Consider the following 230686-nt stretch of genomic DNA (forward strand, 5'->3'; position numbering starts at 1 on the left):
ACCCACGGCACCCCCATCAACACCACCACCCTCCACCCACCCGGACCCCACACCACCCTCCCCACCTACCCCTTCCAACACCACCACTACTGGCTGGACGCCACGGCCGGACCCGGCATCGAAGACGCGGCCTTGGCAGGCTTAGACGAGGCTCCACATCCGCTGCTCGCCGCCATCGTGGAACTGCCCGACGGGCAGGGCGTGGTCGCGACCGGGCGCATCGGCACTGACACGCACGGGTGGCTGGCCCAGTATCTGCTGGACGACAGGCCCGTCCTCCCGCCCGTCGCGATCCTCGATCTGGTCCTCTCCACCGGGGAGTCGGTGGGCCTGCGCCACCTCGAAGAACTGGATCTCGACGCCCCGGTCGTCCTGTCAGATGAGGGCGTGGATCTGCGGGTGCAGATCTCCGGCGCGGACGACAACGGCGACCACAAGGTCAGCTTGTACACCCGGATGGACGGTGTGTGGACGCGACGCGCGATCGGCGTGCTGAACGCGTCCCCCGAACCGACCGTGGCCGAACGGGCCACCACGACGGCGCCGGAACGCGTGGGCGACGAGGGCACAGCAGGCATCTCAGAACTCACGGAGCGACTCAGCGCGGCGGGATACGACCACGACGGCGTCTTCCGATGCGTCCGCTCGTTCTCGATGCTCGGCGACGGCGTGGTACAGGCCCGAACCGCTCTGCCCGACGATGTCAGCCCCGACGGGTTCGGGTTCCATCCGGCGCTGCTGACCGCCGCCCTCGACGGCACGCTGGTGGGATCCTCGAAGGAGGCACTGCTCCCAGTCCGCTGCACGGACGTCCGACTGCACACCACCGGCGCCACCAGCGCCTCCGTCCGGCTCGTCACCCGTGGCGACGGCAGCGTTTCCGTCACCGCTCTGGACGGTTCGGGGCTGCCCTTCCTGACGGTTGGTTCGCTCACCGCCCGACCGCTCACCGAAGCGGATCTGACACTCCCGTCGGGCGCGCCGCTGCACTCGCCGCTCGCACTGGAGTGGACGGATCTCGCCGTCCCGACCGACCTACCCGACCTACCCGACGTGCAGACCCTGACGATCGCAGCCACTGCCGAGACCGGGCCGGAGGCAGCGCACGTCACCGCATCGCGGACGCTGCGGGCGGTCCAGGAGTGGCTCGCGCAGGAGCACGCCTCCGGCGCCCGGCTGGTCGTGGTCAGCCAGGGGGCAGTTGCCACGGCGCCCGGTGACCTGGTCACGGACCTGCCCGCCGCAACCGTCTGGGGTCTCGTCCGCGCCGCCCAGAACGAACACCCCGACCGTCTGCTCTTGTTGGACCACGACAACAGCCAGGCATCCCTCAATGCCCTGGATGATGCCGTCCGTACGGCGGCAGCGACAGGCGAGGGCCAACTCGCCCTCCGCAACGGCCGCCGCCTCGTCCCTCGCCTCGCGCCCACTGCCGAAGGCAGGCCGGGGACGGCCCTCGATCTCAACGGAACAGTCCTGATCACGGGCGGCACCGGCACCCTCGCCGTCCACGTCGCCCGGCACCTGGTCACCCAGCACGGCGCCCGCAACCTCCTGCTGGTCAGCCGTCGTGGCCCCGCTGCCCCCAACGCCGCCCGAATCCGCGAGGAACTCACCGGACTGGGGGCCCACGTCACCATCACGGCCTGCGACGCCGGTGACCGTGAGGAGTTGGGTGCCGTGCTGGCAGACATCCCGGACGAGCACCCGCTCACCGCCGTCATCCACACTGCCGGTGTCCTCGATGACGCGATCGTCACCAACCTCACTCCCGAGCAGCTGCGCTCTACGTTCCGACCCAAGATCGACGCTGCGTGGCATCTGCATGAGCTAACGCAGGACGCCGACCTCGCCGCATTCATCCTGTTCTCCTCCGCCGCCGGCACCCTCGGCACCCCCGGCCAGGCCAACTACGCCGCCGCCAACACCTACCTCGACGCCCTCGCCCACCACCGCCGAACACACGGCCTACCCGGCACCAGCCTCGCCTGGGGACTCTGGACCGACACCAGCGACATGACCAACACACTCAGCGAAACCGACCTCGACCGACTCGACACCACCGGGCTCCGGCCGCTTTCCGTCGATGACGCGCTCGGCCTCTTTGCCACCGCGCTCCACGACACCGACCATGCGCATCTCGTCCTAGCCAGGATCGACCGGGGCGCGGTACGGCGGCACGCTCAGGACGGGACCCTCCCCGCGCTCTTCGAGCGGCTCGCCCCGGGCGGGGTAGGGCGGGCCGACGCGAGCGGCGTGGCCTTGACCGAGCGGTTGCGCGGCATGGACGGCGAGCGTCGCGTCCAGGCACTGCTCGATCTGGTCCGTGGGCACATCGCGGCCACGCTGGGACACGAGTCCGCCGCCGATGTAGCGCCGGGGCAGGCACTCAAAGAGCTGGGATTCGACTCACTCAGCGCGGTCATGCTGCGCAACCGGCTATCTGCCGCGACCGGGTTCCGGCTCGCGACCACGCTGGTCTTCGACCATCCCTCGGCCACCGCAATCGCACACCATCTGAGCGAGCACTTCAGCGATGAAAGCGGGGCGGGGTCAGGGGTCCTGCAAACCGAGCTGGAACGCCTGGAAACGGCCGTGGCCGGGACCGATCTGGACGACGCGGGGCGCAATCGGTTCGAAGCCCGGCTGCGGGCGCTGCTGCTGCGGGTCACCGGGTCCGAGACGGCACGGGACGCCCACGGCGAGAGCGATCTGGGGTCGGTGAGCGACGACGACCTATTCGACGTGCTCGACGAAGAGCTCGGGCTCTCCGGGCTCGACGAACGATGACACAGCGGGCCTAGGGGACTGGTTCATGGAGAAGCAGGAACGGCAAGACCAGCAGGAGAAGCTGACCGAGTACCTCCGTTGGACGACCGTCGAGCTACAGAAGACCCGGCAGCGGCTCGCCGACATCGAGGCCGCCCAGCGGGAGCCGATCGCCATCGTCGCGATGAGCTGCCGGTACCCGGGAAACATCAGGTCCCCACAGGATCTGTGGCGGCTCGTCAGCGCGGGCGAGGACGCGGTCTCGTCGTTCCCGGGCGACCGGGGCTGGGACTTGGAAGCCCTGTACGACCCGGATCCGGAGCGGGAAGGCACCTGCTACACGCGGGAGGGCGGTTTCCTCTACGACGCCGCCGCGTTCGATCCCGGGTTCTTCGGGATCAGCCCGCGCGAGGCGCTGGCGATGGACCCGCAGCACCGGTTGCTGCTGGAGACCAGCTGGGAGGCGTTCGAGAACGCCGGCATCGATCCCGACACGCTGCGGGGCAGCCGTACGGGTGTGTTCACCGGGGTCATGTACGACGACTACGGCGCCCGGCTCATGGAGCACACCCCGAAGGGGTTCGAGGGGTACCTCGGCACCGGCAGCGCGACCAGTGTGGCGTCTGGGCGGATCGCCTACACCTTCGGCCTGGAGGGGCCGGCCGTCACCGTCGACACCGCCTGCTCCTCCTCCTTGGTCGCCATGCATCTCGCCGCTCGCGGACTGCGAGCCGGGGACTGCGAACTGGCGTTGGCGGGCGGAGTGACCGTGATGGCGACGCCCGGCGTGTTCGTGGACTTCAGCAGGCAGCGCGGGCTCGCGCCGGACGGCCGCTGCAAGTCGTTCTCCGCCGGCGCCGACGGCACCGGTTGGAGCGAGGGGGTTGGATTGCTGCTGCTCGAAAGGCTCTGCGACGCGCGCCGCAACCGGCACCCGGTGCTGGCATTGCTGCGCGGGTCCGCGGTCAACCAGGACGGCGCCAGCAACGGGCTGACCGCTCCGAACGGCCCGTCCCAACAGAGAGTGATCCACCATGCCCTCACCGAGGGCATGCTCGCGCCGACGGACGTGGACGTGGTGGAGGGGCATGGCACGGGCACGGTTCTGGGCGATCCCATCGAGGCGCAGGCGCTCATCGCCGCCTACGGCCAAGGCCGCCCCGCCGACCGTCCACTGTGGCTCGGCTCCGTCAAGTCCAACATCGGACACACCCAGGGGGCCGCTGGGGTCGCTGGAGTGATCAAGATGGTGGAGGCCATCCGCCACGGGACCCTGCCGTCGACGCTGCACGCGACCGAGCCGTCCCCGCACGTGGACTGGACCGCGGGAAACGTCATGCTGCTCACCGAGAACCGCGACTGGCCCGCACTCGGCCGGCCTCGCCGGGCGGGCGTCTCCTCGTTCGGTGTCAGCGGGACCAACGCCCACGTCGTCGTGGAAGAGGCACCCGAGGAAACACCCCAGGAAACACCGTCCAGTCCGCCCGCCCGGCCCTTCCCCCTGCTGGTCTCAGCGCGCACTGACGGCGCGTTGCGCAGCGCGGCACGCAACCTTGCTGCTCTGTTCGAAGACGGTGCGGCCTCGCGTCCACTGGACATCGCGTACTCCAGCGCCACCACACGGGCCAGCCTGGAGCACCGCGCGGTCGTCGTCGGCTCGGACGCGGCCGAGCTGACCCGAGGTCTGGAGGCATTGGCCGGACGCGACCCGCTGCCCGGCAATGTGGTGGTGGACCGCGCCGCGCCCGAGCCGGGTGGGCTGGCGTACTTGTTCACCGGACAGGGCAGCCAGCGGCCTGGCATGGGGCGCGCCCTCGCCGCCGCCCACCCCGTGTTCGCCGATGCCCTGACCGAGGTCTGCACGGAGTTCGACCGCCATCTTGATCGGCCGCTCCAGCCACTGTTGTTCGCGACGAAGGGCGACCCGGAGGCCGACCTCCTCCACCAGACCCGGTATGCCCAGCCCGCGGTGTTCGCCGTGGAAACGGCACTGTTCCGGCTGCTCCATCACTGGGGACTGCGGCCCGGAGTCCTGCTGGGGCATTCGGTGGGGGAGCTGGCCGCCGCGCACGCCGCAGGAATGCTCGACCTCGCGGACAGCGCCTCGCTCGTCGCCGCGCGTGCGCGGGCCATGCAGCGGGCCCGGTCAGACGGAGCCATGATCGCCCTGGAGGCGACGGAGGAGGAGGTACGCGAGACGCTGGCCGGCCATGAGCGCGAGGTCTCGATCGCGGCGGTGAACGGGCCTCGTGCCACCGTGATCTCCGGCGACGCCGACGCCGCGCTGGCCGTAGCCGAACACTGGTGGGCCGCGGGCCGTCGAATCCGGCGGCTCACCGTCAGCCACGCCTTCCACTCACCGCACATGGATGAAGTGTTGGACGAGTTTCGCGCGAGGGCCGCCCGGGTTCGCTTCGCCGAACCCGCCGTCCCCATGGTCTCCAACGTCACCGGCGCGCTCGCGGACCCGGCAGAACTGCGCTCCCCCGACTACTGGGTGGAGCACGTCCGGCGGCCTGTGCGCTTCGCTGACGGTGTCCGCGCTCTCCGTTCCGCCGGTGTGACCTGCTATCTGGAGGTCGGGCCGGACGCCACGCTCACGGCCATGGCACGGGAGTGCCTGCGCGACGACGACGGCGTACGGCCCGCAACGCTGGCGCCCATGATGAATGCCAGGCGCCCGGAGGCCCGGACCGCCCTCGTGGCGGTGGCGAAGGTCCACGCGGCGGGCCACCGCGTCGACTGGTCTGCCCAGTTCGAGGGCTCCGCCGCGGTCAGCGTCGCGCTGCCGAACTATCCGTTCGAACACCGCAGCTACTGGCTCAACCCGGACACCGGCGCCGGTCACGATGCGGCACGCGTTCCGTCCCTGGAGCGCCAGTTCTGGACTGCCGTGGACGACCAGGACGTCGATTCGCTCAGCGAGAGGCTCCGCCTGTCGCCGGAGCAGCGAGCCGCCCTGTCGTCGCTGTTGCCCGCGCTGGCCACCCAGCGGCGCCGGGCCCGGTGGCACCACACCACAGTGTGGCGCCCTGTCAGCGAGGTGCCTGCGAGCGCCGGTGTGCGCAGCCATGTCCTGCTGGTCACCGGTGACGGCGGCGAAGGCGAGCTGGAGGCGCAGGTGCTCGAAACGTTGGGCGACACGGCCCTCCGCATCGCCCTGCCGCGGTCCACCACCCACGAGGACGACCTCACTGCGATCGTGCGCAACCGCCTGCCCGGTGGAGCGGACGTCGCAGCCGTCGTGTCGATGGTGCCTGCCACAGCGCTGCCGAGGGCGCTGGAGCGAGCCGGGGTGAACGCCCCGCTCTGGGTACTGACCAGCGGCGCTGTGACGGTCGGGCGGCTCGACCCTCCCGCCGACCCGGAGGAGGCGGCGACCTGGAGGATCGGGCGGGCGATGGCCGGGCAACACCCCCGTCGGCGCATCAAATTGCTCGATCTGCCTCGTGAGTTGGACGGCCGGACACGACGACACCTTGTCGGACTGCTCTCCGCGACTCCTGCCGATGATCTGCTCGCGCTGCGCGGGGCGGGGTTGTTCACCGCGCGGCTGGTGCGCCTCGCCCTGCCGGACGAGGACCGTCGGGCCCCCTGGCAACCGGCGGGAACTGTACTGCTCACCGGCGGTACGACAGTGCTGGGTGGCCACATCGCCCGCTGGTTGGTCGAACACGGCGCCGAACGGGTCGTCCTGCCTGTCTCCTCCGAGGAGGACTCGGCGGATTTCGCCCTGCTGCGCAAGGAGCTGGCAGAACGTGGCGCCGACGTGACGACGCCCGACTTCGAGCCCTTCGACCGTGACGGACTCGCACGGCTGGTCCGTGAGGCAGCCCCCACCGCGGTGATACACGTATCCGACACTGCCGGGGGTGAAACCGTACAGGCCGGCGTGGTCGAGGAGGTCGCCGCACAGCTGGAGCTGTCCGCCTTCGTGGTGTGCGCGTCCGGCGCGGACGCTCTCGCGGAGCCGGTGTCCAGGGAGGCGGCGTCGGCCCGTGCCCATCTGGAGACGCTCGTACGGAAGCGTCGGGAACACGGGCTTCCCGCTCTGTGGTTGGAGTTCGGAGTACCGGCTTCGGGCACGGCGGTGGAGGCATTGACTCTGGCGTCCCGGACCGATCTGTGGACGGTGACCGTGGTCGACCTTGACCCGACCGTCCCACGGCTCAGCTCGGCCCGACTCCTGCGGGAACTGCCCGAGTTCGCCGACGCTGCCGACGACTTGCCCGCCGATCCGGACGGGAGGCTGCTCGACCAGCTCTCTGCCGCGGACCCGGAGGAACGGACCGCGATTCTGCTGCGGACCGTGCGTGCCCAAGCCGCCGACGTCCTGGGCGTCGAACCGGCCGACGACCTCGACCCGGACACCGACCTCTTCGCTCTGGGCCTGTCGTCGTTCGCCGCGCTCGAACTGAGCACCCGGATGCGCGCTGTGGGGTTGGACGTGTCGCCACGCCAAGTCTTCGACAACCCGACCCCCGCCCGACTCGCCGCTTCCATGCGCCCGGAGCACTGACCCGCACGCCCGAACCCACCGATCCCGGTCCGCACGGACCGCCGACTCCCCAAGGGAAACTCACATGCCTCACGACGTCGTCATCGTCGGCGCCGGACCTGTCGGACTCATGCTCGCCTGCGAGCTCCGCCTCGCGGGTACCGCAGTCCTCGTACTCGAAGACCGTGCCGAACCGAACGCCCACGCGCCGGGAGTGGCTCTCAACGGCGGAGTCGTCGAACTGCTGGAAATGCGCGGCCTGATGGACGCCTGCCGCTCCGACGGCTTCGAGTTCCCGATGGCCCACTTCGCGCACTTGTGGCTGAACCCGGCTCAACTCGCCGCCCGTTACCCGTACAACTTCGCGATGCCGCACTCTCGCCTGATCCACCACCTCACCGAACGCGCGCGTTCGCTCGGCGCGGACCTGCGCTACGAACACCGGGTTCGTGGTGTGGACGGGTCCGTCGACCTGGACCGGGTAGCCGTCCGGGTCGTCGGACCGGACGGCGAGGTGACCATACACGCCAGGTACCTGGTTGGCTGCGACGGTGTCAACAGCGTGGTCCGCCAGGCGGTCGGCGTCGGCTTCGTCGGGGATGAGCAGCCTTTCCACGGGACGGTCTCCGACTTCGCAGTCGGGCCGGACAGCGTCCTCAACCAGCACTTGGGCGCGAAGGAGTATCCCGCCGGGCTCCTCGCGGTCAGCCCGATCGGCCCCGGCATGGTCCGGGTCATGACCGGCGAGTTCGACGTCGAGCCCCCGAGCCGGGACGGCGCTCCCCCACTGGCCGAGATCCAGGCGGCCGTGCGGCGGCTGGCGGGTGTGGAGTTCACGGGCGATGAACCCACCTGGTCGGCGCGGTGGTTCAACGTCACCCGGGTCGCCGAACGGTACCGTGTGGGACGGGTGTTCCTCGCCGGGGACGGAGCACATACTCACTTCCCTCTGGGCGGGCAGGCGCTCAGCACCGGGATGGACGACGCGGTGAACCTCGGCTGGAAACTCGCTGCGGACCTCGCCGGGCACGCGCCCGACGGTCTGCTCGACACCTACGAGACCGAGCGGCGTCCAATCGCCCAAAGGGCGTGCCTGACGGTCCGTGCGCAGGTCGCCCTGCTCCACCCGTTGACGGAGCTCCGCGAGGTGGTGGCAGAACTCATCCGGTTCCCCGACGTCAACGAGTACTTCGTCAAGATGGTCGGGGGCACGGACACTCTCATCCCCCTGGGCGACGACTCCGAAGGGGAGGATGTACATCCGCTACGGGGCCGCCGGTTGCCGGGGGTGGCCTCCGCGGTCCGTTCCGTTCCGGAACTGGCCGAGGCGTGGTCGAAGGGCCGTGGAGTACTGCTCGACCTCCATGACGAACCCGAGGACGGCCGTCTCGACCTCACCGGGTGGACCGACCGAGTCTCCCTGGTCCGCGCGAAGGGGTTGTCCGATATCGACGCCGAAGCGGTCCTGCTCAGGCCGGACGGCCGTGTCGTATGGGCCGCGCACCGCCTCGACGACGGCAAGGGGCTCGCCGAAGTCCTTTTGAGGCACTTCGGCCCCCCGACCGGCGTAGGGGCGGCCTCGTGAACACAGCACCGACCCTGCCTTTGACGATGCCTTCGCGGCAGTCCTCAAGGCCGTTCGAGTCACGCTGCGCAGTATGGCCGCGGCAGCCGAAGAGGGGACGGACATGAGCGTTTACCTGCAGTCGGCCGGGACGGTACTGCCCGGCCCGCCCATTGGCATCGCGGCCCTGGCCGAGAAGTTCGGTCTGCCTTCCGTGTGGGAGCAATGGGTGGAGTCGTTCATCGACACCCCGACCCGGTACTACTCCGTCGACCTGGACTCCGGAGGGCTTCGACACTCACTCGCCGATCTGGCCACGACCGCGGCGGATCGGGCGCTCATGGCAGCCGGGGCCGCGCCCTCGGACGTGGACCTCCTTGTCATGGGCACCTCGTCGCCCGACATGCTGATGCCCGCCACCGTCAATGTCGTCGCCGACCGACTGGGCATCGACGACGTAGCCACGTATCAGCTTCAGTCGGGATGCGCGGGCGCCGTCCAGGCGCTCGACGTGGCACGACGGCTACTCGGCTCCGGTGAACACCGGACCGCGCTGGTGATCGGTGCCGACTCCTGCGCCAAGCACCTCGACCTCTCGGTGGACGTCGGCTCGATGCCGCCCGACGAACAGGTCAACGGGGTGCTGTTCGGGGACGGTGCCGGTGCCGCCGTGCTCGGCACCGAGCCAGGGCCACTCGGGATCGAGTTGCTTCGGACCCGGGTGCGGTGCGTCGGGCGCGGACGCGAACCCGGCCAGACACTGAACTGGTTCGGCGGGGCCGATCGCCATGTGGACAGACCCGCCGCGGTGGAGGACTACAAGGCCGTACAGGACGCGGTTCCGCCGCTGGCAGTCGAAGTGTTGGACGAGATGCTCAACGCACTGGACTGGGAACGGAGCGAGGTGGACTACGTACTGCCGCCGCAGCTGTCAGGACGCATGACCGACGCGATCCACATCCGGCTCGACGTGCCGGACGCCCAGGAGGTCAGCTGTGTCAGGGAGACCGGCAACACCGGCAACGCCCTCCCGTTCTTTCAGTTGGAACGGCTGCTGCCGCGCATGATCGTCGGTGACCGTGCGGTGGGCGTCGCGATCGAGTCCAGCAAGTGGATCAAGGCGGGCTACGCCCTGGAGAAGGTGGGCCTGTGACGCTGCCCGAGATGTACGGGTCGAGGCAGCTCGCCGGCCTCCGTCAGCCGCTTCCGCGCCTGCCGTCCGGCCTCACCCCGCGTCATCGCACCACCCCTGCCCATCCGGTTCACCCAGCCTTCGGAGGACGACCGTTGACGACCATCGACGATTTCCTGGTTCTGATCCGAGACGAGATCGGGCTGGCCGTCGGACCCGAGCACGTCGACATGCCGCTCGGCCTGGTGCCGGGCTGGGATTCGATGCATCTCCTGGCCCTGCTCACGGCCTTGGAACGGCAGATCGGACGCCCGATCTCGTTGCCGGACGTGCTTCAGGCCGAGAGCCTGAACAGGATCCACGAAGTGGTGGTGCGGACGTGACGATCAGGCCACTCGCCAAGGAGCGGCGCCCCACCCTGTACTTCCTCCGGGAGATCAGGTCATTCGCGCCGGTCCACCTCGATACCGAGGTGGACATGACTAGAGTCGGGAACCATCGGACGGCCGCCCGCGAGGGGGGCCGCCACTACTCCTGGCTGAGCTACGTGCTGTACGCCGCGAGCCGAGCCCTCGCGGCTCACCCGGAGGCAAACGCCGCGATCCACGGCAGATTCCGCCCGCGGATCGCCCGGTTCCCCTCGGTGTACGGCAAGTTCACGATGGACCACACCGTGAACGGTCAGCGTGTGGTGCTGTCGGCCGTCCTCCCCCACCTACAGGTCGCCGGTCTGGACTCGATCCAACGGCAGGTCGATCACTACACACGCGGCGACGCGGAGGAGCTCCCGGAGTTCGCCGGGGCGCGCCTGATCCGTCGGTTGCCGCTGCTGGTCGGCGGCGCGGCGTACCGATCGCGGATCCGGCCTCTGCGCACCCGTGCCGCCGCCATCGGATCGTTCGCGGTCACCTCGCTGTCGCACAGCGCGGTGGACGGGTTCCACTCCACCGGCGGAACCACCGTCACACTGGGGCTCGGTCGGATCGTCGACCGGCCCGTGGCGCGCTACGGCGAGCCGGCGGTCGCGCCCCTCATGCGGCTGAACCTCACCTTCGACCATCGGGTGATCGACGGCGCCGAAGCCGCAGACCTGCTCACCGACATCAAGCAGGCGCTGGAGGGCTTCGAGGAGGACATCCCGACCGAAGACACCGACACCAACGACGTGGGCGAACTCAAGCAGTTCGTGTCGGCCCACACCAGGGGACAGAGGATCCCGCTCCACGAGGACGTACTGGCCCGCATCCACACCGATGCCGACGGCGATGGCTCGTGGACGGCGGAATGGTCTCGTTCCGCGGAGGAGTTGGAACGACAGGGAAGGCTGTTGGACGCCTGCCGTCACCATGCCATGGCCCGGTTCCCGTTCGTGGACGGCCCCTCCCGGAGGAAGGCGCTGCGGGAGACCGTTCGGACATTCGACGAATGGCGGCGCACGGACCGAGACATCGAACGGCTGGAGGTCGATCTCCCAGCCGGCCGCGTCGTCGCCTGGGCGACGGGCCTGTCCGATGGCGTGCGACGGCCGGTGATGGTCGTCAGCGGTGGCATCGTGACCGTCAAGGAAGCGTGGGCGCCGACCCTGTCAGCCATCCGTCGCCTCGGCCTGGCGGGGATCATCACCGAGATGCCCGGGGTGGGCGAGAACACTCTGCCGTACGACGGGGACAGTTGGCAGATGTTCTCAGGTCTCCTTGACCATGTGAGCGACCGGGCCGACACGTCGAACTCCCATGTGCTGGCGCTGAGCTTCGGCGGTCACCTGGCGCTGCGCTGCGCGCTGGAGGACAGCAGGGTCAGGTCGGTGCTCACCGCAGGAGCGCCCGTACACGACTTCTTCTCGGACCGGAAGTGGCAGGCCGGTCTCCCGAGGCTCACCGTGGACACCCTGGCTCATCTGACGGGTGAGAAGCCCGAGGCCGTGCTCGACCGGATGCGGGAGTGGGCGCTGCGGCCGGAGGATCTCCGCGCCCTGGACATCCCGGTCCGCTATGTCACCTGCACGCGCGACGAGATCATTCCGGGCTCGGACGCGGCCTTGCTCCGCGAACACGTCCGCGACGTCGAGCTCCTCACGCACGACGATGTGCACGGGGCTCCCTCTCACTCCGCCGAAACCCAGCTGTGGCTGATCCGGTCGCTGCTCCGGGCCGTCGGGGGGAAGGCGCCTATGTCCCTCGCCCTCGGTCTGCTCCACCGTCTGGCGCGGCTGCGCGCCTCGGTGTCAGGCTGATGCCGCGTGGACCGGCGGTCTCCTCTTCGGGGCCGCCGGTCATGGGTTCAACTGGGCGGTCGGGGAAGTGTGACGGAGACCTTCGCGAGCACGTTGCGAACGGTGTCCGATAGCGGCTCGTCCTGACCCGAGTCGATCCAGAACTCGATCGCCACCCGCACCGCGCCGATCACGGTCGCGGCCATCAGCCGTGGGTGAATGTCCGCGTCGGCGTCCACACCCAGCCGTTCAGCGATGCCCGCCGCCAGGGCCGCCTCCCGCATGGCGTGCACCTTGAGGTACTCGCCGCCCAGCGGAGAAGCCGCCACAGCAAGCCGCACCTTGCTGACCAGGTCCCGGTCGTCTGCACCCCTGACTGTCAGGGCGCTCAATGTGGCGTTGACGACGGCGTCCCACAGCGGCTCGTCATCCGGGCGCTCGCGGAGGTGTTCCTGGATCGCCGTTGACCGGTCGAGGTCGACCGCGTAGAGCGCTTCGTTCTTGCTGCGGAAGTAGTTGCTGAAAGTACGCGTGGACATCCCGGCCCTGGTCGCGATGTCCTCGACCCGGACGTTCTCCCACCCGAACTCGACCGCCAGGCTGAGCGCGGCCTCACTCACCGCCCGACGCACGGCGGCGATCTTCCCCTCGCGAACCGTCAGTGACACGGCCCCAGCATCCCACAGCATGGGGCGGCGAAGTATTCAGACCTCATTTAGACGGTTGCGGTGGACTGGACCGAACCCGCGTCAGCCATCCACGGAGGTATGTTGTGCGCGTCCTGTTCACCCCGTTGCCCTCCAGGACTCATCTGTACCATCAGGCTCCGCTGATCTGGGCCTTCCGTACGGCGGGGCACGATGTACGTGTGGCTTCGCAGCCAGCGCTCACATCGACGACCGTCGGTATGGGACTGCCCGCCGTGGAGGTCGGGGAGGGCTACGACTTCATGGGCGACATGGTGAAGCTGCGCAGCGGCAACAGCCTCAGCCCGGAGTTCCTGGAGGCGATGTCCGAGCAGGAGAAGAGGCGGCTGAGGGACGAACGGTTCACACCGGTGGTCGAGCTGGCGACGACGATGGCACCGGGACTGATGGCGTTCGCCGAGCGTTGGCGTCCCCACCTGATCGTCACCGATCCGATCGTGATGGCCGCTCCTCTGGTGGCGGCGGCGCTGGGCATCCCGCTCGTGCGCAAGATCTGGGGTCCCGACATCATCTACGGCCACCCGTTGCAGGGGCAGCCTTTCGAAGGCACCGAACGCGATGCGTGGCCCACCGGGCTCAGCGAGCTGTTCGACCGGTACGGGGTCGAGGTCCGCAACGACTACCCGCTCCGCACGGTCGACCCCTGGCCGCCAAGCCTTGAGCAGTTTGGCCATCCCGACGGTCGCGTGCACGAACGCTATGTTCCCTACAACGGCGCGGGCGTCGTCCCGGACTGGGTCCTCGAACCTCCCGCACGTCCTCGTGTGTGCGTCACCTGGGGTACGACGAACAGCGTGCTCGGTGGCGACCCAGGACTGCTTCCGCGCGTCGTCCGCGCGCTCGCACCGCTCGGCATTGAACTGGTCGTCGCGGTCGCCGCCGCCGACCGGGCGAAACTGGGCGAGTTGCCCGACGACGTGCGGGTCGCCGAGTACCTGCCGCTCAACCTGCTGCTACCGAGCTGTGCGGCGATGGTCAACCAGGGCGGGGCCGGGTCGGTGCTGACAGGGGCCCACCTCGGGGTGCCCCAAGTGCTCATCCCGGAGACGGCCGAGACACCGATGATTTCGCTCGCCTTCGCGGGCGGCGGCTCGGCGACCGTTCTTGAGGCCGCTTTCGCGGACGCTGACACCATCGCCTCCGCGGTGACCACAGCTTGCACGGACGAGGCGATGGGGACAGCGGCCCGGAGGCTGCGTGACGAGATCGCCGAGATGCCCGCACCTTCCGAGGTCGTCCACACCCTCGTGAATCTCGTCACGCGCTGACGAGCCACCGGCCGCTCCCCACCGAGCTGAAGGAAGCCCGTGCGTATCCTCTTCACCCCTGTCGCTGCCACCACCACCCCACTCTTCCATATGGTGCCGTTGGCCTGGGCCTGTCGAGCAGCCGGACACGACGTGCGGGTTGCCGCACAACCCGAACTGAGCAGCGCGATCGTCGCCGTCGGACTGCCCGCCTTCGAGGTCGGCCACGGCTACGAGATCATGGACGGAGTACTGCGCTCGCGCGGCGGTCGGCGTGTGATCGAGGCGCCCGCCCGTCAGTGGACCGACAGTGGTCTGGTGGACACGGGCGAGGGCGCGGAGCCTCCTGCAGATGAGCACGCCGCACTGCGGGACGCCGCCATGGCGCCCCTGGTCGAGTCCGCCTGCCGGATGGCGCCTGACCTTCTGCGAGTCACCGAGCACTGGCGTCCGGACCTGTTGGTCACCGACTCGATGGTGTTCGCGGCCCCGCTGGTCTCGGCGCTCCGGGGGGTACCGCTGGTCCGGCAGACCTGGGGTCCTGACGTCATGCGCATGGTCAGTCAGCCCTTGCAGGGCCGAGCCGTCGATGGCGGCGAGGTCCGTGCCGCGTGGCCCACGGGTCTGCCCGATCTGTATGACCACTATGGGGTGGAAGTGCGCAACGACTACCCACTGCGCACCGTCGACCCCTGGCCCACCAGCCTGCAGTTCCCCGATCTGGGCGGGCGACTGCCCATGAGGTTCGTCCCCTACAACGGTGCGGCCGTGGTCCCCGACTGGGTGTTGGAGCCCACCTCGCGTCCTCGTGTGTGCGTCACCTGGGGTACCTCCACCGCGGCGCTCGCCGGCGACGAGGGATTCGTGCTGCCCCGGGTCATCGAGGGCCTCGCCGACCTGGACGTCGAGGTCGTGCTTGCGATCAGCGCCGCCGATCGGATGAAACTCGGCACGGTGCCCGCCAACACCCGCGTGGCCGAGAACGTGCCGCTGCACCTGTTCATGTCGACCTGTGACGCCATCGTCCATCAGGGCGGCACCAGCTCGCTGCTGACCGCGGCCTGCCACGGTCTGCCGCAGGTGATGATGCCGCAGACGGCCGACAACCCTTTCAACGCGGCCAACTTCGCCGCCAGCGGCGCCGGCCTCACGCTGGACGTGGTCGGAACGGCCGCCCCGGAGGTGGGGGCGGCCGTCACCCGGGTGCTCACCGAGCCGGTCTGGAAGGCGGCGGCAGAGAAGGTGCAGGCGGAGATGGATGATGCACCCCCGCCATCGGCAGTCGTCGGCGCTCTTGAGGAGCTGGCCTGAGCACCGTGGTTGAGGCTTCGAAAGTCAGCCGATGCTCTGCTCGAAGTTGAAGAATCCGTGCGGGTCGTAGGCTCGCTTCGCCCGGACGAGTCGCGGATAGTTCTCGGCGTAGTACGCCCGCCGCCAGTCCGTCAGGTCGGGGTCGATGTAGTTCTGATAGGTCTCGTGGGTCGAGTAGCGGTCGGTGACCGTGAAAGCACGGTTGATCCACGCACGGGCCGCCGCGCGTTCCTGCTCGTCGTCCATCACCGGCGGAAGCACCGTTGCCCAGTCCACCGAGAACCGGGCGTCCCTGTGCACGTACGCGGTCGCGGTTCGTGCAACGTCGGAGGCGGCTCCACCGAGTGCGAACAGGTGCACGAACCGCACATGACCGGCCCGGCGGTCGGCGTCGAAGGCTGCGAGTATCTCGTCCACTCCGGAGAGGGGAATGTCTTCCTTGAACAGGCGCGAGCGATCGACCTGGAAACCGGCCCTGGGGAGGGTGGCGTCGGGGTTGTGCCCCACCCGGTGGCACTGGGCGACGGTTTTGTCCGAGCACTTGAACCAGGACATCATGCCGTCACGGAACCCGAGTTCCTGCGCGTCACGGGCGGCCGGAGCGCGTCCGATCGTCGCGATCAGGGAGTCCAGGTGCGGGGCGAGGTCGTCCGGCGAACCGAGGAAGGTACCGTCGGTGATGAGGAGCGGCGTGCCGGTGGGCGCGGCATTGAAGAGCCCGAGCAGACAACGACCGCTCATCGCCCGGGGTGCGCTGGGCAGCCAACGCTGCCAGCCCGCCACCACGTCCTTGACATGGTCCCAGGCCCAGGCCAACGTGTAGTTGATCATTCGGGGGATCACGCTGTTGCGTCGTTCGTAGCGGGTCACGATGCCGAAATTGCCGCCCCCACCGCCGCGCAGCGCCCAGAACAGGTCCTGGTCGTGCCGCTCCGAACACGTGACCACGGTGCCGTCGGCGAGCACAACCTGTACGGATTCCAACGAATCACAACCGAGGCCGAGCGCCCGGGTCTGCCAGCCGATGCCGCCTCCTAGCAGGTATCCGCCCATCGCCACGGTCGGGCAGATCCCGGACGCGAACCCCACCCCGTGAGAACCGGCGGCGTCGACGAGATCGGTGAGCTGGGCGCCGGGACCCACCATCGTGGTCTGCCCGCCCACTCGAATGCCGTTGAGCTGGGAGACGTCGATAACCAGGCCCTTGGTCGTGGAGTACCCGGCATAGCTGTGTCCGCCGCTGCGCGCAACCGCTGGAACACCGTTGTGCTGGGCGAAGGAGAGACAGGTACGGACGTCTCCGACGGACCTGCAGTAGGCCACTCCGGCCGGGCGGACTGCGTCGAAGGTCGTCCGGTGCAACTGCTTGGCCAGGTCGTAGCCGCTGTCGGACGGCAGAACCAGCCGTCCCGCCAAACGCCTTTGGAGTCGTTGCCATTCGGAGTCCACGGCCAGGGCGCTGCCCTCGGCTCCCACGACACCGAGACCGGCCGTGGCCAGCGCGGCCACGCCCCCCTTCAACACCGCTCTTCTGGTAGACACGTAATTCCCCCAAACTGCGCCTCTTTTTGGTGAGACCCAGCATGAGGAGGGGAGCTAAATCTGTGCTTGGCCACTCAACCTCTCGTCGACCAGGTGCACTATCGCGTCGCGGTGGTCCGCCAGGAAGAAGTGCCCGCCCTGGTAGACACGCAGCTCGAATCCGGCCGCCGCGTGCCGCCGCCAGGCGCGCGCCTCGTCCAGCGTCACCTTGGGATCACTCGCTCCGGCGAGAGCCGTGATCGGGCAGTGCAGTCGTACGTTCTCCATCAGCCGATAGGTCTCAGCGGCCTTGTAGTCGGCTCGGATCGCCGGCAGCGCCGAACGCATGAGCTCGTCGTCGTCGAGGACACGGGCATCGGTGCCATCGAGTTCCGTCACCTCTGCAAGGAGACGGTCGTCATCGAAGTGGTGCACCAGTTGGCCTCCGTGGCGCGCGGGCGCCCGTCGGCCCGAGGCGAAAAGCCAGACGACCTGCGCATCGGCAACGGCCTCAATCCGGCGCACCAGCTCAAACCCAAGCGTGGCCCCCATGCTGTGCCCGAACAGGGCAACCGGCCGGTCGAGGTAGGGGCGCAGAGCCTCGAAGGCCGCGTCGGCCAGTGCGCCCATCTCGTCGATGCACGGCTCCCTGCGCCGATCCTGGCGGCCTGGATACTGCACTCCGAGCACGTCCACTCGGGCGCCGAACGCATGGGCGAACGGAAGGAAGTACGCCGCTGAACCGCCCGCATGTGGCAGACACACCAGCCGTATCGGCGCTTCCTCGGCATTCGGTACGAACCTCCTGAACCAAAGAGCGCTCTTGTCGGCGGACACCGCCATGCGTTCGCCTCTTCCTTCACGTCGATTCAGAACAGATCAGAAATGGCGCAATCCAGTATCGGGCCGGAGCCCGAGGCTTTACCAAAGAGAGCCAATACAGGCCAGCAGGCTACGCGTCTGAACATTGAGATAGTTGGAATGCCGTCGCATCGCAAGAATCTGCCGGATAGTCATCCAGCGGAATTCAGGATGATGTTCCAGGGCTCCGGGATCGTCACATTCAATCACCATGTAGCGGCATTCCGCGTGGTAGAACCGGCCGCCTTCCTCCGACAACACCACGTCGTAGCGGACTCCCTCGGTCGCCTCAAGCACGTAGTCCAGGAATCGAGGACGTTCTGCGGGCGGCGCGTCGGCGTAGTTGATCGGGCTGCACTGGACCGTGGGGCCGAGCTCCACGACATCGCGGAATCCCGGCTCGACGGATGCCTGCACAAGGACGTGCAGCACCCCTTCGACACGCGTGGTCAAGAAGGCGACGACTCCTGGGTTGGGGGCCAGGAGAGGTTGGGACCAGGCGGTGACCTCACGCTGACCGCTCTCCACCGACACCCCGATGACCTTGAAGTGCTTGCCCTCCCGGTGCGCGATGTCGTCATCCGAGACATTCCAATCCCGCAGCAGGGACAACGGGACCCGATCGACGCGCAGTTCCGTCTCGGTGCGCACGTCGTTGAGCCAGCTGCGGATCTCGACGGAGGTATGGCGGGCGTCCGCCTCACCCGCCTGGAACGAACGGCGCAACTCGGCCGCGTACGCCGGGGTGGGAGAGTCGTCCACCATGTCGTCCGGCCAGCCGGACGACGCCATGGGCAGGCAGGCCAGCACCGTCCGGGAGTCCATGTTGATCAGGTTCGGCTCGGCCATCAGCCTACGGATCTGCCCGAAGGTCAGCCAGCAGAAGTTGTCATGGACGGGCACCACCGCGGTGGTCTCGACGACCATGTTGCGGTTGCGCTTGCCGCGGAACCATGTGCCCTGCTCGGACTGCAGCACATCGGCGACCACCCTGCCGCGGCCGGTGGGCAGGAAGTGCTCCAGGTAAGGCGTGGACGCACCCCCGTGCACCTTGGTGTAGTTGCTCCTGGTGGCCTGCACGGTTGGGGAGAGTTGGAGTTGCCGGCGGTTGCCGGGTTCGACCTTGGCCTGCATCAGAAAGTGCAGGACACCGTCGAACTCCTTGGCCAGCAGGCCGAGTATGCCGACCTCGGGTTGGTTGATGAGAGGCTGTTGCCAGGACAGTGGACTCGCCCCGGTGCGGGTGATGTCCATGCCCTCGACCCGGAAGAACTTGCCGCTGTCATGCATCAGGGTGCCGCGCCCCTCGGTGAAGTGCCAGCCCTTCAACTGGGTCAGTGGCACCCGCTCGACTCGCATCCGGGCCGTGCCCTCGCACCGGGTGAGCCACTCGGCGAACTGTTCGTTCGTGGTGACCACTCCGCCGGTGGCCAGGCCCGAACGCAGCAGACGGACTCCGTCGGAAAGGGTCTCGGGCCGCGATCCCGACTGACTGATCATGCCACTCATTCACTCGCCCTTCTCTGAAACCGGCGCTTCTCCCGTGCGACCGTGCCTCGTACCGAGAGCGCATCTCAGCACCGCACATTCTGCTGCCCCGCAGTAAAACGCAACTAAATTTCGCAGGTCTTCGAATTCCGCAGGTCCTCTTTTTAGAACGACCCAAGTCCGCTGTAAGCCGCGAGTGCGATCATTCTCCGTCGTGTCCCGTGCCATCGGCACGACTGATCGGAATTCGCATTGCGCCATCACACGGTAGGGAATTACAGGGGGGAGTCCCGATGAGTTCCGACTCGGCCGAGCGCCGTCCGGCAGCGAACGAAGAGCGACTGCGCGATTACCTCAAGCGGACGACGGCCAGTCTCCGCCAGACACGCCGACGCCTCCGAGAGGCCGAGGACCGGGAGCGCGAACCGATCGCGGTGGTCTCCATGGGCTGCCGGTTCCCCGGTGACGTCGCCTCCCCGGAGCAGCTGTGGGACATGCTGGTGGCCGAGAAGGACGCCGTCATGACCGTCCCGGCCGACCGGGGCTGGGACATCGACGACATCTACGACCCCGACCCCGACGCCCCGGGCAGGACCTACACCCGTGAGGGGTCGTTCGTTCCCGACGCCGCCCGGTTCGACGCGGACTTCTTCGGGATCAGCCCACGCGAGGCGTTGGCGATGGACCCACAGCAGCGGCAGATCCTGGAGGTGGCGTGGGAGACGTTCGAGCGGGCGGGCATTCCACCGTCAACCCTGCGCGGCACCCGCACCGGCGTGTTCATCGGCAGCGTCGGCCAGACCTACAACATGCGCCTGCTGCCCGCCAAGGAACAGGTCGAGGGTTACATCCTGACAGGCACGCAGGCCAGCATCATGTCCGGCCGCATCGCCTACTCCTATGGGCTGGAGGGCCCGGCTCTCACCGTGGACACCGCGTGCTCGTCGTCGATGGTGGCCCTCCATCTGGCCATCAAGGCGCTGCGGAACGGCGAGTGCGAACGGGCGCTGACCGGCGGGGTCACCATCATGGCCACGTCCGCCTGGTTCACCGAGTTCAGCAGGCAGCGAGGGCTTGCCCCCGACGGGCGGAGCAAGCCCTTCGCCGCTGCCGCCGACGGCATCGGTTGGGGCGAGGGCGTCGGACTTCTGCTGCTCCGGCGGCTGTCGGACGCACAGCGCGACGGCGATCGAGTACTCGCCGTCCTACGAGGGTCGGCGGTCAACTCCGACGGCAGCAGCAACGGCCTGACCGCACCGAACGGCCCCTCTCAGCAACGTGTCATCGATCAGGCGCTCGCCGACGCCCGTCTGACGTACGGCGATGTCGACGCGGTCGAGGCGCACGGCACCGGAACCACCCTGGGCGACCCGATCGAAGCGCATGCGCTGCTCGCCACCTACGGGCAAGACCGCCCCTCCGACCGGCCGCTGTGGCTCGGGTCCGTGAAGTCCAACATCAACCATCCACAGGGCGCGGCGGGAGTGGCCGGGGTCATCAAGATGGTGCTGGCCCTGCGCAACGGGCTGCTTCCTCGGACTCTCCACGTGGACGCCCCGACACCGCATGTGAACTGGACGCTGGGGAACGTCGAGTTGCTCACGTCCGCGCGTCCGTGGCCCGAGAGCGGCCGTCCGCACCGCGCGGCCGTGTCCTCGTTCGGGGTGGGCGGCACCAACGCGCACGTCATCCTGGAGGCAGCCCCGCCTGCCACGCAGACCCCGCCCGTGGATTCAGCGGCGGCGGAGCCGCCGGTCCTCTCGGCAGGCGAGCTGCCGTGGCTGATCTCCGCCAGAACGGAGGCGGCGCTGCGCGGCCAGGCACAGCGGCTGTTGGACTTCGCCGTGGACCACCCGTCCGTGGCGCCGTACGACATCGGCCATGCGCTGGCTCATGAACGTGAACACCACGAGCACCGCGCAGCCATCGCCGCCAGCACGGGGACGGAGTTACTCGAAGGGCTGCGGTCCGTGGCGGACGGTGAGACGGCACGGAACGTCGTCCAGGGCAGGGGCAGCGGCGCCCGGACCGTGTTCGTGTTCCCCGGGCAGGGGTCCCAGTGGGAGGGCATGGCCGTCGGACTGCTGGAGAGCTCCCAGGTCTTCCGTGAGCAGCTGCAGGCTTGCGCCGAGGCGCTCGCGCCCCACACCGATTGGTCACTGCTCGACGTGCTGCACGGCGCACCGGGAGCCCCCTCGTTGGAGCGGGTTGATGTCGTACAGCCCGCATTGTTCGCGGTCATGGTCTCCCTCGCCCGGGTGTGGCAGGCGTCAGGCGTGTGGCCGGACGCGGTGGTGGGCCACTCCCAAGGAGAGATCGCCGCCGCGCACATCGCCGGAGCACTGACGCTCCACGACGCCGCGAGGGTCGTGGCCCTGCGCAGCAGGGCCCTGCTCCACCTGGCCGGAACCGGTGGCATGGCCTCCGTGCCGCTGTCCGCAGCCGAGGTCGCCGCGCTCCTCGACGAACCGCACAGGGGGAACCTGAGCATCGCCGCGGTGAACTCGCCGGGCTCCACCGTGGTCGCGGGAAGGGCCGCAGAACTCCGGGAACTCGTCGACTCCTGCCAGGAGAGCGGCGTGCCGGCCCGGCTGATCCCGGTGGACTATGCCTCGCACACACCCCATGTCGAGGCCGTACGGGAACAGCTCGCATCCGATCTGGCGGGAATCGTGCCGCGACCGCCCGGCATCCCGTTCTACTCAGCCGTCACGGCCGAGCCGATCGACGCCGAAGCGCTCGACGGCGCGTACTGGTACACGAACCTGCGCAGCCGGGTCAGGTTCGAGGAGGCAACCCGTGCGCTGCTCTCCGACGGACACACCCTCTTCATCGAGGTCAGCCCACATCCGGTACTCACCGTCCCGGTTCAGGGGACCATCGAGGACTCCGGGGTGGCGGCGCATGCGCACGGCACGCTGCGCCGTGACGACGGAGACTTCACGAGGCTGCTCACGTCCCTCGCCAGCGCCCATGTCCACGGTGCGACGCCGGACTGGGCCCGGATCGTACCCGCGCAGGCGACGACACGTCTTGACCTACCGACCTACGCGTTCGCCGGGGCGCGGTACTGGCCCGACTCCATCGAGGCGACCGGGGAAGTCCGTTCGGCCGGCCTGGGCTCGGCGGGCCACCCCCTGCTGGTCGCCGAGACGCTGTTGGCCGACGGTACAGGTCATCTGTTCTCCGGGCGGCTCTCGCTCAAGACTCACGGCTGGCTCGCCGGCCACGTCGTGCACGACACGGTGGTCGTCCCGGCCACCGCCTATGCAGAACTCGCCCTGCATGCCGCACACCGCGTGGGCTGCGCCCAGGTGGCGGAGTTGACGCTCCAGGCACCGCTGGCACTGCCGGACCGGGAAGCGGTGCGCATCCAGGTGATGGTCGGTGCGGCGGGACCGGACGGTGAGCGGCACATCGGCATCCACTCCCGGGCGGATGGCGACGAGGAGGATGCCGGCGACATCCCGTGGACAACCCACGCGATCGGCGTCGTGAGCCCGCAGGCGCCGCCACCGGACGCTCCCTGCGAAACCTGGCCGCCCCCCGGGGCTGCACCGTTGAAGGCGTCCGATGCGTATCCACGTCTGGGAGACCTCGGGCTGCACTACAGTTCAGCCTTCCTCGGGCTGCGCGCCGCCTGGCGCCAGGGCGACGATCTGTTCGCCGAGGTCGAGCTGCCCGAGGAGGTCGACACCGAGGGCTTCGCGCTGCACCCGGCGCTGCTGGACGCCGCGCTGCATGTCACCGCATTGGCAGGCGACGACCACGACGGCCGGACCAGGCTGCCGTTCGTCTGGCGCGGCGTGTCCGCACATGCCGTCGGCGCCACGGCTGTTCGGGTCCGGCTCCGCCTGGCCGGACCCGACACCGTCAGTCTGTCGCTGACGGACGCCGCCGGAGACCCCGTGGCCACGGTCGAAGCCCTCACCGTCCGCCCTCTCACTGCCCAGCGGACCTCCGAAGCCGCGCGGCGGCGTGACTCGCTCTACCGCCTCTCCTGGCAGCCGGCGCCCCCAAGCGAGGCGACCGACGGGCGGGGGGGCTGGGCCCTACTCGGGGATCTTCCCCGCGCCCTGCGCGACTGCATCGGGGGCGATCTCCGTACCGTGGCCGACCTCGACTCGCTGTGCGCTCAGGCGGACGCCGGGTCGGCTCTCCCGGCGGTCGTGCTGGCGTTCGTCCCACCTGACGTGGTCTCCTCCTCGGAGACAACCCCGGCCGATGGTGGGCGTGCGACGGCGCACTGGGCGCACCGGCTCGTCCAACGGTGGCTCGCCGACGAACGGTTCGAGGGCAGCCGCCTCGCCATCGTGACGGAACGGGCGGTAGCCGTCCGCGCCGGTGAACACGTCCCCGGCTTGGCGGCCTCACCGGCGTGGGGGTTCCTGCGCGTGGCGCAGTCGGAGCACCCGGACCGCTTCCACCTCATCGACCTCGACAGGCGCGATGCCTCCTTTCGGCGGCTGCGGGAAGCACTCGCGTCAAGGGAGCCGCAGCTCGCGCTGCGGGACGGCGAGGCGTACACGGCCCGGCTCGTCCACGCCGACACCGACGGCCTGCTGACACCGCCTGAGGACACCTCGGCATGGCGCCTGGCGACCACCGAACCGGGCACGGTCGAGAACCTCGTTTTGGAACCGTGCTGCGCCGACCGGCCGTTGAGGAGTGGCGAGGTGCGGGTGGCGATCCGGGCTGCCGGAGTCAACTTCCGCGACGTACTCCTCACCCTCGGCCTGTATCCGGGTGAGGCTCTCATCGGTAGCGAGGCCGCCGGGGTCGTCATCGAAACTGGCCAGGGCGTCACCGATATGTCACCCGGCGACCCCGTCATGGGTCTGTTCCCCGAAGGCGCCGTCGGGCCGCTGGCGGTCGCCGACCGTCGGGCTCTGACCCGGGTGCCGCGCGGATGGACGTTCGTCCAGGCCGCTTCGGCTCCCGTGGCGTTCCTGACGGCCTACTACGCCCTGCACGACTTGGCTGGTCTGCGCCCCGGGCAGCGGTTGCTGGTGCACGCCGCGACCGGCGGTGTCGGCATGGCCGCCGTACAGCTGGCGCGGCACTGGGGTGCGGAGGTCTTCGTCACCGCGAGCACTCCCAAGTGGGACACGCTGCGTGAGATGGGCTTCGACGACGCCCACCTCGCGGACTCGCGGACACTCGCATTCGAGGCGACGTTCCGCGCGCGCACGGACGGCAACGGCATGGACGTCGTCCTCGACTCCCTCACCGACAAGTTCGTGGACGCGTCGCTGCGACTCCTGCCTCGGGGTGGGCACTTCCTGGAGATGGGCAAGACCGATGTGCGCGACCCCGCGGAGGTTGCGGAGCAACACCCCGGAGTCGTCTATCGGGCCTTCGAGACGGTCGAGGCTGGGCCCGACCACATCGCGCGTATGTTGGCGGCCCTGGTCGCGATGTGCGACGAAGGCATGCTGCACCCCCTTCCGGTGACGGCATTCGACGTACGCCAGGCACCACAGGCGTTCCGGTTGATGAGCCAGGCGCGCCACACCGGCAAACTGGTTCTCACCATGCCGCGTCAAATCGCCGCCGGCGGAACCGTCCTGGTGACCGGCGGAACCGGTACCCTCGGCGCCGCCGTGGCACGCCATCTGGTCACCGAGCACGGTGTCCGGCGACTGCTCCTGGTCAGTCGACGCGGTCCCGGAGCCGACGGCGCCGACAACCTGCGGGCGGAATTGGCCGAGTTGGGCGCCGAGGCCACCATACGAGCCTGCGACGTATCCGACCGGGACGAGTTGCGCGATCTGCTCGACGCGATACCGCCGGAACACCCCCTCACCGCGGTGGTGCACTCAGCGGGGATCACCGACGACGCGGCCGTAACCATGTTGGAGGCCAGTCAGCTCGATCCTGTCCTGCGGCCGAAGACGGATGCCGCCTGGCACATTCATGAACTGACGAAGGACCTCGACCTCGGCGCGTTCGTGCTGTTCTCCTCTCTCGCGGGCACCCTCGGCAACCCCGGGCAGGCCAACTACGCAGCCGGTAACACTTTCCTGGACGCTCTGGCCGCGCACCGGCACGCCGCCGGGCTCCCGGCCGTCTCGCTCGCCTGGGGACTCTGGCAACAGGCCAGCGGGATCACCGCGGAGTTGTTCGAGGGAAAGCGCCACGCCGTCGCCCACGACGTGCTGACCACCATGTCCGATGCGGAGGCTCTCGCACTCTTCGATGTGGGCCTCGACGGCGGACGGCCCGACCTGGTACCCGCCGGTCTCGACCTCGCGGCTATCCGGGCGGTGGCCGAGTTGCGCCCTGCTCCGGCGGTCCTGCGCGGATTCCTACGTGCGTCCCGCCGGCAGGCAGGGGGACGGCCGAGCCAGCGCGGTTTGCTGCAGCGGGAGTTGGTGGGGCGCTCGACGACAGAGCAACAGAGCCTCCTGCTCGACGTAGTCCGCGCCAACATCGGTGTGGTGCTGAGCCATCCCGCACCGGAGACGATCGACCCCCGGCGGCCGTTCCAAGAGATCGGCTTCGACTCGCTCACCGCCGTCGAACTCCGCAACCGGCTCAACTCCGAAACCGGGATGCGACTGCCTGCGACCTTGATCTTCGATCACCCGAACGCGGGCGCGCTCGCTACGTATCTCCGGGAACAGCTGAGCGGGCAGATCCAGCAGGTCGCGGTCCGCGCGAACGCAGGCAGCGACGACGACCCGATCGTGATCGTATCGATGGCCTGCCGATTCCCCGGCGGCGTTCGCACCCCCGAGGATCTCTGGGACGTCGCCGACCTCGGACGTGAGACCATGTCCGAGTTCCCGGACGACCGCGGCTGGGACCTGGACGACCTCTTCGATCCGAACGCCGACCGCCCGGGGACCTCCTATGTGGACCGGGGTGGTTTCCTCGACGGTGCAGGGCACTTCGACGCCGAATTCTTCGGCATGAGCCCCCGTGAATCCCTGGGCACCGACCCGCAACAGCGCGTCCTGCTCGAAACCGCCTGGGAGACCCTCGAACGCGCCGGCCTACCGCCAGAGTCGCTTCGCACGAGCCGTACCGGCGTCTTCGTCGGGATGACCGCCTACGGCTATCCCGGCGGGCCGTCGCGGACCTCGGAAGCCGTGGAGGGATACCTGCTGACGGGGGCGGCGAGCAGTGTCGCGTCGGGTCGCATCGCCTATGCCCTCGGCCTTGAGGGACCGGCCATCACCGTCGACACCGCGTGCTCGTCCTCGCTGGTGTCGCTGCACCTCGCGGCACAGGCGCTCCGCAACGGCGACTGCGACCTCGCCCTGGCCGGCGGTGTGACGGTGATGCCCACACCGAGCGTCTTCGTCGGGTTCAGTCGTCAGCGCGGGCTGGCCCCTGACGGACGGTGCAAGCCGTTCGCGGGCGCGGCCGACGGAACTGCCTTCTCCGAAGGCGTCGGTCTGCTGCTGGTGGAGCGGCTGTCGGACGCACGGCGCAACGGCCACCCGATCCTCGCCACCATCCGCGGCAGCGCCATCAACTCCGACGGCACCAGCAACGGACTCACCGCACCCAATGGCCCCTCCCAACAACGAGTCATCCAACAAGCCCTCACCAACGCGGGCCTGTCCCCCACCGACATCGACGCCGTCGAAGCACACGGCACCGGCACCACACTCGGCGACCCCATCGAAGCCCAAGCCCTCATCGCCACCTACGGACAGAACCGCCCGGTAGACCGGCCGCTGTGGATCGGCTCCGTCAAATCCAACATCGGACATACCCAGCAGGCGGCGGGGGTCGCCGGAGTCATCAAGACGGTGCAGGCCCTGCGACACGGACGACTCCCCCGAATCCTGCACGTCGACGAAGCAACACCGCACGTCGACTGGGAGGACAGCGGAGTCGCGATACTCACCGAAACAGTCCCATGGCCCGAGACCGACCACCGGCGACGCGCCGCCGTGTCAGCGTTCGGCATCAGCGGCACCAACGCTCACGTCGTCCTTGAGGAGGCGCCCTCGATCGATCCGGCACCAGCGCCTCCTCCTATCACCGGCGCACCGGCGGTCCTCGCGGCGGACCGGCCCTTGGGCGGCAGCGGTGCCGTGGTGTCCTGGCTCGTCTCGGGCCGGTCCGAGGCCGCCCTACGTGCTCAGGCGGCACGCCTCGCAGAGCATGTCCGGTCGGACCACGACCCGCGTGACACGGCCTGGGCGCTCGCCACGACCCGGACGACGTTCGACCACCGTGGCGTGGTCATCGGCCGGGACAACGAAACGCTCCGTTCGGCGCTGACCGCCATTGCCCGGGGTGAGCCGCACCCCGCTGCAATCCAAGGGGTGGCGCCATCTGCCGGGGGCAAGACCGTCCTGGTGTTCCCCGGCCAGGGGTCGCAGTGGACAGGCATGGCACTCGAACTGTTGGACCAGGCACCGGTCTTCGCGGAACACATGCGGGCCTGCGCCGCGGCCATCGAGAAGCACACCAGCTGGTCCCTGCTCGATGTGCTGCACGGCGCCCCGGGAGCCCCTTCCCTGGAACGGGTGGACGTCGTACAGCCAGCGCTGTTCGCCGTCATGTCGTCGCTGGCCGAGCTCTGGAAGTCGGTGGGCGTGATTCCGGACGCCGTGGCCGGTCACTCGCAGGGGGAGATCGCCGCTGCGTACGTGGCCGGGGCGCTGTCACTCGACGACGCCGCGCTGGTGGTGGCACTCCGGAGCAAGATCATCACCAGGTTGGCCGGGACGGGTGCGATGGCCTCGGTACCGCTGCCCGCGGAACACGTCCACGCCCGGCTCGCCGTGGCGGCGGCCATCGGGGTACATCTCGCGGCGATCAATGGCCCGGACAGCTCCGTCGTGGCCGGGGACACGGACGCGGTGGAGAAGTTCGTCGCGGACTGGGCAGCCGAGGGAGTCCGTGCCCGGATGATCCCGGTCGACTACGCCTCGCACACCCCGCATATCGAAGTGTTGTACGAGGAACTCATCGCGGCTCTTTCTCCGCTCCGCCCCCGCGCGAGCGCCTTGCCGTTCTACTCATCGGTCACCGGTGAGGTCATGGACACCACCGAACTGAACGCCGAGTACTGGTACCGCAACCTGCGCGACACCGTCCAGTTCGGCAAGACCACCGAGGCCCTGATCGACGCCGGTCACCGCCTGTTCCTCGAAGCCGCGCCGCACCCCGTACTGACCTTGGGCGTGCGACAGACCCTGGAACGGGCCGGGGTCCAAGCAGCGGCATCGGGCACCCTTCGACGCGACGCAGGCGACACTCGCGCGTTGCTGGCCGCCTTCGCCGAGGCGCACGTCCAAGGGGCCTCCGTGGACTGGACACGGGTGCTCACTCCCGGCACCCGCCGCGTCGAACTGCCGACCTACGCCTTCCAGCATGGTCAGTACTGGCTCAGGACTACGGCGACGACGGTCGATGTGCGATCGGCCGGGCTGGGCGACACCAGGCATCCCCTGGTGCCAGCCGGTCTGTCGGTAGCCGGGGACGACCGACACATCTTCAGCGGCCGTGTCTCCCTCAGGACCCACACCTGGCTCGCGGACCACCAGGTCAACGACGTTGTGCTGGTCCCGGGGACCGCGTTCGTCGAGCTCGCGCTCCACGCTGCCCAGCAGGTCGGCTGCGTATCGGTGGACGAACTCACCCTGCTCACTCCCCTGGTGCTGCCGGAAAACGGCGGCGTCCAGATTCAGGTCGTCGTGGGAGAGCCCGAGGCGACGGGAGCGCGTCCCCTCATGGTGCACTCCCGTCCGGACTCCCACGAAAGCGACTGGACGCTGCACGCCACCGGCACCCTGGCGCTCGGACCCACCTGGGTACCGGCTGACTTGGACGCCTGGCCCCCTCCTGGGGCGGAGCCGGCAGATGTGGAGCTCGTCTATGACCGGTTCACGGCCAACGGCCAGGTGTACGGGCCGGTGTTTCAGGGTCTGCAAGCCGCGTGGGTCCATGGCGGCGACATCTACGCTGAGGTGACGATCCCGGAGGACATCGACATCGAGGGGTACGGCGTCCACCCTGCGCTCATGGACTCAGCTCTGCACGCCCTGATGGCGGGACGGCCGGACGCGTCCGAAGCGACGACGGTGCTGCTGCCATTCTCGTGGACGCGGATCTCGCTCCAGGCGACCGCCGGACGAACGCTGCGCGCACGTCTTCGCACCGGCGACGAGACCCTCGCGGTGGATCTGGCCGATGGTGCGGGCCAGCCGGTGGCCCACATCGACTCGCTCCTGCTTCGGCCGGTCGATCCGGTGCGTATCGGCACCCATCGGAACCGCGCATCCATGCTGGCCACACGGTGGACCGAGGCCGAACCGGCCTCGGCCGCCGTACCGATGCCCGTCTTCGTCGGCAACACCGAGTTCGGCGGTGCTCGTTCCGAGCGGTACCCCGACCTGAAGGCACTGCGCGCAGCTGTCGCAGAGGGAGCTCCGGTGCCACGAGTCGTCGTGTCGGCCTGCACGGGCGGTGCGGCGAGCAGCCCCTCCGCAGGCGTGCACGAAGAGACTCTTCGGGTCCTGGAGCTGGTGCAGGAGTGGCTCACCGACGAGACGTTCGCATCATCGGTCCTCACGCTGGTGTCCCACGGTGCGGTCGCCGTCGCAGACCAGGAGGACGTGTCGGACCTCGCCGGCGCGGCCGTCTGCGGCCTGGTCCGTAGCGCGCAGTCGGAGAACCCGCTCCGGTTGCGGCTCGTGGATACCGTGGGCCCCGCCACCGAGGACCTGCTCTCGGCGGCTATAGCGCTCGGTGAACCGCAGGTCGCCATCCGGGACGGGAAGGTCTACGTGCCGCGACTGACTCGGCGGCCGGCGCCGGAGTCCCCGGCACTGGATGCTGACGGTATGTCACCGTTCCGGTCGGACGGCACGGTACTGATCACGGGCGGCACCGGCACCCTGGGCGGTCTGGTCGCCCGGCACCTGGTCGACTCCCACCGGGTCGCACGCCTGCTGCTGGTCAGCCGGACCGGGATGGGCGCAGACGGTGCGCCCGAACTGGTGGACGAGTTGGCGGAGCTCGGTGCGACTGTCTCCGTCGAGACGTGCGACGCGGGTGACCGCGACGCGCTCGCCCGGGTACTCGCCACGATTCCCGACCAGTATCCACTCACGGCGGTCGTCCACGCGGCTGGGACGCTGGACGATGCCACGGTGCTCAATCTGACGCCCGAACAGCTGGAGACCGTCCTGCGTCCCAAGGTGGATGCGGCCTGGAACCTCCATGAACTCACGAAGCACGCTGATCTCACAGCGTTCGTGTCGTTCTCATCCGCTGCGGGCGTCCTGGGCGCACCCGGCCAGGCCAACTACGCCGCCGCCAACGGCTTTCTCGACGCGCTGGCCATGCATCGCCGCGCCCAGGGCCTGCCCGCCGTGTCCATGGCCTGGGGCCAGTGGGAGCAGAGCAGTGCACTGACCCGTGGGTCCGGAGAGACCGGGCGGAGCCTCGGCGCCCGCCGGGCGCTCATACCGCTGTCCACCGACGACGCGCTGGCCCGCTTCGACACCGCCCTCGGCAGCGATCTCGCGGCCCCGGTCCTCGCCGAACTCGACATGCGTCATCTGCGCGCGCTGGCCGTGGCCGAAGCGCTGCCACCTGTCCTCAGCAGTCTGGTGCGCGTTCCGCCCCGCCGGGCGGGTGACGGGGCCGAGTCGATCGACCAGCGGCTGCTGGGCCGCAGCCGCGAGGAACAGCTGGGAGTGGTGGTCGAGTTGGTGCGCAGCCATACAGCCGCCGTTCTGGGACACGATTCACCGACGGAGATACGCGCCGACCGCGCCTTCCAGGACCTAGGCTTCGACTCCCTCACTGCCGTGGAGCTGCGCAACCGGCTCGGCAGGGCCACAGGGCTGCGCCTGCCCGCGACGCTGGTCTTCGACCACCCCACGGTGCAAGCACTCGCCGCGTACGCACTGGAGCGGCTCGCTCCGCCGGAGCCGTCTCCCACCGACGTCGTCCTGGAGTGCCTCGACCGGCTGGAGACGGCCTTCACCACACTTCCGTCGGACGCCGTTCGCCAACGGATCGAGCGACGGTTGCTGGAGCTGGCGGCGGGGACCGCCGGAACGTCGAAGACCGACCTGGACGGTACAAAAGTGGAGAGCGCATCGGCCGACGAGCTGATGGAGTTGATCGACCGGCAGTTCCGAAAGGCATAGCGGAGCGCGGATCGAACCGGAGGAGCCCATGGCCGATCTGCTCGGCCATGGGCTCTGTCTCGGGCAACCGAACGCCATGGGCTGCGAACGTCGCGATGACGTTCGCAGCCCATGGCGGTGTACGCGTCGAGTTCTACCGGTTGGCGTCCGACAACCCCTGAAGAATCGGGGCGATCTGCGTCGGGTCGGGTCGGGCGGCGTTGCGCTCGGCCAGTGAGCGGGCGGCCGATACGACCGAGTCTCCGCTGATCAGTTCGGTGACCGCCTCGACGACGGAGTATGCCGTGAGGTCATCGGGCTGGAGGGTCAGACCGGCCCCGCTTGCGGTCAGCAACTGGGCGCCGAGCGGCTGCGCACTCATCTGGGGCACGATGAGTTGCGGCACTCCGTGCGCCACGGCGGCCAGGACGGTGCCGGGGCCACCCTGGCTGATAAGCGCGTCGCAGGTCGGCATCAGCATCGACAACGGCATCCAGTCGACCACGCGCACGTGCTCGCGAGTTTCACCGAGCAGTTCGCGACCCGCCTTGCCGAGGGCTGCCACGATCTCGACATCCAGGTCGGCCAGTGCCTCGATGGCCAGCAGCGGGGGATTCAGTACCTCGGCCCCCATGAACTCACTGGTGGTACCCCAGGTAATGCACACGCGTGGGCGGCGTTTGGGTTCGTCGAGCCAGGTCGGTGTCACCGCGGCACCGTTGTACGGCACGTACCGCGCCACCTGCCGCTTCGCCATCCGAATGGCGAGGAGTTCGTCCGGGCAGGGATCCACCACAAGATCTGCGTACTCGGGACCCAGCTCCACGTTCCACTTGTCCAGGAACGCGACCAGGTCCTTCGGCCAGTTCTCGCGCACCGCACGCTCGGAGGTCAAGTTGCCCCACAACTGGTCGGGCATCGGCCCCCAGGTGTGCAGGACCAGCGGAATCCCGGCGGCCTTGGCAATCACCGGCGCGGCGAACGCGGCAGGATCCGCCACCACCAGGTCCGGCGACCACTTCTGAGTGAACGGCACCAGGTCGGCGACGACCGCCTCGGCGATCCGGATGTGTGGCACGACGATCTGCTCGATGCTCGGTGCAGCGGCCGGGCCACCCCGGCCCGTACCGATGGACCTCCTCAGCTCGCTCATGAAGTCGGGACCGCGTCCGACTTCGACGGCGGGCAGCCCGGCGGCGGTCACGTCGCCGATGAGCGAGGGCTGCACCGCCACTCGCACGTCGTGTCCCGCAGCACGGAGCGCCCACGCCAGCGGGACCAACGGATACAGATGTGATCGGAAAGTGGCCGCGGTGAACAGAATCCGCATGACAAAGACCCCTCAAAGTCGGCTTCATGCCATTAACTCGAACGCTGTCCGATCAGGTGGAACATGCGCGCGGTGAGTGGATAGGGCATTCGACCGGCCAGGGCGATCTCCAGTTCTTCCAGTCGGGCGAAGAACGCCGGGTCGTACTTGATGCTGTTGTTCGCGATGAGGTTGCAGACACTCATCACACCGTAGTGGCCGACCAGGTCCAGGCCGACGTCACCGAGGTGGTCGCCGATCTCGTCCACGGTCAGGACCGGAACGTCCTTGCCGTACACCACGTTGGACTTGATCCTGGCGTCCACGGCTCCTCGGGCCGCGGGGAGGTCGAGTTCGCGGACAGCCGCCTCAAGCGGGACGGCGTAGGCGTTGGGGGCGACGACGGAGAGCAGACCACCCGGCTTCAGACACTTCACGATCCCCCGGACAACGACGGCCCGGTCCGGCACGTACTGCAGAAGGTTGTGGCACAGCAATAGGTCGAACTCCTGCCCGGGGAAGATGTCCGCCACGTCGTGCGCATCGCCCTCGCGGACCTCGACCCGGTCGGCCACCTCGTGCGCGGCGGCGAGTTCCTGCGCCCCATCGAGGGACACCGGCGCCACGTCCAAGACGGTGACGTGGTGGCCGAGCTCCGCGAGCCGGACGGCTTCCCGCCCGTTGCCGCCGGCCACGTCCAGGACGGTGAGCGGACGATCACTCAGATGGCGATCCAAATTGGCTGCCACAACTGAGTAGCGCAGCTGCCCCCACGGCGTTTCCTGCCACTTCTGGAAATTGGCAAGACGCTCGTCGAAAACTGCGTTGTCAATCGCGCTGCCGCTGTCACTCATACTGCCTCCGAGTACGGTTGATGAAGTCGCCGACTATTCGATCGGCCAATCAGGCGTAATCTACAGCGGATATCTGAAACCCCTCTAAAACACAGAGCTCCAGGAATGATTTAGGGCACATTTAGCCAGGCGCACGATAATTGAATTGCTCGTGCATGCCACCCTATTCCCACTTTTCACGCGCACAGCTTCAACCCGTTGCTGACCATCGGACTGCTTGATCGGGAGACGCGTAATGATTAATGTGACCCAGCCCAGCGTCGGCGCGGAAGAACTCGCAGCCATCAGCGCCGTTTTCGACAGCAAGTGGCTCGGGTCCGGCCGGAAGACGGAGGAATTCGAGGAGCAGTTCGCCCAGCACCTGGCGGTCCCGGCCGAAAGCCTTCTCTTCCTCAATTCAGCCACTTCCGGGCTTTTCCTCACCATGGAGTTGATTGGCGTCGGGCCGGGTGACGAGGTCGTACTACCGTCGAACGGATTCATCGCCAACGCCAACTGTGTCATCGATGCCGGCGCTCGCCCGGTCTTCTGCGACATCGACGACTCGGTCCTCAATCCTCGGATCGAGGACATCATCGCCGTGCTCACTCCACGCACTAAAGCCGTGATGGTCCTCCACTACGGCGGCTACCCAGGCGACGTCGAGAAGATTGCGGCGCTGTGCGCGGAACGCGGGATCGCACTCATCGAGGATGCGGCCGTCTCGGTCGCTTCGAGCGCGCACGGCCAGATGTGCGGCACGTTCGGCGACTTCGGCATCTGGAGCTTCGACTCGCGCAAGGTCATCACCACAGGCGACGGCGGCATGCTCTACGTACGCGATCCGGAAGTGGCCCGCCGGGCTCGCCGACTGGCCTACCACGGACTCGAGGACCGCAGTTCGTTCACCACAGCAGCCAAGTCTCCGCATCTGTGGTGGAGTTTCGACATCGAGGACATCGGGCGCCGCCTCGTCGGCAACGACATGACCGCCGCCATGGGCAAGGTACAGCTGCGCAAGCTCCCCGAGTTCGTGGGTCGGCGACGTGCGATAGCCCAGCGCTACGACCGGGCGCTGTCCGGTGTTCCGGGCATCCGCGTGCCTCCTCCCCTACCGGACGGCCATGTCTCGACCCACTACTTCTACTGGGTCAGGTTCGACACCACGGACATCCGGGACGGGGTGAGCGAGGACCTGCTGGCCAAGGACATCTACACCTCCTGGCGCTACTACCCCCTCCACCGGGTTCCGCGTTACGGCGCCACGGATGCCGCGTTGCCGGTGACGGACACCGTGTCGGACACAGCCCTGTTGCTGCCCGCCCACCAGGACCTGCTCGACGAGGAAGTCGACCTGGTCACACGGGAGGTGATCAAGTCAGTCGAGGCACGCGGTCCTGCTCGTGCCCACCTCGGAGGGCTGGGGTGACCGCGGGGCCGCCCCGGCCCTCCGAGGCGTAGGACCGACCGCCACCACGCGATCGGATGCCCGGTTCCTGACGCGCTACTTCGTCTTGCGCCACTGAACGCAGGTCCAGTCGACCGCCTCGACGGGCTCAACGATGCCGTGCTCTCGACGGTAGTCGTCCACCGCCTTGCTGCACATCGTGTAGAAGTAGTCGTCGATGATGCAGTAGCCGCCGACCGAGAGCTTCGGGTAAAGCGCGTCAAGAGCCTCGTAGGTCGACTGGTAGAGATCGCCGTCGAGACGCAGGATCGCCAGCTTCTCGATCGGCGCATTCGGCAGCGTGTTCTCGAAGAATCCAGTCAAGAATTCCACTCGCTCATCGAGGAGTCCATACTGTTCGAACCGTTTCTTCACCTCGTCGAAGGTGACCTTGAGAGAGACGCCCATCGCACCGATGATGTCCTGGCTACGCCCCTTCCACGGGTCCGAAGGGTACTTATCGGTTGGCGGCGGGAATCCGTCGAAGGAGTCGGCGACCCAAACCTTCCGGGTCTTGTCCCCGTATGCGGTAAGGGCGGCACGCATGAGGATGCAAGACCCTCCCCGCCAAACCCCGGTCTCGATGAGGTCGCCAGGAATTCCCTCTCTGATGACCGTGGCCGTGCACTGTTGGATGTTGTCCAAGCGCTCCTGGCTGACCATGGTGTCCGCCTGCACATGAGGCATGATTCCCTTGCCTGCCAGATAGGCAAGACGCTGATCGCCATCACCCCCCGAATCAGTGGTGTAGGGGAATGCGGCGCCATCATGGAATCGAAGGAGACACTTCTTGAGCAGATCGAGATACGCATCGGGGAGATCCGAGTCGATCAGACCTGCCGCTTTCTCGATCACCTTGACCTCTTTGTTCACCATCTTCCCACCCCTTCCGGTGCCCGGTTCGATAGATATCCCACCAGCTAAATCTGAACTCCCCCTAAAAGTGAGTGGGCAGGCGAGGGGTGTACGGCGACTCAAGCGAGGTGATCTCCTCATCGGTGAGCTGGATCTCAAGCGCGGCGACAGCGTCGACAAGGTGGTTCGGCTTGGTGGCTCCGACAAGGGGAGCGGTGACGACGGGATTCTTCAGTACCCACGCGGTGGCGATCTGCGCCATGGGGACACCACGCTCCCCGGCGATCCGCTCCACCGCACCCACAATGCCTGCGTCACTGTCGAGGAACAGTGGGCGACCGTACGGGTCGGTGGGCTGGATGGTTCCCGCGCGTGTCGTGCCCCTCTCACCCCATGGACGAGCGAGCAGCCCGGCACAGAGGGGGCTCCAAGGCAGGCTGCCCACACCCAGGTCGGCGAGCAGCCCGAACATCTCCCGCTCCTCCTCGCGTTGCAGCAGGCTGTACTGGTCCTGCATGGAGACGAACTTCGTCCATCCGTTCAGCTCGGCGGCGTGCTGCATCTTGGCGAACTGCCAGGCCCACATGGAGGAAGCGCCGATGTAGCGGACCTTGCCCGCCTTGATCACGTCGTGCAGCGCCTCCATCGTCTCTTCCACCGGAGTATCGGGATCGAACCGGTGGATCTGATAGAGGTCGACGTGGTCCGTGCCGAGCCGGTCCAGCGAGGCGTCGAGTTGATCGAGGATCGCCTTGCGGGACAGTCCCGGACGGCTGGGCCCCTGTCGCATGGGGAAGAAGATCTTCGTCGCCAGAACCACGTCCTCGCGGCGGGTGTACTTCCTCAGCGCACGCCCCACGATCTCCTCTGACGCACCCATTCCGTAGATGTTGGCGGTGTCCCAGAATGTGATGCCGAGCTCGACAGCCTGCCGGAAGACGGGCTCAGCAGCCTGGTCGTCGAGCGTCCACGGCTGGATCGGGGAGGGAACACCGAAGCTCATACAGCCGAGCGCCAGCCGGCTGACCTTCAGTCCGGACGTTCCCAAACGGGTGTACTCCATTGTTCCTGCCTCTTTCTCTCTATTTCTTCGCGGTGCATAGGGTGTTGTCCGCCGAACGGCGCACGGACACCGTCAACTGCTTCGGACCGTAGAACTCCGTGTCGTGGAAGACCGGCTCCCCGGCCAGCGCCACCTCGGCGAACTCGTCGAACAGCAGATTGAGCGCGATTTCGGTTTCTGCCCTGGCTAGCGGGCCACCGAGGCAGAAGTGGATGCCACGGCCGAAGCCCAGGTGCCGGATCGGGTGACGATCAATGTCGAATCGATCCGGCTCGGGAAACTGCCGATCGTCGTGATTGGCCGACAACGTCGAGGCCATCACCACCCTGCGTGCAGGGATGACACCGCCGGCGATCTCCACTTCCCGTGTGGTGACCCGAACGACCCGGTGGAACGGCGGCCGGAACCGCAGGGTCTCCTCGACCGCCGCGGGAACCGCCAACCGGTCACCGCGCAGCCGCGACTCGACACCCGGGTTGTCCCGCAGCGACAGCAGGATGTTCCCCAGTAGCAGCGTGATCGTGAGGTGTCCGGCAGTCAGCAACAGCCCGGAAAGTGTGGCGACCTGCCCGTCCGTCAGACGCTGCCCGTCCAGTTCGGCTGCGGCGAGTGCCCCGATCAGGCCGCTCGAAGCGTCCCCCCTGCGACGCCGGGCCTCGGCGCTCAGATACTCGTGCAGCTCCTTGTTCGCCTCCGCGAGGGCCCTGGCCTGGTCGGCGGCGGAAGTCGCCGTCTCCTGCGTTCCCAACAAGGCATCGGCGCACGACCGAAAGAAGGCCCTGTCGCCCGGCGAGATGCCGAGTAACTCGGCGATGACCGTCACCGGCAGCGGATAGGCCACGTGCTCGACGAAGTCGAAGGTGTGGTCAGGTACGGAGTCCAGCAACTCTCGGGTGATCTTGGCGATCCTCGGCCGGAGCGCGGCGACCGTGCGCGGCGTGAACGCCTGGCTCACCAGCGTCCGCAACTGCCGGTGCCCCGGGGGGTCCTGCAACGAGAGGTTCGCGCTGACCTGCTCGGCGTCGAAGCCAGGCATGAAGTGGCCAAGGTTCGACGAGAACCGCGCATGATCGGACATCACCGCCTGCACGTCGTCGTAGCGGAAGACGTGATACATGCCTCGCGCATCCGCCCAGAGCGGCTGGTCGTCACGCATCCGCCTCAGCCAGGACAGCGCCTCGGCACCACCGTCCACGAACGGCGGCATGTGAAGGGACTCTTCGGTGGCCATCGCATCTCCTCAGATCGAATGTGGGCAATCCACAGCAAAGCCCTTCTCTCTAAAAGTCATCTGAGATGAAGCCATGACACGACGTCACTCGTGCAGTATCTGCACGGAATTGCGTGCCACGCAACCTTGTGGGAGCGTGATGCGGTGATGCGGAGCCCTGAAGCGGGGGCCGCACCCGCTGAGCGAAGGAAAGTTGATGGCACAGACGAGGGCTGACGAGTCTCTGGCCGGCAACGATGACCGACGTCTCCCGTTGGAGTTACTCAAGGTCGCGGGGGTCGTCCTGCTCGGCATGTTGCTGATGCAACTCGACGGAACCATGGTCAGCATCGCGCTGGACAAGCTGGTCCGGGAAATGTCCGTCCCGGTCTCCACGGTGCAGTGGGTGGTGACCGCCTACCTGCTCGCCCTGATGGTCGGAATGCCGATCGCGGGTTGGGCCGCGGACCGGTTCGGCACCCGAACCATGTGGAACTTCTCCCTCGTCACCTTTCTCGTCGGGTCACTGCTCTGTGGCCTGTCGAACTCGGTGTGGATGCTCATCGCGGCGCGGGTGGTCCAAGGACTGGGCGGCGGGATGATGGCCCCGGTCGGGCAAGCCATGCTCGTCCGGGTCGGCGGCATCGAGCGCCGAGCCCGGCTGGTATCGCTGATGGCCGTTCCCGCCGTCGTCGGACCGACTCTCGGCCCCGTCATGGGTGGGATCATCGTGGATCACCTCAGCTGGCGATGGATGTTCTTTGTCAACCTCCCGATCGGGCTGATCACGTTCCTGCTGGCGGGACGCGCCATGCCGAACCTCAAGGCCAGCGGCAGCGCCGGGCTGGATGCGCTCGGCGTGGTACTCCTGGTACCCGGACTCGTGGCCATCGTGTACGGCCTCTCCCAGGCCACCACCGTCGGGTTCGGCGGAGCGCAGGTCATCGTGGCCCTCTCCGTGGGAGTGGCCATGGTCGCTGCATTCGCCATGCACGCGGCACGACCGAACATCGACGCACTGGTCTCGATGCACTTGTTCAAGTACCGAGGCTTCGCGACATCCAGCGTCCTGCTGTTGCTGCTCGGTCTCACCATGGGGGCAGGGTTCGTGGACCCCTTGTTCCTGCAGCAGGTCCGCTCCGAGTCAGCGCTGGGCGCCGGCCTCCTGCTGGTGCCAGCCGGTGTCGGCTCCGCGCTCGCCTCCCTGTCGATGGGTCGGGTGTTCAACCGGATCGGGCCCATGCGCGTGGGGACGGTCGGGCTCGCCTGCGCCATCATCGGACGGCTGATCTTCACCCAGTTCGACGCGAACACCAGCAATCTTGTCATCGTCGTGGCCATGTTCGTCACGGGCGTCGGGTTCGGCATGATGGTGCTGGCCATGACAACCGCGCTCTACATCGGCCTGCCACCCGAGCAGCTTTCGAGGGCGACGAGCGGATCACGAGTCTTCCAGCAGGTCGGCCTCTCAGCGGGCACGGCGGTGATCGGCGTCGTCCTCCAGTTCCAACTGACCAGACAGCAGAACGCGACTCCGGACGGCAGCCCCGGACTCGATGCACTCGCCCACGCCTACAACAACACCTTCTGGTGGAGCGTGGCGTTCCTTGCCCTCGCCATTGTCCCGACCGTCCTCCTGCCCAGGCGGATGCTGGACGGCACAGTGCCGGAGAAGGAAAAGGAAGCCGAGAGCGCCCCGACACGACCGGAGGGAGCGTGACATCCGAACGGCACACCAAATCGACGCCATCCGCGGCCGGCAGTCCCACCACGGCGAGGACTGAGCACGGCGGATCTCGCGTACTTGGCGCCAGAGGAAGGCGCTACAGGTTATGGGGTCGGAGCGGCTGGGCGGGGAAGGACGTACGTCAGGGCAAGGCGCAGCACTTCAGCAAATGGCGTGGGGTCGGCAGTGCTGAGCCAGTGCCGACCGGCCACACGCACGGCCCCAGCAACGGCTGCGGCTAGGACAGTTGATGACAACTCCCACGGTTCGGCACCCGTGCGCTCCGAGATCGCAGCGGCCAGGGGCTCCTCGGCCATGCTGAACGCCTTCAATGCCTCGCCCTGCAACGCCGGAGTGGACATGATCATGGCCAGCCCGGCCCGGTCGGGTTCAGGGTCGGTGAAGACGTCCACCACCGCCGCGGCGATCGCCTGGTCGAGCGGCTCACCCACCGGCCTAGATCGCAGTGCCCCGCCGATGCGACGAGCTTGATCGCTCTGGAAGACGCAGATCGCTTCCTCTCGGCTGGAGAAGTAGTTGTTGTATGTCCTGGGTGCGACCCCGGCGGCTTCGGCGATGTCGCGCACCCGTACCAGGGCCAGCCCGCCGGGTCCCTTCTCCAATGCCAGTCGCAGAGCCGCGGCGCCGATCGTCTCGCGTGCGGCCTGTTTGTTGCGGGCACGCATATCACGGGGTTCGCGCTCGATCATCACTGGTTCAGGGACTGGCTGGAGTGTGTCCACCGGTCCCACCCCCCTTTCTGCCTTTGCAGCCTACGCGTCGTCAAGAAGAGCACTCGCCCGTCCATACAGCACCGGAGCCCCGAAACCTAACGCGGCCATGGTGCGTTGCTCCATCAGATCACTGCCACGGAGCGCCTCCAAACCGACGTGCCGCCCCCCGTCGACACCCCGTGCCGGTACACCGCGGAGTGCACCGGGATGAAGCTGCGGTGGAATCTCGCAGTAGACGAGCCTGAGCGGATCCGACTACTCCACCTCCCGGCCGGCTGCGCCGGCACCACCGTCGTCTACAACCCTCCCCGTATCCCCCAGCGGCCCGCCCACGAGTGCGGCATACGTCCGGTGCGGCAGCGGACCGGAGTGGGGCTCGTCGTGATCGTGGCCGTACACCCGGCCACGAAGCAACTGCTCATCATCGGCGTTCATGCGGTTCAGCTTCCCAGGCACCACCGACAACGCGGACTTGCCCATGAGACACCGCGGACCTGTCCTCGGTGTTCACGCTAACTGCGGTGGATAGCGCGGGGAAGCCTGGACCGGCTGTCTCGCTGGTCCTCCGACTGCGTGTGCGCGGACTCCCTCTACCCGGCGTCGCGCCGCCGGCGTGCGCGTTCGAACTCAGTGACGTCCGACATCCAAGTCCCGTGCCGTTCGAGTGCGGCACAGCCGCCGCGGACGAAGACTCTCACCAGATTCCGGTACGCGCCGATCCCGTCGACCAGGCTGTACTCGACCCGGTACTCCGGATCCGCCCCGCCTACGCCCTCGTGCACCGTGGTGATCCGGGCGATGGAGTCCGCGTAGAAGTGGAGCTGGATCCCTTCGCCCTTCTCCTCGTCCTCGATCGTGAACACCTCGTTGTCACCGGCGGAGCGATCGGCGACGAACTCCCAGAACTCCGCGGTGGCGGTGCGGGGATTGTCCGGGAGCCACTTCTTCTCGACGCCCTTGTCGTCGGTGAACGACAGGATTGTCTTCCTTGCACGTGCGCCGAAGTCGGCGCGGGTGCCGGGAGCCTCCTCGTCATCCTCCATGGGCTTGTTCCTGGAGCGGTCCGCGGCCTCCGAGCACATCAGGACGCTCACGGTACGCACCGCGTCGTCGACGAGTTCAGGGTGTGAACGGCGTACGGCTGCGTCGACCGTCGTCGCCATCCGCTCCCAGTCACCCTTGTCCGTGGCGCGCTTCCCCCGCCGTGGATCTCGGCCGATCCGCATCGCTGCGCATGCCTGCTCCGCGGTGGCGATCACACGCAGGACCTCGGGCAGCAACGCCGGGGCGACGGCATCGGGTATCCGCCTCGGCACCGTCGCACCGTGCAGATACTGGCCCGTGTACTGCAGAAGTGCGGTGTCGAGCGGGCCGAGTACCGTTCCGCGGTCGGCGCGCCGACGCTTCGCGTGGTACTCCTGAGCTCGCCTCCCGTTGGATGTCTCCGTCGCCGCGCGCATCGCCGCGCAGACCTGACCGCGCTCAAGCAGATCGATGTCAGCCCCATGGGCGATGAGCCGGCCCCGGTCACACCGGATGCGTTGGAAGAGCGCGTCGACGTCTGCCGGCGCGGAGAGGAGGATCGGGTCCAGAAGCGCGACGGCAGCGTCCTCGTCGAGCCGGCCCCGGGTTCCGGCGGCATCGCACAGCGGAAGGACCGCACTCCACAGCAGCAGGTGTCTGGCCAGGTCCTCCTGGATCACCGCAAGATGGTTTTCCCCGATCGGGAACGTGAACGTGCGAGGTTCATGGTTGGCGTCGGCCCCCGCGCCCATCATCAGCTTCAGCACACCGTCCTCGCGGATCACGTTCGGGATCCAGCCGCTGCTGCGTGTGAAAACGATGTCTCTCATGCTCTCAGTCTTCCTCATCAGCCGAGACCAGCGAGTCCTGCCTGCACTGATACACATGGGTAAGAACCAACGAACGGCAACGCTTCGTGTGGATGCCGCCCAGCATGGGTCCTCCGCAAGATGTGTGTCGCAGTCGGCAAGGAGGCACGCGGATCGGAACAGTTGGCCGGCGCGAAGCCTCTCTCACTGCGTCTGGGCTCGTCCGCACGGGACTGCCTCCCTCTCTACCCCGTTCCATCGCCGCAAGAGACCAGGGCTTTCGTCCCCGTCCTTCTGCGTCGACGCGGTGACCGGGCAAGCATGCTTCGGCTGGCACGCGGAATCTCTCCACCAACGCAACAGGGACGCTGCGGGCAGGTAGTGAGTACCGTCCTCGCCCCTGGTCATACGGCGTCGGACAGGGTCAGCCGCTCGGTCGGTGCCCACCACCCGCCGAGCGAGCCGCCTGCGAGCCGTACCATGGGCCGGCTGTCGATCACCGCACGGCGATCGTAGAACAGGGCCGTATCCCTCGGGTACGTCACCGTACGACTGGTCGGCTTCGCCTCGGGACCGCTGCGGCAGACGAGGTTGACGCCCGCAGAGATGGTCGCCTGGCGGGCGGGGCGATAGTCCGAGGCGCACCACTCGCCGTGCAGACGCACCGAAGGATACTGTTCCCGTATGTGCCAACCCGCGGCCGGGCCTTCCTCGATCTGCAGGTGGATGCCACGGCCGGGTATGCGTGTCCGGCGTGTGGCGGTGCACTGTTCGGAGCGGCTCAGGGTGAGCGAGCGGCGGGCCGTGATCGCGCCGTTCTCGGCGAAGCGATACAGACTTTGCGTGCCGTCCTGCATCGTCACCCGACCGCCGGCCTTGCCCAGGGACGGCGGTGGAAAGTCGTCGATCAGCAGGTCGGACTGGGCTGCGAAGCGTTGGCTGCCGGAGAGCCACGACAACTGGAGCAGAAGGTCGCTGTGCACGCGGTGATAGGACTTGGTCGGGATCGTGTGCGTACGGCAGTAGTGGGACAGTCCACCCGGGTTTCGCATCATCGGGAAGTACACGGCGAGGGTTGACAGTGATCCGTCGAAGAGTTGCTCCGCCAGTGGGTTCCTGCTCAGCGTGTGGTAGTCCCACAACCCCAGTGCCGCGAACATGAAGCCGTTGTAGGTGTAGTCCGAAACACCGGGGGCGTCGATCGGGTACTCGTGGATCCACAACTGGCGTTTCTCGTCTCGGGCGACGACCCAGGGAGACGTATCGTCTGCCACCAGCAGAGAAGCGAACGCACCGTCGGCAGCTGCGCGGTAGCGTGCTCTTTCACTTCCGGGGATGCCCTTGTACGCGGCCAACTGGGCGAAAAGGCTGAGCGCTTCGCCCTGGGCCATTCCGGAGTACCAGGGGGCTTTGTAATCCACTCCCGTGTGTACCTGGTGCCGGAAGTCGAAGGGGTACGGAAAGAACCATGCGCCGCGTACCAGGTGCCGCTCTTCGATCAACCGTTGCGCCTGCAGTTTCGCACGTTGTAGATAGAACGGGTCCCCGGTCCGTCGATGACTAGCGAGATTCTCCAACCCGAATTGGATCTGACCGACGGGGTGGTCGTACATTCGGCCGTCTGCCTTGAACATACGGACACCCGTGGCGTCGTGCGGATTCGTGTCAACCTTGGCCGCGGTCCTCGTACGCCAGGGCTGCAAGGCATCCGGCACGTCGAGGACGCACTGATATCCCTCGGTCTGAAATGTGAACGGCAATCCCTGTGGGAGGGCAGGGGCGCGGCGTCGGGAATCCGCACTGGTAGTTTGACCCGCAGCGAACGCCCCTCCGGTCAACCCGACCACGGCTGTGGCTGCTACTGCCGAGCGGAACAGACCACGACGCCCGGAATGAAAACTGGAATCAGCCGCTGACATAGAGAAATTCCTTGCAATGTGAACCTGAACGGTCATTTCAGGAGTGTGTGGAGGCATGACACAGCAGGGCCTCAGGAGCCCGTGGAGTAGACGTGCGCTGTCGTGCCCTGTCGCTTCTGGTGGGCCTTTTCGGCCCTCATTTGATTCGACGCCTCGGACTCTGCGAAATGTTGCACCGGGTTTCGACGGAGCCACGAGCAACCGTGGAGTCACCGGCTGCTGTGGTGGCTGTCGGTGAGTCACGCACACGCCCGCGAGTTCAGCGGAGGGCCCGCCGTCCGCCCACCAGAGCGCCTTGCTCCAGGCGACCTAGGACCCCCGGGGCCCCGTCCCGGATCGCCTGTGTGCGGGACGGGGCCGGGCTCGCCAGGCGAGGGAGACTCTCCCGGTGAGGTTGGGCTCGCGGCGTACGGGGCACAGCGAGGACGGCTCAGGTTGACCGCAATATAGTTAGGTGCCATATTATCCCTATGGCAGCGGACGGGATCGACCATGAGTCACCCACACTGGATCAGGCGCGGCGTCAGTTGGAGCACTACGGCCTCGGGGACGACCCGCAGGCGGTGCTCGTCGCGGTGCGGCTGATCTCGGCGGGGGCGCGGCTCGGTCGGGCGACCGAGGTGCACTTCGCGAGGTACGGGTTGTCGACAGGCCGATACCGGCTGCTCGCGGATCTGGAGGATCATGACGGGGAGAAGTCCCCTTCACGACTGGCCGCCGATCTCGGCGTCTCGCGGGCCACGGTTACCGGCCTGGTTGACGGGCTGGAGCGGGAGGGTCTCGTTGCCCGGCGCCCGTCCGCGGAGGACGGGCGGGGCGCCGTCGTGATCCTGACCGCTCGGGGTGCACAGCGGTTGCGGGACATGGCGCCCGAGCATTTCGCCCGCCTTCAGGAGATGGTGGGCGAGCTCACCGTCGATGAGCGCGCACTGTTCTTGGATCTGCTCTCGCGGATTGTTCGCGGAATCGGCGCACTGACCGCGGAGTAGGCCGCGACTCCCCTACAGATCGCCCCATGGGACGGGTCTGCATCGCACGGCGAGCCGCAGCGCCGCCGGCGCGGGCGACCACTTTCCCATGACCTAATAGTTAGCCACCTAATCATAATCGAAAGGCTGGTCTCTCATGTTCGGAACCACCCCACCGGTCCCAGGTGCAGCGGAGCAGAGGTCGCCATGTCCCAAGGAGTAGACGGCGCCATCGGCAGTCGCACCGCTCAACCTTTCACTCTGTGGCGTGAGGTGCTGGTCGCCTATTTCGCCCCTGCCTTGATGGCGGGCGCCGGCGGAGTCGCCGGTGGGCAGGCCGGGTTGACAGTAGCGGCGGTCACATCCATCGCGGGTACGTCGGCCCTGGTGACACTGCTGATCGGCACCTGGCTGCAACGTCGCAAAGGGCCACGGCCATGGACCGCCAACCTTCCGCGCATCGTCCTGGTCGCGCTCCTCGCCGTTGGCGCGGCCACAGCCGCGGGTCTCGTCGGATGGTTCGCCTCCCAATGGCTGCCGGCACACACCGGTGTGCCCGACACTCCATGGCTCACCCGGCTGCGGCTCGATCTACCGATATCCGCAGCCCTCGCCGCGAGTGTTGTGAGCTGGCGTTGGCACGGAGCTCGGCGAACGCAACCACGGCAGCCGTAGCCCGTACCGCCCGCTCTCCCCGTATCCCATCAGGTACCGCCCACACCGCCCGTACCGGGAGCAGACCCGGCGGCCGGCGGCACATCGGCAGACACCTCCGCGGATCCCCCGCGGCAAGAACGAGAGGCACACAATGATCGTCATCATGGGAGCGTCTGGAACCACCGGAGGCGCGTTGCTGCGCAGCCTCGCCGCATCCGGCGTGCCGAGCAGGGCGCTGACCCGTGACCCGGATCGGTTGCGGGCGCACCTCGGCGAGGCGGTCAGCCATCTCGTCGAGGTCGTGCCCGCCGACGCCACGGACACCGACTCGCTGCGCGCCGCGTTCAAGGGCGCCCGGCAACTGTTCCTCGCCATGGCCAACGGCCCGGCGCAGGTCGATCTCGAAACGCGTGTCGTCGACACGGCCGCGGACAGCGGCATCGAGCACATCGTCAAGATTTCCGATCCGGTCGCCGCAGCGGACTCCCCGGTCACCCTCTCCCGGGGCCATCACGCCGTCGAGGAACACCTGCGTGCGTCCGGCCTGACACACACCGTTCTCCGCCCCTACGCGTTCATGCAAAACCTGCTGCTTCTTGCTCCGGCCGTGGCCGCGCGGAGCGTGGTCCTGGGCGCGATGCAGGACGCCCCCTGCAACTGGATCGACAGTCGCGACATCGGTGACGTCGCCGCCGCGACGCTGACGCGCGCCGACCTCAGGGGCGGCACCTATGTGCTCACCGGCAGTGAGGCGGTCGGCTACGGCGAACTCACCGAAATCCTGACCCGCCTGCTCGGCCGCCCGGTCCGCTACGTGGACCTGCCCCCGCACGAACTGCGGGAGAACCTCGTCCACCACGCACACATGCCACCGTGGCTCGCCGAGCACGTGGTGGAGATCCAGCAGCTGGCGGTGTCCCATCCGGAGTCACCCACCGACACGGTCACCCATGTCCTGGGCCGTCCGCCCCGCACTCTGGACGCCTTTCTGCGCGAGCACCTGGCCCGCTTCCGCTGATCCCGTGTCACGTAACAACGCCAAACAGGTCGGGCGCCCATGCGTGAACAGCACTTTCCTCCCACTCTGAGGCCCGTCAACCCGACCGAGTGCACAACCTGAATCTGATGCGCGTCCGTATCCAAGGGCGGGGGCCCTCGCCGGGCCCTCGCTCAACAGGCATGACCTGCGGGATCTGTTTCGTCGTCAGCTTGAGGCCCGATCTGCTGCTTCTCGGGTGATGTCGGCATAGAGGCGGAAGAGGGCTGGGCGGGCCTCGCCATGGTCGCGTTCGTACAGGGCCGCCCAGCACCGGGCGACCAGTTCGCGGGCCTGAGTGCCGGGCCAGGGCCGGGGCAGGAGCTGAGGCGGCAGCAGCGGGTCGGGCTCCATCGCACGGGTGAGTTCGGCGGCCAACTCGACAGCGATGGTGAGCAGTGCGGACGGGGAGAGTTCGGCAGGGCTGGTGAGCCGGGCGAGGCGGGGCCGGGTGACGCGGCTGAGCAGGTGGTACCGGTCGGCGATCTCCTGGAGGGGCCACAGACTGCGGGCGAGTTCGGCAGGCCGTTGGACGTCGCCTCTGCGCAGGTCCGTCGTTGTGAGGAGGGTGAGTGCGCCATGGGCACCGAGACGATGGGCCGCTTCTTCGACGTACGGTTCCCAGGCGTTGGCACAGACGTACAACCCACCCTGGAGCGGGGCACCACCGAGATGGACGAGCGTCTCGCGCAGGGCGTCCCGGGCCGTGCGCGCCGATTCGGGCACGGCGAAGGCGGCCAGGTGCCAGACACCGTCCCAGGGGGCGAGCCCGGCGTCCTGTTGGAATGCGTGCCGCAGGAAGTCCGCGTTGGGGGCGAGGGCATGCATGGTGTCCGGGGTCGCGTGCAGCTCCGCCTTGCGGCCTCGGCCTTCATGGGTGAATCGCCCTTCGGCCACGAGGCGTTTGACGCACAGCCTTACCTGCTGGTCGCTCATGCCCAGGGTGTTGGCGACGGTGTACAGCTCGTCCGCGCCGACCGTCCCGTCCTCCCGGATCAGCGCGTGGACGAGCATGCGGGTGGGGACCTCGACGTGGTCGCTGTCGGTGTTCACAGTTCTCTCGCTCCTCGCGTCCCAACCGGACGGTGCATGGTGGTGACCGCGCCGAATCCGAGCAGCCCCCGCAGGTAGGGCGTGTGCTCGGTCCGTACGGCCGTGAAGCCGCGCCGCTCGTAAAGAGCCCGGGCGCGCGGGTTGACGTCGATCACGTCCAGCCTGATCTCCCGGCAGTCCTGCTCGGCCGCGATGGCGGCCACTTCCTCGATGAGCAGGCTCCCGATGCCGCGGCCTCGCATGTCCGGGTCCACGGCGATGCCGTCCATGACGAGCTGACCGGGAGCCGGGTGACGTTCGAACAGGGCGAGGAGCAGGAGTCGGTGCAGTCCTCGCAGGTGTCCGTACACGCGCAGCACGGCGCGGGCCGATCCTCCGGTGAGGGCCCGCCCGCCGTGTTGGTAGCCGGCGAGACCCACGAGCCGCCCGTCGAGGAGTGCGCAGACCGCTCGATCGGTGTTCAGGTGGGCGGCGATAAAGGGCACCGCCTTGTCTGACGGGTTCAGTGCGGGACCGAGCTTGCGACCGAATGCCGCCCAGTACAGCTCGGCCACCCGCCGCTCGGCTCCAGCCGGAACGCCCCGCCGCACTGTCACCGGTGTCCCCTGGTCTGTCGTGTCCAGTCCCATGCCGTGCCTTCTCTCTCCCAGAACCTGGGACTGAACCCGAGACTCCAATCTATCGAATTCTACACGACCGTTTCCATAGTGATAGTTTTGATGTGTCTACTCAATCCCAACAGAGGCGGCGTCCCATGTGTCCGAAGAGCCAGTCCCGACGGCGCGGGCTCCGCGTCGCCGTGTGGTCGCTCGTCACGGCCCTCGTCGTGGCCGCCTGCCTCGTCGGTGTGGTGCTGTGGCAGAACTCCTACGACATGGAGGAGCAGCGGGTCACGATCCGCCACGGCGGCCACACCCTCCACGGCGTACTGGCCATCCCCAAGGACGGCCGCAAGCACCACGGCCTGGTCGTGTACGTCCACGGCGACGGCCCTACCGACGCCACTCACGGAGACGGCTACCAACCCATGTGGGAGGCGAACGCCAAGGCCGGGTACGCCTCACTCTCCTGGCACAAGCCCGGCGTCGCGGGCGCACCCGGCAACTGGCTCGACCAGTCCATGGATGACCGGGCCGACGAGGCAGCCGCCGCCATCGCCTGGGCCCGCGCCCGCCCGGACATCGACGGCGATCGGATCGGACTCTGGGGCGCGAGCCAGGCGGGATGGGTCCTGCCGAAGATCGCCGCCAAGACACCCGTGGCCTTCGCCATCGCCGTCTCACCCGCGATCAACTGGCTCCAGCAAGGCCGCTACAACCTGCTCGCCGAACTGCGCGCCGACGGCGCATCAGCGGCCCGCACCAAGGCCGAGGTCGCCAGGAGCGACACGATCCGCCGGCTGCTGGGACGCCAGGCGACCTTCGATGAGTACCTCAGGGCGATGGGCGGCGACGCGGACGGCATGACCGCCGACCGTTGGGGCTTCATCTCCAAGAACCACACCGCGGACGTCACACGAGACCTTCGCGCCCTGCACGGCATACCGGTACTACTGGCCCTCGCAGGCCATGACATCAATGTGGACGTCGCCGACACGGAACGCACGTACCACAAAGTGCTGGACACAGGTGGCGCATTGACGGTCAGGCACTACCCGGACGCGGCCCACTCACTGCTCAAACAGTCCATTGAGCAGTCGGACCTCAAGATCACGTTCACCGCGCTCTTCTCCCCCCGCTCACTCTTCGCGGACGGATTCCTCGACGGCCAGCGACAGTTCCTCAAGGAAGTCGACCGAGCCCGCACCACTCCATGACACTCGCGCAAGCCCAGACGGAACGGAGGGATCGGGGTGGAATGACGGACGCTCGGGCAGACGAAACTCCGGCTCCGCAGTTCGGAAGCGGCCGACCGGTGGGACAGGCTGGTGATCGCCGCCAGAAAGCGCACGAGTAGCGGCGATCGGCGTGCCACGCTGCATGGCGCCCCAAACACCACCATAGTGACCCCGGTGAGCACTGAACGGATCGAAGAGTCAGGGCGGCCCGAGGGTCCGGAGGAACCTCACAACCCCACCGGCCAGGACACTTCCCCCGACGTCGTGGTCGTGGGCGTCGGGATCGCGGTCCTCCTTGCCGTCGTCGCCTGGGCCGCGATCGGCAAGGAGTCCTTCGACAGCGTGTCCGGCTCCGCCTTGGACTGGGTGCTGAACAACTTCGCCTGGCTGTTCGTGATCGCGGCGGATGCCTTCCTCGTCCTGTGCGTCCTGCTCGCCTTCTCCCGCTACGGCAGGATCAGGCTCGGAGCCGACGACAGCGAACCGGAGTTCACCAACCTCGCGTGGATCGCCATGATGTTCAGCGCGGGCATGGGTATCGGACTGATGTTCTACGGTGTCGGTGAACCCCTCACGCACTATCTGGCACCGCCGCCAGGCAGCGGGGTGGCGCCACGCACCGGTGCAGCGGCGGGAACAGCGCTGGAGTACTCGTTCTTCCACTGGACCCTCACCCCGTGGGCGATCTACGGGATCGCCGGCCTCGCGCTCGCCTACGCAGGCTTCCGCAAAGGCCGCAGCAACCGTCTCAGTGCGGTGTTCGTGCCCCTGATCGGGGAACGCAAGGCGAATGGATGGCCCGGCCGGCTGATTGACCTGCTGGCGGTGTTCGCAACCGTGTTCGGGACCGCAACAAGCCTAGGAGTGGGAACCCTCCAGGTCGCGAAGGGCCTCAACCTCACTGTCGGTGTGGAGGGTTCGACGACGGCACAACTGCTCATCGTGGTCTTTCTGTCCGCGGCCTTCGTGATCTCCGCCTTCACCGGACTGCACAGAGGCGTGAAATGGCTGAGCACCATGAACATCGTCCTGGCGGGGTGCCTGATGCTCTTCGTGTTCGTGCTGGGGCCAACCGTCTACATCCTGGACGCGATCCCGGCGAGCGTCGGCGGCTACTTCAGCAATCTGGTCACGATGGCAACCCGGACCGGCGCCTTCACGGACAGCGCGTGGCTGGGCTCCTGGACGATCTTCTACTGGGCTTGGTGGCTGTCCTGGGCGCCCTTCGTGGGAACGTTCATCGCGCGGATCTCCCGAGGCCGGAGCATCCGGGAGTTCCTGATCGGGGTGCTGCTCGTCCCGAGCGGAGCCACCGTCGTCTGGTTCTGTGTGCTGGGTGGCACCGGCATTCGGCTGGACTCGACCGGCAAGGTCGACATGGCGGCGAAGCTCAAAGAGGGCGAGGAGGCATCGCTGTTCGCGATGCTGGACGCGCTGCCGCTGGGATCGGTCACCTCCTGGTTGGCGATGCTGATGGTGATGACGTACTTCGTCACCAGCGCGGACTCCGCGTCGCTGGTGATGGGGTCACTCACCAGCAGGGGCGCCCTGAACCCGCGGACCTGGCTGGTGGTCGTCTGGGGTGTGCTGATGGCAGCAGTGGCAGCGGTGCTGCTGGTGGCCGGGGGGCTGAGCTCGCTCCAGACAGCGACAATCCTGGTGGCGCTGCCATTCGTCGTGGTCATGCTGCTGCTGTGCTGGGCACTGCTGCGTGAGTTGCGTGCGGACCCCGGCGCCGGACCCGCACGCGGTCAGGCACTCCACGGCGTACGCGACGCAGTACGGGCGATGGTCGGCGAGGTGATCTCCGAGACGGGCCCGGATCGGCACCATCGACTGCGCCGGATCGTCCGGTCCCGCAGCCAGGAGAATCCCGAGAACGACGAGTGACACACCCACAGGGTCCCGGACTCGTACACGGAGTCCGCGCTGCTGACCTGGGTCGGTTTGCTTGTCGTCGTTGGGGACTGGCTGTTGCTGGTTGAGGTGTGAATCGTCCAGTTCCACCCGGGGCAGGGCGCGGTTACCACCGCCCCGACTTCCTGCACGGGTGTGAGCGCGGCACATCCGCTGTCGGCAACGACACCCTCCCCGTCCTGGTTCTGTACACGGCGCCGGATCGTGGGAGCCGGCCAGGCAGAGTTCATCGCCAACCCGTTCATCACCGTGTCGAGGTAGATGGGAGTCAGGGCGTCAGTGTCCACACGGCCTCTATCCCGTGGCTGCGTTGTTCCTCCAAGCATTGGGTCAGATGAGACTTGACGCGTCCGTGGTCGCCCGACAGATCAGCTCCGGCTCAGACCAAACAGGGAAAGAGCCCGGTCGACCCCCTCGTCGTCGGTCCCTTCGAGATCGACGGCGCCGTCCACCCGCAGATCGAGATGCGCGAACCGTGGAGCCAGCGCCCCGGCCGCGGACACCGGATCTCCCTCGCAGTCCATCCGGCCGACCGTCAACTCCCTGAGGGACAGACGTCTGAGCCCAGGAAGGACAGGGGACTGCGCCAGTGCGGAAAGGACCTCGTAGGAGGTGGCGTCGAACTCCGCCCGGGAGAGGTCGAGATCGGTGAGCCGAGGGTAGTCGGAGGTGTTCAGCTCACCCAACTGCTCCAGTGGGGGCAGGCACCCGAAGACGTCATCGCCGACCTCGACTTCCAGGGAGACCAGGCCGGGCAGCGTTCCGAGGCCGAGAATCGAGCCGTCCGCGAGAGCGGGGCCTCTGACCCTCAGCCGGGTCAGGCTGTCGTGGTCCACGCTGTGGAACAGGAACGCGCCTTCGAGTTCCAGTGCGCACAGGGCGGGAAGCGAGCCCCATATGTCGGTCTGCACCAGACCTTTGTTGAGGTGGGCCAGCGGATCGATAGGGTTCCCCGTCGATCCCGCACTGTGCTCATACAGGAGATCGAAGTCGTAGCCGAAGTACAGACGCTCCAGCCGAGTGCGTTGCCGGGCGGCCAGGGCGATCGCGGCGTGCTCGGCGGAACGATGGTAGTCGGTGAGGTGCAGATCGAGTGTGCGCAGTCGGTGGGCGGCGGAGTGGGAGAGCAGCGCGTCGATCAGTGCGCCTTCCCACTGCTCGGCGTCAGCCGGGTCGGCGGGTGCGGCGTGCGGGTGATCCTTCAGAAGGCGTTGCACCAGTTCCCGGCGTTGCGGCCGGGTGTCGGCGGCCAGGCGGAAGGACGCCTCATCGATGCAGCCACGACGCCAGGTGAACCGCCAGGAGCCGTCTTCTCGGAGCCCATCCAGCCCCAGTTGGCGTTCAACTTCTCGGTAGGCGGCTGCCGTCAGAGCCTGGTCACCGCCCCCGGTCTCACTGTGGTGTTCGAGCCGGATCGCTCTGCCCCGCAGGTCACCCACCCCGGTCAGGCGATCCGCGCAGGTCAGCCACCCGTCCCAGTCATCCATATCCGGAAGATCCGCGGTATCGAAGAGGTGCATGTCCTTCTCCAACTTCTGTTGACGAACCCGGATGCAACCGGGTGGCGATACATCGTCAACAGCACCCTAGACGCGGCCTCGGACACCGGAGGGATCGGTCCGCGCGCTTGCGCTTCACTTGGTGATGTACCGGAGAAACGCCCATTGCAGGCTGCTGTCCCCTCCGCCCGTCGTGGCGACATGGCGCACAACAAGCAGAGCCCAGCTGCCCGGTTACCCGCGCTCGTCAAGGACCGGATGCGGTGCGGGCGAACAGGATCTCCGTGACCACGCCGCTGGTCACCAGGCCGACGCCGGGGCTGGGGGCGAAGTCGTCAACGCGACCGTGAGTTGTTCGGAAGGTCCGTCGTGGACCAGCACCGCACGCCAGGGGCCGGGGGCTGGAAAGCGCGTTCCAGCCCCCGGCCCTGTGAGGTCAGGCGCCTCCGGTCAGTTCGGCGCGGACCTCGCGGGCCGCGGAGACCAGGTTCTCCAGCGATGCCCTGGTCTCGGGCCAGCCCCGGGTCTTCAGTCCGCAGTCGGGGTTGACCCATAGGCGCTCGGCCGGGATGGCCTCAAGCCCCTTGCGCAGCAAGGTCGCCGCCTCTGCGGCGCTGGGCACGCGCGGGGAGTGGATGTCGTACACCCCAGGTCCGGCTTCGCGGGGGTAGCCGTGGGTGGCGAGTTCGCGGGCGACCTGCATGTGGGAGCGGGCGGCTTCCAGGCTGATGACGTCGGCGTCAAGGTCGTCGATGGCCTGGACGATATCGCCGAACTCGGCATAGCACATATGGGTGTGGATCTGGGTGTCAGGCCGTACGCCGCTGGTGGTGAGGCGGAAGGACTCGGTGGCCCACTCCAGGTACTCGGCATGGTCGGCGGTGCGCAGCGGGAGTGTTTCGCGCAGTGCGGGTTCGTCGACCTGGATCACGGAGGTGCCTGCGGCTTCCAGGTCGTTGACCTCGTCACGGAGGGCGAGGGCGACTTGGCGGGCGGTGTCGCCGAGGGGTTGGTCGTCGCGGACGAAGGACCAGGCGAGCATGGTGACCGGGCCGGTGAGCATTCCCTTGACGGGTCGTTCGGTCAGGGACTGGGCGTAGGAGGTCCAGCGGACCGTCATCGGTTCGGGACGGGAGATGTCTCCAGCCAGGACGGGCGGCCGGACGTAGCGGGTGCCGTAGGACTGGACCCAGCCCTGTTGGGTGGCGAGGTAGCCGGTGAGCTGCTCGGCGAAGTACTGGACCATGTCGTTGCGTTCGGCCTCGCCGTGGACGAGGACGTCGATGCCGGCCTTCTCCTGGAAGGCGAGGACGTCGCGGATCTCGTCCTTGATGCGCTCTTCGTAGCCGGCGATGTCGATGCGCCCGGCGCGCAGATCAGCACGGGCGGTGCGCAGTTCATTGGTCTGGGGGAACGATCCGATGGTGGTGGTCGGCAGCAGGGGCAGCTGAAGGTGTGCGCGCTGCGCGACGGTTCGTTCGGCGTAGGGCTGGGAGCGGCGGCCGTCAGTGTCGGTGATGGCGGCGGTACGGGCGCGGACTGCGGGGCTGTGGGTGAGGGCGGAGTTGGTGCGGGAGGCGAGATCGGCCCGGTTGGCGGCGAGTTCGGTGGCGATGGCGTCGGTACCCTGGGCGAGTCCCTTGGCGAGGGTGACGATCTCGGTGCTCTTCTGTCGGGCGAAGGCGAGCCAGCGAACGATCTGCGGGTCGATGTCACCTTCCGCGTCGGCGTCCAGTGGGACGTGGAGCAGGGAGCAGGAGGCTGCCACGTCGACCTGGTCCGCGAGGCCGAGGAGGGTGCCGAGGGTGGCGAGGGACTTCTCGTAGTCGTTGATCCAGATGTTACGGCCGTTGACCACTCCGGCGATCAGGCGCTTGCCGCGGAGTCCGCCGGCGGCGGCGAGGTCGTCGAGGTTGCCCGCGGCCCGCTCGGTGAAGTCGAGTGCGAGGCCGTCGACGGGCGCCTTGGCGAGGACTGAGAGTGCCTGCCCGAGGCGGTCGAAGTAGGAGGCGACCAGGAGCTTGGGCCGGTCGGTGAGCGCGCCGAGATCACGGTAGGCGCGGGCGGCAGCGTTCAGGTCGGCCGGGGTGCGGTCCTGGACGAGGGCGGGTTCGTCGAGTTGCACCCATTCCGCGCCGGCCGCACGCAGGTCGGCGAGGACCTCCGCGTAGACGGGCAGCAGCCGGTCCAGCAGGGTCAGCGGTTCGAAGTCGGTTGCGACCCCGGGCGCGGGCTTGGCCAGGAGGAGGTAGGTGATGGGTCCGACGAGGACAGGTCGGGCGTTGAGGCCGAGTGCCTGGGCTTCCTTCAACTCGGCCACCTGCTTGGTGGAGTCGGCCGTGAAGACGGTGTCGGGTCCGAGTTCGGGGACCAGGTAGTGGTAGTTGGTGTCGAACCACTTGGTCATTTCCAGTGGTGCAAGGTCCTGGGTGCCGCGTGCCATGGCGAAGTAGCCGTCGAGTGCGTCCGCCGTGACGGCCTCACGGTGGCGGGCGGGGATCGCACCGACCATGACGCTGGTGTCCAGCACATGGTCGTAGTAGGAGAAGTCACCGGTCGGTACTTCGTGGATGCCGGCGTCGGACAACTGCTGCCAGTTCTCCCGACGAAGACCAGCCGCTGTTTCCCGGAGGGCGTCTGCGGTGACACGGCCCTTCCAGTAGCCCTCGATGGCCTTTTTCAGTTCCCGATGGGCCCCCTGGCGGGGGTAGCCGTACACGGTGGCTCGTGCTGCCGCGGCTGCGGACTGCGCTGTCACAGAACTCTCCTTCGCGAGATGTCTCCTGCAGTCCCGGGACGGGACGAGAACGCGAAGGGGTGACAGATCCGGCGGACCAAAGGTGCGCACTGGGCGCGGTCGTCCACCTGATATGTACTCCCCCAGACTACGTCTGAGGGTGCCCCCAACCCGCCCACGAGGTCACCGGGATACCGCGTACGAATGGGTCGTGCGCGGACAGCGGGCAGGTCTTCGGACTCGCGGGCACGCCTGCCGGTCTCCCGGCGGGCACCTACTGGCCGTCGCTTCCCAGAACCGTTGCCCGGATCCAGTGCGTATGACGGCGGTCGTTCCCACTCACCGCTGCGGGGCAGTCCCGGATTCCCACCGGGTTCCCTCTTACGACGCGCCTACCTGGAGGGCAGAGCGAACCAGCTGCACCCGCCACCCTAGAGGGATCGGTCAGCGTCGGACAGTAGTGCCCATATTCCGGACGGTGATATGAGACACGGATGGAGCAGGGTGGAAACGGCCCGACGTGTCCGGAGCCGTACGCCAGCTCGCTCCCCCTGTTCCCCGCGTGGCCACCACCACCCGCACAACAAGTCAAAACGACAACCATTCGATCGGACGGATCAGCCGAAGTGTTCCCGCCGGATGAGCTCTTCCCCCGGGGCCCGGGTCCACCGCTTGGCACAGGGATCGAGGCACAACGGCCCGCAGGGTCCCAGTGCCTTCGCATCGCCGTGTGCGACCTCGGTGCGCTGCTGGGGTCAGGCGCCACCGTCCGCCAGGCCATCAACGGATTCCACCGTGCAGAGGGTGAAGCAAAGTTGACGAAGTGGCACTGGTCCCGGGTGGGCGGAATCGCTGTCTGCGCTGGAATCGCAAGAAGGCTGGTGACGAGATCGATCGCCTGTTTCGACAGCGCGGGGCGGAACTGTTGGACGACATCCTGAGGACGCTGGGCAAACTGACTCCTTGTCGCAGATTCACCAACTCTCGCCGATTTCCCCTTGCGTGGCGACCGGAACCACTGGCGCAAGTTCCAGGGCCGAGAGGCGAATCACCCTCGCCTATGGGAAACTGGGCGTAGGAGGTTGCGGTGATTCCATCGCGAGTGAACTGAACTCCGCCACCACGAACTTCCCTGCTCAGCCAATGATGGTTGGTCGCTGCTCAGTCAGTGGTGGTGGGAACGATCGCGTCTCCATCGTCTGCACGATCTTCCCCTGCGCCCCGTCTTCCTTCGAGACGGGAGGACTCATATGTCTCTGTTCACCGGCGCCTACGCGAATCCGCTTGCATCGACCGCCCAACCAGCGATGCAGTCGGTCCTGAATGCCACTCGACAGACGCTGTCACTCGCGGGGGCTCCCAACGTCAACAATATGGCCCTGATCGTCGTTGCGCTCACGGGGTTCAAAGGCACACTCAATCACCCCTGGGCGGCCCTCCGAGAGCAGGAAGAGCACTACTCGGGCAGCCTGCTGAAGATCGCCGCGATGTATGCGGCATTCGACCTGCGAGCGAGTGCCGACCAAGTGGCATCCTCCGGCAGCGGCCTGAGCACCTGGCCCCAGATCGACGCAGCTCTCAAAGCACAGTTCAATCCGGAGATCACTGCCCACACGCCTTCGCTGATCAACGGCTCCACCCTGCTGAAGCCTGAGGACAAGAGCAGGAAGCCCGACTACTCGGCTGTTCTCACCCTCGGCACGGGTCCGGACTTCACCGTGGACTTCACCCAGACACAGAAGGACGCGTTCGAAAACATGATGGCGATCCAGGACAACCCTGGCGCCACGACGACGATCCATGGTCTGGGATACCCGTACCTCAACGGCAAGATCGCCGATGACGGGTTCTTCGACGGAACGTCCAAGGGGATGTGGCTGGCCGGCGACTACGCCCAGATTTGGCGGGCCGCGCGCATTCCCTGCATCAACGACCTGGACACCGCTCAGGGCACCACGCTATGGCATCTGGCGAAGTTGATGACCCTGCTGGCAGACGACAAGCTCGTTGGATCTCTGAGCAGTGGGGAAATGAAGGGCCTGATGGCGCGGGCCGGAAACTTCTTCCACCAGACCACCCCACCGATCTGGCCCACGGACGGACGCTTCATCGCCAGCCACGGAAAGGTAGGCATAGGACCACTGAAATCCAACAAAAAGGTCTTCTCGGAGGCTCTCATTGTCCGTGACACTCTGCGCGAGCTGGAGTTTGTTGTCATTTGGCAGAATGTGATTCAAGACGGGCAAACGCAGAGGAAGTTGTTTGAACCGGTCGCGACGATGGCAGAAGCCGTGATGAATTCCTTCGTGCCCTGACAGTGACTTCCGAAGGATGCGGTTCCGGAACTGCTGGTGGTTGATCCGCCCAGTATCCTGCGCCAGGCTCACAGGCAGGCAGAGGGCTATTCGGTGTGAGTCGGTCCCATGACTGAGAACATGACTGAGGAGAAGGCCCAGCTCGGTGTCCCAGCACCACGCTGTGACGAACGTCGAATCGCCCGGACAGACGATTCCACGTCACCGAGAGATGGGATACAGGGAGGAATCGTGACGCCAACGACCCACGTGTTCTTGGGAAAGAACTGCGACGGAGGTGTCAGTCCGGCGATGCAACTCAGGCTGGGGGCCGCCGAAGCAGGTCTGACTGCCATCTACAGCGTTTCTGGGTTTCCCGGCACGATCACCGAGTGGGCGGGGCTCCGCCAGAACCACGGCGCGGCACATCCAGGTGGCCAGCACACGACCGGGGACGCAGTTGATGTCAACTACGAGTCCAACCCGTACATCGTTGTCCGCACACCCACCTTGGCCGGCGAGGTCGTCTACGGCGGCGAGGCGCCATCCACATCAGCCCCGCCCGCCTCCGCCTTGCGGATGATGCGACTACGCGCAACGGTGGTGTTCGACCGGGCCGTGGCGTTCCTCACGAGTTCGTCTTCGGTGGCGAGCATAGGCGCCAGGGCTCCTGGAGAGCCGACCACAAGTGTCTTCCAGCGTTTCGGTGTCGCGTCGAACGCGTTGAGCCGCTACCTGCAACTCGTGTTCAAGCCCACCGTACCGTCGACGTTCGTTCCACCGCCGCGCCTCATCCGCACTCCGGTCGCCCATGCGTCTACTGCCTCCAAGGCGACCCTCCTCGCAGGGATTTCCGCAGCGGAACGATGGCCGGACACCGTGGCTGCCTCGAACATCTCCGCCGCCCTGTCCGACCCGGCCTTCGCAGCGAACCATCCCGGCTGGAGCACCGACGTCGAGTTCTGGTTCACTCAGATCCTCCGCGACTACGAGGTGGCCCGTATCCCCCTGCAGTTCGGTCCTGTGGCACTGGCACCGACCAGCACACGGAATCCAGCGAACGGCTTTCTCGACCTCCGGCACGAATTGGTGCTCGCCCTGGCGAGCGACCCACCCTTGCCGACTATGCGCTGGGGCGTCTGCGACTTCGGCTCCGCCGAAAGCGGCGACGTCATGCACTTCGACCTGGCAGCCCGCCTACCCTCAGGTTCGGCCGGCCCCATACCGCCGGATGCTCGTATCGACGTCTACACCACCACGGGCATCCAACAAGCCCTCGGATCACTGGGCTTCGACGCCGGCACCATCAACGGCGTTCCAGGCCCCCAGACCGCAACCGCCATCAATGCCTTCCGCGCCAGCCGCACCCCGCCGATGCCAGTCGGCGGCATCGACCAGAATCTGCGCGACGCAATCGTTGTGGCTCTGACGCAGGCGGCCATTCCGTCATAGTTCGGTGCCGGCCGGGCCCGGCGACGGCACGTTCTCGGGATAGTTCAAGGCAACGGATCACCATTCAGTCGGCGGCTTCGCCCAGCTCTCGATCGACCCGGCCGGCCCCGCGGTTCCCTTCTCCCGCTGGTTCCTGGGCCAGGACGTACTCCTGCGCGGCGACAGCACGGCCCTTCTGGTCCGCGGCCGGACGGCAGAGGCATTCGCCCGTGTTCGAGACCTCAGCCCGGGCGACTGGCTCCACGACGAGCGTTGACCGTGGCTGGTTGGCGAGGGGCTCCACCCGGGCGCCCTGGCCGGGCCGCCCCCAACCACCGCCGCACCGGAAGGCGGAAGCGAGTTGCCTTCGTTGCCGACAGCGGGCAGGCAGGGCGTGGCAGGAGTGCCGACATCAACACGCGATGTCAAGCCGTCCCCCGTTTACCCTGTTCAGAGACACGGAATTGAAGCACGGGCCATATGAGACGTGGCAAGTCACTCGACACGAACGGAAACGGGGGCGAAGGAATTGCACGGTACACCCCATGCGGGAACCTCCGATGTGTACCAGCGGAACATGGCCCCTCGCACCCTGGGACCCCGCGCGGCCCTGCTGCTCTCACTGGTACTCGCGCTGCTGCTGGGCGCGCTGGCCATACTGGTGATGTTCCCCGCGGCCCAACACCTCCGCTCATTCCAGGACGGCGAACGAGCGTCCGCGACGCTGCACAGGGACGGCTCGTGCATGGCCGGTAACTGCCAGGTCACATTCGAGGTCGACGGACGGCCGGTAGTGGCAGACCTGCCGGTGGGCAGCGGCGGCGGCAAGAGCTCTGTCGGCGACCGGATGATCGTCCGGTACCAGGCCGACGATCTGAAGTCGGCCGCCCGTGAAGACGATGTCGAGGGCGGCGGAGCAGCCGTGTTGGCCTTGATGTCCGGTGGGGCCGCCGTGTTCTTCCTGGTGCTGTCGGTCGTAGGGGTGGTCTACGTCCGTCGGGAACGGCGCCAAGTTCCTTGACACCACCATACGCAGGCGATGGCTGGTGTCGCGTCTCCCTGACTGTTGTCATCGGGTGGAGGGCGGTGGAGCACCGAGTTGTTCCAGAGCACCTTGGTGGTCCCAGTTGAACCATGCCTCGTCGATCTTCGCGCCCTGGAACCTCAAGGTGACCTGGCCGGATACCTCGAAAGTTCTGCCGGACGGAGGGATTCCCTGGTACTCCCCGACATGGCGACCGCGCACGGCGAACCGCGCGCACACCAGATTCACTTCGGCCACCATGCTCTCCGCGGTGTGCCTCAGTTCGAAGGCCGCGAGCAGTTCCCGGTAGATCTGCGCGGCCTCCTCTCGATCCACTGTCTCCTGGGGCATGGCCGGGTCGTGCTCCAGATAGGCCGCGGTACACAGCTGGGTGTAGGCGGTCTCACGGTTCCGGTCGTCTGTCTCTTCCAGGAAGCGGCTGGCCACGGCCTTGTTGTGCTGTTCCATGTCCGGGTTCATACCCGGGCATGGAACAGCCACGCCGACGCGCAAGAGTGACGTCTCACAGGCATCTGATGAGCGGGCGTGAGGGCGAAGGGACGAGTTCAACAGTCAGTTGCGGAACCAGTAGTACCCGGCCGCACGGGGTGGCGCGGGACGGCTGCGCGGCTCCGGGAGGACTGGGGGGTTCGTCACCGTAGAGCGTTGTTGGTGCGGGCGGTCCAGATCGCGAGCGCGGCGAGCAGGGCGCAGGTGCCGCCGAGCCACAGCACGCTCCGGACGGTGAGTGTGTCGACGAGGACCCCGCCGGCCAGCGCGCCGAGGCCGATGGACAGGTTGAACATGGCCACCCGGAGCGCGGAGGCAGCTTCCACGGCCTGGGGGGCGGACTTGATCATCCAGGTCTGGAGGCCCACGGACGCGCCACCGTAGGCCAGACCCCAGACGACCAGCAAGACGGCGCCGCCGACCGCGGTCTGGCCCAACAGCAGGAAGAGCGGCATCGCCATGGCGAGGGCCGCAGACGTGATCAGCACGCTCCGGTACACCTGGCGGGAGAGCGCCGCTCCGGCGGCGAAGTTGCCGATCATGCCGGCCACACCGAACCCGAAGAGCAACGGACCGACATAGCGCTCGTCGATCCCCGACAGCTTCTGCAGCACCGGGCTCACGAAGGTGTAGGCGGCGAAGTGCCCGAACACGATGAGCACCGTCGCGATGATGCCGATGCGCACGCCCGAGTTGCGGAACTGGTCCATCAGCAACTTCGGCCGGATCACCTGGGAAGCGGCCAGGCCAGGCAGCACGGCCAGCAGGGCGATCAGGGTGACGAGCGCCAGGGCGCTCAGGACGGAGAAGGCGATGCGCCAGCCGGTGAAGTCACCGACCAGGGTGCCGAGCGGGACACCGAACACGTTCGCGGCTCCGACGCCGCCGAAGATGACCGCGGTGGCCCGCGGCACGTCCGCAGGCACGACGAGCCGTACGGCCAGACCGCTGGCGACCGCCCAGAAGCCGCCGATCGCGATACCGACCAGCACTCGGGAGCCCACCAACACGGCGAAGTTCGGCGCCAGGGCGGTGGCCAGGTTGGACACGGTCATCAAGGCCATCAGTCCGAGCAGCAGGAGGCGCCGGTCCATCGGCCCGACGAGCATCGGGACCAGCGGCGCAGCTAACGCGGCGACGATGCTGGGCACCGTCACCATCAGTCCCGCCGTCCCTTCGGAGACCGATAGCGCGGACCCCACGGAGGTCAGGAGACCGATGGGAAGTTGCTCTGCGGTCACCAGCAGAAAGGTGCCCAGAGCCACTGCGGAGACCGCCGTCCAGCGACTCTTCTCCGGGAGCTTTGGTTGCTGTAGCTGGGCGGACGTCTGTTCTGCGGTTGTCAACGGAGTCTCCTTCACCAATTCGGGAGCGCTCGCTCCCATATCGAGGACGGTAGTATGGGAACGCTCGCTCCACAAGTTGGGTACGGTGAACACATGGCACGCCCACGGCAGTTCGACGAGAAGGACGCAGTCAACTCGGCGACCGAGTTGTTCTGGCAGCGCGGCTATCACGCCACCTCGGTGCGCGACCTGGGTGACAAACTGGGACTCACACCCAGCAGCTTGTACCGGACGTTCACTGACAAGCACACGCTGTTCCTGCGTGCCCTCGACCACTACCGGGCCACCGAGTCGGCTCAGGCCCGGCAGCGGTTGGACGCATCGGACCGTCCGGTCCGAGAGGTGCTGCGGGAATGGATGCTGTGGCTGGTCAGCTCCTGCCCATCCGACGGCCAGTCCGGCCGCGGCTGCTTCGTGGTCAACACCGCAACCGAACTGGGTATCACCGACGAGATGGTCCGGGAGCGGACCGAGGCCGCGTTCGAGGTCACACGTCAGGCACTGCGCTCGACGCTGGCCGAGGGCCGCGACCGCGGCGAACTGGCGAGCGGCCTCGACATCGACGACGCCGTGGAACTGCTGTTCACCACGGTGCTCGGCCTACAGGTGCGAGAGCGCGCCGGCCACGACCTCGATCGTCTGACCACCGCGATCAATCTCGCGATCCGTACCCTGGGGCCGCCCCCGGCAGAACCCCACTGATGCGAACGTCGAGCGCATCCGCCAGACCTTCGACAGAGGTCACACTGCGCACGGTCATACCTCAGGATGACCCCCACTCCTCATGAGTTCCGCCTCCAGGCCGGTGACAGCCCGAGACACAGGAAGTCTCCACTGGTCAGAGCGCTGTACCGGTGGGACGGCGTCGATCGGATGGTGCCAGGACTCAGGGCGGGGCAGATCCTGGAACCCGTATCGTCGATGCGGTGGAGAGGGTACGAAACGGCGGTGTGACCGCGTCGGATGATGCACGGTGGATCCTTGATCCGGCGAGCGCGCTGGCTACTGCTGCTGCCACGGCCGCCGGTCTGAGCGCGGTGAGTCTGTGGTGGGCCGTGCCAACTGCGGTCGCCGCGTTCCTGGCGGGACGGCGGCCGGGGCGGGCTCGTCCGGCGGTGCTCGCACTGGGCGCGGTTCTCGCCGCCGGGGTGGCGGCCGTGTCCGTCGTGCCTGGATGGCTCCTGTTGGGGAGCCGCTTCGTGGCCGTGGTGGTCGTCGGAATGCTGGCGTGGTTCGCCGGCCGGTTCTGGCGCCAGTATCAGGAGCTTGTCAGGGCGGGTTGGGAACGTGCGGAACAACTTGAGCGCGAGCAGCGGTTGGTCGCGAGCCAAGCCAGACTGCGCGAGCGGGCTCGCATCGCGCAGGACATGCACGATGTTCTGGGGCATGATCTCAGCTTGATCGCGCTGTCGGCCGGTGCTCTGAAGCTTGCTCCCGACCTGGACGAGCGTCATCGCGAGGTTGCTGGAGACATCAGGGTCAGGGCGGCAGCCGCAGTTGAACGTCTCGGAGAAGTGATCGGGGTGCTGCGCGAGGAGAGTGACAGCACGCCGACCCGAGCGTCCGGCTCCACCATCGCGCAGCTTGCCGAGGAGGCGTCCCGGTCCGGCCTGGTGGTCGAACTCCGTCTTGACCGCGAGATGGCGGGCTTGCCGCCCATGGTCGCGCGGGCGGCCCTTCGGGTGGTGCAGGAGGCGTTGACCAACGTTGCCAAGCACGCGCCCGGTGCCACGGCGACTGTGCGCGTGACGCATACGGCCGCCGAAACGACGGTGGTGGTGGAGAACGGTCCGCCTTCCGGGACCGCCTCTGCGGAGGCACAGCCCCAGGGCGGGGGCCGTGGTCTCCTCGGCCTGGACGAGCGGGTGCGGTTGGTCGGTGGGACGTTCGATCACGGTCCCCGTGACGGGGGATTCACGGTTGTCGCCCGACTTCCGCACACTGCTCCGTCCCAACCACCACCGTTGGTGGCGACGACCGGTGTCGATCTGCCGCAGGAACACCGTCGCGCTCGGCGCCGCGCCGGCCGGGCGCTGGTCAACGCGGCCGTACTACCGCTGATGACGGGGGCCCTGCTGACCGGCGGCCTCGTCGGGTGGGAGATGCTGACGGCATCGCAGGCGGTACTGGAACCCGGGGACTTCGCCCGGTTGCGGGTCGGGCAGGATCGTTCGGAGGTGGGGCGCCTTCTGCCGGACCGTCAGATCACCCATCGGTTGCAAACCGTGGGACCAAGGGGAGATGGTGCGAGGTGCGAGTACTACGCGATGACGGCCGACCGGTTCGACAGCCGGTCCGGGGATGCCTACCAGCTCTGCTTTCGGGAGAACACGCTGGTCTCCGTGGATGTTGTGGCTCCGTGAGCGCCCGATGATCCGCGTGTTGGTCGCCGACGACGAGGCCATGATCCGCGCGGGAGTGCGAGCGGTTCTTGCTACGGATCCGGACATCGACGTGGTCGCCGAGGCTGCCGACGGGCACGAGGCGGTGGAGAGGGTTCGGCTCCACCGCCCCGCGGTCGCCGTGCTCGACATCCGCATGCCGGGCATCGACGGCATTGAAGCGGCCTCACAGATCCGCAGCACGGCACCGGACACCAACGTCATCATCCTGACGACATTCGGTGAAGACGACTACATCCTCAAGGCGCTGAGCGGTGGAGCGGCCGGCTTCCTGATCAAGTCGGGAGAGCCCGAAGAGTTGATCGCGGGTGTTCACGCGGTGGCTGAGGGCGCCGCCTATCTCTCACCGAAGGTCGCCGCCCGGGTGATCGCCCATCTCGCGTCGACCGGTGCGGGCGGGGTGGCCGGTCGGCGCTCCGCCGCCCGTGACCGGGTCAACGCCCTCACCCCTCGGGAGCGGGACGTGCTGACCTTCCTCGGGAGCGGACTGTCCAACGCGCAGATCGCGCGCCGGCTGCATCTGGTGGAGGGAACGGTCAAAGCCCATGTGAGCTCCATCCTCGCGCGCCTGGCCGTGGACAACCGGGCTGCTGCCGCGGTGGTGGCCCACGAGGCCGGGATCGTCCCTGCGATGCCTTCCCAGCCGTGACACGGTGCGTTCGGCCAGTGACATCCAGGCCATCAGCACGGCGACCACGACTGCCCCACCGAGCGTCGCACCAGCCAGCACATCGTGGGGATAGTGCACCCCGACGAGGACGCGTAGCAGGGCGGCAGCGCCGGCGACCGGCAGTGTGAGTGCGGCGAGTCGGGGCCACACCACGGCCAGGCCGACCGCCAGCGCGGTTGCCAGGGTGGCGTGGTTGCTGGGGAACGACCAGTCCCCCACCTCGGGGCATTCCGCAATGGCATCGCGGCCGATGGTGAGTGCACGGCATGGCCGCTCCTGATCCACCACGAGCTTCACCGCCTCACTGATCCCATAGGCGGCCACCGTGCCGACCCCGGTCAGTACGGCTCCGGCCGCCGCCCGGGCATCGTTGCGGCGCACCGCACTCCACCACATCCACAGCAGCAGCACCCCGAGGACGACCAGAGTGCCCTCCGTCGCGATCTCGAAGAACAGGCCCGCCCACGACGGCGCGTCCGCCACCCCTTCGATCACCGAACGGTATGCGGACACCGACGCCCCGTCCGTGACCTCGACCGCACCAGCCTCGCCGAGCCCGCCCGGGGCAAGCCAGACGACCACCCCGGCTCCCGCGCCCAACACACTCACCACGGACAACCAACGACCCGCCCGGACTTTCTTCCGCAACCTTCGTTCCATGAAGTCGAACCTAGGAGCAGGGGCGACCCAACACCCGGGCCGAACGACAGCACCGAACCCCCACGATGGTCAGGTTTGACACCGCACGGCACCACGGGCAGTAGCCGTGTCAGCACACTCGATGAACACTCTTGGTCTCGACGCGGCTCCACGGGCGCAGATCGGCCGCCCATCGTCACGGAAGCCGGCCGGCCACGGCAAGGCGGTAAGGCCCAGCCCGTCACGATTGCGCCGTCGGGGTGATAGGGGCTTCCCCGAGCAGTCGGCCAGGAGCGGGGTGCAGCGCCGGACCTGGTACGGAATCCCAAAATGAGATGCCATCCGCCGAAAACCCGCCTCCCCGGAATACCCCCGGGGGGTATGCTGCTATGGTGGGTGTCACCGGATGGCGACACAGCCAGAAGACAGATCCACAGCACTCATCAGCAAGGTGGAGAAACGCAATGAAGAACAACTCCGGCCACGACATGACCGGCCACAGCGGCCACGGCGCAGCCCGTCCCGGCGGACTCTCGGTCTCCGAGAGCGGGTACACCCTTGAACTCGACGCGACGATCCTTCCCGCCGGGGTGCAGACGGTCACCTTCCGGGTGACCGGTCCCGACGGACAGCCGGTGACCGACTTCGTGCCCGAGCACGACAAGGAACTGCACCTCATCGCCGTCCGACGCGATACGACCGGTTTTCAGCACGTGCACCCGACGATGGACGAGAAGGGCACCTGGAGCGTGGAAGTGGCCCTGGGGCCGGGTGCCTGGAGGTTCTTCGCCGACGTCCACCCGGCCGGCCACGAAGGGACCATGACCCTGGGGATCGACGCCTCGGTCGCCGGGCAGTACGATCCGCAGCCGCTCTCCGGGGACATCCGCACCGCTCACGTCGGTGAGTACACCGTCGCTCTCGACGGCGAACTCGTGCCCGGCAAGGCAAGTGACCTGACGCTCACCGTCAGCCGGAACGGGCGCCCCGTCACGGACCTCCAGCCCTATCTGGCGGCGTACGGGCACCTGGTGGCGCTGCGGGTGGGCGACCTGGGCTACCTCCACGTCCACCCGGACGGCGAGCCCGGTGACGGCGTCACCGAGCCGGGGCCCGAGATCACCTTCATGGCCGCCGCGCCTTCGGGCGGCACCTACCGGCTCTACCTGGACTTCCAGCACGACGGCGTCGTCCGGACGGCCGAGTTCACCGTGCGGGCAACCGACAGCCACACCACCCACTCGAACGCGGCGTCGCCGGCCGCGTCCGAGCACACGAGCCACCACGGACACCACGAGCACCACTGACCGCAGAGACATCGCTGACGGGCTGCCGCGGCAGAGGGGCGCGGCCATGAGTCGCTCGACTCGGCCGGCTCCCTGCCGCCCCCCGTACATTCACCGCTTTGGAAGGACCGTCATGCCCCGCCTGACCCGACTCACGCCCGATACAGCGGTCGGCGCCTCGCGCGACCTCCTCGCCGAACTGGTCTCACGCCACGGCCAGATCGGCGACATGGTCTCCACGATGGCGCACTCGCCTGCCGTTCTGGGCGGCTATCTCCAGCTCAGTCGGGCCATGGGGCGGGCCAAACTGAACCGTACGGTCAGCGAACGGATCTCGATCGCCGTCCAGGTCCTCCAGGGTTGCGGATTGTGTCTCGACGCGCATGTCAGCGCGGCCCGCTCGATGGGTGTGGACGAGGAAGAGATCGAGCGGGCCCGCTCAGGCACCTCGGCTGATCCCGCGATCGCGGCGATCATCGCCCTCGCCCTCCAGATCTACCGCGAACCGACGTCGATCACCGACGAGCAGGTCATCGCGTTGCGTGAGTACGGCTACAGCGACCGGGCGATAGCCGACGTCGTAGGAGTCGTCGCACTCAACGTCCTCACCGGCGCCTTCAACCTGCTCGCCGGCCTCACACCGGGGAGCGGCACCGATGCGTAGGCACACACCGACCCCCCTCTGTACGGCATGGTCCCCGATCCGAGACCGTGCCCCGCCGCATGGACATGGAAGGAACACGCCATGCGCCTGTTCGCCATCCGCGACTACCGCTATCTCTTCAGCGCCCAGATCATCGCCCTGTTCGGTACCGGGCTGACCACAGTGGCCCTCGGGCTGCTCGCCTACGACCTCGCCGGTCCTCGTGCCGGCATGGTCCTCGGCACCGCTCTGACCGTCAAGATGGTGATGTACGTGGTCATAGCCCCCCTCGCCGCCGCGTACGTCGACCGCTTCCCCCGAAGAACCCTCCTCGTCGTCCTCGACGTGGTGCGCGCCGCGGTGGTCCTCGCGTTGCCGCTCGTCACCGAGGTCTGGCACATCTACGTCCTGATCGGTCTGCTCCAAGCCTCGTCGGCGGCGTTCACCCCGACATTCCAGGCCGTCATCCCCGACATCGTCACCGATGAGTCCGACTACACGCGTGCCCTGTCCGCCTCACAGGTCGCCTACACCATGGAGAGCCTGCTCAGTCCCGTACTGGCAGCGGTCGCCCTTGCGTTCATGAGCTTCAACTGGCTGTTCCTGGGCACCTCGGCCGGATTCCTCGTCTCCGGTCTGCTCGTTCTGTCGACGCGCATCCCCAACGCCCGTCCCAGTGCCCACACCAAGGCATGGGACAAGGCAGCAGCAGGCATCACTACATTCTTCAGGACACCGCGGCTGCGGGGCATCATGGCCCTCAATCTGGTGGTCGCGGCAGCGGGGTCGATCGTCGTCGTCAACACCGTCAACTACGTCCGTGACGAGCTCAACGGCTCCCAGTCGGACGTCGCTTGGATGCTCGCCGCATCCGGCAGCGGAACACTCCTGGCCGCGCTCGCCCTGCCCCGTGTGCTCGACCGGATCGCCGCCCGCACCATCATGGTCAGCGGCGCCGGAGTGCTCGTCGGCGGCACGATCGCCGCGGTGGCCCTCATCACGACGGGCCTGAGCACCTGGACGGGGACGGCGATCGTCTGGACCGTGATCGGCATCGGCATGGCCCTGGTCATCACACCGACCGGCAAGGTCCTGCGTGCCTCCGTCGAACCCCGGGCGATCCCCGAGGTCTTCGCAGCCCAGTTCTCCCTGTCCCACCTGGCCTGGCTGGTCACCTATCCGATCGCGGGATGGCTCGGTACGAACGCCGGCTTCGCCCTCACCTGGTCACTCCTCGCGGCCCTCGCCGGGATGGGTGCCATCGGCACCCTCCTCCTGTGGCCACGCCACGACGGACGACGAGGCATGACCGAACCCTCGACACCCGTACGGCCCGCGGCCCGGGCTGACAGGTCCACCCTGTCCAAGGCCGCGTAGAGCAGTCCGACGGTTCGCGCCGCGCACGCTCCCCAGCAGGCGCATCAGGAGGCCGTGGTCGCCGCCCCGTTCCACCCGGGCGGCGGACACGGCCTCCGTGGCGCCGACGGCGCAAGCCTGTTCTGACTCGATGCCACCGGCTGAACGCACCACGCATCACACCGCCACGACTCCGGTGCGGTTCGTCCAGCCGCACCCGCACCACGTCCCCCACACCACGGCACGTGCCGGCAGGGAGTCAATTTCTGCTCGACCTGGAGGGACGTTCACCGTTGCCCGAGTGCCGAGCTGACTGCGCTGACACGGCGCGCAAGGCAGTCAGCAGGAATGTCGATGAGTTCATACCCGAACGCGCGATAGCTCTCCTCGTGGAAGCCCTCGAAGACCAATGACTCCTCAAAACTGATCCGCCGAGCACTGGTCGGCTCGCAGAATCCCAGGTTTCGCACGAAGAACACCTGGCGCTCGTAGATCTCTTCGGTGGTGATCCGCTCGATCTCCGCAACCAGGGTGCGGGACACCGACAGCCTCAGATAGCGGGCGAGCGCCAAGGTGCAGAGAGGGGACCTGTCGAACACCTGCACAGGGCTTGTGGTGATGGTCTCCAACTGCCGTTGCCTTTGCAGTTCAACCACATCATCCACAAAGGTCGGTCGTGTCCACGGCTCGGGCTCACCGTGAGCCTGAGCACGTGCGATGACCGCGGTGGCGGCCTCCTCAACGACCCCGTAGCCACGCTCTGCCAGGCATCGAAGGATCGATGTCTTGCCTGAGCCCGGCGTGCCGGTGAGAACGTACCGTCGCATGGTGGGAAACCTTCCTCGCGTGGCTGGATCAGTTCACCGGCCCTCAGCCTCGACGGAGACATCGAGCAGTGAGATCTGGGACTGGTAAGGGGGAGACAAGGAACCCTCGACGGCTCACGAGCCGGAGACATCCCTGCTGTCGAGGCGTACGACCGAAGGGCCCATGAGGCATCGATCAACGTCACGCCAGCGTTCAGTACAACTCATCGACCGGGCCATCGGCAACCGCACCGGCGATCGGGGCGCTGCCCAGGGAGATCTGAGCCCACTGTGCGGAGTGGGAACGGGCCAACCATGGGTGGGCGAGGACGGGTTCGAACGGCCAGGGCGTCACGCGGGGACAGATCGCGATGGGAGCCAGTGCCCTTCCCGATGACCAGGCCGAGTGTGATGACCCGGTCGAGGGGGGTGACACGTCCACCCATGGATGGATTTGCCCCGGAGGCACTTTCCAGGGGCATGCATCGGAGTGTCCCCCTCTTCGCCGGGTAGCCAGTTGTTGCCGGCAGGTACTGCTGGCTGCGGAAACGACATCGCGGACGGAGGACGCGGAGAGATCCCACGAACCGTACGGCGGCAACGGCCGAAACAGCCGTGGTCACCACAGTCGATACGGTGACACAAGAGCAATAGACCCCGGGGACCCGTGACGCAGACGCTCCCCACCCATGCCATGAAGAAGGCGCAAGCACATCTGACCAGGCCCGAGGTCCGGACGCTTCGACGGCCACAGGTCACCAACCGAGCATCGCACTGACACTCCTTCAAAGGCCGGAACGACCACTACCGCCATCCATCTCGGTGCCTGGATCCCAGGAGGAGTCATGAGACCAATCAGCCTTCCGCCTCGAACATCCCGAACCTTAGCCGTAGTGATCTGCGCAATCCTGACGGCTCTTGCGCTGACCGCATGTGCAGTCACGCGGGTGGCGGTCGTCGCCAAGTCCGCCGTGAGCGTGGCACGCATCTTCTCCAAGCAGGGCAGCGTCCCGGTGATCCACCAGTCAGCCAAGTTCAAGGTGACAGCGATTGCCAGACCCCGCACCGCAGCCGAACTCGCCCGGTTGCTCGGCGGGAAGAACAAGAAGGCGGAGGCCCAGATACCCGTCTCACCGACAGCCGCGGGCGACAAGCCGATCCCCGCGCCCGACGACTCCATGTGGAAACTCGTCATCAAGCGAGAGGTCCAGGGCAGGACGGAAGCAGAGGTCTATCAGGTCGACGGTGGGAAGAAGTTGTTCATGCACACGAATGGCCGCACTTCCCAGTCGCTGGAGCCCGGCCGGAACCTCGTGGTCATCGAAGCACTCACGGACAGCACGGTCGTGGCCCTGATGGACACCGATGGGGAACCCGAACGGAGTGCGGGCACGTTCTTCATCAGCCTGGCACTGAAGAACGGACGTGAGTACGACTTCGACCACGGCAAGAGGTCGGGCAAGAGCAAGAAGGGAGACCTTCGGATCGGCCTCGCGATGAGCGCGGTCAACGGCGCCAGAATCGCCGAGATGGACAAGCGGCCGTCGCTGGCCGACTGCCTCACGGTGAAGCCCGGGGACTGGGAGGACGGCATCCCTGCGTACACCGTGCCATGGGGCCACTACTGCCTCTTGACCAGCGAAGGCAGGTTCGCCACGGTCAATTTCAAGCTCGGCAGCCACACCTACACCGTGTGGCAGACAGCCCCGGAGAAGTAGCCGTATCCCCTTCGCCCGCAGTGAGCCGGATCCTCAGGAGGTGATTCCGGTTCGACTCGCTGCGGGTCGGTCCTTCCGACCACGCAGGGCCAGGGGGACGAGGCGTACTTGCCCGGGACGCGAATCGGTACATGTTCCACGAGGGATGGAAGGGCACCGCGGTGGGCAACAAGGCGAAGGCGGCAGTGGCGCGCAGGATCGTGCGCTATCTCGATGGGGGCGATGTCACCGGACTGGGCCCGGACTCGGAAGCGGACGTCACTCGGATGGTCCGGGATGCAGTGGAGCATGACGAATCCGGAGTGACCGGGGAATCGGAAGCACTGTGGCTCGCCCTGTGGCTGGCGCTGTGCGGCTGCACCGCACCCGACCTTCCGGGCTCGCGCGACTCTCATCGAGCCGCCGCCGAAAGCAGGTTGGCGATGATGGACGAGATAGGCCCCTCGCTCGTCCCCCCAGGTGCCCACGAAGCGATCATCGGGCGGGGCCCGTTGCCCGAGGACCATCGAGTGTGGGCGGCCCTGGCCGGCACGCTGCTGCTGGACGGAGAGCCGGGTGATCTGGCCAGGGCAACCGCGGCCGTGGAACGCTACCGGCTCGGCGCGGCAGACCGGGGCGGTGTGTCGGTTCCGGTCGCGCTCGCGCTGGGCGAACTCCTGATGGAAGAGATGGCCGAGGCCACGTACGAACCGGCCGCTGCGGGTGCTCGGGCCAGCTTCACGGTGGCGGACGTCGACAGTACGAAGGGCGATGCACCCGGCGACCTCACAGCCGGTTGGGAAGCCGTGGCTGCCATTTGGGAAGCGGGCATAGCACCGCTCGCGCCCGGTTCCGCGCCGCGGCTCGCGACACTCTCCAGCCTCGGCGCCGCACTGGGCGTCCTGGCCGGACTGGACCCCCTGGACCAGTTCGCGTACCGCCCGTTGGACGAGCGGGCCGCCGCACACCTGAACCGCGGCCTCGAAGTCCTGTGGGAGGCGAGCGCGTTCCTGCCCGAGAACCAGGAAGCCGTGGGCACCCGTGCGCAGATCGCGAACCTGCTGCTCCACCGCCATCTGAACGGATCGCCGCACGGCGAGCAGGAGTCCCTCGACAAGGCCATCGCCCAGCAGGGGCACGCGGTGCAACTGGCGGAAGAGTGCAACGCTCACCACAAGGGAGTGCTGTACACAAGCCTCGCCAACCTCTTGGGCCACCGGGCGCTGCTGCTCGACAGACCGGAGGACCACACGGAGTCCCTGCGGGTCGCCCAGCGCGCCGAGGTGTTGACGCAGGGCGGAGACCCTGAGCAGCACTCAAGCGCACTGGCCTGCCTGGGTCTGGCCGAACTGGGATGGTTCGATCGCTATGGTGACGCACCCCTGCTGGACGACGCGGTCATCCATCTCAGGGCCGCCTGCACCATCGCCGGGCACCCGCCCGACAGCCATACGAGCGCACTCCAGACCCTCGCCGAGGCTCTGCTCATCCGTCACGAGCGGGGGTCCGGCTCCCCCGAGGCGGCGGTGCCGGACGGCAGCAGACTGTTCGGGGCCGCCACCGACCTCGATGAGGCCCGGGCTTGCGCGGAGACCGTGTTGGCCTCGTCCCCGTCCTCGCCTGACGACTTCGGCCGACTCTGCGTCCTGTCAACCATCTATCTGACCGCGTACCAGGAGAGCAGCGATCCCGGGCTGCTCAACGCGGCCGTGCTCGCCGCCGAGTTGACGGACACCGTGCCCGCGGACCATCCGTCAGTCGCCGAGTGTCACGCCCGGCGCGCGGGCACCCTCGCCGAACGGCACCGCCTGCGCCCGGTGTCCGAGGGTGATCGTGACCTCGCCGAGGCCATCCGGCAGGCGCGCCTCGCCGTAGCCGTAGCCCCGCCCACCGTGCGGACGTTGTACCTCCACAACCTTGCCGTCCTCGTAGCGCTCAGGCTCCAGACCGTGCGCTCGGAGCGGGATGTCCGCGGCCTCCTCACACTCCACGAGGACATCGTGGCCGCGACACCCACCGACTCCCGGCACCTGCCCGGCCGACTGCACGCCCAACAGGCCGCCCTGCTGCAGGCGGCCCAACTGCTGGACGACCCTGGCCTGCTGTCCGATGCCGTCACCGTCGCCGCCCGAGCCTGCGCAGTCGCCGGACGAAGTGGACCATCCCGCCCCCTGTTGCTCATCGGGCATGCCCTGGCCCTGTGCGAGCGGGCGCAGGCAGTGTTGAAAGCGGCCGGTCCGTCCGGGGCAACCCGCCATGCCCCCGGGACGGCCACGACCGGCGACGAAGGCACTCGTCACCCCACCGGGTCGGCTGCCTCGGTTGCCTCGGTTGCCTCGGCTATCGAGGGACCGCTACCCGCTCTGACGGACGCCGAGGCCATCGGCCGGGCCCAGGCCGATCTGAGCGAGGCCATCCGGGTCGTCTCGCTGGCACGGGACGATGCACCGGCCGGCAGCGCGACGGGGGCCTGGGCGCTCACCGTTCTCGTCCGCGCCCTGTTGGCCCAGGCGAGAGCCGCCACGGATAACAGCCACCGGGGCACCTCCGAGACCAGTGACACCCAAACCGAGGGCACCGACACAGCCCTGAGGCGGGCAGTGGAACTGATCGACCAGGCTCTCGACACCCCAGACAGCCGGACACACTCACTCCGACGGCACCAACTCCTGCTGCTACGGGCCGAAGCTCTCCTGATGCAGGCCGAAGGATCGTCCGGTGAAGTGTCGGACACCCATGGCCTGCGCGCCCCGGACCCCCGCGCCCTCGGCGACACGACGCCCACCCCGACCAGGCGCGCACTGGCCGACCTCGACGAGGTCGCCCAAGCCGACCACGCCCGGCTGCCCGACCGCCTGGTGGCCGCAGAGCGGTCCGCCCGTCTCACTATGGACCTCGGCGACGCCGCAGGAGCGCACCGCCGCTACCGGCTCGCCCTCGACCTGCTGCGACGTTGGATCACCGTCGGACTCCTCGCCAACGATGTGCGCACCTTGCTCGGAGACTGGCGGATGCTCGGCGCCGACGCCGCTGCCGCGGCCATCGCCGACGACGATCCGACGAGCGCTCTCGCCCTGCTGGAGGACGGCCGCGCGGTCCTGTGGCAGCGCGTCCTGGAGTTGCGCACCGACATCGATCGCGTGCACGACCTCGACCCCGCACTCGCCACCCGGCTGCGGACGAGCGCCGCCGTACTGCGGACCGCCTCGCTCGAAGCCGTCCCCGCAATCGGGCCGGCCTTCGAAGAACGACGCGGCCACCGCACGATACGGCTGCTCAACCCTGGTACACAACAGCTCCAGAACGCCGAACTCGCCTGGTCGGCAGCCGCCGCCGAGGCCCGGAGGCTGATCCCGGGATTCCTCGAACGTCCGGACCCCGAGGCGTTGTGCGCAGGACTGCCCGGCCCGGTCGCCGTGGTCAACGTCAGTCGACACCGCTGTGACGTACTGCTGGTCGATCCCGGTGGTGTGCGCCTCCTGCCTCTGCCCCTGGACCTGGAGGCCGTACAGCGGCACGCCGCCCTGTACCTTGCGGCGGCCCGGACCTTCGAGGAGCGCGCGTCAACCGGTGCCGCCCCGCTGAGAGTCGGGGTCACAGGACCGTTCAACCGAGTGCTCGGCACCGTCACCGGCTGGCTCTGGGAGACGGTCGCCTCCCCTGTCCTGGAGGCGTTGGCCGTCCCCAAGACCGAGGAAGGAGGGCTCAGACCGCGACTGTGGTGGTGCCCGACGGGGCCGCTCGCACTCCTGCCGCTGCACGCCGCGGGCCGACACACCACTCCTGGTGAAAGCGTCATCGACCGGGTCGTCCCCTCCTACACGCCCACCGTCGCAGCGCTCGCCGCTTCGGCCGCCGCCGGGGCGAGTACCGCCCGGCCACGGATGCTGGCGGTACTCGCTGACCGCGTGGACGGCGTGGCGCACCTGCCCGGCGCCGACATCCACAGCGCGCTCATCTCCGCGTGTTTCCCGGGCGCAACGGTGCTCGGCAGCGGACAGGCGCGCTCCGAGCGCGTGGTGTCGCAGCTGCCCACCCACACCCTGCTCCATGTGATGTGTCACGGCAGCCACGACCCGTACCGTCCCGAACGCAGCGGACTGCTGCTGGAGGACGGTGTGTTGCCGGTGTCCGCGCTGGCCGCCGAGCGCACCGATGCCGCCTTCGTCTCCTTGACCGCCTGCCAGACCGCGACCCTCGATCCCCTGACCTCCGACGAAGTGATCAGCATGGCCGGTGCGATGGTGTTCGCCGGCTGGCGCCAGACCGTCGCCACCCTCTGGCCGGTGGACGCCGCCGAGACCACCGCAGTGACCTCACTGCTGTACGGAATCGGGCCGTCGCCCAGCGGCTCTCCCGGCGCACCGGCAGCCGAACCGTTCACACCTGATCGCGCGGCCCGTCGGCTCCATGACGCCGTCATGTCCCGGCGATCGCTCACCAGGGCGCCCCAGGCCAGGCTCTGGGCCTGGGCCCCGTACCTCCACATCGGCGCCTGACCCCAGGAGACCCCTTGAGCACTCCCACCCCGTCCGATCGTGGACTCGCCGAGTTCGCCGAGTTCGCTGACCATTCGGCCCCCAGTGCACCGCCCGCGGCGGACACACTCCACTTCGATCTACCGGCTGGCACCCCCTTCGACGAGGGCTGCGTCCTGCTGGAAGAAGCCGTGAAGCAGGATGAGCTCCAGCACCGGTGGATACGCATCACCATGAGCGGCACCGCCGAAGCCGTGCTGACCAGTCGGGACTTCCTGCGCGACAACTACGGCATGAGCGTGCCGATGGCGGGCGGTCTGGCACAGCAGCTGGACACGCCGGGTGCGGGCGGGGAAAACCCGGAGTACGTGTCCGCGATCCTGTACCGCTGCCCCGTGACCGGCTGTGGGCAGGAGAGGGTCACGGTCTACGGTGACGCGCCACTGTGCCCGGTTCACCAGGGGGAGATGGCCGAGGCCGGGAGGATTCGATGAACCCGGCCGACCTGGCGTCCTCCGCGTTGTCCGTGTTCACCACGCGCTTCCTGCTGGTGATCCTGTTCCCGGTCACCGCAGGCTCGCTCTATCTGCTGTGCCTGGTGTGGGCCGGGGCTCCGGAGGGGAGGTTCGCGGCGTCCGCCATCGGTGACACCGCAGGGAAGCTCGGTGGAGGAAAGATCGCCCTCCTGCTCCTCGCTCTGCTGGTGGCGGGGTTCCTGTTCCAGGCGGCGCTGCCGATCATCCACCGGTTCTGGCAGGTCCTGCCGGTACTCCCCGGCCGCTCAGCCCGCCACCGCTCGCACCTGCGGACCAAACACCGACTGGAGGCGACCAGGGACGCCGTCGGCCAGGTGCTCACCCTGCCGGCGCACGAGCGGGGCGCCGTCATCCTGGCCGCCCGGCAGGCGGCCCAACGGCTCGACCACGAGTACCCGCCCATGGACGCGAACGTGTTGCCGACCGTGCTCGGCAACGGTCTGCGGGCGCTGTGGGCGGGCGTCGGTCGCAGTCACGGTTGGAGTGCCGACGCGGCGTGGCCCCGGCTGTACGCTGTCCTACCGGACTCCACCCGACTGCTGGTCGACGACGCCCGCAACGCCCTGGACCAGGCACTCGCCCTGACGACGGTGTGGGTCCTCACGGCCGTGGCGGGCCTGCCCCTCCTGATTCCGGCGGGCTGGTGGATCCTGCTGACCGCGATACCCCTGGCCCTGGCGGTGCTGTCCCACCGCGGGGCACTCGCCGCCGTCCCCATGTACCGCGCGACCGTCCAGAACGCATTCGACCTTCACCGTCTTGACCTGTTGCGCGCCCTTCACCTGCCGATGCCGGCCGACACGACCGCCGAACGAGTCCTGGCCTCCGGCCTCTGCGACGCCTGGCACCGCGGCACCGCTCTAACCGGCCCGTACGACCACGCCTGAGCCGGCCGGAACCGGCGTGCCGCACCGCCGGTTCCGGCATGCCGGGCCACGCCGGACCACTCACCCAAGTATGTGCCGACGGTGGCCCCCGGTCCGGAACGGGCGGATGGGTTCGGCGTGTCCGAGCCATGCGGGAGCCTGAGACCACACGGCCCGACATCGACCAGGGGGCCGCCTGGGGGTTGGGCTGGGGGTTGGGCTGGGAACTGTTCGACCTGCCGGGCGGCACGGCCTTCGGGCACGACGGGAACACCATCGGCCAGGGGGCATTCCTGCGCGTGGTGCCCGAGCGCGAAATGGCGGTTGCGATCTTCACCAACGGCGGCCCGTCGCGGAGGGTGTACGCCGAGGTCATGGGACGAGTACTCGATGAACTCCGCGGGGTCGGGCTGCCCCAGCCGACGCCGGGGGGTGGCTGCTCCCCCGCCCGAGGCAGCCCGCTGTACCCGATACGTCAGCGCCTACGCATCGGTCACCTCCCTCGCCTCCCGACCACGTGCAGATCGTGCTCGGCCGCTAGGACAACGTCCCTGCGACAACGGACGCCGCGTCCGCGATCAGTTTGTTGTCAAAGTCAGCGTCCTCCGCACCGCGATTGGACATGATCGCCATGACGATGGGTGCAGCATTGGGGGGCCACACCACGGCGATGTCGTTGCGGACTCCGTAGGCTCCGCCTCCTCCGGTCTTGTCGCCGACCACCCAACCCTTGGGGACTCCCGCTCTGATGAGTTCGTCGCCGGTCGTGTTGGTCCGCAGCCACTGCGTGAGCTGTGCGCGTTCGTCCTCAGCAAGGGCATCCTGGAGTACGAATGCTCGTAGGTCAGTGGCCAGCGCACGTGGCGTGCTGGTGTCCCGGGTGGCGCCGGGGGCCCACTGGTTGAGTTCCGGCTCGCGGCGGTCCACGCTGGTCACGGTGTCGCCCACCTCTTCAAGAGCGGATGCCAGGCCCTTCGGCCCGCCGAGTGCATCGAACAGCAGATTGGCCGCGGCGTTATCGCTGTACCGGACGGCGGCGTCACACAACTCGCGCAGGGTCATGCCGGTTTCGACGTTCTTCTCGGTCACGGGAGAGTGTTCTATCAAGTCGTCCTTGGAGTACTTGATCACCTTGTCCATGCCGTTGAGGGAGTGCTTGTGCAACACGGCAGCCGCAGCGAGTGCCTTGAACGTGGAGGCATAGGCGAATCGCTGATCGTCCTTGTACGCCACCTCGCGCCCGGTACCGGTGTCGACCGCGTAGACACCCAGCCGTGCACCGTACTTGTGCTCCAGCTTCCTGAAATCGTCGACGAACGGCTGCACTGCCGGTGCAGAGCGCTTGGTTGCGGCCGGCGGAGCCGGTGCGGCCCGGTTGTTGTCCTGGCCGCAGGCCGCAAGTGGGAGGACGGCGAGTGCGACGAGCCCACCGGCAACGACCCGCCGTCCATGTGTGTACTGCATGGTTCGAACCTCCGGATAACCCCGGGGAAGGGTGCAGAGAGGGGTAGGTCACATGCCCGGACTGCGTCCTGGGAGTCAGGTCCGACCTCACCCTTGACCTCCATGATCGATGTACGGGGCATCAAGCCATGCTGCCCTGAGACCGCACCGAAATGCACTTCGCCTCTCCGCGCCAAACCGATGCCGCCCCCGCGGAACTCCCCCTCCCGGCTCAGATCGTGGCGGCCGTCCCGGCTTCCCAGGCGGCGGGCAGTCCCGGGCGACGCGCATGCCGTTCAGGGCCGTCCCACTCATACAGCCCGACGTCGTTGCATGAGAAAGGTGGTCAATCGGTGCTGAGGCCGGGACGTCGGTGGTGCCGGCTCTGGGTACGAGGTACTCGCGCAGTGCCCGCTGCGCTCAGGCCCGTTCGGCTTCCATGGAGTGCTCCGACCGCCGGCATGAAGCCGCTGGACAACCTGAGCTTCGGCGAGCGCGGCCACGAGCCGGTCCTCCTCCACCGAGCGAGGCGGGCTCGGAAACAGGCCGACGTACGGCGGCCGTCTCGTCTGCATGGCGCTCGGGGGCTGCCGCGATCCGGTGTGGTCGGCCCACCGGACGGCGGAGTTGGGGGCCGGTGCTGCCACCTCGGTTGCCGAGCGGAGGGAAATCGGTTCGACGGCTTCACACAGTCCTGACACCTTGGTGGACCATGACGGACTTCGAGCTTCTGACCGCCGCGGACGTGCAGCTCATGCAGGCGCTGGCGCAACGCGTCACCGCCAGCTGCCCGACCCTGGTGAACGGCGATGCCACGTTCGGTGAGCTGGCCTGGAACTGGGGCAGGGGGCACACGGACCACAGCGCGAGTTGGCCGCGCCGGCTGTGGTTCTCGGACGGGGATCTGGTGGCCTGGGGCTGGGCCCGCCTTCCGCACCAGGTGAGGTTCAGCGACGGCTCGCTGAAGGACGTCACCGGTGCCTATCTCGCCTATCAGGTCCATCCTGATCACGCGGGGATGGTCGACGAGGTGATCGACTGGTACGACGGTGCGGCAGCGGGCTTCGAGCGCACGGTGACGCCGAGTGCCGCCAACAGGTTTGCGCTGCAACGATGGGCGGCCCACGGCTATGAGACCGACCCGGCCTCGCTCGGCGACGCCGGGTCCTGGAGCCAGCTCAACGAGCGGGAGCTGACCGATGTGGAAGAGCCGGTACTGCCCAGGGGATTCCGGTTCCGCACTGCTGACGAGGCCGGGCCGGACGCGGCGGTCCAGGCCCATCTGGACGCTTGGAGCCCCTCGGCGTACTCGACGGAGGGCTACCGAGGCGTCCGGCAGACAGCGGGGTACCGCGGCGACCTGCATCTCCTGGTGGAGGCACCGGACGGAACGATGGCAGCATCGACGATCATGTGGCTGGACGAGGCGAACAAGACAGCGGAGTTCGAGCCGATGGGGACGCATCGGGACTACCGACGTCTGGGGTTGGCAAGGGCGATGCTCCTGCGCGGAATGCATCTGGCGCGGGCGGCCGGCGCCACTCATATGACGGTCGCGTGCCTGGGCGCACCGGGACATTCCCCGGCGCGCGAGCTGTACTACAGCGTCGGTTTCCGCGAGCTCGTGCGGGATGCGCCGCTCATCAAGACCACCGCCGGAGACTGAGCGCCATCAGTTCTGGACTCCGCCGTCGGTCAGTTCGCATCAGGGGCCGCCCGACGGGTAGCGGAGGCGGGGTGATGCCCCCTGACGTCTCCGGAGCCGAAGACTGCCGGAGGCGCACACTGCGCAACCGCGCCCCCTGTCTGCATGCTGAGGTCGTTCGGCATCCATGGGGGGCATCCGTGAGAGCAACCACAACTCGCAGTGTGAGACGCGCACGCAAGGGATTCGGCCTGGCGGTGACGATCCTCCTGCTGCCCTTCGGCGGCTACGGATTGGCCCGGACGGGGATCCTCCCCGAAGGGACACCCCTGGTGCTCGGCCTGCTGTCGTTGATCGTGGGCTTCGTCCTACTCCCCGCGCTGTGCGAGGAGCGAGCCCCTTTCCTGCGTTCGTCGTCGCGGCTGACCGCGCGCACCCTGACCGGCGAACGATCCGTCGACCTCAACCGGATCACTACGGTCCGGCTGCTGACAACGTTCTCGTACGGCGGCCCATACCGGGCCCTGGTGGTGCGCGACATCCATGGTGTGCGCCTGGGCATCACGACCGGGAGAAGCCGGGGGATGCTGCGTCGAGCCATCGAGAGGGCAGACTCGACCGCCCCACGGGACGCCCCCCGCCCCCGGGTGAGCCGCGCGGCGCGGGCTCATCTGAACCTTGCCCCAAGACGTGGGCTCATCGTCCACACGGTGCTCGCCTTTCTCCTTCTGACGGTTGGCCTGAGTCTCTACATGAGCGTCGTGATCCGACTCGGCGGATACTGAGCCGTACCCGTGGTGGAGCCTCTGCTCAAGAGCCCGTGTGGACTCGGCCCGCCCTCACCCCTTGGGGAGCCGTCGATGGATGGCGCACATATGGATGCGCGGATCTGGTCGCGACCGACCGGGAAGCCAGCCTGCGGGCCAATGCTTCGAGAAGCTGCTGGCGACCTGGCCCGTCACCGTCAGGCCGGACGTCATAGGAGCCGCGTCGGGAACGGTCGTTTTCGGCACGCCGAGGTGGAACGTCCCCGACACCCGAACTCCTCTGTTGGCGGCTTCCACACCCCGAGGGACTCATTCCGGTACGCCCGTACGCGGCGTGCACCCCCGGTGACGAACGGTTGCCCTGACGCGCGCAGCCCCGCGTGCCGGGCTGCTGTCACACCCGGCACGATGCACACTGAGTCACAGGAGCACTCGCTCCGGCGGAGCGCTGGTCACCAGCCGACACGCGTCCTGTGGCAGCTTCGAAAGAAGTCGGAAATTCTCTCGGTGTCAGCGATGAGTTCCTAGCGGTCGTCTGGTCTATCCCCTTGAACAGCACAACGGCAAACAGCACGACAGCGATGGGAGACACCCCGCCATGTACCAGCAGATGATCTTCGTCAACCTGGCCACCCGCGATCTCGACGCGGCAAGGAAGTTCTTCACCGAGTTGGGCTACACCATCAACACCCAGTTCAGCGACGACTCAACGGCTTCGATCCCGCTCAGCGACACCATCGTCGTGATGCTGCACACCCACCAGAAGTACGCCGAGTTCACCAAGAAGCCGATCGCGGACCCCACCAGCTCCAGCGAGGTCCTCCTCGCACTCAGCGCCGAAACCCGCGAAAAGGTCGACGAACTCGTGGACAAGGCCATCGCCGCCGGCGGCACCCACACCGGCGAAACCCAGGACCACGGCTTCATGTACGGCCGCGCCTTCAACGACCCCGACGGCCACACCTGGGAGATCGTATGGATGGACCCGGCCGCGATCCAAGGCTGACCACGCCGACCGTCCCACACCTCATCGGGTGTGGCCCGGCACGCTCCTTCCACCGAACGTCGTTGCAGGACGTTGACCCGTGCTCTTCCCGGGCTGGCTGCCATCGAGACCAATCCGGTAGCGGCCCGTCCGGGAACACACGGCCTCCTACCAGAGCCGGGCGCCCCGTCGAATCGGTTCTGCAGCAGGCGACCGCCGGGGCGGGCCCGCCTACCGTGCGGTGGCAGACCCGATGGCAGACAGGACCCCTAAGCGGCGGGCGCGAACGTGAAGTGCACATCGGTCAATGCCTCAGATGCCTCCCACAGTCGACGGCCGGTCTCGGTGTCAGTCGCGGCCGAGGCAGTCGTACGGGCCCTACGAGCCCGCTTCCTGGAACGTCAGGCGCAGTGGCGTGATGACCTGTCGGAGGAATTGGCCCAGCGCCTCGGGCTCGATCCGGACGACGCGTTGTATCCGCAACTCGCCGCCGGGATGGCACTCACAGCCTTTGACACCGTTTTGCGACGGTGGAGCAGCAGCGAGGGAGCCGAGGACCCCGTCGAACTCCTCGACAGCGCCTTTGCCATGCTCGCGCCGGCACTGGACAGGGTGGAGCTTCCCGCTGCTCCAGGGTGACCCCATGAGGGCTGGCCCCACACACTGATCTCCGTGACATGGGCCAGACGCCCGCCCGATGGCGGTCCAGAGACGCGGTGGCTGCGACTTCGAAAGTGGGCCGTTCAGCGCTGGCCAGTCGCTGACCGTGCGGCACGGCGGAGCCTTCCGGCCAACTGCGGCGGGAGCACCGGGCGCGGTGGTCTGGCCAGAAGCCGGTCGACGTGGTGACGTTCGAGCCCCTGCCGCGCATCGATGGGCAGCAGCAGCCGGTCGGGCCGTACGAGAGAGTTGCGGACGAGTCGGGGCGGTATGACGTCGTCGAGCCAGGCGAACGGCCGCTTGTCGGCGTAGCGCAGCAACGGGGGCCACTTGGCGCCGGAGAGCAGTTCCATCAGCCGAATTCGAGGGTCTCCGGGTTGTGCCGTGTACCCCCTGAAGCGGACCACAGGCAGTGTGGGGAGTCCGAGTGCCGGAGCGATGTGGGTGTTGGCGTCGTCCTCCCATGTGGTGGCCCAGCAGAGGTCGTATACCTGTGCGAGCTCGGGAAGCCAGTCGCGGTGTCGGCGGGAGAGTAGGACACGGAACCCGAGCAGGTCATGGGTATCGAAGTCGCTCGCCGGTTGCGGTCGGGCAGGGTTGAGGACTCCATCGACATCGAGGAAGAGCAACGGCTTCGACACAGGACTCCTACCGGTCGGACGAACGGATGCCGGGATGCCGGGATGCCGATCGAACGTCCAGCAGAGGCGAAGGGTTCCTCCGGTGGCGGCAAGGAGCGCGCCGCGGTGCTCGAACACAAAGGGGCTGTGGCACCACCCCACACCCGCGCCACGGCGAGCTCCCACACGGCTTCCCACCAGGGGGAGATGACTTCGCAGTCGACTTCGCGCCCGTATCGCTGGGTCGGCAGTCACTCGACAGGACCTATCCGGTGGGCCACTGTCCGCGCGCCGCCACATCCAGTACCAGGGCAGCGATGTTCCAGGAGTCGTCGTCGCCACGATGATGCCGACCTTCCAACGGGAGTCCGGCCAGTGTGAGCGCCTGGGCCATTCCGGGGCGCCGACGCAGTCCGTAGGAGGTGGTGAAGGCCACCTTCGCATTGGTGTGATGCTGGTTGAAGGGGTACTCCGTACCCGTCTGCTGGCATTGGCGGGTGAACTGATTGCGGTCGTAGTCGCCCCAACTGGCCCAGGGCAGCGACCGCGTACGGTGCTGAGTGGTCAGTTCCCGGCATGCATCGGCAAAGGTCTGGCCGCCGGCAACCTCGGTCGGTGTCAGCCCGGTCAGCTCGGTGCAGAACGGGCTCACTTCGGATCTGGTCGGACGTACCAGCAGCCGGTGCTTCGTAAGGCGCTCGCCCGCGCGCAAGTCAACCACGGTGAGCCCGATCTCAATGATCTCGCTCACCTGGCCCGGCGGGGGCTGCCCCTCCCAGCAGGTCGCTTCGACATCAACCACGTTCAAGAGGTACTCATCAACATCCATGGGGAGCGAGGGTAGACGGGTTGACCTCCGTGCCGCTGTTCTTTAGGGCTCGGGCACTGGCGGAACACCTCGACCAGGCCGGAAGGACGAATGCGCCTCGGGGGTCCGGACCCTCATCCCGCCGTCGGTGTGCCGATCGGCTTCTCGAACCGGTAGTGCGCGTACGGGCTCGGTGTTGAACGCGGGGATCTCCTGGAAGCCATGGGAGTGGTAGAGCCGAGTTGCCGCATCGAGCGCTCTGTTGGTGTCCGGTCGCAGTACGAGTCGACCGTCCCGGGCGGCACGCGCTTCGAGTCCGGCCAGGAATGGGCGGCCAAGGCCCAGCCTCCGGGAGCGGGGGGCGATTCACATGCGTTTGATCTCGGCGGGTGCGCCGAACGGCGGCTTCAACCGGCACAGCCGACCGGCTCACCATGGAGCCGGCCAATCAGGAACAAGCCGTTCGGTGGACGGAGTTCACCTGTGTCCGACAGCAGACTGTGCGCGGGGGTAGGGCCTGTCGCGAAGCACTCCTCAAGTTCGCCGAAGTAGGACCGGAAACCCACTCCGGGATCAGACCGCCGTGGCGAGCAGGCCCGCGCCTGGCCCGGCAAGCTCGTCCGGCGCCACCCGTCGCCCGGAGACGGCCAGCAACAGGGAAAGCGCGGTTCCGCTCACTTCGGGACCGGCTCCGATCGACACATCGGCGTCCACTGCGGTGAGCCGTACACGGGCCACGAGTTCCTTGGCTCCGCCGAAGGAGGCCGGGGTGCGAGTCTGCAACCGTAGGGACCTGACGACGGCCTCCTGTGCGTAGGAGTGAGTGAGGCCCAAGGGTCTGCGAATGTCCTCACCGTGGATGACCTCCTCGACGAGTCGGCTGTCGAGAGGGGCCGGCGGGGACGACCTCCGTGCGGCGACCTGGCGCAGCCGCTCCAGGGTCTCCTGGGGTGCGGCACCGCGCTCCCGTTCCACACCGCTCGCGTTCAGACGGTCGAAGTCGAACCGGGTTCGGACGAGACCGACGACGAAGCCCAGGCGCGTCGTGCGGGCCGAGTCGACGAGATGGGCAACCACGTCATGGACGGTCCACCCGTCACACAGGGACGGCTCCCCCCACTGCTCGTCGTCGAGTCGGGCGAGGTCATCGATCAGCGCCGCCCGCTCCGCGTGCACCATCGACCAGACGTCGTTCTTCACGGTTCCTCCTTCGTACCTCACCACATTGCCCGCCAGCTGGGACTCGCGCCAGGACGGAAACTCATCGCTGGTGAGCAAAGCCGCCGCAACCGGGCGGGTTCCCGCCCCACGGACGCGGCGGAAGCGTCCACGCGGCAAGGACCCGCCTCCGGTAAGCGCCCTCCCGTGCGACGGTTCCCTCGTTGTGTAAGCCGCCCCGTGCGACGCCCGCGGACGGGCTGCGCATCGACGTGGTAGCCCACACCCGCGGTTCATTTTCGGCCCGGAGGCGCTACCACGAGAACGCAATGGGAATGTGCGCCTCCCGTTGTCCCTGGGGGTGGGCGGCGGGAAGCTTCAGTGCAGCCGCCGGGGTCCGGCCCCGGTGTCCCGAGGTCGAGAAGGAGTGCGCATCGTCATGTCCTTACGCAGAATGCTCTCCACCGCAGGCGTGAGCGTGGTTCTGGTGAGCGCCGGACTACTGACGGCTCCGGCAGCCCAAGCCGCGCCCGCACCCGGGCCCGCCCACTGGGTTTCCTTCGGTCCGCATCCGACATACGAGCGGTGCAAGGCGACGGGCGACCATCTGGTCAGCATTTGGTTGATCACCGAATTCACGTGCGCCCCGTACCCGCCGCACACTCTGTCCGTCTGGAAGTAGCGGCTGAGGCCGAGGAACGGACCGGCACACCTGAGCGTCCAGGGTGTGCCGGTTCGCTGTGCCCCGGTGTGAACACCGCGACCGGTGCGGCGGTCGATCCCCACCGCACATCGGGTCTGGGCCTGGCCGGTCCCGGCTCCGATGGCCGGGCTCCCGGAGCCGGCGTACCGTCGTTCGGTGTGGGCCTGCGGCACATCGCACGGACTGCGTGCGGTCGACCGGCCTCGGATTTGCCCCCTACCAGCAGGGGAGAACCGTCGTGAAGGCAGTTCAGTACCGTGCGATCGGCGCGGATCCCGAGGTCGTCGACATCCCGGCCCCGGAGCCGGGCCCCGGTCAGATTCTGTTGAAGGTCACCGCGGCCGGCGTGTGCCACTCCGATATCGCGGTGATGTCGCTCCCCGCCGAGCGGATCGCCTTCCCGCTACCCCTCACCCTCGGGCACGAGGGAGCCGGTGTGGTGGCCGGGCTCGGCAGCGGGGTGTTCGGGGTGACGGTCGGAGATGCGGTCGTCGTGTACGGGCCGTGGGGGTGTGGTGTCTGTCCGATCTGCGCATCTGGTCAGGAGAACTACTGTCCCCATGCGCGCACCCTGGGCATCCACCCTCCGGGCCTCGGCTCACCCGGCGCGATGGCGGAGTACATGTTGGTCGATGATGTGCGGCATCTGGTGCCGATCGGCGGGCTGGACCCGGTGGCCACGGTGCCGCTGACCGATGCCGGTCTGACGCCCTACCACGCGATCCGCCGTGCGCTGCCGAAGTTGGTACCCGGATCCACCGCCGTCGTCATCGGCACCGGCGGTCTGGGGCACCTCGCCATCCAACTGCTGAGAGTGCTCACACCTGCGCGGGTCATCGCCCTCGACGTGTCCGAGGACAAACTCCGGTTGGCCCGGAGCGTCGGCGCACACGAAGCGCTTCCTTCGGATGAGAATGCCGCCCCGCGCGTGCGCGAACTCACCGACGGCCACGGCGCCCAGGCCGTCTTCGACTTCGTGGGCATCGATCTCACCGGCCGCATGGCCGCCGACATGGCCGGTATGGACTCCGACATCCAACTCGTCGGCATCGGGGGCGGCACCGTACCGGTGGGGTTCGCCCAGGTCCCCTACGGGGCATCGGTCACCGCACCCTACTGGGGCGGTCGTACGGAACTGGCCGAAGTCGTCGCGCTCGCCCAGGACGACGTGCTCTCCGTACACACCGAGACGTTCGGCATCGACGAGGCGCCACTCGCCTATGAGCGACTGCACGCCGGCAACATCACGGGCCGCGCCGTCATCCTCCCCCACAGCTGAGCCCCCGACGTCTCGGCAGTCGGCAGTCGGCGCGAGCGTTGCCCAGGGGCCCGGACCGCCCGTGCAACGGGCGGTGCTCCCGGAGGCACACCGGGGAGCGGAGCATGGCATTCCTGGCGGTCTCGCCCGATCAAGTGCCTCGATCCCCCCGTGTGCGTGCCCTCGGAGCGTCAACCCGTGGACACGACCAGATGCTCTCCGTCTTTTGCACCTACGGCCTTGCCGCACTGCGGCCGGCTGCCCCGATCCGGCGCACGAGAGCAATTGCGAATCAACTTCACTATTAAGTAAGGTGTACCTAAGTTTCTTTGGCCGGATCATCTCTATGCCCGGCTTCATGAACAGGAGTACGAGAACGGAATTCGCGGAGACCGCGAGCGCACCGCGCGTACCCGCGAACAAGGAAGGTGCACGACCATGACCCACGCCGGGCAGCGCGACGTCGCCCGCGGCCCGGCCCACCCCGCCAACACAACGATCTCCTCTGCGTCCCACGGACGCTCGTAACCTGCGGCCGATGCCGCCGATCACCGAGCAGGCGCTGAGCCGCTCCTGAAACTCCTCCGGTACCGCCGGGATCCACACTTCGCACGAAACGAGGCACACCCATGTCCCCACTCCCCCGCTTGATGCGCGCTGTCACGGCACTCGCCGTGGCAGGGCTCGTCCTCACCGGCTGCTCCGACAGCGATACCGACACCCCCCGGGAGAAGGGAGCCTCGGACACCCAGGGGCAACAGGGCGCATTCCCGCTGACCCTGACCCATGGCCAGGGCAAGGTCACCATCCCCCGCAAGCCGGAACGGGTCGTCGTGCTCGGGTTCGCCGATGCCCAGATAGCAGCGGCGCTGGGCGCTCCCGTGGTCGGTGGGACCCGCAACACCTCCTCGACCGACGGCAACTGGTTGGGCGTCTCACCGGGCTTCTCATCCGACGTGCTGACGCTCGACGCGATCAACCCGAACCTGGAGAAGATCCTCGCGCTCAAGCCGGATCTCATCCTGATGACGACCGCACAGCCCGGGTACGGCAGCGCCTACAAGAAGCTGTCGGCGATCGCACCCGTGGTCTCTTACAAGAACAAGCTGCTCCAGGATTCGGGCGATGAACTGACCACGCTCATCGGGCAGGCGCTCGGGGAGGAGAAGAAGGCCGAGCAACTCATCGCCAAGTCGCACAAGTCTCTCGCCGACTTCGCCGCTGCGCACCCGGGGCTGAAGGGCAAGGCATACGCGTTCGGGCAGGAGGCCGGCGGTACGGTCCACGCCGTCGTCGCGACCGACGGGCCCACCGCCCGCTTCTTCGGTGCGCTCGGGATGAAGCTGCCGGAGCCACTGGTGAAGCTGGGCATCGAGTCCGGCGGCAAGACACAGCTCTCGCAGGAGAACCTGGATCTGTTGGACAATGCGCAGATCGCGTTCTTCGGGGTGCCGGACAAGAAGGCAGGGGATGCCTTCATCAAGCGGCCGGTGGTGTCGTCCCTCAAGCTGACGACCAGCGGAAGCCTCCACTTCCTCGACTACAACGAGTCCGGCATGCTGCTGGGACCCAACCCCGCCGTGACGGACATGCTGCTGGCAAAGCTGGGACCCGCACTGAAGAAGGCTTCGGCGTAGCCGGACCGGACCCCGCGTTCCATCCGGCGCGGGGTCCGCAACCAGGGTGGACGACGCTCTTTCGATGTCAGTGGTACGAGGTTGACTGCCGTCCATGACCTATGTCGAAATCATCGCCGCCGTGCGGAAGATGGTCGAACAGCCATCGTCCGCCCTCGAAGCACCGGTCGTTTTCGAGTGCCCGGACGGTACGGGACTGGCGGAGCTCATCGCCGAAGTCGCTCCATGGGCGGGGCGGCCCCGAAATCTCGCCATGGGGAGATTCACCGACCCCTCGCTCATCGAGAGCACCGGGTTACCGCTCGTCGAACAGTTCGGCGGGGAACTACAGGAGATGCGGGGTTGGGCGTACAGAACACACTGGATCGGATGCGGACGCATGGCCGGCCCTGAGGGAACGCGTTCGATCATCGTCGTCACCGATCGCAAGGACCCTGGCGTCACCGGCTTCCCCGAGGGGGCCTCGTGGGTCGACAAGCTGTGTCTCCTCGTCGGCTGGGAATCGACGAGTCGAACGGTGGTCGACTGGAAGGTGACCGAGGAGGCCCTCGGCACCCGACTGCCGAGCGACTACAAGGAGATCGTCGATGTCTTCGGGCCGGGCTCCTTCGACGAGTACCTCGATCTCCTCGCCCCGGGCGCCCTCGGTAGGAATCTCATCGGCTGGGCCGCGAGCGACGCGGTGTACGCCGTCGACGTTTGGGACCCGTACACGGCCTATCCGGCGCCCGGCGGCCTGCTGCGCTGGGGAGGCTCGGAGCAGGAGGTCACCTTCGTCTGGCAGACGGGGGCGCCCGACCCCGATGACTGGCCGGTGCTCGTGGAGAGCGACTTCGGCGATTGGGAGCGATTCGACTGCGGGACGGGCGAGTTCATCGTGCGCATGCTGACCGACGTACAGTTCGGTTTTCCCACGCGCCGCACGCCCCTCCACTACTTCACACCGAGCGACGCCTGACGGGACGATGTGAACGCGGGCGCTGGTCATGACGGAGACCGCCGCGGAGCAGGTGACACCGTCCTCCCCAGGTGGTCGACGACACACCGCTCCGTCGTCCGGCAGGTCCGATCGCTCTGCGATCCTGAATCCCATGCCGAGCACCGAACCCCGCCCAGAGCCTGTCAGTCCGGACGCCCCCACGGCGATAGTCAGTCCGCTGCTCACCCAGTCGTGGTTGGACCTCGCTTTCGTCCACTGGGCCGTGGACCCGGCGCTCGTTGCCGGGCTGTTGCCGACCGGAACCGTGCCCGACACCCTCGACGGCACCACATACGTCGGCCTGGTGGCCTTCCGTATGCACCGGGTGGGCTGGTTCCGCTTGCCTGGCATCCCCTACTTCGGTGCCTTCCCGGAGACAAACGTACGCCTGTACTCGGTCGACGCGGACGGACGGCGCGGTGTGGTGTTCCGCTCGATGGACGCCTCCAGGCTGATACCGGTGATCATGGGCAGGGCAGGCTTCCGGTTGCCGTACCTGTGGTCGCGCATGTCCGTCCACTCGGACGGTGACACCTTCACCTACACCAGCGTCCGGCGCTGGCCGGGACCTCGTGGGACGAGCAGCCGGATGACCATACGGAAGGGTGAACGCATTGAGGAACCAACGGAGCTGGAGCACTTTCTGACCGCCCGGTGGGGGATGCACAACAAGCTTCCCGACGGTGTCGCCTTTCTGCCCAACGACCATCCCCGCTGGCCCCTGTACCGGGCACGGCTCATCGACTGTCATGACGAACTGGTGGCGGCGGCCGGGTTGCCCGCACCGCAGGGGGAGCCGGTCAGTGTGTTGTACTCGCCCGGAGTGCCCGTCCGGCTCGGTCGACCGGCCCGTACGCCCCGTGTCTGAGGAGCACGCGGTCAAGGGCGAGGCAGCGGATACGGCTCGCCCGTGCTGGCTCGCCAGGCTTGTCGGACCGAGTCCGGACGGAGTTCGTCCAGTTCGGCAAGAGCGTCCCGTACGAGAGCTTGGAAGTCGTCGTCCTGCGCGGTCAGCGCAACGCGCCAGGCTCGGACCAGGTCCGCGACGGCAGAGACTTCGTCTTCGGTGCGCAGTGAGGCCCGGGTGAGGAGGGTGTAGACGAGCGTTTCGCCCTCGTCCTCATCGCGCAGAGCGGATGCCAACTCCACCGCCTCCTCAATCGAGTGCAGGGCCTCCGTGTTGCGTTGGTTGTCCTTGAGCGTGTCGGCGAGGTTGTTCAACGACTGGCAGAGGGCGAGACGGTTCGCGGGCACCTTCTGGTCCAGTCCGCGCCGGACGCGCACCGCCTCCTCGATGCGTCCCAGAGCCTCCTCGTGGCATCCGAGTTCGCTGAGGCACTCCGCGTGGTTGTGCAGCACCATGCCCAGCGTTTCGGTATCGGCGACCTTGCCGTCCTCCGTCAACACCTCGGTCGCCTTCCTGAACCGCTCGACGGCACGATCCGGACTCCCGCCGCCGCTCAGGATGCGCCCGTGGCTGTACAACACGATCGCCCATTCGAGTCGCACATGAGGCAGGTCCACAGCTGCGGAGTCGGACAGCTCGGCCAGGATTTCCGCGGCGCGCGCCACTGAGTCAAGGGCTTCCGACACCCGGCCCATGTCGTCGTGGATCAGCGCCATCAGGTGCAGGGCCTTGGCCAGCTGACGTCGCAGGGCCGCCTGGCCACTCGCCGCCAGCCGGTACAGGATGGCGGCGGCCTCGGCGGCGAGCGCGAACGCGTCCTCGTACTCCTCCAACTCCTGAAGGACATCTGCCTGGGCGAGGAGGGATTCGACGAGTTCGGGCTCATTGGCTTCGGGGCGGGGTTCGGCGAGCTTGCGGTAGATGTCGATCGACTCGTCGTACACGTCCTGCGCCCGGTACAGCTGCCTGGTGTCGAGGAGACAGTCCCCGAGGTTGTGGAGCGCGCCGGCGAGTGAAGCGAGATGGGTTCCCGGTGAAACGGTCGCCAGGGTCCGGCAGATGTCAACGGTCGCAGTGAGCTGTTCGATGGCCTCCTCATGGCGGCCGAGGCGACGGAGTGCTGCTCCGTTGTTGTTCAGCACATCGGCCAGCAGGGAGAGATGGCCCTCTCCATGGCGATCCACGAGGTCACGCGCCGCGCGAACCGCGTCCGCCGCGACATCGGCCGCATCCTGTACCCGCCCCAGCTCGGACAGCGCACCACTGAGGTTGCCCATTCCCTCCACCCATGCGGCGCGGAATCTATCCCTGCTGAAGGCGTCGAGTTCCCGATACAGCCGTACCGACTCCTCGGCGGCGGCCAGTCCCGCGTGGTGCAGCCCAGCCCCGGCCCGTGCCGCCGAGAGGTTCTGTAGTGCACTCGCCAACCGGAACTGGTACTCCACCCGGTCTTCGTCGGGGGCTTCGTCATGCAGCACGGTGGTCAGCCGCACCGCGTGTTCCAGTACGGCGACCGCTTCCGCGTGTCGTGCGAGATCACTGAGGAGGTTGCCCCGAGTGGTGAGCGCGGTGGCGTAGATCTGCCCATGAGTGGGCGCGGTGTCGACGACCTCGCTGAGCAGGGTGCAACTCCGCGTTGCCTTGTCCAGGCCGTCTTCGAAGAAGCCGGAGCGGGCGTAGGCGTTGGCGAGGGTGGTCAGCGCCAAGCCCAACTCCGGAGTGAAGTCCGCATCCGAAGCGACCAGTTCGGAGTACATCTCGACGGCTTGGGCCGCATGGGTAAGCGCTTGGTCGCTCTGGTTCACATCCGTTAGCCGGCAGGACAGATTGTGCGTCAGTGTGGCGACGGTCTCTGCGTCGGGTGCCTCCTTGCGTCGCTCGGCGTCGAGGGCCGCCCGCGTGCTGACCACCATGAACGCGGCCAGGGCGAGGCTGCTGTCGGGTAGGTGGTCGACGACGGCGCCCTCCAGGTCCACGCCCGCGCCGGCCGCGGTGGCGCTCACCTCGCTGAGCACGCGCACCAGGGCGGTGTCCTGGAGTTGTGTGGCGACGGCGATCGCCAGTGGCAGCCGCGCGGCGGGATCCTCGGCCAGTAGCGCCTTCATGGTCTCCGCTACATGGGGATGTCGTGGCGCGGCCCTGCCCAGCACCGTCAGCGCCCGGGTGATCTGGACATCTCCGACGCCGGGCGCCGACCATGCGGCGAACTCCGGCTGGTCGAGGAGGGTCGCCGCCACCAGGTCCTCGCCCAATCGGTCCGGGCGCAGTGGATTGAGAGCGGACGGACCGCTGTACAGGGCGTCGAGCCAGCGCTGGTAGTGCGCCACGACGTTGTGGCCTTCGCCGTCGAAGGTGGGGAGGGCTTTGAGGAGACTCCGAGCGTCGGCGGGGCTCGGCGCCGTGAACAGTGTGGCTGCGGAGACCACTTGGTCGTGGCGGAGCCGGCTTGGCGAGGGCAACTCGTTGGGCAGTGCTGCCAAGGCCCAGTACCGCCGCTCGTGGTCGAGGACCCGCAGCAATGGGTCGCGGCGGGCGGGCGAGGTATCGGGCGCCGTCTGGTCGAGGAGCGCGGCCAGTGCGGCGGCGTGCACGTCCAGGACTCGGTCGTAGCGTGCGGTGGTGAGATCTCCGGGCGGCGCGGTCACCGGTGTCGGCCGGTCCAGTCGGGCCGCGAAGGCACGCAGGGCGCGGGCGTACTCGAAGGGCCGGGTGTCGGGCGCGGCGACCACCGAAGGCAGCTCGCGCTCGGTGAGGTCCGTGAAGAACAGCGAGACGCGATCGTCGCGGTGACGGCGGAGCAGATGTGGCCACACGCCGGACGACCTGGCGAGCAGGAGGAGACGTGACGGGCCGTGTTCGGCCGGTCGGGCGATCAGCTGGGACGCGACGACGGCGAGTTGTTCGGTGCGGCCCTCCGCATAGTCCACAACGATGAGGAGAGGACCACGGAATGCGTGGATCCGGTCGAGGACGGCCTGTGGCGCGCCGTCAGCGAGCAGCCCTGCGGCCCAGCCGTCGGCTCTCATCTGCTCCACGAGTCGATGGCCGAGCCGGGTCTTGCCCTGCCCACCGGGCCCGGTCAGAAGGTGGGCGACAAGTCGTTCGGGGGCCAGCAGCCAGTCCACCAGCCGAGGGAGTTCGTCGTCCGTCCGCTCGAACTCGACCACGCCGTAGTCGGGCTGGAGCAGCATGCTGGGCAGTGGGTCGGAGGGCAGTCGCCGCTCCGGTTCGAACAGGTCCGGGAGCATCAGCTCCGGTACCAGTGTGCTGATCCTGTCGGCCAGCACCCGTACATCGTCGCCAAGGGTCCGGTGATTGATGTATGCGGCCTGGCTGTGAGCCAATCTCGCAATATCCGGCGGGAGTTGAGTTGCTTCCACGGGTCCCACACCGTCGAGCAGCACCTGCACCACGGGGATGCCGCGTTCGAAGGCGCGGCGGATCTCGCGTCGTACCCAGTCGTCCTCACGGTCCACCAGACGTCGACCACTGTCCGGGTCTTCGACGAACCAGTCGGGACCGATGAGGACGAGCAGGATCCGGGTCTGCTCCAGGGCCGCGCGAATCGCGTCGGGGTAAGGCTCTCCGGGCAGCATGGTGACGCAGTCCCGGAAGATGCGTGCCGCGCCGAAGGCGTCGGAAAGCAGCTCGTAGCAGGCTGCCGCCCCGTATCCGGTGTCGGCGGTACGGTAGTTGACGAAGACGTCCACACCGTCCTGGCTCGTCACGAGGCAACCTCGATCTTGAGGTCGGCGTTCTCCACGGAGGAGCCGAAGACGTCCGGTCCCTTCACCTCAGGGCCCCCTCACCTCACCCATGAACTTCCTCGCGCACCGGTTCCAGTGTGCCTTGGCCGGCCGGAAGCCCGCATGCTGATCCGCAAAGGTCGTCGAACGTGTCGAGCTCGCCGACACCGGGTGCTCGGGACGGTTGGGGGATGGTCTGCCCACGGTCAGTTCATGGTGTCCAGACGGTCCAGTTCTTCGCCGATCGCCGCCCGCAACGGGTCGTGCTGTGGACCGAGTGCGTACTCCTCGTCGGCCCATCTGTCACGGGGGTAGTGCCACACCGGTGAAACGACCAAGTCGGCTGGCTCCCATGCGAACCGTGGCCAAATGTGTGCGTGCAGGAAGCCGTCGGTGTTGCCGAGGATCTCCAGGTTCACCCGTCGGAAGGCCGGATCCGTGCGACGGGCCGCCCGCTCGACCGCTTCTCCCAGGCGGTCCATGTCGGACAGAAAGGCGAGGCGCCTGTCCCGGGGTAGGTCGGACAATCTCTCCACTCGCGGGTCGTCCGAAAGGAGCACCGAATAGCCCGGTAGGAACTGCACATCGCCGATCACCGCGAAGCCTGCGCTCAGGCGCCGCAGCACCGTGGGGTTCTCACCGCGCAGGGCGCTTGCGATCCGGTCCCGCCGCCAGTCGTCGATCATCTGGGAAGGCTACGGGCACCCACCGTCATACGGGGGTCTGGGAGCCGGCCGTGTCGATCCGCCGCTGTGCGGCGGTGAGGGTCGGGTAGTCGGTGTATCCGGTCGCCCCGCCCGTGTACATGAAGTACTCGTCGCGCGGCGCATTCAGCGGTGCTCCGGCCCGTACCCGCTCGACCAGGTCGGGGTTGGCGAGGAAGGCGCGGCCCAGCGCGATGAGGTCCGCACCGGCTTCCAGCAGGCGTTCGCCCGCAGCTCGCCCGCCGTCCACGGGGAGCGGCCCGCCCCACCCGAGTGCCGGATTGGCGATCAGTGTGCTCGACCAGGACTCCCGGATACGCGCGAACAGTGGTTGGTCCGGATCGGCGAACACGATGTGGAGGTAGGCGAGGGTGGACCCGGCTTCGGTGGCGCTGCCCGAGTGGTCTTCGGTGCGGGCCGGTCCGTCCTGCCCCGCACCGATTTCGTCCTGCTTTGCACCGATTCCGTCGAGCGCCGTGACCAGAGCCGGGTAGAGCGCCTCGGTGTCGTCCTCCCGTACTCCGTTGAAGACACCTCCGGGGGAGATCCGCACGCCCACCCGCTGCGGACCGATGGCCTGCGCGACCGCCTGGACGACCTCGACGGCGAAGCGAATGCGGTGCTCGACGGGACCACCGTACGCATCGTTGCGCCGGTTGCTGTTCGATGCCATGAACTGGTGCAGCAGGTGTCCGTTCGCCGCGTGGACCTCTACGCCTTCGAAGCCGGCGGCGATGGCGTTGCGTGCGGCATCGGCGAAGTCCGCGATGGTCGCCTGGATGTCATGCGCGGACATTTCCCGAGGCACCACCGAGGGCTGCCTACCGCTCGGGGTGTGAATGGTCTCCGGGAGTGGGATGGGGGACGGAGCGATCGGGACCAGCCCACTGTTGTCGGGGTGTCCCACCCGGCCGCCGTGTTGCAGTTGGAGGAACATACGCCCGCCGGCATGCCGCACCGCCTCGGTGACCCTTCGCCAACCGGCCACTTGGGCTTCGTTGTGGATCGCGGGAATGTTGGGGTAGGTCTGACCGACGGGGTTGGGGGCGGCGGCCTCGGCAATGATCAGCCCGGCACCGGCGCGCTGCGCGTAGTAGGTGCTCATGAGCGTGCCGGGAACCCCGTCGGCACCGGCCCGGTTGCGGGTCAGCGGCGCCATCACCAGGCGGTTCGGGAGGTTCAGCCGGCCCAGAGCGGCCGGTTCGAGGAGTCGGGAAGTCACCGGTCTTTTCGTCATGCCCGTACGGTAGAAAGTGACACAGGTGTCAGGTTCAAGGCCGGCGAGTGATGGGGGCGCGATGCGGATCGGCGAGTTGGCGCGCCGGAGCGGCGTGAGCGAGCGCTCTCTGCGGTACTACGAACAGCAGGGCCTGCTCCGTGCTGAGCGGACTCCGGGTGGTCATCGGGAGTACGGGGACTGGGCGGTCGACCGTGTCGTTCGCATCCAGGCGTTGTACGCCGCGGGGCTGAACAGCAAGAAGATCGCCCAACTCCTGCCCTGCATGAGGGACGTCGACGGTGGTCCCAATGAGTACGCGACGAGGCGCCTGGTCAGCGAACTGATGGCCGAGCGCGACCGCATCGATCGTCTGATCGCCGAGTTGGCCCTGTCCCGCGGCGTCTTGAACGAGGTCATCGACGCCGCGGGAAGCCCGCTCGACACTGAAGACGGCTAGCATTTCGGGCGGTTCGGCGTCCATGACCCTTTGACGGCTTGCTGCTGAAGTCCGAACTCCTGGTTCTCTAGCGGCTGTTCGGCAGCCTTCGATGCACAACCCTTTCCAGGCGCCGTGAGTCAGACCTGTTGCACCGGCCGATCCTGTCAGGTGCCCGGCCGCTCCGCGCTCGCCGGCCCGCACCTCCGAGAGGTTGATCATGTCCCCCCACCAACTGAGCCGTGGCCCGGTGCTTGCCGTCGCGGTCATGGCCGTAGCGGCGCTGACGGCGCCGCTGGTGATCGCCGCTCCCACCGATGCCCGTCCAGCCGCACCGAAGAAGGCCGCCGCGAACGACTTCAACGGTGACGGCATCCGCGACCTTGCCGTCGCCGCACCGGGCGGGAACGCGGGCAAGCAGGTAAAGGCCGGCCATGTGTCGGTGTTGTACGGATCGAAGACCAAGCCGGTCACGGCCCGCACCCAGGTGTTCCACCAGGACTCGCCCGGCATCCCGGGGACCGCTGCGTCCGGCGACCAGTTCGGCGCGGCGCTGGCGAGCGGAGACCTCGACCGGGACGGTCACGCCGAGCTTGTCGTGGGAGCCTTCAAGGACAGCCCCGGCTCCCGGAAGGAAGCCGGTTCGGTCTCCGTGCTCTGGGGAGGGCCGAAGGGGCTCTCCAGCGGTGCGACGCTGCTGAGCGGCTCCGGACCCCACGCACTGCTCGGCAAATCACTGGCAGCGGGCGATTTCGACGGTGACGGCGACCAGGACATAGCCACCACGAACGACCAGAGCCAAGTGCGTCTTCTGCTCGGTCCGTTCACGAGGGACGGCTCCCCCGCCGCGACCACGCTCATCGTGAACGACGGCGAGCGGATCACCGATCTGGCCGCCGGGGACGTGAACCGGGACGGCCGTACGGACCTCGTGGCCGCACGCTACAACCCCGATCTGTACGAGCATCCGGAGACCGCCGTGTGGATGGGGACCGCCAAGGGGCTCGCCCCGACCGCGCGGGTCCTCCGGAAGCACATCAACGATCGGACCACTCCGGGCGGCGACAACGTCGACGTCGGGGACGTCAACCGGGATGGCTACGCCGATGTCGTCGTCGGACGGGACGACTTCCGGGAGACCGACATGGACGGCGGCAAGGGCGGCAGGATCATCTTCTTCCCCGGCTCGACGAGCGGCCCGGTCGTGTCGAAACTGGTCGTCCTCACCCAGAACACCAAGGGCGTGCCGGGTACAGCCGAGTACCGTGACTACTTCGGTTCCGGAGTGTCGGTGTCCGACGTCAACAGCGACGGCTACGCGGACATCGCGACGGGCCTGCCGGGCAAGAAGGTGGGTACCGTCCAGGGGGCTGGGGCCGTCATGGTCCTGCGAGGTGGCGCGACGGGCCCCAGCACCACCGGGGCCAAGCTCTTCAGCCAGAGCACCCAAGGGGTGCCGGGGATCTCCGAGCCCAGGGACTCCTTCGGCTTCTCCACCTCGCTGATCGATCTGACCGGAGATGGCAGCGCTGAGCTGGTCGTCGGTGGAACCGGCGAGGATCAGGGCGCTGGTTCGGTGTGGGTCCTCAAGGGGTCGAGGTCCGGCCCGGTCGCGACCGGAGCAACGGCCTTCGGCCACAGCGCCCTCGGGACGGTCGCGGCCCCGCTCAGCGCACTCGGCTTCTCGTTCAGCAACGCCAACACCTACCGCTACTGATCGGCTCGAACGCGGGCCCGGGCCGGATGACCGGTCCGGGCCATGGAGATTTCCCCAGCGTGCCCGCGCAACGAGCGGTGTCTTCGACATGCAAGGGGAAGGCGTGCGCCGCGAATCACCTTGGGATCGAAGACGCCAGCCCGCGAGCTCTCCTGCGATCCGCAGGCGCGAGGAGGGCAACGCCCTGTTCGCCGCTCCGGTCCATCCCACCAGCAATACGGGCCCGTAGACCGCCGCCTCGAAAGCACCTCACCACGTCATGGCCAGGCCATGATCGCGACAAAGAGTGCTGGTCTCACAGTGGCGCCGCCTCCAACTCGCCCATCACCTGGAAACCGGTTTGCGCTACCAGCCATGGAGCGCGGTGGGCTTCGACCTGCTGCACAGGGACGTACACCGTGTGGCCCTTCGCAGGCTCCTCGAAGGAGAGGTCGCGGGTGTTCCGACAGACCGTCAGATAGGCACCTCGGGTGCCGCCCTAACCGAGGCCGATCTCAGGCGCTTCTGGCCAGCCGCTGAAGTCCCTTGCGCACACCGTGGCCGGAACATCCCCACGGCGGCCAAGAAGCCCTCCACCGGCCTCCGGGGGCATCGTCCACCGACTCAGAACAACCGGAAGGCACTCGAACACAGAGTCACCGTCGCGCGAGGAGCCGAACCCGCCCGCCCCGCACGACCGCCGACCAACTCTCCCGATCCAACGGCGCAAGCCTTGCCACGCCTATCGTTAATCGATAGATTTCCATCGTTACTCAACCGAGGGAGGGGCCATGGGGAAGGTGACCGTGCTTGCGCTACGCGTCGTGATCGTGACGCTGCTAGCCGGCTCAGTGTTCGTGGAAACGGTGATGGTGCCGCTGCTGGCCGTCGATCTGGAGGAGCTCGACGCGGACCTCGCCCATCTGCGCACCCCGTGCCTGGTGATCGCGGTCCTCGGTGTCACGACGGTCCAGGTGGTTCTCTTCTGCGTGTGGCGACTGGTGACGATGGTGCGTCGTGGCACCGTCTTCTCCCCCGCCGCCTTCCGCTATGTGCACGGGGTGATCGGTGCGTTCGTGACAGCCTCCATCCTGTTGTGTGCGCTCGCGGTTCTCCTGGCCCCGGGGGAGGCCGTTCCTCCGGGCATGGTCCTCCTGGTGTGCGGGGCGGCCCTGGCGCTCCAAGGGATCGCGCTCATCGTGCTCGTGCTGCGGATGTTGCTGGCCCAGGCCGTCGCGCGGGACGTCGAGGCAACCCAGTTGCAGGCCGAACTGTCCGAGGTGATCTGATGCCGATCGCCGTTGACATCGATGTGATGTTGGCCAAACGGAAGATGTCCGTAGGTGAACTCGCAGAACGCGTGGGCATCACACCCGCCAATCTGGCGGTGCTCAAGAACGGCCGCGCCAAGGCGGTGCGGTTCACGACTCTCGCCGCACTCTGCGAGGTGCTCGAATGCCAGCCGGGAGACCTCCTACGCTGGGAAGCCGAACCCGATGCCGCCGGTGCCGCCGGAGCCGCCAACAGCATCGACGCGATTGCCGCCACGGCAGATTGAGGCTGGACACCCCACGTGGCGCCGCACGCCGAACCCCTGATCAGTCACTGGCGTCGGCGCTCTTCTGTGGATGGTGATCCGCGGCCCATCGGTGCGCCAGCGAAGCGAAGGCGCGTGCAGCCGCACTGATGTACGCCCTGTCGCGGTGCAGCAGGCTGACCGTCCGAACGGGCAGAGGTGGGGTGAGGGCGATGGGGTGGAGAGCGGCATGGCCGCGGGTGAGTGCGTCAGGCAGAACCGTCGCCAGATCCGTGCGCTGAACGATCTCGGTGAGCGCGCTGATGGAGTTGGCCTCCACGGCAACCACCGGGCGGGCGCCCGCGGCAAGGAAGTAGGTGTCGATGTGGCCCCTGGTGGCGAAGTCGTCACTCAGAAGGGCGAGCGGGCGCCCGGTCAGTGCTTCGACGGGCAAGGGCTCGGTGCGACCGGTGTCGGAATGCCGGGGTCCGACCACCAGACTGAGCTTCTCGGTGAACAGCGCAGTGCTCTCGATGCCCGCGAGATGGTCGGTGCGAAACGCGATGCCGAGGTCGATGTCATCGGCCAGCAGTCCGGATTCCATGCGGTCCTGGGTCATCTCGCGTACTTCGATGGTGAGGGCCGGGTGATGGGTGTGGAACTCGGCGACGAGCGGACCGATGAGGTACGTCGTGAACGTGGGTGTCATCGCCAGGCGTAGCCGGCCACGGGTGAGGTCCTGCACGTCGAGGACTGCCCTGCGGCCCGCGGCCAGGTCGCGCAGAGCCCGGCGTGCATAGCGGAGGTAGGTCTCTCCGGCATCGGTCAGGCGCACCGTTCGACCGCTGCGGTCGAGGAGTTGAACGCCCAACACCTTCTCCAACTGCTTGATCTGTTGGGACAGCGTCGGCTGCGAGATATGGAGGTCCTCGGCGGCGCGGGTGAAGCTGGCATGTTCGGCGACAGCCAGGAGATACCGAAGATGACGCAGTTCAGGTCCCATGGCCACCACCATATAGATGACATCTATCGAAGTCATCTATAGTACATATTGGACACTATAGATACAGGTCATGCATGGTTGACCACGTCGGCCCCCACCGACGAACCAACCGAAGGAAGAACAGGCCATGCATCACCTCACCGAAGGAATCCGCCGCTTCCACAACGACGTCTTCCCCGCCCGAGCGGAGTTGTTCCGGCACCTCGCGACCACCCATCGACCCGGCACGCTGTTCATCAGCTGCTCTGATGCCCGCGTCGTACCCGAGCTGATCACCCAACAGGATCCGGGTGAGCTGTTCGTCATCCGCACCGCCGGAAACCTGGTACCCGCCTACGCCTCCGGCGTGGACGGTGTCGCCGCCAGCATCGAGTACGCGGTGGCCGTGCTCGGGGTCAGCGACATCATCGTCTGCGGCCACTCCGCCTGCGGGGCCATGACGGCACTCGTCGAGCGCCACGACCTCACCGCACTGCCCTCCATCGCCGACTGGCTGCGCCACGCCGATGCGTCCAGGGCCCGCACGGAGCCCGCGGCCGAGAACGACGTCAGTGCCCTGGTCCGCGAGAACGTCCTCGCCCAGCTGGCGAACCTCGCCGCCCATCCGTCAGTGGCACGCGCACGGGCCAGGGAGACCGTCCGTCTGCACGGTTGGATCTTCGATATCGCCACCGGTGCGGTCGACGACGTCACCCCCGTCACGGAACGGCCCGCTGCCCTCACGGCCGTCTGATCAACCCGGCGCGCCACTCGCGTCTTCGGCACGCGCCGACCCATGCACCCCACTCCACCCCATCCCGGCCCCGGGAAGTTTCACCTCCCAAGGAGTCTTTTCATGATCCACGCACAGTTTGACCCCACCGCCCGTCAGCAGCTCACGATCGCCGCGGTCGAGGCGAAGACCCGCAAGGACCTCTCCTGGCAGCAGATCGCCGACACCACCGGCCTGTCGGTGGCTTTCGTCACCGCCGCACTGCTCGGCCAGCACCCGCTGCCCAAGGACGCCGCACACGCCGTCGGTGAGGTGCTGGGACTGGACGAGGACGCCGTTCTCCTGCTCCAGACCGTGCCGATGCGCGGCTCCATCGACGGCGGAATTCCGACGGACCCCACCATCTACCGCTTCTACGAGATGCTCCAGGTCTACGGCACCACGCTCAAGGCCCTGGTCCACGAGCAGTTCGGCGACGGCATCATCAGCGCCATCAACTTCAAGCTCGATGTGCAGAAGGTGGCCGACCCCGACGGCGGCGAGCGCGCGATGATCACACTGGACGGCAAGTACCTCCCCACCAAGCCGTTCTGACCACCCCGTACGAAGCACAGCACATCACCATCGGGCCGGGCAGCGTCTGCCCGGCCCGATGACTCTTGCCCGACCCTGTTCCCCGGCAGGGGCCCGGGCCCGTACCGAGGAGGAACCGTGGACTTCGCACAACACACCATCGATCTCGCCCGACGCAATGTGGAGGAGGGCGGCCGGCCCTTCGCGACGGTCATCGTCCGCGAGGGCAAGATCCTCGCCGAGAGCCCCAACCGAGTGGCCCAGACCGGCGACCCGACGGCGCACGCCGAGGTCCTGGCCATTCGCGACGCATGCACACGACTGGGTACCGAGCACCTCATCGGCACCACCATCTATGTACTGGCCCACCCCTGCCCGATGTGCCTGGGCGCCCTGTACTACTGCTCACCCGACGAAGTCGTCTTCCTCACCGATCGCGACGCCTACTCCGCCTACTATGTCGACGACCGCAAGTACTTCGAGCTGGACTCCTTCTACGACGAGTTCGCCCGGCCGTACGACCAGCGTCGACTCCCCATGCGTCACGAGCCCCGCCCCGAAGCGCTCGACGTCTATCGGGCCTGGCGCGAGCACAACGGTGGCGAGCGTCGAGTGGCAGGCGTTCCCACTCGTTGAACGCCTCGGTCCGCCGCTGTACCGCCCGGGCCGACGGGACACACCGCTCGGAGCGGTGGGAGACACCAACGGGAAACCTCGAAGGGCACAACCCCCTCCACCACGGCGCACCGCCCAGCGCAGAGGCCCCCCGTCGACGCACGCCGCCTCGTCAGGGGTGTGCTCGCCCGGCAAGGTGCGGTCCATCGCCTTCCGTGTGCTGGGCCGCTTCACCGGTCACTCGCGCGTCGTAGGCGGCCCTGGCCCCCGCGATCTCGTTCTGATGCTCCTCGGTCCAGGTGACCAGCGAGCGAATCGTGGTGTGGAGGGTGCAGCCGAGCGGAGTGAGCGCGTACTCCACCCGGGGCGGAACGACCGGATGCACCGTACGACTGACCAGCCCGTCCCGCTCCAACTGGCGCAGGGTCACCGTCAGCATCCGCTGGCTGATGCCGTCGATCTCCCGACGCAGCTCCGTGAAACGGAGGACACGGCTGTCGAGCAGTGCGATCACCAGGAGGGACCACTTGTCGGCGATCCGGTCCAGGATCTGGCGGACCTCGCAGTCCTCACGGGTGTCCCACTGGAAGGGGTCCGGGTCCCCGCTGTCGTCGAAGTCGGTAACCGGGCGGTGACTTGGTGACTTCAAAGTGCCTCCTTCCGTAGCGGTCCATCGTCGCGCAGGATCGATGGAGTTACAAGAAGGAACTGGCCACCCTTCAGGTAACCAATTCCCTGTTGTCCGCCACCCTTCCGCGGAGCCGTCTCCATGTCTACCGACCTGCCGCCCTCCCCCGCCGAGCGCCCCGCGCCGGCTGATCGCCGAGGCGCGCCTTCCAGCAAGCCGTCCGAGACCGGGAGCGGTGCCTTAGCCCCTGTCGAAAAGATGTCCGCGCGCTCCCGGGCCCTCCTGCTGGTCCTGTGCGGGGCGATCTTCCTGGAGGGGATCGACATCGCCATGCTCGCGGTGGCCATCCCCACGATCCGGGCGGAGTTGGGGCTCTCCACGGGCACCGCGGCCTGGGTGGTCAGCGGGTACGTACTGGGCTACGCCGGGTTCACCCTGCTCGGCGGACGGGCCGCCGACCTGCTCGGCCGCAGACGGATGTTTCTGAGCTGGCTCGTCGTCTTCATCGGCTTCTCGGCGCTCGGTGGACTGGCGACCGAGGGGTGGATGCTGATCGTCTCCCGCTTTGTGACGGGGGTGGCCTCCGCCTTTATGACACCCGCCTCGATGTCGATCATCACCACGTCCTATCCGGAGGGCCGACAACGCAATCGGGCCCTCCTCATCTTCGCGGGCACCGCGGCCGGGGGCTTCTCGATCGGTCTGGTGATCGGTGGACTGCTCACTCAACTCGGTTGGCGATGGGTCTTCTTTGCGCCGGTACTGCTCGGCGGGATGATCCTCCTTGCAGCCGTACGGCTGATCCCCGCCGGAACTCCCCCGGTGCGGCAGGGCGGTTTCGACCTCCCCGGGGCGATGACAGCGGCCGGGGCCATGCTGCTGTTGACGTATGGAATCGTCCGTCTGGAACACGGGCTGGCGCAGTGGCACATGACGATCGCCGTGCTCGCCACCGGTCTACTGCTGGCGGCACTCTTCGTCCGGATCGAGCAACGGTCCCCCTCGCCTCTCGTACGACTGGGAATACTCCGGCAGGCGTCCGTCGCCCGCGCGGACCTCGGGGCGCTGTTGCTGCTCGGCGCCTTCATGGGCTTCCAGTTCATGGTGACGCTGTACCTCCAGGAAATGCGCGGCTGGTCCTCGCTGGAGACCTCCTTGACATTCCTGGTGACGGGCATCGATGTGTTGCTGGCACCGACGGTGACGCCACCGCTGGTCGAACGGTACGGAAATGCGCGGGTGATCCTCAGCGGCTTCCTGCTCGCCACCGTGGCGTACGCGTTGTTCCTCTGGTTCGGACTGGGCTCGGGGTATCTGATGATGCTGCCGACCCTCTTGCTGACGGGCGTGGCCTTCGCCTTGGCCTACGGCCCGCTCACCATCGCGGCGACGGATGGCGTCGTGGCCGGGGAGCAGGGGCTCGCGGGAGGGCTGCTGCACACCGCGACCCAGTTCGGAGCTGCGGTGGGCATTGCGGCTGTGACTGCCGTCCACGGCCTGGCAGGCGGTGGCCTCGACGCCTTCCGCGTGGCTCTGGTGGTACCGCTGGTGATGGCGCTGGCGGGTCTGGTGCTGTGGGCCACGGGGCTACGACAGCGCACGAGCGGCCCTGAGGTCGGGCAACCGGGCTGAGCCGGTCGCCCTGAGCTGCAGGGTGATGGGTGACGGGTGACAGCCAGAGTGGGGCCGCCGGCAGTGGATGCGGTGTCCACCATCGGAGGGAGTTCGCCCGGGTGCACAGACGCGCCTACGCGCATCCGGGCAGCCGCAAGGCCACATTGACGAAATGACTGCGCACTCGATGAGGGACCTGCTGCTGCGTGCGCAACGCGACGTGGCCTTCGCCGAACTGGCACGCACCGACCCCGACACCGCCGCCGCCGACTACGAGCTCAGCACGGAGGAACTGGAGAGCCTGCGGCGCCTCGACTGGGACCTGTACCGGTATCTGGTCCCCGCGCTCGCAGGCGGAGGAGACCTGTCCCTGACACTCCCGCCGACCACTCTCACCGAACCCCTGCATCTGACCTACCACTCGTTCTCGGAGCTGGTCCGCGGGCCGAAGGGCCCGGAAGCGGAGGCAAAGCGCCGGGACCTGGTGGCGGCCATCGCGACGCTGAGCGGTTCCGAGCGGCGCGCCAAGCTCGAAGAACTGATGGAGTACGTGTGAACGCCGCCCAGCACAGCGTGCGTCGTCCGGTCGACATCTACATCGTCGGCCTCGGCATCCGCAACGTCCAGCAGATCACTCGCGAGGCCGAGCAGGCGGTGCGCCTGAGCAAGAAGGTCTTCACCGTGGATGCCGGGTTCGGCATCGATGAGTTCCTGAGGACTCTGAGCCCCGATGTGCGCAGCATGCTGGACCACTACCAGGAGGGCGGCGACCGGCTGCACACCTATCGGGCCATGGCGGCCGAGGTCGTGAACGCAGCTGTGGACGACTCCCCCGTGTGCTTCGCCACGTACGGGCATCCCAAGATCTATGTGTACCCCAGCCATCTGATCGAGCAGGCGGCACCGCTGCTCGGGCTGACCGTGCGGGTCCTGCCGGGCATCTCGGCGTTGGACACGATCATCACCGATCTGAGTCTCGACCCGGGCCCGCACGGCCTACAGATGTACGAAGCCACCGATCTCCTGGCCCGTGAGCGGCCGTTGCAGTCCGAGGTGCCCTGTCTGTTGTGGCAGGTGTCGGCCGTGGAGACAGCCATGTACACCACCAAGCGGGGCAACGCCGAGCGATACCGTCGGCTCCAGGACTTCCTGCTGCGGACGTATCCGGCGGACCACGAGGTCACCATGGTCCTCAGCTCCACCTATGCGCTGTTGGAGCCGCTGAAGGAGACCTTCCCGCTGGGCGAACTCGCCCAGTTGCTGGCCCGCGGCCTCCAGGTCGGGACGCTCTACATCCCGCCGCTGAAGGAGCGGCCGATCAGCAATCCCGACATCCTCTATGACGCCTTCAACGCCGAGCACCTGGAGCGCATCACGGCGGGGTCGTGAGCGGGACACCTCCGTGGTCCACGCTGTTTGGCCCTGTCGTACGGCGAGCGTGGTTCTCGTACGACAGGGCTCGGCGTGTTCCACGCTACGGGGCGAGATCGACGAACGGTCTGGATGACGGAAGGATCGGCAGGGGGATGGAGTAGTCGCGCCGCGGAAGGAGCGGGTCACGGAGGGGGTCGCGGAGAGGGTCGCGGAACCACGACGGCATCGCGGTGGCCTGTCCCAGTGGCGGAGCCGGAGCGAAAGGGGTGGTTGACGGACGGGGCCAGACGACCTGTCCGGACGGGGGCTCGTAGGTGACGTCGTCCCGCCCCATCCAGATGAAACCGCCCACGGTGGAAGCAACGACAAGGACAGCCACGGTGACATTGCGAACCCGTGGGACGAGCTCTTGCACCGGCTCCGGCAGTTCGGGGGCGACCTTCAACGTCTTGAAGCCGGGTCCGGATTCCGTCGACTCCTGCCGCCCCGGCCCGGTGGGGCCGTGGAAGCCTTCGATGGGCCTCATCAGATCGACGCCCACGGCTGCCAGATAGAGGGGGAGACGGGAGGACTGGCTCGGCTGCAGGACGGCTTCCATCACCATGTCCCCGAGGGAGCGGGATCGTGGCCGCTCCCCCAGTTGGAGCCGCACCAGGGCGAGCACCGCTTCTCCGAGAAGGTCCAATGGCTCCGCGCCATCGTCCGGCTCCGGCTGTTGCGCGGTCAGCGCGCGAGCGAGCGGCATACGCTTTCCCGCCGCCACGAGGTGGAGCACCTGGTGGAGCGTGACGGGCGTGGTGGTCCGTGAGACCTCCCGGACGGCTTCCAGGAGGGGGGCCACCAGATGGGCACCGCGCTGATCGATCCATCGACGGAGCCACGGCTTCCAGGGAAGCGTGGTCGCTCCCCTGTAGGAGGGCAGGAGGCGGGCGATGTCATCGTGGGAAAGGCGTGGGGCGGCTGTCGCACCTGGTCGAACGGGGAGGAGGGCAGCCGGTGCGCCGCCCAGGTCCCGTAACCGGTCCGTCAGGTCCGGATGCCAGGATCCGAACTCGGTTCGCAGGGCGGGTGCGGTGATCGCCTCGTCGCGCAGGGAGGGGATTCGGTGCTGGATCCCGGGGTCCGCCGCGGCGTGGGCGAACCCCAGGAAGGGGTCTGCCGGAAGGACTCCGCCGGGAGGCGCTTCCAGGAACACCTGCTGGAACTCTGCCCAGAGCGTTTCGGCCAAGGCTCGTTGGCAAAGGGCCTCAGCGAGGAGGGGTGCTGTGCAGATCCTGGCGGCTGCCTGATCGGCTTCGAACTCCTGCCTTCTCCGGATGGGTTGGACGAGCCAGCGGAACAGTCGGATGTAGGCGCCGATCAGTAACTGCGGTAACCCCGTGTACCGGGCGACCAGGCCGTTCGCCCTTCCGAAGCGGACCAGGGATTCACGCGCGACCGTCAGGCTGACCTCCAGACGGGCGGTGAAGGCTCGGACGCGATCGTGTCGCAGGGACAGGTGGGCCAGCTCATGTGCGACCACCGCGCGGACCTGGTCCGTGGAGAGCACGGCCAACAGCGGGGCGCCGATCGACAGGACCCGGTTTCCCGCCATCAGTCCCAGGAACCGATTGTCCTCGTCCACCAGTTCCGCGGACATCGACGATGTGAGCCGAATGTGCAGGGGCTCGCTGATGCGGTACTTCTTGGCCACCTCCTTCACGATGTGGTCGAGTTCCGGGGACTCACGGGGGGACAGCCATGTGCCCTCCGCTCCCACCAGGAAGAGCGAGCGGCACGTCGCATCGACCAGCGCATAGACCAGTACGGCGGTCCCCGCGCAGAAGAGGAAGCCCGGGACGGGGAACGTGGTCGCCCCCTCGAAACCGGCGCTGTAGAAGACGAGCACTACCAGAACCAGCCAGCTGAGTATGGCAACGGCCATGACCGCGTAGAAGCTCAAGAGGAGAGCGGCCACGAACACCAGTCGGATTCGATGGCTCACCGGCGCCCCTCACGTCGTTCGGCCTGGTGCTTCGCCTGCATGCCCAGTTGGAGCCAACCGAGGGCCTTGCGCATAAGGACCAGTACCGGATCGTCGCGGCGCACCGAGTCCAAGCCATCGCCCAAGGAGACAGGATGTGTCTCCTGGCCCAGGAGGAAGCGCAGTTTCTCCCGCGCCTGGCTGATGATCACGTAGACGTAGTTGGTGGTGATGCCCAAGAGCTCGGCGATCTCCGCGCGCTCGTACCCGTACACGAGCAGCACCATGAGCTGCTGCTCCCGCAGTTTCAGTTGCCGCAGGGCGACGAACACATCGCGGACCTGGTTCTGTTCGTCGACCGGGCAGTGGAGTGGCAGCGGAATCTCCAGGTCGGCCTGGGAACCGGACAGTCGCCAGGGGCGCCAGCGCAGGCGATGGCTACGGTCGCGGACGATCTTGCGGATCATCGCCTTCTCCGCCCAGGCGTACGGCTGGGAAACCGTGCTCCAGCGGGTCAACAGTTCCATGCACGCGAAAGCCGCGGCGTCCTCGGCCTCCTGCTCACTGACCCTCAGCATGATCGACCCCCGGAAGGCGAGTTTGGTGAAGTGGGTCGCGTAGAAGGTGTAGGCGGCCTCGGGGATGGGTGTGGCAGTGCGGTCCCCAGGAGGCAGATCGGGCAGATCAGACACGCACCTCACCCGCCCTTGGTGCAACCGAGATCCGGTGGGCGCCGCTGTCATCGGATGCGACGGCTCCCGAGCGGACGGTGAGCACCGCGCCGTCGGACCTACGGTCGATGAGCAGGGCGTCCGGGCCGCAGTGCGCCATCAGTCGTACGAGCGTTTCGGTACGCGACTGTTCCGTCATCCGCGCTGTGTACCGCCGCATTCCTTCCCTCACCAGGTGCAGTGCCGCCATCGCGATGGGCAGCACCACGACGTACAGGGCTTCTGATGTCATGCCGGCTCCTTGCTGGGACGGACGCAGCCGGATGCGACGTCCTGTCCTTCTAGGGCACTCAGGATGCGGATTTCTTAGGCGGGTTCGGGGAATTTCTTCAAAGAGTTCTCCCTCGGACGCGCTGGGGAGAGGTACCTCGGGGGCTTCGCGCCACAACGGGCGCCCCCGAGTCTGCCCCGCGAAGGTGCTGAAGGTGCTGAAGGTGCGGTCGAGGGTGGGAGCCGTTGCGCCGCCCGGCTCCTACCCACCTTCCGGCTTCGCTATGACGAGCCCCGCCATGGAACTCATCACCGCCTCGATCGAGTGTGAACCCTGTTGCGGGAGTGGGCTGATGGGTGCGTCGGTGCCGTGCTCCCTACGGTTGGGCACGACGCAACAGGTCCTGTACGGACACACAGCGAAGGTCCCGTTCCAAGAGCCCTTCGATCACCTTGGGCAGTGCTGCCACGCTCTCCCGACGGTCTCCTCCCCCGTCGTGCATCAGGATCATCGACCCGGGTTGTGTGTGGTCGAGTACGGTTTGGGCGATCTTTTCCGGCCCCGGTCGAGCCCAGTCCCAGGAGTCGACGTCCCAGAGGGCGACGGCGGGGCCGTCCGAGATCAATTCGCCCAGCGCATCCGGCGTGCGCGCACCGTACGGCGGGCGGAAGAACGTCGGCACCTCACCGACCGCTTTCTCGAATGCCTCACTGGTCCGTTCGATCTGGAGTCGGAACTGTGAGCTGGTCAGATCAGGCAGGAAGGGGTGCGACCAGGTGTGGTTGCCGAGACTGTGCCCGGCGTCCGTGATGCGGCGCACCTCGTCGGGGAGGGCATTGATGTGCAGGCCGACGCAGAAGAAGGTGGCGCGCACCTGGTAGCGGTCCAGGATCTCCAGTACCTGGCGGGTGAAGACGGGGTCGGGCCCGTCGTCGAAGGTGAGGGCCACCTCCTTGCGGTCCCGGGAGCCGTGCCGGAAGAAGCGGCCCGACCGTGTCAGCTCCGCCTCGATCGGAGCACTGCGTTCGATGCCGCCGTGGTAGTCCTCGTCCCGCCCGGTCTGCCCGCCGCCCGCCGCCGTCAGGGGGGACAGGGAGGCGAGATCGGTCCTGGCCTGCTCCGCCAGGGTGATCGCCGGGACCGAACCGAACGCGGGGCGCGGTGGCAGGATCCAGGGGTCGGCGCGGTGGACGTCGAGCCCGCCGGCCGTCAGCAGCCCGTCCACGAGTCCGTTGGTGCTCTCCACGACGATGGCGCACGGCTGCCCGGACGCACCTCCCATCGCACTGAGCCACTCCGTCAACTCGGGTACTCGCTCGGCGCCCCACCGTGCCGCGGGCCTCGTGCGGTTTCCGGTGTCGTCGATGACCTCGACGACATAGCCGTCGGCGGTCCAGGCGATTCCCGCGTACAACATGCGTTCTCCCTACTCGCTGGCCTGGGCGGTTGATGCGCCCGCTGGGCCGGATGAGGTGCGTCGGGGTGTGGTTCGGGGCCGCCCGAGCACCGGGCCTTCGACCCGGAGCGCGGCAGCCGGGCGGTGCCGTTGGGTGGTGTTGCTGGAACTGGGTCGAGGTGTTTCAGGTCGTGAACATCATGCGAACGTCCTCAGGAACCGAGGCTCGCTTGGCCGGCGCAGGTGAGAGGCCACCGACAGGCAGCTGAGTGCTCCCCGCGACCACGAGCCCGTCGAGCAGCCCGCGTTGCCTGCTCATACCCGCTCTGACGTGGGATGTTGCGAGGGGAGCCGGACTCGGTGGGCGGTGGCCGGTTCACGGGCCCACACCACCGATTTCCACGAACTCTCCACTAAGGCGTCACAAGTACGACAGAGGCGCGCTATTGTTCGCGTGCCCCGCCGAATGGTCCAGACCATATCCAAGTGCGAGGGTTGCGCGCTATGCCCATGCCCGTCTTCGGTACCTCCCCTTGTAGGCCAACTCCCCAGCCCGCAAACGCTCATGGAGGGCATCATCAACGCATCGTCAGCTCGGCTGACCGTCCCCGACCTGCTGGATTCGCGAGCTGCGAACCAGCCAGACACCATCGCCATCCAGGTGTGCGGCGGCGGCCTCCTCACGTACGGCGCCTGGCGTCAGCGGGCGATCCAGGCCGCTCGGAGCCTGGCGTCTGCGGGTGTGAAGCCGGGCGGTGTGGTCGCCCTGCGCTTCATCGACCAGGCGTGGGACCAGTACGCGGTGGCATACCTGGCCGTTCACTACGCCGGCGCCGTGGCCTTGCCGTTGCGCGCCGACCTCGCCGAACAGGAGGCTGCGCGGCTCGTCGAACTCTGCGGGGCGACCGCAGTGCTGCGCGGCATAGAACTGCCCGGGCTACCTGGGCTACCCGGACTACCCGGACTACCCGGCACATCGGATCATGTCCTCGCCGAATCCGCGGAGCTCGCCGAACGCTCCGACCTGGCGGGGAGCGTGCTCGATGACACCGAGCCCCCATCCCGCCCGGCGCCGGAGGACCCTGCCCAGATCATCGGCACCTCGGGAACCACGGGCACAACGAAGGGCGTCCTCGCCTCACACGCCAACCTCACCGCCGGGCAACGGCTGAACCCACGCCCACGCCCCTATGCCCACTCGCGACACGCGATTCACGCATTCCCCATCGGTACCAACGCGGGTCAGATGATGCTGTTGGGCGCCCTCACCGGAGCCCCCACCACCGTGATCCTGCCGCGCTTCGACGCCGAGGAGTTCGGTCGGACCGTGGAGGAACTGCGGATCGGCACGGCCTTCCTCGTGCCATCGATGGCCATCGAGCTGCTGAACTCCGCTGTGCCCGCGCGTCGGGACCTTTCGAGCGTACTGCTGCTCAGTTCATCCGCCGCCGCACTGCCCGCGCCCGTCGCCCACGCACTGGTCGAGGCGTTACCGAAGGCGACAGTCGTCAATGTGTACACCTCGGCGGAAGCCGTGCCCGCACAGCTCTCCATGGTGGTGGACCTGGCCAGACCCGGTTCGGTGGGCCGCCCGACCGATCCGGGGGACCTACGGATCCTCGATGCGGCGGGCAACGAAATGCCGGTCGAAGGGGTCGGTGACGTCTGGCTGCGGCAGCCGGGCCCCGCACGCAGCTATGTCGGTGCCCCGGCCGGCGGGGCTGGCGTCTTCCGTGACGGCTGGGTACGGATGGGCGATCTCGGACGCCTGGACGAGGACGGCTATCTGCATCTGGTCGACCGGGAGAGCGACGTCATCAAGTCCGGTGCCCTCAAGGTCTCCACCCTGCGGATCGAGGACGCTCTGCACGAGCATCCGGACGTTGCGGACGCGGCGGCGCTCGGCCTGTCGCACCCCGTCATGGGTGCGGTGCCCGTGGCGGTGGTGGTGCCTGCCACTCACGGCCTGGACCTGGATGAACTGAGGTTGTTCCTCAGTACCCGGCTGAGCCGCCCCGAACTTCCCGTACGGGTGCTAATCGCCGCGGACCTACCGCGCAATGCCACTGGCAAGGTGCTCAAACAGCAGTTGCGTCCGCTCTTCGAAGCAGCCGAGGCATCTCCCGCCGTCGCCTCCGCGCACGGCACCGAAGTACCCCGCACCGCCACGGAACTGGGGCTCGCGGAGCTCTGGCAGGAGGTGTTGGGACGCCCGGTGCGCAATGTGGCCGACGAGTTCTTCGCACTCGGCGGTGACTCCTTCCGGGCCGTTCAACTGGCGGCAGCAATCTCCGGCCGGTTCGGGGTCGAAGCGGGTTCCACCTTGGTCTTCGGGCGCCCTTCGCTACGTGCGCAAGCAGCGTGGTTGGACGCGACCGCGGCCATGGAACCCATCGCGGGCACCGATGAGGATGCCGAGACAGCGGTGGTACCCGACTTCCTCCGGGCGTTGCGCGCCCAGCCGCACGAGGTTCCCCTGACCAGTCAGCAGGAGAACTTCCTGGACTGGATGGCCGAGGAACCCGGGCGCGACGTGGGCGCGGTCACCGCGCTCTTTCGAGTGACCGACCGATTGGACCGCGAGTCCGCCGACAGAGCCTTGACCGACCTCGTTCGACGGCATCCGGCCCTGCGCACCCGATTCATCCCGGTGCCGGGCGAGGTCCCAGGGCTCGTACGGACCGTGCTCGACGAGGAGCCCAGGGTCCGGATCGCGCTGGTGGACGCGCCCGGCGCCACGGATGCGGAGGTCAACGCCCTCCTGATCGCCGAACGGGACAGGCTCACCGACCTCGGCCAGGACCCCATGACCAGACTGCTGGTGGTCAGCCGTGGCCCCGAGGAGCACATCATGCTGCTGGCGGTGCATCACATGGTGGCCGACGGCTGGTCGATCGGAGTACTCCTGCACGAGTTGGGACTCAGCTATGACGCGCTGAGGCGTGGTCGAGCGCCTCGGTTGCCCGAGCACGCGATGCCGTATCAGGACCTGGTGCGGTGGACCAACTCCCGTTGGGCCGAGGGTCGCCGGCATTTCGCCGCAGCACTCAAAGGCGCTCCGAACGCGCTCGATCCCTTCCCCGGTCGACGCGCCGTCGACCAGGTCCACACGGTCGCCCATCCCTTCACCATCGACGCCGGCGACGCCGGCCGGTTGCGGGAGCGGGCCGGGTTGCTCGGGGTGACCCCGTTCATGGCGGTCGCCGCCTTGTGGAGCGGGTTGCTGGCGGCCCGTAGCGGTCAGAGCGACCTGGTGTTGATGACTCCCGTGCCCGGGAGGACCAGGCCCGAGGCGCAGAGGGTGGTCGGCTGTCTGGTGCAGTCACTGCTGCTGCGGGTGGACTGTTCCGGTGGACCGGGCTTCGCCGAACTGGCCGAACGGGTTCGCGTGGCCGCCACCGGGGCGCTCGATCACCAGCTCTACCCGTACGCCGAGTTCAAACCGTCGGTGGTGGCGTTCCCCGCCTGGTTGCGATACGAGAACTGGGCCGCCGACGCCCATCTGCCCGGCCTGCTCTGCGAGCCGTGGGTGGTGCCGCGCGGCACCACCGTCCCCTGGCCGCTGCCCGGCGGTGACCTCGGAGTTCCCGAGCTGACCGCCGTCGAGCAACCGGACGGTGGCCTGAGCTGTTGGATCCAGTTCAACTCACTGGCGTTCGAGCCAGATGACATCGCCGCTCTGGCTGCCGAATTCACCCTCGCGCTGGTCGCAGCCGGCCGCTGAGTGCCGCCACGCTCGGCCCACTGTGCCGGGGCGTCATGCCTCGACGCCCCGACCCGGCCCTGCGATCCCCCATGTGCTGCCACGCCCGTACCGACGCCGGACAGACTGAGGAATCCTTGTGATCAGTATCCCCACCAGCCCTGCCCAGCAGGGCATCTGGGTCAATGAGCGGCTCGCTCCGCTCGGTTCCGTCCACCACATGCCGTTCGCCGTGCACTTCGAGGGCGCCTTGGACGAATCAGCGCTGGCCACCGCCTGTGCGGACCTCACCGGCCGGCACCCCGCCCTGGCGATGACCGTGCAGGAGGAGCACGGGCGGCCGGTCCTCACGGCAGGCCCATCACCTGCGTTGATGGTGCATCAGTCCACTTCCGAGCAACTGCCATCGGAGCTCGCGAGGCTCAGCGCCGAACCGTTCGACCTCGCGGCGGGGCCACCGGCCCGTTTCACACTCCTGCGCGTCGACGAGTCCCATGCCACCCTGCTGGTGGTGGTGCATCACATCGTCTTCGACGGCACCTCGACCGATGTGTTCCTGCGCGATCTGGCGGCCTGCTACGCCCACCGCACGGGTACGGGCGCCCCCCTTGCCCCACTCCCCTCATCGGACTCGTCCGACCAGGTCGAACCGGGTCCTGATGCGCTCGCCGCGGCCAAGGCCCACTGGTCCGACAGGCGACTGCCTGATGGTGAGGTGCTGCTGCCCGGACTGATCGACCTCCCGGACGGTGTCGGTCCTGGTGCGGCCGTGGCCTTCAACCTGTCGACGGAGCTCCGTGCCGAGCTGATCGTGACCGCCGACAAGCTCGGTGTCACCCTGTTCGAGCTGCTGCTGACCGCGTTGCACACCCTGTTGCTGCGCTACGGCAACGAGCACCCTGCGATCGCCGTCGACCTCGGCACCCGTGGCCCGGAAGAGACCGAGCGGATCGGCGCGTACGTCAATGAGCTGCCCGTGGTGACCACGCCCCAGCCGGGTATGTCGTTCGGCGAATTCGCCCGTGCAGTGCGCACCGAGTTGCGCAGCGGCTATCCACACCGTCGGGTGCCGCTGGCCCGTGCCGTCCGTGGACTGCGGCCCGGTGTGTCGCTCGCACCGATCTCCTTCACCTATCGGCGACGCATCCCGCCGGTCTCGTTCTCAGGGTTGCGCACCACGATCGACTGGGTGCTCTTTCCCGGCACGGCTCGGGGCGCGCTGCGGGTGCATCTGGTGGACGGGCCGGATCGGCTCGGCGTCCTCCTGATGCATCAGACGGACGTGCTCGCCGCCGACCGGGTCGAGCGGATCGGTGCCCATCTGCGACGACTCCTCAACGCGATATCCGTGGCCCCCGGCACCTCGCTCGTGGATCTGCCGGTGTTGGACGAGGCGGAGTCGGCCCCGTTGCGGGGGCCGGACCCCGCCACCGACGCGGCGGGCGCCACCCTGCCCTCGCTGCTGAGGGGCTCCTTCGCGGCGCACGCCGACCACGTCGCCGTGGTGTCGGGTGGGCGCACACTGACGTACGCGGAACTAGCGGCGGCTGCGCACGGACTGGCGGGCCGTCTGATCGGGGCTGGTGTCAGCCCTGGCACGGTGGTCGCCATCTGCGCCGAGCGGTCGCCGGAGATGCTGGCGGCCGTACTCGCCGTCACACTGGCCGGTGGCGTCTATCTGCCTGTCGACCCCTCGTACCCGGCGCAGCGCATCGCCCATGTCCTCATGGACGCCAAGGCACCGGTCGCTCTGGCTCAGCGGCGTACCGCCGAGCGGGTCGCAGGAACCGACCGGACGGTGTTGTTGGACGATCTCTTCGACACCGCTCCGACCGCTGCCGACCAGGGTCATCCGCTCCCGACGGTGGCGCCGGACGATCTCGCGTACCTCATCTACACCTCGGGCTCCACCGGTAGGCCCAAGGGCGTCGAGGTACCGCAGGGAGCGCTGGCCCATCTGCTGCTGGCCTTCCGTGACCAACTGACGGCGACACCCGAGGCCGTCTGGCTGGCCGTCACCTCGCTCTCCTTCGATATCTCGGCCCTGGAACTCCTGCTGCCGTTGGTGAGCGGCGGGCGAGTGGTGATCGCCGACGAATCTCAGGTGAGGGATGGCCGGGCGTTGGTCGAACTCGTCGAACGCCAAGCGGTCACACATGTGCAGGCGACCCCGTCGGGGTGGCGGCTCATGTTGGACGCCGGGCTGACCGCGCCTGCCCTCACGGCCCTCAGCGGCGGCGAGGCACTGCCCCTGCCGCTGGCCCGCCGTCTTCGTTCGCAGGTGGGACGGCTCTGGAACGTCTACGGTCCGACCGAGACCACGATCTGGTCGACCAGCGCGGAGATACCGCCCGCACCGGACGAGGTGAGCATCGGCAGACCGATCGCGGGTACGACGGCGCTGGTCGTCGGCCCGGACGGCCGTCCCGTACCGCACGGTGTGACCGGCGAACTGGCACTGGGCGGTGCGGGCCTGGCCCGGGGCTACCGGGGCCGGCCTGACCTCACCGCCGCCCGCTTCGTGATCGACCCCGGGTCCGGAGCACGTCACTACCGCACCGGCGACCTGGCCCGGGTGCGCCCTGATGGCGCTCTGGACTGCTTCGGCCGACTCGATGACCAGATCAAGTTGCGCGGCCATCGGATCGAACTCGGGGAGATCGAGGCCAGATTGCAGGAGCACCCCGCGGTGGCAACGGCCGCCGTCGCGGTGCACGGGAGCGCGGACGACCCCGGCGGACAGGTGCTCGTCGGCTATCCGGTGTGGCGCCCCGGGGCTGCGGCTCCGGACACCGCCGCGTTGCGGTCTTTCCTCGCGCGCACGCTGCCGGATGTGATGGTGCCGGGCATCTTCCAGGTACTCGGCGAACTGCCGCTGACGCCGAACGGCAAGACAGACCGCGGGGCCCTGCCCGCTCCCACCCATGCGCAACCGGCGACGGGGGCGCAGCAGTCGACCGATTCGGGGGACGAACCATGGGACGAGCTGACCTCGGAGGTGGCCGCGATCTGGTGTGAGGTGTTGGGTCTGTCGTCCATCGGCCGGTACGACGATGTGTTCGATCTGGGCGCCCACTCCCTGACGATCACGCAGGTCGCGTCCAGGATCCGACGCCGGCTCGGGGTGGAGGTGCCCCTCCAGGTGTTCTACGAGGAGCCGACCGTGGCCGCCGTGGCCGATGCCGCCGCCCTCGAACTGCTGGCTGAGGGGCACTGATGGAACGTCTCGACACCAGTCCTCCCGCGCCGTCCGCTCCTGAGGTGCGCCGCCCCCGCCCCGCGCTCAGCGACCAACAGCGGGCGCTGCTCGCCCGTCGGCTGAGGGAGCGCACCGCAGACCGGCCGCCGATCATCGGGCCCCGCCCCGCGGGAACTCCCGTACCGCTCTCCCTCGCTCAGGAACGCCTCTGGTTCATCGAGCAGTTGACGCCCGGTACCGCCTCCTTCGTCCTGCCGACCGCTGGCCGGCTCCTCGGGCCGCTACGCCCCGAGGCGCTGGCCGGGGCCCTGGACCGGGTGGCGGCGAGACACGAGACGTTGCGCAGTGCGTTTCCCGTCGACGAGGACGGCGCCCCGCGGGTGCTGATCACTCCGGCTCCCGAGTTCACCGTGCCCTGGGACGTCCGCGACCTGACGGAACTGCCCACCGAGACTCGGGAGGCAGCCGCGCGCGATCTGGTCGAAGCAGAGGTCGACCGCCCGTTCGACGTGGCGGAAGGGCCGTTGCTGCGGGCCCTGCTGATCCGCCTGGATGTTCAGGATCATGTGCTGGTGGTCTGCCAGCACCATCTGGTCGGGGACGGCTGGTCCGCCGGAGTGCTTCTGGACGAACTGCTGAGCGGTCATGAGGAGTTGACGACCGGTACGCAGCCCGGATCATCGGGCACGCTCCCGCTGACCTACGGCGACTTCGCGCACTGGCAGCGCGAGCGCCAGGAGCGCCCGCAGGCCGCCGCCGACCTCCAGTACTGGTGCGATGCCCTGACCGGGGTGCCACCACTGGACCTGCCCACCGACCGGCCGCGCCCCGCCCTACCGGGGCCGGGTGGGGCGACCTTCGCCTTCCGACTCGATCCCCCGACCTACGAAGCCGCCCGGGTGTTGGGGCGCGCTCAGGGCGTCACTCTCTACATGACCCTGCTGGCCGCGTTCCACGTCGTGCTGGGCCGTTGGTCGGGGCAGCGGGACTTCGCCGTCGGCACCCCGTTCGCGGGACGCCTGGTGGAGGAGACCGAGCAGCTGATCGGTCTGTTCAGCACCATGTTGCCGCTTCGGGCCGAGCTGAGCGGACCGGCTGGGGCCATGGCGCCCGACGGTGAGCCGACCACGGCGGACTCACCCGATTTCGCCACCGTGCTGGCTCGGGTCCGTACGGCGGCACTCGGGGCGCAGCAGCACCAGGAGACCCCGTTCGAGCGGCTGGTGGAGGCGCTGGACCTACCGCGCGAGGTCAGCCGGCCGCCGCTGTTCCAGGTCTCCTTCGCACTACAGAACCACCGCGCGCAGGAGTTTCGCCCGCGGGAGCTGGAGTGGCGCACCTTCCCCTTCGAGGGCAGCGGCGTCCATCTGGACCTCGGTCTGTACTGCACCGAAACCGACGACGGTCTGGACGCCTTCTTCACGTACCGCACTGATCTATGGGACGCGGCCACCGTCGCCCGGCTGGCCGGGCACTGGCAGCGGGTGCTCGGTGCGGCTGCCGCCGATCCGTACACCCCCATCGACCGGCTGGAGCTGCTCACACCCGAAGAGCGCCACCAGGTCCTCAACGAGTGGAACGACCAGGGAACGGCCGTCGCGATCGCGGGCACACTCGCCGAGGCGATCGCCGCACAGACCGCCCGCACGCCGGACGCCACCGCATTGGTGCACCGGGGCGAGAAACTGTCCTTCGCGGACCTCGACCGGCGCGCCAACCGTCTGGCGCACCTTCTGCGCTCTGCGGGCGCCGGTCCCGACAAGCTCGTGGGAGTGTGCCTCGATCAAGGGCTGGACCAGGCCGCTTCGCTGCTCGCGGTGCTCAAGTCGGGTGCGGCGTACGTGCCGCTCGATCCGGAGCAGCCGCGTGAGCGCCTTCGCCATATGCTGACCGATTCGGCGCCGGTGGTACTGGTCACCACGGCAGCCCACAGCGGTTTGCTGGCCGGTTCGACCGCCCCCGTGCTGCGCCTGGACGAGGTGGCGGCCGAGCTCGCCGCCGCGCCCGACACCGCACCGGAGGGTGGCGCGGGTCCGGACCATCTGGCGTATGTGATCTACACATCGGGCTCCACCGGAACGCCCAAGGGCGTGGCCGTGCAGCACCGTCAGGTCCTCGTCTATCTCGCCGGGGTGCGGCAGCGGTTCGCCGAAGCGGGGCTGCAGGACGGTGCCCGCTACCTCCTGTTGCAGTCGCTGGCCTTCGACTTCGGTCTGACCACCCTCTATCTCTCGCTCACCACCGGTGGATGTCTGCATCTGCTGGCCGCGCGCACCTCGGGCCCCGAGGTCGCGGCGCACCTCAAGGCCGAGGGCATCGACTGCGTCAAACTCACCCCGTCGCACCTGGCCGCGCTGAGCGCCGAGGTGGACGATCCGGCCGCCCTGCTCCCGCGTCGACTGTTGATCCTCGGTGGCGAGGCGTCGAGTTGGGAGTGGAGCCGTCGACTGGCGCAGCTCGGTGCGCGGACCGGCTGTCGGGTGGTCAACCACTACGGTCCGACCGAGGCCACCGTCGGGGTGACGACCCTGCTGGTCGATCCCGAGCAGCCCGCCGCGGGTCCCTCCACTCCCATCGGGCGTCCGCTCCCCGGGGCCAGGGTCTATCTGCTCGACGCCCATATGTCACCGGTGCCCGTCGGAGTGCCCGGCGAGCTCTGGATCGGTGGTGACCGGCTGGCACGCGGCTACCTCGGCCTGCCGGAACTGACGTCGGAACGCTTTCGTACCGATCCGTTCGTCGACGCCGGGACGGACCGGGCCCGGATGTACCGCACCGGTGATCTGGCCCGGTACCGTGCCGATGGCACCATCGAGTTTCTGGGCCGCGGCGACCACCAGGTGAAGATCCGTGGCTATCGGGTCGAACTGGGCGAGGTGGAAGCCCATTTGGTTCGGTTGCCTTCGGTCGCCCAGGCCGTCGCAGCGGCTCGCGGCCCCGTCGGGGAACTCACCCTCGTCGGCTATCTGGTGCCCACCGAAGGCGCCGAGCCACCGCCGGTCGCCGAACTGCGCCGACTGCTGGCCGAGCAGTTGCCGGACTATCTGATCCCGTCCCGCTTCGTCCTCCTGCCCGAACTGCCCCGATTGGCACACGGCAAGGTCGACCGGCGCGCCCTACCGGAGCCGGGGGCGGCCGGTCCAGACTCGGGCACCGAGTACATCGCCCCTCGCAACCCGGTCGAGGAGACGATCGCCGGAGTGTGGGCGGACCTGCTCGGGTTGGAACGCGTGGGGGCCGAGGACGACTTCTTCGACCTCGGCGGCCATTCCCTGCTGGCGATCCGTATGGTGGCAGCGTTGCGCAGGCTGCTCGACGGACAAGCGCCGCTCACTTTGATGGACGTCTTCCAGGAGCGCACGGTCGCCGCACTCGCCACGCTGGCCGGTCGGTCCGAGGAGGAACGCGGCCCGCGCCGACTGCTCCATGAGCTGACCGCCCGTCAGCCAGCCGAGGCCGTGACGCTGTCGCTGATCTGCCTCCCCTACGGCGGCGGAAGCGCGGTGGTCTACCAACCGCTCGCGGATGCCCTACCGCCCGGAGTGGCTCTGCACGCGGTCGCCGTCCCGGGGCACGACCTCGGCATGTCCGAAGAGTCACTGCCGCTGGAGGAGGTCGCCCGGCGCTGTGCCGAAGAGGTTCTGGCCGGTGTATCGGGCCCGGTGGCCGTCTACGGTCACTGCGGGGTCGGGGCGGCGCTGGCGGTGGAGGTGGCGCGGCAACTGGCAGCGGCGGAACGTGAACCCGCCGCGGTCTATCTGGGCGGGATCTTCCCGTTCGCCCGCCCGACGGAGGGACTGCTCGGGCTGCTCGCCCGCTTCTCCGTGCTCGATCGACGGCGCAGCGGAAGGCTCCATCTGAACTGGTTGCGCTCGATGGGCGCCGATCTGGAGGGGTTGGAGCCCGAGCAGTTGGCGACCATCGTCCACAACGTCCGCGAGGACTCACGGGCGGCGGAGGCGTACTTCACCGAGCGGCTGGCGGAGCCCGCGTGCGGGCTGACGTCACCGGTGGTGTCGGTGATCGGCTCGGCCGATCCCGGCACCGACTTCCACCGGGAGCGGTTTCGGGAGTGGGGTTTCCTCGGTGGCACCACTGCCGTGGCCGTCCTGGACGAGGGGGGTCACTACTTCCTCAAGCACCGGGCGGCCGAACTCGCCGAGATCGTCACCACGGTCCACCCGGCGGTCATGGATACCGGCGCGGACGAGCTGACCCGTGAGGAGCGCCCTGAGCGGGCGACCTGGTGGTTGGACGGCGTCCACCGGGAGGCGGTGGCCGAGGACGATCCGGTCGAGGCGGCGCCGCGCGCCCGTCGTGACACCCGACGGTTCGTGGTGGTGGCCGGCTCGCAGCTGATCTCGCAGACGGGATCGGCACTGACCGAGTTCGCCCTGCCGCTCTGGATCTACCTCGCGACCGATTCGGTCGCCTGGTTCGGTCTGTTCGCCGTACTGGGCATCGCACCCGGGCTGCTGGCGGCTCCCGTGCTCGGTGGGCTCGTCGACCGGATCGATCGGCGGCGGGTGATGCTGTGCTGCACCGTCGTCTGCGGTACGGCCGAGGCGGTGCTCGCGCTGTTGGATGCATTCGGGAATCTACGTCCCTGGCACGTCGGGGTGTTGATGGCGATCCTGTCGGTTTCCCTCACGGGTCAGCGCTTGGCGTTCCAGTCGGCGATCCCGCAACTCGTCCCCAAGCGCTACCTCGGCCATGCCAACGGGATCGTGCAGATCTCGGGCGGCATCGCCCAGGTGGTGGCGCCACTGGCGGCGGTGGGCATGCTGGCCGCGATCGGCCTGAGCGGGGTGCTTCTGCTGGACGTCGTCAGCTACACCGCTGCGGCGGCGGTGCTGCTGCTCGTGCGCTTCCCGCGCACCTTGCCCTCGCAGCGCCGGGAGACCTTGCGCCAAGAGATCGCGGCCGGGTTCCGGTTGGTCATTCGGCAGCGCGGATTCCGCGCGATGCTGATCTTCTTCGCCGTGTTGAACCTCTTCCTACCGGTGCTCTTCCAACTGATTTCGCCGCTCGTCCTCGGATTCTCCAGTCTGGGTTCGGTTGCCGCGGTGTCGCTGGCCGGTGGCGCGGGCGCGGTGGTCGGCGGATTGGCGATGGGCGTGTGGGGCGGACCGCGAAGGCGCCGGATGCGGGGCATGCTGCTGGTGGTGCCGGTCCTGGCGCTCTTCTGTGTCCTCACCGGGCTGCGCCCTGACCTCCTGGTGGTGGGCGCGGGTGTGTTCGGCATGTCGGCGTCCCTCTCCCTGCTCAACGGCATCTACCTGACGATCGTCCAGGTGAAGGTGCCGCAGCGGTTCCACGGACGGGTGATGGCCCTCAACCAATTGGTCGCGTGGTCCACCCTGCCCATCGGATACTTGCTGATCGCCCCGCTGGGCAGCCGGTTCCTGGAACCGCTGATGGTGGAGGGCGGTGGACTCGCCGACACGGTGGGCGCCGTGTTGGGTGCGGGGACGGGCCGCGGCATCGGGTTGCTCTACCTCGTGCTCGGCGCTGCGATCCTGGTCCTCGGGGCGGTGTCCTTCCGGATCCGGGCGCTGTCCCGCTTCGACCAGGACGTCCCGGACGCACAGGCGGACGACCTGGTCGGTCTCGCCGCGCTGACGGCCGAGCAGAAGGATCGTCCACGGGCTGAAAGCACCACCGTACGGAAGTGAGTCAAGTTCGGCCCACCACCCGCCCCCGGTTGAACGGTGGCGGGTGGTGGGGCGAGCGGCTGTGGCGGTCGTTCGGTGTGCAAGGCATGGTGGGTGGTTCGCGCCGGTGTCACGGCTGAATCGGGAGCAGGGCGCACGGCCCCCGGTGCGGCGTTGTGGTACGGCGCGGCGCGGTGCGGTGTGACGGGCAGACGTATTGGCCGTACGGGTCGTCAGCATCGGTCGGTGCGCCGATGAAGGTCCGATCGGCATCAGACGCCGGTACCACAGGCCGATCGCAAGGCGATGCAACTCGGCCGCGCTCGGTGGTCCGGTTTCACGGTGCTTCTCACGGGACAACGCGCATTGCCGGGGCCAGGTCAAGCCCAGGTTGCGGTCAACCTAGCTGCGTTGTCGAGCGATGGGCCTCCCCCTGCATCCCCACCGGCCACCCCGGTGTGACCCGGTCAGAGCCTCCACAGGACCGGGCTCACAGCGGAGTCGCTAGGTCGGCCGGCTCGCAGGAGGCTGGTCGAAGAGATTCCGTTCATCCTCGTCCGGGGCTTCGAACTGCTCGGCGTACTCTTCGAGCATCGCGCGGCTGATCAGCGCTGTTCCTCCGGCATCGGTCGCACTTCGGTGCTCGATGCGTCTGCACAGTTCGTCGAGTGAGGCCGTGAGGTGGTGCAACTCGACTGCGGCACCGAGCGCACGCGCCGCCAGACGCATGTCGTCACGCTCCTCACGCCCCCAGAAGCCGAACTCCAGGATCACGCTCTGTCCGAGGCCCAGCAGCTCCAGGGCATGGGTCGACAGAACCTCCTCCAAACGGCCCCGAGCCTGCTCGTCGAAGAGGTCAAGACCGAGGCCGGTCATCCACTCGTCCGGGCACAGTCGTACGGCGGGCACCCGGTCCGCAAGACGGCGCGCCAGCGTGGTCTTCCCCGCGCCGGGAAGCCCGCAGACAAGGATCAGCAGCGGTTGGGCTTTCGGGGCCACCGTGGTCCCCCTCTCCATGTTCGGCTCGGATCTCCTGCCTGGTGATCCTGATCGATCGAGCGTTCACAACACACCCAACCCGGGAACGAAATGGGCCGGAAGTAGTCGTAGACAGTCCACCCCTGAGGGTGAAGGGGATAGCTTTCGTTGGCTTTCCTGATTGATCGTCAGCACAAGGGGTCCTCTGGATGAATCGCATACGTACCGTACTCGTCACGCTCGGTCTGACCGCCGGTTTGATGGCCGCTCCCACGGCGAGCGCCGCACCGCAGGAAGCGGACCGATCGGCGTCGGCCAGGCATCAGCCGTGCACCGGGGAGTTCCGCGGGGACCCGAGGCTCGGACCGAAGTGGCTGCCGAAGAAGAGGCAAGCACCGGTGGGTCCGCTCCTCAAGGGCTACCAGCGCACCGGAGAGCTCTCCCCTTCGGCCTTCCTCAAGAAGTACTAGGACGGGCCGGCGGACTCGGGCGGTTGGAAGTACCCGCCGAACGACGGCTTCGGCGAGGTCAACGGTGAGATCGACAAGGAGCCCACGAAGCTGCGCCCGGGCCAGCGGCTCGACCGGTTCGGCTCCGAGTTCGGCAGCTACCTCGCCCCCGCGGGTGACGCCTACGCCGAACGCGCGCTGCCCCCGCAGAACCTCAACACCCGTGACGCGGCCGTGGCCTGTGACTACCGCGTCTACAAGGTGGCCAAGCCGTTCTGGGTGTGGCAGGGCAGCATCGCCCCATGGTTCGAGCAGCCCGGAGGCGGCCAGCAGATCAAACTGGACCCGGTGTTCCTCGACCCGGGCCAGGACCAGCGGCTCAATGTGAAGTGGCTGTTGGACCGTGGCTATCTGACGCCCGTTGCCCAGTAGTGCCTTCGTGAACCGGCGAGAGGCACGGGACCTGCTGGCCACGGCGGGGGTTGCGGACGGCTCGTACCGCATCGAGGGCATTCATGAACCGGTGCCCACCCCGGTCGACTTCCTGTTCCTACGGCAGGGTCGGGACGGGGGTTGGGAAACGGGAGTGTATGAGCGCGGGAGTCACCAGGTGATCGCCCGTCACAGCACCGAGGGCGGGGCCTGCGCCCACCTGGTGTCGCTCGCCATGTGACACGTTTGCCGCGGCACCGGTTGACCCTGATGTGCTCCGAACGGTGTCCCGTCGGCCCGGGTGCGGTCACCCGCGACCGGACCCGAACTACGCCCCTGGCCAGAATCCGGCGCAGCAGGGCACTTTTGCCACTCCTCGGCCCTCCCCCTCCCCCTCTAGCGTGGAGGGGTGGCCGCCGACGTAGAGGAACGACGTCGGCGCTACCTCCGCGAGGAAGCCCGCGCGGAGCGCGCTCATCACGGCAACGGGCTGAGAACCGTCCGGGGACCGCCCCGGTGGCGGCCCGTCCTCCCGTGGTGAACCCCGACCGTCGGCGGAGTGGTTGGCAGGCGCACGCCACCCACCCCGCACCACCAGTGGGAAGACACAAGCACCCATGACGAAGTTCTTGCTGTCCTTGCATGTCATTGCCGCGATCCTGGCGGTGGGGCCGGTCACGGTCGCCGCCAGCATGTTCCCGCCCGTGCTGCGCAAGGCGCAGTCCGCCCCGGATGACACCGGGGTGGTGGCGACGCTGCGCGTGCTGCATCGCATCTGCCGCAGCTATGCGGCCGTGGGGATCGCCGTGCCCGTGTTCGGGTTCGCCACCGCCCAGAGCCTGGGCGTGCTCGGCAGCCCCTGGTTGCTGGTCTCCATGGTGTTGACGGCCGCCGCCGCGGTGGTCCTCATCGTCGTCGTGCTGCCGCAGCAGGAGAGTGGCTTGGCGCATGTCGAGGCGGGGGGCGGTGAATCCGTCGGCACAGCCGATGTGCCGACATCCGTCGGCGCGGATCGACGGACGGGAGCCCGGCTGGCGATGGCCACCGGTGTGTTCAACCTGCTGTGGGTGACCGTGACCGTACTGATGATCGTCCGTCCCGGGTCCACCACCGGAGCATAGGTCTAAGGCATAGGCCGGGGCGGCTCACCGCCGTTGGCTATATCAGCCCTATCCGCTAGGTTCTGGCCATGTCCTTGGTGGTGGTTCTTGCTCTCGACGGTGTCGTTCCCTTCGAGCTGTCCGTGCCCGGTCAGATCTTCGGGACGGCCAACGACGCACTCGGACGCGCCCACTACGACGTACGGATCTGTGCACCGGGCCGGGAGGTGCGTACCGAACCCGACCTGGGGGGATTCCGGCTCACGACGGAGTGGGGCATGGAGGCCCTGGCCGAAGCCGACACCGTCGTCGTGCCCGGCCACGCGGGCCGTCTGGACGCTCCGTCGACCGATGTGCTGGACGCCCTGCGGTCCGCGTACGCGCAAGGTGCCCGGCTCGCATCGGTGTGCGTGGGGGCCTTCACCCTGGCCGCCACCGGGCTGCTCGACGGACGGCGGGCCACCACTCACTGGATGTTCGCCGCCGAACTCGCCCGGCGGTATCCGGCCGTGGAGGTCGACGACGGCAGCCTCTACATCGACAACGGTCCGATCATCACCTCCGCAGGGGTGGCCGCCGCCCTCGACCTCTGTCTCCATCTGGTCCATCGCGATCTGGGCGCGAGCGTCGCCGCCTCCACCGCGCGGCGCACGGTGATGCCGCTCCAACGCGACGGCGGCCAGAGCCAGTTCATCGAGCAGCCCCATCCGGGCGAACACGACACGGCGCTACAGGCCACCCTCCAGTGGATGGAGGGCAGGTTGCACGAACCGCTGTCGCTCGATGACATCGCCCGACAGGCTGCGATGAGCATCCGCAGTCTCAACCGCCACTTCAAGGCGCAGACCGGCACCACCCCGCTCCAATGGCTGCTCCGGGCCCGGGTGAACCGGGCCCAGCAGCTCCTGGAGACCACGGCGATGCCGATCGACCGCATCGCCGCCGACACCGGGTTCGGTGCCGCCTCCACCTTTCGTCAGCATTTCACCCGGCACACGGGAGTCCCGCCCCAGGCATACCGCTCTGCCTTCCGTTCGCCGCAGCAGCTCAGCGGGTCGGGCCGCAACTCCTCCTGAGGACGATCACTCGGCCGTCAGCACCCACAGTCGATGGTCCCAGCCGATGTCACGGCAGCTGTGGACCGTCAGGCCGGCGCGGGCGGCCAGCTCGCTCAGTTGGTCTGTCGAGCGCACCCCGGAGCCGAAGGCGCAGGTGAGTCGCAGATGGTGGAGGGTTGCATCGACATCGTCGGTGTCGGCGGCCGTGACCTGTTCAACCATGATCAGCTCACCACCGGCCGGCAGTCCCGCAGCGGTCTCGGCGAGCACCACCACAGCGTCGTCGTCGGGCAGTCGATCGAGCAGATGGGAGACGAGGACGGTCTGACCGCCGCGCGGCACCTGGTTGCTCTGCGGCACCAGTTCGATGCGTGCGAGCACATCGGTGTCCAGGATCTGCTCCTCCAGCAGCTTCAGCTGGGAGGGTACGTCCACGATGCGTACGTTGAGCCCGGCGAACTCCTTCACCAGGGCGTTGACCACCGTCCCCACACCGTCGCCCGCCGCGGTCAAGGTGGCGACGGAAGACCAGTCGTACGCCGCCGACACACCGGGCGCGACCCAACGCGTCTCCTCCTCGACGGCGGCGCGGGCCGAGGTGCCGAGGCGGACGTCGTCCCGCATCGCCTCGGCCAACGTCTGGCCGCCAAGCGTGCGGTAGCCCGCGGCTCCGGTGCGAACCGTGTCGAGGAGCCCGGCGATCGACAGGTCGAACGCGGCCTGAGCCCCGCGGAGGTCGTACTCCTCCGCGGAGTGATCGTCCTCGACGAGTTCCTCGCTGATGGCGGTGAGACGGTATCCGCGTTCATCGGTGGCGAAGACGTCGATCGCCTCCAGGTACGACATCAGTGCGGCGAGCACGGAGGGGTTGGACCCACTGCGACGCGCCAGTTCATCCAGGTCACGCACTCCGCCGTGGACCAGATCCACCAGACCGAGGGTGACGGCCGTACGGATCGCATAGGCGGGGGCCAGATCGGTGAGGTCGTGCAGCCGCTCGTGTGCCTCGTCCTCCTCGTCCTCCGCGGCAGCGGCGTCCACGCCCGGGGCGTGCGGCGTGTACCGCCAGTAGCCCGTGATGTGGGTGCGCTCACGCGGAACCTTCCGCTCCGTCGCGAGGTGACGGCGGATGCCCTTGAGCGCACCCGCCTCGCCCGCGGCCCAGACGAAGACCTCGCCCGGCAGCCACTCGACGCCACGCAGGGCGTCCTCCAACACGGTGGTGGTACCGGCCGGTGCGCCCTGGCGCGAGAGCCAGGTGATCTCGGCGTCGGCCTCGGTCGGCAGGTCCTGGCGGTGGCTGTCCTCCCCCACCTCGATCAGTACGCGCGCCCGGGTGCCGGCGGGCATCTCAGCGAGCCAGCGGCCGATCGCGGGCAGAGCCGTCTCGTCACCGATCACCAGCAGCCAGTCGACGCCCTCCGGGTGACTGTGCGACATCTTCGGTCCGGCGATCCAGGTGATGTCACCGGGCTCGGCCGCCTCGGCCCAGGCGGAGGCGATCCCGCCCTCATGGCGTACGAAGTCGAAGTCGATCTCACCGGCTTCGGGGTCGAACCTGACGGGCGTGTAGTCCTTGGCGATCGGCCGGGCGTCCGCGGGCCAGTCGAGGCTGCTCACGTTCTGCCTCGGGAGCACCGGGGCGTCATCGCCGTCGGCGAAGAAGAACTTCACATGGTCGTCGAAGCCGTCCGAGCGCAGCGGGGGGAGTTCCAGGCCATGGGTCTCAAAGGCATGCAGTTGCTCGCCGCCCAGGGTGATCCGGCGCATTCCTGGTGTGACGTCCCTGACGCGCAGCACGGTCAGTTCCCTGAGCACGATGGGAAAGGTGACTACCGAACGGGGACTGCGCGACATCGCTACTGCTCCTTCATCAGGGGGATCGATTCAGGTTAGGGGCACGGAGGGGGCTTCGATCCAACCCTCCGACCTCGATGTGGCACTGTGCGCACGATTCCTGGGGGTCCCTAGCGGCGGAGAGCGCACGCATCGCCTCGGAGAGGGTCGACAGGCACGGCAGTCCTCCTCGCGCGGAGTGGGCCTGGCCGGGCTGCTTGTCCCATCTGCGTCCGGCCCCCGTGGGAAGGCGCGCGCACGGTCGACGGCGACACCCCTACCACTTCGATGACTCGCGCTCTGTCTTGGACCGGGCTCGTCGGCCTGCTCCTACGGTGGCCAGGGTCCGTGGCCCAGCGCCTCCCGGCCCCGGCACGTCCCCCTGCCCCCGAACCGCCGACGAGGACAGCAGCCACCTGTGATATCAATCGCGTCCACTTCACCTGGGGTGTTCCGCCCCCGCTCCCCCTCCTCCCAACTGCTGTGGCAGTCCTTGGTGCACGCACGGGCCTTCGTCCTGCGCGCCGTCCTATGGGCGACCCTGCGCCAGTGCGCCTTCCTCGCCATGCCGTGGGTGCTCGGCCGGGCGATCGACGCCGGAGTGAAACGAGGGTCGGTCGCGGTCGTCGCCGGCTATGCGGGGGCATTCGTGCTCATCGCGATCGTCGAGTACGCCGGCATCCGCGGCTGGCAGTTGTGGACCACACTGGCCGACGCCCACACCGGGGCCATGCTGCGAACGCGGCTGTTGCGGGCCGTCCTCGCGATCGACACCGACACCATGCACCGGCGTGCCGGGAGTTTCGGCGATCTGACCACGCGGGCGACCCGTGACACCGATGCGATCACGGGGTGGGTGCACGGGTTGACGGCCTGGGTGGTGATCGCGTTGACCGGAGTGGTCCTGGTGCCGGCGATCGGCGGGCTCGATCCGCTTCTGCTGGTGGTGGCCGCCTTGACGGTGCCCGTCCTGCTGGTGGTCAACCGGCTGTTCCCCCCGCTGTTCAGCCGACGGGCGGAGGAACTGTCCACGGCCCACAGCCGGCGCAGCAGCACCGCGGAGGAGCTGCTGTCGGCGCTGCCTTCCTTGCGCGGGGTCGGAGCGGATCGGTGGATGGTGGAACGACACCACGCCCACAGCGCCCAGGTCACCGGACACACCATGCGGCTGGCCTCCGTGAGCTCGGTGTGGGAGGCGACCGCTTCGGTCGTCCCCCTGCTGGCCGTCGCCACGGGGCTGCTGGCGGGGGGCCATGCGGTGATCGACGGTCGGATCACCGTGGGCGCACTGACCACGTTCGTCCTGTGGATGGGCACGGTGTCGCTGGCCGTCAATGTCGTGATCGCACGGCTCGGTGACCGTACGGAAGCACGCGTCGCGGCCGGTCGGATCGCCGACGTCCTGGCCCTGGCACCGGAGTCGGAGAGCGGTGCGTCGGTGGAGGTGCCCCGTGGTGCGCTGCGGGTCGAGGCGTTGACGGTCAACCGACCGGGCCGCGCGCCGATCGGACCACTGGAGTTGACCGCCGTGCCGGGTGAGTGGGTGGTCCTCACCGGGGCGACCGGCTCGGGCAAGAGCACCCTCCTGCGGGCGATCGCCGGACTTGTCCCGGCCTCGGGCACGGTCGAGGTCGCGGATGTGTCGATGGCCGGGCTCTGTTCCGACGATGTCTTTCGGACCGTCGGTTTCGTACCGGAGGGTCCGCTGCTGCTCCATGGGACGGTGACCGAGAATCTGCTGCTCGGCGGGGATCGGACGGAAGCGGACATCGAGCGCGCAGCGCGGGCCGCCGGGCTGGATCTGGCTCTCGCGGGGTTGGCCGACGGCCATGACACCCAGGTCGGCGAGCGCGGTGGAGCCCTGTCCGGGGGCCAACGGCAATTGGTCACCCTGGCCCGGACGCTGTTGCGCGACTGTCCCGTCCTGCTATTGGACGATGTGACCTCCGCATTGGACGCGGGTACCGAAGCACAGGTGTTGGAGCGGTTGCGGCGCGCCACGGCCGACCGCGTGGTCGTGTTTGCCACTCATTCACCGGCCGTTCGCGCCATGGCCGACCGCGAGGTCGTCCTCGATGACGGCCACATCGACCGGGGGTCGCTCCATGTCTGATCAGCCGATGACGTCCGCTTCGCTCGTCTTGAGCGATCTTCCCGACCAGCGTGCGGTCTTCCGTCGTGCGGCGCCCTTCCTCCGTGGGCACCGGGCGGGGCTCGTGGCCGCGGTGCTCCTCACGCTCGCCGGTGCAGGGCTGGCCGTGGCCGTGACCGCGGCGATCGGACGCCTGGTGGACGCTGCGGGCAACGGGGACCGGCCCGGGCTGCTCCGTTGGGTGCTGGCGCTGTTCGCCCTGGTCGCGGCGAGCGGAGTGCTGACCTGGCTGTCGCGCTACTGGTTGATACGGGTCGGCGAGTATGTGTTGGCGGGGATGCGTGACCGCGCGACCGCTTCGGTGGGATCGGCTCCGTTGCGGTTCGTGGAGTCCCATCGCCGTGGCGAGTTGCTGCGCAGACTGACCGGGGAGATCAACGGCCTGGCGTCATTCGTCGGGACGACCCTGCCCGATCTGGCCGCCGCCATCGCGGTGCTCGCCTTCACGGTCATGATGCTGGCCCTGTACTCCTGGCTGCTGACGGTCGGCCTGCTGGTGTTCTTCGTCCCGCTCGCCACGGTGATCGTCCGAGGTTTCCAGGTGCGCGCGAGCCCGGCGTACGCGGAGGTGGCCGCAGCCGAAGCGGCGATGGCCGCCACCTTCTCCGAGTCGCTGCCGGCGCAGGAGCAGTTGCGCATCAGCGGTGCCGTACCTCGGTGGTTGGCCCGGTTCGACCATGACAACGATCGCTTGCTCAAGGCGCAGACCGTCCAGATACGCACCGAGTTCAGGCTCGACCGGCTCGCTCTGCTCCAGGCGGTCTGCGTGGGCGGGTTGTTGATCGTCAGCGCAGTGTTCGTGGGGCGCGGGACATTGAGTGTGGGGACGGCCGTGGTGTTCGTGTTGGCGACCCGGGACATCTTCAACCGCTTCGAGAGCGTCGCTGCGGCCATCGGTGAGGCCCGGGAGGCACATGTGCACCTGGCGCGGCTGCTCGATCTCCTGCGGGCGACCGAACAACCCTCCGAACCCGCCGATACGCCCGAACTACCGTCGCGGGGTGCGCTCACCCTCGATGCGGTCGACTTCTCGTACGCACCGGGCAGTGTGGTGCTCGACGGGATGTCGTTGACCGTCGCGAGCGGGGAGCGGCTGGTGGTGGCCGGGGAGACGGGTTCCGGGAAGTCCACCCTCGGCAAACTGCTGGCCGGCCTCTACCGACCCGATCGAGGAGTGGTGGCCTTCGCGGGGCACGACCTGGCCGGGTTGGGTCATGAGCGGCTGCGGACCAGGATCGTTCTGGTGCCCCAGGAGGTGGCGTTGGTGGACGGCACCCTGGCCGAGAATCTGGCGTTGGTGTCGGGTCGGCCGGATCGAGCACGGATCGAAGGGGCCGTCGAGCAACTGGGCTTGAGTGGCTGGGTGGCCTCGCTGCCGGACGGCCTGGACACTCGGGTGGGCACCCGGACGCTGTCGGCGGGAGAGCGGCAGTTGGTGGCGATCACCCGGGCGGTGTTGGCCGATCCCGCGGTGCTGATCCTCGACGAGGCGACGGCCGGCGTCGACGCGGGTACGGCGGCCACGATCGAGGAGGCGCTTTCGATGGCAGCCGCCGACCGCACGCTCATCGTGATCGCGCATCGCGCGGACACCATCGGCCGGGGCCGGCTGCTGCTGTCGATGCCCGAAGGACGTGTGACACCCGTGGTGGACGCGCACTCCTAGCGGACCTCGAACCAGAAGGCCCCGGGGCGTCCCGGGGCCTTCTCGTCATGGAGGGGCGGCTACTTCCCTGCCGCCGCCTTGACCAGGATCGGCGTCAGCTCCTCGACGACCCAGCTGGCGCTGAGGGCGTCCGGGTAGGCGATGGAGGAGGCCAGGGTGTTGTCCGAGGGGATGACCGCGTAGTTCTTCTTCTTCACCACGTTCAGGGACTGGAAGAGCTTGTTGGTCTCCAGCTCGGACGCGTTCAGCAGGCCCTCGTCGCCGAACGGGTAGGTGATCAGCAGGAGGTCGGCCTCCAGTTCGTCGAGCTTTTCCAGGCTGACGCTGTTGTTCTTGGCGCTGTAGTCCTTCGCCTTGGCGGTCTTCTGGAGGCCGAGCTGCTCGAAGATGCCCGCATCCTGGTCGGCGTAGGACATGAACGTGATCTGCTCGGGGTGGACGACGCTGTAGGTGTACGTCTTGCCCTTGAGCTGGGGGTTGGCCGCCGCGGCGTCGGCGATGGCCTTCTCGTTGGCGGCGATGACCTCATCGGCCTTGGCGCTGAGGCCGAGGGCCTTCGCGGCGCCCTTCAGGCGCTCCTGCCAGGGCAGGGTGTCCGCGTGCTTCTTGTCGGTGTAGGTGACGACGGGGGCGATCGGCTTCAACTTGGCGTAGGAGCCGTCCATGTCCCAGCTGTTCATGCCCAGGATGACGTCCGGCGCCTCGGCGGCGATGGCCTCGAAGTCGATGCCGTCCGCGTCGTCATACGTCTTCAGCTTGTCGACGTTCAGCTTGTCCATGGCGCGCTGCTTGTACTCGGCGACCTTGTCGCCGTCCTCGATGTCCGGTGTGATGACCGGGACGAGGCCGAGTGCCAGGGCTATGGAGGTGTCGCCGTCGGAAACGGTGGCGACCCGGAGCGGCTTCTTCTCCACGACGGTCTTGTCCCATGCGTTGGGCATGGTCAGCGGGTACTGGTCGGAGCCGGCGGCGGCCTTCTTGTCGCCGGTCTTGTCGGAGGAGTTGCCGCTGTCGTTGGAACCGCAGGCGGTGACGAGGCTCAGGCAGGCGGCGGAGGCCACCAGCACGCGTACCGTGCCGCGACGTGCCGAACGAGGGTGGGTGGTGCGGTTCATTTCCTACTTCTCCTGGGTGAGGTCGCGCCGGCCCAGGGGAAAGATCTGGGGCCGGGCGGTGCGTGGGTGGGGAACGACGATGCACTGCAGTCCGAACACGTCGGCGACGGTCTGTTCGGTGAGGACTTCGTCGGGGGTGCCCTGGCGGACGATGGAGCCATCACGCATGGCGATGATCGAAGAGGCGTACAGCGCGGCCTGGTTGAGGTCGTGCGAGACGAGGACGATGGTCTTGCCGGTCTGTTCGTTGAGATCGGCGAGCAGGTCCATCACCTCGATCTGGTGGGCGATGTCGAGATAGGTGGTCGGCTCGTCGAGGAGCAGTGTCGGGGTGTCCTGGGCGAGGGCGAGCGCGATCCACACCCGCTGGCGCTGTCCGCCGGAGAGTTGGTCGACGGGACGGTCGACGAGTTCGGCCGTACCCGTGGCCATCAGGGCGTCCACGATGAGGACCTCGTCGGCGTCGGTGCGGCGCTGGCCGAACTGCCGATGCGGATGGCGCCCTCGCCAGACCAGGTCACCCACCGTGATGCTCTCTGGAGCGATCGGTGACTGGGGCAGGATGCCCAGCCGACGGGCCACCTCGCGCGTGGGCATCGAGTGGATGTCGGAGCCTTCGAGCAACACCGAGCCAGCGGCGATCGGCAGTAGGCGGGCCATGGACTTCAGCAGGGTGGACTTGCCGCAGGCGTTGGGGCCGACCAGCGCGGTGATCTTCCCCGCTTCGATGGCGACGGACAGGTCCTTGCTGATGAGGGACTTGCCGTAGCCGGTGCTGATCTGCCGGGCTTCGAGTTGGTCGGTCATAGCGTGGCCTCCGGCCTGCGCCGAAGGATCAGCCAGACGAAGTAGGGCGCGCCCAGGAGCGCGGTGAGGGCCCCGGTCGGTACCGGGCTGATCAGTGGTGCGTTCTGGGCGAGGACATCGGCGCCGAGGACGATGGCCGCGCCGATGAGGGCGGACAGACCCACGGCGCGATCGGCGCCCACCAGGCGTACCGCGATCGGGCCGCTGATCAGCGAGACGAAGCCGATCGGACCGACGATGCTGGTTGCAAGAGCTGCCGCGGCGGCACCCAGCAGCAGTGCCGCGAGACGCGTCCGGGAAACGGAAGTACCGAGTCCGGTGGCGAGTTCGTCACCCAGGGACATGCTGCCGAGCGAGCGGTTGAGCAGCAGGGCGCAGATCCCGCAGGCCACCGCTCCGACGGCGAGCACGGTGACACCGTCCCAGTCGGCGGCGCTGACGCTGCCGATGAGCCAGCGCATGGCGACGGCGAGGCTGTGCTTGTCCGCGACCGTGAGCAGGTAGTTGGTGTAGGCGATGCAGATCGCGCTCATGCCGATGCCGACGAGCACCAGTCGATAGGTGTCGACGCCTCCCCTGCGCAGGCTCAGTGCGTGGATGATCGCGAGCAGGACGAACGATCCGAGGATCGCGGCCACCGGAGCACCGAAGGCGAGGGCGGGTGCGAAGAGGAAGACGGTGGTGGCGCCCGCCCCGGCGCCGGCGGAGATGCCGATGATGTCGGGGGTGGCGAGGGGGTTGCGGATCAGCCGCTGGTAGATCGCGCCGGAGAGACCGAAGAGGGCACCGGAGAGCAGGGCGGCGAGGGCGCGCGGAACCCTGATCTGGAAGATCATGTAGTCCGCTAGTCCGGTGCGCAGACCGAAGGCCGCTGGCAGTACGTCGGCGGGGTCGACCCTGCCCACGCCGCCGAGGAGCACGGAGGCGACCAGCAGCCCCACCAGCACCATGACCAGGGTGGTGACGGTGAGCGCGGTGCGGCGGGTCTTGGCGCGGTGGGCGCTGCGCAGCCGCTCCTTGATGGCGGCACGGGTCGTCGTCTTGTCCGGGACGGTCCGGGTGTCGAGGATCGTCATCACATCCGCACCAGGTCCCCGCGGCGGGCGAGCCACACGAAGAACGGGGTTCCGACCGCGGCGGTCATGACCGCGACTTGGACCTCTCCGTTGTCGAGTACGAGTCGTCCGGCGGTGTCGGCGGCGGTGAGCAGGATCGCGCCCAGGGCCATGGAGACGGGGAGCGACCATCGGTGGTCGGCCCCCACCAGCATCCGTGCGCAGTGGGCGGCGACCAGACCGACGAAGGCGACGGGCCCGACGGCGGCCGTGGCGGTGGCGCACAGCAGTACGGCGATGGCGGCTGCGGCGAGCCGGGACCGCTCGACGCGCACACCGAGCCCCCGGGCGGTCTCGTCCCCGAGGCTGAGGATGTTGAGGGTGCGCCCGAGCGGTAGGGCGAGGAGCAGTCCGACGATGGCGAAGGGGGCGATCTCGCCCATGATCGAGCCCCGTCCGGTGAGTTGACCCACGGACCAGAAACGCAAGTGGGCGTAGACGGCCTCGTCGCGCGCCACGAGCAGGGTGATGAGCGAGGACATCACGGCAGCGACGGCGACTCCCGCGAGGACGAGTCCGATGGTGGAGCTGCCGGCGTTGGTCCGGATGCCGATCAGATAGACGAGGGCGGCGGTGAAGCCGGCTCCGATCAGTGCCAGCCAGAAGTAGGCGGTCACGCCGGAGAGGCCGAAGAGGACGATGCCGAGGACGACGAACATGGCCGCCCCCTGCTCGACACCGAGGATGCCGGGGTCGGAGAGCGGATTCATGGTCAGGGCCTGCATGATGAGCCCGGAGCCGCCGAGGGCTGCTCCCACGGCGAGGCCGAGGAAGCTGCGCGGTATGCGCTCGGTCCACAGCACATGGGAGTTGAAGCCGGTGCCGTCCGGATCCAGCAGGATGCTGATGACTTCGGAGGGCGCGATGGAACGGGCACCGAGGCCGATGCTGCCGATCAGCACGGCGACCAGGGCGATGAGGCTCAGCACCGCCACCGTCGTACCGCGCGAGGACTTGGTCCTCGCCGGTGGCGGTGGTGACGTCGCCAGCGGGGACGTGTCAGTCATGGGTCTGCTCTGGGCTCCTTACCTGGACAAGCGACAGGTAAGGTTACCCTTACTGCGATTCCGGGCAGTCCAAGGCCGGAGTCAGATCGTTCACACTCAGGGGTCAGATTGACCCCGCCGCCTGGAGGTTGTCGTGGCCAAGAGCGCCCTGTTGTCCGAGGCCGGGACCACGGAAGAGTCCCGGACGTTTTCCACCCATCCAGCACCTTCGACCGTTATGCCCTCCGTGGTAACCCCGTCCCTGGCGACCGACCTCCCGGTGTCGGACGTCCTTTCGGTGGCATCCGGCGCGCTGGACGGGGCACCGGCAGCTGCTCTGCCCTCCGTGGAGTCCGTGGACGACGACTTCATCGCCGCCGGCGGGCACCCCACCCACGTACACGACTTCCACCAGTTCCTCTATGTACCGCTCGGCCGGATCGTCATCACGGCGCTGGGGCGGGACTACGAGTTGTCCCCGTCCGTGGCCCTGTGGATACCGGCCGGAATCCCGCACAGCGCACGCTTCGACCTCGACTCCCTGTTCGTCGTCGAGACGTTCACCACCGAGCGCCACCACCTGCCCTACGCGGAGACGACGGTCGTCAACGTCACGGCCACCCAGCGCCGGATGCTGCTGGGGCGGATGCGCTGCTCGGAGTCGCACCACGATGACTCATCCGTCTTCGCCGCCCTGTCGAACGGTCACCCGGACTGCCTTCCCCTCCCCCAACCCACCAGTCGCGCGGCCAGCACGGTGGCCAGGGAGCTCATCCGGATGCCCAGCGATCCACGGACGGCCACCGAGTGGGCGGAGAGCCTCTACACGAACTCGACCAGCCTGCGCCGTGCCTTTCGGGCCGAGACCGGGCTGGCGTTCTCCGAGTGGCGCACCCGTCTGCGACTCAACCACTCGCTCGACCTGCTCGCTCAGGGGCATCTGGTGAGCACGGTGGCGGCACGGGTCGGATTCGTCAGCACGAACGGCTACATCCTCGCCTTCCGCAAGTACTTCGACCAGACGCCCGGCGCCTATGTACGTCGATCGTCCCCCGCGTCGGCGGCGTGAGGGTCCGTCGAGTGCAGACCTGGACGTCCACCGGGCTACGCCCGCGGCGTCAGCGGGTCAGGTCCAACTCGGCCCGTACCGTCTTGCCCAGTGGCGCACGATCCAGCACGTCCCATCGATCGGCGAGCGCGTTCACGATCAGCAGCCCCCGCCCGCGGGAGTAGCCGGCCGACGGCCTGCCGAGCTCACCGGGCCCGGGCGGGTGTCTGTCCGCCCGGGCGTCCGACACTTCGATCACCAACACCTCACCGGGAACATGGGTGAGGGCCAATTCGAAGTCCCGCCCGAGCACCCATCCGTGGGTGACGGCGTTGGCTGCCAGTTCCCCCACGAGTACGAGTGCGTCGTCGGACAGTTCGCTGCGGTGCGGAATGCCCCAGCGACAGAACTGGTGGAGCGCGAGGTGCCGGGCGAACCAGGCACCGCGGGGAGTGCTGCCGAAGCCCTGCCTGAACACACGTACGGTGACGGGTGATTCCTGGGTGGCACAGAATGTCATGGGTCCAATGTGGCGCGCCCTGCGCGGTTTCACCAGTTCGCCAGGGAGGGCCGGACATGGGTGGCCGTCGATGCTCAGGCCCCGATATGACTGTGCGTCACTGTCGAGCATCGCCACGACTCGCTGCGCAGAGACCGGATCCCGCCGAACATGCCCGTGCGCCGGCAACGAGGACGGGGCCGCGATGACGTACGCCGCCTGCCGCCTCCATGCCGGCTGAGCATCGGGACAGGTGGGGCCAGCACAAACCGTCGCCCGCGTGAAGACGAGAATCAGCCAGGTCCAAAAGTCGCTCTAGCTGGCTTCCACCCCGAATGATCGAATCGGTAACGTCACCCGGGCAACAGTCTTCGTGAACCGCACCCGCATCGGTCACTTCCCCTTCCGTGCCACACCTCGGATTGCACCACTCGGCAGGAGAGCGCTCATCACCATGGGCACTCTTCGACCCATGATGTACGGCAATCTCAATTCATCCGCACGATGGAGGCCGCTCAGTGAGTTCCCTGTCCTACCTGGAGTTGCACCGGCAAGTCTCTCCGAGCATCGAAGCGGAGATCGACTCCGCACTCGATCGGCTCGGACCGTCATCGAGCGCCGTCAAGAGCGCCATCACCAAGCTGCTCCACCACCAGAAGTTGAGACACCCGCTTTCCGTACTGCCGCTGCTGGTTCATGCCATCGAGACCGGCACTCCAAGACCGGCCATTCCACTGTCAGCCGTTCATGTGCTGTGGTGGACGTCCGCGTGCTATCTCGACGACCTGGCCGATGGCAACGGCGGCACCAAGGTCGATGACCTCGGCGAGAACGAAGCACTTCTCGCTTCTCTGGTCACGGGCCATATGCTCCCGGTGCAGGTCATCCAGTCGCAGGAGGTGCCGGATTCCGTACGCGGGGCGCTGACGGCCGAGATCACCAACGGCTGGATCGTCGCCGTTGAGGGACAACTGGACGATATGCGCGGAGATGTGGGGGGTGCGACACGAGATTCCGTCATCACGGCCTACCGCGGCAAATCCGGCGCCCCCTTCGGCATGATCACCGCAATGGCAGCCATCCTCTCCGGCGCCGAGCGCAACGAAATAGAGCGATGGCGCGAGTTCGGCTATGTCTTCGGGATTCTCTGGCAGATGTTCAACGACCAGGACGACATTCTGTCCGGCCGCAACGAGGACCTACTGAACGGTACGGTCACCTATCTCCTGGCGTGTGCCATGGAGGGTGCCACACCCGAGTGTCGGGCGGAGATCCTGGCACTGCATACGGTCGCCCAGGAGTCCGTTCGAGCAAGGAGCGAACTCACGGATCTCCTTCTCGCCCCCGCGGTGCTGCGTCGATATCGACAGGACATCAACGGGTATCGCGATGAGGCATATCGCATCGTCAACGACATGGGCGGCGATCCACATTACGTACCCGTGTTGCGGCAACTGGTGGACCTTTCGGCCCAGATGCTCCTTCAGCCCAGGACCGGCCAGTAGCCGGCAGGCCGCTCAGGGCCGAAAACGTCGCCCACGTACGGAGTGAACCGTCAGGGCAGAGTGCGGATGCCCGGTTCAAGGTCGAGACGGAGTCATTGAACCGGGGGCGCCTCGTCCAGCGGTTCGGCCGGGACGATCCTCCAACTCCCGCTCTCGGTGCTGAAGTCGAGGGCGTCGGGCTCATGCCAGTCGGTGCTCATCGGAGCCCATGCCATCGGTGAGATGAGGGGGTCCACAAGAGTTGCTCTGTGCGCTCGGAGCCCCGAGAAGGAGGCGGGCTGATGCCTCACCACCCGATCACCCGGGGCTCTCGGGCTGGGACGGGGGTGTGGTGCGGGCGTGCAGGAAGACGGCGGCGGTGGCCACGGCCACCGCCCCGGCGAGAACGACGAACGCGGCCACGGTCGCGCTGTCCGGAGAAGTGACGGACTGGGCCCGGCGGGCCTGCCAGGTCAGGATGCCCGTGAGCACCAACAGGGCAGAGGCGGCGATCCACACCAACACCACTCGGTGACGCGGCCCGAGGCTTCGGGGACCGAGGGTCAGAAGCAGACCGAGCAGGCAGAGGACTTGGAGGGCGTGAACACCGACGAAGTGGGGAACGCGCAGATCGCCGGCCGCGGTGCTGAAGTTGGTGATGGGCATGCCCGGGCCGCCGTCGGGGCGACCGACGGTGTGGCCACCGACGATCGGCATCCCCAGCCCCCGATCTGCGGCTGCCTCCTGCGCTCCCGTGGGAGAGATGACCATCGGGACGGCAACGGCCATGCCCACCAGGGCGAGGGCGAGGCCAAGGCTCAGCGCCCAGGCCAGGGCGGGTGGCTCGACCCGCTGGCGCAGCAGCAGGACGATGGTGACCAGGCCCAGCAGGGCGGTGATGGAGATGATCACCAACATGATCAGCGCCAGGGTGCTGGTGAAGCTGTTGCTGAAGTTGAAGTGGCTGGTCGTGCCGACCGCTGCCGCCCGCACGACCCAGAGCACTTCGAGGACCACGGCGACCGCGGTGACCCAGGAGATGAGGCGGACGAGACGCTGGCGACCTCGGACGAATGTCAGCAACCACATCAGGGTGACGGCGTAGAGCGCGAAGGAGAACGCGAACCGGGCGGGCTTGGCCCAGGCGCCCTGCCCGGTGATCTCCCTCGGGTCGACGACCAGCCCCACCAGGGCGGCCACGCTGACCACTCCCAGCAGGACGCCTGCTCCGGTGAGCGGACGGTTGACCGCCCACGCGTTGCGCACCAAGGCTCGCGGCCCGGAAAGCTCCACCACTACTCCGCCGTCCCTCGGCAACCAGAACTCCCGGCCGATGATTCCGAGGCGAACCCGCCTGGGCCATGCGCCGGGCGCCGCGGTCACCCGGCCGGGCCGCGACCCTGCGCCACCCGGCCCACCGGCCCCGCCGAACCGCAACCACCCCCATCCGTCACCCCCACTGAGGGGCCGTCCGGTGGTGGCCCCGGGCCATGAGGGGGCAGACCATGAGACGTGGACCTGAGATGTGGACCGGAGACCTCAGGCTGCCGGGATCCTTGTGAACCGCCCGGTGATGTGAAGGTCCGTCTCGATCCTGGACGCCGCGGTGCGCAGTGCCGGAAGGACGTCCGCCAGGCACTCGGCCACCGTGCGCCGGCTGCTGTGCATCGCGACGTTCACCGCTGCGACAACGCGTCCGTCTATGTCCCGCACGGGGACGGAGAGCGAGCGGAGGCCCTCCTCCAGTTCCTCGTCGACGAGCGCGTGACCGTCCTGTGCGACCTGTTCGACGATCGCCGCCAGGTCCGACGGTTCGGTGACGGTCCGTGGTGTCAGCGGGCGCACCCCTGCGGCGGTCAGCCGGACCGCGCGTTCCGACACGGGGAGCCCTGCCAGCAGCACGCGGCCCATGGATGTGGCATAGGCCGGCAGCCTGGTGCCGATGCGGATGTCGACGCTCATGACACGACCGGTGGCGACGCGGGCCGTGTACTCGATCACTTCGCCGTCGAGCACGGCCAGGGACGCCGAGTCGTGCACCCGGCCCACGAGGGCGGCCAGATGGGGTGTGGCGATCTCGGCGAGCGTGGTGCGGGACAGCGGGGCGTAGCCCAGTCCGAGCACCCGGGGGGTGAGGGTGAAGGCCCGCTCCCGGGCCTCGGCGTACCCGAGGTGCACCAGCGTGATGAGGGCACGCCTCGCGGTGGCACGCGCAAGGCCCGTGGCGGCGGCGACTTCGGAGAGGGTCAGCTCGGCTCGGCCGGCACCGAAGGCGGTGATGACGGTCAGCCCCCGGGCCAGGGACTCGATGAACTCCGCGCCCGACTCCTGTTTCGATGCTGCGGTCCAGTCGGCGAGACCGCGTGCGGTTTCGGGTCCGGCAGGACCGGCCGTGCGCAGTCGCCCCTCCATTGCGGCGACCGCTTCGCGTGCGCGGGGGAGCACGAGGTCGCGCAGTGATTCAGCGCTGTGTCGGCTGGTGTGGCTCACGACGCTGACCGCGCACAGGACGTCATCGGCCGGGCCCCGCACGGGCAGGGCGAGGGCGATGAGGCCAGGTTCGATCAGTTGGTCGTCGACCGCCCAGCCCTGCCGTGCCGCGACGGTTGCCCGCCCTTCGAAGGTGGCCGCCGCAGTGCCCGCGGTGTCCGGTGGGACGGGGTAGAAGTCCCGGCCGTCGGGGTCGGCGTTCCAGCGCGCGTGCCAGTGCGCCCAGGTCGTTCGGTCCCAGTGCGCGGCGAACACCGCTCCCTGGGCGGTGCGTTCGGCGGGGAGCAGGTCTCCGATGCGAAAGGTGAGGGACATGGCACGACGGCGGGTCGTCTGGTGGACGAACCGGATGCCGTCGCCGTCCGGTACGGCCAGGGAGACCGACTCGTCCAGTTCTCGGGCGAGTTCTTCGGCGAGGGTGCCGAGCGGACCGGGCAGTGCGATCGCGTCGAGGTAGGCGTTGCCCAGTTCCATCAGTGGGGGCGCGAGGACGGCGGTGTGTCCGTCCAACCGGAGGTAGCCCATGCGGACGAGGGTGGTGGTGATGCGATCGACGGTGGAGCGGGCCAGTCCGGTGGCGCGCACGAGTGCGCTGAGGGTGCTGCGGCCGTCGGCGTCGGTGATGGTGCGCAGTACGGACAGTCCGCGGACGAGCGGTCCGACCGCTTCGGCGGGTGCCGCCGGCTCCTGTTGGGTCCGGTTCAAGGTGGCCATCGGCCCTTCGTGTCGTCCTGACGTCGGTGCTCGGGTGCCGGTGCGATGTACGGGTGCGGCCGAGGGGCGACGGCCGGGCTGGGTCCCGTACGGCCGTTGACATTACGTGGTCGACGAACGCACACTCGTCGCAACAAAATGAACTGTAGTTCATCAGACGAACACTCGCATCTGCGAGGCCGAGTCGACCTGACAAGGATTCCGCCATGGACAAGGTCCGGGTAAGCGCCGCCGAGGCGGTCGGAGACATCGGGGACGGTGCCTCACTGGCCGTGGGCGGTTTCGGGTTGAGCGGTGTGCCGAGCACCCTGATCGCCGCACTGCACGCCCGCGGGGCAGGGGGGTTCCATGTGGTGTCCAACAACTGCGGGGTGGACGGGGCAGGTCTGGGCACCCTGCTCGCCGCGGGCCGGATCGCCCGGGTCACCGGCTCGTACATCGGTGGGAACAAGGAGTTCGCCCGGCAGTACCTCGCAGGCGAGCTGGAAGTGGAACTCGTCCCCCAGGGCACGCTCGCGGAACGACTGCGGGCCGGCGGCTGCGGCATACCCGCCTTCTTCACCCCGGCCGGCGTGGGCACCGAGGTCGCGGAGGGTGGTCTCGCCCGTCGCCACGGCGTGGAACCGGTACTGAGCCCGGCCAAGGAGATCCGGTCCTTCGCGGGCCTCGACCACGTCCTCGAACACGCCATCACCACGGACTTCGCGCTCGTACGCGCGGCCCGGGGGGACCGGCTGGGCAATCTGGTCTTCCGGAAGGCCGCCCGCAACTTCAATCCGCTCGCCGCCATGGCAGGACGGATCACCATCGCCGAGGTGGAGGAGTTGGTGGAGCCGGGCGCCCTGGATCCGGACGCCGTCCACCTGCCCGGGGTGTTCGTCCAACGGGTCGTCGCGCTCACGCCCGAGCAGGCGAGGGACAAGCAGATCGAGAACCGGACGGTGCGAGCCTGATGCCCTGGACACGCGAACAGATGGCGGCGCGCGCCGCGGCCGAGTTGACCGATGGCTCCCACGTCAATCTCGGCATCGGACTGCCGACGCTCATCCCCGGCTTCCTCCCCGACGGCGTGGACGTGGTGCTCCACTCGGAGAACGGAATCCTCGGGGTCGGCCCCTATCCGAGCGAGCACGAGATCGATGCGGACCTGATCAACGCGGGCAAGGAGACCGTCACGGTTGCGGCCGGGGCGGCGTTCTTCGACTCCGCGCTCTCTTTCGGCATGATCCGCGGAGGTCACATCGACACCGCCGTCCTGGGTGCGATGCAGGTCTCCGCGGCTGGCGACCTCGCCAACTGGTCGGTCCCAGGAAAGATGATCAAGGGAATGGGCGGTGCCATGGACCTCGTGCACGGTGTCCGACGGGTGATCGCGCTGACCGAGCACACGGCCCGGGACGGCTCTCCCAAGATCGTTCAGCAGTGCACCCTCCCGCTCACCGGCCGGGCCTGCGTCCATCGTGTCATCACCGACCTCGCCGTTCTCGACATCACCGAAGGCGGACTCCTCCTGGTCGAGACGGCTCCCGGGGTCACGCCCGCGGAGGTCCGGGAGCGCACCGCCGCACCCGTCCACTGAACGCACACCCGTCCCGACGCCCACCGACGCCCACCGCCGCCCCAGCAAGGAGCCCCTCAGATGACCGACCGTCTCCACGACGTCTATGTCGTCGACGCCGTCCGCACACCGATCGGCAAGTACGGCGGCGCACTCAGCGGCGTACGGCCGGACGATCTCGCCGCCGGTGTGCTCCGCTCCCTCCTCGCCCGTACGCCCGGACTCGATCCGGCCCGTATCGACGATGTCTTCCTCGGCAACGCCAACGGCGCGGGCGAGGAGAACCGGGATGTCGCCCGGATGGCCGTCCTCCTCGCCGGGCTGCCCGTGAGCGTGCCCGGGACCACCGTCAACCGGCTCTGTGGATCCGGCCTGGAGGCCGTGGTCCAGGCGGCTCGCGCAATCGCCGTCGGGGACGCTTCGGTGGCCGTCGCGGGAGGTGTGGAGTCCATGAGCCGCGCCCCCTGGGTCGTGCCCAAACCCGCCCGCGGCTTCCCCGCCGGCCATCAGGAGATGTACTCCACGACCCTCGGCTGGCGGATGGTCAACCCCCGGATGCCCACGGAGTGGACCGTTCCGCTGGGTGAGGGGGCCGAACTCGTCGCCGAGCGGTACGGGGTCGGGCGCGAGGCCCAGGACGCCTTCGCGCTCGACAGCCACCGCAAGGCAGCCGCTGCCTGGGCCGCAGGGCGCTACGCCGGGGAGGTCGTCCCGGTCGACGGGGTGGACCTGGACCGGGACGAGTGCATCCGCGACGAGACCTCCGCCGCGGCCCTCGCCCGGCTGAAGCCAGTGTTCCGCGAAGGCGGCACCGTCACCGCAGGAAACTCGTCCCCGCTGAACGACGGCGCTGCGGCCCTGCTCCTGACCGACGAGGAGGGACTGCGCGCCTGCGGGCGGGAACCGCTGGCCCGGATCCGGGCCAGCGCGGTCACGGGCATCGAACCCCAACTCTTCGGCGCGGGACCCGTCGAGGCGGTCCGACGCGCGCTGCGCAAGGCCGGCCGCGCGGTGGACGGAGTGCAGATCATGGAGGTGAACGAGGCGTTCGCGGCGCAGGCGCTGGCCTGCATCGGGCAGTGGCCCGGGCTGGATCCGGCCGTGGTCAATCCGCGCGGCGGCGCCATCGCGCTCGGTCATCCGCTGGGAGCCTCCGGGGCACGGATCACCGGTGCCGTCGCCCATCAACTCGCCGCCGCCGGCTCCGGGACGGGCGTCGCCACCCTGTGCATCGGTGTCGGACAGGGCATCGCCCTGGTACTGGAGAGGTGAATCCATGACGACCGTCGACAGCCGGGGCGCGTCCCCGGACCAGGAGCAGATCAGCGCGGAGATCGCGGCCGTGCACAAGGCGGCGGGCCGGACCTCCCTGGCCGGTGGCGGCGAGACGCCGAACCATCCGGACCGGGACTTCGCGCCCTACCGCAGCAGTCTGTTGCGCCATCCGCTCCGCCCCCTGGTGGCGGCGGGCGGCGACCCGGAGGCCGCCGAACTGTCCGGGCCGGTCTTCGGGGTCACCGATGTCACCGCACTCGACGCGGATCTGACCCGACAGCACATCGGTGAACCACTGGGCGAGCGGATCACGGTCAGCGGTCGGGTGCTCGACCGTTCGGGGAGACCGGTACGCGGGCAACTCGTCGAGGTGTGGCAGGCGAACGCCTCCGGCCGGTACGCACACGGGCTCGACCGCCATCCGGCCCCCCTCGACCCCCACTTCACCGGCGCGGGCCGCTGCCTCACCGACGACGCGGGACGGTACTCCTTCACCACGGTCAGACCCGGTGCCTACCCCTGGCGCAACCACATCAACGCGTGGCGCCCCGCGCACATCCACTTCTCACTCTTCGGCACCCGGTTCACCCAGCGGTTGGTGACCCAGATGTACTTCCCCGGCGACCCGCTGTTCGCGTACGACCCGATCCTCCAGTCGGTCACCGACCCGGCCGCCCGTGCCCGGCTCGTCGCCGAGTACCGCCCCGACCTGTCCGTGCCCGAATGGTCCCTCGGCTACCACTGGGACATCGTGCTCGACGGCCCCGCCAGGACCCTCCCGGACCCCGAGGAGCACTGATGCCCCGTCCGACCCCTTCGCAGACCGTAGGCCCCTTCTTCGGATACGCACTGTCGACCCCCGGCGGCGGGGATGCGGCACCCGCCGGACACCCCGACACCCTCACCGTCCATGGGTACGTACGCGACGGGCAGGGCGATCCGGTGCCCGACGCCCTGGTGGAGACCTGGCAGCGGGTGCCGAAGGCCCGTCCCGGCTCCCTGCGCCGTGACCCCGTGACGGGCGGCTCACCCGGTCGTGACGGGGTGGGCTTCACCGGCTTCGGGCGGGTCGCGACCGACGCGGACGGCCACTGGGTCATCCGTACGCTCGCCCCTCCCGCCGCCGCGCCCTATCTGGCGATAGTCGTGTTCGCGCGGGGGCTGGCCCACCACCTCCACACCCGGGCCTACCTCGACCCGACCGCATCGGACCGGTTGCTGTCCGCGCTGGCCCCCGAGCGGGCGGCGACCCTGGTGGCCCGGGAGGAGCGGCAGGGAACCCACCGCTTCGACATCCATCTCCAAGGGGAGAAGGAGACGGTCTTCCTTGACTTCCACCACGACTGACCCCGACGAAGCGGACCTGGACACCGGGCTGTTGGCCCCGGTGCGGGCCGGCAGCACTGCGGAGCGCGAAACGGGCGACCGGGCGGTGTTGCAAGCCCTCCTCGACTCCGAGGCCGCGTTGACCCGCGCCTGGTGCACCACCGGACGGATTCCCGCAGCCGCGGGCCCGGCGGTGACCGCTGCGGCCCGCGCCGACCGGTTCGACGCCCGTTCCCTCGCGCTGCGCGCCCGCGCGGGCGGCAACCCCGTCATCCCGCTCGTCACCGATCTCGTCCGCGCGGTAGCGGAGTCCGCGCCCGAACACGCCGAGCACATCCATCGGGGCGCCACCAGCCAGGACATCCTGGACACGGCCCTGGTCCTGATCGCCCACCGAACACTGGGGTCGATCGCCGCCGATCTGGTGCGGACCGGCGAAGAACTCGCCCGGCTCGCGAGCGCCCACCGGACCACGGCGATGCCGGGGCGCACGCTCACCCAGCACGCCGTGCCCACCACCTTCGGGCTCAAGGCGGCGGGCTGGCGCTCGCTCGTCCTGGACGCCCACGACCGACTCATGCACGTACAGGGTTCACTGCCCGCCCAACTCGGTGGGGCCGCCGGCACGCTGGCCGCCTGCCATGTTGGGAAGGTTCGGCCGTCCGAACGGGACACGGTGAAACAACCCGGAGAAGCAGTGGCCGGCGACGATGTGGGACTCGAACTGGTCGCCGCGTACGCCGCAGAACTCGGTCTCGCAGCCCCCGCCCTACCCTGGCACACCCTGCGTACTCCGGTGGCCGACCTGGCGGGGGCCCTCGCGTTCACGGCCGGGGCGCTCGGCAAGATCGCGGCCGATGTGCTGGTGCTCTCCCGTACCGAGATCGCGGAGGTCACCGAGGGCACACGCGGCTCATCCTCCGCCATGCCCCACAAGCAGAACCCGATCCGGGCCACCCTCATCGCGTCCGCCGCCCGTCAGGTCCCTTCCCTGTCGGCCGTGCTGTTCGGCTCGCTGACCGGTGAGGACGAACGACCCGCCGGGGCCTGGCACGCGGAGTGGGGACCACTGCGCGAGGCCCTACGGCTGGTGGGCGGGGCCGCCCACCACACCAAGGAACTCTGTGCGGGCCTGCTGGTCCATCCCGCCCGCATGCGCGCCAACCTGGACCTGACCGGCGGCCGGGTGCTCAGCGAACGGCTGAGCACTCACCTCGCCACCGAACTGGGCAGGGCCGGGGCCAGGGAACTCCTCGACCGGGCGTCGCGCCGGGCCGCCGATGAGCACCTGAACCTGCTGGACGCACTGCGCCGCGAGGCCCGCGGCCGTGCGCCAGGACCGGAGCTCTCGATCGACGAACCGTCCGAACCCGGTTCCGGCCCCCGGCCCGATGTGCCCCGGTCCACACGGCAACAACCCCACCCCCCGCGCTCCCCCGAGGATCGCGCCGTGGCCGCCCTGCCGCCCGACATCGACGACCCGTTGGGATATCTCGGCTCCGCCGCTGCCCTCACCGACCGCGCCCTTGAGCGCCGCCCCCGTCAGGACCGCACATGACACTCCACCATCACGCCGAGGGGCCGCCGGACGCTCCGCCGCTCTATCTCGGTACCTCCCTCGGCACCTCGCTCGCCCTCTGGGACCGACAGGCCCCGGCGCTGGCCCGACACCACCGGGTGATCCGGTGGGACCTGCCCGGCCACGGTGGTTCGCCCGCCCGCCCCTTGCCCGCCACCCTCGCCGACCTGGGAGAGGCCGTTCTCTCCCTCGCCGACTCGCTGGGCCATGACTCCTTCGCCTACGCGGGCGTCTCGCTCGGCGGAGCGGTGGGAACCTGGCTGGCGGCCCACCACCCCGACCGGATCACCTCACTCGCCCTGCTGTCCACCTCGGCCCGCTTCGGCAAACCGGACCCCTGGCTGGAGCGGGCCGAACGGGTGCGGGACCGCGGGGTGGCACAACTCGCCGAGGCGGCACGGGAGCGCTGGTTCACCCCCGCCTTCGCCGCCTCGGCCGATCCCGCGGTCGACGCGCTGACCGCCGACCACCGGGCCGTCGACCCCCAGGGGTACGCAGCCTGCTGCGAGGTCCTCGCCACGGTCGACCTCCGGTCGGAACTGACCCGGATCGTCGCACCCACCGTGATCGTCGTGGGCCGTGACGACGGCCCCACCCCGCCGTCGCACGCACGTGAACTCGCCGACGCGATCCCCGACGCCCACCTCGTGGAACTCCCCCGAGCGGGCCATCTCGCCAATGTCGAGCAGCCACGGGCCGTCCTCGACGTACTGCTCAACCACCTCGGCCACCAGGAGGCGGCCCGACAGAACGCGACAACGGTCCGCAGGGAGGTGCTCGGCAACGCACACGTGGACCGGGCCGTCGCCGGCACCACCGCGTTCACCGCCCCCTTCCAGGACTTCATCACCCGCTACGCCTGGGGAGAGATCTGGTCGGACGAGACCCTGGACCGACGGACCCGCAGTTGCATCACCCTCACCGCACTCGTCGCTGGCGGCCATCGGGAAGAGCTCGCGATGCACGTGCGAGCGGCGCTGCGCAACGGGCTGACCCCCGATGAGATCGGCGCGGTGCTGCTCCAGTCCGCGGTCTACTGCGGTGTCCCCGCCGCCAACTCCGCCTTCGCCGTGGCGGACGAGGTCCTACGCGAACACAACATGCCCAGGGAAGAGGAAGTCTGATGCGCACCACCGTCGGCATCATCGGCGGCGGCCCGGCCGGGCTACTGCTCGCCCGGCTGCTGCACAACGCGGGCATCGACACGGTGACGCTCGAATCCCGGGACCGTGCCCACGTGGAGAACCGTCAGCGCGCCGGAATCCTCGAACAGGGCACGGTCGACGTGCTGCGGTCCGCTGGCGTCGGCGATCGGATGGACCGCGAGGGCCTCGTCCACGACGGCATCGAGTTGCGGTTCGACGGGCGCTCCCACCGAGTCGACTTCCCTTCCCTCACGGGCGGGCGAACGGTCATGGTGTACGCGCAGACCGAGGTCGTGAAGGATCTGATCGCCCTCCGTTCGAAGGACGCCGGACCGCTCCTGTTCGGGGCGCGGGCTCTCGCCGTGGAGGGCGCGGACACCGACCGACCGCTCATCCGCTATCTCCATGAGGGTCGCGAACAGACCCTGAGCTGCGACTACGTCATCGGCTGCGACGGCTTCCACGGCGTGGCACGCCAGGCGATCCCCACCTCGATCCGTACGACGTACGAGCGGACCTACCCGTACTCCTGGCTGGGCATCCTCGCCGAGGCGGCACCGGTCTACGACGAGCTGATCTACGCCCACTCCCCGCGCGGCTTCGCACTCGCCAGCATGCGCACGCCCACGGTGAGCCGGCTCTACCTCCAGGTCGACAACGGCACCGACCCCGCGGACTGGCCCGACGAGCGGATCTGGGACGAACTCGACGCCCGGCTCGCCCTCAGCGGCGACGCCGGAGTGAAGCTGACACGCGGCGCGGTCTCCGGCAAGGCCGTACTGCCGATGCGCAGTTCGGTGACCGAGCCGATGCGTTACGGACGGGTGTTCCTGGCGGGTGACGCCGCGCACATCGTGCCGCCGACGGGCGCCAAGGGGCTCAATCTGGCGGTGTCCGACGTGACCGTCCTCGCCCGCGCCCTCGTCCAGGCTCACGGCTCCGAGTCGACCGAGTTCCTCGATGCGTACTCCGACACGTGTCTGCGCCGCGTCTGGCGGGCCGAGCAGTTCTCGTACGAGATGACCACGACCCTGCACCACGATCCGGCGCACTCCCCGTTCGAGACCCGTCTGCAACTCTCCCGGCTGGACCGGCTGGCAGTCTCCGGGCATGCCGCAGCCGAACTCGCCGAGAACTACACCGGGCTTCCGATCGACTACTGAGCCCAGATGGGAACGACCCGGTGCCCGCAGCCGTGACAGGCCGCGGGCACCGGGTCGGTTCGGGTTCGGTTTCGGGTTCGGTTCGGGTTCAGGTTCGGTTCGGGTTCAGGTTCGGTTCGGGTTCGGGTTCGGTTCGGATGTGGTGTCAGACCCTGCCGCCGGCGTTGTGGATGCCCTGGTGCTGGGCCTGCTTGGTGTGTTGGTTGTGCAGCGTCAGCAGCCGGGCGATCTCGGTCGAGTCACCGGCGGCGAAGGCGTTGATGATCTCGTGGTGCTCGTCGATGGCATGGGCGCTGGGGGTGCTGCTGCCGCTCAGGGCGGCGGCCATGAAGCCGGGGGTGCTGAGCCTGCGGTAGATCTGGTGCAGGGTGGGGTTGCCGGCGAGCCCGATCAGAAAGTCATGGAACTCCTCGATCGCCGTGAGATAGCCGTCGAGATCGGTGATCCGGCCGTCCGCCACGTGCCGTTCGGCGGTCGCGGCGATCTCACGCCAACGGGCGGCCACGGCCGGACTCAAGGGCCCGGGAAGAGAGGCGGCCACCCCCAGCTCAATGGCCAGCCGTCCGTCGAACGCCTCGTCCGAAGCCCGGGTGTCCAGGGGCACGAGGACATAGCCGCGTTCGGGGTCGCGTCCCACGAGCCCCTCACCGATGAGACGGGTCATGGCGTAGTAGACCGCGGACGGCGGGGTCCGCAGACGGGCCGCGAGATCGTCGACGTCGAGCGTGCCGTCGAGCGGCAGGGTGCGGTTGACGACGAGTTCACGCAACTGTTCGTACGCGGTCGAGTCCTGCGCCAGTTCGAAGCGGCCGAACTTGCCGCGGAAGTAGCCGAGGGGTGCGCCGTCCCTGGCCCGGGCCCCGACGACCCGGGCCAGGAACACCCGATGGGTGCCGCCGACGACGTCCTCGATCACCTCGCACTCCAGGGCGGCGAGAGCGGCCGAGAGCACGGGGACGTTCCCGACACCCCGGTCGCAGTCGACCCCTGCGAACTTGTCGGCGCGCGGTCCGGCGAACTGGGCGGCAAGGTGTTCCTGGTCCTCACCGAGGACGTTGACGGCGAACACTCCCGCGCGTTTGACGGCGGCATGGGTGGGTGCCTTGGTGTGGGCGCAGATCAACAGCATCGGCGGATCGAGGGAGAGGGAGGACACCGCGCTCGCGGTCATCCCGTGGTCGATGCCGCCCTCATGGGTGGTGATGACGGCGACACCGCTCATGAAGTGGCCGATGACATGCCGGAAGAGGGTCTGGTCCAGGGGCTGGGCGAGCGGCTCGGGCCGGTTCGAAGGCACTGCCCGATCCGGTACGGGGCGGTCTGGTGCGGGACGGCTCTGGTGCTGCTCCTGCTCCTGCTCCCGGTTCTGGTTCTGGTACTGGTCCTGGTCCTGGTTCAGCGTTGTGCGCACGGACGCGTTTCCGGGCCGCTTCACGACCGCACCCACGGTCCGCGGGTCCAACCGTCGAGGTCATAGTCGCCCAAGCACTCCTCGACCAGGGAGTCGAGCCGGGCGGCGAGACCACCGCGTCGGGCGGCGTTGAGCGCATCGATCCTGACCTGGTCCGCATTGCCGGAGTAGACCCGCTCGTACAGTCCGTGCCGGCCTCCGAACTCGGTTCCGATGGTGTCCCAGACCAGCTTGAAGAGCTTGATGCGGCTTTCCGCGGAGGAGTCGGAGCCGCGGTAGAAGCGGTCGATCAGCGGGCGCAGTTCGGGATGGGCCAGATCGCGGTGGTTGGAGGGGACGACCAGGGGTGCACCGCCGAGATGTGTTTCGAACAGTTCCCGTACCCGTTCCCACGCCTGCGAGGTGAACATCCGCAGCGCGCCCGCATGCTCGATGTTGGGTATGACGGTCCCGCCCGGTCCTTCGACCGGGTCCATCGCCATGACCGTGGTGAGCGCCCAGGCCGTATTGCGCAGGGTGATGACCTCACCGAGGGCGGCCTGTACCCCGCGGAACCCGTCGGTTCCGTTCGACGCGACCGCACGGGCGAGCAGCCCGGCCATCAGGTCGAGTTTGACGGCGAACCGGGTTCCGGCCTGGAGGTGGGAGCGGTGGACGAATCCGGAACGCGGGAAGAAGGAGTTGGCCCGCTCCACGTCCCGGTAGATCAGCACGTTCTCCCAGGGGATCAGCGCCTCCTTGAAGATGAGCACCGCGTCGTTCTCGTCGAACCGGGACGACAGGGGGTGGTCGAACGGGCTCGCGGCACGGGCCTCGTACGAACTGCGGCTGATCAGCACACAGCCGGGGGTGTCCATCGGGGCGATGAAGGCGAGCGCGAAGTTCTCGGCCTTGCCGGCCTCCAGGCTGACCGCGCTGTTCTGGGCGACGAAGGTGGCGTGGGTCAGCGCCGAGCCGGTCGCCAGCATCTTCGCGCCGCTGACCACGATGCCCTGGTCGTTGTCGCGGATGACCTGTACATACACATCGCCGACCTCGTGGACCGGTCGGCTGCGGTCAACGGGCGGGTTGACCAGGACATGGTTGAGGAAGAGGGCCTGCGAGGCGTAGCGGCGGTACCAGGCACGGGCGTTGTCCGCGTACGGCGCATAGAGGTCGGGGTCGCTCGACAGGCTCGCCATGAACGCGGCCTTGTAGTCGGGGGTGCGCCCCATGAAGCCGTAGCCGAGGCGCGACCAGGCGGCGATGGCGTCCCGTGCCTTGAGCAGTTCGTCCGGGGTGCGGGACGGGGCGAAGAAGCGGTGGGTCCTGATGCCCTGGTCGTCCTCGAAGGTGAGGGTGTCGCGCAGTTCGGGGTCGTGCAGCGCGTCGTAGAGCCGGGAGATCGAGCGGGCGCTGTTGCGGAACGCAGGGTGCTCGGTGACGTCCTTGACCTTCTCGCCGTCGATGTAGACGGTACGGCCGTCCCGCAGGCTTTCGAGGTAGGTCTGTCCGTCGAGGAGTGTGTCAGTCATGGGATCCGTCCATGGAAGTCGGGGCCGATCACGGCGGGGTCAGGAACCCGGGATCGAGACGGGCGGGGTGAAGGGGACGGGCGTCGGGCCGATCGCGTTGACGTCGATCTCGATGAGGCAGGGGCCGCGGGTGGCGAGGCTCTTGTCGAGCGCGCCGGGGAAGTCATCGACGGCGGTGACCCGTTGGAAGGGGAGTCCGTACGCGGCGGCGAGCACAGCGAAGTCGGGGGTCGCCAGGTCCACTCCGCTGCGCCGGCTGCCATGGGCGTCCTGCATGTTGCGGAGCACGCCGTAGCCGCCGTCGTTGAAGACGCAGAGCACGAGCCAGGGGCGTTCTTGGGCGAGGGTGCCGAGTTCGCCGAGGTGAACGGCGAGGCCGCCGTCCCCCGCGATGACGAGGGTGGGTGCGTCGGGCCTTGCGATGGCGCCGCCGATGCCCATGGCGAGGCCCTGGCCGATGCCGCCACCGAGCGGGAAGAGATTGGTGGTGGGGTGGTGGATCTCCAGCAGCCGATTGCCCCACTGGCTGGAGGCGATGGTGACATCGCGGGCGATCACGGATTCCCTGGGGAACCGGTCCCGGAGGGTGTCGCAGATCAGTGCGTGGGGGCCGATCGCGGTGCGCAGGGCGGCACGGGCGCGCGCCGCCGCGGCAGCACCGCGTTCTCGCCATCCCTCCTCACAGATGTGCTCCCCCAGCAGTTCGAGGAGTGCGGTGAGTACCGGTGCCGCGGCGCCGACCACTCCGGCGGCGGTGGGGAAGACCCGACCGATCGCCCGGGGGTCGATGTCGATCTGCACATGCCGCGCGGGGACGGGGATGGAGTAGTCGGCGGTCTCGTTGGAGCGGAAGTGGGTACCGACGCTGAGCAGTAGATCGCAGTCGGTGAGCAGTTCCCGGCCGGCCGGTGAGGCGGCGAAGTTGCCGACCGCCAGGGGGTGGTCCTCGGGCAGGGCGCCTCGGCCCGCGTTGCTCGACAGGACGGGGGCGCCGAGCCGTTCGGCGAGGGTGCGCAGTGCTCCCTGGGCCTCCCGGGCACCGCCGCCCGCCCAGATCAGGGGGCGTCGGGCCGTTGCCAGCAGCCTTGCCGCGTCGGCGAGTTGGGCGCGATCCGCTTCGGGCGGTGCGGCGACGGGGGCGAGGGGACCTGACAGCGGCTGCCTCGCGTACTGGAGGTCGATCGGCCATTCAACGCTGACCGGGCCGCGGGGTGGTGTCCGGGCGCGGCCGGCGGCGTACCGGAGCAGTGCCCCGGCGTCCGCTCCGGGCCGTACGGTCGTGGTGTGGTGGGAGACCGCGCGAAGGAGTCCGGTCTGGTCGCGGGTCTCGTGGATCACACCGCGGCCGAGGCCGAGGTACCGGCTGTCGATCTGGCCGGTGATGTGGAGGACGGACGCTCCACCGGACTGGGCTTCGATCAGCGATCCGGCCGCGTTGCCACTGCCGGTGCCGGTGCTCGTCAGCGCGACGCCCAGACCGCCCGTGACGCGGGCGTGGGCGTCGGCCGCATTCACAGCTGCCGCCTCGTGGCGCACGGGGACGAACCGCAGTTCGCGGTCGACGGCTTCGACGAGCGGCATGTTGTGCACGCTCACCACGCCGAAGACCACTTCGGTGCCCTGTTCGCGCAGCACGGCCACCAGCAGATCGCCGCCGTCGCCGTGGTCTTCGCGGCGGTTGTGGTCGTCGCGGTCGTCAGGTTTCGGTCCTGCCCCTTCACTGCGGTGCGACATCTGGGGCTCCGTTCTCGATCCGGTGGTCGGGGTGTGGTGTTCGGCGCTCAGGCGCAGGAGTGTGTGGGTCAGACATAGCGGCCCACTCCGCCTCCGACGTCGACCGTGGCTCCGGTGATGTACGCGGACCGCGGGGAGAGCAGGGAGGCGATGGGGAAGGCGACCTCTTCGGCGGTGCCGAGGCGACCGAGGGGGATGCCCCGGTCGGCGGCGAGTTGGGCGCTCCACTGCTCGTAGTCGAGGGGGCCGCCCGCGGCCTCGTGGCGTCGCCGCCACTGTCCGGTGTCGATGAGGCCCAGACAGACGGAGTTGGCCCGGATGCCTTGCGGCCCGAGGTCGGCGGCCAGGGTACGGGTCAGGTTGAGGAGGGCGGCTCGTGCCGCGGAGGTGGCCGCGAGTCGGGGTTCGGGCTGTCGGGCGAGGATCGCGTTGACGTTGACGACGGCCCCGGCGTCGGATGCCCTCAGCAGGGGTAGTGCGGCTTCGACGGTGTTGAGGACGGAGAAGACTTTGAGTTCCAGTTCGTCGCGCCACTGTTCGCGGGAGGTGCTCGTCCAGGGGGCCATCAGTGAGCCGCCGGCGTTGTTGACGAGGCCGTCCAGCCGTCCGAACCTGCGGTCCGCCGCGGCGGTGAGACGGGCGACAGCTTCCGGGTCGAGGACGTCGGCGGCCATCGTGATGAGCCGGTCGCCGTCGGGGCCGAGGACTTGTGCGAGCCGGTCGCCGTCGCGGGCGCACGCGGCGACGCGACAGCCCTCGGCGAGGAGCAGCCGGGTGGTGGCAAGGCCGACTCCCGAACTCGCGCCGGTGACCAGATAGGCCCGATCCTTCAGTCCGAGGTCCATGGGTCCTCCTTCGTCGACGGGCCGGGGCCGTCGCCTTGGTGGGCGTCCGCGGTGGTCGCGGGGCCCGCTGCCGTGCCGTCCTGTTCGGAGAGGAAGCCGTCCCGCTGGGCGAGGAAGCCGTCCCGCTGGGCGAGGAAGCCGTCCTGCTCGGCGAGGAAGTCGGCGACGAGCGCGGTGAAGAGGTCGGGCCGCTCCTGGTTGGCGAGGTGGCCGGCGCCGGGGATGACGGTGAGTCGGCTGTCGGGAACGAGTCGTTGCACGGTCCGTGACTCCTCCACTCCGGTGATCTGGTCGTGTTCGCCGACGAGCACGAGCGTGGGGAGCTTCAGTCCGGGCAGCGCCGCGGTGTGATCGGTGTCGGCCATGGAGGCGGCGGCCTCGGCGTATCCCGGCAGCCGCACGGAGGCCGCCATCACGTCGCGTACGGCGGCGACGGCCGAGGCGGGTGCCCGGGCGGAGAGCAGCCGGGGCGCCCGGGCGTGGGCGAACTGGTGGACTCCGTCCCGGGTCAGTTCGTGTACGCGTTCGCGCATTGCCGCCGCGCCCTCGGGGGTGCGGCCGGAGCCTCGGGTCGAGTCGGCGAGGACGAGTGAACGCACCAGACCGGGGTGGCGCAGGGCGAGCCGGGTGGCGATGACCCCGCCCCAGGAGACGCCCACGACATGTGCGGGGCCGGGTGCGAGGGCGGTCAGCACGGTCGCGGCTGCATCGGCGAAGTCGTCCATGCGGAAGGGGAGTTTCGGGTCGTCGGACCGGGCGTAGCCGGGGGCGTCCCAGGCCATGACCCGGTGCTGACGGGCGAGTCCGATGAGTTGACCGGCGAAGGAGGCTGCGGACGAACCGATGCCGTGGAGCAGCAGTACCGGTGAGCCGTGGCGGCCCGCGGTGTCGACGTGGATGCGGGATCCGGAGGCGATGATGTGTGCTCCGCTGACGGCCGGGGCGTTCATACGACGTCTCCCGACGCTCCGGTGAACGCGCGGATTGCCCGGAGCACGGCGTACGGCACGATGCCGCTGGTCCGGGGGTTCGACGGCGAGGGCAGGTTGGCGATCTCGAAGCGGTAGCTGCCGGCGGGGCCGGTGGCTTCGATCTCATGGCGGCTCAAGGTGGCGTCGGGGTCGGCGATGACGACGGCTTCGACGAGGTCCCAGTCGCCGACGGCCAGGGCGACGGACGCCGCCACGTTGCTGGTCGCGGGGAATGCGCGGGTGACTTTTCGGGCGGGGGCGCGCAGCACTTCGTACGGCACGGTGGTGGTGTGCAACCGGGTCGTCTCGGCCTCGGTCATCCAGGGCCGCAGCAGGGAGCCGGGGGCCTTGGAGGTACGGATGGTGACGGCGTCGAAGGGGGCGCGGAGGGTGGCGGCGGCCAGCAGGTCGAGGCCGCCGACGGCCCCGGCGCAGAGGCTGAGCCGGCCGGGCCCGGCGAGCAGGCGTTGGTGCAGTGCGTCGTCGGCGAGCGCCCCGGTGGAGAGGGCGAGCAGATGTCGGCCCGCGGCGATGACGGCGGGTCCGGTTTCGCGGAGCGCGCTCTGTCCGGCGCATTCGACGATCAGTTCGGCGCGGGCGAGCGCGGTGTCGAGGGAGGCGGCCGGGAGCGGTGGGTTGGGTGGGGTGGCCGGGTCGACGATCGCCACCAGCCGGGCGCCCGGTACCCGTCCTTCGTCGAGCGCGCCGGCGATGACGGAACCGATGGCTCCGTGGCCGATGAGGGCCACCGTCAACTCGTTCATGCCGGCACGCCGTTCTGTCCGGGGTCGGGGATGCCCGCCATACGGGTGCGGACATCGGTGGAGGGCGGTCCCGCGGTCCCCCACAGGTCGGACAGGGCGGGGGTACGCCGCCAGGTGCGGCAGAGCCAGGTGTCCTCCTGGACCTGGTCGACCTCGGAGGTGTATTCGCAGACCAGGCCGGCCGGGTCGGCGAAGTACGAGAAGGTGTTGTTCCCCGGTCCGTGCCGTCCCGGCCCCCACAGCGGCAGTCGGTCATGGTGCTTGAGTCGGCCGATGCCGCGCATGAAGTGGTCGATCGAGGTCATCTCGTAGGCCACGTGGTTGAGCGAGGTCCACTCCGCCTGGTTGAAGGCGATGGCGTGGTGGTCGTTGTTGCACCGCAGGAACGCCATCTGGTGTTCCGACCAGTCGGATATCCGCATGCCGAGGACGCTGGTGTAGAAGGCGCAGGCGGCGTCGATGTCGATGGTGTTGAGCACCACGTGGGCGAGCTTGCGGGGGATGGCGGCGCGCCCCTCCGGGTCACCGGGGGTGACCGCCTCGACCTCGCAGGAGAGTTCGACGAGGCGGCCCTCCGGGTCGGCGAACCGCAGTCCGTAGCCGCCGCCGGGCTGGTCCAGTACGCCCGGTCCGGCGAGCAGGGCCGTCCCGTGCTCGGCGAGCCGTCTGGCCGCGGTGTCGACTTCCCGGCGGTCCCCGACCGAGAAGACGATCTTCCCCAGGGCGTTTCGCTCCGCCTCGTGGAGTTCGAGGATGTGGTGCTCCCGACCGGTGCCACGCAGCCAGGCCGCGCCGTCGCCGCGTTCGACGGGGGTCAGGCCCCATACCTCGCTGTAGAACTCTGCGGACTCGGTGGCGTGCGGGGTGTGGAGGGAGACCGCGCGGAGTGACCGCAGTCGGGCGACGGGTTGTGGCGGACCGGCGGACCACTGCGCGGCGCGGTCGGTTCGGTGCTCCCCCCGGACGACGGGGCCGGCGTCGTCGGTGTGTCCGAGGGGGGTGACGGGATCGTTCATCGGGCGGCTCCTCAAGGGCCGGACGGGACTCGGGGACCGGGCCGGGTGCGGTCGGTCGGTGTCGGGGCCGGCGTCAGTCCCGGGTGATCCCGTGCATCGCGGAGGTGGGCGGGTAGCTGGGCAGTTGGGGCTTGGCCGCACCGATGACCACACAGAACAGGGCGTCGGTGGTACCGATGTTGCGCAGGCTGCGGGGTACTCCGGCGGGGACCCTCACCAGGTCCCGGTAGCCGAGAACGCGGCTCGCCGTCCGGGTGCCGTCCTCGGTGTCGTGGACGGTGACCTCCAGTTCGCCTTCGAGGACGAAGAAGACCTCTTCGGCGTCGTGGTGGGTGTGCTCGGGGCCGATGGCACCGGCCGGCAGCCGCATGTTCGAGAAGGTGAAGTGCCCGGCGCCCAGGATGCGGTCGTCCCCCTCGTGGTCGCCGGTGGCGCCGGAGCCGATGTACCGGATCTGGGCCCGGCGGAACTCATCGCCCGCCTTGGCCTGGAAACCGAGGGTGTCCCAGTCCTCGTGCCGGGAATCACGGCTGGCCACACAGGAATCCAGCAGGACCTGGAGGGTGGATTCGGTCGACTGCTCGGTGCTGCCGGTGTGCTCGCTCACGGTGGGTCCTTTCGGTGGTGACGGGCTGCTGCCCGCTCGGGATGGGCCGGGGTCGGTGCGCCCGGCCGGAGGGAAAGGTCAGTGGGTCTTGCAGGGGACGGCGCGTTCGGGTGCCACGGGAGGGAGGGGCGTTCGGAATGCCCCCGGCTCGGCCGACAGGAGGAGTGCAAACACTCCTGTGCCGCAACCCCGAACTCGCGGTGCCGTGGCGTCAGGTGCCCCAGCCGGACGGTGCCTCGTCAAGTCCCCAGTACAGGCTCTTCTGCGTCATATAGGCCCGGATGCCCTCACGGCCCTTCTCACGGCCGATGCCGCTCTCCTTGACACCGCCGAACGGGGTGGAGGCGGAGAGTTGTTTGTAGGTGTTGATCCAGACCGTGCCCGACTCGATCCGGCGCGCGAGGCCCCAGGCCCTGCGGTAATCACGCGTCCAGATGCCGCAGGCCAGCCCGTACGGGGTGGAGTCGGCCAGCTCGGCCAGCTCCTCCTCGTCGTCGTACGGGAGGACCGCGAGTACCGGGCCGAAGATCTCCTCCTGGCAGACGCGCGAGGCGGGGTCGAGTCCGGTGATCACGGTGGGCCGGTAGTAGTACCCACGGTCCAGACCGGGTCCGGTGGGGTGTTCGCCCCCGGTGCGGACGTGTCCGCCTTCGTCGAGCGCGAGTTGGACGTACGCCTCCACGGCGGCGCGGTGCTCCGCGGAGATCAACGGGCCCATGTGAGTGCCCTTCGCCATCGGGTCGCCGATGACCAGGCGTTCGGCAGCCGCCACGATGCGGCCCGTCAGCTCGTCGTGTACGGAGCGGTGGACGAAGAGCCGGGAGCCCGCGACGCACGCCTGCCCCTGCGAGGAGAAGATCCCGAAGACCACGCCCCGAACGGCCTGGTCCAGATCCGCGTCGGGCAGCACGATCACGGGCGACTTGCCGCCCAGTTCGAGGGAGACGGGCATCAGTTTGTCGGCGGCGATCGAGGCGATCCGTCGGCCGGTGGTGGTACCGCCGGTGAAGGCGACCTTGCGGACTCCCGGGTGACGCACCAGCGCCTCACCCACCACCCGGCCGGGCCCGGGCAACACGCTGACCAGGCCCGGGGGAATGCCGGCGCGCAGCAGCAGCTCGCCGAGGCGCAGTGCGGCCAGCGGTGACCACTCGGCAGGTTTGATCAGCACCGCATTCCCGGCGGCGAGTGCCGGCGCGGCCTTCTGGGCCTCGCTGGCGATCGGTGAGTTCCAGGGGGTGATGGCGGCGACCGGGCCGATCGGCTCGTGCACGCTCATGCTCAGGTACGGGCCGCGTGGAGTGGTGAGCGCCTCGTCCAGGGTTTCGAGGGCCGCGGCGACGTAGCGAAAGGTCCCGGCGGCGCTCGCCACCAGGGCCCGTGTCTCCGGGAGCGGTTTGCCGATGTCCCGACTCTGGAGCCGGGCGAGCTCCTCCGACTCCTCCTCGATGAGCTCACCGGCCCGGTGGAGCAGTCGGGCGCGCTCATGGGGCAGGAGGTTCCGCCAGGCCGGATCGCGCATGGCCGCGGCACCTGCCGTCACCGCGTCGTCGACGTCCTCGGCGGTGGCTGTGGTGACTTCGGCGAAGGCAGCGCCGGTCGCCGGGTCGACCGACTCCACCGTTGGGCCGCGGCCCGGTCGGTGCCGGCCCGCCACGATGATGTCCATGCTTCCACCGGCCATGACGCCCCTTTCTCCGCTGGTTCGCGAGCGGCTCCGCCGGGTGTCCGGGCGGTGCTCTCGCCACCGGATCCGTACGCCGGTTTGCTCAGCGGGAGAAAACTTAGATCTAAGTCTCTTAGAGCGTCAATACATAGTGCTGTTATTCTTCGATCTCAGCCTTTTCATGACGACCCGTAGGCAGGCGCACACGTGAGCCATCGACCCGACAGGCGCTCCTCCGCGGCCGATTCCGTATCGGCGGGACCGACGGAGCAGGTCCGGGAGTCCACCCGGGAGGCCCACCCCGACGAGGTGGACCGGATCATCACCGAGTGGCGGGCCGAGCGGCCGGGCCTCGACGCCAGCAGCATCGACGTCGTGGGCCGCGTCACCCGCTGCGGGCTACTGGTCCGCAATCTGTCGAACCGCATGTACGACCGCCACTCCATCAACCAGTCGATCTTCGACGTGCTGGCGAGTCTGCGCAGGATGGGACCCCCCTACCGCAAGACCGCACGAGAACTGGCGACCTCGTCCCTCCTGACATCGGGCGGGATGACGATGAGGCTCGACCGGATGGAGCGGGACGGACTGATCCGCAGGATCCGCTCGGCCGAGGACCGTCGCAGCGTGTACGCGGAGTTGACCCCGGCGGGATTCGCCCTGATCGACCGCATCATCGACGAGCACCTGGAACGGGAGCGGGAGATGCTGGAGACGCTCAGCAGCGAGGAGCAGCAGCAGCTCGCCGGACTGTTGAGGAAGCTCGAAACCCGACTGCGCGACCTGGACTGATCGGCATCCGCGACTCCGCCCGACACTCCCCCGGCCTCCGTGACACGTGGCGACCAGCCGCAACACGGAGGCCGGTTCGTTGTGGCGCTCAGCCCTCAACCTCTTAACTAAAAGCTTCTTTGACCTAAGTCTTGTGGATTTCGGACGGCGGGGTCTATGGTCTCGGCAACGTAGATCAACCCTCCAGGTCGCAGGCCCGCAATCGCCGTGGACGACGGCGTCGGCCGACCTGCCGGACATCCGACTACGAGGGCTTGAGTCCACGCCCCCGCGGTCCCCGCCGAGTGAGCGGTGACCGTCGAAGGGGCCACGAAGGGAGCCATCCGTGCCGACTCCGACCATCTCCGGGACCACCCCGCAGACCGCACGTGCAACCGGGACCCCGGAGGAACCGCACGACGAACGCGCGTTCCGGATGCGCCGCACCCAGGAGTTCATGGACGCCCATGAACTCGACGGCCTGCTCGTCTTCGGGGCCGATCGAAGCGACCGCTACGACGCCGGCCAGTACCTCTTCCGCGACCGCCGCTACCAGCACTTCGTCGTACCCCGGCACGGCGAGCCCACGATGGTCGCCTTCGCCGCACAGGTCGCGGCGCAGCACCAGCTCACCCGGGAGCGCGGCCTTGAGACCTGGATCGAGGACATCCGAGTGGGGTCAGCGCCAGAACTCCTGCCGGAGATCGCGCGGGAGAAGAAACTCGGTCGCGGCCGGCTCGGTGTGATCGGGGCCGGCTACGGATCGCCGTTCTACCCGGGCGGCTGGGTCTCCCGGTCCGTGTGGGACGCGATCAGCGAACGGCTGCCGGATGCCACTCTCCTCGACGTCACCCGTGACTACGGTCTGGTGATGGCCCGGCGTAGTGACGAGGACCTGGAACACATCGCCACCGCAGCCGCGGCCGGGGACGCGGCCATCGAGGCCATGATGGCCCTGGCCGCACCGGGCCAGGACGAGACGGCGCTGTACGCCGAGGGCGTGGCGACGATGATGCGCAGGGGAATGCGCGTCACCTGGATGCTCTTCCAGACGGGTCTCGACAACTACGCCTGGGGGGAACCCACCTGGCTGACCCGCCCGGAGCAGGCCCGCAAGCTGGAACGCTCCGACATGGTGTGGGCCGAGATCTTCCCCAACTACGCCGAGCTGAACACCCACGTCAACATGAGCTTCACCCTCGGCACCCCACCGGCCGAGACGCTGCGCTGCGCCGAGGTCGCCCGTGCGTCCTATGAGGCCGGTGTTGCCGCCGTACGGCCCGGCGCGACCTTCGCCGAGGTGTGCGCGGCGATGGAGGTACCGCTCACCGAGGCCGGGATGTGGCATCTGACCCCGCAGTTCGCCTCGCTGAACCCCTTGCTGTCCGGAGGTGGCTCGGCCCTGGGCATCCGCGATCACGTCGACTCCTTCGCCGGCGCGTATCCGCAGGCGGACGGGCATGCGGGCCCCTTCTTCGACTTCGAGATCGAGGCCGGCATGACGTTCTCCCTCCAGCCGGACGCCCGGCTCGGCAGGCGGGGCGCGATCGTGGGCGGGGTGGTGGCCGCGACGGAGTCCGGCTGCCGCGAGTTCAACACGGTCTCCACCCGGCTCAACTCGGTGAACGTCTAGACACCGGCCGGGGACGGTCGAATCGCTTAGGCAATCGCGGCCATGGCGGTTCGCCGCGCGAGGCGCCGGCTCAGGCCCGGCGCCCACCCGACCTCGTAGGATCCGGCCTGGTTCAGCCCGTTCCGGTCGGATACGATCCGCTTCGACCGGCCGTACGGTCATCGCAGCCACCCGCACACGACGCCACGGACGCCGTCGATCCGGCGTCCCGGCCCGGCTCCCCCGCACGCCGGCCCGTACGCGCGTTCCTTCCGACCGAGTCGCCCCGGCCGGCCCCGGGCCCTTCCCCGGCACCCGGCGTCTTGGCGACCCCGTCTCCGGTCCCCCACGGCCGGCCCCGTACAACCGGGTGACCCCGCACCCCGGTCATTCATCCCTTCCCGGCCGGACTGCCCGGCCACCCTCCCGGCAAGGTGGTATTGATCATGACAAAGCGGCCCCCATCGCTCAACCGGCGCTCCCTTCTGCACGGCATGGCCGCCGTGGGAGCGGGTGGCCTGCTGGCCGCCTGCGGCGACGGCTCCTCCTCCGGTTCCGGTTCCACCAAGCCCGGTTCCGGTGGCAATCTCCCCTCCTCGCTCAAGTCGCTCGCCGACAAGGCCACCAAGGAGGGCGAGGTCCGGCTCTTCGTCAGCACCGACTCCCGCACCCCCGCACACGCCCGGAAGCTCTCCCGAGCCCTGCGGGCCGACACCGGTGCCGACATCGAGATCAAGTTCGTGAGTGGGGAACCGGACCCGGCCTTCGCCAACAAGCTGGTGCAGGAGGCCAAGGCACAGGTCGCACCGTCGATCGATGTGTTCGCAACCACCCCCTTGGTGGTCAAGCAACTCAGCGGTGCCAATCTGGTCCAGTCGGTCGACTGGGGCTCCATGGACGGTGTGGCCGCGGCCGACGTATGGGCCGACCACCAGGGCATCTACATCGCCGAGATCGCCCGGACGGTCCTCTACAACACCAAGGACATCAAGGCGGAAGAAGCCCCCAAGTCCTTGGAGGAACTACTCACCGACAAGTGGCGCGGCAAGATCGTCACGGCCGGACTGCCCGACGTCTTCAGCCCGCTGGCCGCCGGCCTCGGCGTCGACAAGACGCTGGACTTCGTGCGCCGTCTGCTGGAGAGCGGCAGGGTGTCCCTTGCGTCGGTACCGACCGCCATCCGCACCCAGGTGAGCAGCGGGGAGTTCCCCATCGGCTACGGAGTCCGCATAGGCGAGCGCCAGCGCGTCTCCAAGGCTCCGGTCGACTACGCCCCCATCAAGGTGCCCGTGGTGCCGCGCGCCGGGCTCGTCGTCAAGGGGGCCAAGAATCCCTCCGCTTCGCAGCTCTTCCTGTACTGGCTCAATGCGACCGAGCAGGGCCGCAAGCAGGCGTACGAGGTCTTGGACTGGCCCCGCTACACCACTCCCGGCACGGATCTGCATGTGCTGGCCGAGAAGGCGGGCGGTGTGATGACCGCGGACACGGACTGGTGGATGAACGAGTACGAGAAGGTCAACAAGCAGGTCGCGCAATTGCTGAGGAAGTAGCGATGGGGTCGGACAAGGTGTCTGAACTGACCACCTCGCGCCCCGCCCCCGAGGGCAGGCGCACCGAGGAGAAGGGAGCCCCCTCGCCGGGGGCTCCCCCGTCGGCTCGCGCCGGACGGCGGGGGGTCGACGTTCCACTGATCGTGGTCCGGGTGATGATCGCGCTGCTGTGCGCGGTGCTCATCGTCCCGATGGCCGGGCTGGTCTGGGCTGCCTTCGGCCCCGGAGAGGGTTTCGGTGGCGGCGAGTTGTCCTTGGACAACTTCCGTACGGTGCTCGGCTCCAGCGGGCTGGGGGGAACACTGCTGCGCACCCTCGTGCTCGGGGTGGGCAGTGTGGTGGTGATGCTGCTCGTCGCCGTCCCGCTGGCCTGGCTCTACACCAGGACGGATCTGCGCGGCAAGAGCGTCATCCTCTTCCTGGCCGCGGCGAAGATGGCGATCCCCGGCTTCCTCGTCGCCCTGGGCTACATCTTCATGTTCAACCCGAGCAACGGGATCATCAACACCTGGTGGGGGGAGCTCGGTGGCAGCGGCCCACTGACGGATGTCTACAGTCTGAAGTGGATCATCCTGCTCCAGGGGTTGGACTTCGCCGGCCCCGCCTTCTTCATGCTCGTGCCCACCCTGAGGGTCATCGACGTGAACGTCGAGGAGGCCGCAGCCGTCCATGGCATCCCCCGTTGGCGAGCAGCCCTCCAACTGCTGCTGCCGATCGCGGCACCGGCGATCGCCGGGGTGTCGATCTTCTTCTTCATCGTCGCGGTCGAGGTGTTCGACTATGCGGGGATGCTCGGGATGCCGGCCCGGATCACGGTGCTGTCCACCCTGATCTACCAGTACACCCAGGGCACCACCGGCTCCCCCGAGTACGGCAACGCCGCGGCCGTCGGACTCGGCATGGCGTTCGCGATCGGCTTGATCATGCTCGCCTACTACCGGGCGATGCGGCGGGCGGGGCAGATGGCCACGGTCACCGGAAAGCGTGCCGCCCGCGAACCGATCAGGCTCACCCGCCGGGGCCGCATCGCCGGGTACGGCTTCATCGGCCTGTACGCACTCGTCGGTGTCGTGCTGCCGGTGCTGACCCTCGTCTGGGCATCCCTGGTGCCCTATCTACGGCCGCCTTCGGCCGAGGCGTTCGGCGAGTTGTCCTTCGCCGCCTACACGGACGCCGCCTACGACCTGGGCGAAGTCCTGCCGACGACGCTGCTCCTGGTGGCCGTGGTGCCGACGGTCGCCGTGGCGTTCGCCGCGTGCGCCGGGTGGCTGGTCACCCGCACCACCGTAAGGGGCCGACGCGGCCTGGACGCGCTCATCATGATGACGCTGGCGATCCCGTCGATCGTCATGGCGGTCTCCTTCGTGTACGTGGGACTTTCCACCTACCGATGGCTACCGCTCTACGGAACCGCGGCCTTCCTCGCGCTCGTGGTGGCCTGCCGGTTCGTGGCGACGGCGTACCGCACCCTGCACGGAACGATGCTCCAGGTCCACGGCGAGTTGGAGGAGGCTGCGGCGGTCTCCGGGATCCGTCGGGGCCGGGCGTTCGTCTCGGTCATCCTGCCCGTGGTGCGCGGCAGTCTGACCTACGCCTGGTTCTGGATCGCCCTGCTGACCATCCGCGAACTCACCATCACCCTCATCCTCTCCAGCGACGGCACGGACGTGATGTCCACACGGATCTTCGGCTACAGCTCGGCGGGCGAGACCGGGCTGTCCGCCGCCCTCGGTGTGATTCAGCTCGGGCTGATCACGATCCTGCTCATCGCCTTCTGCCGCGTCGCCCGCCGTCAGTCCCTCTAGGAGTCAGACCATGATCGTCCTCGAAGGTGTCTCGAAGTCCTTCACCCAGGACCGCGACCGGGTGCCGGCCCTGCGCGATGTCTCCCTCTCGATATCCGAGGGTGAGTTCTACGTACTGCTCGGTGCGTCCGGCTGCGGAAAGACGACCACCCTGCGCATCGTGGCCGGACTGGAGCGCCCCGACGACGGCACCGTGTCGATCGACGGCCGGCAGGTCTCGGGCCGCACTCCCCCGGTCTGGGTGGGTCCCGAGGAGAGACCACAGGCCATGGTCTTCCAGTCGTACGCCCTGTGGCCCCATATGACGATCCGCCAGAACATTGCCTTTCCCCTCCGCCGTGGGGTGCGCCGCCCGGACCGGAAGGAGGCGGCGGACCGGGTGAAGGAGGCGCTGGAGATGTTCCGGCTGACCGAGCAGGCGGACCGGAAGGTGACACAGCTCTCGGGTGGCCAGCAGCAGCGGGTTGCGCTGGCTCGGGCACTCGCGCTGCGCCCCAAGGTGCTGCTGATGGACGAACCGCTCTCCAACCTGGACGCAAGGCTCCGGATGGACCTCCGGATGGAGCTGAAGGAACTGTCCCGGCGCACGGGCATCACCTGTCTGCTGGTCACCCACGACCAGGAGGAGGCGATGATGCTCGCGGACCGGGTCGGCATCATGCAGGGGGGTGGGATCGTCCAGGAGGGACCGCCGGACGAGTTGTACACCGCACCGGCGACCGAGTTCGTCGCCAACTTCCTCGACCACATGAACCTGATCCGATCGGCCTCGGTCGCCTCTTCGGACCGACACGGCCTGGAGGTCACGGCGGGCGGCCAGCGGCTGCGTACCGGTCCACGCGACCATGCCGTGGGCACCGGGCTCACCGTCGGCATCCGCCCCGACGACATCGTGTTCGTCCTCACAGAGGCCGATTCCGCGACCGGGCCCAACCTGGTGACCGGCACTCCCGTCGACCACCATTATCTGGGCGGACACTTCCTCCATCGGGTGGAAACCCCGCTGGGTCTGCTCACCGTCCACTCCACCGCGGGTCCGGACGCGTTCACATCGGGCACGGTACGTCTGCGTCTGCCGGCCGAAAAGCTGATCACGATGGCGTCCGTGGCCGGGGAGTAGCACCCGGGTGGCCGCGGGCCGCAACCCGGGTCGACCGTTGGACCCTGCCACCGCCTGCGAGCCGGCCGGCCCTACGCGCCGGCCGAACCGCGGGAGCCTACTCCCCCGACCCTGCGGTGTGGGCCAGGAGCGCCGGAACCACGGTGTCCCACTCCTCGCGCGGAAAGACCTCGTGTCCCGTCCCCGCCAGGGGGATGAAGTGGGCGTTCGGGATCTCAGCGGCCAGGGCGACCCCGTGCTCGATCGGAAAGAGCGGGTCCTCAGCTCCATGGAGGACGAGGGTCGGCGCGGCGATCCGACCGAGCCGGTGCCGCCAGGGTTGGCCGGCGTCCAGGAGGTAGGGATTGGTGGACTGAGCGGCGATGTCGTGGGACCGGTCGACCGTACGCACCGCGAGTAGCCGCACGCCCTCCGCGTCGAAGGGTCGCGACTCGGCAGCGAAAGGGCGTTCCCCCTCGACGAGCGCCTCGACGGCTGCGGTGCGATCGGACCAGTCGACCTGCTCGTCCGCCTGGGTGAAGAAGGCCGCGAGACGTTCGGACATCGGCGGCAGGTCAGGGTGGTCGTGTCCTGGGCCGCCCGGGGTCGAGGAGGCGAGTATGAGCGTGGCGACCCGACCAGGATGATCGAGCGCCAGGAGTTGACCGATCGCGGCACCTTGGGACATGCCGACGACATGGACCGGGGCAGGACCCAATGCCTCGATCAGCGCAGCCGCATCGGCGACCAGATCGCGTAGGTCGTACGGCGGGGCGCCCACCGGGTAGGTCGTGGACCGACCCGCGTCCCGACTGTCGTAGCGGATGACGTACCGTCCGCCGGTGGCCAGTCGCTCGACGAAGTCGTCGGGCCAGTTGACCAGGGAGTGACCCGCTCCGTGCAGCAGCAGCACTGCGGGGTCATCGGGGTTTCCGAAGAACTCCGTGCTCAGCTCTTGGCCGTTGGCTTCGATCAGGCGCGCACTGGTGGCCATGAACCAACCTTCCTGATTGTTCGTTACGTGTAACGAATACAGTAGGGCAAGGTTCGTTACATGTCACGAGTACACTCAGGTGATGACCTCACCACGAGACGCGGCAGAGCAGGAAGCTTGGGCTGCCTACCGCCGCCTTCAACTGCGTGTGGACACGCTGGTCGCACGTGACCTGGAGCGGGAATCCGGTCTGTCGATGGCCGACTACGACGTGCTAGCGGCACTGGTGGCCATGTTCGACCCCGACCACTGCATCAGGGTGGGCCAGTTGACCGCTCGGATGAGTTGGGCCCACAGCCGACTGTCCCGTCAGCTCGGCCGGATGGAGCGACGGGGGCTGATCAGCCGTGAGGCATGCGAACTCGACGGCAGGGGCGACGACGTCGTTCTCACCGCGGACGGGCGGCGGGCCCATGACGAGGCCACGCCCGCCCACCTCGCATCCGTACACCGCCACTTCGCCCGGCCGCTCTCCCGGGACCAACTGCTGGCGCTGACGGGCATCGAAGAGTCCGTACGCCGGGAGCGGGACGGCGACTCACCGCACTGATCCACTGATCCACGGCGGATGCACCGTCCCGCTCCCGGCGACGGCGGGACCCGGGCAGCCGACCGCTACGGCCCGTACCGTCGAACGGACTGCTCCTGAACGCTCCGCTGCCCGCCACCGTCCCCACCCACACGGGATTCCCGGGTCCACGCGGCCAGTTGGGCTCTCTACGCCGGCAGTTCGGTCAACAGCCGACGATAGACACGCGCATAGGCGCCCAACTGCGCCAACGACAGTTCATCACAACGCGGATCGTCGGCGGCCGGCCGCATCTGCGGGCCGAGCCGCACGGTGTCGACGCCACGCGCCCGCAACACAACACCGTCGGTCGATCCCGTCCAACCGGTGACCGGCGGCGGCTCGGCACCGAACTCATCGAGCCAGGCCGCCCGGGCTGCCGTGACCACCGGGGCGTCGGCCGGCGTGGCCGCGGCTGCCGCCCCCAACTCGGCGTCCACCTCGACCACGCAGCTCCGCAGCGCCGAATCCACGCACCGCGCCCGCAACCGGTCGGCCAGTTCGGCCGCCAACGCCTTCGGCTCCACCTGATCGCCGGCGACCAGGTACAGACCGATCTCCAGTTGTGCCGGCAGCAGGTCGGGCTTCGGTGACCAACCCCCGCTGATGGCACCGACACCGCACGCCCGACCGGCCTGCCCGACCTTCGGGTCGGCGGCCAGATAGTCCGTACGCCAGCGAGCGAGTTCGTCCAGGACGACACCGGCCGATGCGATGACTCCCCCGGGCGGCGTGGCCGTGTCCGGCAGCATCGCGAGCCCGGAGCGACCGGTCACCCGGACGGTCAGATAGAACGAGCCGGGCTCCTGCCACAACAGGATGGGCGGGCCGCACTTGGCCACGATCGCCGACCGCGGCAGCGGGTACGCGTCGGCGTATGCCTCCAGACCGGTGATCCCACCGCCCCGACGGTGTGTTCCGGAGCCGGCGAGCAGCAGCCGCCCGGCGCCCGCCTCGACGAAGGCGACGAGCGCAGAGGCCACCGGTCCACGGGCGACCCCGAGGCCGAAGCCGGCCACCTGGTCACCGACCACACTGAGCGGACCGACGGGGGCGAAGTTGCCCGTGACGAGCCCGATGCCGGCGCCGTCATCGTCCAGCGAGGTGTCGAGATGGGAGTACAGCAGGGGCCCGGCCCCGTGCGCGGCGACCAGACTGCCGCCCGCGGGGCCGTGCTCCAACACCTGCCACTCGATGTGCGGCCACCGTTCAGCGCACCAGCCGCGCAACCGGTGGGCCGCCGCCCGCTCCTCCCCCCGCGGGGCGGGGGTCGTGTCGAGCAGTCGCAGGACGTCCAGCAGTTGCTGTCTCAAAAACGTCCCCAGTCGTCGGAAGCCGGACGCCACACATCGATGTTGCGCGGGTCGGCCGGCATCCTGCGGGGCCGGTGCGTCAGGTGCTCCTCCGGGGTGAACACCCGGTGGTCGTCGCACAGCTCGTACCGCGGGCCGAAGCGCGGATCGTGCATGTAGAACGCGATCGACGTCGACGCCGAGTGGTTGACGATGTCCGAGGCGATCGGGGCGTCCTTGTACAGCGCGCGGGCACGCATCCGCATGACGTGGTCGAGGCTCTTCATCGCGAAGCACAGGTGGGCGACGTAGTGCTCCGTGTTCTTCTGTATCGCGAGGCTGTGGTGGTAGCGGTCCTCACAGCGGAAGAACGTGGTCGAACCGACGACGTGGTCCGACGGCAGGAACTTCAGGATGTCCTGGTAGAAGTGCACCGTCTCGTCGAACTTCGCGGTGGCGATGAAGGGGTGCACCAGGTCGAGCGGCCGTATCTCTATGTGCGGCGGCTCGGCGTACTCCTGGAACTCGGTGAACAGCTCGATGACGAGACCGTTCGGGTCCTTCACCGCGAAACCGTTGTCGCACAGCGCCTGCTGGCGCTCCTGTAGTGCGAGGACTTCAAGACCGGCGTCGAGGACGTACTTGTGCAGCTGCTCAAGCACCTCCTCGCTCGCCACGCTGTAGCCGACCGCGGTCGTCCATCCGTCGGTGCGCTCGGGCGCGTGGATCAACTCGATCGAGTGGTGCTCGATGTCGGCGCGCAGATAGGCGTACTCATCCGTGCGCTGCTCCAACTGGAGGCCGACGTGGTATTCGAGGAAGTCGATCGTGGCCTGCATGTCGGGAACTTCGATCCGGGCGTACTCCATGCCGTACGGGCCGTGCGGGCGGTTGCTCACCGGCGGTGTCCTTCCTGCAGTGAGCGACGCACGCTCGGCGAACTCGAACGAGGTGATGGCCTGCTGGGCGATGACCGGTCGCCAGCGCGTGCGCACGAAGTCCTCGTGGGACTCACTGCTGAGATAGGCGAGCAGGTCGTCCTGGCTGTCGAAGTCGACGGCCATCGTGTGGGTGAAGGTCTGGTCACGGGTGCTGATGTTCTCGCCGAGGACGAAGCCGCGCATGGCCGGGTACCGGCCGGGGAAGGTGCGCAGGTCGTCCAGTACGGAATCGCGCGTCGGCTGGTCGACTCCGTCGGCGAAACGGAAGGACAGGGTGTGTCTGATCATCGGGTCACCGTCCGTCGCCGGCTAGAGGATGAAGCTGAGCCGGGCGCCTGCCGCCAACGACTCATGGCCGAGGACCGAGCGCCGCAACCGAAAACGGAGCCCGTCCTCGGTCGGTACCAGCAGATGCTCGTACCAGCCCACGTAGGCGTCGAAGCGCCCGTCGCGAGCGCGGTGCACCACGAAGGAGGCCGCGACCCGGAAGCAGTCTTCTGCGCTCTGCGCGTGCTCGGTGCTGTTGGCGCTGTTGGTGCTGTTGGTGCTGTTGGTGCCGTCGGCACTTGCAGTGTGCGCGGACAGTCGCACGTTGGACACGAGCCGGTGGGTGCGTGAGTGCGGGTTCTCTGCATGCGCCTTGCGGGACTTCAGGCGCTTGACCCGGGCCAGGAGCAGGGGCCAGTCGTCATCGACGAAGGATCCGGTCTCGTGCGGCGACCAGCCGGGTCGGTAGTCGGTGGTCGGGATCTCATAGCGGGCGCCGGACTCGAAGAGGGCCAGCCAGCCGTCGTAGTCCCAGTGGTCGAGGAGGTCGGCCTCGGCGTAGAGGAAGTCCTCCACCTCCTGGCGGGTGATGGTGCGACCCGCGCACTGCACGCTGCTGCGGTTGTCGATCGCGGTCATCGCACATCCCTCCCGGACAGGAAGGACGCGGGACGCTCACCGTTGACCTCGATGCCGTCGTCGATCCCTATCGCATCGACCCAGTGCCGCCAGAAGCCCCGCATCGCGCCTTCGTCGATCGACCGGCCCTGCACCCCCTTGACCTCGTCCGCCATGCCGCGCGACATATCGCTGAAGTCCAGTTCGGGTAGACCGCTGCCCGCCGTGGCTTGAATGCCACGCTGGACCGCCTCGTACGCCTCGATGTCGTCCGGTGTGGCGAGGCCGCCCGGGCCGACAAAACTGACGACCGTCTTCATCCGCAGGGCGCGCGTTTCCGGGTCCTCGTTGCGCGGGACCAGCTGCCAGGCGCGTACGTCCGTCTGGTCGGGCGCCACCGGCTCCAGCTGGCGGATCGACAGACCCTCGATGTCGAACAGCAGCAGGTTGGGGAAGACGAACAGGATGTGGCTCTCGTCCGCCACGTGGTGCGCCCGCTTCTCCCCCAGCCGTTGTGTCATCTCGGCTCGGTGGGCGTCGGTGCGGATGCGCTCGTCCTCACCGAAGCGCGGTTCCCAGATCATGCTGATCCGACCGCCGTGCCCGGTCAGGACCAGCAGGCCGTGACCGTTGCCGAGGTTGTAGGCGTACTGGTTGTCGTCGGTGACGGCATAGCCGCTCTCCCGCAGATAGCCCACGAAGGTGTTGTGGGTCGGGGCGAAGTGGTATCCGTCCATGGCGTTCTCGACGGCGAGTTTCCAGTTGCCCCGCACACCGTAGAGCTGTGTCCCTGGCAGTGTGGTCATGCCTCCGACGTGCTGCTGCTCGATCATCGACATGTAGTCGGCGGCGTCGCCGAGGTGTTCGAGCAGTGGCGGGACGTCGGGGTCGAAGGAGATGAAGACGAAACCCTCGTGGATCTCCAGGCGCGGCACGCTCCGCAGTCCCATCGAGGCTCGGAACTCGTCGGTCGACTCATATGCGCCCGCGTCGGGGATTGCGGCGACCTCGCCATTGTTGCGGAACGTCCAGGCGTGGTAGAAGCACTGGAAGAGCCTGGTCGAGCCCTCGTTCTCGCGGCACAACACGGTGCCGCGGTGTGGACAGGAGTTAAGGAACGCGTGCACCTCGCCGGCAGTGTCCCGGCAGAAGATCAGCGGTCGACCGCCCAGAGTGCGGACCTTGAAGTCGTTGGGGTTGGGGATCTCGGTCTCGTGTCCGAGATAGAGCCAGGTGTGCATCCACACCCAGCCGCGTTCCCGGGCGAAGACCTCCGCGCTGCGATAAGCCTCACGGTTGACCCGGAAGGTGAGCTGGTCCCAGTCCTCGACGATCATCGGCGCTGGGGCGGTCCGGGGATTGCTTCCCATGGGGAGTTTGCCTCTCACAAGTCCCGACCCGAGTGGCGCTAAGTGAGACGCCATCTCGTATGTCGCATTAGCGTCCCTGCCCCACTCGACGGTGTCAAGCATTCGTCCCCCCTCGGTTGACATCCGGAGTGGGCGCAGCCACCATCATCTTGTTTCGCATTGAGATATGCCGTCTCGCATCCTGTGCGATCGTGTGAAGGGCAAGAAGCTCGTGCCGTATGTCATCACTGACGCCTGCCTCGACATCATGGACAAGTCCTGCATGGAGGAGTGTCCGGCCGACTGCATCTACGAGGGCGATCGGATGCTCTACATCCAGCCCGATGAATGCGTCGAGTGCGGGCGCTGCGAACCCGTCTGTCCCCAGGTCTCCATCTTCCACCACGAAGACCTACCGGAGGCCAGCAAGCACTTCGAGCGGGTCAACGCCGAGTTCTTCGACCTCGGCACCCCACCACTCGGTTCACCCGGCGGGGCCCGCAAAGTCGGCCCGACGGGCCTCGACCACCCCGAGGTGGCAACGTGACCGGCCACGCCACCCCCGACAGCACAGGCCCGGGCACGGAGGTGTCCGTCGACCTCCTCATCATCGGCGCGGGCCCCACCGGGCTGTACGCGGCCTATTACGCCGGCTTCCGCGGCCTGAGCGTCGCCATCGCGGATGCACTGCCCGAAGTGGGCGGCCAGATCACCGCCCTCTATCCCGAGAAGCTCATCTACGACGTCGCCGGCTTCCCGGCCGTCCGCGGCCAGGAGCTCGTCGACCGGCTCACCGAGCAAGCCGACCAGGCGAACCCCACCTATCTCCTCGGACACAGCGTCACCCAACTCGACGACACCGACGACGGCGTCGCCGCCACCACCGACACCGGTACCCGCGTCACGGCTGGCGCCGTACTCATCTGCGGCGGGATCGGCAACTTCACCCCCCGCGAGCTTCCGGTGGGCACCGAGTACCTGGGCCGCGGACTGCGCTACTTCGTCCCGCGCCTCAATGAACTCGCGGGGCAGGACGTCGTCATCGTCGGCGGCGGGGACTCGGCACTCGACTGGGCACTCTCACTCGAACCCATCGCCAGGACCGTCACGCTCGTCCACCGGCGCACCCGGTTCCGCGCCCACGAGCGCACCGTCGAGCAACTCCACACATCCTCGGTGCAGGTCCTCACCCCCTACGAGGTCGACAAGATCTCCGGCGACGGACCGATGTCCGAGGTCGTCGTCGCCCATGCCGACGGGGACCGGCTCGCCCTCCCCGCCCAAACCGTCGTCGCGGCGCTCGGCTTCATCGCGGACCTCGGGCCCATCGAACAGTGGGCACTTCGACTACGCCGCCGACGCATCCTCGTCGATCCCACCATGCGCACCAACCGCGAACGCATCTTCGCCGCCGGCGACATCGCCGACTACGACGGCAAGGTCAACCTCATCGCCATCGGTTTCGGCGAAGCGGCCCTCGCCGTCAACCACATCGCCGCAACGCTCGATCCCACCCGCTCGACCACACCGGGCCACTCCACCGACGCCTAGCCGTCCAGAGGAACAACGCGGTGAACGGAAGCACTTCCGCGGCTGTCGACCGCTAGGCTCCCGTTCACCGCCATGGCTTGCCATGGAAGCACCTCAGCACTCTGCGCACACCCTTACCATGACGCTATACAAGACAGTGTTTCATTTGATGCCCCCATCGATTTGACTGAGCATGGACAGGAGCGTGGAATCCATGGCCACGAAGGTGCAGCACGGCACCGGTGAGCAGGACGGTCCCGACAGGACCGCCCCGACTATCCAGACGGTGCAGCGTGCAGCGCTGATCCTCGGCTCGTTCACGGTCGGCAAACCGCACATGAGCCTCAATGAGATCACCGCGCGTCTCGGGGCCAGCAAGGCGACCGCGCACCGCTACACCAAGGCCCTGCGGGCGGCGAACCTCCTGCGGTACGACGAGCGCACCTCGCTCTACTCGCTGGGCCCCCAGGTGCTCACGCTCGCTTCGGCCGCGCGGGCCGGCCTACCGATCGTCGCCGCCGCCGAGCCGTACATGGAGGATCTGGTCCGGCGCATCGACGAGACGATCGTGCTGTCGGTCTGGGACGGCGAGTCGGCGACCGTGGTGCGCTCGGTGGACAACACCGATCACATGGTGCGCATCAGCGTCCGGGTCGGCTCGCGCCTGAACCTGACGTCCTCGGCACAGGGCCGTGTCTTCCTCGCGTTCCTGCCTCCGGAACAGGTGCCGACACTGCCGCGCTCGGTCCGCAGGTCGACCGAGCTCGTCGAGGAACTCGACGCCATCCAGCAGCACGGACTGTCGGTCAACTCCCCCACGGTCAATGGTGTCCGCACCATCGCGGCGCCCATCTTCGAGGGGGACAAGATCAGCGGGACACTCGCGATCGTCGGTACGACGGCGACCGTACCCGACGACGTCAAGTCGCCGATGGCGCAGGCGCTGTTGGAGACCGCCCGCGCTCTGTCCCAGCGGCTGGGCAACTCGGACGGGACGCCCAACGGCGGCTGACCAGGGGAGAACGACAGAAGGCCCACCGCGGTGGGCCTTCTGTCGTGATCTGCACACCGTCGTGAGTGTGGCAGGAGATCGCCCCGCAGCTCAGGGCAGCAGGTCGGCCCGTGGCGGGACGAAGAAGTCGATGTTCACACAGGGCGCCTCGGTCGGCTCCACATAGTGCTCGCTACCACGGGGAACGAGCAGGAACGATCCTGGGCGCATGTCGTGTGCGACACCGTCCACGTAGTAGTTCGCCCGCCCCTCGGCGATGTGGACCAACTGGTCGAAGTCCTCGTGCCGGTGTGGGTTGAGTGTCATGCCGACCTCCAGCTCGTGGTGGCAGATCATCACCTCGTCCGTCGCATAGACGCGGCGTCGGACCCCAGGCCGCACCTGGGTCACCGGTAGGTCGTCCCAGTTGACGACGGTGCTGAACAGCGCTGCGTTGCGTGTGCTCACTGATTTCCCTCTCCGGCAGTCGCCCGCAGGCCGGCCGCCAGCATCTGTAGGTCCGAGCCGACCACGAGGTAGCCGGCGTCACCGAGGCCAAGATCCCGGGCGGCTTCCCGCGTGGGCGCCCAACCACCGAACGCCACCGCCGCGGAACGAGCGGCACGGCCCACCCGATCCACCGCTGCGCGCAGGACCGACGGGTCCGCCGGCAGGCCCAGGTCGACCGCGAGATCAGTGCTGCCGACGAAGCACACGTCCACAGGGGCGAGCAGATCCGCCAGCGGGTCGGTGCGCGCCGTCTCGATCTGACCGACGAGCACGGGCGGGTCTTCCTGCTCCGCGCGCAGGAACCCGGCCAGCGGGACCGCACCGAACCGGGCGGTCCTGTTGGCCAGGCTCACCGAGCGGCGGCCGGCCGGAGCGAACCGGGTGGCCGCCATGAGCGCCTCGACCTGGGCGATCCGGGTGAGCATGGAGAGTTGGATGCCGGCCGCCCCGGCCTCCAGGAGCCGGTTGATGGCGGCGGCGTCCACCACGGGCACGCGGACCAGGGCCGGTAGGCCGCAGACATCCGCGTGGCGCACCAGATCGACGGCGTTCTGCTCGGTGAGGGTGGAGTGTTCGAGGTCGACGACCACGAACGCGAATCCGGCCGCCGCGGCGAGTTCCACCACGTCGGGCGACGCCAGTTTGACGAACGTGCCGACCGCGGGGCTCCCCGCTGTCAGAGCTGTTCGCAGTCGGCGCCGCAGCAGATGGACTTCACCGGCGGGCATGGGATTCTCCCCTGGAAGTGCGGGTGGGTCAGGCCGACGGCAGACCGCGCCACGGCACGATGTCGACCTCGGCGCCACCGTGCAGCACCACGGTAGGCTCCAGGCGCGGTGCGACGATCGTGTTGCCGGACGCGTCGGGCAGGGTGACCTCTTCGGTCTCGGTGATGACCGTGACATCGGCCCGCCCGCCGACCTCCAGGCGCCCGTAGCCCTCGGTGTCGAGCCCGAGCAGCTTCGCCGGCGCAACGGTGGCCCGTCGGATGCACTCGTCCAGGGGTGCGCCGAGTGCGACCAGCTTGGAGATGCTCGTGAGCAGGTCGAACACCGGGCCGCGCCAGTTGCGGGCGCTGGTGTCGGAGCTGAGGACATCGGGCAGGAAGCCATCCGCGATCGCCCGGCGCGCGACCTCGAAGCTGAGGTTGCTCTTGCCGTGGGCGGAGTCGAACAGCACACCGCGCTCACGGGCTGCGGCCACGGCGGGCTGTACGCGGTCACCGTCGAGGATCCCGTGCGGCTTGCCGGTGTAGCAGTGCGCCACGATGTCGCCGGGGCGCAGGTAGTCCAGGACGACGGGCAACGGCTCCGAGGTCTCGCCGATGTGCAGCATCAGCGGCAGACCCGCCTGTTCGGCCAGGGACACCGACTTCTTCAGCAACGACTCCCAGTTCTCGCCGACGACGTCCTCGGAGAGACGGATCTTGAAGCCGCGCACGATGTCGGGGTGGGCCTCGGCGGTCGCGAGCGCGTCCTCGGGGACCAGGGTGTCGGGGTTCAGCAGTTCGCCGAACCTGAAGTCGATCAGGCCGAGCACGGAGACATTGAGGAAGTTGACGATGCGCAGCGGGTTGGCCTCGACCACCAGCTTGCGGAAGGCCGCGAACGTCGATGCTCCGGCCGTGCCGGCATCGGCTGCGGCGACCACGCCGCGGCGCAGATGGGCTTCCTCGGCCGGGGCGCCGACGGCGGAGACGTACTGGAATATGTGGGTGTGGCCCTCGACGAGGCCGGGCAGCACGGTGGACCCGGTGACGTCGATCGTGCGGGCTGCGTTGGCTGCCAGTCCCTCGCCGATCGCGGCGATGCGGTCACCGGTGACCGCCACGTCGAGCCGGGCGTTCGTGGCCGATGCCGGGTCGATGACGGTGCCGCCGGACAGGACGAGGTCGTAGGACGGCACGGAGGAGATGGACATCGGTGTGGTCTCCAAGGTGAGGGGGTCAGCTGGCCGGTGCGGTCAGCCGGTGGTCGCGCGGTGAGGCGTCCGAAGGACGCACGATGCGGGTGACGAGGGGCAGTACGCCGTCCACCTCGACTCGTACCTCGTCGCCGTCGGCGAGGAAGCACGCGCGGTCCTGGCCGGTGCCGGCCGGGGTACCGGTGAGGACGACATCGCCCGGTTCGAGGGCGGCGAACCAGGAGAGCCTGCTGAGCAGGTCGGGGACCGGGAAGATCATCCCGGCGCTGGTGTCGTCCTGGAGGAGCTTGCCGTTGACCCGGGTCCGTACGCGGATCGCGTCGCGGTCGGCGAGGTCGTCGGGAGTGCACAGTGATGGTCCGAGCGGTGTGAATCCCGGATAGCTCTTGGCGAGGGCCGGGGTGCCCGTGGTGCGCATGACATCGCGCGCCGTCATGTCATTGGCGGCGGTGATGGCGGCGATCGCGGGCCAGACCTCCGACTCGGTCGCCCGGTACAGCCGGCGGCCGACGACGATCGCGATCTCGCCCTCGTAGTCGGGTTCGGTCACGGACTCCGGGATCACCACCTGAGCACCGGGGGCAGAGGCACCGGACGACGCGGCCAGGTAGAGGATCGGCTGCTCGGGCAACCCACGGCCGGTCCGGGCCGCCTTCGACCGGTAGTTGAGCCCGACACCCCACACCGCGCGGGGTCGACCCAACGGCGCCGTGAGCGTTGCCTCGTCGAGTGGGATGCGCCTGAGTACGGCGCAGGAAGTCAGGCACTGGAGCGAGCCCTCTTGTTCAAGGACCGCGCCGACGTGTGGAAAAGCAGTGTCCAGCAGGGCCAGAGACCCGTCCTCGATCCGGCCAAGGCCGGCCAGTGTCGTCACTACTTGCATGGCGAGCATCTTTCAATGCGAGATGGCATCATGTCAAGCGATACGACAGCCCGGGCCGGTAGGCGCAAACACCCCGCCCGCAGACGAGGTGGATGGAGTGTCGGAGGGCCGGTGTTCCGCCGCTTCAGCAGGCCGTACGGCGCGCGCCGGGGCTGCCGACGACAGTGAACGGGCGAGGGCGCCATGGATGGGTGGTGGTCGATGGGAGCGACGCACTTCACGGCGAGGCGGCGCAGTCGTCGTCTCACACCGACGCGGCGCACCACCGTCGTCATCGGCATCACGGTCCGGGCGGTGACGGTCGGCACACACCTCGCCGTCTCGCCGAGTTCGAGGTGATTTGGACGGGGTCATTGACAACCCTCGACGGGCATCAATAACGTTCGGGCCGACCCGATGGGTGGGCAACAAACCGATCGGGGGAGCGCATATCAGCGCTTCTTGGAGACCGTTGCATGCCGACCAGGCGTGCAACGAGCTGGCCGGCGACCCAAGTCCCACAGCCAGCGGAGGTCTCTCGGATGAAGGTCGTACTCCATCGAACACACGGCGGTCCTGATGTGCTCCAGGTCGCCGATGTACCAGTGCCCGAACCAGGACCGGACGAGGTGCTCGTCCGAGTCGAAGCCTGCGGCCTCAACCACCTCGACGTGCTGCAACGTCGTGGTCCCGGGCTGATTCCGGGCTTCACACTACCGCACGTGGCCGGCATGGACATCGCGGGCACCGTCGCGTCGGTGGGCCCGGCGGGCAGCGGACGGGCGGGCAGCACAACCGCGTTCGCCGAAGGGGCACGGGTCGTCGTGAATCCGGCCGTGCCGTGCGATCAGTGCGCGAGCTGCGCCGCCGGGGCCGACGGCAGATGCCCGACCACGGGTGTCATCGGTGCCACGCTGGCCGGCGGCTATGCCGAGTACGTCCTCGTGCCGGCGGCCAATGTGCACCACGTCCCGGACAAGGTCGACCTCGCCGACGCGGCCGTCGTGCCGACGATCTGGATGACGGCCTGGCACGCACTCATCGAGATCGGCAAGGTCCGCCTCGGCGAGACGGCACTGATCCACGCCGCGGGCAGCGGCGTCAGCACCGCATTGATCCAGTTGGCCAAGGCCAGTGGTGCCCGCGTGGTCACGACGGTCAGCACGGACGCGAAGGTCGAGTACGCATACGGCCTGGGCGCCGACCTCGTGGTCAACTCGACGACCGGCGACGTCGTTGCGGCCGTGCGCGAGTTCACCGACGGCCGGGGCGCCGACCTCGTGCTCGATCACGTCGGCCCCGCCACCTGGAACACCGGCCTGTACAGCCTCGCGCCGCGCGGGCGACTGGTGTTCTTCGGCAACACAACAGGGAACCGGGCCGAGTTCGACCTCGTGTACGCGTACCACTTCGGCCTGCAACTGCTCGGCTCGGACCCGTACGACCGCCGTGAGTTCGCCACGATGCTCGACGCCTACTGGGACTCGACGTTCCGGACGCCGATCGACAGCGAGTTCCCGCTGGTCGAGGCCGCGGCGGCGCAGGAACGGATGGAATCACGGCTGGCCACCGGCAAGATCGTGCTGCGCCCATGAATGCGGCGACCGCTCCGGTCAGTCCGGCGCCGGTGTGGGATGTCATCAACGGCTTCACGTCCTACTGGGCGCTCTCGGCCGCGCTCGACCTCGGTGTGTTCGACGCCCTCGCCAAGGAAGCCGATACAGGGACCGGACTGGACGCCGCACAACTGGCAGCCGCGATCGGCGCGGTGGGGCCTGGCCCGGTGACCGTACTGGCGGAAACCCTCGTCGCGCTCGACCTGCTCACCGCCGTCGAAGACCGCTTCCACCTCACACCCACGGCCGAACGCTTTCTGGTGTCAACGGCGCCTGCCTCGATGGCCGCACTGGTTCGGTACTCGCCCGGTCCGCCGAATGCCTGGCCCGGCCTCGCCGACACCGTCCGTACCGGCGCACCCGAGCCGACCGTGACAGCCGATCTGATCGAGCTGTACCCGGCACTCGTACGCGCGACCGGCCCAACCCAGGCCGGCGTCGCGAAGGCCGTTGCCGTCGAGTTGGAGCGTCGCGGTTGGTGGCCGGAGCAACCGACGGTCGTCGACCTCGGCTGCGGCTCGGGGGCTTGGCTGACCGGGTTGCTGCAATCCCGGCCCAACGGCCAGGTGATCGCCGTCGATCTGCCGAACGTGCTGCCGATCGCCGAGCAGGCGGCGACGGACATCGGTATGCGTGACCAGGTGATCGCCGTTGCCGGCGACTACCTCGACGTCACACTCCCGGTCGCCGCGGCCGACGTCGTCGTCCTGGCACATGTACTGCGGGCCGAACCGACCGATCGGGCCCAGCAACTACTGGCCCGTGCAGTCGAGTTGGCCGGCGCGGACGGTGTCGTCGTGGTCGTCGACTACACGCGTCCCGACCCGGTCCGAAACGGCATCGGCGAGGACGGCGAAGACGGTGGGGGCGGCGAAGACCGCAGCGCCGTCTACGGCGCCGCGCGCCACGAACTGCTCCTGTCACTGACGATGCTGGCCTCGACAGCGGGGCTCGGTGTCACGGTCGCGGACCTGCGCTCTTGGGCCGAAGCGGCCGGAGCCGAGTTGGTCGACTCGTTCGAACCGGTGCCGCGCCAGCATGTCCGCCTCATCCGCTCCCGCACCCCGGAGGCCACCTCATGAATCCTTCGAACTCCACGGCACCCGCCGACACCCTGATCGTCAACACCCTCGTCGTGACGATGGATGACTCCCGCCGTGTGATCAGCGACGGCGCGGTGGCCATCCGGGGCGACGTGATCGTGGCCGTCGGCAAGACCGACGATGTGACCGCCCAGTGGCACAGCGACAACGTCATCGCAGGCGAGCGGTTCGTCGTCACCCCTGGCCTGATCAACACCCATGTGCACATCACCGGTGAACCTCTCACGCGTGGCTTCGTCCCGGACGACACCCCGTTCCTGGAGAACGTCTTCGAGTGGCTCACGCCGATCCACACGCACTACACCGAGGAGGACGAGCACATCTCGGCGCAGCTCGCGGCGCTGGAGATGCTCAAGAGCGGTACGACCGCGTTCCTCGAAGCGGGCACGATCCGGTTCATCGACCCGGTCGTCGAGGCACTCACCGAGATCGGCATCCGCGCACGCGTGGGACCGTGGGCGTGGGACCTCGTGCCTGAGCCTGAGGTGCTGCGCATGACGACCGCGCAGGCGATCTCGCGCCTGAACGACACGATGGAAAAGTACGGGTCGGTCGCCAACGGTCGCATCCAGGCATGGCCGATCATCATCGGCCACACCTGCTGTAGCGACGAGCTGTGGCGGGCCGCGAAGGGACTGTCGATCGAGTACGGCACCGGGTTCAGTGCCCATATGTCGCCGGCGGCAATGGATCCCGAAGGCTTCCTCGCGGCCTTCGGGCAGCGGCCGATGGTGCACCTCGACGAGATCGGCGTACTGGGCCGGAACGCGATCCTGACCCACGCCGTCCACGTCGACGACGAGGAGGTGGCACTGCTCGCCAGTACCGGGACGAGTATTTCGCACTGCCCGACCACGGCGCTCAAGGTGTCCTACGGCGTCACCCAGATCGGCAAGTTCCCCGAGATGGTGGCCGCCGGTGTGAACGTGGCGATCGGCACCGACGGCAACAACGCCTCGAACTACCACGATCTGATGCGCGCCACCTATCTGGTCGCCGGCCTGTTCAAGGACGCCCGGCGGGATGCCACCATCTTCCCGGCCGAGGACGCGTTCGCGATGGCCACCCGCAACGGCGCCCGCGGGCTCCAGGCCGAGCACGAGATCGGGTCGATCGAGACGGGCAAGAAGGCCGACCTGGTACTGCACGACACCAATCGGCCGGAGTGGCGGCCACTGCACAACGTGGCCAACCAACTCGTGTGGTCGGCCGATGGGCGGGGCGTGCACACGGTGTTCGTCGACGGGCAACGCGTCGTCGACAACTACCGCTGCACCACGATCGACGAGGACGACCTGCTGCGCCGCGCCCAGACCGCCGGTGAAGGCATCGTGGCCCGCTCCGGGCTGCCCAACCGCGCCAAGTGGCCCACCATCTGACCCCACGCCCCACGCGTCGCGGTCTGGCCGAACCAAGCGCACGCAGCGTACTGAACACACGAACAAGGAGAGCCGAACCATGGCAGAACTGACCGAACCCCGCTGGACCCACGTCGCCATTCCGGTCAGCGACCTGGATCAGTCGATCGAGTTCTACGAGCGCATCACCCCGCTGGTCCTGGTCACCAAGAACGACGACAGCAACGGCCGCAGCGCCTGGCTGTCGAACAAGGGCCAGGTCGACTCGCCGTTGGTCCTGGTCCTGGCCGAGTTCATCCCCGAGGTCGGGGCACGCTTCGGCATCGAGCCGGGCAAGAAGATCCCCACCCTTGCGCCGTTCGCGCACATCGGTATCGAACTGCCCAACCGTGCGGACGTCGACGAGGTCGCGGCCAAGGCGCGCGAGACGGGCAACCTCCGATGGGAGCCGGTGGAGATGGCCGCCCACATCGGGTACATCTGCGCCGTGAACGACCCCGACGGCAACACCATCGAGTTCTCGCACAACCAGAAGGTGTTCTCGACCATCCAGGAGCTCTGGGGCTGACACCGGAGCCGACCACACGCTCCTTCGATCGACCCGTCGATCGTCGGCGGTGACGTCGGGACCATTGGACGGGCGCCGGCAGATGGTCGCCGGCGCCCGGTTCGCTGTGACCGGCTGCCGATCGCCGCGACCTGGTCGATCGGGAACCTGCCGTCGGCACAGCCTCGTGCACGACGCAGGAAACTACGTCATGTCGTCGTCGTGTCGTCGTGTCGTCGTGTCGTTGCGTTGTGTAGCTCGGCGGGTGCCATCGCACCGTGAAGCCATGACGTTTCGCCCCCGCAGGTCTCAGGACCAGCGGGGGCGCTCTTGCATGGCCGGCGCAGCCGCGATCTCCGCGAACCGTGCCGGCGCGGCGTTCTCCGCACGGACCTCCCATGCGATGCAGGTCCTGCCCGACGAGTGTTCGAACGTGATGGGCCAGTGGTACGAGAACGCAGTGCCCGTCTCCAGCGCATCCGCCACGGCCCCGACGAACTCGCTCAGGTTTGTGCCCCAGACAGTGCCCTCCAGGTCGCCGGAGCCGATACCCATCTCAAGCACCTGTCCGTATGTGGCCCCGGGCCGATGGTCGACGAACGCGACGCCTCCGTCATTGGGCAGGGCGAAGGGCACGCACTGGTGCAGATGACCGGCAGGGTCCTCGTCGTCCTCTTCCCACAGCTCGGACTCGATGTTGTCCTCGCCGACCTCCACAAGAATCTTGTGCATCGATGCGATGTCGGTGGTGGAGATGAGCCGATGGCCCAGTGGCAGAATGCCTCCCGCCGGGAAGACTCCTCGTTCGGGTCCGCTGTTCGGCTCCGGCTCGGCCACTCCGTTCCGTCGCTCCAGCAACCTCCGGAGTTGAGGGTGGAGGGCGAAGCCCAGCCGCTCCTCCAACTCGGCGATCTCCCCGGCCGTTGCCGGTGCTCGAAGCGCGGCGTGATCCGCAGGCGACTGCGAGGCGAGCCATGCTTCCAGTCGCCCCCATGCCCGATCGAATGCAACAAGATCCTCAGCTGTCATGGGCGGAGGATAGACGGCGGGTCTGACAGAGGAGATTGCCGAATGAGGCGGGCAGCCTTTGGCGACGGGCTTCCAGACCCGGGCGGTCGTCACCCCGCACGGTCCACCGCGGCACTGCCCGTACCGGACGAGAACGCCGACTCCGCACACTCGCGGAGTCGGCGTCCAACGTTGTGGAATGCGCAACCTCAGGTCGATCCTCGTTGGAAGGGCCGGCCGAGCGCGGCGGGTTCCCTGTGTTTGGTGGTGAACAACAGCATGGCGAGGAGCGCCAGCAGATACGGTGCTGCGACGAGGAGTTGGGAGTTCATGGTGACACCGAGCGCGGGCAGCGCCAGGCGCATGGCGTCGGAGAGTCCGAACACCAGGCAGCCGATCAGGGTACGGCCGAGCCGCCACGCTCCGAAGATCACCGCGGCGATGACGATGTATCCGCGGCCGGCGGTCATGTTCTGGTTGAACGATCCGACCTCGCCGACCGCGAGGTAGGCGCCGCCGAGACCGGCCAGTGCGCCGCACCACAACAGGGCCTGTCGGCGTCGTACGTTGACCTTGATGCCCGCGACATCGGCGGCCTGGGGGTTCTCCCCCACCGCTCGTAGTTCCAGGCCCCAGCGGCTGCGCGCCACCAGCCACCAGGTCAGCGGCACCAGCAGGATCAGCAGGTAGGCGGGCCAGCGGCCGGAGAACAGCGGTTGACCGATCAGGGGGATGTCCTGGAGCACCGGGATCGACAACATCCCGACCTGGTGCGAGGCGAACTGCTCCGTGGTGATCAGGTAACTCGTCAGCCCGAGCACCAGCGCGTTCAGCACCAGGCCGACGACGAAGGTGTTGATCTGCGCCCGATGGGAGAGGTTGCCGTGCACGAAGCCGAGGACGAGGCCGGTCAGCACACCGGCGGCGAGGCCGATGGTGGCGCTGCCGGTCGCACTCGCGGTCGCGATCGAGGTGAACGCGGCGCCGAGCATCATCGCCTCGACGGAGATGTTCATCGCTCCGGCGCGCTGGGCCACGTACTCGCCACAGGCGGCGAACGCCAGCGGCACGGTCAGCCGGACACCGCTCGACAGAATGGTCGTGGTGCTGTCCATAACGCTCACGTGACAGCCTCCATCTTGGTCGGGACAACGGGCAGGGGAGACGGCGTCGACGGCGTGCCACTGCGACGCCTGCGGAAGAGGTCGACGAGGATGGGCGGCGCGACGAATGCGAGGACGAGCAACGCCTTGACGATGTCGATGAGGTAGTACGGCACCCCGGTGGCCGAGAGGAAGTCGCCGCCCGCACGCAGCACGGCGAACCCGAACGCCACCGGGATCGCGATCAGGGGGCGGTTGCGCGCGACCAGCGCGACGAGCAGACCGTCCCAGCCGACGTTGTCCGAGAGCCCGGGCTGGAGCCGGTTGGGGCTGACCGGGCTGGCCAACAGCAGTCCTCCGGCCAGTCCGGCGAAGGCGCCCGACAGCGCCAGGGTGAAGCCGCCGAGTGCGGCCACCCGGACACCGGTGTGTTTGGCGGCCAGCGGGTTCAATCCGACCATGCGCACCCGAAAGCCCCACCGGCTGCGACTCAGGACGAGCCCGACACCGACCGCGGCGACGAGCGCGATGAACAGTCCCGCGTTCAGCTGGAGCGACGGGTACTGGCCGAAGTGGGCGAGCAGGGCGCTCGCCGGCAGGGGGTTGGACTGCGCGTCGGCGATACCGGAGGATCCCTGTGCGCTCTCCTGTAGCCATGGGCTGCTGACCGCGAACGTCACGAGTTGGATGGCGAGGAACGTCATCAGCAGCGTGCTCACCACAACATTGACACCGCGGAAGCGGGACATGAGAGCGCTGAGCGCTGCCCACAGACCACCACCGACCGCCGCCGCGGCCATCACCACGACGACCATCGTCGGGCCGGGCAGCGCCAGCCGCAGCCCGACCCAGGCTCCGAACAGGCCGCCGACGAGTACCTGGCCCTCCTGTCCGATGTTGAACGAACCAGCGGACGCACAGATGCACGCACCGATCGCCACCAGGAGCAGCGGCGCGGCGTTGAGCAGCGTCGTCGTCCAGCCGGTGGTGGTGGCCAGGCTCCCGGTCCATATCGCCGACAGCGAAGCACTCGGCGAGGCTCCGGTCAGCGTGAGCAGCAGCGCGGACACGCCCAGTGCGACGGCCACGAGCCCGAAGGTCACGCCTGCCGTCAGCCAGCCGTCGCGCCCCGGTCGGAGCCGGGCCAAAAAGCGCCGACCGAGGTCGTCCGGATCCATCAGCGAGGGGGCACTCATGCGGCCTCACCGCCCACGAGCATGCCGAGCCGCTCGGGAGTCGCCTCGGAGACGGGGAGTGCTCCGGTGATCCGTCCTGAAGAGATCACTGCGATCCAGGTTGCAAGGGCCATGACTTCCTCAAGTTCGGTGGAGATGAGCAGCACCCCGACGCCCTCGGTAGCGGCCCTGCGCAGTCGGGAGTACATGTCCTCGATGGCACCGACGTCCAATCCATGGGTGGGCTGCGCGGCCACCAGTACCCGGGTGTGACCGGACAGCTCCCGGGCGAGTACGACCCGCTGCTGGTTGCCGCCGGAAAGGCTGCGCACGGGTGCGTCGAGCGACGGTGTGACGATGTTGAACTCGTCCGCGAGGTGTCGGGCGCGGGCGAGCATCGCGCGGCGCCGCACGAGGAACCGACCGCTGACCTTGTCCAGTGACTTCATCGTCAGGTTCTCGGCGATGCTCATGTCGAGGACGACACCGCTGCGGTGCCGGTCTTCCGGCACGATGCCGAGACCGGCCTTGGACAGCGCCCCGGGGAGGCTTACGTCGACCCGGCTCCCGGCGATCTCGATGGTGCCGTCGGTCGGCACGACCAGCCCGGCGAGGACATCGCCGAGCATCGTCTGACCGTTGCCCTCGACTCCGTAGAGGGCCACGATCTCGCCCGCGCCCACGGTCAGATCGACCTCGTCGAGAACCGTGACCCCGCCTTGTACGACGGTGAGTTCGGCGAGGCGCAGCACGGTCTCCTGCCGTCCCTGCCCCTCGCCCCCGGCGGTGCCTGCGTTCTGTACGGGCAGTAGGCCGAGGGCTGCGCCTTCCTCGCCGAGAGACACCTCACGGCCCACCATCTGCTGGGCGAGCAGTTGTGGGGTGGTCTCTGCCGTGACGGCCCGGAAGGCGACACGGCCCTTGCGCAGGACCGTCACCCGATCCGTCGCCTGGGCGATCTCGGCGAGCTTGTGGCTGATGAGGATGACGGCTCGCCCCTCCTCCTGCACCACACGGCCGAGCACGGCGAACAGTTCCTGCGATTCGGCCTGGGTCAGTACCGAGGTGGGCTCGTCGAGGATCAGGATCTGGGGGTTGCGCCGCAGACACTTGACCACCTCGACCCGCTGGCGCTCTCCGGCCGAGAGTTCCTCGACGCGTGCCTCGGGGTCGATCGGCAGTCCGTAGCGGGCGGAGACATCGGCGATGTCGGAGCAGATGGCCTGCTTGTTCACCTTGCCGGTGTCGCCGAGCGCCACGTTCTCCCACACGGTCAGCCCGTTGATGAGGCTGAAGTGCTGGTGCACCATGCCGATGCCCAGTTCGGCTGCCTCCTGTGGGCTGTCCAGCGCGACCTCGTCGCCGCGCACCAGGACGGTACCGGCGTCGCGCCGGACCAGCCCGAGCAGGACCTTCATGAGGCTGGACTTGCCCGCCCCGTTCTCACCCAGGAGTCCGTGGATCTCGCCGGCGTCGACCCTGAGGTCCACGGCGTCGCAGGCCGTGACGGATCCGTAGGACTTGGTGATGCCGCGCAGTTCGAGAATCGGAACCGCAGAGGTCGTCGGTGTCATTGCTGATCTTCCTCGTGGGTGTCGGCACGTCAGCCGAGTCGCTTGACCTCGGCCGCCGCGTCGATCTCCTTGCTGCCGATCTTCTTCATGAACTGCGACAGCTGCTGGTCCTCATCGCCCTGGCCGTTGCAGATCTTCACGGTGGGATAGGGGTCGACACCCAACTGCCATACGCGCGTCGTGCCCATCTTCAAGTTGCCCTTGTCGAACTCCTCCAGGGCGGCACGGAAGTAGTCGCCCGGGCTGAACAGCACCGAGATGTCGAACTTCGGGCTCGTCGAGGCGCACCGGTCGGTGCCGGGGGTCAGGGTCAGTGCGCCGCTTGCGTTCGCCAGCTTCGCCGCAGCGTCGGTCGCGCCGCCGAGATAGGGGTATATGACCTTGACGCCCTGGCTGATCTGCGCCTGGGTGGCCTCCTTGGCCTTGGCCGAGTCGTTGAAGTCGCCGGTGTAGGTGGTCGTGAGGGTGGCCTTCGGCACGATTTCCCGGATTCCGGCCAGGAAGGCGGTGGAGGCGGCGACGCTGTAGTCGGCCTTGATGCCGGTGATGAACCCTGCCTTGGTGTGGCCGGCCGCCTTCATCTTCAGCCCCGCCGCGTAGCCGGCGACGAGCATGGACTGGTTGGGGTCGTCGGTGGACAGCACGATCTTCGGGGTCTGGTCGATGTTGGCCTGCATCGGCACGTACCAGGCGGACTTGCCGCAGACCGGCTCCTCCGATGCGGGGATGGCCGTCTTGAGCTCACTCGCACCGATCGCTACCAGGTCGACGTTCTGTTGGCACAGCGCCCGTGCCGCGGTGAGCGCGTCGCTCGGGGGCACACTGCCGCGCTTGATGACCGTCCAGCCCTTCTCCTTGGCGAAGGCGTCGGCCGAGTCGACGAAGCTCTGGTAGTAGCCCTTGTCGTTGATGTCGCCGGGGCTGAGGACGCCGATGACGACTTTGCCGTCCCCGTTCACATCGGGCTGCTTGCCGCCGGATGCGCTGTTGCCCTTCGCCGCGGGGGTGGTCTTGGGTGCCGTCGCGTCGTTGCTGGCGCATCCGGACAGTGCGATGGCTCCTGCGAGGGCGAGGCCGGCCGCGGCCCCACGACGCCAGAGCATGCTGTGTGTAGTCATGTGCGTGGTTCCATTCGCTGGGTGGAACCGCCCCGTCGAGGCGGTCGTGGCGGCGGGGGGTGACGATCAGTTGGCGGGTTCTGCGCTTCGTTCGAGTGCGGCGCAGGAGGTATGCATCCGGTGGAAGAGGGGCTCTTCACCGGGCTGTTTCAGCGGTCGCTTCTACGGTCATTTCTGCGGTCGTTTCTGAGAACGACGAACCACGGGGATCCATCTGTCCGGCCGCTCGGGCCAGAGGGCGTCGACACGGCTGGGGCGGGCCTGATGGGGTCGTCGGTGGTGGTGCGGATGGCTTCGGCGCGCACGATGTGTACGCCGGGCAGCGGTTGTTGTGGTCGCGGCCGATCACCTCGTATGGACGGCACTCAGCGGAACGGGCCTTTCGGCAGCGGTGGTAATTCGCCAGCCGCGGCCTTGATGTACTCGGCGATCTCTGCGGTGGTGACGTTCACAACGGACTCACCGGCGCGTTCGGTGTTGCGCCGGGCGTCCTCCAGCGCCGGACGGTGATGCCGGTGGGCGCCAGGGGTGACGAGGTCGCGCGATCCGCTGATCGCTTCTGGGACGTCCTGCGGGAACACCGCCTCGGGCCCGCCGAAATCGGTCTGCGCCATGGTTTGCACCGGGCAGCCTCCTCACCCATACCATCTCGCATTGCGAGGTGGTGGAACGTATTGCGAGGTACTCTGCCGCCGCCGCACGGTGGTGTCAACGCTCCTGCACCACATCTTCTTTTCGTCGGCTCCTCACCTGCTCACAAAGCGACAGGCCAGGTGGCAGTAGGGCGAAAGCCGGTGGAGAGGTGGGCGGCAGCGGGGTGCGCGGAGTCGCGACGGAGAGCGAAATGCCGGTTCCGTGCCTGAGCTGCAAGCCCTGGCGAGAGTGCCGGTCCGCTGCTCGGCCAGGGGCGGCTCGGAAGCAGCGCGCAGCAGCTGGTCGGCGGCGAGGGGGCCCACGGGAGGCGTGTGAGCACCGGGGGCGGTTCCGCGCGGTGGCGACAGGCGAGTCTCCGTGGGGGAATGCCGGGATGCCCTTGATCCTGTGCATCCTGAAGCCCACCGGTCATGGTGCGGAGTGTGGTTCGAAGATGCTCTGCCAACGGTCCCGCCCGGCCGGCCAGGAGCGCAGAGCCGACATCGGCTCCGGACTGCCGCCGAATCGGCCCGCGGTGCGTGGCCACGTACGCCCCACGCAGCCCGCAGGGGAGGCAGTTGCCCGAGCCGGACAACATCGATGAGCCGCAACCCGCACTGGGGACGAGTCGGTTGGGGGACGAGTCGTCTCGGAGAGGGATGGAGCCATCCCATGGGCGAGTAGGCGTAGAGACAGAAGGCACTCTTCGAGGTCGCCCAGGTGTGGCCACCGAGGGACTCATCGCCCGTCAGCAGGCGCAACCGGTTCGGTACATGGGCGAACTCGACGTCGCCGGGAACCGCCGGTCACACCGTGCGCCTCTCCTCCTGCACGGGGTGCCCGGTCCGGCACGATGGCCCTGGGCCGAGGGCAAGCAGGAATCCTCGTCGTGCGGTACGGCACCGGCCGGCGGTCGTTGCCGTCGATCCCCACCCCCGCGGCCGGCGCACCCGCTGTCCGGACCACAACCCGATGACAAGGCCGACCGTTGTGTACGGCGAGGGCCCGGGTCGGCCGACGGTAGACAGAGGTGTACGGAACTCACAACCGTGCGCTCGACACCGCAGCGCACGCCCACGAGTCACTCCCGCCGCGCTCCAACGGATGCGTGGTCCGGACCCGCCCCTCCAGGGCCTGTCCGGACCACGCTCCGACGGTGGTGTCCGGTCTCAGCGGTCCAGCAGTCGGATGGCCACGCCCTTCTCCTGGGTGTATTCACGCAGCGCCGCGTATCCTCCGCCCCGGCTGAAGCCGCTGTCCTTCTGCATGTTGAACGGAAAGCCGATCACTCCCGCGTCGTGGAACTGGTTGACGGCCACCTGTCCGGAGCGGACCTCCTTCGCCAGCCGCAGCGCCCGCGACACATCGTTGGTCCAGATGCAGGCCAACAGGCCGAAGTCGGTGGCGTTCATCAATGCGGTCGCCTCGGCGGTGTCACGGAACGACTGCACGGCGAGAACCGGGCCGAAGACTTCCTCACGGGCGATGCGCATCCCCCCTTCCACCTGGTCGAACACGGTCGGCCGGACGAACCACCCCTCGTCGGCGGGTTCACCACCGGTGACCAGCCGAGCCCCCTCGCGAGGCGCCTGGGCAAGGAAATCGCTGACGCGGTCGAACTGAGTGGCACTGACCAACGGGCCCATGTCCAGGTCGGCTTCCCAGGGCCCGGTCCTGACCTTGGCCATGGCGGCGGCGACCCGCTCCACGACCTCGTCATGCACCGATGCCTCCACGAGCAGTCGGGATCCGGCGTAGCAGTTCTGTCCCGCGTTCTCGGTGATGGAGGTGACGATCGCCGGGATCGCCGTGTCCAGGTCCGCGTCGGCGAAGAGGACGTTCGGCGACTTGCCGCCGAGCTCCAGCTTCACCGGCACGAGGTTCTGTGCCGCAGCCGCCATGATCGCCCGCCCGATGGCGGTGGAGCCGACGAAGCTGATGTGGTCGACGCCCGAGTGCGAGGTGAGTGCGACGCCCGCCTCGGGGCCGAGGCCCGCCACAACGTTGATCACTCCCGGTGGGAAGCCGGCGCGGCGCGCGAGTTCGACGAGTGCGAACGGGGCCAGCGGCGCGATCTCGGACGGCTTGAGGACGACGGTGTTGCCCGCGGCGAGCGCCGGCGCGACGTTCGCGGCGGTGAGCACGGCCGGAACGTTCCACGGGATGACGATCGCGCACACGCCGTACGGCTCGGGAATCGTGTAGCCCAGGTAGTCGGGACTGCGGGTGGGCAGTGTGACTCCGGTGAGCTTGTCGGCCGCGCCGGCGAAGTAGTCGATGATGCCGTGGGCGATGTAGATGTTCGTCCGGCCCCCGGACAGTGGTTTGCCCACGTCCTGTGCCTCGATGGACGCGAGCGCTTCGACCTCGGCGATGATCAGGTCGGCCCAGCGTCTCAGCAGCGCCCCGCGCTCGCTCGGATTGGTCGCAGCCCAGGCAGGGAAGGCGCGGCGCGCCGCGGTGACCGCGTCGTCGACGTCGGCGCCGCCCGCCCGGGCGACCTCGGTGATCACCTGTTGGGTGGCCGGGTCGAGGACGTCCAGTGTGCCGCCGTCGCGGGCCGCAACCCACTCGCCGTCGATGAAGTGTTGGGAAGGAGGGAAGTCAACAGCCGCCATGGGGGAACATTGACCGACCCTGTCCCGCATGTCAATATGCAGTCTCGCTTTGTGAGTCACTGAGGAGGCCCTGTGCGCGCCACCGCCGCTCTGTTGGAGCAGCCCGGACAGCCGTTCGTCCTGACCGAAGTGGACCTGGACGATCCCCGCCCGGACGAGGTGCTCGTCCGCGTCGCCGCGGTCGGCATCTGCGGCACCGACCTTGAGTTCGCCGGCTTCTTCCCCACGCCGGCTCTGCTCGGGCACGAAGGGGCGGGCATCGTGGAGCGGGTCGGTGCACACGTCACCTCCGTACGCCCGGGTGACCACGTCGCCATGTCCTTCACTTCCTGCGGTACGTGCGCCCTGTGCCGCACGGGCTCACCCGCCTACTGCCGCAGCTTCGACGCGGTGAACTTCTCCGGCCGCCGCCCTGACGGCTCCACGGCGGTGACCCACGAGGGACGGGAGGTCAATGCCCACTTCCTCGGCCAGTCGTCGTTCGCCAGCCATGTCGTCGCACCGGAGCGGGCGGTCGTCAAGATGGACCCGTCCTGGGACCTGCTGCGGGCCGGCCCCTTCGGCTGCGGATTCCAGACCGGGGCCGGTGGTGTGCTCAATGTGCTTCAACCCCGCCCGGGCTCGTCGATAGCGATCTTCGGGGCAGGGGCCGTCGGTGTGGCCGCCATCATCGCCGCCGCACTGAGCAGCTGCAAGGTGATCGCTGCCGTCGATGTGAACCCGGCCAAGCTGGAGGCGGCCCGTGGCTACGGAGCAACCCACACGGTCGACTCATCGGCCGGGGGGACCGCCGAGCAACTGACCGCCCTGGTCCCGAAGGGGTTCGACTTCGTGATCGACACGACCGGGCACGAGAAGGTCCTGCGCACGGCGGTGGAGGCCCTCGGGCCGCTCGGTCGCGCCGGTGTCATCGGCGTCGGCCCGAGCGAGTCGATGAGCTTCGACTGGCGCAGCATCCTCAACGGACGCACGGTCACCGGCATCGTCGCCGGGTCCAGCGTGCCGCAACTCTTCCTGCCGCAACTGCTGGAGCTCAACGCCGAGGGCCGGTTCCCGGTCGAGAAGATGATCAGCTACTTCCCGTTCGAGCAGATCAACGAAGCCGTCACGGCAGTCCGGTCCGGCACGGTCGGCAAAGCCGTGCTGACCTTCTGAACATTTGCTCGCAAAACGTTGTCAAGCTCAGCGGCACACCTTAGGGTGACCGACGCCGATGAGGCCGTTGACATCCGGTGGCGCGGCCGGACAACACCGCGCACAGTTCCGAGCACGTGGAGCGTGCCACCATGTCTGCCGACATCGACTTCGACCACCACTCCGACGAGGCCAACGCCGATCCGGTCGCCTACTATGCGGGCTTCCGTGAGAGCTGCCCGGTGGGCCGCTCGACATCCCACGGCGGCTTCCACTACACGACCCGGTACGCCGACGTGGCGCGCATCGCCCGCGACGACGCGACGTTCTCCTCGGCCCGCAGCGACCACGGCGGGCAGGGGGTCGGCATCGTCATCCCCAAAGGGCCGGGGCTCGAACAGTATCCGATCGAGCTCGACCCACCGCGTGCTACCGAGTACCGGCAACTGATCAACCCGCTGCTGACCCCGGAGGCGGTCGAGCAACTGGTACCCATGATCGAGCGCCATGCCGCCCGTGTCGTGGACGACTTCATCGAGCTCGGTTCCTGCGACTTCGTCCGTGACCTCACCAACCCGCTGCCGGCAGCGGTCACCCTGGACTGGCTGGGCTTCCCCGAGGAGGACTGGGCGAAGCTGGCCGGGCCGATCCACGACATCTTCGCGGCACCGGCCGGCAGCGAGCGCGCCGTGCGCGGGGCCGCGGGGCTGGCCTACATGGACCAGCGCATCCGTGAACTGATCGCCGAGCGTCGCCTTTCGCCCCGGGCCGATGCGGTCAGCACGCTGGTGGCCGGCCGGCGCGCCGACGGCAGCGAGTTCGACGAGGATGAGCTGGTGTCGGTGATCGGCCTGCTCATCGCGGGCGGCGTCGACACGACGACGTCCCTGACGGGGTCGACGCTGGTCCACCTCGCCCGCCACCCCGAGCAGCTCCAGCGGCTGATCGACTCCCCCGATCTGCTGGACGGAGCGACCGAGGAGTTCCTCCGCGCGTTCGCCCCCTCGCAGTCGATGGCACGCACCGTCACCGGGGACGTGGAGATCGGCGGCTGCCCGATGCAGGCGGGCGACCGGGTGCTCATCCCCTGGGTCGCCGCGAACCACGACCCCGCGGTGTTCCCCGAGCCCGAGCTGGTTCGGCTCGACCGCGACGCCAGTCGGCACCTCAGCTTCGGGATCGGCACCCACCGGTGCGCCGGCGCCCATCTCGCCCGAGCCATGTTCCGCGCGATGATGATGCAGGTCCTCACCCGGCTGCCCGACTACCGGGTGATCGAGGAGGGACTCGTTCCCTACCCCACGCGCGGCAACCAGTCCGGCTGGGACGCGGCCCCTGCGGTCTTCACGCCCGGCCCCCGGGCGGCAGCGACGACGGGCACGGTACGCGCGCTGAACACGCCCACCCCGCTTCAGGTGACGGACGTGCACGCCGCGGCCGATGGCGTCATCGCCGTCGGCCTCGGGCTCCCGGACGGAGTCGAGCTCCCCCCATGGCGGCCCGGCGCACACATCGAGTTGCGTCTGCCCTCGGGACGGCTGCGTCAGTACTCCCTCTGCGGTGACCCCGCCGATGCCACGAAGTGGCGCATCGGCGTTCTGCGAGAGCCCCTGGGTCGGGGGGGTTCGACCGAACTCCATGAGCTCGCCCGCCCCGGTGCGACGTTCGCGGTACGCGGGCCGCGCAACCACTTCCGGCTCGCCGAGGCCCCGTCCTATCTGTTCCTCGCCGGCGGCATCGGGATCACACCGATCCTCGCCATGGTTCGGGATGCGGCGGGACGCGGCACTCCCTTCACCGTCGTGTACGGCGGACGCACCCGCTCGACGATGGCATTCGCCGACGAACTCGCCGCGCTGGCCGGCGATGCGCTCACCCTGCTCCCGCAGGACGAGGCGGGCCTGCCGGACCTCCCCCGTCTGCTGGGCGAGTTGGACGCACACACCGCGGTGTACGCGTGCGGGCCGCCGCCGATGCTGGCGGCCGTCGAGCGTGAGTGCGCCCGGCTGGATCTCAGCGACCGGCTGCACCTGGAGCGCTTCGCCGCCGGCGACGACCTGGAAACGGCGTTCGACGCCGCGGAGAACCGGAGCTTCGAGGTGCAGCTGGCGCGCACCGGAGCCACGCTGACCGTGCCCCCCGACCGCCGTCTCATCGAGGTCCTGCGCGAGGCTGTGACCGGTCTGTCCTATGACTGCGAGAAGGGGTACTGCGGAGCCTGCGAGACACGTGTCCTCGCCGGTACGCCGGAGCACCGGGATTCGGTGCTCAGCGACGAGGAACGTCTTGCCGGGCGCACGATGATGATCTGTGTCGGGCGCTGTCAGAGCGATCGACTCGTCCTGGACCTCTGAGCCGCTCGGGCCGACGGGCACGTCCGTCGGCCGACCCATGACACGGTCGGCTCCGCGGTGGGCGTAGGGCCCCACGTCGTCCAGCGCGGAGTCCGTTCATGCCGAGCAAGGCCGAACGCGGAGCAGTCGGCCTGACGGAGGCGATTACTCCCCCGCGGGTCGACTGCTCACCGCTCCCACCACACCTTCACCCTGCCTCAGCAGACCTCGTAGCCGCAGAGCAGAAGGATGCGCGTCACCTCCGGCAGCCGGTCGGGGAAGGAGAGGGAGCCCAGGTGGCGCTCTTGTGCACGGGAGAGATGCCGGCCGAGGGCAGGGTCCCGAAGCACACCGTGGAAGAGCCCGGGCCGGTCGACGGACGCCACACAACGCACCTCCGTCGGCGGGCACCGGTCAGTGGGCGAACGCCCGTGGTCCGAGGCAGCCCTGAAGTGCAGGAGATGGTGCTCTCCCGGAGTGGCGACTCCGACGGTCTCGAAGAAGATCTCCACGCTGGTGAGCCGCACATCGCGACCGCCCGGGAGAACCGGGCGAGACTCAACGGCGCGGGACTGGTTCGGGCGGAACTGGTCCGGGCGGGACTCGATGGTCTGGGGTGAGGAAGGCAGCGCCCGCGCGGAGAGGCACGAGGGTATGGCGTGCCGCTCGGGTGCCGAGGAGGTCGTATCCCTCGCGGGCGGGGTTGATGGACGCGATGCCCGCCGGTTCACCGGCTTGGAGCGGGGTCAGCCCCGGATGACAGAGCGGCCCCGGTCCCGACCCGCGCCGGTCCCCGCCGACGGATCCGTCGGGCCAGCCCCAGCCCCTCCACTGCCCCCATGTGCCAACAGGACCGGCCCGGCGGGCGTACCATGTTGGGGCCTTCCCAACGAGGGGACCGGACTTGCGTAACTGCCCGGTGTCACTGCTGTGCCTTACGTTGAGGGCATGACCACCTTCACCGACTTCAACTTCAAACTCCTCGTCGTCGAACAGCTCATGTACTCGGACGAGACACTCACCCCGAAGTTCCATCTCGCCGAGCGCCTCGGCGTCGACAACCCCTTCGGCTACGCCGTCGAGAAGGACCTGGCCTATACCGTGCTCCCGGAGGCACGGACCTTCTTCGAAGCACTGGAGATCAGTGACGAACTGCTGGCCAGCGTCGAGGTGCTGATAGCGGACGGTGGCAACGAGGTCTACAACGAGTGCGCCCCGATGTGGGACGGGGAGGACGACCTCTTCGATGTCCGCTCCCTCGACGACCTCGCGCTCCTGCCGAACCTGAAGTGCATAGCGGGCGCGGAGGAAGGGATCTTGGCCGTTCCCAACAAGCTGGAGATCCTGGCGGCACGCGGCATCGCTACCGAGTAGTCATCCGTCGACGGCCCACCGGTCCGCAGCACGCGACACACACCGACGACGGTCCGGTGGGCAGAGCACCCGGCATCCGAGCATGGAGCCGACCTCGGTGGGGGGCGCCTGGCAAAGCACGGTAGTCGGGGCAGCGGCCCGGCACGCGTTCGCCCGACAGACAGGTGACGGCCGAGATCGCGTGCGAAGGGGCTGCGGTCGGGCCGGGAGGAATGGCCTTCTCTGCCACGAGGAGCGGCTTCCCCGTGGAGGAAGTCGAAGCGCGAGCACCACGACTCCCATCCGTCCCGTTCCGTCCGCATAGCACGCCCGGAGCTGTTTCCCCGGACGCCTCGCCGGCATCGCAAGTGTGGTCGCGGTGGACCCACCCGGCTTGTTGGAGCACACGAGTACGGTCCAGGACCATGCGTCCCTGTGCCGTACTCCCGCACGCCTGAACAGGGCTCTTCCCCTCCCTTCCGGCCGACCGGAATGCTGATCGTGTTGAACGGCAAGCTGATTCTCTTCAGGAGGCATTCATGAAGGTTGCGCGTTCGTTGGTCGTCGCCGTTGCGGCAGGAATTCTCATGGCCGGTTCGGGTGCCGCGCTGGCCGCCCCGTCGGCGGCGGCGGTGAGCCGGTTCGACGACGGCAGTTTCGAGTACCCCACGGCGCCGGCGAACTCGTTCACCACGGTCAATAGCGGCCAGGCGATCGGGCCCTGGCAGGTCACCTCCGGAGGCGTGGACCTGATCGGCGACGGATTCTGGCAGGCGGCCGAGGGAGGTCAGTCGGTCGACCTCAATGCAACCCAGGCGGGCACGGTGACCCAGACCTTCACCACGACCCCGGGTCGGACCTACACGGTCACCTATGCGCTGGCCGCCAACCCGGAGGGTGCACCGGCGGTGAAGACCGGCAGGGTCCTCGTGGACGGTCAGAACTTCCAGGACTTCTCGTTCGACTCCACCGGGAAGACCCGTGCCGCCATGGGCTATGTACAACGGCAAGTGACGTTCGTGGCCAACGCGTCGACGACGACCCTCGGGTTCGCCAGCACTTCGCCGGGAGCCTACGGGCCCGTCATCGACGACGTGCGCGTCACCGGCTCGTCGCCCTGTTCCTGTACCCCCTGACGGCCCCACCGTCCTGACCGGGACGGAGAACTCCCCCGGTCGGGCCGATGGCATCGGCCGGGGGCCATCAGGAGCAATGCCCTGACCGGTCATCTGCTCTCGCCGTTGCCAACCCGGTCCGACCCTTCCTACCACCGCACGGTGGCGAGCCATGGCCCGCCACCGTGCGGTCGTTCGTTGGACGGCTGACGGACGCTCACGACTACCTCGCGCATCACATGCGAGGTGTGCATATCCTCATCCGCCGTGACCTCGTGGCCGAGACTGCCTTCTCCTTCGTCGAAGCGTGCTTCGCGGGGACTTCCTGGAAGCCGGGCTGTCGCCTCAGAAGGCGCTGGACGCTAACTGGGCGTGCTGGCCCAACCCGCCGGGCAATCCGGTCGAGGCTGGTCCTCGTCGCACTCGATGAGGACCAGCCCGCCCACCGTCGCGGTGCTATCCCCTTGGGGTCCGTGCCCACGACTGCGCCGAGTCAGCCGGTCGCCGAACGCACGGCGGCGACCGCCAGTGTGACGTAGCGCATGGTGAAAGCCCCGCCCGCCGCTTCGATGGCAGCGCCGATCTCGGCCGCGGCCTGCGAGGCCAGGGCGGGCGGAAGCTGCGCATGAGCACCCGTGGTGGGGAGCTGGCCCAGCCACTCCTCGCAGGTGTACGACCGCTCCCCATCGAACCGCCACCGTTCCGCTGGGCCGAACACACCGGCCTCCCGCACTCCGTCTGTTGCCTTGGTGCAGAGCTTCGCGTACGCATCCTCGGCCGGCCTCGCCCAGAAACGGGCGGCGAGCGACTCGGGTGCGACCCGCCGGTAGCTCTCGGCGAAACAGCGCGCCAATTCCAACGGAGGGCGGCCCGCGTTCCAGAAGACGGCGAACAGGCCACCGGGCCGCAGTGCCTGCCCGGCCTTGGTGGCTCCCTCCACCGGGTCCACCCAGTGCCAACTCTGCCCGGACACCACCGCGTCGAACTCCCGGCCCGCCGGATCCCATGACTCGAAGGCTGCGACCTCAACCCGGAGTCCGCGCCGACCCGCCAGGTCGGCCATCCGAGCATCGACGTCGACACCCAGTACCCGGCAACCGGCCTCCTGGAACTGCCGGGCCGCGATGCCGGTGCCACACCCCACATCGAGTACCCGGGGCGACTCGGGGAGAGCGGCGACGATGCGCTCGACCATCGCCCCGGGATAGTCGGGTCTGGTCCGGTCGTAGCGTTCGGCATCGGCGCCGAACGAACCTGCTGTACGCCGGTGTTGGTGGGGTGCCGGTGCGATGCCGGGCGTGGGCTCCGGCTCCATAGTGGGCATGTGCCCACTATGCTGTGGTGAACGCCCGCCCGTCAATCGGACCGGTGATGGAAACTCAAGGAGAGGAAGTCACAACGTGCCGACAGGGGTGGCCATCCGGGATCCTCGCGAGCAACTGTTCAACGCCGCCGAACGCGTACTGCTGCGGGACGGGCCGAGCGCGCTGACCAGCCGGGCGGTCACCACCGAGGCAGGCTGCGCCAAGGGGGTGCTCCACCGGCACTTCACCGACTTCGACGCGTTCCTCGCCGAGTTGGTGCGTGACCGCATCGCCCGTTTGGACGCCACCGCCCTGCTCGCCTCGGCCGGAACCGGTGCCGTCTGCGATCACCTCACCGTTGCATTGACGGATCTCTTCGAGTCCGTTGCGGTGGCGATCGTCTCCCTCGTCATCTCTCGGGACGAACTCCGCGTTCGACTTCGACCGACGACACCAACCGGCATCCCGGTGCTCACGGAGGCCGCCGCGATGCTCGGTTCCTACCTCGCCGCCGAACGCGAGTTGGGTCGGATAGACGCCGGGTGCGACCTCCACGTCCTCGCCGCCACCCTGATCGGAGCCGCTCATATGCTCTTCGCCGACCGTACGGGCACCCCACCCGATGGCACGGCCGTGCGCAGGGTGGTGGATTCGGTCATCGTGGGTGCCTTGTCGACGCCACCACCCTCAACGGCGCTCAGCCGCCGCACCCCGATGGATCGGGTGGGGAACCGCAAGGCGCGGCCAGTGGCCGACTGAGGGTCGCGGTTCAGCCGAAAGAGTGCGGGGCCTCACTCGACGGCGTGCCGACTGTCCCCCGAGCGGCTGAAGTTGGTCACCACGGTTACACGTGCCGACCCCATGAGCGCGGAAGTCAGCGACGCCAGGCCCGGGTGGAGGAGCCGTAGGACGGGACCGGAGAGACCTTCGACCGCTTTCGGTGCCATGGCCCCGGCCACGGGGCATCCATGAGCGCCGTGCCGACCGACTCGGGCCGTACCGAAGTCGATGAGCGCCTTCACCACAGGTCGATGAGCACGCCCCGAGGAGAGCCCGGAGCACGAGCACGGGCTGCGGCACGGTCCCCAGGCCACCCAAGAGGTCAGGCATAGTGATCCCGCTATGCGCCCACCCCAGCACTCTCAGTGATGGAGCGTGGGCGTTCGTGCTTCATCTCTCGGAGGTCGTTTTGAGTATCCGACGCACTGTCGCCGCCTTCGCCACAGCTCTTGCTCTCGGCGCGAGCGGGCTCCTCGTCTCATCGGGGCCGGCATGGGCCGGTGCCGTGCCCACCCAGGCCGCGGCGGCCGTCGACCCGTGCGAGTACGTGTTCTTGACCAACGGTGGCAGTGAGGGGCTGGCCGTCACCTGCGAGGGCCACCCGTTCCGCGCATTCGTGAGTTGCCAGAAGGGTGACATCGAGACCTATCGCAACTTCGGTGCGCTCGTACCGTCCGGTGGCACCTCAACCGCCTGGTGCACCCAGGGCGACTTCCTGATCGGCGGGGGCGGCGCCCAGACGTGACACAACGCCTGCGCCGGCGGACGCACCGTCGGCGCAGGCAAACACACCGCGAACCCACCGTGGCCATGTCTCCCCGTGCGCGGGCCGTTGTTCGGTCGGCCCTCTGTAGGACATCGCCGTGACACCCCGAATCCGCCCGAGCACGGTGGCGCGATCGTTCAAGACACCCTCCCCACCCTGGACGTAGCGTGTTCACCGGGTGGCAGAGGAGAGGGTTGTCAATGGACGAGTACGCGAGTGCCCGACTGGTCGGGCTGGTCCAGGGCGCACTGGCCGCCGAGGGCATACCCACCGTCGCCCCCACCGGCGACGGCGCCCTGTTGCCCTTCGAGGCCAAGCGTCGATTCCTGACCTCCGTGGCCGACGAGCACGGCCTGCTGCCCTTGCTGCGGGTCGGATCGCTGCTCTCGGCGCACCCGGCCGACCCCGCCGTCTCCGCACTCCTGAGCGCCGTCGACCCCCATGATCTGTTCCACCGGTGGCAGCGGCTGGAGCGGTTCACCCATTCCCGTCATCGTGTGGTGATCCTGGAGCACGGTGCCGGGCAACTGGTCGCGCAGCACGTGGGGCCGGCCTCCGCACCGCCCGAGCCGGCCGAGGACGCATTGGTACTGGGCGTGCTCAGCGCACTGCTGTCCCTGACGGGTGCGCGCGACGTCACCGTCACCGTGGGACGCGACCGGCCGGTGACGGTGGTGGCACACGGCGCCTGCACCGCGGCACCACCCATCCATGACAGCGGCCTCTGGCGGTTCACCTGGTCCGATGTCGCCCGCGACGTCCACGTCCCCACGATGGACCGCGGTACGGATCCGGCAGCGCGGACCCGCAGACTGCTCCGCACCGATCTCGCCCGGCGCTGGACGCTCGCCGACCTCGCCACCGAACTGCACCTTCCCGTACGGAGCATCCAACGACGGCTCAGGGGGGCCGGCGGCTTCAGCGAACTTCTCGGCAGCCTGCGCACGGAGGCCGCTGCCGAGCTCCTGATGCACAGCGGACACCCCGTGGGGGTGATCGGGTTCGCCTGCGGCTACGCCGACCAGCCCCACTTCACCCGTCGCTTCAAACGTCACACCGCCATGACACCTGCGGCCTATCGATCGGCGTTTCGCCCCTCGCCGCCGCCGGACACCCCCACCCGCACCACACACCCGTAAGAGACCACACACCCGTAAGAGCCATGCACCCGCAAGAGAAGGACTCGATGGAACTCACCGGCACGACGGCCCTCGTCACGGGCGGCGCCCGCGGCATCGGTCGAGAGCTGACCCGCCAACTCGTCGCACTCGGCGCCCATGTCGTGGCCGTGGGCAGCAACCCCGAGGCGCTGGCCGACCTCGCAACAGAGCACGGCGCCCTGGTGTCGACGGACGTCGTCGACCTTTCGAACTCCCAAGCCGTGGACACGTACATCGACGAACTGCCCCGTCGGCACCCCGGGTTGTCCATCGTCATCAACAATGCGGGCGTACAGAACCTGAGCGACTTCCTGACCGGCGACCCCCAACAGCTCCGGCCGGTGCTGCGTCGTGAGCTCGCCGTGAATCTCGACGCGGTCATCACCCTCTCCACCGGGCTCCTACCCCACCTCGCACAACAACCCTCGGCGGCGATCGTCAACATCAGCAGTGGGCTGGCCGTCATTCCGAAACGCTCGGCCCCCGTGTACTGCGCCGCCAAGGCGGGGGTGCGGACCTTCACCCGCGCACTGCGCTACCAGTGCGAGGGCGCCGTCCCCCACATACAGGTGGTCGACGCCGTCCTCCCCCTGGTCGACACCGATATGACGGCCGGCCGGGGTCGAGGAAAGATCACCTCGGCGCGAGCGGCAGGCTCGGTGATCGACGGCCTCCGGCGGGGAAGGGCGGAGATCTACGTCGGCAAGGCACGCCTCCTCCCGGCCCTCATGAGAGTCGCTCCCTCGCTCGGATACCGGGCGATGCGCCATGGCTGAGGCCCCCACGACCATCGAGGTCGGACATCCCAGCCGCGCGGGCCGGCTCCTGATACGTCTCGACGGTGCTGCGCACAGACCGTGGTTCCTCCCGACCCTCGCCGTCTTCCCCTTGAGCGACTACGCCCTGCCCGTGCTGCCGAACCAGCTGCTCCTGATGGGGCTGTCGGCACTCCATCCGCGACGTTGGCGAACGATCGCTTTCACCTTCGTCCTCGCATCGGCCATGGGTGCCTTCCTCACCGCTCTGGTGCTCCAGTGGGCGGGGCCATGGCTGTTGAGCACCCTCGGGGGGTTGGCTCCCCAGCGCGAGGAGTTGCGCGAAGTCGGCGAGCTCATCTCTCAGTACGGTGCTTGGGCCGTGGCCGCCCTCTCCCTGTTGCCCTGGACGCCCCGGGCCGCCGTGGTGATGTGCGCGCTGGTGGGCATCCCGCCCTGGACGATTGCCCTGGCTGTCCTGGGCGGCCGGCTGATCCCCGTCACGCTCCTCGCCTTCGGTGGAGCTCGGTCCCCGCTGCTCCTTCGCCGTTCTCGTCGATTGGACCGGGTGCTCACGGAGGTGGAGAGCCACCGCGCGCCCGCTCCAGGGCAGCGGGACGACGGGTTCGAGGACCGTTGATGACCTAAGGCACCGGCTCGACCGGCCCGCCCGCCCGTGCGCCGGCCCCGAGATCCGACCAAGGTCCGGCCGAGGGGAACACTTGTCCCGCACGTCAGGCAGGAAGGTGACCGGCCGGGTGAACGCGGTTCATGCGTCCCTGCGCGACCAATGCTCCCCGGTGCGCGTCCATCTGTCCGGGCACCTGGAGGGTGTCGTTCAACGAGGGCGTGGCACGGAGCAGGACCGGTGTCCAGCAGACAGCTGACACGGCGATGTCTGTCGCCGCCCGGCACCGGGGAGCGGACCTAACGAGGGGAACCCGAAATGCGACGTACGACCAGAACCCTGCTCATGGCGTTCACCGTCACGAGCACCCTGCTCCTCACCATGACCCCGGCCGCGGCGAGCGAGCGGACCGTCGAGGCCAACGGTCAGGCTCGCGGGTACGGAGGCGCTGGTGGCGACGGACTGCGGGTCTACGCGTGCGACACGTTCAGCGACAACTGGGGCGTACGGACCCACTACACGTACCAGAGCAGCTCCGGAAGCACGGTCACGGCAACCATCAACGACGCCAACGGCGTCACCTCCGGCTGTGGGGAGCAGAGCATGGCCCCCAGCGCGCCGGTGCTCAGCTATCGGGTGTGCACCGGGCCGGCGGGAGCCGACACCGCCTGTACGCCGTGGACCAAGCCCTAGACAGAGTCCGGGGAAGCGCCCGTTGGGACCCCTGTCGGTCCAGCGGGTCCCGTGAGGTGCACGCACGCTCGGCGTGACGGATCCGGACGAGCGCGCCCGCACAGGACGATCACGTATATCCCCGGGTGATGCCACCGCTTGGCGGGGCGCCGCCGGCGCGCTCCCCATCGACACCCCGTCAATCGGTCGCGAGTTCACCCCGGAGTGCGATGGGGGACGCTCACCCCTGAGGCGCCTCCCTTCGGCCGCCCGCCTCGTCGGCGGCGCGGGCGGCCGCCCCAACGCCAGTACACACCGTGTGGTCCTGCCTCGCGGCATTGCGTTATCCCAGGTAGTCGCACGCTGTGCCCCGGGCTCCCCGCAGCGCTCGTCGAGACCCGCGCATGACCGCAGAGCCCAAGGTTCCTGGGGCCGAAACGGGACCGGACGGCGCAAGAAGCGCCGAACCGCCGAGGGTTCCCCTCGCTGGTGCATGCGATTCCCTGTGCGATACTCAGCGACGCTTGCCGCACATTTCACCTCGGGGGATCACCATGCAAGGTCAAGTTCACCGGCTTCGGTTTCGCACCGGTGGTGTCCCCGGCTGTGCGTGACGCAGTGGGACGCGAACCTCGGCACGGCAGTTTCGTGGCAACGGCCGACGGCACGGGCAGCACGGCATGAGCGGCACAGTATGAGCGGCATAGCCCTCACCACACCGTACTTGGACACGGACGCCGACCAACTCTCCTTCACGCTGGGCTGGCCGGCTCACGAGGCACTCGCCGTGCGCGACCTCACGGTCGATGGACTCGCCGTGCAACTCAGGCTGCTCGGCGCCTCCCATCAGGTCTTCGCCGGCCCCGTACAGGAAACCGTCGCCTGTCTGCCCGGTGTCACCGGCGGCCTGCCGAACACGGCCGTACGGTCCTTCGACCACTGGAACTATCGCTTCACCGCCCGCTGTGAACACCTCACCGCCGAGGAGTTCACTGATCGGGTCGAACAGATACGCAGCCGGGCGGACGCACATCCGCGGGCGCTGTACGGCATCTTCCCCGGCTTCCACGAAGCGGTGACCGCGCTCACCGTGGACCGACACGCCACGGGGTTGAGTTGGTGCACTTGGCACACCTACCCGCAGAGCCGCCAGATCGTGGCGACGCAGACCCGGCTGGAGGCCCGATGAAGTCCGCCCGTTGCATCAGTGCGATGTTCCTGGCCGCGGTGACACTCACCGCGTGTTCCGACGGTGGCTCGGCGAAGAAGCCGAAACACAACGACGTGCCCCACAGTTGGATAACCCAGCAGTACTCCCCGTCCAACACGGGCTATCTCGACAGCACCGACCCGGTGGGGAAGGTCGCCACAGAGATCGACGGCCACACCGCGGCCCGCAAGCGTCGCGACAACGACGGCCGGGTCTTCCTGATGTACCGCGACGACATCGTGGCCATCAGCCCCCAGAGGAAGGGCAGCCTGATCGAGGTCGTCGACTACGCCGTCGGCTACGCACGCTGGAACCCGCATCTCCGCCTCGCCTGGCCGGCCCCCGACAGCAATGAGTTCCGCGGTGGCGGCCCGGGTTCCGGCAAGTAGTCCCCAGCAGCCCGTTCCCCCTCTCTCCTCCCGAACTCCTCGACGACGTACCCGAAAGGCAATCCTGTGGCAGAGATCTTCGAATCGGCGGGCATCGCCCTGCTCTACGGTCTCATCGGTTTCATCGTGATGGTGGCAGGATTCATCGCGCTCGACCTCGTCACCCCCGGGAAGCTCTTCCATGTGGTGTGGACGGAACGCAACCGGGGCGCCGCCGTGCTCCTCGGCGGCCAGACGATAGCCATCGGTCTCGTGATCGAGCAGTCCATCCGGGCCAGTGAATCCGAACAAGGTCTGGGCTACGGCCTGTTCAGCACCCTGCTCTACGGCCTTGCTGGTGTTGTGGTCATGACCCTGATCTCCTTGATCGTCGGGCTGCTGACGCCCGGCCGTCTGGGCGCCGCCGTGCTGGACGACAACGGGGAGCGCCCCCACCCCGCCGCCTGGGTCCAGGCAGCCATGTACCTGGGCACGGCCGTCATGGTCGGCGCCGCTGTTTCCTGACGGCCATGAGCACCATCACGCTGGAGCACGCTCCCTCCGCCACCGAGCGGGTGCCACCTCGCCACGGTCGGGGAGTACGGTTCCTGCTGCTGCTCGCGGTCTTCGTCTGCGCTGCCTGCGGCCTGGTCTACGAACTGGCCCTGGCAGCGCTGGGCAGCTATCTCATCGGCAATTCCGTCATGCAGACCTCCGTCGTCATCTCCGTGATGGTCTTCGCGATGGGAATCGGTTCCCTCGCTGCGAAACCGCTCCAACGACGTGCGGTCGGCGCTTTCGCGCTCGTCGAGGTGTTGTTGGCGCTCGTCGGTGGCCTGTCGGTACTGATCCTTTATGTGTGCTTCGCGTGGCTGCGCATCTACATGCCCGCCATGGTGGCGATCTCCTTCACCGTAGGTCTTCTGATCGGTGCGGAGATTCCCCTGCTGATGACGCTGCTCCAGCGCATCAGGCGCCAGGAGGCCGGCAGTGCGGTGGCCGACATGTTCGCCTTCGACTACGTCGGGGCTCTGGTGGGGGGATTGTGCTTCCCCCTCCTACTGCTGCCCACCTTCGGCCAGCTCAAGGGCGCGCTGGTGGTGGGGTCGGTCAATGCTGTGGCCGGCGTAGTCGTGGTGCTGTGGATCTTCCGCCGTGAGACGCGCAGGGGCGTACAGGCAGCCCTGCTCGCCGCGATGGTGACCGTACTCGGCGTACTCGCAACCGTGTACGTCCTCGCCGACGACATCGAGGTCACCGCCCGCCAGCAGCTCTACCGCGATCCGATCGTCCATGCCGAGACCACGCCCTACCAGGACATCGTCGTCACCCAGTCGACCGCCTTCACCGGACAACCCGACACCCGGCTCTTCCTCAACGGCGACCTCCAGTTCTCCTCGGTCGACGAGTACCGCTACCACGAGGCCCTCGTCCATCCGGCCCTGTCCGGCAAGCGCTCCTCGGTGTTGATCCTGGGGGGCGGCGATGCACTGGCCCTGCGCGAGGTCCTGCGGTACGACGACGTCGACCGGGTGACGCTGGTCGATCTCGACCCGTCGATGACCCGGCTCGCCCGCTCCTTCGGACCCCTGACCGAACTCAACGAGCACGCGCTCGACGACCCGCGCGCCCAGGTCGTCAACGCGGACGCGTTCAACTGGCTACGGGACGCGAAGCAGCGCTACGACGCCGTGGTGATCGATTTCCCGGACCCGGACACCGCGGCAGTGGCCAAGCTGTACAGCGTGGAGTTCTACCATCTGCTGGGCCGCGTCCTGCATCCCCACTCACAGATCGTGGTGCAAGGAGGCTCGCCCTTCTTCGCCCCCAAGGCGTACTGGTCCATCGTCACCACCATCGGCGCGGCCGGCTATGGGACGACCGCCTACCAGATGGATGTGCCCAGCTTCGGCAACTGGGGGTTCGTCCTCGCCACCTTGCCCACCGAGCGTGCGCCGTCCTCCCCTCGGCTGGCTGCGGACGCGCCATCGCTGCGCTCGTTGGACGGAGAGGTGCTCGCGGCTTCGACGGTCTTCCCACGGGACCGGCGCCCCTTGGACGTTCGACCCAGTACCCTGATGGACCCCTCGGTACTCGAATACACACGCCATGAGTGGCAGAACTACTGACGGACCGTTGTGCACCCCGGAAAACTGTTGGGAGCGCCTTCGAGGTAGCGTCGTCCGCCCGCGGGGCACGACAGACAGACGGGACTTCGAAGACCCGACCTAGGACTGAGCCCGTGCAACCATCGCAGAAGCCCGACCGATCCCGTCCGCCCCGACACTCCGCCGAGGGAGCGTTGGTGATCCGCCGGCTGCCGCCGAGCCCGCGGGCAGCCGTCCTGCTGCTGCACGGAGGCCGTGCCGATGCCCTGGAGGCGCCTCCCACCGTCAACCTTCCTGCCGTCCGGTTGAGACCGTTCGCTTCGAGCATCATGCGCGCGACGCGCAACGACCGGGTCCTGGTCGGAAGGGTGCGCTACCGCCATCGCGGTTGGAACGGAGTACGGGAGGATCCCGTACCGGACGCTCGGCAGGCCCTGCGGGCCGTCGTCGATACGGCGGGCGATGTGCCGGTGGTCCTCGTGGGCCACTCGATGGGCGCACGGGCCGCACTTCGGTTGGCGGGTGAGGCACAGATCAAGGGCGTTGTGGCGTTGGCGCCCTGGTGCCCGCCCGGTGAACCCGTTGCCGAGGTGGGCGATCGGCACCTGGTGGCACTGCACGACGGAAGCGATCGGGTCACGGTGGCCGAGGACACCTGGGAGTACCTCGCTCGGGCAGAGCATGCGGGCGCGAACACCCTGGGGGTCAGCATGCCGAAGGGAGGCCATGCCATGGTCCGCGACGCACGCACCTGGCAACACATCACCACGTCGTTGGTGTGCGGTCTGCTCGGACTGGCCCCCTTGCCCACTGCTCTGACCGGCCGGGGTGCACCGGAAGGCGCTCCGGTGACGGCACGACAGTTGCTGGCCCAACTCGACGGGGCCTCCTGACCCCGAGGGGCCACCGCTGCGGCGTACGGCTTCGTCTCGCCGCGACAGCCTCGCGACTACAGGGGAACCGTGATCCACACGCTCTTGCCCGGTCCCTTCGCATCACCGTGCACCGCTGCCGTTCCCCCCAGACCGGTGATCAGTTCGGTCACCGTGGCCAGTCCACCGCCGGATGCACTCGCCCCGGGCCCATACAGCTCGGGCCGATGAGGGTGCTTGTCGTGAACGGCGAAGGCCAGTGTCTCGGGGCCCGCGGCCAGGAGCACGGTGATGGTGGGAGAGAGCTCGGCAGCATGTCGCACACTGTTGGTGACCAGTTCGGCGAGTACCAACAGTGCCGGACCGATGTGCGGATGCCGTAGCCCGATACCCCACTGCACCAGGATCTGTTCGGTGGTCTCACGGGCGGTACGAACGGCGTGGCCCTTGGCCGGCAGGCTCAGTACGAGCCGGTGGGGCAGTGCGGGAAGCCCCGCGAGCCCGGTCATCATCGCAGCCCCGCAGGAGAGAGTCGACGTGCCCGCGGGGTCGGACGGCAGTGCGGGATGCGCCGGGCTGAGCCGTCGAGGGTGCCCCGACTCACACTGCGGGCAGGTGGACGATGCGGGCCCTCGACAAGCAAGGGACCGCTGACTGTGGGTGCTTGGTCACGCCGAAGACGGAGGGGATCGGTCATGCGTACGGCCTCTTCGATGCTGGTGGGGGTGGGCCGGGAAGGGGGGCGGCGAACCGACTGGCGTTGGATCGTGGGCCGATCCAAGCGCATGGTCATGTTCGAAGGCGCAGCACATGGGCGGTGCCGTCTCAGGTAGCAGCTCGTTCCAGCCGGCTCGCCATGCGAGGGGGATGGCGACCTACGGACCACACCGCGCCCGGCGAGGAGACGCTGGGGAAGGGGCACGGCCCCTAGGGGCCAGGGCGCTTCTCAGGTATGTGGCTCACTCGGGGGTGACCTCGGCGTCCCTGAGTTCGGTCAACAGTTGGTGCTGTCCAGCCAGCATCTCGGTCAAGATGCGGCGCGCCGCCCGCATCAGCTCCGCAACATCACCGCCCGCGAGTTCGTAGACCACGGTCGCCCCCTCCCGGGTGGAGGTCACGATCCCGGATCGACGCAACACGGCCAACTGCTGGGAGAGCGCGGCGGGTTCGATCTCGATCTGGGCCAGGAGGTCACGCACGGGCATCGGCCCGTCCTGCAACAGCTCCAGCACCCGAATGCGCACGGGGTGTCCCAGCATCCGGAAGAACTCAGCCTTCGCCTGATACAGCGGAACCGGCACGTTCGCTGACTCCTTTCGCCACCCGGGCGGGCCGGGGCGTCCCACTGCGCCCGCTTCCGCCGCGAGCTCAGCCCCCACAGCATCTAGCGAAGTGCAGAAATATGCAATTCGCTAGAAAGAAGCTCGTGTTGAGGGGTTCGCTCCTCAACAGCCGCACCCATGGGGGCGGGGTGCACTTCCGGCCCGCCCATCGGCGCACGGACACCGCTCCCCCGGCAGGCCGGACACCCGGCCCGTACCCTCACTTCTCGACGGCTGATCGCGCACCTCGTGGACCGCACACGACACCCCACCACGAGGGATCCGGCACGAACATCTCGCGGCCTCCAGACACGGACGGACGCCGATGACCCCTCGGAGCATCCGCTCCGAACGCAACACCGTCCGCGCCCCAGATCATCAGCGGAGTGCGGAATGGATGGTGGATATGAGGTGTGTCACAACACACCGACTCGCCGGCAGTGCAGGAGCGCACTCGGCACCAGCAACCTCCGGGCCCTCCTGCGTGGTTCACCGCGTGCCGAACGGAACGTATCCACCCACCTACACCTTGCAACTTAGGGCACCCTTCCTTGAGCTGGCGCTCCTCTGGTAGAGCTAGATGTGCCCCGTCCACACATCGGAAGCCCAGTGATGAACCAGGACAGAAACAACGAGATCATTCCGTTCACCCTTGACCTCTCCGTCGATGAGTCCCGGCGACGGGCCGAGGTCATCGCCGCCCTCGGGGCGGACTGGGATCCGCTGGCCGTCCTCCAGGGCGAGGACGAGGCGTACGCGCTGCTCTATTCGGGTCTCGACGGCGAGCAGCAGCGCACCTACGACCTGCTCGTGGCGGCGGGTGTTCTGCCGGGAGAGGGGTCGGGTCGTGCGCCTGCCCATTGATCCGCAGGCGGACATCGCTCGCCGGGCCTGGGTGGACTGCCCCGCCTGTGACGACGCCCGCGCCTGCGCGGTCTGCGCCGAGGGAAGGAACTGCTCCCTGCACTGGCGCTATCTGATCTCCAACAGGGGACCTGTGGTCCATCTGCAATGTCCTGGCTGCACCCATATGTGGTCACTGAACACCAGGCCCGGTGTCCGCCTGCGCCCTGAGGACGACCCCGTCTACTGATCGTCAGCCGTGGCAGCACGAACCGGCTCGCTCAGTCCGGGCTGGCCTGCCGGTGGCCGTGGTGAGCAGCACGCAGAACCCTGCGCCAGGAGGTGACGTCCGGCCTGCGACGCAGCAGGGCTCGCCGCTCCCTCTCGGTCATCCCGCCCCACACACCGAACTCCAGACGGTTGTCGAGGGCTTCGCTGAGGCACTCGGTGCGTACGGGGCAAGGTGCGCAGACGGTCTTGGCCCGATTCTGCTGAGCGGCTTCGGCGAACAGCGACTCCGGGTCCGTCGCCCGGCAGGCTGCCTGCTCGCCCCAGTGGAGTAATGCATTCATCAGGTCTTCCCTTCTCTCCCGCAACACGGCTGACCGCGAGCCTATGTCGCCGCCGAACACCTGAACGCCCAGGGGGTTGCTGAAGTGCCCCTGTGCTGTGGCGAGATGGCCCAAAGGAAGACCGGAACGGACGGGTTCGGCCGACCCCGGAGCAAAGGGGGACACGGCGCCCTCAGCGCCGTGAACCGCTCCCGTGCGCACGGGGCAGGCTCACGAGCAGCTCTCAGCCGAGGGCACCGGGACGACTCGACGCCATCCGATGGCGACCGGCCACGACTGCCTGACGGAGTGCGTCGCGCAGCCGTCCGTACCCAGGCGCGATGCTGCGCAGCCCCCCCGCCAAGACCTTGTCGTCCTGGGTGACCAGCGGCTCTTGCAGCGCCCCCAGCCGACGGGACAGTTCCCCGGCGATGGCCGCGGGCCCCGGCAGGTTCAACAGTTCGAGGCAGACAGAAGCGTCGGAGAGACGGCGGGCGCCGACACGGATGGCAAAGGAGCCCAGCAGGTCCCTGGTGTCCTGATCCAGTCCGTGTTCCACCAGGTCGGCGAAGGCTCCGACCCCGTCGGCTCCGCCGAGCGTCCCGGCAGGCACAGGAAGATCGGTGCGCCCCGAGAGCCAGGCGATCGCCCCGGGGAGCGCTTGCCACAGTGCGTCCCGAGCGGCAATCTCCCGTTCGCGGACGAATTCGCTCCGCATCACGTACGGCGCCTCGCCGTAGTCGACGGCGTCCGCCCGCCATGCGTCGAGGAACGCCGAGGTCCGCAGGGTCGCGTAGGGATGGCCCTCAGGATCGTGCAGGAGCACGATGTCGTCGTCGGCGGCGAGCACCACGACGTAGTGGTCCCCGAAGCCCGGTGCGGGGGTGCCCGGTCGGTAGAGCAGTAGCCCCATGTCCACCGGTCCCACGAGCACCGGGCCCCGGGCTGCGGCGCGTTGCAGCCGGGTGCTCGCCGCGGACCGGCTGCCTCCCGCGGTACGGGAGCAACGCAGGCCGAGCAGATCGATGGCGGCGTCGAGGCCGCGCTCCGGGTCCCAGCCGTAGGGGTCGAACAGGGGCATCGTGCCTCCGATCAGCTGGAAGCCGAAGGGCGAGCCCGTCAGCGTCTCAATGACCCCCGGCAGTGGCAGCAGTTGATCGCCCGCGGCCATGGCCAGCGAGTTCGCGTAGCAGTACGGGCCGGAGCCTGTGTAGGGGAGCATCCGTGTCCTCCTTCGATGTGCCGATGGCACCAGCCCAGCCGTTGACACGGGGTGAGGGTCAAGCCGTTGACACGGGGTGGGGGTCAGCCGACAGCACACCGTGGGTGTGGGGGACGCCTGAGTACGATCATGGTCTGGCACCCGGTTCCCCATCGGGTGCCTCGTCAGTCTCAACCGTTCAGGAGAGGCAGCGTCATGCGAAGAACCCCCCACCATCGGCTTCGTACCACCGCCACCAGCGCGCTCGCCATGGCCCTCGGTGCGATCGGCCTCGCGGTGCTTCCCACCACGGCGAACGCCGCCGACAGCACCCTCAGCGTCCAGTACCGTACGAGCGCGTCAGGCGCTCACGTCGCGCAGTCCGCACCCTGGTTCAAGGTGCGCAACACCGGCAGCTCCCCGGTTTCACTCGGCGGTGTCAAGGTCCGCTACTACTTCAAGGCCGACTCAACGAACGCCGGCTACCGGTTCGCCTGTGACTGGGCCGTGAAGGGGTGCGCCAACATCACGGGTACGTTCGGCACACTCACCAACCCCACACCGACTGCCGACCGCTATCTGGAGATCGGCTTCACCACCGCCGCCGGCTCCCTCGCCCCCAACACCGACACCGGGGACATACAACTCCGTTTCCACCGAGCCGACTGGCAGCAGATCAACCAGAGCGACGACCATTCCTTCGGCGGCGGGCAGAGCACGTGGACGGACTGGCCGAAGGCCACCGCCCAACTCGCCGGAACGACCGTGTGGGGCACCGAGCCGGGCGGTACGGTGGAGCCGCCGCCCGCTCAGACCCTGTTCGACGACTTCAACTACAGCACCCACACCGATCCGAGACTCTCCGCCCACGGTTGGAGCCTGCGCTCGTGGTCCGGGGGGCCGGGGGTCCCGGGCGCGACCTGGTCACCCGACAACGTGAGCTTCTCCGCCGCCGACGGCAACTCCGTGATGCGTCTGGAGACCTCCACCTCCGGCACGGCGGCCAGCACCCGACAGGCCGAGATCTCGTCCTCGGCGATGAAGTTCAAGAACGGCACCTACGCGGCCCGGGTGAAGTTCAGCGACGCACCCGTGTACGGACCCGATGGTGATCATGTGGTCCAGACGTTCTTCACCATCAACGACCTCAAGGCGCCGATGGCCGACGACTACGCCGAGTACGACTTCGAGTATCTACCCAACGGCGGTTGGGGCGAGACCTCGAACATCTTCTTCACCACGTCGTGGGAAACCTACGACTCCAACACGGGGCAGAGCGTCAACCAGCACACGGTGGCCCGCAGCAGCCACGCGGGGTGGCGCGACCTCGTCGTCACCATCGACGACAACGACATCCGGTACTACATCGACGGGCAGCTCTTCAGCACGCACGGTGCCGCCTATCTACCGGAGCGCGGGATGGTGATCGCCTTCAACCAGTGGCTGACGGATCTGACCGGCCAGACCGCCACCGCGGCCCGGGCGTACGAACAGCAGGTGGACTACGTACTGCACATCAAGGACCGGGTGCTCACTCCAGCAGAGGTCGCCGCCAAGGTCAGTGCGTATCGCGCTGCGGGCAAGACCTTCGAGGACACGGTGACCGCAGGATGATCTCGGCCGACGCCTGAGTCGGCCCCACCACGACTCCGGTACGACGCATGGGCGGACGCGGCGGATCCCACCGGGTAAGCCCCGAAGACCAGCGGCGCTGATGAGTCAGCAAGGACGGCCGGTGTCGGCGGAGCCCAACAGGGCTCGCCGGCACCGGCCGTCCACACAGGGGGCGCGTCCGTCTACCGACGGTCAGCGCACGTCGACCCGGTCGCTGCCGCTGGTGGTGCCCAGGCGCGACGAGGTGGCCGTGAACACGGCCTTCCAGCTGCCGTCCTTGTTCGCCGTGAACGCCTTGGTGAAGGCGCCCTTGCTGTTGGTGCGGACCGTGCTCTGCTTGGACCAGGTCTTGGCACCGTCGGCCTTGAACCAGATCGTCACGGACTGGCTCGCGGTGTTCTTCCAGGAACCGTCCAGGCTGCGCAGGGTGCCCCCCACGGTGATGGCGCGCCCCTTGCGCACCGGCTCCGGTCCGGCGTTGAAGCTTGAGATGGCCGTCTTCAGACGGACGTCCACGTAGTCGCTGGAGCTCACGGCGGCGGCGCGGTCGGCGGTGCCCACCGAGCGGGCGCGCCAGTCGCTGTCCTTGCTCGCGGTGACCGAAGCGGAGAAGGTGCCCTTCGTGCCGGTCGTGACGCTCGTCGCCTTGGTCCAGGTGGTGCTGCCCTTGGCCCGCGACTCGATGACGAGCGCCGTCTTGGCCAACGGACGCCAGGTGTCGTCGGTCGATCCCATCGTCTGGAGCGTACCGGTGATCGCCAGCTTGCCGCCCTTCGCCACCGGCTCCGGGGAGGCGTTGAAGGAGATGACGCGGGTCGGCACTGCGGAGACGGTCAGCGTCGCCGAGGACGTGGGCACCTCACCGAGCGCGTTGGTGAACACCGCGCGGTAGCGCGCGGAGTTGACCGCGCCGCTCGCCTTCACCGAGAGGGTCTTGGAGGTGGCACCGGCCACGGTGGTCCACTTCGCCCCGCGGTCGGTGCTGCGCTCCCAACGGACGGAGTCCGCGCCGCTGGCGGCTGCGGTGAAGGTCGCGGTGGCGCCCGAGCGGACGGTGCGGGACTTCGGCTGGGTGGTCACCTCTGCCGCGCCGAAGCTGATGGACCGGGAGACGTCCTGGGCGCGGGAGGCCATCCAGTGCCTGTCGCTGCCGTCGTGGGAGTTGAAGCTCACGACGAAGCAGTCGGTGGTGCGGCAGTTCACGGCCGGAGCGCCGGCAGGGGTGAAGGTCTCGTTGAGCTTCAGCTTGGTCGTGAACGTGCCGTCGGCGCCGACCTGACGGATGTAGGCCGCGTTGCCGAAGACGCTCGGGTAGGTGTCCGCGGGCAGCGCGATGGTCTGGGCGAGGTAGACACCGCGGCCGGGGACATAGCCGCTGCCGGTCACCGTCACCTCGTTGTCCGCGCCGAGGCCCGCCACCTGGCTGACCGTCAGCTTGGGGACGCTGACCTTGCCCCCGATGGCGAGGGTGTCCAGCGCCGTCCCTGCCGGGTACATGGGGCGCCCCTGGAAGGAGAAGATCTCCGCGCCCTTGTCCGTCAGCGCGGCCGTGATTCCGGACCAGTTGACCGTGGCACCGTTCAGGGCACTCGCAGACGCCTTCAGGGTGGCGAACGGCACGGTGGCGGCGGGCGTCGGGGTGCTGCCGTCCAGGTCCGTGGACACGTCGATGTGGAGGGTGCCGACGCCGTCCTTCAGCACGACCCGCGGGTTGGCGAGGGTGATCGCCTTGATGCCGTGCTCGGGAACCGCGTAGGTGACGGAACCGGAGAAGCGCACGTCGGCGTCCCGACCTGCCGGGTTCACCGAACCATGGGCGACGGGGTACGAGATGACGCCGTTCGCACCCTTCGTCGCGCCACCGGCCTCCGTCACGGAGCCGCCCAGTCTCGTCACGTAGTCGACCCAGGACGCCTTGAAGCCCCAGCCGGCCTGGCCCGAGACCAGGATCGGGGATGCGGCGCTGGCGTCTCCGCTCTTGGGCGCCACGGCCTGTACTGCGGAGGCCGCGGACACCTGGGCGACCGGGGCGGCTGCCGCGGGAACGGCGAGGACGCCCGCACCCACGGATACGACGGTCAGCGCGGCGAGGGCAGCCAGACGGCTGCTGCGAGGCATGGACATGCGTTGCATGTCTCCTTCGGGGAGATAGGGCCACCGACACGTGTAAACGCATGGCTGCGCCCTGGGTTGGACAAGGCAAAAGGAGAGACCACTCGGAGTGGGGGGTCCGAAGTCGACGCTGATCATATTAGGTGAGCCTTACCTAAATTGTCACTATCGCTCACCCTTCGACTTAAACCAGTCAAGGATCGTGCACCCAACAGCGAGACCGCCGGGCGACGTTCAGCGTCCACAGTCGCGGCGAACGTCGCCCACCAGGGCCTTTCTCAGCTCCGGTGCCTCCGGTTGCTCTCAAGGTGACCCTGGCCCCCAAGGGCCACTCATGGACAGAGCCACGGCCCGGACCTCCCCCCTGCCATGCAAAAGGGTGCGCACGATGGACAACTTCCCATCGTGCGCACCCTGAGCCCGTCGCCATCACAGGTCGGCGGGGCAGGAGAAGTTCCTGCCCCACCGGAGCGCGGGCGAGCGGCGCTACTACTGAGCGAGCGGAGAGACCGCGACACAGCCTCCGGCGGCAGCGAGGCCGCCTCCGGACTCCTCCGCGATCGCCTTCCCCTTGTAAGTGATCTTGCAGGTGACCTGTGCATCGGCACCGGCGTCGAGCGCGATGGGCAGGACCGACGGGGGCATGATCCCGCGCAGGGTCACGGTCTTCGTCCACGGCAGCTTCGGCTTCTCCACCGTCTCCAGCTTGGGCGCCATGGCGCTTCCACCACCGGCCGAGAACTGGATGGAGTCGACGCTCTTCCCCGTGACCTCGTAGGTGACGTCGTACTCCTCGTTCACCGCCTTGTCGACCTGGTCGACGGCCTCGTCCTTCGCGGCGTCACTGATCTCGGAACAGGAACTGAGGCCGAACACAAGGCCGGCGGCAACTACGGAGGCCACGGCGGCGGAACGGATGGAACGGTGCATGAACGACCCCTGGATCTTGATATTTGAATCCGCACATAATCGTAAAGACCTGATAAAAGTCAAACCGGGTCAGCGAGTGCCGATTCAAGGGTGTTGCCATGTGCCCGCGGTCGCTGCGAAGTGCCCTCGCGGACAGATCGGTTCCCCCACGGGACGCCCGTTGCCTCGCACGCCACACGCACGGGATCCAACCGATGGGGATCAGCTCTCCCCAACCGAGAGAGAGGCACGAGGGGCTCTACTGGGCCCCACAGCAGCCCTCTCCAAGGTGGGGATTTCCTGGGTGACCGACGCGACCAGGCGGCATACTGAGCGTCCCGCGCGGGTGGAAGAGTCGCGGGACGCGGGATTGCACTGGGGGGTGCGTGTGGAAACCATTGCGAACAGATACGACGTCAAGGGAATACTCGGACGCGGTGGGATGGGCGTGGTCTACGCGGCTGTCGATCGCGAACTGGGCCGCGATGTGGCGGTGAAGGTCCTTCCCACCGAGTTCCTGCGGGAACCGGACTTCCGAACCAGGTTCCACCGTGAGGCACGCACCGTTGCCCGGTTGAACCATCCGGGCGTCGCGATGCTGCACGACATCGGAGAGGACTCGACCCAGGATCCGCCGATGCCCTATCTGGTGATGGAACTGGTCAGGGGAAGGACCCTTGCCGAGATCGCCGCCGGACGGCGGCTGACCGTCGAGCAGGCCGTGGGAATCACCCTGGAGATCCTGGAAGCTCTGGAGCACAGCCATGCCGAAGGTGTGGTGCACCGGGACATCAAGCCGTCCAATGTGATGGTCGTCGGCCCACTGGCAGGGGGTTCGGGCAGTCGGGACCGGGCGAAGGTCTTGGACTTCGGGATAGCCAAGCTCCTGGCGGACACATCGACCCGGCTGACGGCTACCGGGGTTTCCGTGGGGACACCTTCCTACCTCTCACCGGAACAGGCCGAAGGCAACGGCACCGACGGCCGTTCCGATCTCTACTCCGTGGGCTGCCTGCTCTACGAACTCCTGACAGGAAGACCGCCGTTCAACGGGGACTCCCCCTTCGTGGTGTTGCTGGCCCACATCCAAAAGCCACCGACGCCACCCATCGACCTGCGCCCCGACCTTCCCATCGGGGTCAATGCGGTCGTACTGGCCGCCCTCGCGAAGAAACCGGAGGACCGCTTCGTCAACGCGACCGCCATGCACACGGCGCTTTCCGACGCACTGGTCCAACCGGCGTCCGCCCCTGTTCCGCCGTCCGATCGGGCCAGGGCCCTCACTCACCCCGCAACGGTGGTGGACCACGCCCGCTCCACCACACCGGCCGTCACAGTGGATGTCGCTCCCACCACGCCGGCGGAAGCGGTGTCGGTGCCTCCGGCCCACCCCCGGCGTCCGATGGCATCGCCCGCATCGAACACGGTGACACCATCACCTGACACTGCGACGGAATCCGCCGCGGTGACACCGTCCGAGGTACGACCGGCAAGCCTGGGGCAGCGCTTCCGGGCCAGGGCCATCGACGCTGCGTTCCTTCCCCCGGTGTTCGCCCTCCATGTGTCCCTCGTCTACGGGCTGATGGACGATGTGGGCGCAGGCGGAACGGTCGGAGCGGTCCAGCTCACCTTTGCCACGGCCTTCCTCTACGAGTTCCTCGCCGTCATGATCTTCGGCACAACGGTCGGCAAACGCACCGTGGGATTGCGAGTGATCGACCGCACGACCCACGCCAAACCCGGTTGGGGAGCCCTGAGCCGTGCGTTCGTGTTCTGGGCGCTCCTGGCGGGCTGGGGGTGGTTGACCATGGTGCTGCTGATCGATCTGCTGTTCCTGGCCCGCAACCGCTCGCGGCACCGCTTCCTCCACGAACGGGCAAGCCGCTCCCTTGTCGTCCACGCCTGAAGGAGGGCAGCCGGCGTTTCGCCAGCGCCCTCGGGCTCGGGCTCGGACTCGGACTCGGACTCGGACTCGGACTCGGACTCGGACTCGGACTCGGACTCGGCTGACGCAACTTCACCAGACCCATCAGGACGGGCGGGCCGAACCGGCCGTAGCAACCTCTCAACAAGGCGGTAGACCGTGCACGAGGAGAACGACATCACCACATCACCTACCGGTAGCCAGGCGCATTCGGCGCGGGTGTACGACTACATCCTGGGCGGCAAGGACCACTACGAGGTCGACCGGGCAGCGGGGGAGGCATCGCTGCGCGCGTGGCCCGGGCTGCGTACCAGCATGTTGGCCAATCGGGCGGCCATGCGCCGGATGGCCCATTGGCTGGCGGCGGAGGCCGGAGTGCGTCAGTTCCTTGACATCGGCACCGGAATCCCCACCGAACCCAATCTGCACCAGGTCGTCCAAGGAGTGGCCCCGCAGTCGCGGATCGTCTACGTGGACAACGACCCCATCGTCCTCGCCCACGCCGACGCCCTCATGTGCAGCACACCGGAGGGTCGGACGGCCTATGTGGAGGCCGATATGAACGCTCCGGACACACTGCTCGCCGCCCCCGAACTCCGGCAGACCCTCGATCTGGACGAGCCGATCGCCCTGACCGTGATCGCCATGCTCCAGTTCGTCCGGGACGCACAGGGGTTGGTCGAGACCCTGATGGAACCGTTGGCGGCCGGGAGCCATCTGGCCATCACACTCGCCACCGCGGATCTCGCCGACGGTTCGGAGGCCCTGGCAGCCGAGTACACCCGCAGGGGCATCCCCATGTACCTGCGCAACCGCGCCGAGGTGGAACGACTCTTCGACGGACTGGAACTGGTCGCACCGGGAGTCGTCCCGATGACGTCGTGGCGCCCCGCCGATGGGGAGGAACTGCCCAGCACCACGACCAACATGTACGCGGGAGTGGCGCGCAAGCCCTGACCGTGACCGCGGATCCACTCATGGCCGATCGATCACCGTGTCGACGGCCCCGGACCAACGGAATGCGGGCGGCGATTGAGGGTGCGTCACCTCAGTCGCCCCTGACGTGCGATCCAGCAGGGCTCGGGAGGTGGGCCATGGCATGCCGCCCGAGCCAACGGCCCGCCGACCACGGGGCGAGGAGGGTCGGCGTCCAGGCATAGGAGAAAGGAACAGCGACGGACTAGTGTCGATCGCATGATCGAGAGTCCACGTCTTCTCTTACGTCCGTTGACCACCTCAGACGTCGAAGCCTTCGTATCGCTGCACGACGACCCCCGCGTCAGTGAGTTCGTCGGCTCCTACACCCACGACCAGGCCCTGCGACGACTCGCAGCCGTCGAGAAGCAGTGGGCGGAGCGAGGTCATGGCCTCTGTGCGGTCGAGCTCAAGGACACGGGCGAGTTCATCGGCAGATGCGGATTGAACTACTGGGACGAGTTCGACGAGGTGGAGCTCGGCTGGACACTGCGGGCCGACCACTGGGGGCGCGGCTACGCGACCGAGGCGGCCGGAGCCTGCAAGGAGTGGGGATTCGCCACCTTGGACGTCCCCTATCTCACCGCCATGATCAGACCGGGGAACACCCCGTCGGTACGGGTGGCACAGCGGATCGGATGCACTCCGCTGCGTGAGGACGATCTGTGGGGCAATGCGGTCACCGTGTACGCGGCACACCGCCCCCTTCCGACGGCGGGCGGCACGGAGTCGGGCTGAGGGGCTCAGCCCCTCTCGGCTCCCGGCGGCCCGGGCGAGCCGGGGCGGGCGCCGGTCGCCCTTCCGACGACCGGGCACGGGTGCCTCCAGTGCGGCGGGAGAGAACCCGCCCACTGCGCAGGGTGAGCTCTGCGCGACGGTCCGTTCATGGTGCGCGCACCTCGTCCGTCGCCTCGCTCGGGCATGACCGCAGTGCCTGAGATGCCCCGGGGCAGGAATCCGCTCGGGCCCGGTCGCCCCCGGCGGGAGAGGGCACCGATCGGAGGAGAAAAGGCGCACAATCGATGGGAGGGGTAGCGCGGGGGCCGTGTCCGGGAGGTGCACTGATGACCGCACTTCGACGTCGATCCCGCTACGCCCCGGACCGGGGGCTCACGACCCGCATGGTGACCACGATGTTCTTCATCGGGCTGCTGTACGTGGTGTTCGTCGGTGTGCTGCTGGCGGCATTCAGTAAGGCGTGGCCGTTGATCCTGGTGATCTCCGGTGGGCTGTTCATCGCCCAGTTCTGGTTCAGCGACCGCATCGCGGAGTACAGCATGGGGGCACACACGGTCTCGCCCTCGCAGGCGCCCGAACTCCATGGCGCGGTCGATCGCATCTGCGCCCTGGCCGACATGCCCAAACCCAGGGTGGCGATCGCGGACAGCGATGTGCCCAACGCCTTCGCCACCGGGCGCAACGAGCGCACGGCCCTGGTCTGCGCTACGACGGGGCTGCTGCGACGCCTGGAACCGGAGGAGCTGGAAGGCGTCCTCGCCCACGAACTCTCCCATGTCGCCCATCGCGATGTGGCGGTGATGACGATCGCCTCGTTCCTCGGTGTGCTGGCGGGTGTGATCACCAGGGCCACCCTCTGGGGTGGGCTGGGTCGGGCCGGTCGCAACAACAGCAATGCCGCGGTTCTGATGATCCTCATCCCCTTGATCAGCGCGGCCGTCTATGCGGTGAGCTTTCTGTTGACACGGCTCCTCTCCCGCTATCGGGAGCTGTCCGCAGACCGCGCCGCCGCCCTGCTCACCGGACGGCCGTCCGCGCTCGCCTCCGCGCTGACCAAGGTCACCGGGGAGATGGCCCGGATTCCCACGCGGGACCTGCGCAAGGCAGAGCCGTACAACGCATTCTGGTTCGCCCCTGCCTTCTCATCGCGTGAGAGCTTGGCGCGATTGCTCTCCTCGCACCCCTCCCTGGAACAGCGTCTGGAACAGCTGAGCAAGATCTCCGCGGAGCTGACCCGACCTTGACCGGACCCGGCTCGTCGACCGCGCACCCGGTGAACCAGCGACTCGTCGGAGGGACGGAGGATTCCTCTCATGGGGTTTCTTGATGCGATCCTCGGCCGCAGCAAGCCGGTACGCCCCGATCTCGACCAATTGTTCGCCCTGCCATCCGCCGCGCTCACTGTGCAGGCGGAGACGGGCTTTCTGCCCACGGGCAGCGGATCGGTGTGCTTCGCGAGCGTCGAGGGCGGCGCGTTCCTACGGCTCCAGGACGACATCAGGGGTCTGCTGGACGTGGGCACGGGCAACGGCGGAGTGCCGGTCGAGTTCGTTCAGGACGGGTACGGGTACTCATGGGTGCTCGTGCGACATCCGGCCGATGACACGGTGTCCCTGGTCAACGACCTCCATGCGATCAACACCCTGCTCCAGGACGCGGACTTCGGTCCGCATCTGCTGTGTTCCCTCGTCGGCTTCGCCGATGAGGTCCATGGCCGCCCACTGGGGCTGGTCTACCTCTACAAGCGCGGCGCCTTCTATCCGTTCGCACCGCTGCCCGGCGTCCAGGACCGCAGGGACACTCCACTGGAGCTCCAGGTCAGGGCACTGCTGGATGTCGACCTTCCGATGGAGCCCGATCTGGCCCGATGGTTTCCGCTCTGGGGTGCCCCGGGCTTGGAACCATGATCACGCCACTTACCACGGTCCATCATTTTGGCGTAGCCAAATGGCCAATGATGACTTGATTTGCCCAGCGCAGCATCATTCTGGCCAACGTTGCGCGCGTTGAGAAGACACGGACAACCCCAGGGGGTCACGACACATCTGCAGGGGCAGCGGGACGGATGAGCGGCCCGCACCCTTCGGCGGTTGCAGTGTGACCAACTGCCCGCCGGTGGCAGTTACAGACCAATCCCCAGTGGTACAGACCATGTCCCACGGTTTTCGCAACGCTTCGCACTCACGAGGACCCATGACCAGATCTTCACGTGCACGTTTCGCCCGCCCGGCCCTTGCTGCCGCTGCGGCGCTCACCGTGACCGCCGGTGTTGTCGCAGCGGCGCCTGACGCCAAGAAGGCCCAGGCCACACCGAAGCTCACCCTTATCGCTGCATCCAAGTCGGTGAACATCCACACCTACGAGGGGGCCACCGGACTCGACCTGAATCTGGGCACCTACCTCACCGCCGAGGGCTCCCCCCTGGAGCTCACGGCAAAGCGCAAGTCGTACAAGGACCCCATCACCGTCCAGCAGACCATCCGGCAGGGGAAGAAGGTCACCACCAAGGACCTGCCGGCCGGCCTGGTGAAGGACTTCCAGGGGCTTCCCGACTTCACCCACATCACCATGACCGACGCATCGGGCAAGAAAGTGCTGGACGCGAAGGAGAACTTCTGTCCCAACAACGCGTCCGGACGGGTGCGTCCCGACGCCGCAGCGACCTCGCGCTATCCCGAGAGCTGCCCGCGCAACCCGTTCACCCTCGGATCGGTGTGGGGAGTGGAGAACGGCTGGGCCTCCAACACCTACAACAGCTGGTACACCGAGGGTGTCACCCTGCCGGCCGGCACGTACACCGCCAAGATCAACGTGGCCAAGAAGTACCGTGACCTCTTCGGCATCGCGAACAAGCCGCAAACGGTCAAGGTCACCGTCACGGTCGAGCCCAACCCCATGGAGCGTTCCGCAGCGAAGGGCAAGCACGGGGCCCACGGCGCCGGGCACGCCGGGCACCATGACCCCGCTCCCAAGATGACGCTCCAGGAAGCGACGAGCGGTGACGGCCCGACGTACAACGTCGGCCATGCGCCGTATCCCCCGGCTCCTCCCGCGCTGCCCTGGGCGCTCCAGAAGTCCGCTCGCACGGTCGCGAACGTCGGTGACCGCCCGGGCCAGACCGACGGCTCCCGCAAGGCTCCCGGCCTGAAGGCCAATGCCAAGCGCCCGACCGGCAAGGCCGTCGTACCCAACGTCCCGAAGCCGGATCTGCGGTCGCTGCCCGCCTTCGACGTACAGATCAGCACCTCGCCCGAGAACCCCGCCGGCAAGGACTTCATGTCCTTCAGCGCCAACGTCTGGAACGCAGGGCCGGCCCAGCTGGTCGTCGATGGATTCCGCGCCCCCGGCGCGGAGCTCATGGACGCGTACCAGTACTTCTACGACGCCAAGGGCAAGCAGGTGGGATACACCCCCACCGGCACGATGGAGTGGGACCCGCGCCCGGGTCACAACCACTGGCACTTCACCGACTTCGCGAGCTACCGACTGCTGAAGGCGGACAAGAAGGAGGCCGTGCGCAGTGGCAAGGAGGCGTTCTGCCTGGTCAACACCGATGCCGTGGACTACACGGTGAAGAATGCCAACTGGCATCCCTTCAGCACCGACCTGTCGAGTGCGTGCGGCGAGGAGAAGGCCATCTCCGTGCGCGAGGTCTTGGACGTCGGTTCGGGTGACACCTACACCCAGGACCTCCCGGACCAGTCCTTCGACATCACCGACCTGCCCAACGGCACGTACTACATCGAGGTGCTCGCCAACCCTGAGAAGCGGTTGAAGGAGACCACCACCAGCAACAACTCGGCCATGCGGAAGGTCATCCTCGGCGGCAAGCCGGGAGCCCGTACGGTAACCGTCCCGGCCCACGACCTCATCAACGCCAACTAGGACGAGTCCGACCTCCACAGCCCGGCCCCGGTCACCTACGACGTGACCGGGGCTCTGTGTGCACCCGTGCCGTGAAGCGGTTCACGGCATGGGGAAGGACCACACAACGCGCGGCAGGCGTGGGCGCTCGTGCCCGTCACCGCTCAGGGCATGGGCTGCTCCACGACGGATTCCGGCATTCCGTCGAGGGCGAACGCCAGCTGTAGGGCCAGCCGCTCCACCACATAGGGCAGGCTGAGCACCGAGGCGAACGAAGTCGCACGGCCGTAGTCACCCGATTCCTGGACGAAGACCTCGCGGCCTTCCGAAACCACGGTCAGATCGCGGTACGAGGGATCCCTGTGCAGCTCGGCACGGTCCTTGGCGACATCGCTCACGAACCAGACGACGGCGTCCTGGTCGAGCAGATCCGTGCGCTCCTCGTCGATGGTGGCACCGAACCGGTCACCGATCACCGTGTCGAGGTCCTGGGGCGGTCGGAAGCCGAGGTTGCCGAGCAGTCGTGAACGCGGGTCGTGACTGCCGAAGACGAACACGTCTTCGTGGCGGGTCGCCATCACGACGCGGGAGTCCTTGAAACCGATCCTGGTCGCAGCGGCTATCTGGGCCTCGGTGTCAGTGATCGCCTCCATCGCCTCCACGGGCTTGCCGAGTACCAGGCCGACCTTCTGGGTCAGTTCCTGCCAGGGAATCCTGTAGTCGCCGTGCTGCTTGGGCTGGGCCACGACCGGGGCCAGCTTGCTGAGGGAGGTGTACTGGTCCTTGGTGAGCCCACCGTGAAGGGCCAGGATGACGTCCGGCTTCAGCGCAGCGATCTTCTCCACCTGCGGGCCCGTTCCCGTGTCCTTGAGGACGGTGGGGAGCTTTGCATCACCCAACCATTCCCGGGCCCAGGGCCCGATGGCGCCGGGATAGCTGCCGAGCCACTCCGTGGTGGCGATCGGAACCTTGCCGAGGGCGAGCACCGCGTCCTGGTCGGTCAGTCCGACCGTGACGATCCGTTGGGGTTCCGAGGTGATCGTGGTGCTTCCCCACTTGTGCTTGACGGTGACGGGATACACCGCGCCGCTCGTGCCGGAGGGGGCCGCGGGCTCCTCCCCCGCGGAGTCGCCGGAGCCGTCGCACCCGGTGGTACCGAAGAGGAGGAGGGCGCAGGCGAGTGCGGCAGCGAGCCATGGAGCGCTTCGAAAGCGGGCCATCGGTGATCCTTCGGTTGAGGTTCCTGAGGGTGTTGTCGCCGGTGAGGAGGGTGCGGGGAGGTCGTCGCCCGGCATTGATCCCTCCCGTTTCCGCCGACTGCCCGACCATGCCTCCCACAGTGCGGCGTACGGCCCTTCGGCAGTGCGTAGTTCGTCGTGAGTGCCGGTTTCGACGATTCGGCCGGCTGCCATCACGACGATCCGGTCGGCTGCTGCCGCCTGGGTGAGCCGGTGCGCCACGATGAGGGCCGTCCGACCGTCGATGGCACGGGCGACCGCCTTCTCCAGAGCGCGGGCCCCGGTGCTGCCCGCTTCCGCGGTGGCCTCGTCGAGGATCACGACGGGGGGATCTGCGAGTACGAGCCGGGCGAGTGCCAGTGCCTGGGTCTGCCCGCCGCTCAGTCGGTGGCCGCCCTCACCGACGACGGTCTCCAAGCCTGCGGGCAGCGCTTCCACCCAGGCCAGTGCGTCGACCCGGTCAAGCGCGGCGCACAGTTCATCGTCGGTGGCATCGGGGCGGGCGAGCCGGAGGTCGTCGGCGAGCGGCCCGGCGAAGACATGGGTCTCCTGGGTGATCAGGGCGACCGAGTGCCTCAGCGCCGTGGGGCCGATGTGCCGCAGGGGTGCGGACCCGAGGGCTATGTCTCCGTCGGTCGGTTCGTGGATGCCGGCGATCAGCTTGGCCAGGGTGGTCTTGCCCGCGCCGCTCGCCCCGACCAGCGCGACTCGCTCACCGGGTCGCAGATCCATGGTGATGTCACGCAGTACCTGGTGTCCGCTGCGGTAGGAGTGGTTGACAGCGCGGACGGTGACGGATGAGTCCTTGGGTGCGAGCGGGCGGTCAGGCTCCTTCGGCCGGGGCAGGTCGGCCACACCGATGATCCGGGAGAGTCCGGCGATGGCGGACTGGGCGTCGTCGATGAGGACGAGGGCGGTGTTGACCGGAGCGAAGAGACTGTGGAAGTAGAGGGCCGCGGCGGTGGCGGTCCCGACGGATGCGGCGTCCGCGCGCACCAGGAGGAATCCGGTGCCCAGGACGGCGGCGAGACCCATGAACTCGGCGATGTGCAGCCGGCTGTAGAACCGCAGCACGAGGTGGACACCGCGCATGGTCAGTCCGACGACGTTCCAGGAGTGCTCCTCGACCTTGCCGCTGTGCTCCTGCTCCAGCCGGAAGGCTCGTACGGTGGGGCTGCCGCCGATGGTGTCGAGCAGTTGCTGTTGCTGGGCTCCGCCCGCGATGCGTTGCTCCGCGTACAGGGGCACAGCACGTCGGACGTACCAGCGGGCGGTGTGAATCTGGACGGGGAGTGCCAGCAGTGCGGCGAGGAGGAAACGCCAGTCGAGTACGGCGAGGGCGCCCAGGGTCAGGATGATGGCGAGGAGGGAGCGGGCCAACTCGGGCAGGGCGTGCCGGACCGCGTCGGCCGTGAGGGAGACATCACCGGTCACCCGGACCGTCAGATCGCCGGATCCGGCCCGTTCCACTTCTTCCAGTGACAACCCGAGAGCCCGCTCGAT

At 68.4% G+C, this 230686-nt stretch carries 180 protein-coding genes, 7 pseudogenes and 1 riboswitch (1 of these 188 cut by a window edge); of the genes and pseudogenes, 106 read left to right on the forward strand and 81 right to left on the reverse strand.

Going from position 1 to position 230686, the window contains the following annotated elements:
• From ACFXJL_RS17625 to ACFXJL_RS17650, 6 genes and pseudogenes are all read left to right on the forward strand, one after another.
• Positions 1-2790: SDR family NAD(P)-dependent oxidoreductase (locus tag ACFXJL_RS17625; protein WP_384693297.1), on the forward strand; the 2790-nt coding region annotated here is incomplete at its 5' end.
• Between the two features lie 61 nt (positions 2791-2851).
• Positions 2852-7288: pseudogene (locus ACFXJL_RS17630) on the forward strand (beta-ketoacyl synthase N-terminal-like domain-containing protein); the annotation flags it as partial.
• Between the two features lie 64 nt (positions 7289-7352).
• Positions 7353-8852, forward strand: coding sequence for an FAD-dependent monooxygenase (locus ACFXJL_RS17635; protein ID WP_384693299.1), 1500 nt, complete (start codon positions 7353-7355; stop codon positions 8850-8852).
• Positions 8853-8955: 103 nt separating this feature from the next.
• Positions 8956-9984: a 3-oxoacyl-ACP synthase III family protein gene (locus tag ACFXJL_RS17640; RefSeq protein WP_384693302.1), complete on the forward strand. Its 1029-nt coding sequence runs from the start codon at positions 8956-8958 to the stop codon at positions 9982-9984.
• 134 nt (positions 9985-10118) lie between these two features.
• Positions 10119-10346: an acyl carrier protein gene (locus tag ACFXJL_RS17645; protein ID WP_384693305.1), complete on the forward strand. Its 228-nt coding sequence runs from the start codon at positions 10119-10121 to the stop codon at positions 10344-10346.
• Positions 10343-12196 (forward strand): 2-oxo acid dehydrogenase subunit E2, encoded by a 1854-nt coding sequence (locus tag ACFXJL_RS17650; RefSeq protein WP_384693308.1) that lies wholly within the window; start codon positions 10343-10345, stop codon positions 12194-12196. Before ACFXJL_RS17645 ends, ACFXJL_RS17650 begins: the two co-directional genes overlap by 4 nt.
• A gap of 47 nt (positions 12197-12243) precedes the next feature.
• On the opposite strand, the gene ACFXJL_RS17655 is transcribed toward ACFXJL_RS17650, so the two are convergent.
• Entirely contained in the window at positions 12244-12843 is a 600-nt protein-coding gene (locus ACFXJL_RS17655) for a TetR/AcrR family transcriptional regulator (RefSeq protein WP_384693311.1), read from the reverse strand.
• Between the two features lie 104 nt (positions 12844-12947).
• On the opposite strand from ACFXJL_RS17655, the gene ACFXJL_RS17660 reads away from it, so the two are divergent.
• Both ACFXJL_RS17660 and ACFXJL_RS17665 read left to right on the forward strand, forming a co-directional pair.
• A complete protein-coding gene (locus ACFXJL_RS17660; protein ID WP_384693314.1) occupies positions 12948-14150 on the forward strand; it encodes a nucleotide disphospho-sugar-binding domain-containing protein in 1203 nt (400 codons plus the stop codon).
• 39 nt (positions 14151-14189) lie between these two features.
• Entirely contained in the window at positions 14190-15440 is a 1251-nt protein-coding gene (locus ACFXJL_RS17665) for a nucleotide disphospho-sugar-binding domain-containing protein (protein ID WP_384693317.1), read from the forward strand.
• A 24-nt stretch (positions 15441-15464) separates the two neighbouring features.
• On the opposite strand, the gene ACFXJL_RS17670 is transcribed toward ACFXJL_RS17665, so the two are convergent.
• The 3 genes from ACFXJL_RS17670 to ACFXJL_RS17680 all read right to left on the reverse strand — a co-directional run bounded on the left by ACFXJL_RS17670 (position 15465) and on the right by ACFXJL_RS17680 (position 19322).
• Complete coding sequence (locus ACFXJL_RS17670) at positions 15465-16982, reverse strand: FAD-binding oxidoreductase (protein WP_384693320.1); 1518 nt, start codon at positions 16980-16982, stop codon at positions 15465-15467.
• Positions 16983-17036: 54 nt separating this feature from the next.
• Positions 17037-17804: a thioesterase II family protein gene (locus ACFXJL_RS17675; RefSeq protein WP_384693323.1), complete on the reverse strand. Its 768-nt coding sequence runs from the start codon at positions 17802-17804 to the stop codon at positions 17037-17039.
• Positions 17805-17882: 78 nt separating this feature from the next.
• Entirely contained in the window at positions 17883-19322 is a 1440-nt protein-coding gene (locus ACFXJL_RS17680) for an NDP-hexose 2,3-dehydratase family protein (RefSeq protein ID WP_384693326.1), read from the reverse strand.
• 281 nt (positions 19323-19603) lie between these two features.
• On the opposite strand from ACFXJL_RS17680, the gene ACFXJL_RS17685 reads away from it, so the two are divergent.
• Entirely contained in the window at positions 19604-31438 is an 11835-nt protein-coding gene (locus ACFXJL_RS17685) for an SDR family NAD(P)-dependent oxidoreductase (protein ID WP_384693329.1), read from the forward strand.
• A gap of 133 nt (positions 31439-31571) precedes the next feature.
• Here the strand turns inward: ACFXJL_RS17685 and ACFXJL_RS17690 are convergent, their stop codons facing one another.
• Both ACFXJL_RS17690 and ACFXJL_RS17695 read right to left on the reverse strand, forming a co-directional pair.
• A complete protein-coding gene (locus ACFXJL_RS17690) occupies positions 31572-32747 on the reverse strand; it encodes a nucleotide disphospho-sugar-binding domain-containing protein (RefSeq protein WP_384693332.1) in 1176 nt (391 codons plus the stop codon).
• A gap of 32 nt (positions 32748-32779) precedes the next feature.
• On the reverse strand, positions 32780-33580 hold the full coding sequence (locus ACFXJL_RS17695) for a class I SAM-dependent methyltransferase (RefSeq protein ID WP_384693335.1): 801 nt from the start codon (positions 33578-33580) through the stop codon (positions 32780-32782).
• Between the two features lie 235 nt (positions 33581-33815).
• On the opposite strand from ACFXJL_RS17695, the gene ACFXJL_RS17700 reads away from it, so the two are divergent.
• Positions 33816-34988, forward strand: a complete 1173-nt coding sequence (locus ACFXJL_RS17700) for a DegT/DnrJ/EryC1/StrS family aminotransferase (protein ID WP_384693338.1) — start codon at positions 33816-33818, stop codon at positions 34986-34988.
• A 75-nt stretch (positions 34989-35063) separates the two neighbouring features.
• Here ACFXJL_RS17700 and ACFXJL_RS17705 read toward each other — a convergent pair whose 3' ends face one another.
• The 3 genes from ACFXJL_RS17705 to ACFXJL_RS17715 form a co-directional block, all read right to left on the reverse strand.
• Positions 35064-35882 carry a TylF/MycF/NovP-related O-methyltransferase gene (locus ACFXJL_RS17705; protein WP_384693341.1) on the reverse strand — a complete coding sequence of 273 codons (819 nt, stop codon included), beginning with the start codon at positions 35880-35882 and terminating at the stop codon, positions 35064-35066.
• Positions 35883-35943: 61 nt separating this feature from the next.
• Positions 35944-36924, reverse strand: coding sequence for an aldo/keto reductase (locus ACFXJL_RS17710; RefSeq protein WP_384693344.1), 981 nt, complete (start codon positions 36922-36924; stop codon positions 35944-35946).
• 19 nt (positions 36925-36943) lie between these two features.
• Positions 36944-38155 (reverse strand): cytochrome P450, encoded by a 1212-nt coding sequence (locus ACFXJL_RS17715; RefSeq protein ID WP_384693347.1) that lies wholly within the window; start codon positions 38153-38155, stop codon positions 36944-36946.
• A gap of 196 nt (positions 38156-38351) precedes the next feature.
• Here ACFXJL_RS17715 and ACFXJL_RS17720 point away from each other — a divergent pair, with 196 nt between their 5' ends.
• Positions 38352-39854, forward strand: coding sequence for an MDR family MFS transporter (locus ACFXJL_RS17720; RefSeq protein ID WP_384693351.1), 1503 nt, complete (start codon positions 38352-38354; stop codon positions 39852-39854).
• Positions 39855-39964: 110 nt separating this feature from the next.
• On the opposite strand, the gene ACFXJL_RS17725 is transcribed toward ACFXJL_RS17720, so the two are convergent.
• The 4 genes from ACFXJL_RS17725 to ACFXJL_RS17740 form a co-directional block, all read right to left on the reverse strand.
• The gene (locus ACFXJL_RS17725; protein ID WP_384693354.1) at positions 39965-40546 is read right to left on the reverse strand and encodes a TetR/AcrR family transcriptional regulator; all 582 of its coding nucleotides are present in this window, start codon (positions 40544-40546) and stop codon (positions 39965-39967) included.
• A 303-nt stretch (positions 40547-40849) separates the two neighbouring features.
• A complete protein-coding gene (locus ACFXJL_RS17730) occupies positions 40850-41029 on the reverse strand; it encodes a hypothetical protein (RefSeq protein ID WP_384693357.1) in 180 nt (59 codons plus the stop codon).
• 155 nt (positions 41030-41184) lie between these two features.
• Positions 41185-42447 carry a DUF6357 family protein gene (locus ACFXJL_RS17735; RefSeq protein ID WP_384693360.1) on the reverse strand — a complete coding sequence of 421 codons (1263 nt, stop codon included), beginning with the start codon at positions 42445-42447 and terminating at the stop codon, positions 41185-41187.
• 383 nt (positions 42448-42830) lie between these two features.
• Positions 42831-44381, reverse strand: coding sequence for a D-glucuronyl C5-epimerase family protein (locus ACFXJL_RS17740; protein WP_384693362.1), 1551 nt, complete (start codon positions 44379-44381; stop codon positions 42831-42833).
• A 434-nt stretch (positions 44382-44815) separates the two neighbouring features.
• Between ACFXJL_RS17740 and ACFXJL_RS17745 the strand changes: the two genes are divergently transcribed.
• From ACFXJL_RS17745 to ACFXJL_RS17755, 3 genes are all read left to right on the forward strand, one after another.
• Entirely contained in the window at positions 44816-45334 is a 519-nt protein-coding gene (locus ACFXJL_RS17745) for a MarR family winged helix-turn-helix transcriptional regulator (RefSeq protein WP_384693365.1), read from the forward strand.
• A gap of 186 nt (positions 45335-45520) precedes the next feature.
• Entirely contained in the window at positions 45521-45988 is a 468-nt protein-coding gene (locus tag ACFXJL_RS17750) for a hypothetical protein (protein ID WP_384693368.1), read from the forward strand.
• Between the two features lie 145 nt (positions 45989-46133).
• The gene (locus tag ACFXJL_RS17755) at positions 46134-46988 is read left to right on the forward strand and encodes an NmrA family NAD(P)-binding protein (protein WP_384693371.1); all 855 of its coding nucleotides are present in this window, start codon (positions 46134-46136) and stop codon (positions 46986-46988) included.
• A gap of 186 nt (positions 46989-47174) precedes the next feature.
• Here the strand turns inward: ACFXJL_RS17755 and ACFXJL_RS17760 are convergent, their stop codons facing one another.
• Both ACFXJL_RS17760 and ACFXJL_RS17765 read right to left on the reverse strand, forming a co-directional pair.
• Entirely contained in the window at positions 47175-48020 is an 846-nt protein-coding gene (locus tag ACFXJL_RS17760) for a PaaX family transcriptional regulator C-terminal domain-containing protein (RefSeq protein WP_358878885.1), read from the reverse strand.
• Positions 48021-48055: 35 nt separating this feature from the next.
• Complete coding sequence (locus ACFXJL_RS17765) at positions 48056-48688, reverse strand: GNAT family N-acetyltransferase (RefSeq protein WP_384639108.1); 633 nt, start codon at positions 48686-48688, stop codon at positions 48056-48058.
• 125 nt (positions 48689-48813) lie between these two features.
• Here ACFXJL_RS17765 and ACFXJL_RS17770 point away from each other — a divergent pair, with 125 nt between their 5' ends.
• Together ACFXJL_RS17770 and ACFXJL_RS17775 are read left to right on the forward strand one after the other, a co-directional pair.
• Positions 48814-49875: an alpha/beta hydrolase family protein gene (locus ACFXJL_RS17770; protein WP_384639105.1), complete on the forward strand. Its 1062-nt coding sequence runs from the start codon at positions 48814-48816 to the stop codon at positions 49873-49875.
• Between the two features lie 195 nt (positions 49876-50070).
• Positions 50071-51786 carry a BCCT family transporter gene (locus ACFXJL_RS17775; RefSeq protein WP_384693374.1) on the forward strand — a complete coding sequence of 572 codons (1716 nt, stop codon included), beginning with the start codon at positions 50071-50073 and terminating at the stop codon, positions 51784-51786.
• Positions 51787-52181: 395 nt separating this feature from the next.
• Here ACFXJL_RS17775 and ACFXJL_RS17780 read toward each other — a convergent pair whose 3' ends face one another.
• Together ACFXJL_RS17780 and metE are read right to left on the reverse strand one after the other, a co-directional pair.
• Positions 52182-53333 (reverse strand): hypothetical protein, encoded by a 1152-nt coding sequence (locus ACFXJL_RS17780; protein WP_384693376.1) that lies wholly within the window; start codon positions 53331-53333, stop codon positions 52182-52184.
• Positions 53334-53748: 415 nt separating this feature from the next.
• Positions 53749-56070, reverse strand: a complete 2322-nt coding sequence (metE, locus tag ACFXJL_RS17785; RefSeq protein WP_384693379.1) for a 5-methyltetrahydropteroyltriglutamate--homocysteine S-methyltransferase — start codon at positions 56068-56070, stop codon at positions 53749-53751.
• A gap of 186 nt (positions 56071-56256) precedes the next feature.
• A riboswitch (cobalamin riboswitch) is annotated at positions 56257-56464 on the reverse strand.
• A gap of 835 nt (positions 56465-57299) precedes the next feature.
• On the opposite strand from metE, the gene ACFXJL_RS17790 reads away from it, so the two are divergent.
• Entirely contained in the window at positions 57300-58364 is a 1065-nt protein-coding gene (locus ACFXJL_RS17790) for a hypothetical protein (protein WP_384693382.1), read from the forward strand.
• Positions 58365-58655: 291 nt separating this feature from the next.
• The gene (locus tag ACFXJL_RS17795; RefSeq protein ID WP_384693385.1) at positions 58656-59795 is read left to right on the forward strand and encodes a peptidoglycan-binding protein; all 1140 of its coding nucleotides are present in this window, start codon (positions 58656-58658) and stop codon (positions 59793-59795) included.
• Positions 59796-59859: 64 nt separating this feature from the next.
• Here ACFXJL_RS17795 and ACFXJL_RS17800 read toward each other — a convergent pair whose 3' ends face one another.
• A complete protein-coding gene (locus ACFXJL_RS17800) occupies positions 59860-60078 on the reverse strand; it encodes a hypothetical protein (RefSeq protein ID WP_384693388.1) in 219 nt (72 codons plus the stop codon).
• A gap of 273 nt (positions 60079-60351) precedes the next feature.
• On the opposite strand from ACFXJL_RS17800, the gene ACFXJL_RS17805 reads away from it, so the two are divergent.
• Entirely contained in the window at positions 60352-60795 is a 444-nt protein-coding gene (locus ACFXJL_RS17805; RefSeq protein ID WP_384693391.1) for a hypothetical protein, read from the forward strand.
• 48 nt (positions 60796-60843) lie between these two features.
• Here the strand turns inward: ACFXJL_RS17805 and ACFXJL_RS17810 are convergent, their stop codons facing one another.
• Together ACFXJL_RS17810 and ACFXJL_RS17815 are read right to left on the reverse strand one after the other, a co-directional pair.
• Positions 60844-61266 (reverse strand): ester cyclase, encoded by a 423-nt coding sequence (locus ACFXJL_RS17810; protein WP_384693394.1) that lies wholly within the window; start codon positions 61264-61266, stop codon positions 60844-60846.
• A gap of 185 nt (positions 61267-61451) precedes the next feature.
• The gene (locus tag ACFXJL_RS17815) at positions 61452-62654 is read right to left on the reverse strand and encodes an MFS transporter (RefSeq protein ID WP_384693397.1); all 1203 of its coding nucleotides are present in this window, start codon (positions 62652-62654) and stop codon (positions 61452-61454) included.
• 93 nt (positions 62655-62747) lie between these two features.
• On the opposite strand from ACFXJL_RS17815, the gene ACFXJL_RS17820 reads away from it, so the two are divergent.
• The 3 genes from ACFXJL_RS17820 (at position 62748) to ACFXJL_RS17830 (ending at position 65705) form a co-directional block, all read left to right on the forward strand.
• The gene (locus ACFXJL_RS17820) at positions 62748-63356 is read left to right on the forward strand and encodes a TetR/AcrR family transcriptional regulator (protein WP_384693399.1); all 609 of its coding nucleotides are present in this window, start codon (positions 62748-62750) and stop codon (positions 63354-63356) included.
• A gap of 224 nt (positions 63357-63580) precedes the next feature.
• A complete protein-coding gene (locus ACFXJL_RS17825; RefSeq protein WP_384693402.1) occupies positions 63581-65017 on the forward strand; it encodes a sensor histidine kinase in 1437 nt (478 codons plus the stop codon).
• 7 nt (positions 65018-65024) lie between these two features.
• Positions 65025-65705: a response regulator gene (locus tag ACFXJL_RS17830; RefSeq protein WP_384693405.1), complete on the forward strand. Its 681-nt coding sequence runs from the start codon at positions 65025-65027 to the stop codon at positions 65703-65705.
• Between the two features lie 45 nt (positions 65706-65750).
• Here ACFXJL_RS17830 and ACFXJL_RS17835 read toward each other — a convergent pair.
• Positions 65751-66386: pseudogene (locus tag ACFXJL_RS17835) on the reverse strand (phosphatase PAP2 family protein); the annotation flags it as partial.
• Between the two features lie 443 nt (positions 66387-66829).
• Here ACFXJL_RS17835 and ACFXJL_RS17840 point away from each other — a divergent pair.
• From ACFXJL_RS17840 to ACFXJL_RS17850, 3 genes are all read left to right on the forward strand, one after another.
• Positions 66830-67672: a hypothetical protein gene (locus tag ACFXJL_RS17840; RefSeq protein WP_384693407.1), complete on the forward strand. Its 843-nt coding sequence runs from the start codon at positions 66830-66832 to the stop codon at positions 67670-67672.
• Positions 67673-67784: 112 nt separating this feature from the next.
• Entirely contained in the window at positions 67785-68315 is a 531-nt protein-coding gene (locus tag ACFXJL_RS17845; RefSeq protein WP_358878851.1) for a carboxymuconolactone decarboxylase family protein, read from the forward strand.
• An 81-nt stretch (positions 68316-68396) separates the two neighbouring features.
• Positions 68397-69671 carry an MFS transporter gene (locus ACFXJL_RS17850; RefSeq protein ID WP_384693410.1) on the forward strand — a complete coding sequence of 425 codons (1275 nt, stop codon included), beginning with the start codon at positions 68397-68399 and terminating at the stop codon, positions 69669-69671.
• 266 nt (positions 69672-69937) lie between these two features.
• On the opposite strand, the gene ACFXJL_RS17855 is transcribed toward ACFXJL_RS17850, so the two are convergent.
• Both ACFXJL_RS17855 and ACFXJL_RS17860 read right to left on the reverse strand, forming a co-directional pair.
• Positions 69938-70477 carry an AAA family ATPase gene (locus tag ACFXJL_RS17855; protein ID WP_384693413.1) on the reverse strand — a complete coding sequence of 180 codons (540 nt, stop codon included), beginning with the start codon at positions 70475-70477 and terminating at the stop codon, positions 69938-69940.
• A 193-nt stretch (positions 70478-70670) separates the two neighbouring features.
• A complete protein-coding gene (locus ACFXJL_RS17860) occupies positions 70671-70811 on the reverse strand; it encodes a hypothetical protein (RefSeq protein ID WP_384693416.1) in 141 nt (46 codons plus the stop codon).
• 538 nt (positions 70812-71349) lie between these two features.
• Here ACFXJL_RS17860 and ACFXJL_RS17865 point away from each other — a divergent pair.
• The 5 genes from ACFXJL_RS17865 (at position 71350) to ACFXJL_RS17885 (ending at position 78659) form a co-directional block, all read left to right on the forward strand.
• Positions 71350-72174, forward strand: a complete 825-nt coding sequence (locus ACFXJL_RS17865) for a hypothetical protein (protein ID WP_384693418.1) — start codon at positions 71350-71352, stop codon at positions 72172-72174.
• 131 nt (positions 72175-72305) lie between these two features.
• The gene (locus ACFXJL_RS17870) at positions 72306-76652 is read left to right on the forward strand and encodes a CHAT domain-containing protein (RefSeq protein WP_384693421.1); all 4347 of its coding nucleotides are present in this window, start codon (positions 72306-72308) and stop codon (positions 76650-76652) included.
• A gap of 14 nt (positions 76653-76666) precedes the next feature.
• Positions 76667-77125 carry a hypothetical protein gene (locus ACFXJL_RS17875; RefSeq protein WP_384693424.1) on the forward strand — a complete coding sequence of 153 codons (459 nt, stop codon included), beginning with the start codon at positions 76667-76669 and terminating at the stop codon, positions 77123-77125.
• The gene (locus ACFXJL_RS17880) at positions 77122-78054 is read left to right on the forward strand and encodes a hypothetical protein (RefSeq protein ID WP_384693427.1); all 933 of its coding nucleotides are present in this window, start codon (positions 77122-77124) and stop codon (positions 78052-78054) included. The genes ACFXJL_RS17875 and ACFXJL_RS17880 overlap by 4 nt, the downstream gene beginning before the upstream one ends.
• A 128-nt stretch (positions 78055-78182) precedes the next feature.
• Positions 78183-78659, forward strand: a complete 477-nt coding sequence (locus ACFXJL_RS17885; RefSeq protein WP_384693430.1) for a serine hydrolase — start codon at positions 78183-78185, stop codon at positions 78657-78659.
• On the opposite strand, the gene bla is transcribed toward ACFXJL_RS17885, so the two are convergent.
• The gene (gene bla / locus ACFXJL_RS17890; protein WP_384693432.1) at positions 78571-79497 is read right to left on the reverse strand and encodes a class A beta-lactamase; all 927 of its coding nucleotides are present in this window, start codon (positions 79495-79497) and stop codon (positions 78571-78573) included. The two genes, ACFXJL_RS17885 and bla, sit on opposite strands and share 89 nt — an antisense overlap.
• A gap of 691 nt (positions 79498-80188) precedes the next feature.
• Here bla and ACFXJL_RS17895 point away from each other — a divergent pair.
• From ACFXJL_RS17895 to ACFXJL_RS17910, 4 genes and pseudogenes are all read left to right on the forward strand, one after another.
• A complete protein-coding gene (locus ACFXJL_RS17895) occupies positions 80189-81142 on the forward strand; it encodes a GNAT family N-acetyltransferase (protein ID WP_384693434.1) in 954 nt (317 codons plus the stop codon).
• Between the two features lie 203 nt (positions 81143-81345).
• Positions 81346-81906: a hypothetical protein gene (locus tag ACFXJL_RS17900; protein ID WP_384693436.1), complete on the forward strand. Its 561-nt coding sequence runs from the start codon at positions 81346-81348 to the stop codon at positions 81904-81906.
• A 580-nt stretch (positions 81907-82486) separates the two neighbouring features.
• Positions 82487-82894 carry a VOC family protein gene (locus ACFXJL_RS17905; protein WP_358878840.1) on the forward strand — a complete coding sequence of 136 codons (408 nt, stop codon included), beginning with the start codon at positions 82487-82489 and terminating at the stop codon, positions 82892-82894.
• Positions 82895-83182: 288 nt separating this feature from the next.
• Positions 83183-83512 (forward strand): annotated as a pseudogene (locus ACFXJL_RS17910) (TetR family transcriptional regulator); the annotation flags it as partial.
• A 104-nt stretch (positions 83513-83616) separates the two neighbouring features.
• Here the strand turns inward: ACFXJL_RS17910 and ACFXJL_RS17915 are convergent.
• The 4 genes and pseudogenes from ACFXJL_RS17915 to ACFXJL_RS17930 form a co-directional block, all read right to left on the reverse strand.
• Positions 83617-84174 (reverse strand): HAD domain-containing protein, encoded by a 558-nt coding sequence (locus tag ACFXJL_RS17915; protein WP_358878839.1) that lies wholly within the window; start codon positions 84172-84174, stop codon positions 83617-83619.
• Between the two features lie 244 nt (positions 84175-84418).
• Positions 84419-84982 (reverse strand): exonuclease domain-containing protein, encoded by a 564-nt coding sequence (locus ACFXJL_RS17920; protein WP_384693439.1) that lies wholly within the window; start codon positions 84980-84982, stop codon positions 84419-84421.
• A gap of 113 nt (positions 84983-85095) precedes the next feature.
• A pseudogene (locus ACFXJL_RS17925) lies at positions 85096-85515 on the reverse strand (GNAT family N-acetyltransferase); the annotation flags it as partial.
• Positions 85516-85534: 19 nt separating this feature from the next.
• Positions 85535-86140 carry a maleylpyruvate isomerase family mycothiol-dependent enzyme gene (locus ACFXJL_RS17930; protein ID WP_384693936.1) on the reverse strand — a complete coding sequence of 202 codons (606 nt, stop codon included), beginning with the start codon at positions 86138-86140 and terminating at the stop codon, positions 85535-85537.
• Positions 86141-86558: 418 nt separating this feature from the next.
• On the opposite strand from ACFXJL_RS17930, the gene ACFXJL_RS17935 reads away from it, so the two are divergent.
• The 5 genes from ACFXJL_RS17935 to ACFXJL_RS17955 all read left to right on the forward strand — a co-directional run bounded on the left by ACFXJL_RS17935 (position 86559) and on the right by ACFXJL_RS17955 (position 91564).
• The gene (locus ACFXJL_RS17935) at positions 86559-86801 is read left to right on the forward strand and encodes a hypothetical protein (RefSeq protein WP_384639035.1); all 243 of its coding nucleotides are present in this window, start codon (positions 86559-86561) and stop codon (positions 86799-86801) included.
• A gap of 259 nt (positions 86802-87060) precedes the next feature.
• Positions 87061-88101, forward strand: a complete 1041-nt coding sequence (locus tag ACFXJL_RS17940) for an NAD(P)-dependent alcohol dehydrogenase (RefSeq protein WP_384639032.1) — start codon at positions 87061-87063, stop codon at positions 88099-88101.
• 608 nt (positions 88102-88709) lie between these two features.
• Positions 88710-89717 carry an ABC transporter substrate-binding protein gene (locus ACFXJL_RS17945; RefSeq protein ID WP_384693442.1) on the forward strand — a complete coding sequence of 336 codons (1008 nt, stop codon included), beginning with the start codon at positions 88710-88712 and terminating at the stop codon, positions 89715-89717.
• A gap of 94 nt (positions 89718-89811) precedes the next feature.
• Positions 89812-90675 (forward strand): hypothetical protein, encoded by an 864-nt coding sequence (locus ACFXJL_RS17950; protein WP_384693445.1) that lies wholly within the window; start codon positions 89812-89814, stop codon positions 90673-90675.
• 133 nt (positions 90676-90808) lie between these two features.
• Positions 90809-91564: a YqjF family protein gene (locus ACFXJL_RS17955; RefSeq protein ID WP_384693448.1), complete on the forward strand. Its 756-nt coding sequence runs from the start codon at positions 90809-90811 to the stop codon at positions 91562-91564.
• An 11-nt stretch (positions 91565-91575) separates the two neighbouring features.
• On the opposite strand, the gene ACFXJL_RS17960 is transcribed toward ACFXJL_RS17955, so the two are convergent.
• From ACFXJL_RS17960 to ACFXJL_RS17970, 3 genes are all read right to left on the reverse strand, one after another.
• Positions 91576-95331 (reverse strand): tetratricopeptide repeat protein, encoded by a 3756-nt coding sequence (locus tag ACFXJL_RS17960; protein WP_384693451.1) that lies wholly within the window; start codon positions 95329-95331, stop codon positions 91576-91578.
• Between the two features lie 224 nt (positions 95332-95555).
• Positions 95556-96035, reverse strand: a complete 480-nt coding sequence (locus tag ACFXJL_RS17965) for a diadenosine tetraphosphate hydrolase (protein WP_358878831.1) — start codon at positions 96033-96035, stop codon at positions 95556-95558.
• A gap of 25 nt (positions 96036-96060) precedes the next feature.
• The gene (locus tag ACFXJL_RS17970) at positions 96061-97290 is read right to left on the reverse strand and encodes an alkene reductase (RefSeq protein WP_384693454.1); all 1230 of its coding nucleotides are present in this window, start codon (positions 97288-97290) and stop codon (positions 96061-96063) included.
• 61 nt (positions 97291-97351) lie between these two features.
• On the opposite strand from ACFXJL_RS17970, the gene ACFXJL_RS17975 reads away from it, so the two are divergent.
• From ACFXJL_RS17975 to ACFXJL_RS17990, 4 genes are all read left to right on the forward strand, one after another.
• Positions 97352-97729, forward strand: a complete 378-nt coding sequence (locus tag ACFXJL_RS17975; RefSeq protein WP_384693939.1) for a MerR family transcriptional regulator — start codon at positions 97352-97354, stop codon at positions 97727-97729.
• Between the two features lie 199 nt (positions 97730-97928).
• Positions 97929-99425 carry an FG-GAP-like repeat-containing protein gene (locus ACFXJL_RS17980; RefSeq protein WP_384693457.1) on the forward strand — a complete coding sequence of 499 codons (1497 nt, stop codon included), beginning with the start codon at positions 97929-97931 and terminating at the stop codon, positions 99423-99425.
• A 770-nt stretch (positions 99426-100195) separates the two neighbouring features.
• Positions 100196-100693 (forward strand): DUF2975 domain-containing protein, encoded by a 498-nt coding sequence (locus ACFXJL_RS17985; protein WP_384693459.1) that lies wholly within the window; start codon positions 100196-100198, stop codon positions 100691-100693.
• Positions 100693-100962: a helix-turn-helix domain-containing protein gene (locus ACFXJL_RS17990; protein WP_384693462.1), complete on the forward strand. Its 270-nt coding sequence runs from the start codon at positions 100693-100695 to the stop codon at positions 100960-100962. Before ACFXJL_RS17985 ends, ACFXJL_RS17990 begins: the two co-directional genes overlap by 1 nt.
• 40 nt (positions 100963-101002) lie before the next feature.
• On the opposite strand, the gene cynR is transcribed toward ACFXJL_RS17990, so the two are convergent.
• Positions 101003-101923, reverse strand: a complete 921-nt coding sequence (gene cynR, locus ACFXJL_RS17995) for a transcriptional regulator CynR (protein ID WP_384693942.1) — start codon at positions 101921-101923, stop codon at positions 101003-101005.
• A 127-nt stretch (positions 101924-102050) separates the two neighbouring features.
• On the opposite strand from cynR, the gene ACFXJL_RS18000 reads away from it, so the two are divergent.
• The 3 genes from ACFXJL_RS18000 to ACFXJL_RS18010 all read left to right on the forward strand — a co-directional run bounded on the left by ACFXJL_RS18000 (position 102051) and on the right by ACFXJL_RS18010 (position 103844).
• Complete coding sequence (locus tag ACFXJL_RS18000; RefSeq protein WP_384693465.1) at positions 102051-102656, forward strand: carbonic anhydrase; 606 nt, start codon at positions 102051-102053, stop codon at positions 102654-102656.
• 102 nt (positions 102657-102758) lie between these two features.
• Positions 102759-103229, forward strand: coding sequence for a cyanase (gene cynS / locus ACFXJL_RS18005; RefSeq protein WP_384693468.1), 471 nt, complete (start codon positions 102759-102761; stop codon positions 103227-103229).
• Positions 103230-103346: 117 nt separating this feature from the next.
• On the forward strand, positions 103347-103844 hold the full coding sequence (locus ACFXJL_RS18010) for a nucleoside deaminase (protein WP_384639002.1): 498 nt from the start codon (positions 103347-103349) through the stop codon (positions 103842-103844).
• 151 nt (positions 103845-103995) lie between these two features.
• Here ACFXJL_RS18010 and ACFXJL_RS18015 read toward each other — a convergent pair whose 3' ends face one another.
• Complete coding sequence (locus ACFXJL_RS18015; RefSeq protein WP_358878823.1) at positions 103996-104472, reverse strand: helix-turn-helix domain-containing protein; 477 nt, start codon at positions 104470-104472, stop codon at positions 103996-103998.
• Positions 104473-104592: 120 nt separating this feature from the next.
• Here ACFXJL_RS18015 and ACFXJL_RS18020 point away from each other — a divergent pair, with 120 nt between their 5' ends.
• The 3 genes from ACFXJL_RS18020 (at position 104593) to ACFXJL_RS18030 (ending at position 107454) form a co-directional block, all read left to right on the forward strand.
• Positions 104593-106083 carry an MFS transporter gene (locus ACFXJL_RS18020; RefSeq protein WP_384693471.1) on the forward strand — a complete coding sequence of 497 codons (1491 nt, stop codon included), beginning with the start codon at positions 104593-104595 and terminating at the stop codon, positions 106081-106083.
• A 154-nt stretch (positions 106084-106237) separates the two neighbouring features.
• Positions 106238-106621, forward strand: a complete 384-nt coding sequence (locus ACFXJL_RS18025) for a hypothetical protein (RefSeq protein ID WP_358878821.1) — start codon at positions 106238-106240, stop codon at positions 106619-106621.
• The gene (locus tag ACFXJL_RS18030) at positions 106618-107454 is read left to right on the forward strand and encodes an SAM-dependent methyltransferase (RefSeq protein WP_384693474.1); all 837 of its coding nucleotides are present in this window, start codon (positions 106618-106620) and stop codon (positions 107452-107454) included. The genes ACFXJL_RS18025 and ACFXJL_RS18030 overlap by 4 nt, the downstream gene beginning before the upstream one ends.
• A gap of 85 nt (positions 107455-107539) precedes the next feature.
• Here ACFXJL_RS18030 and ACFXJL_RS18035 read toward each other — a convergent pair whose 3' ends face one another.
• The 4 genes from ACFXJL_RS18035 to ACFXJL_RS18050 all read right to left on the reverse strand — a co-directional run bounded on the left by ACFXJL_RS18035 (position 107540) and on the right by ACFXJL_RS18050 (position 111761).
• Entirely contained in the window at positions 107540-109423 is a 1884-nt protein-coding gene (locus ACFXJL_RS18035; protein WP_384693477.1) for a M48 family metalloprotease, read from the reverse strand.
• Positions 109420-110094 (reverse strand): sigma-70 family RNA polymerase sigma factor, encoded by a 675-nt coding sequence (locus ACFXJL_RS18040; protein WP_384693480.1) that lies wholly within the window; start codon positions 110092-110094, stop codon positions 109420-109422. The genes ACFXJL_RS18035 and ACFXJL_RS18040 overlap by 4 nt, the downstream gene beginning before the upstream one ends.
• Positions 110087-110365, reverse strand: a complete 279-nt coding sequence (locus ACFXJL_RS18045; protein WP_384693483.1) for a hypothetical protein — start codon at positions 110363-110365, stop codon at positions 110087-110089. Before ACFXJL_RS18045 ends, ACFXJL_RS18040 begins: the two co-directional genes overlap by 8 nt.
• Before the next feature lie 355 nt (positions 110366-110720).
• A complete protein-coding gene (locus ACFXJL_RS18050; protein WP_384693486.1) occupies positions 110721-111761 on the reverse strand; it encodes a polysaccharide deacetylase family protein in 1041 nt (346 codons plus the stop codon).
• A gap of 544 nt (positions 111762-112305) precedes the next feature.
• Between ACFXJL_RS18050 and ACFXJL_RS18055 the strand changes: the two genes are divergently transcribed.
• From ACFXJL_RS18055 to ACFXJL_RS18065, 3 genes are all read left to right on the forward strand, one after another.
• Positions 112306-115464, forward strand: a complete 3159-nt coding sequence (locus ACFXJL_RS18055) for an AMP-binding protein (protein ID WP_384693489.1) — start codon at positions 112306-112308, stop codon at positions 115462-115464.
• A 118-nt stretch (positions 115465-115582) separates the two neighbouring features.
• Complete coding sequence (locus ACFXJL_RS18060) at positions 115583-118660, forward strand: amino acid adenylation domain-containing protein (protein ID WP_384693492.1); 3078 nt, start codon at positions 115583-115585, stop codon at positions 118658-118660.
• Positions 118660-124317 (forward strand): amino acid adenylation domain-containing protein, encoded by a 5658-nt coding sequence (locus ACFXJL_RS18065; protein ID WP_384693495.1) that lies wholly within the window; start codon positions 118660-118662, stop codon positions 124315-124317. Before ACFXJL_RS18060 ends, ACFXJL_RS18065 begins: the two co-directional genes overlap by 1 nt.
• Positions 124318-124800: 483 nt before the next feature.
• Here the strand turns inward: ACFXJL_RS18065 and ACFXJL_RS18070 are convergent, their stop codons facing one another.
• The gene (locus ACFXJL_RS18070; RefSeq protein ID WP_384693498.1) at positions 124801-125313 is read right to left on the reverse strand and encodes an AAA family ATPase; all 513 of its coding nucleotides are present in this window, start codon (positions 125311-125313) and stop codon (positions 124801-124803) included.
• Between the two features lie 170 nt (positions 125314-125483).
• On the opposite strand from ACFXJL_RS18070, the pseudogene ACFXJL_RS18075 reads away from it, so the two are divergent.
• From ACFXJL_RS18075 to ACFXJL_RS18090, 4 genes and pseudogenes are all read left to right on the forward strand, one after another.
• Positions 125484-126155 (forward strand): annotated as a pseudogene (locus ACFXJL_RS18075) (TNT domain-containing protein).
• Positions 126156-126162: 7 nt separating this feature from the next.
• Entirely contained in the window at positions 126163-126396 is a 234-nt protein-coding gene (locus tag ACFXJL_RS18080) for a hypothetical protein (RefSeq protein ID WP_384693501.1), read from the forward strand.
• Positions 126397-126772: 376 nt separating this feature from the next.
• Positions 126773-127276: a hypothetical protein gene (locus tag ACFXJL_RS18085; RefSeq protein WP_358878809.1), complete on the forward strand. Its 504-nt coding sequence runs from the start codon at positions 126773-126775 to the stop codon at positions 127274-127276.
• 68 nt (positions 127277-127344) lie between these two features.
• The gene (locus ACFXJL_RS18090; RefSeq protein WP_384693504.1) at positions 127345-128331 is read left to right on the forward strand and encodes a GlxA family transcriptional regulator; all 987 of its coding nucleotides are present in this window, start codon (positions 127345-127347) and stop codon (positions 128329-128331) included.
• A gap of 6 nt (positions 128332-128337) precedes the next feature.
• On the opposite strand, the gene ACFXJL_RS18095 is transcribed toward ACFXJL_RS18090, so the two are convergent.
• Positions 128338-130170, reverse strand: coding sequence for an SIP domain-containing protein (locus ACFXJL_RS18095; protein WP_384693506.1), 1833 nt, complete (start codon positions 130168-130170; stop codon positions 128338-128340).
• A gap of 427 nt (positions 130171-130597) precedes the next feature.
• Between ACFXJL_RS18095 and ACFXJL_RS18100 the strand changes: the two genes are divergently transcribed.
• Positions 130598-132262 carry an ABC transporter ATP-binding protein gene (locus ACFXJL_RS18100; protein WP_384693508.1) on the forward strand — a complete coding sequence of 555 codons (1665 nt, stop codon included), beginning with the start codon at positions 130598-130600 and terminating at the stop codon, positions 132260-132262.
• A 7-nt stretch (positions 132263-132269) separates the two neighbouring features.
• A complete protein-coding gene (locus tag ACFXJL_RS18105; protein ID WP_384693511.1) occupies positions 132270-133967 on the forward strand; it encodes an ABC transporter ATP-binding protein in 1698 nt (565 codons plus the stop codon).
• 59 nt (positions 133968-134026) lie between these two features.
• On the opposite strand, the gene ACFXJL_RS18110 is transcribed toward ACFXJL_RS18105, so the two are convergent.
• From ACFXJL_RS18110 to ACFXJL_RS18125, 4 genes are read right to left on the reverse strand one after another with little or no spacing between them, the layout of a single operon-like run.
• Positions 134027-135082: an ABC transporter substrate-binding protein gene (locus ACFXJL_RS18110; RefSeq protein WP_384693514.1), complete on the reverse strand. Its 1056-nt coding sequence runs from the start codon at positions 135080-135082 to the stop codon at positions 134027-134029.
• A gap of 3 nt (positions 135083-135085) precedes the next feature.
• Positions 135086-135889, reverse strand: a complete 804-nt coding sequence (locus ACFXJL_RS18115) for an ABC transporter ATP-binding protein (protein ID WP_329012706.1) — start codon at positions 135887-135889, stop codon at positions 135086-135088.
• A complete protein-coding gene (locus ACFXJL_RS18120; protein ID WP_384693518.1) occupies positions 135886-136965 on the reverse strand; it encodes a FecCD family ABC transporter permease in 1080 nt (359 codons plus the stop codon). The genes ACFXJL_RS18115 and ACFXJL_RS18120 overlap by 4 nt, the downstream gene beginning before the upstream one ends.
• Positions 136965-138011 carry a FecCD family ABC transporter permease gene (locus tag ACFXJL_RS18125; RefSeq protein WP_384693521.1) on the reverse strand — a complete coding sequence of 349 codons (1047 nt, stop codon included), beginning with the start codon at positions 138009-138011 and terminating at the stop codon, positions 136965-136967. Before ACFXJL_RS18125 ends, ACFXJL_RS18120 begins: the two co-directional genes overlap by 1 nt.
• Positions 138012-138228: 217 nt before the next feature.
• On the opposite strand from ACFXJL_RS18125, the gene ACFXJL_RS18130 reads away from it, so the two are divergent.
• Positions 138229-139059, forward strand: a complete 831-nt coding sequence (locus ACFXJL_RS18130) for an AraC family transcriptional regulator (RefSeq protein ID WP_358878801.1) — start codon at positions 138229-138231, stop codon at positions 139057-139059.
• Positions 139060-139108: 49 nt separating this feature from the next.
• Here ACFXJL_RS18130 and ACFXJL_RS18135 read toward each other — a convergent pair whose 3' ends face one another.
• On the reverse strand, positions 139109-139558 hold the full coding sequence (locus tag ACFXJL_RS18135; RefSeq protein WP_384693524.1) for an ATP-binding protein: 450 nt from the start codon (positions 139556-139558) through the stop codon (positions 139109-139111).
• Between the two features lie 497 nt (positions 139559-140055).
• Between ACFXJL_RS18135 and ACFXJL_RS18140 the strand changes: the two genes are divergently transcribed.
• Entirely contained in the window at positions 140056-141042 is a 987-nt protein-coding gene (locus ACFXJL_RS18140) for a polyprenyl synthetase family protein (RefSeq protein WP_384638944.1), read from the forward strand.
• 297 nt (positions 141043-141339) lie between these two features.
• Here the strand turns inward: ACFXJL_RS18140 and ACFXJL_RS18145 are convergent, their stop codons facing one another.
• Positions 141340-142314 carry a hypothetical protein gene (locus ACFXJL_RS18145; RefSeq protein ID WP_384693527.1) on the reverse strand — a complete coding sequence of 325 codons (975 nt, stop codon included), beginning with the start codon at positions 142312-142314 and terminating at the stop codon, positions 141340-141342.
• A 246-nt stretch (positions 142315-142560) separates the two neighbouring features.
• A complete protein-coding gene (locus ACFXJL_RS18150; protein WP_384693530.1) occupies positions 142561-144225 on the reverse strand; it encodes an IclR family transcriptional regulator C-terminal domain-containing protein in 1665 nt (554 codons plus the stop codon).
• Between the two features lie 206 nt (positions 144226-144431).
• Between ACFXJL_RS18150 and ACFXJL_RS18155 the strand changes: the two genes are divergently transcribed.
• The 8 genes from ACFXJL_RS18155 to ACFXJL_RS18190 are packed head-to-tail and all read left to right on the forward strand — an operon-like array spanning position 144432 to position 152271.
• On the forward strand, positions 144432-145178 hold the full coding sequence (locus ACFXJL_RS18155; protein ID WP_358878796.1) for a CoA transferase subunit A: 747 nt from the start codon (positions 144432-144434) through the stop codon (positions 145176-145178).
• On the forward strand, positions 145178-145804 hold the full coding sequence (locus ACFXJL_RS18160; protein ID WP_358878795.1) for a 3-oxoacid CoA-transferase subunit B: 627 nt from the start codon (positions 145178-145180) through the stop codon (positions 145802-145804). Before ACFXJL_RS18155 ends, ACFXJL_RS18160 begins: the two co-directional genes overlap by 1 nt.
• A 60-nt stretch (positions 145805-145864) precedes the next feature.
• A complete protein-coding gene (locus ACFXJL_RS18165) occupies positions 145865-147055 on the forward strand; it encodes a thiolase family protein (RefSeq protein WP_384693533.1) in 1191 nt (396 codons plus the stop codon).
• Positions 147056-147059: 4 nt separating this feature from the next.
• The gene (gene pcaH / locus ACFXJL_RS18170; protein WP_384693535.1) at positions 147060-147857 is read left to right on the forward strand and encodes a protocatechuate 3,4-dioxygenase subunit beta; all 798 of its coding nucleotides are present in this window, start codon (positions 147060-147062) and stop codon (positions 147855-147857) included.
• The gene (gene pcaG, locus ACFXJL_RS18175; protein WP_384638926.1) at positions 147857-148405 is read left to right on the forward strand and encodes a protocatechuate 3,4-dioxygenase subunit alpha; all 549 of its coding nucleotides are present in this window, start codon (positions 147857-147859) and stop codon (positions 148403-148405) included. The genes pcaH and pcaG overlap by 1 nt, the downstream gene beginning before the upstream one ends.
• A complete protein-coding gene (gene pcaB, locus ACFXJL_RS18180; protein ID WP_384693538.1) occupies positions 148386-149942 on the forward strand; it encodes a 3-carboxy-cis,cis-muconate cycloisomerase in 1557 nt (518 codons plus the stop codon). The genes pcaG and pcaB overlap by 20 nt, the downstream gene beginning before the upstream one ends.
• The gene (gene pcaD / locus ACFXJL_RS18185) at positions 149939-151087 is read left to right on the forward strand and encodes a 3-oxoadipate enol-lactonase (protein WP_384638920.1); all 1149 of its coding nucleotides are present in this window, start codon (positions 149939-149941) and stop codon (positions 151085-151087) included. The genes pcaB and pcaD overlap by 4 nt, the downstream gene beginning before the upstream one ends.
• On the forward strand, positions 151087-152271 hold the full coding sequence (locus ACFXJL_RS18190; protein ID WP_358878789.1) for a 4-hydroxybenzoate 3-monooxygenase: 1185 nt from the start codon (positions 151087-151089) through the stop codon (positions 152269-152271). The genes pcaD and ACFXJL_RS18190 overlap by 1 nt, the downstream gene beginning before the upstream one ends.
• Positions 152272-152416: 145 nt before the next feature.
• Here the strand turns inward: ACFXJL_RS18190 and ACFXJL_RS18195 are convergent, their stop codons facing one another.
• The 9 genes from ACFXJL_RS18195 to ACFXJL_RS18235 all read right to left on the reverse strand — a co-directional run bounded on the left by ACFXJL_RS18195 (position 152417) and on the right by ACFXJL_RS18235 (position 162817).
• The gene (locus ACFXJL_RS18195; RefSeq protein ID WP_384693542.1) at positions 152417-153682 is read right to left on the reverse strand and encodes a flavin reductase; all 1266 of its coding nucleotides are present in this window, start codon (positions 153680-153682) and stop codon (positions 152417-152419) included.
• A gap of 20 nt (positions 153683-153702) precedes the next feature.
• Positions 153703-155196 (reverse strand): 4-hydroxyphenylacetate 3-hydroxylase N-terminal domain-containing protein, encoded by a 1494-nt coding sequence (locus tag ACFXJL_RS18200; protein WP_358878787.1) that lies wholly within the window; start codon positions 155194-155196, stop codon positions 153703-153705.
• Positions 155197-155235: 39 nt separating this feature from the next.
• Positions 155236-156930: a thiamine pyrophosphate-binding protein gene (locus tag ACFXJL_RS18205; RefSeq protein WP_384693545.1), complete on the reverse strand. Its 1695-nt coding sequence runs from the start codon at positions 156928-156930 to the stop codon at positions 155236-155238.
• Positions 156931-156998: 68 nt separating this feature from the next.
• Positions 156999-157775 carry an SDR family oxidoreductase gene (locus tag ACFXJL_RS18210; protein WP_384638907.1) on the reverse strand — a complete coding sequence of 259 codons (777 nt, stop codon included), beginning with the start codon at positions 157773-157775 and terminating at the stop codon, positions 156999-157001.
• Positions 157760-158725, reverse strand: a complete 966-nt coding sequence (locus tag ACFXJL_RS18215; RefSeq protein ID WP_384693549.1) for an alpha/beta fold hydrolase — start codon at positions 158723-158725, stop codon at positions 157760-157762. The genes ACFXJL_RS18210 and ACFXJL_RS18215 overlap by 16 nt, the downstream gene beginning before the upstream one ends.
• Positions 158722-159510 carry an aspartate dehydrogenase domain-containing protein gene (locus ACFXJL_RS18220; RefSeq protein WP_384693552.1) on the reverse strand — a complete coding sequence of 263 codons (789 nt, stop codon included), beginning with the start codon at positions 159508-159510 and terminating at the stop codon, positions 158722-158724. The genes ACFXJL_RS18215 and ACFXJL_RS18220 overlap by 4 nt, the downstream gene beginning before the upstream one ends.
• Positions 159507-160526 (reverse strand): VOC family protein, encoded by a 1020-nt coding sequence (locus ACFXJL_RS18225; protein ID WP_384638898.1) that lies wholly within the window; start codon positions 160524-160526, stop codon positions 159507-159509. Before ACFXJL_RS18225 ends, ACFXJL_RS18220 begins: the two co-directional genes overlap by 4 nt.
• 73 nt (positions 160527-160599) lie before the next feature.
• The gene (locus ACFXJL_RS18230) at positions 160600-161133 is read right to left on the reverse strand and encodes a cupin domain-containing protein (RefSeq protein ID WP_358878781.1); all 534 of its coding nucleotides are present in this window, start codon (positions 161131-161133) and stop codon (positions 160600-160602) included.
• 211 nt (positions 161134-161344) lie between these two features.
• A complete protein-coding gene (locus ACFXJL_RS18235) occupies positions 161345-162817 on the reverse strand; it encodes an aldehyde dehydrogenase (RefSeq protein WP_384693556.1) in 1473 nt (490 codons plus the stop codon).
• A 189-nt stretch (positions 162818-163006) separates the two neighbouring features.
• On the opposite strand from ACFXJL_RS18235, the gene ACFXJL_RS18240 reads away from it, so the two are divergent.
• From ACFXJL_RS18240 to ACFXJL_RS18260, 5 genes are all read left to right on the forward strand, one after another.
• Entirely contained in the window at positions 163007-163591 is a 585-nt protein-coding gene (locus tag ACFXJL_RS18240) for a MarR family winged helix-turn-helix transcriptional regulator (RefSeq protein WP_384693558.1), read from the forward strand.
• A gap of 325 nt (positions 163592-163916) precedes the next feature.
• The gene (locus tag ACFXJL_RS18245; RefSeq protein ID WP_384693561.1) at positions 163917-165203 is read left to right on the forward strand and encodes a M24 family metallopeptidase; all 1287 of its coding nucleotides are present in this window, start codon (positions 163917-163919) and stop codon (positions 165201-165203) included.
• A 425-nt stretch (positions 165204-165628) separates the two neighbouring features.
• Positions 165629-166732, forward strand: coding sequence for an ABC transporter substrate-binding protein (locus tag ACFXJL_RS18250; protein WP_384638887.1), 1104 nt, complete (start codon positions 165629-165631; stop codon positions 166730-166732).
• A 2-nt stretch (positions 166733-166734) separates the two neighbouring features.
• The gene (locus tag ACFXJL_RS18255) at positions 166735-168537 is read left to right on the forward strand and encodes an iron ABC transporter permease (RefSeq protein ID WP_358878777.1); all 1803 of its coding nucleotides are present in this window, start codon (positions 166735-166737) and stop codon (positions 168535-168537) included.
• A gap of 10 nt (positions 168538-168547) precedes the next feature.
• Positions 168548-169657 (forward strand): ABC transporter ATP-binding protein, encoded by a 1110-nt coding sequence (locus tag ACFXJL_RS18260; protein WP_384693566.1) that lies wholly within the window; start codon positions 168548-168550, stop codon positions 169655-169657.
• Between the two features lie 97 nt (positions 169658-169754).
• Here the strand turns inward: ACFXJL_RS18260 and ACFXJL_RS18265 are convergent, their stop codons facing one another.
• Positions 169755-170630: an alpha/beta fold hydrolase gene (locus ACFXJL_RS18265; RefSeq protein WP_384693569.1), complete on the reverse strand. Its 876-nt coding sequence runs from the start codon at positions 170628-170630 to the stop codon at positions 169755-169757.
• 82 nt (positions 170631-170712) lie between these two features.
• On the opposite strand from ACFXJL_RS18265, the gene ACFXJL_RS18270 reads away from it, so the two are divergent.
• On the forward strand, positions 170713-171180 hold the full coding sequence (locus ACFXJL_RS18270) for a MarR family winged helix-turn-helix transcriptional regulator (RefSeq protein ID WP_384693572.1): 468 nt from the start codon (positions 170713-170715) through the stop codon (positions 171178-171180).
• A 167-nt stretch (positions 171181-171347) separates the two neighbouring features.
• On the opposite strand, the gene ACFXJL_RS18275 is transcribed toward ACFXJL_RS18270, so the two are convergent.
• From ACFXJL_RS18275 to ACFXJL_RS18290, 4 genes are read right to left on the reverse strand one after another with little or no spacing between them, the layout of a single operon-like run.
• On the reverse strand, positions 171348-172511 hold the full coding sequence (locus ACFXJL_RS18275) for a hypothetical protein (protein ID WP_384693575.1): 1164 nt from the start codon (positions 172509-172511) through the stop codon (positions 171348-171350).
• Positions 172508-173719: a Dabb family protein gene (locus ACFXJL_RS18280; protein WP_384638872.1), complete on the reverse strand. Its 1212-nt coding sequence runs from the start codon at positions 173717-173719 to the stop codon at positions 172508-172510. Before ACFXJL_RS18280 ends, ACFXJL_RS18275 begins: the two co-directional genes overlap by 4 nt.
• A gap of 21 nt (positions 173720-173740) precedes the next feature.
• A complete protein-coding gene (locus tag ACFXJL_RS18285; protein ID WP_384693579.1) occupies positions 173741-174337 on the reverse strand; it encodes an aromatic-ring-hydroxylating dioxygenase subunit beta in 597 nt (198 codons plus the stop codon).
• Entirely contained in the window at positions 174334-175686 is a 1353-nt protein-coding gene (locus ACFXJL_RS18290) for an aromatic ring-hydroxylating dioxygenase subunit alpha (protein ID WP_358878770.1), read from the reverse strand. Before ACFXJL_RS18290 ends, ACFXJL_RS18285 begins: the two co-directional genes overlap by 4 nt.
• A 166-nt stretch (positions 175687-175852) precedes the next feature.
• Between ACFXJL_RS18290 and fdxA the strand changes: the two genes are divergently transcribed.
• The 3 genes from fdxA to ACFXJL_RS18305 all read left to right on the forward strand — a co-directional run bounded on the left by fdxA (position 175853) and on the right by ACFXJL_RS18305 (position 178207).
• Positions 175853-176212 (forward strand): ferredoxin, encoded by a 360-nt coding sequence (fdxA, locus tag ACFXJL_RS18295; RefSeq protein ID WP_383539646.1) that lies wholly within the window; start codon positions 175853-175855, stop codon positions 176210-176212.
• Positions 176209-177216 carry an NAD(P)/FAD-dependent oxidoreductase gene (locus ACFXJL_RS18300; protein ID WP_358878769.1) on the forward strand — a complete coding sequence of 336 codons (1008 nt, stop codon included), beginning with the start codon at positions 176209-176211 and terminating at the stop codon, positions 177214-177216. Before fdxA ends, ACFXJL_RS18300 begins: the two co-directional genes overlap by 4 nt.
• A gap of 193 nt (positions 177217-177409) precedes the next feature.
• Entirely contained in the window at positions 177410-178207 is a 798-nt protein-coding gene (locus tag ACFXJL_RS18305) for an IclR family transcriptional regulator (protein WP_329012812.1), read from the forward strand.
• A gap of 90 nt (positions 178208-178297) precedes the next feature.
• Here the strand turns inward: ACFXJL_RS18305 and ACFXJL_RS18310 are convergent, their stop codons facing one another.
• Genes ACFXJL_RS18310 through ACFXJL_RS18325 form a run of 4 tightly spaced genes read right to left on the reverse strand, consistent with a single transcriptional unit; the run spans position 178298 to position 181502 of the window.
• A complete protein-coding gene (locus tag ACFXJL_RS18310; protein WP_329012814.1) occupies positions 178298-178654 on the reverse strand; it encodes a cupin domain-containing protein in 357 nt (118 codons plus the stop codon).
• Entirely contained in the window at positions 178651-179424 is a 774-nt protein-coding gene (locus ACFXJL_RS18315; protein ID WP_384693584.1) for an aldolase/citrate lyase family protein, read from the reverse strand. Before ACFXJL_RS18315 ends, ACFXJL_RS18310 begins: the two co-directional genes overlap by 4 nt.
• 28 nt (positions 179425-179452) lie before the next feature.
• Positions 179453-180616 carry an amidohydrolase family protein gene (locus tag ACFXJL_RS18320; protein WP_384693587.1) on the reverse strand — a complete coding sequence of 388 codons (1164 nt, stop codon included), beginning with the start codon at positions 180614-180616 and terminating at the stop codon, positions 179453-179455.
• A 25-nt stretch (positions 180617-180641) separates the two neighbouring features.
• Complete coding sequence (locus ACFXJL_RS18325; protein WP_384693590.1) at positions 180642-181502, reverse strand: fumarylacetoacetate hydrolase family protein; 861 nt, start codon at positions 181500-181502, stop codon at positions 180642-180644.
• A 521-nt stretch (positions 181503-182023) separates the two neighbouring features.
• On the opposite strand from ACFXJL_RS18325, the gene ACFXJL_RS18330 reads away from it, so the two are divergent.
• From ACFXJL_RS18330 to ACFXJL_RS18345, 4 genes are all read left to right on the forward strand, one after another.
• A complete protein-coding gene (locus ACFXJL_RS18330) occupies positions 182024-183076 on the forward strand; it encodes a zinc-binding dehydrogenase (protein ID WP_384693592.1) in 1053 nt (350 codons plus the stop codon).
• Positions 183073-184179 carry a methyltransferase gene (locus tag ACFXJL_RS18335; protein ID WP_384693595.1) on the forward strand — a complete coding sequence of 369 codons (1107 nt, stop codon included), beginning with the start codon at positions 183073-183075 and terminating at the stop codon, positions 184177-184179. Before ACFXJL_RS18330 ends, ACFXJL_RS18335 begins: the two co-directional genes overlap by 4 nt.
• Complete coding sequence (locus tag ACFXJL_RS18340; RefSeq protein WP_384693598.1) at positions 184176-185579, forward strand: amidohydrolase family protein; 1404 nt, start codon at positions 184176-184178, stop codon at positions 185577-185579. Before ACFXJL_RS18335 ends, ACFXJL_RS18340 begins: the two co-directional genes overlap by 4 nt.
• Before the next feature lie 79 nt (positions 185580-185658).
• Positions 185659-186126: a VOC family protein gene (locus tag ACFXJL_RS18345; RefSeq protein ID WP_358878762.1), complete on the forward strand. Its 468-nt coding sequence runs from the start codon at positions 185659-185661 to the stop codon at positions 186124-186126.
• Between the two features lie 288 nt (positions 186127-186414).
• On the opposite strand, the gene ACFXJL_RS18350 is transcribed toward ACFXJL_RS18345, so the two are convergent.
• The 7 genes from ACFXJL_RS18350 to ACFXJL_RS18380 form a co-directional block, all read right to left on the reverse strand.
• Positions 186415-187134: an SMI1/KNR4 family protein gene (locus tag ACFXJL_RS18350; protein ID WP_384693602.1), complete on the reverse strand. Its 720-nt coding sequence runs from the start codon at positions 187132-187134 to the stop codon at positions 186415-186417.
• Between the two features lie 188 nt (positions 187135-187322).
• Positions 187323-188228, reverse strand: a complete 906-nt coding sequence (locus ACFXJL_RS18355) for an ABC transporter permease (RefSeq protein WP_384693945.1) — start codon at positions 188226-188228, stop codon at positions 187323-187325.
• Between the two features lie 5 nt (positions 188229-188233).
• Positions 188234-189412, reverse strand: a complete 1179-nt coding sequence (locus tag ACFXJL_RS18360) for an ABC transporter permease (RefSeq protein WP_384693605.1) — start codon at positions 189410-189412, stop codon at positions 188234-188236.
• Positions 189409-190965: an ABC transporter ATP-binding protein gene (locus ACFXJL_RS18365; protein WP_384638841.1), complete on the reverse strand. Its 1557-nt coding sequence runs from the start codon at positions 190963-190965 to the stop codon at positions 189409-189411. Before ACFXJL_RS18365 ends, ACFXJL_RS18360 begins: the two co-directional genes overlap by 4 nt.
• Before the next feature lie 29 nt (positions 190966-190994).
• Positions 190995-192083, reverse strand: coding sequence for a BMP family ABC transporter substrate-binding protein (locus tag ACFXJL_RS18370; RefSeq protein ID WP_384693609.1), 1089 nt, complete (start codon positions 192081-192083; stop codon positions 190995-190997).
• A 365-nt stretch (positions 192084-192448) separates the two neighbouring features.
• Entirely contained in the window at positions 192449-192697 is a 249-nt protein-coding gene (locus tag ACFXJL_RS18375; protein WP_384693612.1) for a hypothetical protein, read from the reverse strand.
• 1188 nt (positions 192698-193885) lie between these two features.
• On the reverse strand, positions 193886-195334 hold the full coding sequence (locus ACFXJL_RS18380; RefSeq protein ID WP_384638833.1) for an aldehyde dehydrogenase family protein: 1449 nt from the start codon (positions 195332-195334) through the stop codon (positions 193886-193888).
• A gap of 72 nt (positions 195335-195406) precedes the next feature.
• Between ACFXJL_RS18380 and ACFXJL_RS18385 the strand changes: the two genes are divergently transcribed.
• The 3 genes and pseudogenes from ACFXJL_RS18385 to ACFXJL_RS18395 all read left to right on the forward strand — a co-directional run bounded on the left by ACFXJL_RS18385 (position 195407) and on the right by ACFXJL_RS18395 (position 198822).
• Entirely contained in the window at positions 195407-196489 is a 1083-nt protein-coding gene (locus tag ACFXJL_RS18385) for an NAD(P)-dependent alcohol dehydrogenase (protein WP_384693616.1), read from the forward strand.
• A 695-nt stretch (positions 196490-197184) separates the two neighbouring features.
• Positions 197185-197712, forward strand: a pseudogene (locus tag ACFXJL_RS18390) (cytochrome P450); the annotation flags it as partial.
• A gap of 147 nt (positions 197713-197859) precedes the next feature.
• Positions 197860-198822: a PDR/VanB family oxidoreductase gene (locus ACFXJL_RS18395; RefSeq protein ID WP_384693948.1), complete on the forward strand. Its 963-nt coding sequence runs from the start codon at positions 197860-197862 to the stop codon at positions 198820-198822.
• A 197-nt stretch (positions 198823-199019) separates the two neighbouring features.
• Here ACFXJL_RS18395 and ACFXJL_RS18400 read toward each other — a convergent pair whose 3' ends face one another.
• Positions 199020-199328, reverse strand: a complete 309-nt coding sequence (locus ACFXJL_RS18400) for a hypothetical protein (protein ID WP_384693619.1) — start codon at positions 199326-199328, stop codon at positions 199020-199022.
• Between the two features lie 421 nt (positions 199329-199749).
• Between ACFXJL_RS18400 and ACFXJL_RS18405 the strand changes: the two genes are divergently transcribed.
• Positions 199750-200175: a DUF6892 domain-containing protein gene (locus ACFXJL_RS18405; RefSeq protein WP_358881552.1), complete on the forward strand. Its 426-nt coding sequence runs from the start codon at positions 199750-199752 to the stop codon at positions 200173-200175.
• 518 nt (positions 200176-200693) lie between these two features.
• Positions 200694-201290: a choice-of-anchor C family protein gene (locus ACFXJL_RS18410; protein ID WP_358881551.1), complete on the forward strand. Its 597-nt coding sequence runs from the start codon at positions 200694-200696 to the stop codon at positions 201288-201290.
• 472 nt (positions 201291-201762) lie between these two features.
• Here ACFXJL_RS18410 and ACFXJL_RS18415 read toward each other — a convergent pair whose 3' ends face one another.
• Entirely contained in the window at positions 201763-202593 is an 831-nt protein-coding gene (locus ACFXJL_RS18415) for a class I SAM-dependent methyltransferase (protein WP_384693623.1), read from the reverse strand.
• A 76-nt stretch (positions 202594-202669) separates the two neighbouring features.
• Between ACFXJL_RS18415 and ACFXJL_RS18420 the strand changes: the two genes are divergently transcribed.
• From ACFXJL_RS18420 to ACFXJL_RS18470, 11 genes are all read left to right on the forward strand, one after another.
• Positions 202670-203332 (forward strand): TetR/AcrR family transcriptional regulator, encoded by a 663-nt coding sequence (locus ACFXJL_RS18420; RefSeq protein ID WP_384693626.1) that lies wholly within the window; start codon positions 202670-202672, stop codon positions 203330-203332.
• A 430-nt stretch (positions 203333-203762) separates the two neighbouring features.
• Positions 203763-204098, forward strand: a complete 336-nt coding sequence (locus tag ACFXJL_RS18425; protein ID WP_329012905.1) for a hypothetical protein — start codon at positions 203763-203765, stop codon at positions 204096-204098.
• 221 nt (positions 204099-204319) lie between these two features.
• Positions 204320-205258, forward strand: coding sequence for a helix-turn-helix transcriptional regulator (locus tag ACFXJL_RS18430; RefSeq protein WP_384693629.1), 939 nt, complete (start codon positions 204320-204322; stop codon positions 205256-205258).
• Between the two features lie 23 nt (positions 205259-205281).
• A complete protein-coding gene (locus ACFXJL_RS18435) occupies positions 205282-206055 on the forward strand; it encodes an SDR family oxidoreductase (protein ID WP_384693632.1) in 774 nt (257 codons plus the stop codon).
• Entirely contained in the window at positions 206048-206674 is a 627-nt protein-coding gene (locus ACFXJL_RS18440) for a VTT domain-containing protein (protein ID WP_358881546.1), read from the forward strand. The genes ACFXJL_RS18435 and ACFXJL_RS18440 overlap by 8 nt, the downstream gene beginning before the upstream one ends.
• Positions 206675-206980: 306 nt before the next feature.
• Entirely contained in the window at positions 206981-207355 is a 375-nt protein-coding gene (locus ACFXJL_RS18445) for a hypothetical protein (protein ID WP_358881545.1), read from the forward strand.
• 673 nt (positions 207356-208028) lie between these two features.
• The gene (locus ACFXJL_RS18450; RefSeq protein ID WP_358881544.1) at positions 208029-208523 is read left to right on the forward strand and encodes a DUF2617 family protein; all 495 of its coding nucleotides are present in this window, start codon (positions 208029-208031) and stop codon (positions 208521-208523) included.
• The gene (locus ACFXJL_RS18455) at positions 208520-208933 is read left to right on the forward strand and encodes a DUF4247 domain-containing protein (protein WP_384693636.1); all 414 of its coding nucleotides are present in this window, start codon (positions 208520-208522) and stop codon (positions 208931-208933) included. Before ACFXJL_RS18450 ends, ACFXJL_RS18455 begins: the two co-directional genes overlap by 4 nt.
• 66 nt (positions 208934-208999) lie before the next feature.
• A complete protein-coding gene (locus tag ACFXJL_RS18460) occupies positions 209000-209437 on the forward strand; it encodes a DUF350 domain-containing protein (protein ID WP_358881542.1) in 438 nt (145 codons plus the stop codon).
• Positions 209438-209442: 5 nt separating this feature from the next.
• Entirely contained in the window at positions 209443-211041 is a 1599-nt protein-coding gene (locus tag ACFXJL_RS18465) for a polyamine aminopropyltransferase (RefSeq protein ID WP_384693639.1), read from the forward strand.
• A 176-nt stretch (positions 211042-211217) separates the two neighbouring features.
• The gene (locus tag ACFXJL_RS18470) at positions 211218-211913 is read left to right on the forward strand and encodes an alpha/beta fold hydrolase (RefSeq protein ID WP_384693642.1); all 696 of its coding nucleotides are present in this window, start codon (positions 211218-211220) and stop codon (positions 211911-211913) included.
• A gap of 56 nt (positions 211914-211969) precedes the next feature.
• Here the strand turns inward: ACFXJL_RS18470 and ACFXJL_RS18475 are convergent, their stop codons facing one another.
• Together ACFXJL_RS18475 and ACFXJL_RS18480 are read right to left on the reverse strand one after the other, a co-directional pair.
• Positions 211970-212404: an ATP-binding protein gene (locus ACFXJL_RS18475; RefSeq protein ID WP_384643487.1), complete on the reverse strand. Its 435-nt coding sequence runs from the start codon at positions 212402-212404 to the stop codon at positions 211970-211972.
• A 447-nt stretch (positions 212405-212851) separates the two neighbouring features.
• Positions 212852-213193: a metalloregulator ArsR/SmtB family transcription factor gene (locus ACFXJL_RS18480; protein WP_358881539.1), complete on the reverse strand. Its 342-nt coding sequence runs from the start codon at positions 213191-213193 to the stop codon at positions 212852-212854.
• Positions 213194-213826: 633 nt separating this feature from the next.
• Here ACFXJL_RS18480 and ACFXJL_RS18485 point away from each other — a divergent pair.
• The gene (locus ACFXJL_RS18485; RefSeq protein WP_358881538.1) at positions 213827-214078 is read left to right on the forward strand and encodes a DUF6400 family protein; all 252 of its coding nucleotides are present in this window, start codon (positions 213827-213829) and stop codon (positions 214076-214078) included.
• A complete protein-coding gene (locus tag ACFXJL_RS18490) occupies positions 214062-214307 on the forward strand; it encodes a hypothetical protein (RefSeq protein ID WP_358881537.1) in 246 nt (81 codons plus the stop codon). Before ACFXJL_RS18485 ends, ACFXJL_RS18490 begins: the two co-directional genes overlap by 17 nt.
• Before the next feature lie 31 nt (positions 214308-214338).
• Here the strand turns inward: ACFXJL_RS18490 and ACFXJL_RS18495 are convergent, their stop codons facing one another.
• Both ACFXJL_RS18495 and ACFXJL_RS18500 read right to left on the reverse strand, forming a co-directional pair.
• Complete coding sequence (locus ACFXJL_RS18495; RefSeq protein WP_329012940.1) at positions 214339-214629, reverse strand: WhiB family transcriptional regulator; 291 nt, start codon at positions 214627-214629, stop codon at positions 214339-214341.
• Positions 214630-214852: 223 nt separating this feature from the next.
• Positions 214853-215830, reverse strand: a complete 978-nt coding sequence (locus ACFXJL_RS18500) for a hypothetical protein (RefSeq protein WP_384693647.1) — start codon at positions 215828-215830, stop codon at positions 214853-214855.
• A gap of 195 nt (positions 215831-216025) precedes the next feature.
• On the opposite strand from ACFXJL_RS18500, the gene ACFXJL_RS18505 reads away from it, so the two are divergent.
• Entirely contained in the window at positions 216026-217423 is a 1398-nt protein-coding gene (locus ACFXJL_RS18505; protein ID WP_384693650.1) for a cellulose binding domain-containing protein, read from the forward strand.
• A 192-nt stretch (positions 217424-217615) separates the two neighbouring features.
• Here ACFXJL_RS18505 and ACFXJL_RS18510 read toward each other — a convergent pair whose 3' ends face one another.
• Together ACFXJL_RS18510 and ACFXJL_RS18515 are read right to left on the reverse strand one after the other, a co-directional pair.
• Positions 217616-219547: an HtaA domain-containing protein gene (locus ACFXJL_RS18510; protein ID WP_384693653.1), complete on the reverse strand. Its 1932-nt coding sequence runs from the start codon at positions 219545-219547 to the stop codon at positions 217616-217618.
• A 477-nt stretch (positions 219548-220024) separates the two neighbouring features.
• Positions 220025-220465, reverse strand: a complete 441-nt coding sequence (locus ACFXJL_RS18515) for an MmpS family transport accessory protein (RefSeq protein ID WP_384693656.1) — start codon at positions 220463-220465, stop codon at positions 220025-220027.
• Positions 220466-220832: 367 nt separating this feature from the next.
• Here ACFXJL_RS18515 and ACFXJL_RS18520 point away from each other — a divergent pair, with 367 nt between their 5' ends.
• From ACFXJL_RS18520 to ACFXJL_RS18545, 6 genes are all read left to right on the forward strand, one after another.
• Positions 220833-222350, forward strand: coding sequence for a protein kinase (locus ACFXJL_RS18520; RefSeq protein ID WP_384693659.1), 1518 nt, complete (start codon positions 220833-220835; stop codon positions 222348-222350).
• A 177-nt stretch (positions 222351-222527) separates the two neighbouring features.
• Entirely contained in the window at positions 222528-223325 is a 798-nt protein-coding gene (locus ACFXJL_RS18525; protein WP_384693661.1) for an SAM-dependent methyltransferase, read from the forward strand.
• A 237-nt stretch (positions 223326-223562) separates the two neighbouring features.
• The gene (locus ACFXJL_RS18530) at positions 223563-224081 is read left to right on the forward strand and encodes a GNAT family N-acetyltransferase (RefSeq protein ID WP_358881530.1); all 519 of its coding nucleotides are present in this window, start codon (positions 223563-223565) and stop codon (positions 224079-224081) included.
• A gap of 326 nt (positions 224082-224407) precedes the next feature.
• Positions 224408-225325 (forward strand): zinc metalloprotease HtpX, encoded by a 918-nt coding sequence (gene htpX, locus ACFXJL_RS18535; protein ID WP_358881529.1) that lies wholly within the window; start codon positions 224408-224410, stop codon positions 225323-225325.
• 69 nt (positions 225326-225394) lie between these two features.
• A complete protein-coding gene (locus tag ACFXJL_RS18540; RefSeq protein ID WP_384693666.1) occupies positions 225395-225988 on the forward strand; it encodes a hypothetical protein in 594 nt (197 codons plus the stop codon).
• A 286-nt stretch (positions 225989-226274) separates the two neighbouring features.
• Positions 226275-227966, forward strand: coding sequence for a lysyl oxidase family protein (locus tag ACFXJL_RS18545; protein WP_358881527.1), 1692 nt, complete (start codon positions 226275-226277; stop codon positions 227964-227966).
• A gap of 143 nt (positions 227967-228109) precedes the next feature.
• On the opposite strand, the gene ACFXJL_RS18550 is transcribed toward ACFXJL_RS18545, so the two are convergent.
• Positions 228110-229240, reverse strand: a complete 1131-nt coding sequence (locus tag ACFXJL_RS18550) for an ABC transporter substrate-binding protein (protein WP_384693951.1) — start codon at positions 229238-229240, stop codon at positions 228110-228112.
• An 18-nt stretch (positions 229241-229258) separates the two neighbouring features.
• A pseudogene (locus ACFXJL_RS18555) lies at positions 229259-230686 on the reverse strand (ABC transporter ATP-binding protein) (its annotated part continues 381 nt past the right edge of the window); the annotation flags it as partial.

Source organism: Streptomyces sp. NPDC059256 (genome assembly GCF_042753785.1).
GTDB lineage: Bacteria > Actinomycetota > Actinomycetes > Streptomycetales > Streptomycetaceae > Streptomyces.

Coding starts and splice junctions, on each gene's coding strand:
- ACFXJL_RS17635 (WP_384693299.1), top strand. CDS start 7,353: ATGCCTCACGACGTCGTCATCGTCGGCGCCGGACCTGTCGGACTCATG.
- ACFXJL_RS17640 (WP_384693302.1), top strand. CDS start 8,956: ATGAGCGTTTACCTGCAGTCGGCCGGGACGGTACTGCCCGGCCCGCCC.
- ACFXJL_RS17675 (WP_384693323.1), bottom strand. CDS start 17,804: ATGGCGGTGTCCGCCGACAAGAGCGCTCTTTGGTTCAGGAGGTTCGTA.
- ACFXJL_RS17680 (WP_384693326.1), bottom strand. CDS start 19,322: ATGATCAGTCAGTCGGGATCGCGGCCCGAGACCCTTTCCGACGGAGTC.
- ACFXJL_RS17685 (WP_384693329.1), top strand. CDS start 19,604: ATGAGTTCCGACTCGGCCGAGCGCCGTCCGGCAGCGAACGAAGAGCGA.
- ACFXJL_RS17690 (WP_384693332.1), bottom strand. CDS start 32,747: ATGCGGATTCTGTTCACCGCGGCCACTTTCCGATCACATCTGTATCCG.
- ACFXJL_RS17695 (WP_384693335.1), bottom strand. CDS start 33,580: ATGAGTGACAGCGGCAGCGCGATTGACAACGCAGTTTTCGACGAGCGT.
- ACFXJL_RS17700 (WP_384693338.1), top strand. CDS start 33,816: ATGATTAATGTGACCCAGCCCAGCGTCGGCGCGGAAGAACTCGCAGCC.
- ACFXJL_RS17705 (WP_384693341.1), bottom strand. CDS start 35,882: ATGGTGAACAAAGAGGTCAAGGTGATCGAGAAAGCGGCAGGTCTGATC.
- ACFXJL_RS17710 (WP_384693344.1), bottom strand. CDS start 36,924: ATGGAGTACACCCGTTTGGGAACGTCCGGACTGAAGGTCAGCCGGCTG.
- ACFXJL_RS17715 (WP_384693347.1), bottom strand. CDS start 38,155: ATGGCCACCGAAGAGTCCCTTCACATGCCGCCGTTCGTGGACGGTGGT.
- ACFXJL_RS17720 (WP_384693351.1), top strand. CDS start 38,352: ATGGCACAGACGAGGGCTGACGAGTCTCTGGCCGGCAACGATGACCGA.
- ACFXJL_RS17725 (WP_384693354.1), bottom strand. CDS start 40,546: ATGCGTGCCCGCAACAAACAGGCCGCACGCGAGACGATCGGCGCCGCG.
- ACFXJL_RS17730 (WP_384693357.1), bottom strand. CDS start 41,029: ATGAACGCCGATGATGAGCAGTTGCTTCGTGGCCGGGTGTACGGCCAC.
- ACFXJL_RS17735 (WP_384693360.1), bottom strand. CDS start 42,447: ATGAGAGACATCGTTTTCACACGCAGCAGCGGCTGGATCCCGAACGTG.
- ACFXJL_RS17740 (WP_384693362.1), bottom strand. CDS start 44,381: ATGACCGTTCAGGTTCACATTGCAAGGAATTTCTCTATGTCAGCGGCT.
- ACFXJL_RS17745 (WP_384693365.1), top strand. CDS start 44,816: ATGGCAGCGGACGGGATCGACCATGAGTCACCCACACTGGATCAGGCG.
- ACFXJL_RS17750 (WP_384693368.1), top strand. CDS start 45,521: ATGTCCCAAGGAGTAGACGGCGCCATCGGCAGTCGCACCGCTCAACCT.
- ACFXJL_RS17755 (WP_384693371.1), top strand. CDS start 46,134: ATGGGAGCGTCTGGAACCACCGGAGGCGCGTTGCTGCGCAGCCTCGCC.
- ACFXJL_RS17760 (WP_358878885.1), bottom strand. CDS start 48,020: ATGCTCGTCCACGCGCTGATCCGGGAGGACGGGACGGTCGGCGCGGAC.
- ACFXJL_RS17765 (WP_384639108.1), bottom strand. CDS start 48,688: ATGGGACTGGACACGACAGACCAGGGGACACCGGTGACAGTGCGGCGG.
- ACFXJL_RS17770 (WP_384639105.1), top strand. CDS start 48,814: ATGTGTCCGAAGAGCCAGTCCCGACGGCGCGGGCTCCGCGTCGCCGTG.
- ACFXJL_RS17780 (WP_384693376.1), bottom strand. CDS start 53,333: ATGCACCTCTTCGATACCGCGGATCTTCCGGATATGGATGACTGGGAC.
- ACFXJL_RS17790 (WP_384693382.1), top strand. CDS start 57,300: ATGTCTCTGTTCACCGGCGCCTACGCGAATCCGCTTGCATCGACCGCC.
- ACFXJL_RS17795 (WP_384693385.1), top strand. CDS start 58,656: ATGCAACTCAGGCTGGGGGCCGCCGAAGCAGGTCTGACTGCCATCTAC.
- ACFXJL_RS17805 (WP_384693391.1), top strand. CDS start 60,352: ATGGCCCCTCGCACCCTGGGACCCCGCGCGGCCCTGCTGCTCTCACTG.
- ACFXJL_RS17810 (WP_384693394.1), bottom strand. CDS start 61,266: ATGGAACAGCACAACAAGGCCGTGGCCAGCCGCTTCCTGGAAGAGACA.
- ACFXJL_RS17820 (WP_384693399.1), top strand. CDS start 62,748: ATGGCACGCCCACGGCAGTTCGACGAGAAGGACGCAGTCAACTCGGCG.
- ACFXJL_RS17830 (WP_384693405.1), top strand. CDS start 65,025: ATGATCCGCGTGTTGGTCGCCGACGACGAGGCCATGATCCGCGCGGGA.
- ACFXJL_RS17840 (WP_384693407.1), top strand. CDS start 66,830: ATGAAGAACAACTCCGGCCACGACATGACCGGCCACAGCGGCCACGGC.
- ACFXJL_RS17845 (WP_358878851.1), top strand. CDS start 67,785: ATGCCCCGCCTGACCCGACTCACGCCCGATACAGCGGTCGGCGCCTCG.
- ACFXJL_RS17850 (WP_384693410.1), top strand. CDS start 68,397: ATGCGCCTGTTCGCCATCCGCGACTACCGCTATCTCTTCAGCGCCCAG.
- ACFXJL_RS17855 (WP_384693413.1), bottom strand. CDS start 70,477: ATGCGACGGTACGTTCTCACCGGCACGCCGGGCTCAGGCAAGACATCG.
- ACFXJL_RS17870 (WP_384693421.1), top strand. CDS start 72,306: ATGTTCCACGAGGGATGGAAGGGCACCGCGGTGGGCAACAAGGCGAAG.
- ACFXJL_RS17880 (WP_384693427.1), top strand. CDS start 77,122: ATGAACCCGGCCGACCTGGCGTCCTCCGCGTTGTCCGTGTTCACCACG.
- ACFXJL_RS17885 (WP_384693430.1), top strand. CDS start 78,183: ATGCGGGAGCCTGAGACCACACGGCCCGACATCGACCAGGGGGCCGCC.
- bla (WP_384693432.1), bottom strand. CDS start 79,497: ATGCAGTACACACATGGACGGCGGGTCGTTGCCGGTGGGCTCGTCGCA.
- ACFXJL_RS17895 (WP_384693434.1), top strand. CDS start 80,189: ATGACGGACTTCGAGCTTCTGACCGCCGCGGACGTGCAGCTCATGCAG.
- ACFXJL_RS17905 (WP_358878840.1), top strand. CDS start 82,487: ATGTACCAGCAGATGATCTTCGTCAACCTGGCCACCCGCGATCTCGAC.
- ACFXJL_RS17920 (WP_384693439.1), bottom strand. CDS start 84,982: ATGGATGTTGATGAGTACCTCTTGAACGTGGTTGATGTCGAAGCGACC.
- ACFXJL_RS17930 (WP_384693936.1), bottom strand. CDS start 86,140: ATGGTGCACGCGGAGCGGGCGGCGCTGATCGATGACCTCGCCCGACTC.
- ACFXJL_RS17935 (WP_384639035.1), top strand. CDS start 86,559: ATGTCCTTACGCAGAATGCTCTCCACCGCAGGCGTGAGCGTGGTTCTG.
- ACFXJL_RS17945 (WP_384693442.1), top strand. CDS start 88,710: ATGTCCCCACTCCCCCGCTTGATGCGCGCTGTCACGGCACTCGCCGTG.
- ACFXJL_RS17950 (WP_384693445.1), top strand. CDS start 89,812: ATGACCTATGTCGAAATCATCGCCGCCGTGCGGAAGATGGTCGAACAG.
- ACFXJL_RS17955 (WP_384693448.1), top strand. CDS start 90,809: ATGCCGAGCACCGAACCCCGCCCAGAGCCTGTCAGTCCGGACGCCCCC.
- ACFXJL_RS17965 (WP_358878831.1), bottom strand. CDS start 96,035: ATGATCGACGACTGGCGGCGGGACCGGATCGCAAGCGCCCTGCGCGGT.
- ACFXJL_RS17970 (WP_384693454.1), bottom strand. CDS start 97,290: ATGACGAAAAGACCGGTGACTTCCCGACTCCTCGAACCGGCCGCTCTG.
- ACFXJL_RS17975 (WP_384693939.1), top strand. CDS start 97,352: ATGCGGATCGGCGAGTTGGCGCGCCGGAGCGGCGTGAGCGAGCGCTCT.
- ACFXJL_RS17980 (WP_384693457.1), top strand. CDS start 97,929: ATGTCCCCCCACCAACTGAGCCGTGGCCCGGTGCTTGCCGTCGCGGTC.
- ACFXJL_RS17985 (WP_384693459.1), top strand. CDS start 100,196: ATGGGGAAGGTGACCGTGCTTGCGCTACGCGTCGTGATCGTGACGCTG.
- ACFXJL_RS17990 (WP_384693462.1), top strand. CDS start 100,693: ATGCCGATCGCCGTTGACATCGATGTGATGTTGGCCAAACGGAAGATG.
- cynR (WP_384693942.1), bottom strand. CDS start 101,923: ATGGGACCTGAACTGCGTCATCTTCGGTATCTCCTGGCTGTCGCCGAA.
- ACFXJL_RS18000 (WP_384693465.1), top strand. CDS start 102,051: ATGCATCACCTCACCGAAGGAATCCGCCGCTTCCACAACGACGTCTTC.
- cynS (WP_384693468.1), top strand. CDS start 102,759: ATGATCCACGCACAGTTTGACCCCACCGCCCGTCAGCAGCTCACGATC.
- ACFXJL_RS18020 (WP_384693471.1), top strand. CDS start 104,593: ATGTCTACCGACCTGCCGCCCTCCCCCGCCGAGCGCCCCGCGCCGGCT.
- ACFXJL_RS18025 (WP_358878821.1), top strand. CDS start 106,238: ATGACTGCGCACTCGATGAGGGACCTGCTGCTGCGTGCGCAACGCGAC.
- ACFXJL_RS18045 (WP_384693483.1), bottom strand. CDS start 110,365: ATGACATCAGAAGCCCTGTACGTCGTGGTGCTGCCCATCGCGATGGCG.
- ACFXJL_RS18050 (WP_384693486.1), bottom strand. CDS start 111,761: ATGTTGTACGCGGGAATCGCCTGGACCGCCGACGGCTATGTCGTCGAG.
- ACFXJL_RS18055 (WP_384693489.1), top strand. CDS start 112,306: ATGGAGGGCATCATCAACGCATCGTCAGCTCGGCTGACCGTCCCCGAC.
- ACFXJL_RS18065 (WP_384693495.1), top strand. CDS start 118,660: ATGGAACGTCTCGACACCAGTCCTCCCGCGCCGTCCGCTCCTGAGGTG.
- ACFXJL_RS18070 (WP_384693498.1), bottom strand. CDS start 125,313: ATGGAGAGGGGGACCACGGTGGCCCCGAAAGCCCAACCGCTGCTGATC.
- ACFXJL_RS18085 (WP_358878809.1), top strand. CDS start 126,773: ATGACGAAGTTCTTGCTGTCCTTGCATGTCATTGCCGCGATCCTGGCG.
- ACFXJL_RS18090 (WP_384693504.1), top strand. CDS start 127,345: ATGTCCTTGGTGGTGGTTCTTGCTCTCGACGGTGTCGTTCCCTTCGAG.
- ACFXJL_RS18095 (WP_384693506.1), bottom strand. CDS start 130,170: ATGTCGCGCAGTCCCCGTTCGGTAGTCACCTTTCCCATCGTGCTCAGG.
- ACFXJL_RS18105 (WP_384693511.1), top strand. CDS start 132,270: ATGACGTCCGCTTCGCTCGTCTTGAGCGATCTTCCCGACCAGCGTGCG.
- ACFXJL_RS18110 (WP_384693514.1), bottom strand. CDS start 135,082: ATGAACCGCACCACCCACCCTCGTTCGGCACGTCGCGGCACGGTACGC.
- ACFXJL_RS18115 (WP_329012706.1), bottom strand. CDS start 135,889: ATGACCGACCAACTCGAAGCCCGGCAGATCAGCACCGGCTACGGCAAG.
- ACFXJL_RS18120 (WP_384693518.1), bottom strand. CDS start 136,965: ATGACGATCCTCGACACCCGGACCGTCCCGGACAAGACGACGACCCGT.
- ACFXJL_RS18125 (WP_384693521.1), bottom strand. CDS start 138,011: ATGACTGACACGTCCCCGCTGGCGACGTCACCACCGCCACCGGCGAGG.
- ACFXJL_RS18130 (WP_358878801.1), top strand. CDS start 138,229: ATGCCCTCCGTGGTAACCCCGTCCCTGGCGACCGACCTCCCGGTGTCG.
- ACFXJL_RS18135 (WP_384693524.1), bottom strand. CDS start 139,558: ATGACATTCTGTGCCACCCAGGAATCACCCGTCACCGTACGTGTGTTC.
- ACFXJL_RS18150 (WP_384693530.1), bottom strand. CDS start 144,225: ATGGCCACCTTGAACCGGACCCAACAGGAGCCGGCGGCACCCGCCGAA.
- ACFXJL_RS18155 (WP_358878796.1), top strand. CDS start 144,432: ATGGACAAGGTCCGGGTAAGCGCCGCCGAGGCGGTCGGAGACATCGGG.
- ACFXJL_RS18160 (WP_358878795.1), top strand. CDS start 145,178: ATGCCCTGGACACGCGAACAGATGGCGGCGCGCGCCGCGGCCGAGTTG.
- ACFXJL_RS18165 (WP_384693533.1), top strand. CDS start 145,865: ATGACCGACCGTCTCCACGACGTCTATGTCGTCGACGCCGTCCGCACA.
- pcaH (WP_384693535.1), top strand. CDS start 147,060: ATGACGACCGTCGACAGCCGGGGCGCGTCCCCGGACCAGGAGCAGATC.
- pcaG (WP_384638926.1), top strand. CDS start 147,857: ATGCCCCGTCCGACCCCTTCGCAGACCGTAGGCCCCTTCTTCGGATAC.
- pcaD (WP_384638920.1), top strand. CDS start 149,939: ATGACACTCCACCATCACGCCGAGGGGCCGCCGGACGCTCCGCCGCTC.
- ACFXJL_RS18190 (WP_358878789.1), top strand. CDS start 151,087: ATGCGCACCACCGTCGGCATCATCGGCGGCGGCCCGGCCGGGCTACTG.
- ACFXJL_RS18200 (WP_358878787.1), bottom strand. CDS start 155,196: ATGACTGACACACTCCTCGACGGACAGACCTACCTCGAAAGCCTGCGG.
- ACFXJL_RS18205 (WP_384693545.1), bottom strand. CDS start 156,930: ATGTCGCACCGCAGTGAAGGGGCAGGACCGAAACCTGACGACCGCGAC.
- ACFXJL_RS18210 (WP_384638907.1), bottom strand. CDS start 157,775: ATGGACCTCGGACTGAAGGATCGGGCCTATCTGGTCACCGGCGCGAGT.
- ACFXJL_RS18215 (WP_384693549.1), bottom strand. CDS start 158,725: ATGAACGCCCCGGCCGTCAGCGGAGCACACATCATCGCCTCCGGATCC.
- ACFXJL_RS18220 (WP_384693552.1), bottom strand. CDS start 159,510: ATGAACGAGTTGACGGTGGCCCTCATCGGCCACGGAGCCATCGGTTCC.
- ACFXJL_RS18225 (WP_384638898.1), bottom strand. CDS start 160,526: ATGAACGATCCCGTCACCCCCCTCGGACACACCGACGACGCCGGCCCC.
- ACFXJL_RS18235 (WP_384693556.1), bottom strand. CDS start 162,817: ATGGCCGGTGGAAGCATGGACATCATCGTGGCGGGCCGGCACCGACCG.
- ACFXJL_RS18250 (WP_384638887.1), top strand. CDS start 165,629: ATGACAAAGCGGCCCCCATCGCTCAACCGGCGCTCCCTTCTGCACGGC.
- ACFXJL_RS18255 (WP_358878777.1), top strand. CDS start 166,735: ATGGGGTCGGACAAGGTGTCTGAACTGACCACCTCGCGCCCCGCCCCC.
- ACFXJL_RS18260 (WP_384693566.1), top strand. CDS start 168,548: ATGATCGTCCTCGAAGGTGTCTCGAAGTCCTTCACCCAGGACCGCGAC.
- ACFXJL_RS18265 (WP_384693569.1), bottom strand. CDS start 170,630: ATGGCCACCAGTGCGCGCCTGATCGAAGCCAACGGCCAAGAGCTGAGC.
- ACFXJL_RS18270 (WP_384693572.1), top strand. CDS start 170,713: ATGACCTCACCACGAGACGCGGCAGAGCAGGAAGCTTGGGCTGCCTAC.
- ACFXJL_RS18280 (WP_384638872.1), bottom strand. CDS start 173,719: ATGATCAGACACACCCTGTCCTTCCGTTTCGCCGACGGAGTCGACCAG.
- ACFXJL_RS18285 (WP_384693579.1), bottom strand. CDS start 174,337: ATGACCGCGATCGACAACCGCAGCAGCGTGCAGTGCGCGGGTCGCACC.
- ACFXJL_RS18290 (WP_358878770.1), bottom strand. CDS start 175,686: ATGGGAAGCAATCCCCGGACCGCCCCAGCGCCGATGATCGTCGAGGAC.
- fdxA (WP_383539646.1), top strand. CDS start 175,853: ATGCCGTCTCGCATCCTGTGCGATCGTGTGAAGGGCAAGAAGCTCGTG.
- ACFXJL_RS18305 (WP_329012812.1), top strand. CDS start 177,410: ATGGCCACGAAGGTGCAGCACGGCACCGGTGAGCAGGACGGTCCCGAC.
- ACFXJL_RS18315 (WP_384693584.1), bottom strand. CDS start 179,424: ATGCCCGCCGGTGAAGTCCATCTGCTGCGGCGCCGACTGCGAACAGCT.
- ACFXJL_RS18320 (WP_384693587.1), bottom strand. CDS start 180,616: ATGTCCATCTCCTCCGTGCCGTCCTACGACCTCGTCCTGTCCGGCGGC.
- ACFXJL_RS18325 (WP_384693590.1), bottom strand. CDS start 181,502: ATGCAAGTAGTGACGACACTGGCCGGCCTTGGCCGGATCGAGGACGGG.
- ACFXJL_RS18330 (WP_384693592.1), top strand. CDS start 182,024: ATGAAGGTCGTACTCCATCGAACACACGGCGGTCCTGATGTGCTCCAG.
- ACFXJL_RS18335 (WP_384693595.1), top strand. CDS start 183,073: ATGAATGCGGCGACCGCTCCGGTCAGTCCGGCGCCGGTGTGGGATGTC.
- ACFXJL_RS18340 (WP_384693598.1), top strand. CDS start 184,176: ATGAATCCTTCGAACTCCACGGCACCCGCCGACACCCTGATCGTCAAC.
- ACFXJL_RS18345 (WP_358878762.1), top strand. CDS start 185,659: ATGGCAGAACTGACCGAACCCCGCTGGACCCACGTCGCCATTCCGGTC.
- ACFXJL_RS18350 (WP_384693602.1), bottom strand. CDS start 187,134: ATGACAGCTGAGGATCTTGTTGCATTCGATCGGGCATGGGGGCGACTG.
- ACFXJL_RS18355 (WP_384693945.1), bottom strand. CDS start 188,228: ATGGACAGCACCACGACCATTCTGTCGAGCGGTGTCCGGCTGACCGTG.
- ACFXJL_RS18360 (WP_384693605.1), bottom strand. CDS start 189,412: ATGAGTGCCCCCTCGCTGATGGATCCGGACGACCTCGGTCGGCGCTTT.
- ACFXJL_RS18365 (WP_384638841.1), bottom strand. CDS start 190,965: ATGACACCGACGACCTCTGCGGTTCCGATTCTCGAACTGCGCGGCATC.
- ACFXJL_RS18370 (WP_384693609.1), bottom strand. CDS start 192,083: ATGACTACACACAGCATGCTCTGGCGTCGTGGGGCCGCGGCCGGCCTC.
- ACFXJL_RS18375 (WP_384693612.1), bottom strand. CDS start 192,697: ATGGCGCAGACCGATTTCGGCGGGCCCGAGGCGGTGTTCCCGCAGGAC.
- ACFXJL_RS18380 (WP_384638833.1), bottom strand. CDS start 195,334: ATGGCGGCTGTTGACTTCCCTCCTTCCCAACACTTCATCGACGGCGAG.
- ACFXJL_RS18405 (WP_358881552.1), top strand. CDS start 199,750: ATGACCACCTTCACCGACTTCAACTTCAAACTCCTCGTCGTCGAACAG.
- ACFXJL_RS18410 (WP_358881551.1), top strand. CDS start 200,694: ATGAAGGTTGCGCGTTCGTTGGTCGTCGCCGTTGCGGCAGGAATTCTC.
- ACFXJL_RS18415 (WP_384693623.1), bottom strand. CDS start 202,593: ATGCCCACTATGGAGCCGGAGCCCACGCCCGGCATCGCACCGGCACCC.
- ACFXJL_RS18430 (WP_384693629.1), top strand. CDS start 204,320: ATGGACGAGTACGCGAGTGCCCGACTGGTCGGGCTGGTCCAGGGCGCA.
- ACFXJL_RS18435 (WP_384693632.1), top strand. CDS start 205,282: ATGCACCCGCAAGAGAAGGACTCGATGGAACTCACCGGCACGACGGCC.
- ACFXJL_RS18440 (WP_358881546.1), top strand. CDS start 206,048: ATGGCTGAGGCCCCCACGACCATCGAGGTCGGACATCCCAGCCGCGCG.
- ACFXJL_RS18445 (WP_358881545.1), top strand. CDS start 206,981: ATGCGACGTACGACCAGAACCCTGCTCATGGCGTTCACCGTCACGAGC.
- ACFXJL_RS18450 (WP_358881544.1), top strand. CDS start 208,029: ATGAGCGGCATAGCCCTCACCACACCGTACTTGGACACGGACGCCGAC.
- ACFXJL_RS18455 (WP_384693636.1), top strand. CDS start 208,520: ATGAAGTCCGCCCGTTGCATCAGTGCGATGTTCCTGGCCGCGGTGACA.
- ACFXJL_RS18465 (WP_384693639.1), top strand. CDS start 209,443: ATGAGCACCATCACGCTGGAGCACGCTCCCTCCGCCACCGAGCGGGTG.
- ACFXJL_RS18475 (WP_384643487.1), bottom strand. CDS start 212,404: ATGATGACCGGGCTCGCGGGGCTTCCCGCACTGCCCCACCGGCTCGTA.
- ACFXJL_RS18485 (WP_358881538.1), top strand. CDS start 213,827: ATGAACCAGGACAGAAACAACGAGATCATTCCGTTCACCCTTGACCTC.
- ACFXJL_RS18495 (WP_329012940.1), bottom strand. CDS start 214,629: ATGAATGCATTACTCCACTGGGGCGAGCAGGCAGCCTGCCGGGCGACG.
- ACFXJL_RS18500 (WP_384693647.1), bottom strand. CDS start 215,830: ATGCTCCCCTACACAGGCTCCGGCCCGTACTGCTACGCGAACTCGCTG.
- ACFXJL_RS18505 (WP_384693650.1), top strand. CDS start 216,026: ATGCGAAGAACCCCCCACCATCGGCTTCGTACCACCGCCACCAGCGCG.
- ACFXJL_RS18510 (WP_384693653.1), bottom strand. CDS start 219,547: ATGTCCATGCCTCGCAGCAGCCGTCTGGCTGCCCTCGCCGCGCTGACC.
- ACFXJL_RS18515 (WP_384693656.1), bottom strand. CDS start 220,465: ATGCACCGTTCCATCCGTTCCGCCGCCGTGGCCTCCGTAGTTGCCGCC.
- ACFXJL_RS18530 (WP_358881530.1), top strand. CDS start 223,563: ATGATCGAGAGTCCACGTCTTCTCTTACGTCCGTTGACCACCTCAGAC.
- htpX (WP_358881529.1), top strand. CDS start 224,408: ATGACCGCACTTCGACGTCGATCCCGCTACGCCCCGGACCGGGGGCTC.
- ACFXJL_RS18540 (WP_384693666.1), top strand. CDS start 225,395: ATGGGGTTTCTTGATGCGATCCTCGGCCGCAGCAAGCCGGTACGCCCC.
- ACFXJL_RS18545 (WP_358881527.1), top strand. CDS start 226,275: ATGACCAGATCTTCACGTGCACGTTTCGCCCGCCCGGCCCTTGCTGCC.
- ACFXJL_RS18550 (WP_384693951.1), bottom strand. CDS start 229,240: ATGCCGGGCGACGACCTCCCCGCACCCTCCTCACCGGCGACAACACCC.